The sequence below is a fragment of the Colwellia sp. SU-HH00943 genome (assembly GCF_057546125.1).
Genome location: NZ_BAAJLW010000003.1, coordinates 1 through 230686, shown reverse-complemented (window position 1 = coordinate 230686; position 230686 = coordinate 1). Strand labels below are relative to the sequence as shown.

Below are 230686 nucleotides of genomic sequence, written 5' to 3'. Positions count from 1 at the left end.
TTTAATCGTAAGCCAGCCATCACGCGCTAAACGTTGTAATACTTCTCTCAATGTTGTGCGAGTTACGCCTATCAATTCTGATAACTCTCGCTCTGCAGGTAAGATAGAACCTGGTGGGAAACCACCATTCCAAATAGACTCAACAATATATTGCTCGGCGAATCCTGCTGGGCTTTGCGCTTTTATAACCATATGGGCTTAATAACCAAAAAATAAACTAGTAAAACTGATTGTACCAGAAGATTTTTTTGGTACAAGCGTAATAAAATTGCATTAAATTTGATCACTGCCATTTAACTTGAGATTTTGCGGCAACCTGAGAATTTTTTATTTGAGAAAATAACTTAATACATTATCAAGACGTAGTTGTACGCTACAAAGTGTAATGCTCCTATAAGAATGTAAGATATTTCCTACTCCTTTTAGATTGAATGAATTGGACTTCCCTGATTTTTGGAATACGTGATTCGAAAAAAGATTATGTTTTATTATTAACAAATAAGATGGGCTTCCCAGGTTTCACTAACTAAATCCACTTTTGCCATCGCTCATTTCCATACTTATCATATCTGCCAATTGCAGATCTTTATGGTTTATAAAGCAATTATTTGGGCAACTTTCTAACTCACTTTGTGCCCCAAAGCGAGTTTCATTGTTGTTTTAAAATACAACAAATACTAACGACCGTTTTGTGACAAAATCGGACATTGTATTCTTTAAATATGTGAAGAAATTAAAGCCGCTTAGGAATAAAGAGTTATTCCTAAGCGGCTAAAAACCTCTATTCTTTCGGTGTATAAGGATCTGGAGTACCTAAGAAGATTGGTGGTTCTTTTTCAAGTGAGCCTTGAAACTCTACAATCTTTTTAAACATGACTGGCAGCACCCATGTCGCTTCAGAAGCCATATTATATTCTTCTTTTGGATCAGTTATCAGATTATAAACTTTTGGTACATTAAGCTGTTTTGGCACGCTATTCATGTTTTCAAGCTCAACTAAATGCATCTTCCAGTTTTTCCATTTATAACCATAAACATCATCATTGTTGTAAACAATAAACCCTTCACGATTTGAGTTTTTCTGCTTACCTGTGAAGAAATCAAGTTGGTTTACTCCGTCAACAATTCTATCCTTTGGTACTTCATAACCAGCTACACTTCCTAATGTTGGAAGAAGATCGACAACATGAACAATTTCATTACTCACTTTACCAGCAGGTATTTTTCCAGGCCAACGAATTAAGAAAGGTGCACGAAGTGACCCCTCCCAAGCAGTAAAGTAGTTTCCTTTCCAAGGACCAGCAGTGCCGTGCCATGGATAAAAATACTCAGGACCATTATCGCTAAACCAAATGACGATAGTATTATCAGCTATTTTAAGCTCATCTAATGTGTCTAAAACTTCACCTGCTCTAAAGTCGATTTCAGATAACACATCGGCATAGTGACCATTACCTGTTTTACCATCAAAATCTTTATGAGGTAGTGTTGGTAAATGTGGCTGAGTATATGGAATAAAAGTGAAGAATGGTTTATTCGACTTTGCATTTCGCTTTATAAAATCAATCGCATGTTTGTTGAGTTCAGAATCAATGCTTCTTCTACTTTCGAGATTATAAGGTTTTACATCTACAGGTAGCTTGCCTTTTTCTGCTTTGACAATCATAGGGGATACCCCCTCTTTTTCATCAAATTGAAACTGAGAAGAGTATTCAGACTCATCTGTGGTGTTAGCTACACCATACCACTCATCAAAACCTTGGTCAGAAGGAAATCTGCCAGGAGTATCACCGATGTGCCATTTACCAAACATCCCTGTCGCATAGCCTGCGTCTGAGAAAAGTTCTGCCATTGTGATTTCCCAGTTTGTTAAACCATATAGCATTCCCCAAACAACTCTAGTAGTACCTGAACGAATTGGTCTTCTACCTGTCATAAAAGCGGATCTAGTTGGTGTACACTGAGGCTCAACATTAAAGTTCTGTAATCTAAAGCCCTCTTGAGCTAGCTGATCCAGCCTTGAGGTAGCGGCCCCCCTCAGCTCTCCTCCACCATATACACCGAGTTCCCCCCAGCCTAAGTTGTCAACCATCATAACAACCACATTTGGTTTTGAATGTTGTTTAGAATAGGAATAATTTGAAAAAAGTATGAGGAAGATAAGTAAAATACTTAGATTATGCTTCATTGTTTTCTCCATTATTTATTAGTCTGTATCGCTTCGATCCATAAAATAATAGTAACGTATAATTAACCTCATGAATTTAAAAAATTGAAAAGATTCAAAATTTTAATTAGCAAGAAGATAATTAGTACATGCTAACGTATATAAAAACACAAATGTTTATTTATTTTAATAATTAAATGCTAATTCTTTTATTGTTATTAAAACCACGAACGACAGTAGTTCGCTCACAGCAGACCTATCTAACTTTGTGCCTCTTAACGAGATAGAGATAGAATAAAGAAAAAAGTTCAATAGACTATAAACTCTTTAGCGCAAAGTGCCCTATTCCATGATAGAAACTTTAGCCAACAATCAAACTTACTAATAAAGTATTCGAAAGTTTATAGCATCAGAAATATCAATCAGCATAACCACTTCCAATAGCATTGAACGGTAACTCTAATCCAAGCTCTGGTACTTGGTTACCTACCCAAGCCACAAAAGTATTACTATTAGGGCCTGGAAAAACACTGTATTCATTTGTCCAAGGATAAAGGGCTATTGCTGCCTGAACTTTAGGAATAAGCTCCGAGGCTTTATCACCTTTAATAGAAAGTAATAGTTCAGGTTTTGAACCATACCAATACCTATCAGGTGTCAATGTTTGATATTGCCTGATTGCGGGTAATCCTCGCTCTACTTGCCAACCTGTGACTTCATAAACGGTATATTTAGTCGCTTTATCCTCCTTAATTGCTATCCAAGGGTGAACAGCAAACCAACCACGCCAGCTAAAAGCGTCTGCAGCATAGAATTCAATGATGGCTCGGCTATCTTCACTTGGTGCAGTAGATATGCCTGCGGGCTCTCTACTGGCCGTACGCCAATCACTATGACTACATGCACTCATAAGTAATACAGCGCAAATAATAATCCAATTTTTCATACACACTATCATTTTTATATCTACTGTTTAATTTCGACCGATTACCTAGATAATTTAGTGACTGAGACTAACTAAAGGAAATATGGTCTCGATTGCCTATTAAACGCTCATTGAAATACTTAGCTGAATTAAAATAAGTCTAAAATAAAAATCAAAAAATTAGTATAACATTGAGATGATTTAACAGCATGGCAAGGTAAAATGATTTTATAATCGCACCAGCCGTAACGACATAAATATTTTAATTTAAGAAGTAAACCAACAAAACAACCTTCTTTGATAACGGAAAAAATTTGCTTTCAAGAAACGATTTATCAATAAAAATCAGGCAAAAAAAATAACTTTTAAATGCATTATTTTTCAAATTGAATTCAAAAAAATAACAAAACATTATTTCATATCAAAATAGTGAATATAATTGAGATTCAGCGCATATATTCATTTCATTTTGGCTAAGTTTTGTTAGAATTGCGCGCATAAAAATACCTACCTAAAAAAACATGAGAACCACAATGAAACTTTTCTTATTTTGTATACTTGCACTGCTATTTCCTAGCATTGCAGTTGCATCGGGTGCTGCTCAGCAAACAATTAATTTAACTGAACACTGGGTGGGTTATACCGCCATTGCCATCTTTGTTGTTGCATACACCTTAGTTATTATGGAAGAGCATTTAAGTTTAAGGAAATCAAAACCCGTACTGCTTGCAGCCGGGCTTATTTGGATTTTAATTGCAGCCTATTATGGTTCAAACGGCATGCCTCATGCCGCTGAAGTTGCTATTAGACATAACTTCTTAGAATATGCTGAGTTATTCTTTTTCTTACTTGTTGCCATGACATATATCAATGCCATGTTAGAGAGAAATGTATTTGATGCGCTTCGTGATGTTTTAATCAAAAAAGGATACAGCTATAAAGCGCTATTTTGGATAACGGGTATATTAGCTTTCTTTATATCACCTATTGCCGATAACCTTACTACAGCCTTAATAATGTGTGCGGTTATATTAACTGTAGGTAAAGATGAACCAAAATTTATTGCTATGAGCTGCGTTAATATTGTTGTTAGTGCAAATGCTGGTGGTGCATTTAGTCCGTTTGGTGATATTACTACCTTAATGGTATGGCAAAAAGGTATCATCGAATTCACTGAGTTTTTTGCATTATTTGTCCCTTCTGTTATTAACTTTATTATTCCTGCTTTTATCATGCATTTCTTTTTGCCTAAAGGTAGCCCAAGTTCAGCTTCAAGTGATATTACTCCTATTAAAGTTGGTGGTTTAACTATCGTTGGTCTATTTATTTTGACTATCGTAACAGCGGTTTCTTTCCACAACTTCCTACATTTACCACCAGTATTTGGCATGATGTTAGGTTTAGCCTATTTGAAATTCTTTGGTTATTACATTAAAAAATCAGGCCAAGGTAAACTTAATACTTCAGATGTACCAGCAGGACGAACAAGATCAGACGATTTTGATATCTTTGATAAAATTGCTAAGGCAGAGTGGGATACTTTATTCTTCTTCTATGGTGTAATTTTAGCGGTTGGTGGTTTAGGCTTTATCGGCTACTTAGCCGCGACATCTGAGCTTATGTATGGCCAACTTGGACCAACAACAGCCAATATACTAGTAGGTATACTTTCTGCTATTGTTGATAACATTCCGGTTATGTTTGCCGTATTAACAATGCAACCTGATATGTCTCATTCACAATGGCTATTAGTTACCTTAACAGCAGGTGTAGGCGGCAGTATGCTTTCTATTGGCTCTGCAGCTGGTGTTGCATTAATGGGACAAGCACGTGGTTATTACACCTTTTTTAGTCACTTAAAATGGACTCCTGTTATAGCGTTAGGCTACGCTGCCAGTATTTACGCTCATTTATTAATTAACTAAAAAGTTATTGTTCATCACAGCAGCTTTTTAAACTTGCTGAACTGATATAGTATATTGAAAGCTTCTAAAGGTATTTAGAAGCTTTTTTATTTTATTAACATCAATATGTAGGAAAAAATGAAATTATTAAGTGACTTAACCACCAACTCAAAGCCTTGGTTATTATTAGCACTAACAGCATTAGGGCTAGAGTTATGCGCATTATTTTTTCAATACGTAATGGATCTCAAGCCATGTATCATGTGCGTTTATCAACGCCTTGCCATCGCCGCCATATTACTTGCTGGCCTTATAGGTTTTTTTGCACATAAGCTTTTAATTACCCGATTTATCGCTTATGCCCTATGGGGAGTCGGTGCAATTTGGGGGTTGATCATTGCCCTTGAACATATTGAAATGCAATCAAACAGTGGCTCTTTGTTTTTCAGTTGTGAATTTATTCCTAATTTTCCGAGCTGGGCACCTTTACATGAATGGATACCATCAATTTTTGAAGCAACGGGTGATTGCGGTGAAATTAGTTGGCAGTTTTTAGGCTATAGTATGCCCCAGTGGATGGCCGTCGTTTATGGTGTTTATTCAGCCGTATTTGTGTTGGTAATATTAAACAGGCTTTTCCACGCAAAATCATTATAACGAGCATGTTCAAGCTTAAGGAAAGTGTTTGAATAAGCACTTTCCTCGCTACTGAACACCACATTAATTAAGATAAACATTAATGAAGACATTATTTTTATCTCGTTTAATAATTTGACATTTGGCAAGGGTAGCGCATTATGCCTACCAATAAAGTCCTATATCAATATTCACCATCAATATCCGTAACTATTCAATATATTCACCGTTTAAAAATACAGGTAACACCAAGATATTTAAAAGATTAAATTCTCAATTTAACCTTGGGGCACAACAACTTGTTCTTGAGTACCCAGGCCTTCAATACCCAAGGTGATTTTATCACCAGGCTTTAAGTATAATGGTGGGGTTTGCCCTAGTCCCACCCCCGGTGGTGTACCTGTTGAAATAATATCTCCAGGCTGTAAACTCATAAATTGACTTAAATAGCTGACAATAAATTCAGGTTTGAACACCATGGTTTTTGTGTTGCCGTTTTGAAAAGTTTTTCCATTAACGGCTAACCACATAGCTAAGTTATTTGAATCTTCAATTTCATCACTTGTCACTAACCAAGGACCTATAGGACCAAAAGTATCACACCCCTTCCCTTTATCCCACTGACTGCCTTTTTCTAATTGAAAAGTACGCTCTGATACATCGTTACAAACACAGTAACCAGCAATATATTCATGAGCATCTTCTTCGCTAACATAGGATGCATGTTTACCAATAACAATCGCCAACTCTACTTCCCAATCAAGTTTGTCACTGTTTCTAGGCTGTATAATATTATCGTTAGGACCTGAAATAGCGCTAGTAGCTTTTGTAAATACTTCAGGTTCATTTGGAATCTTCATTCCTGATTCAGCTGCATGATCGGCATAGTTTAATCCAATACAAAGGAACTTCCCTACATTGTCAACACAAGCGCCTAAACGAGTATTTGCGTCCACAATAGGTAAGCTCGATAAATCTAAATCTCTTATGCGCTGCAAACTCTCTTTTGATAATATTGACCCGTTGATATCCTCAATAATACTATCTAGGCTTCGGATATTATTTTCGTCATCGAGAATCCCTGGCTTTTCTTGCCCTAAAGGCCCATAGCGAAGTAATTTCATAATGTATGATCTCTTTTATTTAATAAGTTAATTGTTTAAGGTGACAAAACCACCGTCTATCGGGAAGTTACTGCCTGTGATAAAAGCGGCTTCATCAGAGCTAAGGTAGTCAACCAATGCTGCAATTTCTTCAGGAGTTCCCATTCTTCCAATAGGTTGACTTTTCGACAATTTTTCAAACATTTCAGCTTTGTTGTCGGGGTAATTATTGTCTAAGAAATTATCAACAAAAGGTGTGTGTACTCGGCCAGGGGAAATACAATTACAACGAATACCATGTTCTAAATAATCTCGAGCAACTGAATAGGTCATAGTTAAAACTGCACCTTTGGTCATTGAATATGCAAACCGGTCTGAAATCCCAACAGAAGCGGCGATAGAGGCCATATTAATAATCACTCCACTCTTTTGTGCTTTCATCGCATCAATAACACCACGCATACAGTTATATACGCCTTTAACATTAATATTGTATAAACGATCTACATCCTCTTCTTGAGTATTTTCAATATTACCAATATGAGCAATACCTGCATTATTTACCAAAATATCAATAGGTTGCTTCTCATTAATACTTTTGAATAAGGCCAAAACTTGTGCGTTATCGGATACATCAGCAGCAAATGCTTCTGCGTCTCCATTTTCTTTGATAATAAGATCTACTGTTTCTTGAGCTGCATTTAGATTTAAATCTAACACCAATACCTTGGTACCTTTTTTGGCCAAACGTAAGCAAATGCTCCTACCAATACCACTGCCCCCACCGGTAACAAGCCCTACTTTGGCACTCTCTTTAATAGTCATTTTATATCCTAGCTTTATAATGAAACGGTCAAGTTATAGAAACGGCGGGCATTGTTTGCCCAAATATTTTGCTGCTCAACTATTGAACAAGGCGTAAGCAGAGCCTTAGTTAAATTAACCCACAATTCATAATCACCATTAAGCTTAAGTACAGGCCAATCACTACCCCACATCATCCTATTTGCCCCGAAAGTAGACATTAACTGTATAAAGTAAGGATTCAAGTGCTCTATAGTCACCTCACCTTTAGCTGCTTCAGTCATTAAACCTGATAGCTTTACCGATACATTTTCAAGTGTTTTAAATGCGTCAATTTGCAGCTTCCAATAAACCGAAGGTGGTTTGTCAATTTTAGGTTTAGCACAGTGGTTAATAACTATTTTTAACGACGGATGGCTTTTTGCTAATGTGTGTATATTGGTTAAATGAAAATCCCGCACTAGTGCATCAAAACTTAAATCGTTAGCTATTAAAAACTCAAAAATGGGCTTGAACTTTTCTTGTAAAATCCAATTTACATCATCAATACCTTGTAGCATTGGACGTATGCCTTTGAAGTAGGGATTTTTTGAAAACATTTCTAAACTTAACAACGCAGTTGGGCTTTCCATATCAACCCAGCCTACTACACCAGAAACAAAGTCTGTTTTCTGAGCCAACTCTAATAAAAATTGTGTTTCTGCTTCGGTGTTTGAAGCTTGCACAACTATGGTTTCACTCACTTTAGTGTTATTAAGCTCTGGTGATAAACATTCTGGCAAGTAATCTCGATACAGTAGCGCTAATTCAGGGGTTAACCATTGATAATCGCCACGTGCTAATTGCCAAAAATGCTGATGAGAGTCTACTTTTTCCATCTGGTTTGTAAATTTATCTGGTGTATTCATCGGCTGTTACCTTAATTAGACTCTGGTACAGGCGCTTCGGCATCAATTAAGTTTTTTTCTTTTAACTTTTGCCAAAAATCAGTTGGAATTTTTTCAGAAAATAGTGCGATTGTTTCAATGACACGTTTTTCACTTCCTAGCCCAGGAATGACTGAAGCAACGGCACTGTGTCCTAATGGGAACTGTAATGCAGCTGCAGGCAGTGTGACGTTATAGTCAGCACAAACAGCTTCAATCTTGGCCACTTTATCAATGATATGTTGTGGTGCAGGCTCATAGTTGTAATAAGGAGTACGCTTTCCTTTAACGCCAGTAGCTAAGATGCCTGAATTATATGGGCCGCCTAAAATTATTGATGCACCGTGTGCTTCACACCGCGGTAAAAAGGTATTTAATGGCGCTTGCTCTAACAATGAATAACGACCCGCAAGTAAAAAGCAATCAAACTGACCTATGTCCATTACTCGTTCACAAACCTCTGATTCATTCACGCCAAGACCTACAGCCTTTATTTGCTTAGCGGCTCTTAGTTCATCAAGTGCTTTATAACCACTAGATTTAAATTGCTCGAAATAAAACTCGTCTTTTTCTCCATGAGTATCAACACCAATATCATGCACCAGTAAAATATCAATTTGAGCTAAGCCTAAACGCTGTAAACTATCTTCATATGAACGCATAATACCGTCATAAGTATAATCATAATGGGCGTCAAACGGCATAGGAGAAGCAAAGCCATAACGTAATTGATTTACATCAGTATTACTATCAGGAGTTAATATACGGCCAACTTTAGTTGATATAACGTATTCACTTTTTGGTAAAGTTCTTAAGGCATTACCAACACGACGTTCACTCAAGCCTAATCCATAACGAGGCGCGGTATCATATAAGTTCATGTTTGAATCAATAGCAGCCGCTAACGTTGCTGACGCGTCATTATCTGACACTTCATGATAAAGGTTACCCATAGATGCAGCACCAAATCCTAACGGTGAAACGTTTAATGAGGTATTACCTATTTGACGTGCTTTAAACAGTGTAGTCATAGTGATTTTCTTTTAAATGATTAGGTAAAACGTGGTCGTATGCGCTATTGATTAGGGTAACTTGATTGATAATCTCCATGAAGAATCATAGTTCCCCACTGTTTTAACCAAGTACGTTTATCTTTTTCACCAGACCACCAGTTTTCATGATGGAAATTACCCCAATTATTTTCTCCCGCTGCAGGCAGGTCGAGATCGCCAACCGCTAGGTTTAAACCCATTTGGGTTACTGGTATATCAGCTGACCAAAACACACCAGGTTTAATCTCTAAACAAGCTTCAGGTTTAATCCGCCATTCCATTGTATAACCTGAGCCTTCATCACCTTTTTTAATATGTACTTTTACTTCCATATCTTTGTTAAGGATCCATTGTTGATAATTGTTCCATGCAGAAAGCATGGAGCGCTCTTCTCCTTCTAGCAAACCAGCAACACCGATTCCACCTAAACGAGATTTATAGGTGCTAGCTACCATTTGCCAACTTTGGCTATTACCTTTATTTAGCTCTCCATCTTCTTCAGACCAAGTGTTACTTGCATTTATCAGCACTTCAACGCCATCACCAAACCATGGGAAACCTTCTCTTGTTAATTCGTGTGCTTTTGGGTTTTCTTCTGGTAACCAAGGCTCTATATCTAGTCCGTAAATAACATCATCAGTTATATCAAAAGCAAAATAGAGGTAAGTACCGTCATGTTTTATCCATACAGTGCCTGATAAATCTCGAGGTTCTTTAACCGGAGAAAACTGTGCCACCCACTCTTCTATGCCTGAAATTTTTGCTGCATCAATATATTCATCTAGTTCGATTTTCCCATCAAAAACAGGTGATGAACCTCGGTAAACATTCACTTCAGGTGTCTGTAATAATTGTTCGTTTACTACATTCTTTTTTTCAGCGGTTGGAGAGTTAGTCGCTAAATATTCAAATGATGCATACAAACCTAACATCACTACGGCAAGTATTGCCCAACCACTCCAAATAGAGCGACTTTCAGCTGTGTTATTGTCATTCAAATCTTTATATGACGGTAGCATTTCTTCTTGTTGCGAGTGTTCAGTCATCAAAGACAGTACTACGGTTAATGCACATGAAAAAACAAATAATATAAATGACAACATTAAAAAGTGTGGCCATGCTTCAAAAAAACCAAATGTTTGTCCATTAGTACTCAATATTCCAACCCCAATACAAGTAATACAACTAATGATAAAACTGCTTATGGCAGCGGTAGCTGTTACTCTTCGCCAAAACAACCCCACTAAAAATAAGGTCGTTAATGGCGGCGCTAAAAAGGCAATTAAACTTTGTAATAATTCAAACAAGTTAGCTGCAACATTTTCCATAGCTATCGCCCAAAAAAATGCCAATACACTTGCCCCTAATGTGACAATGCGCCCAACCAAACGGGTTTCTTTTACTGACAACTTGTTACCTTTTTTAAAAACAGGTTGGTAAAAATCTAGCGTGAAAATAGTACTGAATGAGTTTAATCCTGAATCTAACGTACTAATTAAAGCAGCCATCAGCACCGCTATCATTAAACCTCTAAAACCAACAGGCATATATTCACTGACCATCGCAAGGAATGCGCCATCAGTGTTTTCTAATCCAGGCTGCAAGGCAAAGAAAATAATCCCTGGCAAAATAAAAATAAACGGTGGTAGTATTTTAAGAAAGCCCGCTAATAACACACCTTTTTGCGCTGTTGGTAAATCTTTAGCGGCAAAAACACGCTGCACAATAGTTTGATCGGTACACCAAAACCATACCCCCATGATTGGATAACCTAGAATGAATGCAAGCCAAGGTACACTTTCAGAATCAGTATCAATTAAACGCCAATATTGCGCAGGTGTATTTGCTATTAAGCCATCAAGCCCGCCTATTTCATAAAGACCAATAAGGGTTAGCGCAGACATACCCACAATCATTAAAATAGTTTGAAATGCATCAGTTACAATAACGGCAGCAATACCACCAACAATTGTAAAACTCGTTGCGACAATAAGTAGTAGTAATACAGAGATCCATAAGTCCCAACCCGTAAATTGAGAAAACAACAACCCACCAACGTAAAGACCACCACCGAGCCAAATAATCACAATCGTCATTAACGAATATGCCGTTAGCAAACGATGCATACCATTACCAAATCGTCGTTGAATAAATTGCGGGATGGTCGTGATATTTAAACTTAAATAATATGGCGTAAACACCATGGCAAGTAATAATAAGAATATACACGCGAACCACTCAAAATTGGCAATTAACATACCTGAACTATAAGCGGCACCAAAGCTGGCAATAAGAAAAGAAGGCCCTATATTCGTACCCCATATAGACATACCTATACTCTTGTAACCAGCACTTTTATCCCCAACAAACAGACTGACATTTTTATCCTGTCTCATTGAAACAATTAAACCAATAGCCATTAATAGCACTACATAAATCCCTATTACGTAATAATCTATTGTGTGGAGTAATTCGACAGTTTTCATCTTGTTCCTACTACATATAATATTAAGTTGATTGAATTTTCGAGACAGTTAATACCTCAAATAAAAACAAAATCAAATTAATACTAATGGGCGCTATAAATTAGCGCCCATATCAATTGTTAAAAACAGCGCTTACAAACTAGCACGAATACCAAATATAATGCTGCGACTTCTAGTGACATAATCACGGAAGTTAGATTCGTTGATAATATAATTTCTTGAATCTTCCTCTGTTGCATTGATAACATTCAATGTTAAATCAATACTTTCTGTCACACTATATGAAAAGTTAAGATCCAGCTGACCAACGCCTTCGGTGAATGCTGGCTGGCTTGCGCGATCAACTCCACCACCTAAAGCTTGGAAGAAGTTATCACGATATACGTAAGCAACTCGAGCGCCAATCTTATCAGTCTCATAATAAACAATAGCATTGAAGTTATTTTCTGATGCTCCAGGGAAGCCAAATTGAAGTAAGGTATTGTCACCTGGGTTATCAAAGCTCGAGTCAACATAAGTATAGTTAGCTTGTATACCAAAGCTTTCAGTAATTGGCATGTTAGTACCTAGTTCGAAGCCTTGTATAGTGCCACTAGAAACATTGATAGGCTGGATCGTATCAAATAAAGTATCACCATGACCTGGTAACGTTACATCAGTCCGGGCTTCACTTAATACAAAATCTTCTACTGCTTTATAAAATAAACTGGCGTAAATAGCGCCTTCATTTTCCGTATAATATTCAAAAGTTGTGTCAAATGACCAAGCGGTATAAGGTTTAAGCTCTGGATTGCCAATAGAAGCCGTAGAGTTAATAGTTGGATCGTAGTTTACATCCGTGGTGTCTTGTAAATTTACAGAACCATTAACTTTCAGGTTATCGTATTCAGGCTGAGACATGGTTTTAGAAACACCTACCCGCCATTGTAGAGAATCATTAATTTCAAGCATAAAGTTAACACTTGGTAATAACTGGAAGTCATCACTTTTAGCTTGTGAGTCAACATAACCAAGTTCTTCAACAATACCATTGGCTGAGTTAACAATACGTGTAGATTGGAAACCAAGTATATTACGATCAGTTTGAACACCACGTACACCAAAGTTAGCCGTATAGTAGCGTTGACCAATTTCACCTTCTAAATCTGCTTGTAAATAAAATGCTAATGTATCTTCTTCAACAACAAATGAATTGGCGCGATCAAGTGGTAAGCCAGTAGTACTGTCAACATTTAACAGAGGATCATTAAAAGTTGAACTTGCCGCTCGTTCGTTAAATACATCTGGGTAGGCAGCTGCTTGGGCATCATAATCAACGACTAAAAGCTGATCAAAATCGATTCCTGTTCCTGGAAATAAAGGTTTGGTTAGTGAGCCATCAAAAGAAGCATCTTCTAAAGCATCATCATCCCAAATCAAGGTAAATCTACTGGCTTCGCGTACATCAACTTCAGTGCTAGCTTGGCGAACTCCTGCTTTCAACGTCAACGATTCATTTACATGCCACTTTGCATCTAATTTAAATGCTAATTGTTCATTATTACCTACACGCTCACGACCAAAAAAACCAACACTTGTGTAAGACTCAGGATCATGTACTGCACTTGGGTAACTAAATGATGGCACTGAGTTTGTACCATCAAAACTAAAATCATCTGAAGCAAAACCTGCGGTCATAATACCTAAACGTAAGTCTTGAAAAAACTCAACTTTAGAATACGAAACATCACCAGTAACGCTAAAGTCATTACCTTCACCATAAACAACATTAAAACCCGTTACGGTATTTTCAGATAAATTATCGAATAGCAAATCAAAGGTATCTACGTTAAAAGTGCTACCACCGGTATAACCTGCTGAAGGATTAACTTTTTGAACATAATCATTTTCGATTGTAATGGCATCTTCATCATAAACACCTGAATAGTCGAAAAATAAATCCGCTGTTGGACGTTGAGAAAATACATCATAGGTAGACTTGTAACCATCGAAGCCTAATTTCCAATCATCAACCGGTTGCCACTCTACACCATAAGCAATTGAAGAACGTTCTTTATTACCACGAATTGCGTTGTAACTAATACGTGTATGAGATAACACATCTTCCTCAACCCGATCTGCAACACCATCACCATTAGTGTCGATTGAAATATCACGGTAGTTTGCTCGAGTGAATGCTTCGTCCACTGAATAATCAAGATCTGACACAATTGCAGAGACATAACCGGCTAAAGTATTGTCTGAATTACGAAGACCAAAAACACCAGAAAACTTAGGTTGAGTTTTTTCAGTCAAGCTATCATTGATGGCTGAAATTGAACCTGCAGCAAAATAATTTTTATCATCTTTATATAAATGGCCAGAGCTTAAAGGCTTTAACGTTACCAACTCTATCGAACCACCAATACCACCTTCAATGGTTTCTGCTGATGGCGTTTTTCTTACCACTACACCACTGATAATTTCAGATGGAATAACATCAAGATTGAACTGCCTAAGATTTTGTATACCTTCATCACCATGTGATAGTGGCGAACGTCCATTAGCGGTAACGCTTACAAATAAAGGACCTAAACCTCGAATTGACGCACGATCACCGCCGATCCCATTATTATTTTTTTGAAGTTGTACACCAGGAATACGAGCTATTGCGTCACCGATATTGTCATCAGTAAACTTACCTAAATCTTCACTGGTAATAACATCCACTACACCCTGTGCACTTCGCTTAAGGTTTTGTGAATTGATGATGCTACCGCGAATACCGCCCCTTACTTCGATAACTTCAATATCTTCTTTAGCTTTCTGCTCTGTTACTTCTTCTGCAATTATTTGACCTGATAACAAGCCTGTTGTAACGGCAATTGCTAGTATTGATTTATTAAATTTCATACCTATTCCCCTAACACTCTTATAATTTTAATTTTCAGATAGCGATAAAAATCAATATCCATTAGAATACTTCCGAAAATATATTACATGAGCAATCTGAAATATCAAGATCATTTTTAAATATTTTTAAAGTAAGTTTTAAAATATTAATTTGACATATCATTTTGTATCTTGTTAACTATACATCATCGAATAACAAGATTGGTATAGTTAGCAAAGATTAATGTAAGTGATATATAAATCAAAATTAAATACTTATTAATTTTTATTACCCTACTAAATCATATTTCAAAACATCGCTGTAAAATTTCAACATAGTAAAACTAACCGAAATGCGAGTGTTTTTAATTTTCTGTCGTAAGGATTCATCATGAATACAGCAGGTAATGTCATAGGAAATAAAATTACCTTAGGTGAAGAGGCCTATAATATTTTCAAAGAAGGGATTTTGTCTGGGCAAATTGCAAAAGGGAAAACCTATACTCAAGCTGCTCTTGCTAAACAATTAGCAGTTGCGATAAGCCCCTTAAGAGTCGCAACAAATAAATTAGAAGCAGAAGGTTTTTTAAAAGTCATATCGCGCAGTGGCGTACAAATTATTGATACTGATTTCACCTTGACCAGAAACACCTATCAACTCAGGGTTATTCTAGAAAGAGAGGGCTTAAAAAACTACATTCGGTCAGTGACAGACAATGAAATTCAATATTTTCGTGATGCCCACGAAACCCTTAAAGAAGAGATTTTTAATGCCAAAGACCTTTTATCAACCTATAAAAATTTATCAAAATTAGATTCAGAATTACACACCAAATTGGTGCTCGCTTTAGATAATAAACTAATTACTAAATCTTATTTAGCCAATGAAGAGTTAATTCGCTTAACTCGCCTTGACCGCGTTGATTTAGCTTCTCAAGAAATGATTTTAAGTTCTATAAATGAGCATATGACTCTCATTGACGCTATTGCCAGTAGAGATCAACAAAAAGCTGTTTCAGCCTTAGATGGGCATTTGGCTAAATCAATAAAAAGAGCTATGGGTTTATGGGGATTTTAATACCCCTTTCTAAATATAAACAAATTTTAATATTAAATATCAACGTTATAAATGAGATAAAAACCAAATGACTTCAACGATAGAACACATACGCATTCATTGCTTTGACTACCCAAGAGATAGAGTAATAGGTGATTCACAAATTGCATCAGATCGAGTATGGATAGGCGCATTAGAAATTTTTGATGGTGAAGGAACATCCGGTCTTGGTTTTTTCCAATCGTTAAGTACGTCACTGCCAGAAGCTAGTTTTGTTAAAAACCTATTAGAGCAACTTTGTTTGCCTGGCATGGTAGGTAGCACACCTGAATCATTAATTCATCGACTAACTCGCCCTAGAGGTGGGAATATTCAGCAGTTACCTTATCACTTAGATCAAGCAATAGATCAGGCTTTATGGGACTTAACAGCTAAACGAGCTGGACAACCTTTATATCAATATTTAGGTGGTAGCCATAATAAAGTAAAAGCCTATGGCAGTGGTGTTTGCTTTCATATGACAGATCAGGAAGTTTTCGATTTTTATACTGAGGCCACCAAACATAATTTCAGTGGCTATAAAGTTAAAGTAGGACATCCAGATCTAGAAAGAGACATCAATCGATTGAAGCTTGTTTCTGATGTAGTAGGTAAAGATAAGTTGATCATGGTAGACGCCAATGAAGCATGGTCACCTAAAGAAAGTATTCGAAGAATTCGTGCATTTGAAGAAGCTGGCATCCCTATTTACTGGGTTGAAGATCCTATTCTACGCTATGATATTCATGGCTTACAGGAAATTAAAGCCGCCTTAAAAGACACTTATATCAATGCCGGTGAATATTTAAATTTATCGGGCAAAAAATCATTAGTTGATCAAAACGCTGCTGATATTATTAATATTCATGGTGATTTTAGTGCCGCCCTTAAAATTGGTTGGTTGTGCGCAGAGAAAGGCATTTCTATTTCTTTAGGTAATACACCGATGGAATTGGGCGCACATATTGCTTCTGCTATTCCTGAGACCATTTATACCGAGCACTCTATGCTGAATTGGGACAGTATCATTGATAAACCATTTGCTATTGAAAACGGCTATATAGTACTTCCTGATAAACCAGGCCATAGCCTAACTTTATCTGAGAATGCTATTAAAGATTTGAAGCCTACTTCAGCTTAGTTTAAATAAAAATTGCAATCCGCCCCATAGTTTCAACGTAGTTATAAAAGCTTTATAACTTATGTTTTGGGGTGAGCACTCTATTTATCCTTATAACCTTACAAACAAAACAACAAATCATTTCTATAGAATTTTTCTAATAATCATTATTTTTAATAAGACAAAAACACCAATCTAAAATATCAAAATATAGAGTTAAAATTTCAATAGACCCATAAAAACATTACTAAACCTGTATTTGAATAAATCATGAAAGATAAAAATCTTATTTATACAATCACAATATTATAATTAAATGTCAGTTTGACAAAGATGACACCAGTTGCTGTAAATTTAAATTAGGTGTCGGTTAAACAATAAGTTAAAGTTATTTTAACTAACTATAGAGCTGCTATTTTTCAACTTCATGTAACTTAATTAGAGTTTATTGATTTTAAAATAATCTGCTGCCACTTAACTAAGGAATAAAAAATTGAAGCAAACTAAGAAGCTGCGTTGGGGTATTGTCAGTACAGGCCAAATTGCTGAAAAATTTTGTCAAGATATGAGGTTTGTCAATAACGGTGAACTAACAGCTGTTGCAGCAAGAAACTACCATGACGCACTTACTTTTGCTAATAAACATAAAATAAACACTGTTTATGAAGGTTACCAGCGTTTATTTGATGATCCTCAGATAGATATTGTTTACATAGCAACACCACATAATTTTCATTATCAACAAGCAAAAGCAGCACTAACAGCGGGTAAATCAGTGCTATGTGAAAAACCAATTACAATATCGTCACAACAATTTGAAGAGCTTCAAGCGCTTGCAAAAGAGAAAAAACTATTTTTAATGGAAGCCATGTGGACTTATTTTCTACCTGCAATTAAAAAAGCAAAACAATGGCTAACTGATGGCAAAATTGGAGCTATCAAACATATAAAAGCTGATTTTGGTTACTTAGTTCCTTATAACGATACTGGCAGAATGTATAACCCAGATCTAGCCGGCGGCTGCTTGTTAGACATGGGAATTTACCCTTTAGCTATTGCTCAATACTTTAATCCTGCACATTTGACGGACATTAATATCAAAGTAAAACATGCAAAAAGTGGTGTAGACGATGATCTAGTCATTTTAGCCACAGCAAATGAGGTTACTTTATCTCTTGCCACTTCTTTTCAATGCCGTTTGCAAAATGCAGCGCTTATTATTGGCGAAAATGGTTATATTTATATTCCTGATTTTTGGCGAGCCAAAGCATGTCATCTATACCAAACGGATACCCTGTTAGAAACCTATACCGATACATCGCCAGCGTTAGGTTATTGCCATGAAGCAGAAGCGGTTGCAGATGCAATTTTTCGCGAGCAAACAGAGCATGAGGTGATGCCTCACAGTGTTAGCCATACACTACAAGAGCAAATGGAAATAATAAAAAAGTTGTTTTAGCCATCAGAGCAAACTGTAGTTCTAAAACATTTTTAAATGTCGGTGTAAGGCTTCTTTAAAGTGCACTAATAATGCCTGAACCGCAGCTTCTTCATTACGCTGTAAACAAGCCTCTAATATAGTAATATGTTCAGACAACGATTGCTTTACCAAAACCGGAGTAAAAAGCTGTTCAAGCTGAATTAGGCGGATATAATATTTCAATTTTTGAGATGTAATTTCAACAAATTCATTGTTTAAACTCTCGATCATAGCGCCATGAAATTGCTGCTCTAACAGTTCAATAGCAGATAAAACTTTTGCGGTTATACCGTCATTATCAATTTTTTCTATCAGCTTTTTATGCTCATCTATCAAACGCTTCATCAGTGTTTCATCACCATATTGGGTGAAACTACGTACCGCGGCATTTTCAATAATAGCTCTAAACTGATAGGTAGAACGAATAAACTCTAGATCAGGTTTTCTAAATTGAATGCCTGATCTAGGGTGTATGATGAGCATATTTTCACTTTCTAGTACTCGCAAAGCATCACGCAATGGCTGTAGTGGAATATCCATCAGTTTAGAAAGCTCTCCTTGAGACATAAAAGCTCCAGGAGTTAGTTTTCGATCAAATAACCATTGTAAAATTTTCTCGTAAGCAGCCTTACTTAATGAAACAACTGGTTGCCCTTCTTTCTGCGCTGTATTTGGTTCTTTTTGTTTTTTAGACACTTTTAGGTTATTCCCTGTGAAAAAGCATTGAAGATATATTGAGAATGTATAAGAAACATATTATATACTTGTTGCGAGAATAGTAAAATTACCATACTAAAATGAAGTGAAAAATAGTAAAGTTCAAATATCAAGATAACTAATGCCGATTTTAACATCCGACCACGAGCATACAATTTATAGTATTAAGAGTTTCAACACTTGCTTATATTTTTCTCTTCCTCATGAAAGCTAAAAGCATATTTACCATAGAATATTTACCAACACTAGTCAGTTGATTTATATGACTAATAAAAAGAAATAGAAAAGACAAAGGGACAATATGAATCAGCCAACCATCCTCTGGCACGATTATGAAACATGTTCAAAGATAAAAGGATATAAAGAAGTTTAAATAATAAAGACACAATAGCGACACAAAAAAACAACTTCTGATTATGAAGATGGATACGGGGTTTAAGTAAGTGAAGTAGCAATATCACTAATGCTCCCCCTTATTTCCTCATACCAATAAGGATTAGCTCTGCAAGAACAAGCTGCACATTCGTATGCAAAAACCACTGAAATATAATAGTGCTACATTAATGGTAAGCCTTAAATTAAAAAAGCTGAAAAATTTAATATTCAGCCTTTGTATTTCATCACACTACCACTATTATTAATTTATATCTTTAATAGCTTTACTAAAAACAGTCTGGAAGCCTTTTACCTTTTCACATAGCCATTGATGATAATCATCCCAACTAACCTGATTATTCAATTCACCATTTCTTGATAATTTAATTCTACTAGCCTTACCTTCAGGCAAAGGTTTCCACTCTAACTTTTCGCCTAGTTGACTTTCTATTTCATCTTTTTTAGCCTCTAATCCGTCATAAAGTTCTTTCGAATCAGAAATATAAATCTCACAACCTAATTGATTAGTTTGACTATTAACCGTTAAGCCAATATGGGCATTAGATGTTCCAATACTAATATCATGCCAATGCTGAGGCCGAGCTTTTCTGAGTTTAATTTGATGATTATTATCTTGAACATATTCTTTTAGTTTGGTCCAAAATTCTAATTGGAGCAATTTAGTAGAAGACAGTTCTGAGGATGTGGAAGTAGACTTTTTAACTGCTTTGGCCCAATCATTCGGTTGAGCAATAATATTGAATTTCGGTGCACATGATGAATCACCGATTTGCCAAACTTCCATTTGAATAGCGAAAATATTTATCTTTTGATCTGTATGTTCATTGAGCCAATCAATGGCTTGCTTATGCTCATCCCTAACACTTTTTACAATCCAGATAATGAATTCAGCATCAAAGCCAGAAGCATAAGTAATTATTTTACCTAAATGATCATGATCTGTGGCTTCTAGCTGGTTTTCTATAACTATCTTGCGATCTGTGTTTGTTTCTTCGGCAAAAATATCAACGTTAAACTTACCTACACTAGCTTCAGTTTGAAGCAAGCTAATATCAATACCCACTTCATCGCTTAATAGCTCAAGGTTTTCTTCTTTAGCTAACCAGTTAGTGAAGTCGAGAGCTTCATGCTTCCAAACTTCGCGCAAGTCTACTTTTTTTAACTTTGATAACTTCATATTTGATTCGCTTCTAATTTAATACTTTAACTATTTCGATGTGTGGATTCGGTAAATAACTTACATTTGTAAAACCTGCCTGATAATGGGCATCTATTGAATACTTTGTTGGATGGTTGTAACCAGCATGGTCACCAGCAGAAAAAAACACTTCGCTTTGTTTCTTTATTTTTGCAGAAGGAACTGAGTCTCCACTTTCATTGTCTCCATGGTGCGGAACTACAACAAAATCAAAGTTTAATTTTTGCAAATCATTTATTTTAACTTCGCCATCACTAATCATTTTTTTGTAAACATAGTCACCAGGAAATAGAAAAGTCTTTTCACCACTGTCCACTTTCACTTTAGTGATCAGTTCATTGTCATTTTTTTCTATTGACGAGTTAGCTGGTTTTGTCCTTATTGCCTCTACTTCATATTTACCCGCAACTAAATTAAAACTATCAACTTCTTTAACTTTACGAAAAATATTGTAGTGTTTATATGCTAGTGCATTATTTGCTGAACCTGAGGGTATATATATTTCAGTAATTTTCCCCTGTATAACTGAACACCACATCATCAACCGAAAATGATCGGAATCCAAGTGAGATAGTAATAAATAAACTGTATCTAATTCTTTGAGTTCTTCAATAAGTTCATTTCTAATACTACCTTTCAGGTAGAATGCTCTTTTTACGGGTGTACCAGCGCCAACATCTAACAATATGCCAAACTTAAGAGATTTAGATCGTAATGAAGAACACATACCTTGCCCAACACCAAAGACAAGTAATTCAAAGTCGTCTGCATTTAACTTCTTTCTAATCGCTAAATCTTTATCATTAAATGGATTATTTAAAACTCCAAACACGTCTTGTTGGTAAAAAAACCTTGGGAAGTCATATTGTTGAAAAGAAATGCTGGACACAGATATTCTTTTAGGAGGATCAATGTTATATGCAGAATAAAAAGTACTTTTACCGTACCTATTTTCAGTGATAGTTATAATTGCAAACATATCATTGTTAAAAAACTGCTTTTTAAACATATGGACAAAGAAATTTCCTTTGCTTGATTTAACTCCATCAAAGTCTTCTTTATCTAATTCAAAGATTGTTAACCCTTTAAAGGTCTTATCTGCGAAATTACCACTGTCCAATTTAACTCCTAGTAACTTGATAACAAAGACATTTGGACTTTCATTTACCCTAATTTCAGTAGAGCCATTGCTACGTTCACTTTCTAGATCATCACCATCAAGTTCAGTCGAATATTCTGCGGGAGCGCTTTGTTTATCTATAATACAAAAATACTTCATTACTTCTGCTTTTAATTCCTTTTAGCTCACCAGTTTTAATTACATGCCACCATAAATTGTACTGACAAAACTCTTAAGTTTTTCAGTTAATCTAGGTATTACTTAATTACGTTGTAGAACACTTGGGGCTTTTTCCATTGTCTAGACTATATCTTCACGCAAAGGTTCTTCGTTGGTGTAGATCATCTTATCTACCAAGGCTTTAAAGTTGTCCGAAACGAGTGACTCTTCTTGGCAGATTTCGTCAACTGCTTTTACTTCTTGGTCTGCCATGTTTGTTCATGCCCTTTAATCTTTATATGAAAGTCTAGTTCACGTCACTTTATATAATTACTTTGTTCGTATTTTAATATTCAGATTCTTGATATTTTGAAAAAGCTAATTCAGCTTTTAACCTTAAATCTTCCATCAGAAACTCGACTGTTTGGTCTATTTGATCATGTGTATGTGTTTCTAAATCATCAAGATATGGCGGGCTTTCTTCAAAGGATTTAAAAATATACTTTTCTTCCAAGGTCCCTGAAGGTGTTTGCCACCATAACCAACTTTGTAAAGTTGGTGGTAAGGAACAAATGTAATCTTTAAATAAAGAATCCACTGAGCTACATATTCTGCCATCACCTTCAGCGACATCCCAGCCAAAATCTATAAACAAATCTCCGTGATCTTCGAATGCAAAAGCTGACTGCTTTTTTAACATCTCAATAAAGGGGTATATGACCTTTTCTATTACCTTGTTTTTAGATACTTCCATATTTTTAGATTCCCCTATTTTTCAGAAACATTTTCAGATTTATAACCTGGAGCAATAGCTAAATTATCAGCACCAAAGATTGATTTAGAATTCCTTAACCAAAGCTGATATTTCAACAGGTGACAGATTACTGATCTACTGTAATTAAACCGGACACTTTAATAATGAAATATAATCTAATTATTGAGGTGTTAAATGACAAAAAGAACAAACAGAAGTTAACGTTTTCATTGTTATTGAACACCCAGCGCTTTATACACAGCATCAACAGGGTCGCTATAGAAACTCACTTGGAACTTAGTGAATGTTTCTGCTGGAACTGTCGGTATATCAGTTGCTGAGGCCATTGGTAGTAATACTTTGGTAGCTCCTGCTTCTAAAGCCACTTGCATGCTTGAAGCTAAGTCTTGAACTGGATTAACAACACCACCTAAAGTGATGCTGCCAAGTACAACCATTGACTCTTGCATAGGTTTATTCAGCAATATCGAACAACTAGCAACTAATGATGCAAGACTTGCAGAATGACTGTTTCCTGAGGTTTGAAGGTCTACAAAGTGTAGGTGGAACTCATGTTCAGAAAACCTTGAGTTTGCTGCAATTCGGCTTAAGTTGCCTTTAAAGTACTCAAAACCAACTCTCACCTGATCTTTAGCCATAGTATCGGGGCCTAGGCCAGAGGTAGAGTGTTTGCCTGTGCCAGGAGTCATTTGTGTTTCTAGTCTGTAAATACCTAACTTTCCTGATGAACCTTCACTAACAAAATGAACAACTCCTGCATTTGGAATACCTGCTGGTATTAAGTTTGATCCACCTTGCTCCGGTACATTAACAAAGAATTCTTCTAATGTTTCATTATCAATATAACTAAAATTAACATCGAAGAACTCCATACCACCAATCTTTTTAAGCTGCTCTTTTACACGTCTACGTACTTCAAGGGCATAGATCAAACAAGTTCTTACTTCATCTTTGGTATAGTCGCCATGAGGTACTAATAGCTTCAGCAAACCTGATGTTGTTCTACGTACACCAATAACATCACGTTGGTTTAAGTTATTGCCAATTTTGAAGAACTTATCAATAGAGTCTGAAAATGTTGTTTTGCGCATTTCACGCATGTACTCAGCCAAATAATCTGTGATCAAACCAAATCGATCTGTAAAAAACTCTGGTCGCATCTTAGGGATTTCCCAACCTGGTATATAACCGTGGAAGCGATCAAAAAATGCAGAGTCAATCATCTCATCTGGAAATGGTGCTAATAAATGGCTCGTTTTAACAAGAGTCTCAACGCTGTGATCAATGTTCCCCACGAATACCATCGATGCTTTAGCTTCGATAGAATCTCGGCCACGAGAGAACGAACCAGATGCCATGTAATCTTTCATGATTTGCACACCGTCTTTATCTTTAAAGCGGATACCAGCTACTTCATCAAATGCTACAACATCCCACATTCCCACTAAACCAATTTGGCGAGATGACATGTTATAAAACAGATTAGCAACGGTTGTTTGACCACCAGAAACTAATAAAGAATTAGGTGAACACTCTTTATAAACATGAGATTTACCTGTACCACGAGGGCCAAGTTCACAAACGTTATAGTTGTTTTCTACAAAAGGGATCATACGAGCAACTAAATGCCATTTTGCTCTTTGATCAAGGTTTGCTGGCTCCATGCCTATTGAGCGAAGTAAAACATCCATCCACTGATCAAGTGTGAACTTTTTACGCGTCTCAAACACTTCATCCATATTCATCGAAGGCATTTGAATTGGTTTTAAACTAAAAACACTAAAAGGCGATATTTTCTGACCTTCCTCATAAAAGTAACTCAGTGTGATAATGCACCAAATACCGCCAGTTAAAAGCTTTTCATTTTGCTTAACAATATTATTAGGTACTACTGCATCTTTAATTCCTAAATTAGAAAGGTTTGCTTCATAGATATCTTTCTTCTGATTAAGCTTTACCGTCACTTTATCAATAACTTTATAAGTGCCTTTTTCGCGAATTAACGACTTTGCTTTTTCAGCTTCATCAGGGCGAACATAGTTTTCTGTTAAGATCTTCTTAACGTTTTTCATCCCCTCATTAATCAGCTCATCTTCAGCCGACGAACAATACATACCTAGTAAGTATTCCAATACATATACAGGTACATTAGCCCCTTCTTTAAGCTGCTTAGTTAAATCTTTTCTAACAACGCGACCTTTAAATTCGGTTGTCATTAAATCATCTAGATCCATACCACGAAGATCAGCTTTTTCTTCTTCAAATGTAGGTGACACTGGCTCAGAGACTTGTTCAGTAGCCTCAAGCTGTGATGCTTGTTCATCGTCATGTAAGTGAACATGAACATCTACGCTGACGTTTTTATCTCTGCTATCTTCTGCTGAAGTAGCATCATTTATTCCATTTTCATTGTTCACAGCTATAATCCCCTAAAAAAAGTCATCTTCAAAAGCTAAGTCAATAGTCACTGAGTGCGTTGTTTTGGTTTTACTTTCAGTATCTTCCATTATCAACTTATAACTTATGGTACGGTCAAAACCGCTACCTTCTAATTTCACTTGAACGTTTCTTTTACGTTCTTCCATTTTGCCTGATGCCGAATCAAATAATACTTTCTCACTTGAGCTAACTCTGTTTCCATCAGGATCTTCAATCCAAATTTGTAACTCACGAGGTTTATACTTATCACCAATAGGGTCGGCTTGTAAGAATTGAATACGATCAATATTTGATACTATTTTTACAGGGCTATTTAACGGAACAACACCAACTTTTTGCTTAGTTTGCTTTTGCTTAACCGTTGAGTGAATAGCGCGTAAATGCATAACAGGAACACAAATTTCTTGTGGCATAATACCGCCATGAATAAATTTGGCACCACCAACAAAATGAAATCTGTTACTACCACGAGGTACAATAAACTCTGCATCAGAGTCCGGTTCCACGTTAGACGTATTAGACATTTTGCCAACCCAATAGCTATCTCCCGTTGGTAGATTTTCGCCAACCAAGTAACGCTTCTTAGATAGCTTAGTACCTGCTGGTTTCGTCTTAAGTTCAGTCCTATCAGACTCAGTGACATCACTTTGGTTGAATAAGAAACCATGATCAGCGGTTAAAATAACTCTACCGCCTTTAAGTTTGTCAAAAATACGAATAATTAACTTATCAATTTCTTCAATTGCATCGCGTGCCGCTAAAAACGCTTCATTCTCTGTACCACCATCATCACCAATAGCGTCTATTTTATTGTGATAAATATAAATTGCAGATGAGTCTTGCGCTAAATCGCGATACTGCTGATTTGTCCACTTCATTACTTCATCATAAGTACAGGCAATACCACCATGTGCTTGAAGAATCTTGTGTCGATTATCTGTACCGTGTGCAGAAACCCCATCAAGCTTATATTCCACATTTTTATTTAAATGAGCTGTAAACTTTTTATGAGGAAGCAATGAAGCCATACCTGCTTGTGTGTAAGACGGAACAACACCTAGTTGAGACTTCAGTTCAGACTTGTAGCGATTACGATTATTAATCGAGTCATGAATTTCTTTTGCGCATTCATAGCGAAAAGCATCAGAAATAATAACAAAAACACGTTTTACGCTCGGTTGTTGTAATACTGACTGAACTTCACGATTATAAAAGTCATATTGATTATGAATAAATGGTAGCTTCCAATTTTCAAGTAATGACTCTTTATCAACGAGCTTACCCCAAGCAACAGCAAAATCGTGCAAGTACCAGTTAACATACAAGCTTTCAACATCATCAACTAAACCAGTTAACTTTAATATGTCAGAGCCATTCTGTGACGCTTTAAGGGAGTTTTCAGAGAATATTCGATACGATGTATCAAACTGATGTATTTCTTCTTCATAAGCTTTATAGAGCGCACTAGCCGTATCAAACTTTTTAGTCCCCAGTGCTTCGAAGCCATCAGCATACTTTTCTTTAAGTTCATAAAATTGCTTTGCTGACTTTAACGCTTTATGAATGGCTGCATACTTTTGATCTTGATAGCACCAATGGCTTCGCAGCCTAATGGAAACCCAATCGGCAATATCATTTGAATTATATGCAGGTAAATCTTTGGCAATTAGCTTAAGTAACTCTTCTTCAGCATCAACAAAAGTCTCTACATAAAGTAGATCACTAGGCTGCTTAAACTCAGCCAGTTTACTTTTTATCTCTAACTCAAACGCCACATCTTTTGCAATTTGATTGTACGACTCACAAAGGGTTCGGCTCTCTCGCCATGCTTTTACAAAGTTAATAACTGCGGCTCTTTTAGCGGCAGTATTACCTACTAGCTCTTGAATATCTTTAGGAAGTTTATCGCTAGTATCTTTATCAAGTGAAAGAGGTAACAAATGCGCAGATAAACTTTGCGCAAAAATTGAATCACCAATTTTGGCACCAGATGACTGAAGACCATGATAACAATCTGTCACTAATAACTTTGTTATTAAATCTTTTATAGAAGGCATAGCTGAAGCTATTGTTGAAGGGTTTGCATTTCCTTCATTTTCATCACTAGTAACTTTATCTGTAAACCAATAGTCCGCTGACAAATAACCAAACTCTTCAAGTGCCTGTTGCCAAAATGACTTGTCCAACCCAAATTTTGCTATCTCTTCAAGTATCTCATCAGCTTGTTCAGCCGAGTTACTATATTTACTGATTACCTCATTTAATACAGCAGTAAAGCTCATTGTTTCAACTTTGGCTAACGTTGCCACCATTGCTAGCTCTAATGCATTTTTATCGGCATTATTCGGCAGTAATTTTCGTAACTTCGCATAACGTTGTTTATTACCAAAGAACTTCTTATATCGACTAACAAGCTGACGAAACTCCATCCTCATGCCTAACTCATTAAGGATCATGGAGCTTGAATCCGCATAAAACTGTTGGGCATATAAACGGATATCAAATAGCCAATCTCTTGTTGGCTCATTAACAGCCTTATTACTGTATAGTAAAAACTGATGCTCCGGTTCTGACAACTCAATACGTTGTTTAATTTCGAAATGAGATTCATCATCAAGCGATATTGTAGTAATACCAGCCGAACTCAACTCAGCAGTTATTTCAGGAAACTGTTCCTGAAATTCGATATCTTCATCTTGCCAAAATACCAAGCGGCACTTTTCGAATTTGGCTAAGATGCCTTGTTTTAATTGATTTAGGTTCATAATTATTTTTTAAACTCAATTACAGCTTCACAAAAAGCTAATAAATCATTTTTTGAAGTCCGCTCTAAAGATTCCATATTTCGGCCTCCTGATATATCCAACACTTGATATATCAGGGAAACAATTTTCTCTTTACGATAATTTATATTATTAGCAATATACACAGATAACTCTTCCCTGGCAGAGCACATCAATTCAAACTGTTCTATATTTAAAAGTTCCACTTTATCCATCAATAGCTTCAATACTGTTTTATCCACTTTTTCAAAGCTATCAAGATCCTCAATATCAAGTTTCGTTGCTAACCCTCTAGCATATTCAATTTTGCGCAATGTGGCAGTTCCTCCCACTTTTCTTACTACTGTTTTTTTATAAACACCTAAAGTAACTAATTTTGATCTGATCGAGGGGGCTGACTTATTTACTAATTTAGCAACTTCCTCGATAGAAAAATTCATTTTATATAAATGAGCTATAGCATCGAGCATATCGTTACTGTTAAATATATTGCTTTGTTTTAATTGTTTAGAGGCGTGACTATGATTAAAGCCTCTTTCGCTAAAAAAATTGAAAAATTCTAACTTTATATCCTGATTAACTTTATCAGCTTGTTTCTCCACTATTTCTGTGTGATTAGCTTTTTTGGAAACATGCTCCTCAATGGTTCTTTCTAATTTATCAATCTTAAATGATTTACTGTCAGTTTCCCTGTTCAAAGAGCTATTAACTTCTTTTAAGTTCTCAATTTTGTTTTCCATATCATGGAAATATTTTAATTTTTCCGTAAGTATTTCAACTTTTGATTCTAACTCGCTATTAAGAAGAAATAACTTTGCTTTTTCTTTTGTTAGTGTTGAAATCCCTTCATCCGACAGCCTACTATTTAGCTTTCTAATTGTTTCTTCATGTTCAATAATTTGTTGTTTATATTTTTTATTCCAAAACATATTTAATCCATCGGTTTGGTTTTAATTTCACAATCCACATATAGGTTTTATTACAGCTATTGATATCAAAAACTAACTTTCACAAAACTTTAAATAATTTTTTTTGCGTTTGCATAAGCGTTTTTAATCGATTGTTCATTGCATAATATCCTCACCTTAACTTGGGTAATAACATCTTCTAATGAATGAGCTGTTGATAATGATTTTTTTACTTCATCCAGTAAGGAAAACCCACAGATAGGAGTTAAAGAAATAATATTGTTATATATGTGAATAGGCTTTCGGTGTAATTGACAGTGGTAACGTAAAAAGGAGACATACCATTGTTTACTCAGATCTAATTGAAATCTAACATTGCAATCATCAGCTATATAACCTGCTTCTACAGGTCTATTGGCATTTTGAATAATACGCTCACACCTTTGCATTATCTGTGAAATTGGAACACCTGAAAATGCCCGTTGAGGAGTATCTAAATGGGAGTAATCAATTTTCACCAAAAGGTTATCTTTTATTAATTGATCTGCATAGAAGTTTGCATGCCCTTTAGAACCACTCCTAATTATTTTTCGAATATCTTCTGTTGTAATTCCTTTTAAAGAAGCCTCACAATAATCAACAATTGCTTGTTGTTGACCTTTAGGCGAAAACTCTTCATCAAAACTTATAGTATCAGCTCCAGATCTCCCTTTAAAAAACACACCTTCTGTAGCGCCATACTCACGAATAATATGTCTCACAACAAAATAATTTAGTTCTGTAGAAATGTTATCAAATATATCTATTTTTAAATTAGCTGTTTGCCAACCTTGATCCACTCTAGTATGTAACTGTTTTTTTACTTCAAGTAATAAGTCTTGCATTATTTCTTCTGATACATCTAAGTGTGAGGTGTGTCTATAAGTTCCATGATCTGACAAATAGATCAAACCACTATCAACAGCCATTTGTAACCCATGATCTTGCCGTTCAAGAGGGAGTTTAATTTGACAAACCCCGCTTCTGTTTACAAAGTCATGTAGCTTCGAATATGCAATACCTTGCTCAAAATATAATGAACCATGAGCTACCGCACTCGTTTTATCAAGACAGGTTGGCTTTACTGTTTCATCAATAATTTCAATTTTATTATCAGCTTGAAGAGTAAATAAGGCATTCAAACTTTTTTGAAAGCTATATCCATACTCATCACAAATAACCTCAACTAAATCGTCAATGAAAACAGGTGACTTATTCAAGGAAAAGAATTTACATATAACTTCTTTGCTGCAACTAGGATGAATGAAGTCTTTGATGGTGTTTTTTCTTAGTTCAGCAATAAACTCTAAAAACTCAAAGAACTGTTTAGAGGAAGAAAATCGACAAAAAAGCTTTGGATAAACTTTTGAGATATCAGTCGTTAGATTTTCTCTAATATTTCTCCAAATAGTTGTTGATATATATCTTAATGATCCTAAGAATAAAGTTTTAGCAGACTCCTCTAATTGCCTTACTCTCTCTCTAGTAATATTACCAATTAGCTCGCTACCAACATACTCAAGTGTTTTTACTTTTTCACCATCTAATCCCAATCTATGTTGTAAAATTAAACGAGTACGAGAATCTGTCTGAAATAAAAAGTGTGTCAAATCATCTGAAATAGCAGCATCAAGTTCCGCACTCAAAACATCAATAGCTTCGGCGTAACGTAATAAACCAGGCTCAGAGAAGCTATCAAGGTTTATTTCATTTTCTACAATATGAAAGCTTAATGATTCAGAAACCTTTCGAGATAATTTTTGATAAACGTCTTTAGCTTGTTGCCCTGAAACGACGCCTCTGACTTTTGCTTCTACACTAAAGAGATCACTAACTGATAACCAAGTTACCTTAACTTGAGCTAATCGTGATATTTTTTGTAGTAATTTTTGCTCTACTTCCTCAAATCTCGCATAGTTAATAATTAAGTCTTGTAATAATTCCTTGTTATGTTGTACGTCTTTAGCCTGAAGTATTTTCCCATTTTTATTAGCAGCTTCTATCGGTTTTCCTAATTTAAGCTGTAATTCCTTTGCCGCTGTAAGCTTTTTTGCCCCCATAAAAGGAAGTGATGCTAAGTCAAGTGATGACATCTGCAAGAATTCATCAACACTAAGGTTTGGTTTCGATTTGGCTAAGATATGCTTAATGAGAACATTTTCAACATGAGATAAAGTAAGTAATAAATTTTCATCCCCTAATAAAGTTTCATTACTCTCTGAATGAAAATCTATTGAAACAGAACTTTCATCTTTATTTCTTTCTTTATGCATTTCAATATTAACTTCATTATATTCATCAGCGATATCATTGCATTTATTCTTGCTGAGTTGAGAATCACATTGGTTATCAATAATAGAAATATCAACATTAGGAATATTTAATTCATCACGTTGTTCGAGTAGCTGACTTTCAATTACACCATATTCGTTATTTGTGCAATCCTGTATGCTCTTAAGCCAAGAAATAAAGCCTTTCAATTGTAATAAACTATTGTTTTCAATACGTTCTATTAAATCTAAAGGTATATTAGATAAATCTCTTATCTGGCTAACGTTAACACTAACACCGTAGAACTTAATGAAGTCTTTCCATATTTCTTTATGTTCTTCTTTTACACTTAAGTCTATCAATTCCATCGGCTTTACTCCTTAGTTTAGTGCTTAGTGATTATTTCATCTATTGATTGCCTATTTAGAAAATCACGTTCTAAATTCTTCTTTAAACCATCACGTTCAAACTTTTTAACTTTTGACTTAGCAACAAAAAATGATGCACTCCAATGTTTATCAAATGCTTTAAAAATTGAATGTGAACGAAAAACAAACTTTGGTTCGATAGATTCAACATGTGGGTGGTTCGCTATTACGGGAAGAATGTTCTCATTAACATTTTTTTCCACTTCAGAAATTGAATCAGTATCTTCAAAATTAAACTCAGGAGCGACTTCAGTAAAAATAACAAAACCCGTTGTGTCAAAAAATTTTTCTTTAGCCCAATCAGGAAATGCAACTACAACACCTTCCATCTCGTTAGGTGTAATAAAAACTCTCAAACCATCACACTCTTCAATACCAGGATGAATGAAGTTACTACCTGCAACACCAAAATAATCCCATGCAACCGCATCAATTTTTCTATCAGCCTTTACTTGAGCGACCTTGCCATTTACTAAACGCTCTTCACAATATAAGACTTCGGCTTTTTCAACTTGAACTTCATATGTTTTTTCAGTCTTATTTCCATTTTCATCGGTACTAAAATAAGATAAATTTTGAGATGTCATATCTACAGGTGTTTTTCTAGGAAGTACATTAGTTGAAGTTTTTTTTCGTTGAGCTAACTTCTTTTTTCGTTTTTGATCTTTTGTTAATTTAGCCATTATAATTCCCTACTCTACAATTAAACATCTTGCGCAACCTGCATCTGAAAAAGCATCAAAGACGCCATCCCCCCATGATTTATCAGGGTTAACCACATATAATTGTTCTTCTGATATAGAATCTAATAAAAGTATATTTCTCTTTGCGCAATCAACGCGATACTCAAAAGTTTCTCCTTCATCTTTATATCGTTCGATAATTTCTTTAAGCTCTGAAATTACTACTTCAACCTGTTCTTTTTTTACAAAGTAACCTTCTGGTTTAATATTTTCATCAAACAAATCTCTTTCATTTATTGGTTCAATCAACTCCTTGGTAGATTTGCCTATTAAGTCAACATTATCCTCATTTAAATAAACACCGTCATAATCTCCATGATAGCCTTTAAAGAATGCGCAGTTATCTAATTGCTCGAATCGTTCAGTATCTTCCATTGAAACCCATGTAAAAGCTCCTAAATGCCCCTGTTGCTTTAAACAATCTCGAATAGCAAATAAAGGCGTTAGATACCCTGGCATATTAAAAACATATTTCTTACCATTCTTTTTAATGGTGACTTCAAAACCTTTTGTTTTTGTCATTCGCTTTCCTTTTCATTTGCTTTTCTTTTTTGACTTGCTTCTATAAGAAGTTTTCTCATTTTGAACACGGGTATTAACCCAATTACAGGTAATAACCAAATACCAAGCAAGCGCTTAATTCTAATATTTTTTGGTTCCTTAACAAAAAAGTCTAAAAAGTTAGTTGCCCACAACGCAGCAAAAACATGCATGCCAAGTATCAAATAAATAATCCAAGTAAATTCCATGAGTTATATTCCTTATACTATTTCCATGCTTTTATCGTAAATAACCTCATACACTTGCTGTGCAAAATCTTCTTTTCTTTTGTTGCCACACTTTGCAAATGACCTTGGTTGATCTAAACTTTTATGATTTATCCTAAATATTTGTCTTGATTCAATTCCTTGAAGGTCATTCCTAGTAAAGTCCACATCACTTAATAGAATAGGAACAAATTTATGAATGCTGTCACCAACAAAAAGTGGCAATTCACAATTAATAACAAATGACGAGCGCAATAGAGAACGAGAAATAAGAAATAATCCAAAGTCTGCACTCTTTGCTTGCTCTAATATTGATTGTTCCCAATCAGAACCGACTTCAAGCTGCCTATCAATCCAAAGCTTAAAAACAAAGTTTTTTGACGGGTTTAATTTATCCTTTAGCCGATCAACAAAATCTAAAGCAGACTTTGAACTTTCATGAGAGTATGAAACAAAGATATTAATTTCCTTCTTACTCATGCTACTTAACCGCCTTGCCGTGGATGGCTTTTACGTCGGCTAGTAGGTTGCCGAATTTGCCGTAGTTGGCTTTTACACCATCGTCTAGGTCAAGGGTGATACGCATTTCAGCGTAATGTTTTAATTGTTCGTCGAAGGTGCGTAGTTCGGCTTGTTTTTTCTCTAGTGATTTGAGTTCTTTTTCAATGCGACGTGCTTCTGTTGTTGTCGCTTCTACTTTTTGTTCAACTAGCAACGAGTGTTGGGCTTCGTATTTACCCATTAATGGTGTGACGTACTCGATACGCATACGTGATAACGTACCTTCGTTATATCGATGCAAATATACTAAACATTCAAAGGCTTTTTCTTTACCTGAACTAAATAACCAGTAGATAGGACGTTTTTTATAAGTCTTGCAATGGTCTTTATAAAACTGTTTTGAGAAATAACGACGGACAGTATCGTTGGCACCTTCACCTTTCACTGGTTTTAACGCATGCAAGCAAAGGCTTTCACCGACAAACTCTAAGTTTTCAGTTAAATATTCTTCACCCCAAACCGTTTTTACGAACTCTTTGAAACGAGTAGTTGCATCATCATCAAATAACCATTCTTCAGAAGCTAATGGAATAATGCCGTCGTCATCGGCTGGGAAAGTTTCATAAGCTCCTTCTGATTCAAGCTCTTTAAATCCTAAATTACCTGCATGAGAATATACTTTCCCTTCTCGATCTAAAGAAAATCGCCCCATCATGCAGCCAACAGAGAATGATATTAGCTCTTTTATTAATTCACTAGACGTTCTATCAAAGGAAGTATCTTTTTCATCTACAAAGTGCGGGTTTCTTTTCAGTGAAATATCTGAATAATCAACAGTATGATTAATTACCTCACTTAACTGAAAAGTATTGATGTAAAACTTATTGATCTTCTCTTCTAAAAGTTTTGCTTCTTCAGTATTGCCTCTCCAAGTTTCTATAACTCTTATAAGCCCACTTTTTAACTTGTTCTCACTATGACTTTCCGATAACAAGACGTTTTTAGTAAACCCCCAAGAAGTTTCATACGAGTCCCAATCGGCCTTAGATAATTCTATAAGCCTTTCAGTGTCTTCGCGTGTGCTAAAGCTCTTCACTAATGGTATTTGAGAAATGTCTTGTTTTTGGAAATTTAATGTTGGGTTTATTATTTGTAGAAAATAATTTCCCACCTTTGAATTCAATAAAGAAATTACGTCTATAGACTTCTCTTCCGAGAAAATTCCAGGCCCAGCATCAGAAAACAACACTCCTGATGGAAAATATCTAAACGCTATTTTTGAAGAGCTTATTCTTGACCAAGAAACATAAGGCTTAAAATAGAAGCTTTTGTCTCTAAGCCTGAAATCAGGGCTGTTCTGCTTAATATTTTCTCCATCATTTTTTAAATCTATTACATGTTCTGCATTTCCGTACCACCTCCTGAAACTTCCACCTTTATGCAAGGGAAACCATCTATTGACCAGAGACATTTCATCACTACTCGATAAGCCAAATTGTGTATTTTTGCTCGAGATTTCGAACCAATATCTTAGAAAGAGTTCATCTTTGCCAGTTCTAATGCCTGGACTTACAGTATACAATTCTCCAAGAGGTTTGTTTTTTTCAAATGCTGAAATGGACTCTTTATTTATCCAGTATGCTATTGGTGAACTTGGTAACTTTAACAGGTTTGATGAGTTAAAATCATACCTCCAAGGGCACAGGGTATTTTTGACAGCTTCTTTAGTTTTTGGCCCTTGGTTTTTAGCTCCCTTAAAGTCTGCAAGTCTAATAAAAGCTCCCTTATAGTCCTTTAGATTTTCTTTCATTAATGTAAATGTACAAATTGGAACCGTTGCTCCATCAAAACCGGAGTATTCTAATTGAACCAATGATGCCAGCGTATTTTCTCGTAACAAGTTCGTTCTAACGCCCTCATAGCTACCTATAAACATCCATACAAAAGGTGTCATAAACCCTAAGTGCCCATTACTCTTCGTAAAAACTATATTCCTTTTGATAAATGCGGTGAATATATCTTTCTCATACTCAGGGTAATGCTTTTTTAAGTATTCTTTTAAAGTCTTATTTTGTGATTTCATTCCCATGTATGGAGGGTTCGCTACAACCGCATCATAACTTTGTGATAACAATGTTGCTTGGTTTACTATAGGCAAAATATCAAGTGCCGCCTGACGAGCAGCAGGATCTGGTTTGTCTATTATTTCAACTAGCTTATTTTTTAATTTGAGTAAATCAACTAAATGTTGACGTTCTATTTGAATCAGAGAGCCAAGGGTTTTAGCTTGTAAAAAGGACGACTTTAGGTATTGAACCAACTCAAAGTATTCTTTGAAAACACCAGTTGGTTGAATAAACTCATTCCCCTTATCAAAGAGTCCACCTGTGGAACCTTGTTGATGATTTCCTTCTAAATTAAGTGCTTGCCAAAGCTTACCGATATCTAAACCTTCGGTTGACTGTAGTGAGTAAACATTAAGTGCTACTTCACCATCTTCAACTCGTTGGAAGATACGTCGGTCATCTTCACGGGCTTTCATCATTAGGGCAAAGCCTGCTAGTTGTGCAGCTCTATCGTCAATATCTAAACCATAAATATTTTTAGTTAAAATCAACTCTGGTATTTCACGTAAACGATAACCTCGCTCAAGATATATTTCTCGTAAGACTTCATACACTTCAACTAGAATATGACCACTACCAGCAGCTGGGTCGAGCACTTTGATTTGCTCTGGGTCGATACTGGTTGGCGTAATCGCTTTTAACTGTTCAATTACATCATCTGATTGCTCAGCAGGCTCAATGTAATACTCCATCTTGCCTTTAAGTTCAGATTCTGGATAGGTAGCTAGCCATTGTCTACCTAAGGAATTTTGTACTAGGTATTTAACAATCCAATTTGGGGTAAATAGCTGAGTTGCTGCTGGAATATCTTCTGATTTAACTACTTTACCGATAACAGCATCTTTATGTTCTGAAATATAGAACTGATATAACCAACCGATAACTTCAATCTCGCTCCAGTCTTCTTCTGGTATTTCGTTCACTAACCCTTTTAAGATTGAATCTGTTTTAGTGAGGTTGTCTGGTAGTAGCAACTCGGTTGCATCATCAATTGCTTCAAACATGAAAGGCATGATGTTATATAAACGATGACATTGGCCTAACAGTAGCTCTCGGTATAACTCTTCTTCTTTGTTACCTGCTAATTGCAGCTCAATGATATGATTTTTATCAAGGTACTTTTTGTCGGGGTCTAAGCTATCCACCACATCTGAAGCATGGTCAAGTATTTCAGGTAAACTGTCCGCACCATTAGGGTTGCTAAGTACACGAAAGCCATGATCTAAATAATCATGTAATTCCATATAGCGAATAGCCGCTAAACGGTTAAACCATGTATAGGCCATTTCACGAATGAAAAGATCAAAACCCTTTTCCTCTACTCTCTGCTCAAGTCGTTTACGCTGGTCACCTTGTTTTTTAGTAAAGGCACAACCTTCAATAATGGCTGCTCCACCTTCAAACTGAACGTCAGCAACTTTGTCTTGATAAATACCAAACTGAGCGGCACGCTTTTTAATAGCTTCAATGAATTGAGAACGTGCTTTAGGTGCGTATGCTTTTAAATTTTTAGTGTTCATTTGAATATGTGCCTATTGTTTAAACTAACTTGAAGATTATGAAATACCATGTTTTTTTCTAAATTCATCAACTCTTTTCTGGTCTTCTTCTGAAATCTTCGATTTCTCAATTTCCTTGGTTTTTTCAGCCATCCATTTATTATGTTTAGCATCAAGAAGCTTTAGCTCTTTAGCTAACCTCTCTTCATGGGTGTCTTGTAGAAACTTTTCCTCCCTCTCCCATTTATCCACTTTTTCAGCAAGTTTATTATCTAATTTTTTCACAGATTTAAACAAATTCTTAAAAATTGAGGTCATAGTTCATCTCCTTGAACTTTAGGTAAAATATACTGTTTTTTACGTGCGTGCGGCTTAATTAACTTTTCCAGCTCAATTAAATGCTTTAACCATTTATCCAGTGCTTGTTTACCCATTATTTCAAATTCTGGAAAGTGACTATCAAGGTCTGATTTATCAATTACTTGTTGTGGCTGTATTTCAATTAACGCACATAGTTGTTGATAAAAATTGTCGAGTAAGGGGGTTGTAGATTGCTGCACTGCTAGTGGTTTCTGTGCTGACTCTTGCAACTCAGGTATTTCATCTAATGATGTTGGCTCAGTGCTGTCTTGGTGATTTTCTTCACTCTCTTCTAGAATTGCTACTTTCTCAATATCATCGTCAACGTGATTAGGAACGTTCCTTTCTGCACGCTGTTCTATACCCGCTGAGATATTTTGAATAAGTTTTGATTGGGTTGGTTTAATAGATATATTTGTTTCATCAATTACTTCATCATCAACAGCGTGATCTGGTATGACTGTTTCTTGCTCAGTATTATCTGGTATTGAAAACAAATCTTCTTGAATTCCGCCTTGAACGTCTTGAGCCGTTTCATTGCCCGTAACCTCTTCATTACCAACATCGACAGCAAACAGAGTTGAATTAACCTGCAACGACTCTGTTTCTAGCTGCAACGCGTTTGGTTCATTGGTTTTTAATATAAATTCAGAAAGCTGCTCTGATGAAAAGGTAGGTGAAACTGATAGCGCATTGGCTTTCGTTTTTCCTAATCCGTCTCCATTAATTAGCGCTTGATTACCTGCTTGTAAAGGTTGTTGGTGTGCAGATACTAATAATGGCACCCAATTTTTTTTGAGATTTTCTTTGGCACCTTCCCATGTGCCGCTTTTCTTTTTATCGCTAACAGTAGACGTGATAACTATCGTTGCTTGAGAAAGAAGGTAGATAAATTTATTTCGTTCCATAGCGAAACGGCCTTCAAACCGTTGCTCGGGATAAAAAGGTGTTATTAACGCTAATTTGTTAGTCTTTAGATATCGTCGCCAATTAGGAGATGTACTGACTCTTAATAATGGATGAGCAACAATACCTATCGCAGAGTTGTCATTTTCAAGAGATGCTAACATAGCGTATGTATCAATTCCTTCGGCTGCTCCTGATACAACTTGATAATCTAATTGATTAGTTTGTGCTACGTATTGGCTTGTTGCTTTTTCGTCATTACCATCGCAATCTCTAGAGCCAACAAATCCAATAGCTTGTTTGGTGAGCAACTCAGAATTTCCAACACCAAAAAATAACGCAGGGCTTTGGTGTTTGAGTTGTTTTTTAATCGCTTTAGGGTAATGCTCATGCTGCCTGTCCATGATCCACACACCTGCACTTTGCCATTTATCGAGCGCTAAACTTAAACTTGCCCCTCGGTTAAGCAAATCTTTGATTCTGTCATAAGTAAGCTTGGCAATAGTCTTGTCTAAACGAGCAAAGTCGATAATTTGTTTGGCTTTAATGTGGCTCATTGGTTCATCCCATGACGCCCAAATACTATCGAAAGACTCTTCATTAAGTAAATCAACAGGCTTGTAGTTATTCTGGTTTAACCAGCAGGCAAAATAACCGTACTCATTAACAGTTAGCGTTTTATATTCCTTCACTTCATTGGAATTAAAAAAGCTAGTGAGTAACAGTATTGCTTTTGTATTCTCAGTAATCATTTAAGTATCTACTTATTATCGTTATTTTGTTTTTATAATTAATTGTTTTTACTTGTACTGGTTAATGCTATCGGAACGACTTTTGGTACTCCATTACGCCTTAATAATGCTCCAGCGATGGTAAATGTCCACCTTGAATCTACTGCATCATCTAAAAGCCAAACAGGGGTTGCATAGCCTTGTGATGTATCTACAGCAAAAGCACCATCTAAGTTTTTACTTTGGAAAAAGCTATTTTCCATTGTTTTTTGAGGTGGCCTTACCTCAGCAATTGTAATGGCATCTTTGCATTCTACGCCCAATGCCGTCGCTAATGCATGCGCAAAATCTTTCACTAAATTAGGATGTCTAGGTGATGGAATGTATGTTAGCCAACTAGGACGTTGCTCATATAGGATACTATTGATCATTTTAACCATAGGCGGGATCAAATCATGACTAAAGTGGTCTTGTTGCTTACCTTCTGCTACAATATCCCCCCATCCTCCATCTTTCCATGATGAAAGTGCCATGCCTTGTTCTATGTTTAAGCTAGATTTATTCGCATTATATGGTAATTGATAGTTTTCAAATGCTAACTTAGCGTTTGCGCCTGAGCTTGCAAATGTAGCTCTTGGTTTTATAGCTATGTACCTATTCCTTAAATAATCATTTGCTTGTAAAACTAATTCGTTATTTATAACTTCAGCGAACTTATTTTCTGGATTACAATTTTCGCATTTTCCACATGGCTTTGTTTCAGGATCGTCTAACTCATTAGATAAAAACTGCATTAAACAGGCATTAGATTTATGGTAGCTATTTAAAACATCCCACTCGCCTTGCTTTATTGTATTTAAGCGTTCAATTTTGTCTTCCGGTATTTGGTAATCAAACTGTGTTCTAAAATAGTGTTTATCATCTCTTAAAATTGGTGAAGGGTGCGCTATGCTTAAGAATTTTAAAATGTCTTCAATTGTACCTTTAGAAAAATTCACTAAAGGCTCTAATTCGGTTACTTTAATGCCATCAGCATTTTCAATAGCTTCTAATAATTGGTTTATTTGTTGCTCTTTTGGAAAGGCACTTTCTATAAAGTATTGTTGGATTCTGCCATCTTCTTTACCAAGCATCATGATCCCTACCGCTTTGGCGATACCACGACCAGCACGACCAACTTGCTGATAATATTCAACAACATTACCTGGTGATTGATAATGAATAACAAAGCCTAAATCAGGTTTATCGAACCCCATACCTAATGCAGAAGTTGAAACAAGTGCTTTTAATTCATTTTTGATTAATGCCTGTTCAAGGTTTTCTTTTTGCTCGTGTGTGTCTAGTTGGCTATGGTAAGCGTGTGCATTAATGCCCTGTTTTTGTAAGAACCCTGCGACTATTTCACAGTCTTTTGTTGTTTTTGCATAAATGATCCCTGTACCTGGGATATCATTCAAGTATTGAGCTAGCCAAGCTAAACGCTCTGACTTATTTGAAATATCAATGTTTTGTAGTTGTAGACTTTTACGGGTTAACGAACCTCTAATTATTGAGAGCCGATCTCCTAACTGATCTTTAATATCATCAACCACACGGTTATTGGCTGTCGCAGTGGTTGCCAATACAGGCATATTTTTTGGCATGTTTTGTAATACACGGACGATACGGCCATAATCGGGTCTAAAATCGTGTCCCCAATCTGAAATACAGTGTGCCTCATCCACTACAAACAAACCGATATTGCCACTAATTCGGCTTAAAATTTTCTCGGCAAAGTATGTTTGACCTAATTGCTCAGGGGCTATAATTATTGCGTCAACTTGGCTGGCTAAAATTTGATTTTCGGCTTGTTGGCGTTCATCTTTATCCATAGAAGAGTTGTATGAAACGACTTTTAAACCTAATTTAGCGGCAGAATCAATTTGGTTACGGATCAATGATAACAAAGGAGAAATAATTAACGTTGGGCCAAACTTTTGAGAGCGACGAATTTTTGTAGCAATAAAATAAACGGCACTTTTACCCCAACCTGTTCTTTGCACCACTAACAATTGATTTTGCTTGTTAACAAGTTCGTCGATAGACTCCCACTGATCTTCATGAAAAGATGCCGTCGGGTTTCCCGTCATTTCATGCAAATATGCCTGTGCTAACTCTTTCATCGTTTTCCTTCCTTAGATGGCTCTTCGAATAATTTTTCATCGAGCTTTTTTAAACCCTTTAATACTGTCCGCCCAACAAATCTGCTTGGCTTAGACATTGCTGCTTTATAAACCATTTCACTCGCATCAACGATGCCTTTGGCTGTTCCTTCTATCGCTACTCCTGCACCTTCAAATACAGCTTCAACTCCATCTACACCTTTGTTATACCGTTCAGAGGCATGATTAATTCCCTGAATAGTCGCAAAAATACCTAAAGAGCCTGCGCCAGTTAAAATGGCGTCTATTGCAGTATCTTTCGCGTCTATAACACCACCGCCTAGGGCTTGCTCTACTGTAGTGTTAAGTTCATCGTTTGTATAGCCGCCATCAATAGCACCTGTTTTTTCTGCTACTTCACTGGTTGCTATCACAGGGATTTCATCATCAACAGAGGCTATATAAGAAACGCTGTCAGTAGCTTTAATTTGCATTTCTATGCCATCGATTGTGATATCTGTACCTGGGTTATTGAAATGTTCAAATAACTCCCCACCCGTATCGTTGGCTACAAGCTGCTCAAAATAAGCACCTTTGGTTAAACTTACTAAACCCGCATGACTTTCTGGTGACATCCAGAGCGTTTCCCACCATATTTCGGTATTAGACATATTTTCAAAGTTGCCATTAACCGCCCTAAGGGAGTCATAAACTTGATTTGCGGTATAAAGGTCATCAGTGATAGAAACTGGGATTGATAAACCAGCAAACCAAGCAGCAGCAACGGAGGTGTTGCTAATATCTTTAATCAAAGTTTCATTGACAGCCTTAGCTAACTTTTGGTGTGCCTGATCAATTCGCTTTGCAGCCAAGTTAGTTAATGACTCAAAATGTGTATCAATATCATTGCAATGGTTGCCATACTTTTTTTCAAACTCTTTTATTGCAACTTTAAGTTGTTTAATTTCTTGATCTAATGAACTTAAGTCTAACTTTTCATCATGCTTTAATTTATTCCACCATGAAAAATTCTCATATGCCTCTTGCCACTGAAGTTCTAGCTGCGATCTTTTTAGTTCGAACATAGCCAATGTTGAGACTAATTTATTCCTTGCGCTAATTACTGGAATCGCATTTTTTTTCTTTACTAATTGTTCGGTGTTATTCTTTTTTATTACGTTTTTTTGGCGAGTTAGTTCGCTCTGTTTTTCGCAAAGTATTTGTTTTTTACTTTTGAATAAATTAGCAAAGAAGCCCATTTAACTTAATCCCTGAATCTTAAACATTAAAAAATTCTTGAATTAGAACGGGATGTCATCATCAAAATCAATCTCGACTTTTGGAGTATTGTTAGCATTGCGATTCGAACTTGGTGGCTGCCCTTGAAATTGATTTTGATTACCAAATTGGTTTTGGTTCACATTTGGGTTCTGAGGTTGTCCCTGAAACTGCGTATTGTTGTTAAATTGGCTCTGACTATTATTCTGCGTCGCAAAATTATTGTTTGATGGCTGTGCTACGACACTTTGAGTGTATGCATTAGTCGGCTCACTTCTAGTTTGAGCATTCCCACCTAACATTTGCATTTGACCACCTGAGTCTACAACTATTTCAGTGGTGTACTTATCTTGCCCTGTTGTTTTGTCTTGCCATTTACGGGTTTGCAACTTACCTTCAAAGTATGCCTGTGCTCCTTTGGTAAGGTATTGACCTGCAATTTCAGCAAGCTTGCCAAATACAACGATACGGTGCCATTCTGTTTTCTCTTGTTTTTGGCCTGTGTTACGGTCTTTCCAGCTTTCACTAGTTGCTAAGCTGATATTTGCAATGGCATTACCATTGGGTAAATACTTCACTTCAGGATCTTTTCCTAAACTACCAACTAGGATAACTTTATTAATTCCTCTAGACATATTTACCTCTATTTAATTCGTACTTTGTTATTTGCTGCAACTAACGTAGATAACTTATCGCGTAAAGCATTAAGGTAAGTATCTATGTCTTGTTCTGTTTCGATAACACCTGTTTGGTTTACATCTCGCATAACGCTACTGGTATCTACCGATACAATTTTCTTGGCAGCAGGTTTAGGACTAGCTACTTTTGGTGGCTGTGAAGGCTCGATTGGTGGATAGTCAACACCACCTGTATCTGTGCCAGAAGATGGTTGTGTGTCAGTCGGAGAAATAGGCTTTTCTTTTTCTGCTTGAGCGCGTCTTTTCTCTTCTAATTCAATATATTGATTAATCAGATCATAGGCATCTTCTTCAAGGCTTGCAGCTTCAGTAATTTCTTGATGAATTTCCGCAATACCTTGTAAATCACTGAGCCTTTTAAGCGCACTTTGTAATGGGTATAGCGCTTTATTGCTTATTTCACTTGGAATGGCAGCATCTTTAATTTGCTGCTGCACATGGTCAATTCTCAGTTGTATTCGGCTTGATGCATGTTCACACTTTTCTTGTAGCAAGGTTTCGTTAATTTTTGTCACATCACTAATTAACGGCTCAATGTTACGAATATCGCGATATGGGCGAGTGTTGTTGTAGATTGCTTCAAGCTTTTGTAATGCTTGTTTTGCCTTATCATCTTTTTCTAAGGCATTGCGATTACGATCAAACTCTTGATTTAAGGCTCTTGCTAATTTTTGCCACGTTGGAAACTGAGTTTCAAAGAAGTCTTCTAGTTCTTGATAGTCTTCTTCAAAGTCTAATAAGTCATTGTCGTGTGATAAAAACAGTTCGATAAATTGGAAACTTGAGTGCTGCTCAGTTAATCCCGCTAATAGCACTATACCTTGGTCAATTTCTTTACCACCTGGGTATTTACCTGTAGAAGCTTTATTAGAAAAACCATCTAGCTTAGTTTTCATTTTACTTAAGTTTTCTAACGCAACATTGAATAACTCTTTTTCGCTATCTGGTGCATTTTTGCCAAAGAAGTCTTTAAACAACTTAGCAGCACGCTTAAGGTTAGCTTCTGATTGCTGTTTAATACGTCTAACACGCATTTCTGCACGTTTTCTTACCTGAATTAGATTGTCGTAAGCATTTCTAAGCGGTACATCTTGTTGACGCATTTGGAAGTTGATTTTATTAGACAAAGCCAAGCGGGACATGATGAGTAGTATTTCTTCATCGTTCCAACCGAACGGACGTTTGGAAAAGCGCTTAACGATATCATCTGCCGTGATTGGCCTACTGGTATCATCAGCTAGGGTTATGTGTTTTTCTACTTCCAAGGATGCGAGTGGATTAACTTCTTCAGCCTTAAGGTCTAAACCTATTTGTCCAACATCGTCAGCGATAAGCGTATTTTGAATTTCACGACGAATATCACCAGGGAATGGCTTTACTAATTTAAGCTTACTAAAGGTATTTTCAATAACGTACTTATAAGTTTCATCCAAGATTGCGCTGATAGAGCTGCCTCTTGGGTTTTGCTCTGAACCAAGTGCATAGAACTCAGCATCTTTTAGTAACTCTTCAACTTCAAGCTTAATACGACCATTACGTTTCTGGTTTTCTGAGCCTTTTTGGTTTAGAAGTTGTTGCTGTTCAGGACGATTACCGCTGGTGCGACGTAAAAACTTGTCTGTTTTAACAAAAGTTCTGATCTCATCAAATACTTTAGAAGTATCAGCTAGCTTGATAATAATCGAACCGTTACCATCTGAAGAGTGATTGGCGCAAACGGCTGTTTCATATTCGCTGTAGTTAGGATCAATAGGGGAAATGATTTTAACCACTAAGTCATTTTCTTGTGAGCCATCGCGTGGAATACCGTTACAGAAACGACTTACTGGGAAATCTTGTTTATTTTCAGCGTAGCGATAAATATTTTGTCTACGTAAAATTTCATCAAAAATGATATTGCTAAGTTTGTTGGTTTCATCAGAAAGTTCTATTTCAGTTTCTCTGATTTCATTTTCAATTTCTTTTTCTTCGTTGGTTAAGAAAATATACTCGTCACCTTGGCGAGCTATCAATAGGTTTTGCTCAAGAGAGTTAAGCGCTTGTTCTATTTCACGACGAAGCGCTAAACGATCTTCATCTACTTTTCCCACACATAAGGTAACAAGGTTATCTAAGGTTGACTTAATTACATCAACATAACGAATTAAGAATAAGGTTTTTAAGATATTTAAGGCAAAAGGTGAAATTGAATCTTTATCTTTTGCTTGGTCAATGTCTTTTTTAACTGAGGTATCTAGAAAGCTCTCAATGGCAGGATAGAAATAATAAAGGGGAATTAATACGCCTATTTGATCGTTGCCCACTTGTTTTGCAGCACTTTGGAAAGCATCAAGCAATGAACGTTCACCACGGCTTAAATGTAAACCTGTAGCTCCGGCTTTGCGAATTGCTTCAAATATTTTTTGTACTAGGGTGTAGTGATAAGGCACAAACGGGTAGCTGTGAATAAAGCTAGTTGCGTCTTTATAGTTTGCCAATTCTGCTGTTGTGGTTGAATCAAATGCTAATTGGTTACGAAGAATATCGCCTTTTTCATCATATAACTTAGCTAACAACTCACGCGCTGGTTGTTCTTTTTCAAGTAAACGTTTTTCGATTACTTCACTAGTATTTGAGCTTGATAGTGATAAACGTTCGAATCGACCTTGGATTTTTGAAAAGTCATGACCTTTTGAACCAGCCATTTGACCTATTACAGAGTCAATATCTTCTTGAGATGTAACCACAACCCATGCACGACCTTCACAGATTGTCCCTAAGTTTTCGGTAATAGTTTGAAGCTTAAGCATCATCTGGGTGTTATTACCGATGAACTGACCTACTTCATCGACAAAGAATAAAACACGACGTTCTTGGTTGGCGTCTAAGTATTCTTTTACCCATTTACAGAAGTTTGAAACATCAAGCGTAAAGTTGTTTTCTAATTGCTCAACCCACTGGCGAGCAGAGTCGGTTGATTGGTCAGTAACTTTAGCAAGAGCTTCAGCCATGTCGTCACGATAGAAGTCATAAGCATCACGTTCTTCAACCCAGTTAGTAGAAGTGAGACTGGTAAATTCTTCTTGGAATTTTGCGAATACCCCTCGACTATCTAATTCACGTTCTAAGTGTGCAATGTGAGGATGATCACCGCTAAAGCCCATTTGTTCGTTAAAAACTTTTAAGAATACTTTTAAGATGGCATCGTCACCATCGTCAGTATTAGCACGGCTATCGATATTAAATAAGATAACTGTGTTTTCTTTAGTAACGGCAGTATCTATTTCACTGATAAGAAAGCCGTCTTGGATTTTGTCTCTAAAGAAATCAACTGCTTTTTTACTTTCAACATTACCGATAGCATTAGTAACCAGCTCATTTTTCGCATCAATATTTTGCAGAAGGTATGAAAGGATTTTAATAAAGTGTGATTTACCTGAACCAAAGAAACCACTTACCCAGATGCCTAACTTACCAGAAGCAGCTTTCGCTTTAGGATCGCGTACTGATGGCATATAGCAATCGAAGAATTTTTCAAAATGAGTAAATAGCTCTTTAGTTACAACATATTCATCTAGCTCGGTAAATACAACGTGTTCTTCGCGCTGATCGGCTTTAACAACACCGTTAATTTTACGCTCGATGTCTTTAGTAAATAACTCTTTAACTTGCATATTTGACGACATAATTTTTCTTCTCTTGTAATCCGTTATTTGTGAAAGGATTGAAAGTCCTTTTCGTTGACTTACAACTTTGTAACTATTGTACATTTGCACGAGTTACCAAGTTGTAATCTTGTGTACCTATTGTGTTACGGCACGAGCTTGAATGCTCGGTAATAACCATTACCTTCCATCGTGCCGAAGGCTTTAAGTGTCAGACCGTCCCATTCACCAGGGTAAAATAGCACTGTTGGCACATTACCTACTTTTGCATGTAATGCGTTCAGTAAACCATGACCTCGAATAATCGGCCACGCACTACCTAACCCATGCAATAAAATGAACTCAGTTTTTGACTCATCTGCACCTTCTAAAGAGCTACCTAAATCAATTTTACTTGCAATAAAATCAGCTACTCTATTTTGTTCAAGAGGGCCTTTTAATGCTTTAAATAAGGCTTCGTCACCCCGTTCTTTTTGTGTTTTGAATGCTCGTTCTGTTAGCTTACGAGACTCAAGCATTTCAATGACAATCTCGAATAAATTAATGCTGACAAATTTTTTGCCACGCTTTTTAAGTTTCTCAGTAATAAAAGTAAGGTGCTCTCTTACTTCAAGTTCTGTCTCTGCTGGGTAATCAAATACATAGAAACCAATTTCATTACCTAAACCTTGGTTATTTAAAAAGTCTACACTTTCTATTTTGAGCATTATTTGATCTAGCCTAGCGGTTAAGCTTTTTTGTTTCATAAACTTAAACCTCCATTGCCGTGATTATGTCATCACGGTTCATGTCTGTTAGTAGTGCTCTTACTTCAGGTAACAAGTAAACATTTTGTAGTTTCTTATTACGTGTTGTTTCGATATACCCCGCATCAGCTAATACTTTAAAAGCAACTTGTGCAATTTTATACGTTGATGAAGACGTCATTTGAGTAAACTCAGGAAATAAGCGTGAGCGTTCATCCCAAAAGGACTCCCAATCGGTACTATCGATGCTTTCACGAAACATACGCTTTGCGTCAATAAAAACATTACGCATGAAATCAGCAAACATAGTTGAATTGATTAATGTGGCTGCAAACATCAATTGTGTAGAAAGCTCGGTACTACCAAAGGCGAGCTGTTCTATAAACTCGTCGTTTAAGCCTTCTAAGCGTTTTTTAATAGTGGCTGCATTTCGTTTAGCCGAAGCATCTGAGCGTTTTTGTAATACATTTTGATTTACAATAGCGTCTGTCCACTCTTCTTTTGAGGGCTTTTTGAGAAGTAACTCAGCAACAATTTGGCTTTCACGGATCATTAAACTGCCACCAATAAGGTCACCTAAATATGCCTTATGGTTTTGTAGATTTGCTTGAGGTGTCATTTATAAATTCTCTTCATCAGGTTTATAACCTGGGGCTATTGTAAGATTTTCAGCACCATAAAGGGTTTGCCTGTTGCGTAACCAAAGTTGGTATTCAGCGCCTTCTAATGAGGCTTCTTTGGTACAATCTACATTCCAACGTCTTAATAAATATCCTGCTAAAGCCGCACGAACATTTAATTCTAAGACCTTATTTTCCATCCCATAATCCAATTCTATCGCTGTTGGGTGTTGAACATTATTTGGGTGCGGAACTAACTGTAATGGCATCATTCGCATCCACTGGTGATCTTCAAGTTTATCCTCATGATTTTCTATGTTCTGTGTAAGAATCGTAACCTTCGAGATACGAGTAATTACAAAGTCACGGAATGAATTAGATTTACGATCAAAAGCTCTTACATGCCAACGAAGGCCGTTATCCACAATGCTGTGAGGCACTAACTCACGAGCCGCTGAACCACTACTTAACGATGTATAAATAATACTGACTGGTTTTTGATTAATGATGGCCTGAACAAGGCGTGCAACGATAAAGATATCAGGAATATTAAGCTGACTGGGTGCTTCTACCGGAAAGGCAACATCGCCAATGGCATCGTAGCCATCTGTTATTTGATTAGCGAGTTTAACCAAGGTTTTTCGCGGGTCGTGGGTAAATAGTGGTTTGAACTTTTCAGTTTGAACATACATCCGTTGCTTGTTGTCGTAAGACATATTATTCGGACATAATTCTTTATATAAGTTTAGGTCTGCCGTAGCACCCGACATCCCTTTTTCAAATTTAGTTACTACTTCATTACGAGTAACTCTACCGACAAATAATAGCTTGAAGTCGATATAAGCAAGCCTTTGTTTCTGCGAATAATTCAGATCATCTAAATTCATTATCTAGCACATACCAATCTATTGAGTGAATCCAGTATGTTTCAAAATCGAACATACCTCAAGTAAATTATTGAACCATACAGTAATTAATTGTTATCTAATGCCGTTTATGAATTTCCATAGCCTGAACTTTTGTATTTATTCAAGATATAAAATAGGAGTACTTGTATGTAGGCACGTAAAATCAGTTTTATTCAATTCTTTGTATTCAACGAAAACAGGTTCAAAATCAGATATGCCATATCAAATTAAATATAGAGAAAATCACTTAGATTTATTCAATAACAAAAATTTAAATTTTGTTTTCTTGCTAAGTGACGCCACTTAATCTCTCCCTACCTTAATTAATAAAAGGTATAATTTGTTTTTCTGGCAATTTTTACACGCAAATAACAATGAAACAGTTGATTTAAAAGGTGTTGCAGAGAATTAAAAAACAATTAATAATAAAATTTGAAATCATAAATTGTATTTTAATTAGTAGTTATCGGCGGGTTGCTTTATGCGACTATGTACCTACATAGTTTATATCCCTGATAATTTTTCTTTTTAAAATCAATTTGAATAGTAAATTAAATTTATAACGTTTGGAGTTGTCGGCGGGTTGCATCATGCGACTATGTACCTACATAGTTTAGATCCCTGATAGCTTTGTTATTAATATTAATTTACAAAAAAGCTTTACTTACTAGTAGAGCCAGGTAGTTATGATTTAGCACATCCATATGACTATCGAATAAATATGGAAATTTATTAAAAAGATGACTTACCTCAGCTTTATATAGGAAATAAGAAAGCACTTAAACGCTCAGTGAATAATTTGTATAACTAGACAATATTCATCAGTTAAGTGTGTAATCTAGTAATAGTTTATTAACGCTTCTTTTTAGGTATGTAAATAGAAGAAATCTTACAAATATTAAATGCGCTAAAAGCTTTATTATCCAATATAAAGTGTAAAATCGGATCAAGTCAGATGCTGAGACTGTGATTTAATACTCATATAAACACTTATAGAGTATTAAAATGACAACCATTCAACAGCAACTGAAATCCCTTAGCTACATCATTTTTTTTCTTGAAAAAGAAAAATATAGTTATAAAGATATCTATTTTTTAATTAGCAACTTTTATCGCTATACTGGCAGTTATAGAAGTTTAATACGCTTTAGAAGTTCCAATGTCTTCTCTACTTGTATATGTGTTTGTGATGAAAGTCATTTACAAAAAACATTAGCTTTTCAAAAAGCTCTAATTAAAAGTAGAAAGTCATCTAAAAAAAGAAATCGACGCTCCCGTTTAAGCAAATATCGTACATCTTTACTTACTCAATACTCCAGAACTCTGTCATTTACTGAAACGCATAGATGGCTCATTAAAAAACACAAATTAAAAATAAGTTATAGCGCTTTACGACGCTATATCATAGAAGTCTTGTACTAATTATGGCTTCAATAAACAGTAAATTAAAATCAAAAATTTGGAATAAATTTAAGCGCGCTCATAAAGCAAAAAAGATTCCTTCGATTGCTACGTGCACTGCTTATACGTCAAGCATCGTCATGTTTACTAAATTTCTTTCAGAAAATGATTTTTTAGTTGACTCAATTGATGATTCATACTCATCTTTAGGAACTCTTTTAAAGTTTTCAGACAAATCAGTAGCCATTGATTTTATCAGACAACGAGCGTCTGACGGTTACTCTCGCTCTACGATTGAATTAGATATTCAAGCAATAAACTGCTGGTTTAACGACTGTGAGAGTAAAAAATATAGGAAGAAAAACCCAAAATTAGCAAGTGAATCAAAGTGTGAATTAATAAAACTAGCAGATGTTATTCACCCTAATCCAACAAAACATTTACTTAAAACTTATTCCCAAGAACAATTAACTCGAATACTAGAGCATGTTTCACCAAAAAATAGATTTTCAATATTATTATGCGCTTTAACGGGAATAAGAGTAAAAGAGTTATTTACTATACAAAGAGCTGATGAACGAAGCGAATCTGTTCGTGAATTATCAGGTTTACAAAAAAGAGCTAAACCCTACAGGTTTTGTTTATTCTCGGGGGTCAGATATACAGTGAAAGGAAAAGGTGGACTCATCCGAGAAATACTTGTGCCCTTTGAAATAGCACAAGAGTTAGAGAAAAAAAGACTAAAAGCCCCAATTACTGTCCATGACAGAAACATCGAATATAAAAATTGTAAATATGATTTAGCAGGTGGAAATGCGCTTTCAAAAGCGTTCGCAAGAGCGAGTAATAAGTGGTTAGGCTGGAACAGTGGTATTCACTCACTTCGACATGACTTTGCTAAAAAAAGACTAAAAAAAGCCTTCGAATACACAAGGGATTACAATCTTTCTAGGGCTATCGTCAGTCAAGAGCTTGGACACTTTCGTGAAGATATTACTGATGTTTATCTCTATTAAACTTAAAGCTGACCTTTAATCGCATTAGCTTAACCCATAATAGATTGTAATTAAGTAATCTTGAATTAACTGCCAATTTTTAAATAGGTCAAAATACAATTAATTGATAATTTCTATATCATTCTTTTTCAGACACCAAAGAACAATACAACTTTGTATTAAAAGGACTTTATGAATAAAACAGGTATCTACAAAAGCTAAAAACGAGCACTAGAAGCTTTTGAAAAAAGATGAGTTAATAATTTCTATAAAGCAAAATATCAAAGTTGTTTGAATATTATTTATTTAAGATTTTATAGAGGTATTATTCTTGAGAGCTAAATTGTTAGGTTTATAAATGGACAACCAAATTACTTGCCTAATGCCTAACGGCTCAAGTCACACCTTTTCTGACATTTGGGCACGAGAAGCTAACTCTACATTACGGACATTGCAGGGTTTTAAGCAGACCAGCTAGAATGCCATGAGCAGACTTTCGGAAAAAGTTGCCAAGAGTACTGCAGAACCTGAAGCGGTCATAATTTAACTAACTTGTAGGAAAGGATACAACGCAATTTTTACCTCTTTCTTTCGCCTTGTATAACATTTCGTCAGCTTCAGCAAATTTAACTGATACGTCATCAGTTATGCTGTTTACATAAGTGATTCCTATACTTGCACTTACGTTTATAGATTGTCCATTTGCAATTACCGGCGTTTCTGCAATTGTTTTACGTATTAACTCAATACGTTCTTTCGTGTTCTTTTGAGTTGTATGAGTCATATACAAAAGAAACTCTTCACCACCTACTCTACCAAGAGTGTCTTCTTTGCGTATCATCCCTTTAGCTATGTTGGCAACATGACATAAAACAGCATCGCCTACAGGGTGCCCATAAGTATCATTTATTTGTTTAAAGTTATCTAAATCGAATAGTACAAATGCATGCACTTCATTTTCAGTCGGTGGATTTGAGTTTTTTATCCTCGCAAAAACCGAACGGCGATTCAAAAGTTTTGTTAGAGGATCTGTTTCTGCCTTAATTTTTTGTTTACGCCATATAAAAAATAAAAACATAATCAATACTGCTGCTATTACTAAGAATAATATAACAACGTTACGTTCAAATTCACCTCGCTCTTTTTGCTCCTTAGCTAACTCTATTTCTGCCCTTAAAGTCTCTTGAGACAATTGCGATATTGTATTTAAAAGATCGTCATTCTGTTCATTGTTGTGTATTGCCATCCAAGTATTGTGGAGCGAGTTAATTGCTTTTGAAGCTTTGATATTATTTCTTACTTCATATTTTGCTAATAAATAGGGTAAAAAAGGTTGCTGCCAGTCAAGGTCAAATACCTCTTGCTCTAAATTATTTATAAATGTGTCAATACATTCCTTTTTTTGCAACTCTAAACATGCAGTAGCAAACATTATTTGTAATTTAGCAGAGCCCTTTTCTTCTTTAAGCCACTCAAAATAACCACTTCCTTGACCATAGACAGTAAATACGGTTTGATAATCTTGAGTAAAATATGCAAACTGAAGCTGCACCATTAAAAGGCTTTTTTTCAAGCGAATTAAAGAGTATTCATCAATATGTTTGGATATGTCATCTATGTTAATGTGTTGTTTTAATCGCTCTATGTATTCACTGGCTTTTTGTATATTCCCTAAGGCCAAAAAATCAATAACTTGGTGATAAAGGAAGTACCCCTTATTAAAATGATCTAAATTGCTAGTTGGGTTTGAGAGAATTTGTTGACCAATATCAACTATAAGTACTCTCTTATTTTTTTTAGCATAATAATTATAACGAGCACTTCTGGCTAAATACCAAAGATTGTCATCTTTCAATTCATCGGCAAGCAATTCTGCTTGTCGCAATATTTTTAAAGATGAAACATCATCAATATTTCCGCAATTTAACTTTAGAAGACTAAGTTTTGCTTTAAAAACACTGCTAGTAGAAAAAAGAGGGGCATCTATCATTTCACAGGCTGTTTTTTCATCCTTAGCACTATGAAAATAATAATCGATTAATCCTTTATAAATAAACTCTTTTACTTCAATCGTGTTAACGTCGTTTAATTTAGATATTAATTCATCAGCGATAGCCGCTATATTTTGTTTGCCGTCAGAACAATAATAGTTGTAGTCTAATTTTCCTAATTTTAATATTATCTTTTCATCATTTGTTAATTCGCCATTAATCAATTGATCTTCAATTTGTTCTAAACTTACTTTCTTACAAGGTAACTCACCTAACAACATAAATTCATTTATGACTGCTTTTATTGGAAAGTTATTAGCGGAAGCTAAATGAGAATAAAAAACAAAAATACTAATCAAACAAAGAAATGACCGACAAAACATATTACGCTTATTATTCTATTAAGGTTTAAAATTTAATTATTAACACGATGTTTGTACCATAACAATCTTATCCATATAAAATCATTGATATTTTTACAAAAAAAGAGGTTATTAACATTACTCTTACATTTGATTGAGATAACTAACATTCCATTGCATTTAACGGCAGTTATTTCGAGCCAGCATTTGCTCTATAAATTGGCTTCAATGTCTGCCATAGCTCTGGCAATGTGTTTTATATCCATTACCTGTATTTCCATTTCTGACACATTACAGCTATTCATTGCCAGATTTGGATAAGCTTTGCCTTAAGTAGATACTATGATATCTAAAATGGTCATTATCAATACTTAATTTCTTTCAAGTTTTATCTTCTGAACACTAACAGGGCTAATACTTAACTCCTTGGCTACTTTACGAATTGACATGCCTTTATCTAATAAATCCCAAACAGGTTGACGGTTAATCGTATTTGGCTTGCCCTTATATTTTCCTGCAAGCTTTGCTTTAGCAATCCCCTCTCGTTGTCTTTCTAGTAGCATTTCTCTTTCAAATTGGTAGACGGCGCCCAATAAGTTAAGCATTAGGTTATTCATTGGGTTTGATGAGTCATGACTAAAGATTAAACTCTCTTTAATAAACTGAATGGTAACGAGCTTTTCATTAAAGAAACGTATCAAGTTTATTAAATCTTCTATGTTTCGTGCTAACCGACTAATATCATGAACTAACACAATATCTCCTTCCCGTGCATAATCTTTTAATTGATCTAAAGATGGTCGTTCAAGGGTTGAACCTGAGCAAGTATCCTCGAATATTTTATCAAGTTCAACACCACTTAATTGGCGTACGGTATTTTGTTGGATGGTTGATACACGGATATAACCTAATTTCATATTACTGCCTCATTTAATGTCTTAGAGGGCACTGTAACCCTGTTTCAATATCGCGCAACTAACGTTAAATGAAACAGATAGGAGTGATTTCGAGTGTTACATTTTGGCTGTAGTCTAAATATATAAAATTAATAACAGAGCAAATTAATATAGGTAGGCAGAATTTTTTACTAACTGCGAGCATGAATACTTTGTTAGTTATCCCCAAAAATGTTCAAGCTTAATGAGTCTTTTTTTTCGTGTAAATCATATTGAGGCACTTTGCTAGGTAGGTCTGCTAAGATACGGTAGCTGACATTCCAACATCTGTTTTAAATCTATATTGTAGGCCAATTTTGATGAGCCACTACAACTGAACTTCTGAGCTTTACGTATTGGAGATAATGAGAATTTCTTTAGGTGTTACCATTTCACCCGCTTCTAAAAACATGTCTAACTCGGTAGCATAAATAACTGGGTATATAGCTCCTTGGTAGTCAACGACAACCGTCAATGAAATAGAGCACTCTGTTATAGCTTCTTTAACTGGGTAGCCATCTTCAGTTAAAGAGATAAGTTCATCTTCATCGATACCAAAGCAAGCTGAAGCTGCATGTTCAATGTCATGAAAGACCACTTTTGATAATAATTCACCGCTCAATTTTAATTGTACACCTGTTAGTTCTTCTCTACTTTTTACAAACTTTGGCACAACATCAACATTCAGTACCTTGCCAAATAAAGCGTTATGTTTTTTATTAAGTTTTGTAAATGTAGGAATAAAGTTTGTTTGAGGGAGTGGTTTAGCACTTTTTGAATTAATAATTAGATAATGAAATCTTGTACTTTCTGGTAAATAAAAGCCAATATCTGACCCTATTTCAATGTCGTTGTCATGCATAACACCTTCAATCTCATGTAATTTATGACTTGTGCCTTGATTGATATCAAATACTGATTCATCCAATGATTGTAAGTAATTAATAGGTGAGCTGTTTTTATCAACTTTGTTAGGAGGAATGCTTTTAGGGCTTTTCTTGATTGGTGTGTTACTAACAGTTTTAGGTTTTTACCCTTGTTCTTTTAAGACGCTAACAGCGGCATTAAAAACAACAATAGTGCGTTTACAGTCATCTAGTGCACGATGTGATTGCGTTGACTTTATTCCTCCTTTTTTAGATAAGTAATCCAGCTTATAAGACTTTAAGCCTGGGAACGCTAATCTTGACAACTCCAAAGCACAAAAAACTTTGTTGTTAAAAAACAAACCATGTTTTTTTGCCGCTACTTGTAAAAAACCCATATCAAAAGGTGCATTAAATGCTACGATTGGAAGAGTACCTATAAAACCTTTTAACTCTGTGATCGCTGTTTTAAGGTCTACTCCATCATTAACCATTTCTTGTGTGATGCCCGTGAGCTTAACAATATTACTAGGAATTGGTTTGTCGGCCACCACAATTCCCTGCATATATTCATGGTCAAACTCACCTGCCACTACTCTTATTGCCCCTATTTCTATGATTTCATCTGAATGACTAGAGAGTCCAGTTGTTTCCAAATCAAGAATAATAAATTCATTTGGGTATAGTGAGACTGAACTAGATTGCGGTTTTATTTTTTTAGGTGAAATAGTTATGCCGCTTGAATTTCTGACCGTTAACGGCTGATAATTTTTTTGTGGAGAGGTGTTTAAGTATAAATATAACTTTCTCAGAACGATATAAATTATGATGAAAAAAATTGATTGAAATAAAAAAGCCATACTCATTCCTTTGACTAGAGATAAAATAAATCATTAATAGTGTTAAATTGCATCAATATTTACTGCATTTAATTAGCATAAGCGGCTCACTTTTGGGTACAACTAATTCCAATTACTTTACAGCATTAGTTTTAGTACCTCAAATATGATCTGACCGACTATAATGACCTTGCAGCATCCTCTCAAACATGCAGTAAATTTTGGTTGAAACCGCCCCTGATATTCTTATTATTTTACAAAAGCTAATCTCAGCTATTGGCTAGTTGAAGGAGTCTCTAATGATCACTGGCTTAATATTAATAAAGATACGATAGCAGACGTCCCTCACAGATGAATATATAGAACTTTTGATGATGGCTTTTTGCAGTTAGTCGATCAGCCTGAGTGTGAACAAAGCCACCATAGCGGTCATAGAGATATTTTATCAAAGCGATACTATTTCTACCTTTAAGCTCTTATTAATTAGTTTTTTCGTAGATTAATACAGATTTTTTTAGTAAAGATAAATTATCTGTACGCCAAAATGGTTGTGTAATTATTCCTGTATTTCTATTTGTTTGTTTATAACCATGACATTCACAGCCAAATAAATCCTTAAAGCTATTGTATAAGTTGCTTTCTACTGATTTTCCGCTTAGTGAAACATCATACCCTATGGTAGAGGGACTGATCCTCAAACGACCATTAGCACCACTTAAACTCATATTTTCTTGTTTTACTTTTTGTTGATTAAATTTTAATTTTTCATTCCCGTTATTAGTGTTTATTTCATCTATGAGGGAGATTAAGTGTGCCTTGATAATTTCAGTTTTAAACATGTTGCTCCTTTCTTAATTAATTATTTAAGTAAAAATCTATTATCTCGTCAATAGCCTCTAAACTGTAATCTGGAATTTTTGATCTATCATTGGAGAGGTTATCTATTTTGATAAGCTCTCCGTTAAGAAACTCTAAATCTAATACCTCTCGAAATGCAGACGGTTTTTGCCACCCCGAATGAACATATCGTTCTTTAATAAAACCCCTACCTAGCAGTAGCTTTCCAGTTAAAGGACTAAGTGTATTCACATTTTTATATACGCCACCGTCAGTAGTGCAAAAATCTATACTCTTACTTGGATTTTTATAGCAGGTTTTATTTTCATCTAAGTCTGCTTCAACCCCATTTATAGAAGGGTACTTACCATCTTTAGAGTTTATTGTGATTTTTGATAAAAATAACTTTCCATTTTCAATTTTGTACTCTGAGTAATACCCAAGGACATTTGCGGTATGTGGTGGTGTTGCCTCAATCCCAAAATCTGAAGGATACAACAATCTACCTCGAACACTGAGGATACTGTATTCTTTACCATCCAGATAAAGGCTATCTGATACTTGGCCAGTAGCCCAAACAATTGAAACGAAAAACATTAAAAATAGAGTGAAGTATTTTTTGCGTTTGATTCTTCTTAACATTATTCACTCCATTTCAATTATGGAACATGTCCTAAATTTATTCACAGAGAAATAAACATTGTTTTATAAGATACACCTTGTGGATGGCGAGGGTCATCAGTAGATGTTACCCCAAGGGCTTTAATAAGCTTTCCTGATTTTACCAACATAGACATGACTTCATCTAATCTAGGCCTGAGTGCTACCCGTAATTTAGTACGACTCCCCCAACAAGGCACAAGCATATCTGCTTCATTGATAATTAGTTCAAGTTCTTTATCATTATCAGGACCAATTGGTTTAGTGGCTTTAGAAAGATCTTTAACATCAGTTGAACGATAAGCAAATACGTTACCGATTATCATTTTTCTTGCATTATTATTCGCAGAAAACACCTTTAAATTTTTTACGGTATTATCATCAATAGATTCATCAGCAATTGATGGGTTTATACCAATGAAGGCTATTACTATATCACCTGAAGGAGATATATCTCTTTCAAGTCGATATCGGTAGGTTGACAATTTTTTCACTATCTTTTGGCTCATCTTCGATATCACCTAAGTCATTATCATTGATAAAAAATTAAGCATCCTTTGAAGTGCTTTGCTTCATAGAGAACTTGTATAAAGGCATTAAAACTGATTTGGCATGTTTGAGACTTTCTATAAAGGGAGATATTTCTTTAGGTTCATTAGTAGAAACTTGAAGACTAAAACTAAGGTGTGGGCTGGTTGGCATTACTTTACTTACATTCGATTTTGTTAAATAAACAGTTTGGTTACCACGTTTTCTATAATCTGAGTTTTCATCAAGGCAAGCTAATGACTCCTCAATAATACGACTCCATTGAGCTTTGTTCAATGAAGCTAATTTAAAGTCTTCTTGTGTAATAAACCGTTCGGCTATTTCAGGTCTAGCTGCTGCTTGCCAAGCATCTCTTGTCATTTTGAAATTAATATTTTTTGCCTCATTAATATCTATTAAGTCAAGTAATGCCATATCTTCTCGTTCTGCGAGTAATAAATTGGTTATAGGCCAATCTTTGTATTTCACTCCTTCTAAATTAACACCTAAGCTAACCGCGCCTGTATTCCTATTAACAATAATATTCCATTGAACACCATTGTTATTATCACTATATCCACTGTAGACAGATGTTTTGAGGCCAAAAGAACGAGGCTCTACATTAAAAACTTCTTGAAAAGCATTCTGAACAATACTTTGATTAACGTTGGATTTGGGATTTGAACCCTCGTAATAATCGAGTAATTGGGTAATTACATTAGTTGGTGTATCAAACCCTGAAGCATGTTTAGCTAGTCGGTTGAATAATGATTCAGGGATTTCAATGTTTTTCATCATAAATGTTCTACAGTAAGAAATGTACATACATTATGTGACAGGAAATCACACATGTAAATAGATTCACCTAATTTATCTGTTGTCAATTTCATTCTATGTAGCAATAGTAGCTCAGTTATCTGTATTTTATCTGCAAACCATGTGCTGATTTGATTAACGTATAAAATAGGATATGGATGTCGCCTTAGAGCTTAAACTTGCCCCACAAATGAGCAAGAAACTTCAGTTAGCATTGCCCTAAATATGCTTGTGGTTTCACAAAAGTTCAATGACCGGTTATGGCATACTGCCATTGGCATTTAATTTCGAAATGGTAACTGTGTGAGCCTAAAGCAGTCATGAGTATACTAAAGTTCAACATTTCAAAGTACAGGTTTAATAATCCTATATATAAATAGCCTTAATATTAGGCAACGTGTGAGACTAGAAAAGACTGAGTTACTTGCTAATACAACAATTTTTATATTTTCTCCTACTTCCACATATGCATAGATCATTTCTCCTAATTTTTATAAGTTTCGATTTAGGGTTTCTAAGTTTTTCAAGTAATAAAGTTCTAGATGAAATCATCTCAGACAGCACAGGGTATAGTTCAGGGTCGGAGATTTTTTCGTCCGTTAACTCCTTCAGTTCTCCAAGATATTTTTTAATTAATGTTTTTGTATTATGTACTTCCATTAAAGAGACTAAAGAGGTAATTATTGTTGCGATACACTCTGCTCTTATATTGCTGTATTGAGGGACGCTATCAGACAACTTCTTGATATTTTCTAGCACACGTTTCTTTGTGAAATAATCACTTTTTGGAACTATATTGGGATTTGGTATTAGGCAAATCAAGGCAACGTGCTTATCAAAAGGACTACAACCTGTTAATATGTTTTCAAAAAATTCAGTTATAATGAAGAAGTTTTTACAGGATAATTTAGATTGATACTTCAGGTGTAATGCACATGTAAAAACAATTGCATTAATATCACCTTGCTCTAAACAGTCATCCAATTTTTTTTGTGCTACCTTCTTGTAATTACTATCGGCACAATTTGAATACCAAAATAGGGATATAGCCAATTCTAATTGTAGGTTGGGATATTCGACTCTATAAAGTTCCTCCAATTTTATTGCTTGTGTTATCAGGAAACTATCTTTTGTCTTGGTTGCAATAGCCTGATTAAAAAAGCAATCAATTAAGCTACTTATATCCTCTTTGGTGCGATTATTACCATAAAAAACTCGAATTAGCATCTCTTCTGCTGAGTATTTAGTATCTAACTCGACTGATTTAATTTCTTTACTTACAAATTTTTTAACTTGAGAAAGCTCTAAGAGCAGAATGTTTAATTCTTCAAATGCTTTTTGGGCTGACGAACTTAAATCTTTTACATCATCTAGATCACATGTATGAGCACCTTTATTACCAAGTTTTCTGATCGTATGCATACGATTGATAATTGAAAAACTGTAGTTTCCTGAGTTTTCAACTTGTTGGATTTGTTGGAGAAGCGACTCATTCTTGTTAATAAGGTTAGGTTCAATACTTTTAAGTAATGCACTTAAGCAGTCTCTTGTTTTCACAAGTGCGTTACTTGGAAGTAAATTTATAAACCTTTGAGCTTGGTAGTGTTTATCTTTTACATCAGTACTGAAAAATTTAACTAAATTATAGGACTTTATCATTTTATTTATTATTTTCAGTTCTTAACTGCTCTATAAGTTCTTTAAAGTACTTAGCTTCTTTTGATGTAGATGAACGTCTAGAATATTTTTGGAACATATTTTTTGCGTGCGCTAATCGCTGCTTTATAGTATCAGTCTCCTTTTGTGCTTTATACTCGCTTTGAGTCTTCTTGTTACTATTTGCTCTGCTTACCGAACTAAAACGTTTCTCTTGTTCTGCCATATATTCATTTGAAACAGGTCTACCTCCAACTCCTTCACCTGAACCATGCATGCCAAATCCCACAGATGTAGATTCCCATGTTCCCTTTTCAATGTGTCTTCTTTCAACTTCAGATTGGTGAGATTTTCTCATAATATTCCCCAAGAAACTGTTTATAAAAAATAATCATTTTAGCTAAAGATAAATGACTCTAAAAATCAATATATTATGTAATGTCTGCTTTGTCGGTTCAACTACTGTTTTGATCTAAAATCACTATGACCGTTTTGGTGGCTAAGTGGGCTATTTATTGTGATAAATACATGTCTAAATTTGGTCGGCTTTGTGGCAAATGAAGTCCGAAGGTATTCATTGATGGTAATCTATACTGGAGGATCAGCTGCCCTTTTAATGTGTTATATCTCGACCCTATACAAGTGTTCATGACAAAGAGGGCACTTGTTAATCCCTTTCTTAGTACCTTGATAATCATGATCACATTTTATGCAATACCATTGCTGACTGACGTTTAATGCATCTTTTTTTATATCGGGAGCTGTATACGAGGCTTTCCTGCTTTTACTCATCCAAGAGGCAGGTATTTCAACTTCAGTTTGTTTTTGTAAGTGTTGTTCGTGCGATGTTATTTTTACCTCTTCATTTTTATGATAAATCCATTTTTTCGCAAAGGTTTTACCTTCAAGCATGAACTTCATGTGATTACGTAAATTATTAATGACTTTATTGTCTTTTAATGCGATTTCTTTAATATTGATACCAATAACACCACCTAACTTTTCATCTAAATCGGTAAAATTCTGTGCAGGAATTTCCTTCATAAAAAAGATAATGCCGAGTTTTGTTTTTTTAACATCAACGATTACATCACAAGATAAAGCCTTTAATTCTGGGTTGGAATACTCAATTGTAGAAGCATTGGTGATCAGGAGTATGTGTGGGGACTTTTGGTAGCCAATTCCTTTATGCAGCAACTTATAACTTGTAAGTGTTAATTTACTTCCATCAACTAACAGTTGCTTGAGCATCATTTTAATGGCAACAACCCAAGAAAATTCACACTCTTTTTCCTGTTCTTTATCAACATACTGACTGTCATGAGCAAAGTGCCATTCGTTAACTTCGCCTTTCTTTGCAATTAAGGGGATATTACAGCTTGGACAAATACAGTCACATTTTTTTCCTGATTCAACATCAGTAACATCGACTAATTGATTAGTGTTTTTAGATAATGCAAAAGGTATTAGGTTCATTACGACTTTACGTAGGCTTATTGTAAAAGTAATTTATTAAATCAATATAAACATTGCTGAGTTGCGTGTCACTTTAATTAGGGAAATTAGGGCCAACATTGATACAACGCTTCTATTGTCTGACTGAGAATATAAAATCTCGGTAAATATTACCCAAAATATGATCATGGTTTAACAAAAGCTAAAGTCAGATTTTGGCTAACTGAACCCTTATTCACTTAAATACGCATAATGTCAGCTTTGAATAAATTTTAGCTTTTCAAGCCATACTTATAGTCCCTTAAAAAGGAGAACTATTATGTATATCAGCAAATCAACTTCACGAAAAACTTGCTGGAATAAAGGCAAACTAGTTGGTCAAAAACTTCCCCTTAAACTCGAAGAAATATGGTCAATTAGGATACGGTTAGAGCTGGCAAATAACCTTCGAGAATTAACGATGTTTAATTTGGCTTTAGATTGTAAATTACGTGCCTGTGGTTTTATTAAACTAAAAGTTTTGGATATTGCTCATGGAGCTACTATCCAATCCAGAGCCATACATACCCAACAGAAAACAGGTAGTTCAGACATTAATATTATCAAAAGTATTAAATAGATAACATGTAGGATCTCATATCTCGATGAATATGTGTGCTTACCAAAGGAGACTGACGGTATAATTACCGAGCGACTTTGACGTTGTTAGCTACAAGCCGACGTTAGTTTTGAATTACTTACACTGACACTTGCCTCAAAGTGTATCGCATCATATTCAAATTGAGGCCAATTTTTTTGCCAACGATACATGTGATTTATACCTTTGTTCGTTATAAATCACTTTATATTGAATTATGATTTAAAAGTCCATGTTTTATGAATCATATAAAGAGGGATTTTGATTTATAAAATGAATATGTATAAATTAAATTAATCCTTTTGGGCAAGGTTGAGTTATTTAAACGTCCGCTTTGTATAAATGTTCAAATCGTTGTAAATGATAGTGAATATCTCTTGATAGCTTAAACTTGCCTGTCAGGTGAAGTCCAAACTTATTCATCGAGATATGTTAACACCAAGCGACTTTGTCGTATCTTAATTACCAAGCGATTCTGTCGTTATCGCTAATTACCAAGGCTTAAATAATGTTTGGGCGGCGCTAAATAAAAGGTTTATTTGATCATAAAACATTAAATTTACCTCAAACTACTTGCTAGTATTTCTATTTGGCTAAGAGCATGACGCATGCTATAAACCTTCCACCCTTGTTTAGTTGCTTGTATAGCTTCAGGCTTATCAATAGCTATACCAACTTTCTTTAATGGCCATGCTAGTTCTAATTCCGCTATAACTTCGTGATTGTTGTTTTCAATTTCCTCCCCTACTTCAGGTAAAGAAACATGATATTTTTCTAATAAATCAATTACACCATGCATACCAGGATCTGCTAAGTCATAAACGTCTTTCCAGCTTTCTTTAACATTAAGCCCCTGCACTTTTCTCAATTGAGAAATAGCTTTGGTTTCTTCATGCTTAATAAACATGTGCTGATGATCAGGTTGTTTACGATGACAGTCACAACATAATGGCGTTAAGTTCCTGTTGCTATTATCTGATTTAACACCATTAATATGGTGCACATGTAATAGCCTTTTATGCTGATTAAGATCTAGGCCACACTGTTGACATTGGTAGTTAAACTTTTCACGAACTTTTCTAGATACATTGTCCCAATCTTTGGTGTAAGTAGTTATCTGATTATTAGCAACTCCTGTCGGCATAAATTTAAAGAATGAACTGTAAGTATCAAAGAAATCTGCAAGTTGAAAGCTTTGTACAAATGACTTTCGAGGAGCACCTCTTTTCAAAGAGGAAAACTTTTGATAATTAATTGCCTCGAGGCAATACTGGCAAACATTTAATTTCGTTTCACCTTCAACTAATTCTTTTGTTTGGTTATTTGCACCTGATACAGCAAACAGCCCGTCTAATTTATTTGTAACTACGTATCGATCAAAGCGACCTTTTTTTCTCATTCTTTCGAGCATTTCACAATCAGCGACATGAAATTTATTACCTTTAGAGCCATCCTCTAACACACCGTAAATTTTGTTGTTATAACTATGATCTTTTATGTATAACAGAACCTGGCGCCCTTGATAACTAGCGAGTCCTGTTTCAAACTCTATATCTTCAAAGTTAACTTCAAGCCCTTCATTAAGTTGTTTATCAATCGGCTCAATTGGGATCAATTCATTAGAGAGTTCAAACTCAATATGCTCTGCTCCCATTTTATTTACGGCTTGATGAAGAGAAGAAAAATTTATAGTTAGTTTCATTTATAAACCTTCAACGATTTTACGTATTTGAATATCAGCATTGGTAATCACACGAAAAGATACCCTACGAGACTTTTGTTTATTTTCGGAACCGTCGTTATCTAATTTCAAGCGAGAAGAAGCCAAGCCCACTGCTGCAAAAGAAGATTTAATCCAAACTCTTTGTTTATTCGTAAGTTCTGATAAGAAGTAAGAATAATTAAGTACACTACGTGTTCGATTCTGAGATAGTGTCATATTAAAGAAATAGGCATCGTCTGGATGAGTATCAATGCCCCATTCGGACGATGTATGCCCTTCAATTCTCACTTCATCAATACTGCTTTTGTATTTATTTAATACTCGTAAGTAACGAGGAATAAAGTTGTCTAATATTTCTTCAAACTCAACCTTCAACTCGCTTTCACCACTTGAAAATAACACTTCAGGTGAGTTGAACTGAAAAGATAGAGTCTCTTTATCTATTGATGCTTTCCAATTTGTTAAGTCATTTTCAAATTCAGTATTTAATGCATCAAATATTGCAACCTGGTTTTGTTGATAAGCTACCGCTACATTTTTGATTTTGTCTCTCTCAGTAGATACATGACGCATAAAAGCAATAGCTATGAATAGGAAAACCATCATCAGACCAGCCATTAAATCGGAAACAGTCAACCAATGTTCGCCATCTTCCTTTTGCTTTGAAGAGCCAAAGATAGAACTTGTAGAAGACATAAATTATACCCCCTGTGTTACAACAGAGTTCATTTGAGTTACTAACTTAGAGTAGTCTTTCACAAATTGATTGCTGATTTGACCAAGTGCTTTACCCATTTCGTTCATTACTCTATTAAGTTCTTGTTGCATAGACTGGTCGATCATACTTAGTTGCTTTTCAACCGCCTCACCTGTTTTACCCACTTGATCTTTTAATCCCGTATCGATATTAGAAAAAACCTTCGTCATATGTTGGGTCTGAGAAGAAAAGACATCCTCCAATGATGATTCAAGGCGTTTTTGCATGCTTTCAATACTTTGACTAACGCTATCTCTAACTGATGAAGTGTCAGTCACTAAAGCATTATTCGCATCAGTTAATGTTTTCGCCATAAGTTTAGAATCATCAATTAGACCATTTACCATATCTCGAACATTCATACTTAGTTCTTTAACTGTATGGTCTAATTCCTCTCTAATTTTTACTGTATTGTCACTCACTTCATGGGTTGTTGCTTGCAAGCTTTCATTCGTTAATTTAACTTGTGTCTCGAATTCTTCTGCGCCACCAGAAATTACTTTTTCTACTTTAGCGGCGCTTTCAGCCAGCTTTTCACCTATAGTTTCGACACCTTCTTTGCTGTTAGATATGAACTTATCAAGTAAGTCGTTTGAAGCCATTATATGGTTTTGAATATACTTATCGGATTCTGTTAACAATGTTGTATAGTGGTTACTTGCTGATTCAACAGAATCAGATATTGTTTTAACAGTTTCATCTATCTGCTTTCTTATTTCAGGTACTGCTTCAACTGCTTTATCACGGATATCTTTAAATACCGATAAGTGATTTTCTAGTTCTGATAGCTGATGATTATTGACTTCCATAATACTTTTCAAGTCAGTCATTGTTTCAGGGATAGCCTTAGATTCATTGCTAATTGCCATGACTGAAGCTTCAGTTGCTGTAATTGAAGTTACACCAAGCTTGTATTGCTCTGTCATTTGAGAAATTTGATCTTTGTAATTTTCTTGCCATACAACTAACTTTTTAACAGACTCATTAAGTTGTTTGAAATTTTCACCAAATTGTTCTGTAAGGTTGTTATTAAAATCACTAATAACTTGTTTTAGTGCTTCTATTACCGTTTCTGTGGCTGACTTCGAAAGCATATCTGCAAAGTCTTGCATTTTTATCCATAGCTTGTCTGAAAAAATAGTAAAGTTATCCTTCTGATTAACAAGTTGTTCGTTTACCATTTTAAGTGTTTCAGACATTTCTTGTTGTGACTTTATTGATATTTTTTGGTTGTCATTTATGTCCCCTCGTAACAATTTAAGCTGACTCAAAATAGAACCATCACCATCACCACCAATAGCAGTGACAAGGTTTTCAATTGATTTCCCTTGGTAGTTGATTGCTCCAAGTATATCTTCAGGAGTAGCGGTGGGTACTTCATCAATACTTTTAGGAATTGATACTACTCCCGAAGTTTGAAGAACTTTAAATATTATTGATAAAAAGATGCCGACAAGACTTGTTAGGAAAGCTGTTTTTAAACCATTTAATAGCCCTTCAATGCTTCCATCAATATTATTCGCATCAAACGCCATAAGACCAATTACAATACCTGTAAATGTTCCTAATATACCTAAAGAAGTTAATAAAGCAGGTGTATAAGAGACGTAGTCTAAAGCTTTACCTCGCTTAAGGTTAGTAAGGGCAAACAAAAAGGCAATGCCAATTAATATGCAGAATAGGGTTGTTAAAGAGCTTGTGAACATTACAGCTTGTTCGTTAGATATATTTACTACTTCCATTACTTTTCCTTTTATTGATGGGTTCAAAACTTTCCATCAGTCATAAGTATTTAATCTAAATTAAGATTAATATCCTGGTGCTATTGTTAGGTTCTCAGCACCATAAAGTGTTTGCCTGTTTCTCAACCAAAGTTGATATTCAGCGCCTTTCAAAGACGCATCTTCTGTACAATCTATATTCCAACGTCGTAATAAATAACCAACAAGAGCAGCTCTAACCGTAATTTGTAATACACCTTTTTCCATACCGTAATCAAGTTCTATTGCTTGAGGATATAGAGCATTAGTTGGGTGAGTAACTATGTGTAAGTCCATTTTTCTCATCCATTGGTTATCTTCGACATCTTTTTCAAACTCTTCCACTTTCTGTTCGAGTAGACTTACTTTAGAAATACGAGTAATAACGAAATCTCGAAAAGAATTTGTATTCCGATCGAAAGCTCGCACGAGCCATCTAAGTCCGTTATCTACAATAGTATGTGGAATAATCTCACGTGCTTTTGAACCTAATGATAAAGATGTATAGATGATTGAAATTACCTTTTTATTTATAACGGCTTGAACTAATTTGGCTACGATATTTATATCCGGTAGATTAAGTTGCAATGGGTCAGAAACAGGAAAAGTGACTTCCAAAACGCCATCAAACCCATCGCTTATTTTGTTTGCTAATTTTGCTAAGGTTTTTCGTGGTTCGTAATTAAATAGTGGTTTAAATGTTTTATTCTGAATATATAACTTTGACGGGTTATCGAAATCGGAATTGGTAGGGGAAAGTTCTCTATATAAGGCTATATCACGGGTAGCATTTGCCATCCCCATTTCAAACTTAGTGGTTAAATCACTTCTTGAGAAAGCACCTTTAAACATTAACATAAAGTCAATAAATGCCAACCTTTGTTTTTGTGCATAATTTAATTCTGATAATTTTTTGTTAACCATAATGATTTTAAATAGCCTGATTTTGAGCGAACAAGGTAATCAATTTGATTACAACACTCTACTCCCCTACTTGGTTAAAACAAGCGCATAAATGTTACGTTTATGTAATTTTTTGTATGGTATTCAGGATATGTCATCGGTTGTTCTACTTTTATCAGACATGACACTTTGATAATTGAATATAATCCAATTATTGATGGGAAAAATGACAAAAAGAAAATGAGAAGATACACGACTAAAATCAAAAAGAAGCGGTAGCATTAGTGACCGAGCAAGGCTATAGCATATCAAAGGCAACAAAGCCTTTAGGGATCATGGATAAATAACTTTCTAACTGGAAAGCCAAGTTTAGGCAGAGCAATCTGTGGCTAACTTAAACGCTGATTGAAATCAAACACACCTATTCAATAACTTATATCTCTTAGTAGGAATGAAAGCATCCAGGGATAAATTACTAATGGCAGTTTATTGTTTGACCCCTCCCACAGTTGAACAGAAAGTTTTGGCTAATATTACCCTAAATACGCTCATGAATTTACGAAGGCTTAATGTCCGCAATTGGCTAAAAACAGCTAAATCGCTAAGTTTTTATACTGTCCATATCCTTTAGTAATCACACAGATTCATCTAATGAGGTTTTATCATAAAGCCGACGAACAATTATGTTCGCGGCTTTATTTTTAGTTAGCTTAATGATTAGGTGTATTACCCTTCCATCAATTAACTATTGCAGGCTGCTATAGCTCCCAAAGATACTATGTCAATATCCATTCCAGTCTCTTTTACTTGCTCAATAATACTGGTTAATTGGTTACGGTTATCTGTGGTTAACTGCCCTTCTGCCGCTTTATTCAAACGATATATTGAGCCAGAATATTGCTTCCAATCGACGTAGTCATCATTAATGACTGCATTATCAAAACTATAAGTGCCTGACGATAAGCGCCATGAGTCACCTTCTAAATAGCTGCCATTATATGAGCCAAAGACTTTAAAAAAGGGGGGGTGTTGGTTGTCATTTTCACTGTCATTACCTGTGAACTTTAATATCAACCAACCATCAGGTTTATACCTCATGCCATGCTCCTTTTTACAATCTTGTTGAATTGAACGTTTGGCAATAATCATACAATTCCTCAATGCCTGCTTTGTTATAGATAAGCACAATCGGTTTTGCGCTGAGCTGCTTATTCTCACTACCAAACCAGTGACGGATAAACTCAATATCACCACAACAAAAATGCTCTACGTGATGAAAAATATAAAGTAACTTAATGATGGTTTGAGAGTTTTGCTCGGTAGGTGACAAAGTCTCTTGACCTTGCACACCTGAATAGTTGTCAACAAGTATCGATGCCAAAAATTCATCTCGATTAATTAATAAACAACAACAAACGTTGTTAATGGCTTTAAACACGACTCTCTCTTTGGTTAACGCATCCATGTTAGCCTTCCTCAGTTAAGATTAATGGGGTTTTATCAAGGTAACCAATCAGCAATTGATTTAGCTGCTCATCGCTTAAGTAATAAAGTTTAGATACATCAAGAGGCTGAATGATGTTAATTAATAGCTGCATCAACCTTAACTGAGGTGATTGAGCCCAGGCTTTTGACATTAAGTTAAGAATCTCTGCTTTAGACTTTGGCAGTGGATGTGACTCATCAACGCTTGGCATAGGCTTAACAGGTAAGGCTTTAGGTGTGATAACCTTGTTGGAGAGTAAAAAGTTCTCTACTTTTTTAGCCACCTGCTCATTTTCTTCTGCTGTGACTAAAGTAACGTCATGAATACGCATCGCATAGCTTAATTGCTCAGCTACAGTTAACGCTTTATCAATGGTGATTAGTTGAGCTTCAGTTGAATCAAAGGCATAAATTGGGAGTTTACCTTGCTCATTCATTGTCTTTAACCAGTCTTCGGCTTGTGCTTCATGGGTAAACTTGAGCGCACTGTGCGTAAAGTAATGGTTAGGTATGGTAACTTCACTACCATCAGTAAAGTAACAGACTATTTTACCCGTATGGCCCATATAAGCATCAGGGCTTTGCAATGCTTCAAGTGCTTGAATAAAGGTAGGATAAGGTTGCTGAAATCGATTTTTAAAATCGAGCGCACGAAAAGCGAATATCGCTTTGGTTGGCTTTGTCATAGGATTTTCCTTTTGTTTAAATGGTTCAAACAAAGCCTACAGGTAAAGCTAAAACGCGCGACTGCGCCAACACCTTATATTTTTTCCTTGTTTTTCAATAAATAATATTGTCCTTGGTATTCAAAGATTACTCTGTTTAATGGATGATGCATTGAATTAAGCTGACGAGTCATTGAGGTGAACTCACGGACAAACCTTGACCACTTTTTAACCTTGCAACTTAAGTTGGTAATAGAGATTTTATGCTTTGCCACTCTACTAAATGAGATGACATCATCGACATCTGCAATATCACCATATAGGTGCTTAGGCATTGGCAAAATAATCTCACCAGTGCTTTCATCTTTCTCTAAGTCTATTTGATGAGGGAAGTGTCCAATATCTGCTTTAGTGAGACTAAAGTGTTTTCTAATATGACTAAATAATTCAGATGATTTCATTTCACTCCTAGTAATACATTAACTAATCAAAATAGAAACATTATCAAAAAAGCTAACATGCGCGACTGCGATAACAACACAACTCTTCAGTAAACTTCTTGTAAAGCCAAAAACACAACTCCCTGAGGTGCGCGTTTAAAAAAATAGTTCATCCTGTTACGTTTATTGCAATAAATAAGGTGATTTATGTTTAAGGTATTACTGCTGTGGATTTTATGTTGGTCTTTATTGGCTGTTATTTATAGCTACCAGAGTAATAGCACAGCTGTATTTACCCTGCTGTGTGTTTCTTATCTGCCTGTTATTGCTTTCTTTGCCGTTTATTTTTTCGAGATAATGAATAGGCGCACTAACATCAATCCTAACAGTAGAAAAAATATTCTTTATAAAAATCTCAGTGTAAATCTATTATTGATACTGACTTTTTCATTCCTGTTAATACTATCTTTTTCACTACCAGAAATGACTCAAGATGAACGAACAATAAAGTTCTTTCTTTTATATGCATTAGCATCAATAACATCAACTGTTGCCTTAGTTTCATTAGTTGATGCTTATATAAATAACACTCGTGTAAATAAAAGCCAGAACTGTTGAGTAACTAACACGAAATAAAATCCATGGTTAAATAAGTACGACTAAAATGAACTATTGATCGTTATGAAACAGTAATATATTACTCCATTTTTTTACTGTTAATCACAAGATAAGAAAATTAAAATGCGACAACTCACAGATTATCAAGAAAATTCTTTAAAATTGAAACAAGTAACAATGATTCTTTGATTTACAATACTTATTAGAAAGAAACGAAAATAATATTCATAAATGAATTATTTTATAAAAATATTGAATAGAGCAATAATGGTAAACAAATTATGAGTCAATTAAGATTTTTAACAAAAAAGCAACTATTTGAAACGCTTTGTATCTCAACATCAACGTATTACGAAGTAACTAACAAAGATCACAAAAACTATGATCCCGATTTCCCAAAGCCAGTTGATGTGTTTACTTCAAATAAATTACGTTTTTCATCCGTTGATGTTGATAACTATATCATTAAACATTCACACACAAACACGCTTTAACTCTTGAGCAACGGCACTTTGAATGAGATTACACCAGAGTTCATAAGCAAACCTTTGCTCTTCAATCCAATCATGCTTGTTATATATTGCCATCACTCCTTGTAATTCATGGCCAAGCATTTTTTCGCTAACATGGGGTAAAATACCCTTCTCTGATATGCGGGTTGATAATGTTCGCCTAAAATCATGTAAAATAAACTCATCCATTTCATAAGTTGCATGTAACTTGCCCCATATTCGCTTACAAAATCGTGCTATTGAATGAGTTGTCATAGGTGTATTAGCATGAGCTCCAGGTATTAAATACCCATTTTCACCATAAAGCTCATCAAGCTCTTTAATAAGTGTCGCCGCTAAGGGAGGTATTGCCCTGCGAATAACCTTACCCGTTTTGCTACGATTAATTGGTAATGTCCACAACATTTTATCCAAATCAAACTCTGATCGCAGTGCGCTTCTAATTTCTGTATTTCTTGCACCAAACAATAACAGTAATTTAGTACAATTTTTCGTTGCGGGTGTTGCTTTTGTACGACCTATTTCGATCCATATTTTAGCCACCTCATGTAATGCTAAAGTTCGTTGGCCTACTGTCGATTTTTCGCCTATAGCCTTCAATTGAATATCAAAAACCTTGCAGCCAGATATCACACCTCTTGAAAGGCAAAAGCGCAACATAGATTTCAATATTTTTAATGTGCTACCAGCATTTTTACGAGTAGTAGCCATAGCTATTTTATCAAAAAAAGTAATCCACTCTTCAAAGCGCGCCCGCTCAATATCATAACTAAAAAATGAATCAATAAAAAACCTTGAGGCAATAGATTGGTAATAAATTTGCGTTGAAGGCTTTAAGTGCACAACGTAATTTTCAAGCCAGTGTTGAGAGCATTCACTGATATATTTAATGTTTTTAACTGGCCTAATATTTTTGGGATCGTTGCCTAACTCAACTTCTTTTTTATACTTCCAGGCTTTTTCACGCGCTTCATCAAGAGAAAATGCAGGAAAGCTACCTATAGTTATTCGTTTACTTTTACCTGCAATACGGTAACGAAAAACATAACTTACCTTGCCTTTTAAACCTGCAACAACAGTTAGGCCATCACGATCTGGAAGTTCTACCTTTTTACTTCTACCTTTACCATGCAGTGCTTTTAATTTAGTATGTGTAAGTCCCATGTATAACCATCTCTTTCGCATCCACCGCAGCGACACAGATTTTACTTCTGGCGACACAAGGGCGACAAATAATTGTGAATTTCAATAAAAAAACATAGTAACAGGTAACAACAAAAAGTGATAACCATTTTACTCAATACTCCTTTAAAAACCTGGGTTAACAGAAAAGTTAACAACAAATAATGACCATTCCAACACAGCCAACAATACTTTGGCACGATTATGAAACATGGGGTATATCACCTAAATTCGATAAACCTTCACAATTTGCAGGTATCAGAACGGATCTCGATTTAAACATTATTGGTGAGCCTGAAATGTTTTACTGTGCGCCACCGGTTGATTATTTACCTAACCCAGAGGCTTGCTTGGTTACAGGAATAACGCCACAGAAAGCACAGAGTGAAGGGCTTAGTGAAGCAGAGTTTGCAAACCGTATTCATCAATTATTTACTGTGCCTAATACTTGTGTCGCAGGTTATAACAACATTCGTTTTGATGATGAAGTTACTCGTTACTTGTTATATCGCAACTTTTATGACCCTTATGCTCGGGAATGGCAAAACGGTAATAGTCGCTGGGATATTATCGATATGGTACGTGCTTGTTATGCGCTGAGGCCTGAAGGTATAAACTGGCCAACAGTTGAGCGTGATGGCGAAGAAGTTGTCAGTTTTCGCTTAGAATTGCTTACAGCAGCCAATGGCATAAGTCATGAAGCTGCTCATGATGCGATGAGTGATGTTTATGCCACCATTGCGATGGCAAAACTGATTAAAGAGAAACAGCCGAAGCTCTATGAGTTTATTTTCAATTTGAAAAGTAAAAAAGAGGTGTCTGCATTGTTAAATGTGGCTGAAATGACACCTGTCGTGCATACTTCTTCTAAAATATCTTCAGCACATGGTTGTACTAGTTGGTTTGCGCCCGTTAGTTATCATCCTGTCAATAAAAATGCAGTGATTTGTGTTGATTTAGCAAGAGACATTTCACCACTTATTTCATTAAGCAGCGAAGAAATTAAATCGCGTTTATACACGCGCTACGATGAACTAGCCCCTGATGAAAAACCCATTCCGGTGAAACTTATTCATATCAATAAGTGCCCTGTTGTTGCCCCTGCAAAAACGTTATTACCGGAAAATGCCCAACGTTTAGATATTCCACGAGATGTTTGTTTAGATAACCTAGCAACATTAAAACAACATTCTGAACTTAGAGATAAGCTAAGTGATGTATTTGCCCCAGAGCCGTTTGATGATAACGACATTGATGTTGAACAAGCATTGTATGGCGGTAGTTTCTTTAGCCATAGTGATAAAGCGCAGATGGATATTTTACGAGAGTTACCGCCTGAGCAACTAGGTAGTCACCCCTTTCAGTTTCAAGATAAACGCTTATCCGTACTTTTATTCAGGTACAGAGCGAGAAACTATCCTCATACCCTTACAACTGAAGAACAGCAGCGTTGGCAACAATATTGCCAAAACAAACTTCAGTATGGCGGTAAAGGTTTATTAAGTATTGATGAGTTTATGATTAAGATTGAAAATTTAGCTCATGAGCATGAAGAGAATAAAGGAAAAATGTCGATACTCAAAGCGTTATATGAGTATATTCAAGGATAAAAACGCAAGATGAAAAAATAAGTAAAAGCTTACTAGCGTATGAGAGCTAACATTCATTTCAAAGCCCTCATACGAATATAACTAATTTAATTTGCCTAATTTTTTTTGGGTGCTTTATAACGAGCAATCAAGCTAGAAGTATCCCAACGATTACCCCCTAATGCCTGAACTTCTTGATAAAAACCATCAACCATCTGAGTCATCGGTAAATCCAGATTATGTTTGTTGGCTTCATCAAAAGCAATGGCGAGATCTTTACGCATCCAATCGACCGCAAAACCGAAATCATACTCACCTTCGAACATGGTTTTGTATCTGTTTTCCATTTGCCACGACCCCGCAGCACCTTTAGCAATGGTATCAACCAAAGCGGTCGGATCTAGCCCTACTTTTTCAGCCAAGCTAAAACCTTCCGCTAAGCCTTGAACTATGCCAGCAATACAAATTTGATTAACCATTTTCGCTAATTGACCACTGCCAACAGCGCCCATGAGTTGACTAAACTTTGCATAAGCTTTCATCACGGGCTGAGCGCGTTCAAAGACAGCTTGTTCACCACCAACCATAACCGTTAGCATGCCATTCTCTGCGCCGGCTTGACCACCAGATACAGGCGCATCAAGAAAAGACTTACCTTGTTGTAGAGCAACTTGATAAATTTCACGGGCAACTTCAGCCGATGCAGTAGTATGATCAACAAGAATACTGCCTTGAGGCATACCCGCTAATATTCCCTGCTCACCTAAAACTACTTGTCGAACATCATCATCGTTGCCAACACAACAAAAAACAATGTCACAATTTTCCGCTGCTTGTGCTGGCGTATCAGCATATTGACCAGAATATTCTGCTTGCCATTTTATCGCTTTGTCCTTGCTTCGGTTATAAACACAAACCTCATGACCCGCTTTTTGCAAATGGCCTGCCATTGGGTATCCCATGACACCTAAACCGATAAATGCGACTTTCATTTGATAAACCCTACTTAAAGTGAACAGAGATAATTAAACCGTTTTCTTAATTAGTACTTATTTTATTGGTGTTAGAGCAACCGAGCTAAAATTTATGCCCTGCCAACCTGTTTTCATAAAGTTTCTAATATTGCCATGATCAGAGCCTGCAGGGTTTCCAAGTACATCCTCAACATAATAACGCCCAAAACATGATAAAGTTTCTTGCTCAGTCAGCTGGTTAAGCTTAGCAAAATAAAAAATCTTACAAGATCCTTCATTCGTACCACTTTCATTAGTTAACTCACCGTTTTGAAATGATGAAGGCTGGTATTGGTAGTTGTCTTGTATAACCTGCATCACTTGCTCAAATTCAATTTTCTCAGCTTGTTGTTTAATTTTCGCTATCAATGTATCTAATGTACCAACGTTGCTATCGCTCATAATTTTTTACTGCCCTGCTTTTAATTTTGCTTTCGCTGCTTCCACTTTTGAAAAATCTAGTCCTAGCTCTTCTACCGCATCTTTTATTAAATCAGGCTGCGTCATAACTAGTCCCATAATAGCTTGTAATTTTTCTGGTGGAATGCCTAATTCTTGAATGATGCCCATCGCCATTAAAGGGTTTTCTGTTAGTGCTTGAAAAAGCTCACTGATCTTGTCATCACTGATATTTAACTCTTTTAATAATTGAAGAATTGGATTCATTTTACTTGCTTCTCTTTGGTTTGTTCTGAAGTTATTTTTTCCGCGTAAAGTGTACCTTTTTTTGCAATTAAAATAAAAACAATATAAAGTGCCTGTCAAATTAAATTGTGCACAATTTAATTTGACAAAATTTAAATAATCAATAGGTAGGCATTTTCATGACAACAAGTATTTATGATCTTTGTGCAAACAATACGCAAGGTGAACAAGTTGAATTATCGCGTTTTAAAAATAAAGTATTACTTATTGTTAATACTGCCAGCGACTGCGGTTTTACACCACAATATAAAGGCCTACAATCCTTATATCAAAAGCATCACGACAGTGGTTTTGAAATACTCGCATTTCCTTGTAATCAATTTAAACAACAAGAAAAAGGCAGTGATGAAGAAATAAAACAATTTTGTGATCTTCGCTTTAATATAAGTTTTCCGCTCTTTAGTAAAATTGATGTCAATGGTGATGATGCGCACCCGCTATTTACTCTTCTTAAAAACCAGGCGCCTGGCATACTTGGCTCTAAAGGCATTAAGTGGAACTTCACTAAGTTTTTAGTGAATCAAGAAGGCAAGGTTTTAAAACGTTATGCACCAATTACTAAGCCGGAAACTATTGAAGCAGATATAGAAAAGTTATTATAAATAATGAATACAAATGACAGTTTAGCGCTAGAAAACCAACTTTGTTTTCGCTTTTACAGTTTAACAAAGTTAATGAATAGGCAATACAGTCCCGTATTAAAACACTTAGGGCTTACTTATTCACAATATCTTGTCATGTTAGTGCTTTGGGAAACGAACAATACCCAATCAAGGATTTCAGTGAAAGGTATAGGGAACAAATTAGATTTAGATTCAGGGACTTTATCGCCCTTACTAAAGCGATTAGAAAAACTTGGGCTACTGAATCGAGAACGTAATGATGAAGATGAGCGCAGCGTTGAAATAAAATTAACTGAAGCAGGTTGTCAGTTAAAAGCTAAAGCTAAAGACATTCCTGCACAAATGTTTTCTGTGACAGGAATGTCGATTGATGAACTGCAAGCATTAAATAATCAATTAGATAGCCTGCTTACCACCATGTCTAATCGATAAAGTATGACTTAAGCAAACAACTCAGAATGAAGCTTTTCTACAACATTATTTGCATCTTGCTCAGCCACTAAAAAGCATAAATTATTAGCACTAGCACCATGACAAATTAAACGAATATTAGTGTCATTAATGGTTTGAAAAATACTTTGTCCAATACCTTTAGCAGAATCTAAGCCGTTACCAATCACAGCAACAAGTGATAAACCATGCTCAACACTTACTTCACACAATTGCTCTAATTCTTGTACAACGGTTGTTGTTAATAAGGCCTGTGTTGAGCCGCTTGGATTATCAAACGTTAACGCAACACTGATTTCACTTGTGGTGATCAAATCTATACTTAACTCATGCTTTGCTAAGATCGAAAAAACTTTCGCTAAGAAGCCACTGGCATGTAACATAGCGGGGCTTTTTACAGTCACTAACGTTTGCTCTCTACGAAGTGCTATAGAGCGATAAGTTGGATTTGACTCCACAGTCTGTTTAATTTGCGTACCACCTTTCTCCGGCTCTTTACTCGAACCGACAAAAACAGGAATATTTTGACGCATAGCAGGAATAAGTGTCGCTGGATGCAATATTTTAGCACCAAAGGTTGCCATTTCAGCCGCTTCACCAAAGCTTATTTCTTTAATTGCACGAGCTTGTTCAGTGATGCGAGGATCAGTGGTAAAAATTCCCACCACATCAGTCCAAATTGCAAGGTTACTCGCTGCTACGGCTTCAGCAAGTAAAGCGGCACTATAATCAGAGCCGCCACGACCTAATGTGGTAGTTTCACCTAAGCCATCTTGACCGATAAACCCTTGTGTTACTAGCACTTGCTGAGATAATTTTGGCAGTAGTATAGATGCACAGTTATGTGATAATTGCTCAATATCAACTACAGCTTTACCATATAAACTATTGGTTTTCATCACTTGCTGAACATTAAAATAGGCACCATCAACACCAACAGATTGGAGTACTTTGGCAAAAATACGAGAGCTTAATTGCTCACCGTAAGCAAGAATAGCATCAGCTTGTTTTACGCTATATTGCTGTGATTGTGCTAAAGCAATACTAGCAAGCCCGTCAATTAAGGTTTCAATTTCACTATTTAATTCTTGTTCAACTTGCTCAGATAAATACTGAGTAATATTAAGTTGAATTGCGCGAATATTATCAATTATTTCAGCTTGCTCAGTTACGGATATGTTTTCTTGGCTTAAACGTACTAAAAAATTTGTCACACCGGCGCTGGCAGAAACAACAACGAGGCGATTCGTTTTATCATTTTTTATGATTTGCGCACAGCGCAACATAGCTTGATAATCGGCAACACTTGTACCACCGAATTTTGCGACAGTGATATGAGTATCAGATTGAGATAATTCTTTGTTAAACATGGTTATTCTTCCTAAGCACTATGAATTTTATGACAAAAAAATCATTTGCTAAATTAATACAGGAAGAGCATGACTGAACAGTTGGGTAGGCTAACGAATTTACTAATGAAAATACGCGCAAAGCTAACTTTTTCAGCCAGAAGCTCTCCACCTTAGCCTTTATAGGCAATTAAATCAGGTGACAGTCCTAAGGATTCAGCCTTAGTGACCGAGTAATAATAGCCACAATATTAATACTCTCGGCAATAAACTCCCTCAATAACGTTATCGGAATGTGGTTCCTAATACCTTTAGGGTACAACGTTATCTACCTAGTTATTGCTCCTCTTCTGGTGTTAATCAAATGATGTAATTAAATTCATATTTGAGCAACTACTCTATTAAACCCTAAACGATAAATAAATGCAATAGACTTTTAGACGTCTAAGCAGTTTTTATTTATATTTATCAACAGGCAATTTTTGTTATAGTGATAAATAACTAGCAACTAGTGTTATTCAATTGAATGGATTTATTTCTCCTTAAAAAAATTATTTCAGTGTTTATTATGCCGATGAATATTGTGCTAATTTTATTAATTTTGGCTCTTTTATTTTTTAAGAATCGCCCTAGCTCAAGCTTCAAATGCCTACTTAGTGCTTTTTTATTATTATTTGTTTCTTCCATGCCGATAGTCTCAGATAAGTTTATGCTTAGCATTGAAGATAACTATGAGGCATTTACACTCTCCGACAAGCCTGTTGATTATATTATTGTTTTAGGAGGCTGGCACACCGCTAATGCTGCTCTCCCGGTAACCAGTCAATTAAGTAACAACTCTCTACAGAGATTAGTTGAAGCAATAAGAGTCTATAACAAGCACCCAGAAGCAAGAATAATCACTTCTGGCCATCACAATACTGATACTAGCTCCAATGCAGAAAAAATGAAGCAATCACTGGTACTTTTAGGTATACCCGAGCAGAAAATTATCACTGAGAACTTCCCTAAAGATACTGAAGAGGAAGCGGCATTAATCAGCCCTCGAGTACAAGGCTCACATGTCGTTTTGGTCACTAACGCAGATCATATGCCAAGAGCCATGAAATATTTTCAACAGCATGGCATTAACCCGATTCCTGCACCTACTGGTTATTGGGTAAAAAACCAAGATAATGAAAAAACGTGGCGATACTATGTGCCCAGCAGTAGTAAGCTACAACAAACAACCATTGCTTGGTATGAAAGTCTTGGCCGGTTTGTTCAATGGCTTAAAACACTAGTAAGTTTATAATTGGAATAATCACCTTGTATGTATTTTGGGATTGGTTAGTTGCTTATTTACTTACTTTGCTTGGTTACTTTGCTTGATTACTTAGCTTGACTGCTATACCGGATTATCAATATCTATAAATTGAACATCAAGCCCTTGTTCATGCGCAATAAACTCACCTAATGCTTTAACGCCATAGCGCTCTGTTGCATGATGTCCTGCGGCAAAAAAGTGAATATCCATTTCATGAGCAATATGGGTGGTTTTTTCTGAAACTTCACCAGAAATAAAGGCATCAATCCCTTGCTCTGCCGCAAGTTCGATATAATCCTGACCACCACCAGTACACCAAGCAATTGTCTTAATTTTTTTATTTGAAGCTGGCGCAATGTGTAAACAAGCACGATTAAGTTGTTTATCAATACGCTGAGTTAATTCACTAGCTGTCACTGCCTGCGGTAATTCTCCTTGAATAGCTACACTAAGTGGGTTTGCTAACTCTAGCGGGCCAGTGACATTAATACTAAGTAAGTTAGCAAGCTGGGCATTATTACCTAGTTGAGGGTGTATATCTAACGGCAAATGATAAGCAAATAAATTAATGTTATTGTCAAGTAACGCCTTGATACGCTTATGTTTCATGCCTCGAATAACGTAAGACTCATTTTTCCAAAAATAACCATGGTGAACAATAATAGCGTCAGCTTGTGCTTCAATGGCTTTTTCAATCAATGCTTGTGATGCTGTAACACCCGTAATGACTTTATTGATGCTTTCTCGCCCTTGTATCTGAAGGCCGTTAGGTGCGTAATCTTTTATTTGTTCGGGTTTTAATATTTCTTGTAGATACTTTTCAAGTTCAATACGTTGCATGATGAAGTTTCTTTCTGGTTATTTTGTTTTAGCTGAGGCATGAGTTTTATTGCTAGAATTTATGTTCATTGAGGGTACTTTTACCGGGTTAAATTTAGCTCGGATCTGCCACTTAGGTTTTATCGGTGTTAATGGTAATACTCTTTTCTTAGCAATAATAGTATAAACAGACCCTAAACTGGTTAAATAATTACTGGCAAACTTTCGCCAGCCCTTAGCTAATCCATGTTCGCTTACCTTTCCAACAAGAGAGCTATATAAACAACGCTCATCACTAATAATTTCAAACCCCATTAAATGTAACCAGTCTTTAACTCGCATAGGTGAAAAAAAATGCTCATTCCAAGGAGTTTGTTTTCTACGATAGGGAATAATGCGATTTAAGCCCGCTAATGAAAAAGGGTTAAAGCCTGTTATAACGAGATAACCATTAGGGATAAGAACACGATTTGCTTCTCGAATCACATGGTGAGGATCTAATGAAAACTCCAAAGTGTGGCTCAACAAGCAAACATCAACACTATGCTCAAGTAAGGGTAAATCATCTAATTCGGCAATTATAGGTGATGTTTTAAAACGTTCACCTTGTTCAGCTTCAGAAGTGATAAGTGCTTTATTCAAACAGCAAGTTACTTGATGATTTATCGGGCTATCTGTAGTGTTTATCTCATGACTTAACGCCCCTACTTTGAGTAAATGATAACCAAAGAATTTTTGCCACCATGGTTTTAATTGCTCTTCTATAGCAGATAAAACCAAGCTGCCATTTGGGATCTCTTGCCAAGACTTTGGATAATGAGGTTGCCTAAATGCTAAAGCAGGTTTCATAGGGTTGCGTATTTATAGATGTTTTTGCCATTAATCTCAGTATAATTAACTCTATATGTTAAGCAAGTAGGTTACGAGCTAAGTTATGAATTCATTAACAAAAATTACGGGAATTAATGCATTTTCAGATAATTATATTTGGGCAATTCATAATTCAACTCATCTTGCTCTTGTCGATCCTGGGGATGCAAAAGTTTGCCTTGAGTTTTTAGAAGTGAACAACCTTTGCCTCAGTGCAATATTAATTACCCACCATCATCACGACCACACTGGTGGCATTCTTGAGCTACTTAGCTATTGTAAGCAAAAGCAGTGGCCTGTGACCGTTTATGGACCTAGCAATGACAACATTCCTCATTGTGATATTAAACTTATTGAAAATGATTCAGTGAAGCTACCTTTACTGGATATATCATTTAGCGTGATAGATTTACCAGGCCATACTGCTGGACACATTGCTTATTTTGCAAACAGCACTATTAAACCGATACTTTTTTGCGGTGATACATTATTTTCAGGTGGCTGTGGCCGATTATTTGAAGGGACGGCAGAACAAATGCATAACTCATTAAGTAAATTAGCGAGTTTGCCAGAGAATACGCAAGTATACTGCGCACATGAATATACCCAAGCGAATTTAAAATTTGCTATGGCGGTTGAGCCATACAATCAAGCATTAATTCGTTACAGTGAACAAGTTAACGAGTTACGTGCTAACAATATTGCAACAGTGCCAACAACCATAAAAGTAGAAAAACAAATCAACCCTTTTCTACGTAGTGATAAAGAGACAATACAAGCCAGTGCAAGAGAATTTGACCCTAGCATCCAAGCAAAAAATATCGCTACTTTCGCCACCATAAGGCGCTGGAAAGACCAATTTTAACGTGTTAACCTTGAACATTGTTTAAGTTATCGTTTGTATAAACGTAACCTTTTTTGTTTTAAATTATCATTGGTTGTTCATGAAATATTTTTTATTCCCTGCTTTTATTCTGCTAAGTGCTTGTCAAAGCACTTCAACTTCTCAACCTGATACCAGCTCTGAAACTGACAACAGTATACCCGCTGAGTTAATTGCGAGTAATGCTGATATCAATCAAGCATTATTAACCGATGAAAATGTTGATGTAATCCACCCTGTTGGTGACGTAAATTTTTCTTTAAAGAATAAAGAAGAACAAGCATTAAAAAACAATGATGTTTGGCAACGTATTAGAACTCAACTTAGCTTTGATGTACCTGAAAATAACCGTGTGCTTGCACAACGTAACTGGTATGCCAAGCACCCTAGTTACTTAAATCGCGTAGCCAAACGCGCAGAGCCTTTTCTTTTTTATATTGTTGAAGAATTAGAAAAAAACAATATGCCTCTCGAGCTAGCACTTTTACCTGTGGTAGAAAGTGCTTTTGATCCTTTTGCCTATTCTCATGGTCGCGCCTCAGGTATGTGGCAATTTGTCCCCGGAACGGGCACACGCTTTGGAATGAAGCAAAACTGGTGGTATGACGGTCGCCGTGATGTCATTGCCTCAACACAAGGCGCAATCAAATACATGAAGTACTTACATAAGTTCTTTGATGGTGATTGGTTACTTGCTTTAGCGGCCTATAACTCAGGTGAAGGTAGAGTACAACGCGCCGTTAGAAAGAATAAGAGCAAAGGAAAAAACACCGATTTTTGGTCTCTAGATTTACCTAAAGAAACTCGCGCTTACGTACCTAAACTACTTGCCTTAGCTGATATCATCAATCGCCCTGAGCATTTTAATTTATCATTATATGAAATTGCCAATGAAGAAGTGATCACCCAAGTAGATATTAAGTCTCAAATTGATTTAGCTAAAGCGGCAAGTTTAGCTAACTTATCACTGTTAGAATTGCAAAGGCTTAATCCTGGATACAACCGTTGGTCTACAGATCCTGATGGCCCACATCGTTTAGTACTTCCAAAACATAAAGCTGAGCATTTTGAGCAAGAATTAGCAAAGCTGACAAAAGAAGATCGACTCGCATGGCAACGCTATAAAATTAAAAATGGCGATAACTTAGGATATATAGCGAAAAAATTTCACACCAGTATCGATCTCATTCGCCAAGTTAATAACATTCAAGGCAATCAAATACGTGCAGGAAAGCACTTGCTAATACCTGTAGCTGCTAAGTCTCTTGACAGTTATATTTTATCGCAAGAACAACGTATTGCTAAAAAACAGTCAAGACCTCAACAAGGTATTAAATTAACGCATACCGTGGTTTCAGGTGATAACCTTTGGGATCTAGGTAAACACTACAAAGTATCGAGTGGCAACATCGCAAAATGGAATGGGTTTGCACCGCGTGACACACTGAAATTAGGCCAAAAACTGGTTATCTGGCAAAAGCCAAGTACAACAAGTCAGCTAGCAAAAACCACTACAGGTGTTGAACAAGCGATTATGCGCAATATTACCTACAAAGTGCGCCGTGGCGACTCTTTTGCTCGCATAGCCGATAAGTTTAATGTTCGAATTAGTGATATTGAACGTTGGAACAGCCTTAGCCGTGATAAGTACTTACAGCCTGGACAGAGATTAAAGCTCTCTGTTGATGTAACAAATAATATTTAACCTGAGAGTGACTGTGCTAGATATAACACTCACATAGCACGATTGTAGCCCGATAAAAGGGTTATAATCGTGAACTGTCAAAATCAACAAATACAGTTTGCTCTTTCGTTTCACTTCCTTCAGATACTTTAATCGTTAACCATAACCGCCAAGTCATCACTTTTTCGCTGCAACTGGCAAGCAGGCTTTCTGCTTCCCTTTGATTTTCAGCACTGCCCTTTTTAAAAAACACGGGCACTTTACCCATAAACATCGTTTTGCCTTCAAGATAAGCTTGAATGTCAGTTAATTGATGATTTTCATGCACAGAAGCTAACGTTACCTTCACCAAAAACGGCAACTCAGTTTTAAGCATACCTTGCTCTGATATACCTGAAAACTCAACACTTACTTTCCCTAATTCGGTGTCAATAAGGCAGCGGCTTTGTGTTGATAAACAAACAAAAACCTCGGTTTCTGAAAGTTCAGATGTCCTTTTTTCTACAGGCTTACAGGCAATGATACTCATTGCACAAATAAGGGTAATAAATAGTTTAGTCATTTGGCTTGGCTAATCTCTGATAAGTAAAATATGCATGGTCTTTAATCGTTTCAATACAATGTATACGTAATAAAAAATGTTAGAAAAAACCTTGGCTATTCAGTTTAAGTATCTACGAGTACAGTTAAAGCAACTTGAGTATTTTAGCCGCGTCCCTTACACTAATTAGCCCTTTTAATTGACTCTATGCTAACAAATTAATAATGACTCTTCCTAGCAAATCAAACATAAATACTGACAAAGCAAACTCAGTTTTCGTAAAAGAAAGCAACAACAGTAAATTTGTTGAGTGTGATGATTGTTCGATGAACTCTGTATGCCAGCCAGTAACTACAGCAAAACAGTCGTTAAATTTGTCTGAAAGTTACTTACAAAGAAGAGTGATAAGTAATAATGGTTTAGCATTATTCCAGCAGGGTGAACCACTAACCAGTATTTATGCCGTTAGCTCAGGTACATTTAAGTTATGTAAAAAAACGGATGATGGCCAAGACAGTATTATAGGGTTACGCTTTCCAGGTGAGCTTATTGGTGAGGATGCATTATATTTAAAATCATATAATTATACCGCTATAGCCATCGGCGAAAGTTCCGTATGTAAAGTGTCTGTTGAGCAAATGACATCTTGTGGCAAACTTGTGCCTGAAGTCCAACAAAACTTGATTGAATTATTATCCCGACAAACTTATGTGCGCCAACGCAATTTTCAAGCTTATATTGGTAAAAAATCTGCAGACAGTTTATTAGCCGCTTTTCTTTTAAATATCATCGAAAGAAATGCGGATCATACCGGTAGCAATGACACCATTGACTTATCATTTAGCCGCAATGATATCGCCAATTATTTAGGTTTACGCAGAGAAACCTTAAGCCGTGTTTTTTCTCGATTTCAAAAAGAGCAATTAATTCAAGTAGAAGCAAAGAAAATTCAACTTCTTGATATAAATAAATTAACGAAACTGGCTGATTTTTAATAATTAGTCTACCTTTCAAACAGGTAAAGATGAGTCTATAAACACTCAACTTTTATCCTTTCGCTCAACAATTCATTTACATGTATTTATTCAGTGTTAAATGATCATGAGTGCTTTAACTTGATTTAGATCAAGTTAAAGCACTCATGCCAGTTGATTTATATCATGAGCAAAGGGTAAAATTACCTTGTATATGGCACATTTAGCTCAATTTTGTGACATATATCATTGCTAAATAGCAAACAAAACAGAAATAGTCTAAATACTGTTCGTTTTTTACGCCTAAAGTCTAAATCAAACAGATATAAACTATTCTTATTAATAATAACACTGCGGAATCCATCACATGACTCAAAGCAATACGTCAACAGTAGAGTACAACTTCGATGTTGTTCGTCAATTTACTGTTATGACGGTAATCTGGGGGATCGTTGGTACACTGGTAGGTGTACTTATCGCGGCTCAATTAATTTGGCCAGCGTTAAATTTCGATACACCTTGGTTAACCTATTCTCGTCTTCGTCCACTACATACCAACGCGGTTATTTTCGCTTTTGGTACAAGTGCCCTATTTGCTACTTCATATTACGTTGTTCAGCGAACCTGCCAAACCACATTATTTGGTGGTAAGTTAGCTGCTTTTACTTTTTGGGGTTGGCAAGCCGTTATTTTAGCAGCAGCAATTACTTTACCGTTGGGATATTCAACATCAAAAGAATATGCTGAGCTAGAATGGCCAATTGATATCCTTATTACTGTCGTTTGGGTTGCTTATGCTATCGTATTTTTTGGCACTCTTATCAAACGTAAAACATCACATATTTACGTAGCTAACTGGTTCTTCGGTGGTTTCATTATTACTGTTGCGGTTTTACACCTTGGTAACTCAATGGCTGTACCTGTTTCAGCAATGAAGTCATATTCAATATATTCTGGTGCTATAGATGCCATGATGCAGTGGTGGTATGGACATAATGCTGTTGGTTTCTTATTAACCGCTGGATTCTTAGGTATGATGTACTACTTCGTACCAAAACAAGCTGAGCGCCCTGTTTATTCATACCGTTTGTCTATTGTTCACTTTTGGGCATTAGTTTCTCTATATATTTGGGCTGGCCCTCATCACTTACATTACACTGCACTTCCTGATTGGGCTCAATCATTAGGTATGGTTATGTCTGTGGTATTATTCTTACCATCATGGGGTGGTATGATTAATGGTATTATGACCTTGTCTGGTGCATGGCATAAACTTCGTCATGATCCTATTTTACGTTTCTTAATCGTTTCATTATCTTTCTACGGTATGTCTACGTTTGAAGGTCCAATGATGGCGATTAAATCAGTTAATGCGTTATCACATTACACTGACTGGACTGTTGGTCACGTACACTCTGGTGCGTTAGGTTGGGTTGCAATGGTATCAATTGGTGCCCTTTACCACTTAATTCCAGTGTTATTTAACCAAGGTCGTATGTACAGCATTCGATTAATCAATATTCACTTCTGGATTCATACTGCCGGTATCGTACTTTACATTGTAGCTATGTGGATCTCAGGTGTTATGCAAGGTTTAATGTGGCGTGCGGTAAATACTGACGGTACATTAACGTATAGTTTTGTAGAAAGCTTAACGGCTTCATACCCATTCTATTTCATCCGCTTCTTAGGTGGTGTTCTTGTTGTTGCTGGTTTTGTATTAATGGCTTACAACATGTTTAAAACAATCGGCGCTAAAGACGGAAGTCTTAAAGCTGTCGAACAAGCTTAAGGAGAACAAACATGCAAAGCAATCCTCAAAATAAGCATGAAAAAGTTGAAAAGAATGTCGGTTTGTTCTTTATTATCACAATATTAGCTATCAGTATTGGTGGCTTAGTTGAGATTACCCCGTTATTCTTTCAAAAAGAAACAACAACACCTGTTGATAACCTTAGACCTTACACAGCGTTAGAAATGGAAGGTCGTGACATTTATATTCGTGAAGGTTGTGCTAACTGTCATAGCCAAATGATTCGTCCATTTAGAGCTGAAACTGAGCGTTACGGTCACTATAGTGTTGCTGGTGAGCATGTATGGGAACACCCTTTCTTATGGGGTTCAAAACGTACAGGTCCTGATCTAGCACGTGTAGGCGGTCGTTATAGTGATGATTGGCATATTGCCCATTTAACTGACCCACGTTCTGTTGTACCTGAATCAAATATGCCAGCTTATAACTGGTTAAACAAAAACATCCTAACGGGTGAAGGTACAGCAGCTAAGCTTCAAACATTCAACTGGTTAACTCGCAACCGCAGCCATAAAGATGAAAATGGTAATGCTATTAAACTTTACTCTGAAGAAGATATAGCTGGTGCTGAAGAGGCGGTTAAGGGTAAAACTGAAATGACGGCCTTAGTTGCATACTTGCAATCACTTGGCCATGCATTGAAGTAAGCGAAGCCTTATGGATTACGGAACATTAAGAGGGTTTTTCGCCCTCCTTATATTGGCTTTATTTATTGTGATAGTGATTTGGTCTTATTCAAAAAATCGCAAAGAATCTTTTGATGAAATTGCAAATTCGATTTTAGACGACGATCAACCACAACAAAACGAAAGCCATCTTAAAACAGATAGCAAACAGGAGACTAATAATAATGTCTAGCTTCTGGAATATATGGGTTTGGGTTCTTACCCTTGGCTCCTTAGTAGGTTGCTACCTACTACTACGTTGGTGCTTAAAGAACTTTACAGGTGTTGAAGAAGGTGAGTCAATGGGACACACATTCGACGGTATTGAAGAGCTTAATAATCCACTACCTAACTGGTGGAGTACGTTTTTCTTATTAACTATTATCTGGGCGTTTGGTTATATTGCGCTATACGGTTTAGGTAACTGGACAGGTTTCCTTGGTTGGAAAAGCTCAAACCAAGGCATCTTAAACATTGCTGAATCAAAAGCTAAAACAGCGGAGTATTTAGCTGAAGACTCAGGTGTTTTAGTACAGTATGACCGCGAAGTTGCACAAGCTGACGCTAAGTATGGTCCAATCTTTGAAGCCTATGCTGCTCGTAGTATTGAAGATTTAGCTACAGATGAGGAAGCAATCAAAGTAGGTCAACGTTTATTCATTCAAAACTGTGCACAATGTCACGGCTCTGATGCTGGCGGTACTACTGGCTTCCCTAACCTAACTGATAATGACTGGTTATACGGTGGCACTCCTGCAGATATTAAGCACTCAATCATGCACGGTCGTGTTGCTCAAGGCATGATGGCTTGGGGTGATGCTTTAGGTGGTGATCAAGGTGTTAAAGAGGTTGCTGCATATGTTATTAGCTTAAGTGGTCGCTCTGTTAACCCTGAACTTGCCGAAGCAGGTAAAGCTAAATTTGGTATATGTGCTGGTTGTCATGGCGCTGAAGGTCAAGGTAGTTTAGCGCTAGGCCTACCACTTGGTGCACCAAATTTAACTGACAATATTTGGTTATATGGCGGTTCACAACGTGCTATTGAAGAGTCTATCAAATATGGTCGTGCCGGTGTTATGCCACCATGGAAAGATATTTTAGGTGAAGAAAAAGTTCATGTAATTAGTGCTTACGTTTACTCTCTTTCTCAAGATTAATATTTGATTTAGATAACTAAATTATTCTAAGATAAAAATTAATTGTAAAGGCTAGGTAACTTATTGTTATCTAGCCTTTTTTATTGTCGCATTCTAAGATACAAAGCTAGCCCCTCATCAATAAAAACGCTATAATACTGGCCAACTTTTGAACCTAAAAATATCTATTAAAATATGAAATCAACTTGGTATCGTGAGCCTTGGGCTTGGTTAGTTTTTATTCTTCCTTTTACTGCTGTTGTAGCTGGCATTGCGACTTACATTATCGCTAATACCGATCCTGATACCTTAGTGGTTGGAGATTATTATAAAACCGGAAAAGCAATTAATTTACAGGTTTCAAAAGTAAAGCAAGCGCAAAAGCTAGGAATGCGTTTCGCATTACAATACACAGAAAACACATTAGTGATAAAACCAACGGGTATTGAAAAAACATTCCCACTGATTAACGTTAACTTTTTCCACCCTACCCTTGAAGAAAAAGATTTTTACTTAGCCCTTACGCCCGATGGCAACGGCCAATTTAGGCAAGTGTTAGAGAATAATATTTCAGGTAAATGGAAAATAACGATAACCCCTTTTGATAACACTTGGAAAATCCAAGATACTATTAGCTTACCTCAACGTGAGTTTATAGATATTCTGCCAGACCCAACGAAAGCACAATAAAGCCTTCACCTAAAATGAGCTAACCTAGTTACTTTCTTATGTCGATAAAACAAAACTATTGCTTTCATTGTAATGAAGTTGTGCCACAAGGTATTCAACTAAGTGTCAATATTGATAGCAAGCTACAGCCAATGTGCTGCGTTGGCTGTCAAGCTGTAGCTCAAACTATTGTTGATAATAATTTAACGCAATATTATGACGTTAGAACTGAACCTGCTCAAAAAGGCGCGGAACTCGTGCCAGAGCAGCTGCAAAAAAATCATTTGCTCGATGAAGAAATTCTCCAAAATGAATTCATATATCAGCATGATGAAATCAAAGAGGCTATTTTAACGATTGAAGGAATTAACTGTGCTGCCTGCGCATGGTTAATTGAAATGCAATTAGCTAAACAAGCGGGTATTCACAGTATTAATGTCAATGCTACCACGCAACGAGCAACCGTGAAGTGGCAAGACAATAAACTAGCACTTAGTGACATTCTCTACGCCATTGAAAAAATTGGTTACCAAGCTTTACCTTTCAAAGCAAATGAAGTCGAAGTGCGCAATAAAAAACTAAGCAAGGTATTTATTAAAAGGCTTGGCATCAGCGGCATATTAATGATGCAAGTGATGATGATTGCCGTAGGCCTATATTTTGGTGCCTTTGCCGATATGGCTGAACATAACAAAGTCTATTTACGTTGGGTAAGCTTTATTTTAACGATACCTATTGTCACCTATGGAGCCTTTCCGTTTTATACTGGCGCCATTAAAGCTTTAAAGCTAAAGCGCCTGTCTATGGATGTACCTGTTACTATCGCGATAATACTCGCCTTTAGTGCCAGTGCATGGGCAACAATAACTGAACAAGGTGAAGTCTATTTTGAATCTGTTTCCATGTTCACCTTTTTGTTATTGATTGGTAAATTTTTAGAATTTAGAGCCCGTTCACATGCCGCACAGGTTTCAGCTAACCTACTTAAATTAATGCCAATGACTGCAACAAAAATAATTGAGCATTCTGTTACTCCCTCAACTATTGATAACAGCAATAACGCCGAGACACAAAAAATTAACGCGCGTGCAGAAGCGCTTGTTGCCGCGAAACTACTTGTTGCAGGAGATTTAGTTATCGTCAAACCAGGAGAAACCATTCCTGCTGACGGCACAATTACTCACGGAAACTCGCAAATCAATGAAGCAATGCTTTCTGGTGAACAACTCCCCGTTAATAAAAAAATCGATGATAATGTTTTTGCCGGCACAATTAATGGTGATGGCAACTTAACGGTGAAAGTAAAACAAGCAAATAACGAATCATTTTTAAGCCAACTTATTCGTTTAAGTGAACAATCTCAAGCACATAAACCTAAGCTCGCCCGTTTATCAGACAAAATTGCACAATACTTTGTCGCTATTATATTAGTAACAGCCATTGCTACAGCGCTTTATTGGCAACAGCATTTACCCGAAGAAGCATTTTGGATCACACTCTCTGTATTGGTTGCTACTTGCCCTTGCGCACTTTCTTTAGCCACACCCACGGCTCTAACTTGTGCAACAACCCGCCTAAACCGTGACGGCATTATGATCAAATCATCACATGTTATGGAGACCATGCCTAATATCAACTGCTTTGCCTTTGATAAAACCGGTACCTTAACAACAGGTGAATTTGCTATTGAGAAAGTTGAAGTGATAAACAAGCAGCAAACTCAACAGCAGGTTTTAGCTATTGCTGCTGCTTTAGAGGCACATTCTGAGCATCCTTTAGCCAAACCTTTTAGCGAGCATAGAGATTTCAACCTAAACGCAATAAACGTAAAAGTTGAATCAGGTAAAGGGGTATCAGGCAACATTGATAACAAACATTACAGTATTGGTAAGCCTACATGGCAGCTCAATGAAATTAATGAAACCACCAAGTCCGCCGCTTGTGTATTACTTTGTGAGGGTGAACTGATAGCGGTTTTTTATTTGGTTGATCAAATAAGAGCTGATGCAAAAACATTAATAACGTCTTTAAATGAAAATAATCAAACATTGATGTTATCAGGCGATAGTCAAATTGCTTGTGATAAAGTCGCACAGCAATTAGCAATAACTAAGTCACACGGAAACCTAACCGCTACCGATAAAATGGAGATGCTTTATAGTCTTCAAAAACAAGATGATGCAAAAGTTGTTATGGTGGGAGACGGTGTTAACGACTCACCTGTTTTTGGTGCTGCACATATTTCTATGGCCATGGGCTGTGGTACAGATATAGCCAAAAGTGGTGCCGATGTAATCCTATTAAATGACCAACTATCAAGTGTAAATACCTTAACAAAAGTCGCGCTAAAAACACGTCGTATTATTTTTCAAAACTATTTATGGGCCTTTGGTTATAATGCTATTGTTTTACCGTTAGCAGTTGCTGGCTATATCACACCTTATATGGCGGTAATAGGCATGTCTGCTAGCTCTATTTTGGTTATTACGAACTCACTACGTTTACTAAGAAAAGTTAAACAAGAAAAGTAAAATAAGAGTCTTATATGAGCATAATTTATATTTTAATCCCAATTGCTGTCTTACTTACCTGTATTGGAATTTACTTATTTTTTTGGGCAGTAAAAACTGAGCAATTTGAAGATCTTGAAAAACAAGGGATGAGCATTCTGTTTGATGACAATGAAGATAACACGATAAAAAAAGACAATAATCCAAATACAGTAAACAAAGAACAACAGACGGCCAACGAACACAAACCTGGAATACAAGAGCCTGAAACACAAGAGCAGATAAAATAATGACCCTAGACTTATTGTCTGCTTTTATTGTTGGTTTACTTGGCTCAGGCCATTGTATTACTATGTGCGGCGGTATAACCACTATGCTAACCTCTGCACTCCCTGCTAATAAATATAGCAATCAAGTAATCCCTGTTAATTCTCAAACTCCTCCCTCCCCATCAAGAAATATTACCTTAATTGTTAGTTATAACGTTGGACGGATTATCTCTTATAGTTTTATCGGTGCCATTGTTGGCTATACGGGCTCAATTGCGGCTAAAAATATTGGCTTACCACTGGCTGGATTAAGAATGCTTTCAGCTATTTTTCTTATTCTATTAGGGCTCTATATAGGTCAGTGGTTATTATGGCTTAACCGCATTGAGGCGTTAGGACAAAAACTATGGCGTTATATATCACCTTTAACTAAAAAAGTTATCCCTGTCACAAGCCCTGTAAAAGCACTTTCGTTAGGCGCAATTTGGGGCTGGTTACCTTGTGGTTTAGTATACTCAACACTCACTTGGGCATTGGCCAGTGGCAACGCAATGACCGGGGCTAGCATTATGTTACTTTTCGGCCTAGGTACCCTCCCAGCACTACTAACGTTATCTCTAAGCTTTAACAGTATAAAAAGCCTACTAACCAATTCAAGCTTACGAAAAGTGATGGCGTTAACATTAATATCATTTGGTATTTATAGTTTTATTGTTGCATATCACCACATGTTCTAATACCATAGTCCAGTCCTGTATATTAGGGTTAAGACCTTATTAAAAAAGAGTTTAGGTTATTAAAAACTCTACAAAAAAGAGTAACGCATGCAAAATAAAAGTTGCCCAAGTGCACAGCATATAAAGTGTCAAAACTGCAGTATTAGTGAACTTTGTTTACCTTTTACACTGAATGATCAAGAGCTTAATACGCTAGACGATATTATCGATCGTAAGCGCCCTATCCATAAAGGCGATAAAATTTTTACTGATGGCCAAGAGATGCACGCACTGTATGCAATTCGCTCTGGTACCTTTAAAACTTTTACCGTCAATGAACAAGGTGAAGAGCAAATTACTGGTTTCCACCTAGCTGGCGATTTATTAGGTTTTGATGCTATTGCTGATACTGAACATAAGAGTTTCGCTCAAGCACTTGAAACATCTATGGTATGTGAAATTCCTTATAACAATTTAGATACACTATCTAACACTATGCCGAAACTTAAGAAGCAAGTGTTGCGATTAATGAGTAATGAAATCCGTACCGATCAAGAAATGTTAACGCTGCTAAATCGCAAAAATGCCGAGCAACGGGTTGCCACTTTCTTAGTAAGTTTGAGTGAGCGATATCATGCTCGTGGATTATCTGCCACAGAATTTCGTTTAACCATGACACGTAGTGATATTGGTAATTATATAGGTTTGACGGTTGAAACCATCAGTAGACTTCTAAACCGTTTTCATAAAAATGGTCTAATCAAAGTTGATGGTAAACTCATTACAATTTTAGATATTGATGAACTCATTGATTGCGCAGAGCTATAATCCCTCATAATTCACTAGTGTTACTGACAGTAACACTAGTATCAAATTTTAAATAAATTGATTTAAAACAAGCATTAATTTCATACATTTGCTATAAACTATCTTAGGAATGGTTATATTGTAAATAAACAAAAGTGAGATTAATCATGGAAACCTACCAAAATATCCTCGCCGTTATTGATCCAACAACGGATGAACAGAAAGCCTTAAAAAGAGCCGTTGAATTAGCAGCAAGCATTACTGCTTCGGGTGATAGTAGTGTAAACGTCACTGCATTTTTAACTATCTTTGATTTTTCTTATGAAATGACCACAATCCTCTCTAGTGATGAGCGTGATGTTATGCGCCAATCAGTAATTAAAGATAAAACCCTTTGGCTTGAAAATATTATAAATGAAGTAAAAGGCGATTTAGACATTGACTGCCAAGTGGTTTGGCATAACCGCCCCTTTGAAGCTATTGTCGAAAAAGTAATACAAGATAACTACAACATTGTCATTAAAGGCACTCATCAGCATGACAAGCTCAAATCTGTCGTTTTCACGCCAACTGACTGGCATATATTACGTAAATGCCCTTGCCCTGTACTGTTAGTGAAAGAGCATGCATGGCCAGAGAACGGTAATGTTATTGCTGCATTAAATGTAGGCAGCGATGAAGAAGAGCACCGCTCTTTAAACATAAAAATTACCGAAGAGGCAAAACATTTAGCCTCATTAATTCAAGCGAATGTACACCTAGTAAATTCCTTCCCTGGTACCCCCGTCAACGTGGCGATTGAAATTCCTGAGTTTAACTCAACTGAATACAATGACACTATGCTCAAACATCATCAACAAGCAATGATTTCGCACGCGAACAAATTTGATATCAGCGTCATCAACACGCATGTTGAAGAAGGTTTACCTGAAACGGTCATTGAGCAAGTCGCTGACAAAATAGATGCCGAGCTAGTCGTACTTGGCACCGTAGGAAGAACGGGAATTTCAGCAGCATTGATTGGAAATACCGCAGAGCATGTTATTGACCAGCTAAACTGTGATGTACTTGCCTTAAAGCCCGATGGTTATATCTCACCCCTTCAATAAGTTATTTAAAAGCTATAAGCTTACCCACAGCTTATAGCTTTACTTCCCTAAAAAAACTATAATGCGCGGCGAAATTATACTCTTAAAGAAATAGCCGGCTTATGAGCACACCAAAATTATTATCAGCTACTGAAAAAACGCAATTATCTAAGCTTGAAAAGCGCCTTAGACGTAATGTTGGGCAAGCTATCGCTGAATATAATATGATTGAAGATGGCGATAAAATTATGGTCTGTTTATCTGGCGGCAAAGACAGCTATGCACTATTAAGCATATTAATGCTATTAAAAGAATCCGCCCCGATTCACTTTGATATTGTTGCCGTTAACTTAGATCAAAAACAGCCTGGCTTTCCCGAGCATATACTGCCTAATTACCTTGAAACACTCGGCATTGAATATCACATCATTGAAGAAGACACTTACGCCATTGTCAAAGATAAAATTCCTGAAGGCAAAACTACCTGTAGTTTATGTTCAAGGTTAAGGCGCGCCGTACTCTACAAAGCAGCTAAGAACTTAAAAGCAACCAAAATAGCCTTAGGGCACCACCGTGATGACATGATTGAAACCCTGATGTTAAATATGTTCTACGGCGGAAAAATGAAGGCAATGCCTGCAAAATTAGTGTCAGATAATGGTGAGCATGTCGTTATTAGGCCGCTAGCATTTTGTAAAGAAGCAGAGCTTATTCAGTATAGTGAATTAAAACAATTCCCTATTATTCCTTGTAATTTATGTGGCTCTCAACCTAACTTACAACGTCAAAACATCAAGCGCATGCTACAAGAATGGCACGAACAGCACCCAGGCCGCATAGAGTCAATGTTCACTGCCATGAAAAATGTGGTGCCATCACATTTATGTGACAATAACTTGTTTAACTTTAAAGAAGTGAATAGTACATCAGGTGTTATTAATGGAGGCGACACTGCCTTTGATCAAGCTAGCTTTACACAAGCTGATAAAATTAGCACAGACAGTAACGCACAATATAATAACGAATTAAATATTATTGAAATAAAGTAACGCCTTTAACTACTCTCCAGCTGTACTCGTTTCAACGTCAGTATGGCTTTTAAAGTATGGCTGATTTTGTCGCAGCATTCTGGTTAAATCAGTTACGTAATCCGCACCACGCTCAGAATAAGCTAACAAACCCGTTGCCAGTACTTCAGGGTTTAACGGTTGATGTTGTGAACGTAATTCCGCTCGAATTGTTCTAAATACGCGATAAGCATTATGCGAGTTTATGTTATAAAAGTAGCGCGACACTGAATCATCAACACTTTTAAATGCTTCCACTTCATGATTCGCCCCTTCATTTCTGCCAGCAGGCACCATGCCACAGCCTTTTCGGTAACACCAAATACCAAAGAAATTTAACCCAATTCGAGAAAACCTTGAGGTTCCCCAAGCTGACTCATTCGCAGCCTGAACTAGCACTAATGATGTTGGTACAATATCAATGCGTACTAATAAATCATTCACCTGTTGTAATACCGACGACTTTTCATTAACTCGATACTTTTTAACCAAGCCAGCTAACTGAGCCATTTCTTTCTCAGATAATGATAAGTCTAATGAGATTTTTTCTAACCAAAATTCAAGCCTCGCCCTTTGCGTTAATAGCTTAGTATTTTCTCTTTCAATTGACGGACGGATAAAATCAAAGAATTGTTTCTTTTTGCTTTTAACATCTCTTATGGCTGCAAAATCAGGTAGGTCAACGTCGTGCATAGGTTTCTCAACATGCTTAACAACGCTAGTTTTTTTCTCTTTGATATGAACATTATCTACTTGCTCTTTAACAGCATCCGAAGTTGGTAAAGGTTTTAAAAAAGTAAAAGGTGCCACTAAAAACACTAATAGTGCTAATAATAAAATGCTTTTAATTAATAGTGTACTCTTCATGTTATTCCCTATCTATTATCAAGATACACATTATGCAGAAAAAGTATCATCTGAATCTGAGTTTGAATTTGTTTTAGACACAATCGAGTTTGTTGCTTTTTCTATATCTTCAGCACTTTTATCTGTTGCGATATTAATACCAAAAATTTCACGATATAAGATACCTTTAGTATTATAAAACAAAGGAGCTAAATAAGTGATTCCAAATAAAAGGATCATAAAACCTAAAGGTGCCACACTTGTCTCTGCTAATAATGCCAATGGAAAAAACAACATCACTAACGACATCAATAACATAAAATAGATACTCAACAGCGGGAAGAATTTAAAACGTAGCGCTCTTACTGATATTGAAATTGCTTTCATTGGCGTCATTTTCTTTTCAATGACTAGCGGAACAGTTAGCGATAAAGTAATCGCTAAAAAGATGCCGGGGATAATAAATAACTGTATACCAATACTGATTAAGGTTGATGTGAATAAAGCACATAACACAACCCAACTGGCACGTTGGAGAAATGTAAAAGTCATTTTTGCATGGGTTTTCATACCAACTGAATGTAGCACTCCCATCATTTCAACACCTGCAATAAAAGGCCATACTGCAACAGTTACCACAATATTCAGTAACATGCTCGCTTGAGGGTCTTCAAGTACGGCTTCAATACCACCAAGGTAATTACTAACCAATAAAGATACTGACATCCCTAGAATAATTGAAAATAATAAACCTAGGTTAATGGCCAAACGTGACTTTAAGGTTATCTGCCAAGCTTCCGTTAAAATAGCTTTAGCATCTATTTGATAATCACCTTGTAATGCTCGCTCAACACTACCACCAACTTGTACAATAGAAATTTTCTCAGGCAAAGTAAGTACCCTTTTAAATTCAAAAATAAAATTACAATTCACCATTATACCCGAATATAAATAAACCCGAATATAAAAAAACTGAATATAAAAAATAACTAACCTGAGGTTTGTATAAAAACCATGAAACACCTATCAAATCATACACTTAGGGTTATTTGACATTTCTAGCGAGGAATTTTTGCTGTATTCAAGGCAAATTTGCGCGTCAATAGCTAGTCTATTGCAAGTAAATTTAACGAAGAATACAGTAAAATAACCGCTTGAAACGCTTTTCTTATGCAAATCTCAGGTTAACTAGTGAACAAACAGTGAATAGTCTACTGTGTATCCGTCAACACTAGTTGTAGTGCTAAAAGCAACAAGATAACTGCCATCACTCTATCCAGAAGATACCCTTTCACTTGAATAAGCTTTCTGACACTTTGATGTGTTAAGCCATAAGACAATAATATAAACCATGCTCCAGTCGCTACAGCCATATACAAACCATAACCCAATTTAATAGTAAAAGGTGTTATAGGGTCGATAACGACTGAAAATAAACTAACAAAAAACAACGTGGCTTTAACATTGAGGCCATTAATTAAAAATCCAGTAAAAAACGATTTTTTATCTGAAGGAATATCATTATTTTTTTCAATAGTAGTATTTGATAGCTCATCAGATAACTGTTCAGGCTTTTTCGCCCTTAAACCATGCCAAGCGATATAACAAAAGTAACCCGCTGCGAGATATTTTAATAAGGTAAATAAGCGCTCATCACTGGCTATAACTAAACCTATTCCGACTAAAGAATACGTCACGTGTAATAATATACCGCTAGCAATACCTAAGCTGGTTACAATTGCGGTGCGGCGGCCATATCGAATACTTTGCTTTAAAATAATTGCAAAATCAGGACCTGGACTTGCAACAGCAAGCAGGTGTACGGCAGCAACAATAAGAAACTGTTCAAAATAAGGCATGAAAAGTAGTGTGTGAAGAAAAAAGCTATTCTACCTGAGTTTTTTTATCTAATACTAGTGTTTATTATTCGGCAGAGCTTATGCCTTTATCCATATCTCCATATATATCTATAAACATATAACGGCGAATAGATACTTACCAAAAAATCTAACAGTTAAGTCTAAAACTTATAGCAAAAGAAATAAGTGTTTGATCAAATATTTAATTCACTTGCTATTATTCTGTACTAAAATATTTCGATAAAAACGCCATAACTCATCAAAACAATTAAATACGTATGTTTTCCCTTGATATATAGTTGTCATTGCATTCTCCAGTCTGAATGAAAGCTCACTAGAGAAACTGTACAAAAAAAATACAAATCAAGACGTAAACAAATTGTAATTTATCGTGCTAAATGGTTTTCATGAATTGAGCGTAATACACCTTTAAAAAATTCAGCGCCTTTTTCCTGAGCTAAGGCGATATTATTTTCAGGGATTTTTTCAGGTTCATTATAGACGGATAAAACTCGCGCCATACTCGACTCTCGAATGAGATGAAGCATAGGGTACGGTGAACGGTTAGTAAAATTACTGGCGTCATCATAATCTTCACCATCAAAGCAATACTCAGGATGCATAGTAGCCAATTGAAATATGCCTTCAAAACCTGAATCGACTAATAAGTCATTGGCATAGTCCACTAAATCAAGATAACGTTCAAAGTGGCGAAAACCATCATCATAAATAATAAGTGTAGTTTCAAGCTCAGGGTGCGCTTGTAAATAGCGGCACTGTTCAATAAATTCATGCAACGCCCCTTTTACTTGATTTTGCTTAGAGTCAATATAACAAATGGTATTATTAACAAACTCTTTTTTGGCGAAAGGGCAAAAATTTAGCCCAATAATAACTTCATCGAGCCATTGCTTAGTAGCGGAAATTACATGGCTTTCGTGTGTGGACATTGGAAATAATTAACTCGCTGATTGTTGTAATTGCCACATTTTACAATATTTTCCGTTTAGGGATAACAATTGTTGATGATTGCCCTGCTCAACTATCTCTCCTTGGTTCATCACAATAATATTATCACTATCAACCACTGTAGAAAGCCTGTGTGCAATCACAAGGCTGGTTCTATTTTTTGCCACTTCGTTTATTGCAGTTAAGATAGCTTGCTCTGACTCACTGTCTAAAGAAGACGTTGCTTCATCAAAGACGAGTATTTGTGGATTTTTCAATATAGTACGAGCTATGGCAACACGCTGCTTTTCTCCCCCTGAAAGTTTCAAGCCTCGCTCTCCCACAATGGTGTCACTGCCATCAGGTAAACTACTAACAAAATGACTCAAGTGCGCCATCTCAATTGCGCGTAATACGGCTTCTTTTTCAGCATCGGGATTTCCATATTGTACATTAGCAAATAAAGTATCATTAAAAAGTACGGTATCTTGCGGCACTATACCAATATGACTACGCAATGAATGCTGAGTAACTTGGCTAATATCTTGTTGATCAACAAGAATATTACCTGAATCTACATCATAAAATCGAAACAATAATTTAATCAAGGTAGATTTTCCTGAGCCACTTTCTCCGACAACCGCAACTTTTTCGCCGCCTTTGACTTTAAATGAAATACCTTTAATGATTGGTCTTTCCTTATGATAGGCAAAACTGATGTTGTTAAAACTAATATCCGCTTGTTTGATTGCTAGCTCTTTAGCTGCGGGGATATCTTCTACTTTTGGCGTTTTATCAAGCAAGCCAAATAAGTTTTCAATATTTGCCAATGAGCCTTTTATTTCTCGATACACAAAGCCTAAAAAATTAAGGGGTAAAAAAAGCTGCATCATAAAGGCATTTATCAAAACAAAATCACCTAAAGTCATCAAACCTTCACTAACATGCACAGCGGCCAAAGCGAGCATAGCCGTCATTGCAATTGCAATGATTAGCGCTTGACCACCATTTAAGGCAAATAAAGATAAGCGATTTTTTATTTTCGCCTGCTCCCAGTTAGCAAGCTGTTTATCATAGGCATTCGCCTCATAATCTTCATTAGTAAAGTACTTAACGGTTTCATAATTTAGCAGACTATCAATGGCGCGAGTATTACTGGAAGAATCTGCTTTATTTGCCTCTCTAACAAAGCGTGTACGTAACTCTGTAGCATAAACCGAGTAGGCAATGTAAGTTAAAATAGAGCCTAGCGTAATAAGCGCAAACCAAAGGCCATAATTCACAAATAAAATCGTCACCACCATGATAATTTCAAGTAAAGTTGGCACCACATTAAACACCATAAAGCGCATTAAAAAGCTTATTCCCGATGTACCACGATCAATATCACGCGACAAACCACCTGTTTGTCGGCTTAAGTGAAAATCTAAATCAAGTCGGTGTAAGTGGCGAAACACTTTTAAACCAATGCGGCGAATAGCACGTTCAGTAACGCGCCCGAAAAGGGTGTCACGTATTTCAGCGAACAAAACAATGGATAATCGAACCGCACCGTAAGCAAGTACTAATCCAAACGGCACTACAAGTGCTTGCATAGTTCCAGATACATTAGTATCAAGGGTATCAACTATATCTTTTAGAATAAAAGGTAAATATACACTCGCTAATTTAGTCAAGATCAAGCATGACATCGCAATAGCAATACGCGTTTTAAATTCAAACAAATAGGGTAGAATCAGCTTAAATGCTTGCCAATTCATAGTGGAAACTTCGTGTTCAGGATAGCTAGAGCGTCGCATAGTGCAATATTTCTAATGAAGAGATATAACTATGGTAACTAATTTTTATCGCGCTATGCTATTTTATTTTGAAAACTAGCAAGTTTAAAAATCCCCTTTACTAATCTTTACTAATAAGCACTTTCCCCTGCGCGCCAGATGGGGGCTTTATAGCTAAAAGTGCCGATAAAGTTACCGCAATATCTGTAGTACTTACTCGCTGATAATTAACTTCGTCATCAAGATCGAAACCCGCAAAAATTAACGGAACAAAAGTATCGTAACTCCATGGAGAACCATGAGTGGAAGCAACTGTTAAGCCATCCATATCAGCAATAAACTTATGAGCATCTAAAACAACATAGATATCCCCTGAGCGATTAGCATCATGATTATTAGCTACAAGTGTATGTAGGTAATCATTAGGAATATTGCCAGTCTCAATATCAGTACTTGTCACAGCTACTGAAACACCGTCCAGTTTGTCTACTTCATAAGCGACTGCTTTTTGAACTTGTGCCAATGACAATTTACGTCGAGTAATCAATTCCCTATCTAAATAAATATACGGATGAAAATAGGATTTAATTAGTTGTTTATCAAAGCCAAACTGCCTTTTCAAGGCTTTCATGCCAGCCGTTTTATCCCAGTCTTTTGGTGAAACGGTATTAACCTTCATCCCTAAAGAAGATAAATACGCCGGCACTTCAGCCGCACCATGATCTGCTGATAAAACAATTAAAGTATTTTCTAACCCCACCTTAGAATCAATAAACGACAGTAAGTTAGCAATCGTTCGATCTAGCCTTAACATATTATCTTCAGCTTCTAAGCTTGATGGGCCAAAGATATGGCTAACATAATCTGTCGAAGAAAAACTTACTGATAAATAATCAGTAATATTATCTCGCCCTAACTGCTCATTGTTAACCACAGCTTTAGCAAAATCTAAAGTCAACTCATCGCCTGCTGGGCTTAATGTCAGAAAAGTATTAAAGTAGCTCTCTTTACTATCGCCATAGGCGTGCGGAAAAACTCGGCCAAAGCCGGGTAATGATGTTTCCCATGGCTGATCATCCTGTTTTGCAAACTCATACTGAGCTTGTGGTTGTGATAATTGCCAATTTTTCTGATGATACTTGGTCGCAGGCTTATTGCTATTCCATTTACTTACCCAGTCAGGGTACTTATCGTAATAATAACTACTGGTAACAAACTCCCCTGACTTTTTAGAAAACCAGAATGCTTTGCCCATGTGGCCTGCAAATGACACAGCTCCCCTATCTTTCACTGAAACAGCAAATACCTTTGCTTTGCCATTCGTCGCTATTGATAGCTCATCACTTAAAGTAGAAACTTTAATATTTTTCGGTGAACGACCTGATGATTTAGCCGTACGCTGTGTCGGATCAATTTCTGTTTTTTGGTTTACATCGGCATTAGCTGACAACAATGGGTAATTAGCATCTTCAATGTTATAAACCAAACGGTTTAGTTTATTGTCAAACCAGACATTACCAATCATGCCATGGGTGGCAGGTACAGCACCTGTAGCTAAAGTGGTATGGCCAACAATAGTTTCAGTATTAGCATGATCATGATGAGCATTTTTAAACACAACGCCTTCATCTAATAAGTATTTAAAGCCACCTTTTCCCATTTTATCCAGATAACGGTAAGGCATATCACCACGCAGTTGATCAACGGTAATTTGTAACACTAATTTTGGTTTGGTTGTTTTCCCGTAAGCTGTGGCAAGACTGCCAATTAAAAAGCTGGTAATGAGTATTATTTTTACAAGTAAAAAATGAGGCTTCTTTTTCAATAAAAACATATCTGATCCTTGATGACAGTTATTGATTCACAATCTTGGTGTTTAGTTTTATTGTGAATGAAGGAAAGTTAACCTAGTTTGCTACTATTTACAATTTATGCCTATAAAAAGACTAACGCTTTTAAAAATATAATATGTTGATGTAATAATACTTTTACTTGTATTAAAAGTTAAACCGAATATTATTATACTGTTAATTAAATTAACCTGAATATGACAAGGATTAATATGTTTATAAAAAGTAAAATAAAAATGCTGCTAGCAGGTGCAACACTTATTGCAACAGCTACTGCCAGTGCTGCTGAAAAACCTAATATATTGTTTTTCTGGGGTGACGATATAGGCCGCACAAATATCAGTGCTTATAGTCACGGAATTATGGGTTATCAAACCCCTAATATTGACCGTATAGCGAAAGAAGGCATGATGTTCACTGACTATTATGGTGATCAAAGTTGTACGGCAGGCCGCTCAACATTCATTACAGGGCAATCAGGTTTACGTACTGGTATGACGAAAGTGGGTTTACCTGGCGCTGCTGAAGGTATTCAAGATAGAGATATCACAATTGCGGAAATGTTAAAAGCCAAAGGTTATGTCACTGGTCAATTTGGTAAAAACCATTTAGGTGATCGTGATGAACACTTACCTACTAATCATGGTTTCGATGAGTTTTTTGGTAACCTTTATCACTTAAATGCTGAAGAAGAGCCAGAAGATCCAGATTACCCAAAAGATCCAGCTTTTAAGAAAAAGTTTGGTCCTCGCGGTGTTATTCATTCATTTTCTGATGGAAAAATAAATGATACAGGCCCACTTACCAAAAAACGTATGGAAACTGCAGATGATGAGTTTGTTGCTGCAGCACAAAAGTTTGTAGAGAAAGCAGTAAAAGCTAAAAAGCCATTTTTTGTTTGGGTGAATACTGCTGGAATGCACTTTAGAACGCATATCAATCCAAAGCATGTTGGTTTATCAGGCCAAGGTTTTTATAACGACGTAATGGTCGCACATGATAATCACGTTGGCATGATGTTAGATCAATTAGACAAGCTAAAAATTGCTGACAATACCATAGTTATGTATTCAACCGACAACGGTGTTCATTACAACACATGGCCTGATGCAGGTATCACACCATTTGATGGTGAGAAAAACAGTGAAAAAGAAGGTGCCTACCGCGTACCTATGATGGTTCGCTGGCCTGGAAAAATCAAAGCTGGTACTATTTCAAACGAAATTATGGCTCACTTAGACTGGATGCCAACCCTAGCGGCAGCGACTGGCGACACGAGCTTGAAAGCCGATATGCTTAAAGGTAAACGTCGTTTTGGTGATAAACAAGGTGTTATTCATTTAGACGGTTACAATATGCTACCGCATCTAACCGGTAAAACGGATAAAGGCGCTCGTAACATATATCACTATCTAAATGACGAAGGTTTCCCTGTTGCTATTCGTGTAGGTGATTGGAAAATGGTTTATGCTGAAAACCGCGGTAAAACTATGGCATTATGGACAGAACCGTTCCAAATGTTAAGAATGCCAAAAATTCTTAACTTACGCCGTGACCCTTGGAGCAAAGCGGAAGAAAACTCTAATTCATACTACGATTGGATGATTGATAAAGCCCCATACATTTACTTAGGCTTATCTGAAACAGCTAAATTCCTGTCAACATTTAAACAGTATCCACCAAGCCAACCTACTGGTTCTTGGTCTGTTGAAGCGGTTTATGATACCTTCTTAAACAAATCTGAAGGTAAATAGCTAAACAACTTAACAGCTAAATCAAAATAGATTTATAGTATATAAAAGCCCAAACACTTGTTGTTCTGGGCTTTTTTTTTGTTACTATATAACTATATTTCCCGTATTAAATCATCGAATTGGGCCTACTTATCAAAACATTACTGCTTATCACTTCACTTCTGATATTTTCTCTTTCATTTCCAAGCACGGCAAGCGAGTTTGTAGGTAGCGAAAAGTGCACTAATTGTCATCAAAAAGAAGTTAATGCATGGCAAGGTTCACATCATGACAAAGCGATGCAACATGCTAGTGATGATTCAATATTAGCTAACTTCAATAATGTCACCTTAGTTTCTAACAATGAAACAAATACCTTTTTTCGAAAAGGGAAAGAGTTTTGGGTCAATATCAAAGGGCCTGACGGAAAATTTCACGACTATCAAATTCTATACACCTTTGGTTACCATCCATTACAACAATACATGGTGGAATTTGAAGATGGTCGTGTACAGCTGATTCCTTTTGCTTGGGATTCCAGAACAAAAGAAAAAGGCGGTCAACGTTGGTTTAATCTATACCCCGACATGACGAAAACACACCAAGAGTTTTATTGGACCAATACAGGGCAAAACTGGAACTATATGTGCGCCGATTGCCACTCAACCAATGTGACTAAAAACTTTGATGTAAAAACAGATAGCTACAACACCACGTATAGCGAAATCAATGTTGCTTGTGAAAGCTGTCATGGCGCGGCCAGTGATCATATAAAATGGACACAAGATAAATCTATCAAAAATCTTGGCTTCAATCGTGATATATCTATGTCTGTAGAACATTGGGTAGCTAAAGAAAATAAGACCACTCTCTTTCCTAAAGATATTAAACACAGCCAACAAGTATTAACCTGTGCGCAGTGCCATAGCAGACGTACTCAAATCAGTAATAAAAATTACGTTGAAGGTAATGCTTTTGGCGAACGCTACTTACTCGACTTGCTTTCCAGTGAAAACTATCATCCTGATGGACAAGTGTTCAGTGAAGATTTCGTCTATGGTTCTTTTTTACAGTCAAAGATGTACCAACAAGGTGTTGTCTGTAGCAATTGTCACGATCCACACACAGCAGAGCTAAAACTTCCTGTTGAGACCGTTTGCTTGCAATGTCATCAAAGTGACACTTATGCAGTGAAATCACACCATCAACATAACGATAACTCTGAAGGTGCTCAATGCGTTAACTGTCATATGCCTGAAAGCACATTTATGGATATAGACCCAAGACGCGATCATGGCTTTCATATTCCTCGTCCCGATCTTTCATTACAAATTGGCACACCTGATACCTGTCTAACTTGCCACAAAGACAAGGACAGCAATTGGTCATTAGATAAAGTCAATCAATGGTTCCCTAATACAAAAGAGCGATTAGAGAAACAACAAGAAAAAGATTTCGCCCGTGTCTTTGCTGCAACGAATTACTCCTTATCAAATCAGGAATGGCAAAGTGTCGCTTCTGAGCTATCAAGAATTGCACAAACAATCAGTTATGCCCCTATTATTCGTGCATCTGCCTTAACTAAAATGGCTAACTTCTCTAATACCAACACCTTAATTGCCATTTCCCGTGCCTTAAAAAATGATGATGAATTTGTCCGTTTAGGTGCAATACTGGCTTTTCAAGATAGAGGAAGCCAAGCATTACAAGGCGAGAAATGGCGTTTATTATCACCTTTGCTGTCAGATGAAGTACTTGGTATTAGAGTTTCTGCAGCCTATGAATTAGTTAGCTTATGGCCACAATTAACAACAGCCCAGCGACAGCAATTATCTCCTGTGATTGACGAATACATTCAAGCGCAAGCATTTAATGATGACAGAGCATACTCTCACTCTAATCGAGGTATTTTATACAGCTATCAAGGGAATTTTGATTTAGCGATAAAAACTTTTGAGCAAGGTATTGCTATCGAACCTAACTTTGCACAAAGCTATATCAATTTAAGCCAAGTATACCGCCAAATAGGTAACAATCAGGAAACCATGACTGTATTAAAAAGAGGTTTAAAAGCTAATCCTGACTTTGCACAAATTCCATTTGAACTAGCCATGGCATATATTAGAGCTAAAGATAAAACTTTAGCATCTCAATATTTAGCCAAAGCAACTGAACTAGCACCTGAAAACGATCATTATTTCTATGTATTAGGATTAAGCTTAGAAGAGCAAAATAAAACCAAAGCCTATAAAGCCTTATCGCAAGCATTTACACTAAGTAAAAATCCACAGCACTTATATGCTTTATGTGAGATGCAAGTAAGACATAACGCTTTTCAAGCTAAGCAATGTATAAACAAGTTAGCAAAAATGGCTCCTCAAAATGTCATAGAGCAGTTAAAGTCACAATTGAAAAAGTAAACAGCAAATCAAAGGAAAGGATATGAGCCAAAGTTTACAGTCTTTACAGCAATTAAAAAGTCAAATTCAAGCATCGGTTATTGGCCAAGAGCATGTGGTAGATGCGTTACTTATTTCCTTACTGACCAATGGTAATGTTTTGTTAGAAGGCTTACCTGGCACAGCTAAAACACGCTCTGTTAAAAGTTTAGCCAAATCACTTGATGTCACCCTTGGCCGTGTACAGTTTACGCCTGATTTATTGCCTTCAGATGTAACAGGAACTGAGGTTTACCAAGAAGTAGACGGAAAGCCTACCCTCACTTTTCAACAAGGCCCTGTATTTAATAACATTTTACTTGCTGATGAAATAAATCGCTCACCTGCTAAAGTACAAGCAGCACTGCTAGAAGCCATGGAAGAAAGGCAAATTACTGTCGCGGGTAAAACCTATAAACTACCTAAGTTATTTATGGTACTAGCAACACAAAATCCAATTGAGCAAGAAGGTACTTATCCTTTACCTGAAGCGCAAATGGATAGATTTATCATGAAAATTACGGTTGACTATCCTGATGATGATGCCGAAGCTCAAATTATTAATTTAGTGAGATCAGAAGAGAAAAGCACACAAGCCATTCAACAAATAGATCCTGAACACATTTTCACTGCTCGTGACGAAATTCACAATGTTCATATGAGTGAAGCTATGGTGGACTATATTGTTGCTATTGTCATGGCAACAAGAAAGCCTGAACGCTTCCCTGATTCGCCACTTCAACAGTGGATTGCTGTGGGCTCAAGCCCACGAGCCAGTATTTCTATCGACAAATGTGCTCGTGCTCAAGCTTGGCTTAATGGTAAGGATTATTGTGACCCGAGTGATGTCCGTGCCATTGTCCACAGTGTTTTACGCCATCGTTTAGTTTTAAGCTATGATGCCATGGCGGATGGCGTAACTGCCGATCAAGTAATTGATGAAATCATTAATCAGGTTGTCGTTGCATAAGGCTTTACACATGACTCAAAACCATGATGACTCGTTGATTTACGCTGACTTAAATGATTTGAGAAGACTGCAATTTAAATCTCGTGGTTTTTCATTTATGCCGAAACAACCAGCCAACAGTTTATTATCAGGTAAGCATGTTTCAAAATTAAGAGGTCGAGGTTTAAATTTTGAAGAGCTACGTCATTACCGCCCTGGTGATGATATTCGTGCAATGGACTGGAAAGTTACTCAACGAACTGGCAAACCACATGTAAAAGTTTATACCGAAGAAAGAGAACGTAATGTCTACTTAGCCATAGACCAACGCATCACCATGTTTTTTGGGAGTAGCCATAAAACCAAATCAGTTATCGCTGCCGAACTTGCAGCACTTATGGCATGGCGTGTTGTAGATACAGGCGATAGAATTGGCGCAATCATTTATAATGATAACGAGATAAAAGTAGTACCAGCTAAACGTGGACGCAACCATGTTATCAACGTACTTACCGAAATCATTAAAAAAAATCATCAATTAAACGTTAGTCAAAAAACACCAGCTCATGACAGTATAGCCTTTAACAAAATGCTTGATAAATTACGTATCGTTACCGGAAACAATGCCCTAGTTATCTTGATTGGTGACGGTCATGGTTGGAATGAACAAAGTACAGACTTTATCAAACAAATCCGTCAACATAATGAAATCATTGCATGTCATGTCTTCGACCCGCTTGAGCTCGATTTACCTGAAATGACACAAATGGTTGTCAGTGACGGTGAAATGCAAATTCAATTTTCATCCTCAGATAAAAACATGCAAAAAAAATATCAGGACGAAATAGCGCAACAATTAAAAACCTACGACGATACCGCAAAAAAATATCGTATCCCATTGCTCTCCATTGACACTATATCTCCTGTAGATAGCCAAGTTCGAAAAGCTTTTGGTGGACAATAACATGATAAACCAGCTTTTTAACAACACCATTAAAGCTCCGTTTGAAAAGCCTTGGGGAAATTACCTACTTGAGAACATCGTTGAAAATAAAGCACCTGAAAGTATTAGCTGGTTTCCCCAAACCCTTGGTTGGAAAATTTTAGCTATCTTTGCCGTACTCTTTATCACCTTTAAATTATATAAAGCTTACCAGAGCTACTTAAAAAACGCTTACCGACGTGAAGCATTAGCTTGGTTAGCCCATTGCCAAAAAAGTAACGACATAACTTTATATCAACAACTACCTGCCTTACTACGTAAAGCAGCATTAACCGCTTTTTCTCGTAACGAAATAAGTCGGCTAAGCGGTAATGATTGGGAAAGTTGGCTTGATCAACAATGTCAGCAAACAAGCTTTACAACCACTTGCCCAAACCAGCTACATCAGCTTGCCTTCATGCCATTAGATAGAAGCAACTTCAACACTGAGCAATATCAAACCTTAGTAGAGCAAATAAACCTATGGCTTAAACATCATAGGAGGCTCAATGAATAATATCATGGCTGTTGATTTCTCTAGTGTAGTGTTTGCTCATCCTGAGTATTTCTTTTTACTACCCCTTCCTTTACTTATTATTTGGTTAGCCCCTGTATATAAGCAAAGAAAAGCGTCGATAAAAGTTCCCTACTTTGCCCGTTTAGTGGATGTGACTGGCGAAAAACCCCAAAGCGGCGCGGTATTACTTAACAGAAACAACTTGCAGCGCTTAATTACCTTAATCGCTTGGTTGTGCATTGTGACAGCAATGGCTAAACCAGAGCACATTGGTGCTCCAATCACTCAAAGTAAGTCAGCAAGAGATTTAATGATAGCGGTAGATTTATCTGGCTCTATGTCTGTTAAAGACTTCACTTTAGCTGATAACACAAGAGTAGATAGACTAACAGCAGTGAAACAAGTATTAGGCAACTTTGCCAAAGGCAGAGAGCACGACAGGTTAGGACTTATATTATTTGGTAGTTCGCCTTATTTACAAGCTCCCTTTACTAGCGACATTAATACTTGGCTTGAATTACTTAATGAAACTCAAATAGGTATGGCGGGACCAAGCACTGCCTTTGGTGATGCAGTAGGTCTTGCAATCAGTGTATTTGAACAATCTCAAACCAAAAACCGCGTATTAATTGTGTTAACCGATGGTAATGATACTGCTTCACGTGTACCACCGGTTGAAGCCGCTAAAGTCGCAGCCGCATACGATATAAAGATTTACAGCATCGCCATTGGTGACCCAACAGCCGTAGGGGAGGAAAAAGTTGATTTAGACATATTAGCATCAATGAGTAACTTAACTGGCGGTGCTAGCTTCCAAGCACTCAACAACAAAGAGTTACAACAGGTTTATGAGCAAATTAATGCCATGGAGCCTGAGCTATTTGACTCACTATCTTTTCGCCCAAGAACGAGCATACATCATTACCCATTAATCATAATGACATTGATTTATTTAGTGTTTTTATCTTTAGTGAATTTACGCTTTTACTTTAGCCAGCGAAATAGCAAAAAAAATATGATGACTGCTGATGTTAAGGAAGCAATTAAATGAAAGAGCTAGCCGATGTCTTAAACATTGTGCAACTTCAGCACTTTCATTTTTTACGTCCATACTGGCTGTTTGCCTTTATTGCGATGTACCTTATTTTACGTTTTTTCACCCAACGTGACGACACCCTAGCACTATGGAGAAAAGTCATGTCGCCAATCATGCTTAAAACACTAACGGTTCAAGGTAATACAAACCACTGGTTGTCACCACAAAAATTATCACTTCTTATTTCATTACCGATATGTTTAGTGTTGATGGGGCCCACATGGCAACAACAACCTTCTCCATTTAGTGAAAACAATGCGCCACTCATTATCGCGCTTGATGTCTCAACAACCATGGAGCAAAGTGATATACAACCAAGTCGCTTACTAAGAGCCAAACAAAAAATACTGCAATTATTAGCAATGCGTGGCGACACTAAAACAGCGTTAGTTGCTTTTGCTGGCTCTGCTCATGTCGTAATGCCCATTACTAACGATCAACAAATGATCCAACACTTTCTAGACAGCCTTTCAAGTAAGCTCATGCCGATACAAGGTAAGCGTGTAGAGACTGTGTTACCGCTCACGCAAAGGTTACTCGCGCCTATCGACGTTCCCGGTACATTATTGGTTATTGGTGATGGCGCAAGTGAACAAAGTAGTCAGGAATTTGTACAATACTTTACCCATGATGGCGTATTAGAAAAAAACCAAGTCATTGTTTGGGCTATAGGTAAAAATGCTGATGAGCTTGATAGTGAAAGCAATATATTACCTATGCAGCTAAGCCAATTAACTTCGTTAGCTGATAGCAGTCATGGCCGCATCATTAATATGACTATCAATGATGAAGATGTCGCTCTTATCAACCGATATATAGAACACAACTTAGTGATCGTTGAAGACAAAAGTAGGCCTTGGCTTGACTCTGGCTACCCGCTAACTTTTTTAATTGCTGTTATCTTTCTCTTCTGGTTTAGAAAGGGGTGGACATTGCAATGGTAACTACATTTTTAGCTCGGTATAAAAAATGGTGTTTAGTCACATTATTCATGATGCTGGCATTATTTATCATCACTAATCCGAATAAGTTTGTTGATCTATGGTTAACTCAAGATCAGCAAGGACAACTTTTATTTAATTATGGAAATTATCAACAAGCCAGTAAAAAATTTAGCAACGTCCAATGGCAAGCTTTCAGTGCTTATGGCAGTGAAGACTTTGATACAGCTGCCATTTTATATAGCCAATTTAACAGTAAAGAAAGCTTATTAGCGCAGGCAAATGCCTTAGCTCATGGTAGACACTATGTAAAAGCACGTGATTTATATCAAACCATCATTGACGAATACCCTGATTATCAGGCTGCGACAACAAACAAAGATATAGTGCAAGCTATCATCGATGAAGTGAACCTATTATCTGCAGCTCAACAAGCAGAACAAGGTGAATCGATAAAAGACTTAAAAGATGAGCCACAAACGGGTGATGGCGATGAAAGACAAGTTGCTAAAAAGCAAGAGCAGGAACAACTTAACTCCGAGCAATTATTGCTTGATCCTAGTTTAAATGACATGTGGTTACGACAAGTACAAAAAGATCCGGCAAGATTTCTATCACAGAAATTTTATTATCAACAGCAAACCCAAAAGAAGCAACAAGGCCAAATTAAAGAAGGGGAAGCTGATGAATAACAAGCTAATGAAGAATGAGCGAACTAGCAAGCTAAACCTCATTAGCCAACACAAGTTAACTTGGCTAGCGGTATTGTTTTGTGCGTTAATACTTAGCGTTATTAGCGTTAATACCTATGCTAATGAGCAATCGACTAGTTATGCGACTAGTCTTAAAAAGCTGGTTGATGACAAGAAACTTACAATCAACACCACAATTAGGCAAGGTGAACAAGCCATTGTCGGTCAAGAGTTAGTGGTTGTTATTGAAATTGCCACAAACCGCTGGTTTGCCAAAGGCACTTCAATTAAAAGATTTGAATTAGCTGATGCCGTAGTATTGTCAGGCAATATCAATAGTATTAATGGTACTAAACGTGTTAATGGTCAAACATGGTCTACACAAACTCAAGAACTAACGCTCTATCCTACACGCCAAGGCAGTTTTACTTTACCTGAAATAGCTGTAAGTGTTTCTGTGAATACTGAAGACAACGGCACTGTGGAAGGGATTATTACCACCAAACCACAAGCCTTTAATATTTCACTACCAGAAGCACTGGCTGATATTGAGCACTTTATTGTTTCACCTCATGTTGAACTTACACTCTCTTCAACGTTCAATAATAACAATACTTATGAGCTTGGCGATGCAATAAGTTTAGAAGTAACTCTATCTGCTCAAGGGATTCCGGCTATGATGATCCCTCCCCTTACTCACCCTGATATTAAAGGGCTAAGTATTTACCAAGAAACACCAAAGGTGATGGATAAATCAAACAGAGGCGAGTTAGTAGGAATACGTACAGAATCTTTTTCCTATATTTTTGAGCAACCGGGTAACTATCAAATAGCCGAGCAAAATATCTTCTGGTGGAATACAAACTCCAATGCATTAGAAACAATCACCATTCCTTCACAATCATTTACTGTTGGCGATATAAAATATGACCAATCTTCACGAGCGGTAAAAAAATGGGCTTTTAAACCACAAAAATTTATTGAATGGATAATACTCATAATAGCTATGTTTACTAGTATTATCATCATATATCGCTATAAAGAAAAGCTCATTAGCTATTACGCTGGTATTACTCACCTTGAACAGAGAAAGGCAAAAAACGCCTTTCTAAATGCGGTTGTTCAGCAGCGTTATATTGATGCAGTGAATTTTTTATATCGCTATGCTTCGATCGTCAATGCGCAATCTCAAGCACTCACTTCAACTCACGCTGTAATGCTAAATAAGTTAGCATTTGATAAGCGCAGTACAAGCATGAAATTTGGCAAAGAAGAGGCGGTGCAGTTATTAACAGATATACATTCAGCAAAGAAGAAAAAACGTCCTTCTTTCCAAGTCACAGAAAAAATAACGCTAAATAGTAAGTGAAATACCAAATACATTTAGTTTTGGTAGGTTTTAGTGAGTTTTAGAAAGCTGAAATAAGTTATTAAAAACAAAAAACCACATTAATCGAAGATTAATGTGGTTTTATTTTCACTAAAAGTTAGTTGTTAATCGCTATTGCCATCTTCAACACGGCTTTTCAATTTTTGCCCTGGTCTAAAAGTTACAACTTTTCTGGCCGAAATTGGAATATCTTCGCCTGTTTTAGGGTTACGACCAGGACGTTCGCTCTTTTGACGCAGGTCGAAATTACCAAAACCAGAAAGCTTCACTTGTTCACCACTTTCTAAAGTTTCACGTATTTCTTCAAAAAAGATTTCAACCATTTCTTTTGCGTCGCGCTTGCTCAGCCCAACTTTCTCAAATAAATGTTCTGCTACTTCTGCTTTGGTAAGCGCCATTGCTTAGTCCCTCAGTGATGCATTCAACTCTGTTTGTAAGGAATCAACGACTCGATCAATAACATCTGTGATGTCTTTTTCTTCAAGCGTTTTCTCAATATCTTGTAATACTAGGGCAATGGCAAGACTTTTATAACCGTCTTCAACGCCTTGACCTTGGTATACATCAAACAAGTTTAGATCAATTAAATAATTTCCGCCAACCTTTTCAATAAGTTGTAACACTTTTTTTGCATCAACTTCTTCTTTTACTACAACCGCTAAGTCTCTTCGGTTTGCAGGAAAGCGAGATACAGCACTGGATTCGGGTATTTTTTGAGCTAATACTTCAGAGAGTAAAAGTTCAAAAACAAATGCTTGACCATTTAAACCTAATTTCCTAATTAATTCAGGGTGTAAGGCTCCAACATAACCAACTAGCTTTCCATTTTTAGTAATTTCAGCTGTTTGACCAGGATGTAATGCGGCAATTTCAGCTTTTGAAAATTCATAATCACTAAGACTATTTGTTAACGATAAAAGTGCTTCTACATCACCTTTAATATCATAAAAGTCAGTAGCTGCTTTTTCTACGCCCCAATGCTCATCAGCGCGATTACCACTGATAACACCAGCAATCATATTTTGCTGACGAACACCATTTTCTGCTGACTCATCAGGCACAAAACGTAATCCCGTTTCAAACAAACGGACACGATTTTGTTGACGGTTTTGGTTGTATGCCACTGACTGTAATAAACCAGTCCATAAACTTAAGCGCATCTCTGACATTTCTGATGAAATAGGATGCGGTAATGTCATAACCGATTGCTCTGGATGAATTAATGATTGTACTTTTGGATCAACAAAACTGTAAGTGATCGCTTCTTGGTAATCACGGTTAACTAAGGTTTGTTTGAGTGTAGTTAAAGAAATATTCGCTTCTTTTTGTTCAACCATTTTCAACGTGGCATTTGGCGAAATATTAGGAATATTGTTGTAGCCGAAGATACGAGCCACTTCTTCAATTAAGTCTACTTCAATTTTTATATCAAAACGGTATGCGGGTACAACAACATTCCATACTTTGTCATCGGCTTCCCCTGTTTCTGAAACATCAAAACCTAAACGAGTTAAAATTTCAGTAACAATAGCATCATCGATAATATGACCAATGCGACTATCTAATTTTGCACGACGTAAGCTAACGTCTTTAGTTTGCGGAATGTCTGCTTCAGACTTAGCTTCAACTACAGGACCTGCTTCACCACCAACAATGCTAATCAATAGCTCGGTTGCTCGTTCAATAGCATCAAACTGCAACGTTGGGTCAATACCACGCTCATAACGGTGAGATGAGTCGGTGTGTAAGCCGTATTGACGTGCTTTACCTAAGATAGCTAATGGTGCAAAAAAAGCACTTTCTAAAAAGATATCAGTTGTACTTGAGGTAACACCTGATTCTAAACCACCAAAGATACCTGCCATCGCTAATGCTTTGCCTTTACCTGAGGTGCCAGTATCAGCGATAACGAGTGTTTTCTCGTTCAACGTCACTTCATTTTCATCTAATAATGTCAGTTTTTCTTCTTTATTGGCAAAACGAACATTAATGCCGCCATCGATTTTCGATAAATCAAAAGCGTGCATTGGGTGGCCTAACTCAAGTAATACATAGTTAGTGACATCCACAACAGGGTCAATTGAACGTGTACCACAACGACGCAGTTTTTCTACCATCCATAATGGTGTTTGTGCACTTGGGTTAATGCCTTTAATGACACGACCTAAGTAACGAGGACATGCTGCACCTGCTTCAATGTTAATGGCAAGTTCATCGGTAATTGTTGCTGCAACTGGGTTAATTTGCCAATCGGTAACTTCTAGTGAATTAAGAACACCCACTTCACGTGCTAAACCTTTAATGCCTAAACAATCACCACGGTTTGCCGTTAAATCTACATCAATAGTTACATCATCTAGATCTAGATATTCACGTAAACAAGTACCTATTGGTGCATCGGCCGCTAATTCCATAATACCGTCAGAGCTTTCGCTTAAGCCGATTTCAGATTCACTACACAACATACCAAATGAAGGTACGCCACGCAGTTTAGCCTTTTTAATTTTAAAGTTACCCGGTAATACCGCACCAACCGTGGCAACAGCAACCTTTAAGCCTTGACGACAGTTTTTTGCGCCACAAACAATATCAACCAACTCACCGTCACCAAAATCACCTAAGTTAATTTTAGTCACTTGTAGTTTATCAGCATCAGGATGTGGCCCACATTCAACGACTTCACCAATAATGACACCGGTAAATTCACCCGCAACAGGGTCAACACCGTCAACTTCAAGACCGGCCATAGTAATTTGATGAGCTAATTCATCAGATGAAAGTGCAGGATTTACCCACTCACGTAACCAAGATTCACTAAATTTCATTATGAGTATTTCCTACTTAAACTGTTTTAAAAAACGAAGGTCGTTTTCAAAGAATGCACGTAAATCATTTACACCATAGCGCAGCATAGTTAAACGCTCTACGCCCATGCCAAAAGCAAAACCAGTGTAAACTTCAGGATCTATACCAACGCTTTTAAGAACGTTTGGATGCACCATGCCACAACCTAATACTTCTAACCACTTGCCATTTTTACCCATAATATCAACTTCCGCTGAAGGCTCAGTAAATGGGAAGTATGAAGGACGGAAGCGTATTTCTACTTCCTCTTCGAAAAAATGATGTAAGAAGTCATGCAAAATACCTTTTAGGTGAGTAAAGCTAACATCTTTGTCTACCATTAACCCTTCTACTTGATGAAACATAGGGGTGTGAGTTTGATCATAATCATTACGGTAAACTTTACCCGGAGAAATAATTCTTAGCGGTGGTTTCTCTACTTCCATGGTACGAATTTGTACACCAGAAGTTTGCGTACGTAATACTAATTTAGGGTTAAAATAAAAAGTATCATGATCTTGACGAGCAGGATGATGCTCAGGAATATTCAAGGCATCAAAGTTGTGATAATCATCTTCAACTTCAGGGCCTGATTTAACTGCAAAGCCTAAATCACCAAAAAAGCTTTCAATGCGCGATATAGTGCGAGATACAGGGTGTAAGCCACCTAACTCAGTACCACGACCCGATAACGTAACATCAATAGATTCAGCAGCAAGCTTCTTAGCGACTTCTTCTGCGCGTAATAATTCGCCACGTTCATTCAATAGCTTTTGCACTTTTTGCTTAGCAATATTAATGATTTGACCCATTTTAGGTTTTTCTTCTTTAGGTAATTTACCTAAACCTTTCATTTGTTCTGTGAACAAACCTTTTTTACCTAAAAAGTTAACGCGCACTTGATCAAGTGCATTCGGATCGATAGCTTCACTAATAGCAGATTCTGCCTGCGCTACGATACCATCAATAGTAGTGGTGTCTAAACTCATGATTTCCTCTAAAACGGGACTAAAAGCGAACTTTTCATTATCAAATTATTCGCTTAGTAAATAGACTTAAAAAATGGTGATGATTTTACACGAAAATTGATGCTAATGTAGGGGGAAAAGGCAGGTTTTAAGATTATTTTTCACTTTTATCGTCACGTTCGACAATTTTATGACACTCAGGATGTTGTTCCGCTTCTCGTTTAACCAGTAAAAAGGTTAAATACATTTTCGTAGGTAATGAAAATATTAAGCCAAAGGCGATACAAACAGCGCTAATAATAATGCCAGTAACGCCCAATGATTCCATATAATCACTAAAGTTATGTAAGTAAATACCTAAAAGTAATAAGCACAAACCAATCACAATTGAGGTTTTCAATAGTTTAATTAATTTCTGCTCATCCATAGGTTACTCCTACATGTAAACACCAACACTAAAACTCGAACATCATGCCTATAGCAATAGCATTTTCAGCTAAATCCGTGCTTTCTGCTGATAATGTCGAGTTGTCGAATTTACTTTCAATGAATACATAAAAATCTTCATCCCAATAATACTTAGCACTCAGTATATTATAATTTTTATGATAGCTACCATCTGCCCCTAAGCCTGGCGTATTTGAATGATCTTTTAAAGAAATGTAACCATAAATAAGCGATATGTCGTTTGCAAATCGATATTCAGAAAATAATTCAATGCCTTGAGCCTTATTCATCATTTTCCCAATATCATTAATATCATGATTACTCATATCGGTAAAAACTAGCGCAAGGTGCAATCCAAGATCATTTTTCTCTCGGTAAGTGATATAAGCTGAAAGCAATTCATCATCTATAAAGGGGGAGCTATCATCTTCAGTCACTATGTTCAATTGCGCTTTGTTATAAGCGACTCCTAAGCCAATATCTAAAGGAGCTTTATATTGTAACGACACACCAAAAGAATCTGAAAAGTTAAGTAAAGCATCAAAGCTTTCACCATCCTCACCAACTAAGGTTAGCTGCTCATTAGACGCTAAATATTGAGCCGCAAAAGTAAAGTTATTGTAATTTACACGATATTGAAGCGCTTGCTCTGCTCTACCTGTACCTGAAAATCCGCCATCAGTACCGAAATTATAAGTACCTTGAGCACCGCCACCAAACACTTCAAACCAATCTGTTACACCGCCAATATCATAAGAAACACCCCATTGTTTTCCCAGAGTAAAACGGCCATATTGCTCATGTTCAATACCTACAAAACCTTGCCTAAGCCATATGGCTTCATCCGTTGGCCCTGTACTTGTTAAACCATTATTATTAACAACAATTTGATTATTGGTGTTAGATATTTGTACGCCCCACTCAAGCTTGGCAACTGCTTGCCAATCATGTTTCAGTTTATGCGACATACCAAAAACATAACGAGAAAAGCCATCATTTACTTCTTCTTTACCATTATTATCTCGTAAATAATAAACAGCTAAGTTTCCAGTAAAATCAAAGGTAGATTTCTCGTTTTTAAATAACTCTAAACTATAACCACTTGGTGCAAATGCACAGCATGCCATTAATGGAGCTGCTAACAAGACTTGTCTTTTCATAAAAAATCCCTTCTCTATTACTGATTATTGTTTTAAGGCTTCCACTAACGCCACCACAGGATGCCTAGCATTCAGTTCAGTTAACCGCTTCACTTGAGAGCGACATGAAAAACCTGTCGCGAGTATTTGTTCAGTAGCAAGTTTTGCAAGTTTAGGCTGCCAACTTAATTCAAATAATCCTTTGGAATTATCTAAATTAGATTTTTCGTGCCCGTAAGTACCTGCCATACCACAGCAACCAACACTCTCTTTTTCTAATCGCAAGCCAAAATGTTTAAATATCGCTAACCATTCATTTTCACTATTGGCCAATGCCGTTTTTTCAGTACAGTGAGCAAACAATTTATAGGTTTGTTGGCTCTCTATTTCAGCAACTTTAAAAGTTTCATCTTGTTTGATAAATGTCATCAGCCACTCATGTGCTAACAGTACATTAAAACTGCCTCGGCTATCTGCTAATATTTTTTTATACTCGTCTCGATAACAAAGCACCATAGAAGCATCCATACCAAGCATAGGTATATTTAATTTGGCTAATTGGTTTAAAAATTCACTTGAAGATTTAGCGGTTTTAGCAAAGCGCGCCAAAAAGCCTTTAACATGCTGCGCTTTACCATTAGGTTTAAAGGGCAATAATATTGGCTCTAACCCAAGCTCTTTTATTAATGTCATCATACTTTGTACAGTATTAGCATCATAAAATGAGGTAAAGGGGTCTTGTACTATCAGCACATAACCTTTTCGCTGCTCTTCAGTTAAGCCCTGCAATTTAGCGAGATCAAAACCTGAAAAACCAGCCTTTTTCACTTGGCTTTTTAAGGTAGGTACACTAAGTAATGGTGTATTCACATAACCTATGGTTTTAGCTGATAGTTTGTCATATGTCTTTAAACTTAAAATGCTATTAACCAATTTAGGCGCTTTTGCCATTAATGGCGCTAATGTTTCCACATTGGCCACTAAATGATCTTTTAATGGTCTAGGGTAGCGAGAATGATAAAGGTTTATGAAGCGACTTCTAAAGTCAGGCACATCAACTTTTATCGGACATTGACTGGCACAAGCTTTACACGCTAAACACCCTTGCATAGCCTCCATTACTTCATGTGAAAAGTCATTTTTGTTGTCTTCTTTTTCTAGAAAAGTAACTTTAAATTTAGCAATGCTTGAATCAAGTAATTTTTTAACTGACCAATTATTAATATCTTGCTCAAGGCTTAAAACATCAACGCCTTGATTTTCAAGTAAACGTAACCATTCACGCATTAAGCCTGCGCGACCTTTTGGCGAGTGTCGTCTGTCTTTGGTAATTTTGCTTGACGGACACATAGGGCTGTTAGCGTCGTAGTTAAAACATAAGCCATTGCCATTACAGTCCATAGCTGCATTAAATGAGTCTTTAACTGTGACCGGAATTTGTCTATCAAAACTACCACGTTTTGTATCATCAACACTCACTAACGACTCAGTTGAATCAATTGGTGTACAAATTTTCCCTGGGTTCATTTTGTTTTTAGGATCAAAAACGCCTTTTATTTTTCTTAATTCATTAAAAAGGGTTTCACCAAAAAATGCTTCGCCATACTCACTACGATAGCCCTTACCATGCTCACCCCACATTAAGCCGCCATATTTAGCTGTAAGTTGAACAACTTTATCAGATAAGGTTCTCAGTAGCTTTTCTTGTTCTGGATCACACATATCAAGGGCTGGACGAACATGTAATACGCCGGCATCAACATGGCCAAACATACCATAATGTAAGTTATAACTATCAAGCAGCTCTCTAAACTCACTGATAAAATCAGCAAGGTTCTCTGGTGGTACTGCTGTATCTTCCGCAAAAGCAAGAGGCTTTTGACTTCCGTCAGTATTACCTAATAATCCAACCGCCTTTTTGCGCATTGCATAAAGTTTATTAATACTGCCTAAATCTGAAGTCACTTGATAACCAATAACACCGCCGTTATTGTTACTGGCAATGGTTTCATCAAGGCCTTTAGTTAGTTGTGCTACTTGTTCAGCTAGGGCTTCAACACTTGAGCCATTAAACTCAACAATATTTAGGCCATCCATAACTTGATCAGGCACTTCGGTGATTAAATCACTGACGCTATGCCATACGATGTCTTGTTTGGCTAAATTCAATACTTTGCTGTCTATAGTTTCTACTGACGTCGCTTTAGCTTCTACCAAAAAGGGGGAATGACGAAGCGCTGAATCAAAACTATCATACTTGATATTAATTAACGTTTTTGCGGGGCTAATCGGCGTGATATTAAGTTTTGCCTGACAAACAAAAGCTAATGAGCCTTCTGAGCCAGTGATTAATCGGCTAAGATCCAAAGTATTCCCGTCATCTTGCAAGACATTTTCTAAATCATAGCCCGTTAAAAAGCGATTTAAACGGGGGAACTTTTTAAGAATAAGCTCACGATTTTCAACACTTGAAGCCAGTACTTGTTTGGTAATTTGACCATGACTCGAGCTTTCTTTCGCCAACGTTTGTGCTTGTTCAATTGTCAAAGGCTCGGTATTTAATTCATCACCATTAGCTAATACCGACTCTAGCGCTAATACATGATTTGAGGTTTTGCCATAAACTAATGACCCCTGCCCTGATGCATCCGTGTTGATCATACCGCCAATCGTTGCACGATTACTGGTTGACAAGTCAGGGGCAAAGAAAAACCCATGCGGACGTAAATAATCATTAAGCTGATCTTTTACCACACCCGCCTCTACCTTCACCCATTTTTCTTCGATATTAATTTCTAATACATGGTTCATGTATTTAGACAGGTCAACAATTATGCCGGGCGTTAAACTTTGACCATTAGTTCCCGTACCGCCACCACGAGCACTGAATTTAATGTCATTAAAGGCTTCTTCACTGGCGGTTTTAGTTAACACAATGATGTCTTGTTTACTGCGAGGATTTATCACTAACTGAGGTAATTGCTGATAAACACTATTATCAGTGGCAACCGCTAAACGGGCACTGTAACTAGCATTTATATCGCCAGTAAAGTGTTTAACTTGCAGTGCATTAACGAATTCTTGGTAAAGTGGCGGTAAGTGAGTTTGATGTTCAATACGGGGTAACATGAATTTTTTTCTATAAACAAGAGTGAATTAGCGTAAGTATACCATGATAGTAAATTTTTTTTAGTTGTCGATTTATACTAGTGATAAATTATTAATGCTTTTTTATTCCTAGTGTTTATTCCTAGTGATTTTGCTTACGATATAACATTTAACTTAGAATACTGAAAGTTTTCATTTATTTACTTGTTTGTTCAACTACTTATTTAAAACGGCTTCATATACCAGTGAAACCACACTGCCATATTTTCCTGTTTCAAATTGCTTACCAAGAAATTGATAATCTTTATCGTCTCCCACAATGTCACTATGACGCGCATTGGTTAAAAGAATAATGGCCAAATCATGCTCAGGGTCGATGACTGTAGCTGTGCCTGTCCAGCCAGTGTGACCATAAGCTGAGGCACTAGCATAAGGGCCAAAGTGCCACTTTCTATCGCCATTATGCGCCCGTCGCCACCCTAAACCATAAGTGCCATTAGTATCATCAGGTTTTATAAATTGGTCAATCACCTTACCTGAAAACAGCTCTTTATCCTCATAACCGCCCCGATTTAGCAGTACTTGCGCTAAAACAGCTAACTCTTCCCCTGTAGAGAAAAGGCCTGCATGCCCTGCCACGCCGCCTAACGAGTGATAGGCTTTTTCATCGTGTACTTCTCCTTGTAAGACATGGGTGCGAATATTATTAAACTCTACTCGATGACCGCGTGTTGTTCCGTGGACTTCTGTCGCCGCAAATTGATTTTTACTAAATCCCTTGTTTAAGGGGTTAAATACAGTGTTAGTTAAACCAAGGGGTTGAAATATGGCGTATTCAGTATAGATATCAAGAGGCAATCCGGTAATTTTTTCAACTAACATGCCCAGTAGCATGTAATCGGTATCGCTATACATTCTTTTACTGGCGCGCCCTGTTGCAAAAGGCACTTTCGTAAGTATGAGTTCTTTAGTTCGTTCACTGTTTTGAGAATAAAAAGCAGGGCCTAAACTGTTTTGTTCGGTAAAGAATTTAACTTGCGGAGCATAACCTGCATTATGAGTAAGCATGTCTTTTACGGTGCGAAAATCTCGCCCTTCACCGCGATACGTAGGCAAGTAGTGATTGATAGGGAGATTAACGTCTAATATTCCCTGAGTTACCAACTTCATTAAGGCAAAGTTTGTGGCAAACATTTTAGTATTTGACGCAATATCAAATAAGGTTTCTGTGCTCATTTTGACCGGTGACGTTAGCTCTTCCCCGCCATCAGCAAACTTTCTAGCATATCCGTAAGCCGTGTTTTTGATGATCTGGCCATCTTTTACCACCACTAAAACAGCGCCGGGGAAACCGTTTTCGATATCCTTATTGATCAAGGCATCCACCGCAACAAATTGTTGCTGATATTTATGCGTGTTAATGGTTAGTTTTGGATAAGGTATGGCAACATTTAGACGGGCACCTTCAGGTAAAATGTTTTCTATTTTAAAAGTGTTACTGCCATCTTTAGTTCTCTTTTTCAAACTATAGCGATAAGTATTATAGGCTTGCAACGGTTGAGCAATGTTGAGCTTTTCGCCATTGATATAAATATCGGCAGATGTTGCCGTGTGATTATCAATCACAATTTCACCACGACCTTGATAGCTTTTAAAAATACCACGGTCATTAACCAAAGCTCGAGTACTCGGGTTATCTTGCGGGAATCTTTGGTCTATTTGGCCATGTTGTTCAGTAATGCTCTTAGTGGCCGTAATATTTGTTTTCGTTTGCTGATAACGGTTAAGTAACGCCTCTGCCCTTGCTGGCTGGTACTTTTCTAATAAAGCAAAAAGTGTCGCTACTGTTTGCGAATCAATTTGATGACTGATTTGCCAAGGTAAAAAATGGTGCTGGAAAGCAGTTAAAACCGCTTGGGTTTGTTTATCCAACTCGCCAGTTGCATTGATATTGTAGCCATAGGTATTGAAAGCTTGTTGTACTAGCTCTACATGAGGTAATTGTTGTTCAAAAAAGGTTAAATATTTGAGTACAGTTTCCTTCTCATACCAAGCACCGATACCTTCTTGATAGAGCTGATACCAAGGAAATCTAGGGCCAGGATCGTTTTTATCATGTGGGGCAACGTCACTATGACCGATAATCTTAGTTGGCGTTATATCAGGGTTAACTTTAATAATTTGTTTCGCAAGTTGAATTAATAATGCTATTTGTTGAGGATCATAATCAGGGAAAAAACACACTTCCTTATATGCTTCACCATAGCCTTTCGGCGGTGTGAACCCATCTGTTGCTAATTTGTCACATTCCGCTTGGTTTACCAGCGTAATACCGATTGATTGATCATTAATTTCTTTTCGTCCTTGCCAATAACTTTCACCAACATGCCAAGCACGATTATTTTCATCAACCAGTTGTATCACTTTTAATTCTTCATCAAGGTAAGTTTGGTCGTGACTTTCCGGCAGCAGGTAATGAGCGCTGACATCACTTTGGTTGATACGTTTTTGTAAGGCGTTTTGATAGTTATCTTGCGTACTATGTAGGATCAAAAATTCAATTCGTTGACTATAGTTTTTTGAATATATGACTTCTACAGGGAGTGTATTTGATGTACAGCTGCTTAACAGTATGACGCAGATACTGATAACAAACTGGCGTAAGCTAGCCCACTTTAATTGCTTCATAGTTTAACTGCTCACTTGATCTAGTAGATATAAAACAGACTGATAAGATATGCCTGATTGCTCAGACAAACCTATTTCACAGGTTCTACTATTGCTTAAGCCACGCGAGCAATGATTAGGTACTTGTGCCTTTAACGGTGCTAAAGCTGCTTGATTTAGTTCCGGCTGAAAAAAACCTTTATCGCCTGCAAAACCACAGCAGTAGATATCTTTTGGTATCACTATATTATTAGTGCATGCTTGTGCTAATTGTTGTAAGTATTGGCCTTCATCCATTTTTTTACTACTACAGCTGATGTGTAGCATAAAGGTTTCTTCTGATTTAGTGATACTTAAGTTGCTGAGTACATGCTGAGCAACAAACTGAGTAACATCAATGATATTAGGTTTAGTATCTCCAGCTTGTGTTTGCAAACTATCTACGCAAGGGCTGGCATCAGTAATCACTGGCCACTTACCTTGCTCTGATTCGTGCTCAATAATTTTAAGGTACTCTTGCCTTTTCATATTAGCAATATCATTTAATCCCTTTGATACCCAAGGCATGCCACAACACAGTTTATTGGTCGCTTTAGGAATGATAACGTCAATATCAGCTTTAGTTAATAGCGAAATGACCACCTCTTGCATTGACCGTTTATCTTCCGCTTTGTTGTCAGGTGCAAAAACACGGTTTGAACAGGCGGGAATATAAACCACTTTTGTTCTTATCTTTGCGTTAGTTTGTGTATGTTTTTGTGTTTGAGCAAGGCTGCCTGATGATTTAGTGCCCGCAGGCCAGCCTTGATACCATTTGGGAATAAGGTTACCTGATACTTTATTTAACGCTGAAAAAGTATGTGACATAACATCACTACCAACTATGTTATGCATAGTTTTCACTGAATTTAAAGCAAACTTTGCAATGGTTGTGCTACTTGAAAAGTTATTAGCGACACCTTGATTAATACGCTTTTTCAGCCCCTTACCTTCAAGGTTTGCTTTCGCGCGGAGCTCTTTGATAAACAGCCCGGTATCAATGCCTACAGGACATTGCTGACCACAAAGCCCTGTTGCCGCACAACTATCAATACCAAAATATTGATAATCCGCTTCTAAAGCTTCTAACTCTTGTCGCTGCTCTTGAGTAATAGTGCCCGCTTGTCGTTTTTGTTGCAGTAAAGATATTTGTCGCCAAACCGCGATACGCTGTCTTGGCGTAAGGGTTAAGTTAAGTGACGGACAAACAGATTCACAAAAACCACACTCAATACATTTATCTAATATATCATCCGCTTTCGCCATCACCTTTAAATGTTTAATATGCGCTTTATCATCGTTGTTAATAATAACGCCGGGGTTTAAAATACCTTGAGGATCAAAAAGCTGCTTTATGTCTTTCATCACCTGATACAAGTCTGAGCCCCATTCCATTTCAACAAAAGGCGCCATATTCCTACCAGTTCCATGCTCTGCTTTTAAAGAGCCTTGATAGTCAATGAGGATCATAGTGGATACCGCCGACATAAACTGGTTATAACGTTCAATTTCTATTTTAGTTTCAAAAGCTTGCGTAAAAACAAAATGCAGGTTCCCTGCTAATGCATGACCAAAGATTATCGCTTCATCATAACCAAATTGATTAAACAAGGAGTGTAATTGCTGAACTGCTTGCGCTAGCTTAGAAAGAGGTACCGCAATATCTTCAATAACCACTGTCGTACCTGTGGCTCGAACCGATCCAACCGCAGGAAACATACCTTTGCGTATTTTCCATAACTCGGCAATGATGCCACTATTTGAGGTAAAAGTTTGCTGTGCTATTAAGCTCTCATTAACATTCTCAACAAGGCTATTTAGTTTTTTCTCAAGCTGAGTTAGTTGACTTTGATTATCCGCACTAAATTCTATCAGTAAGGCAGTACTGCCTTTAGGGAAGCAGGTTGAAAATTTATCGGGTAAAGTAATTAACCCCTTAATTTGGCTAAATACCGAATTAAGAGATCTATCATCCATGATCTCTACCGCATCAACATTTTCTTTAGCAAGTTCACAGACTAGATTACAGGCCGTTTGCATATCATCAAAAATATATAAACCTGCCATTTTAAAAGGTAGTAAGGTTATTGTGTTATAGGTGATATCACTAATAAAACCTAGGGTTCCCTCTGATCCAATCATCAAATGACTAATGATATCAATCGGATCTTGATAATCTATTAAAGCGTTAATGCCGTAACCTGTGGTATTTTTCAATCGGTATTTATGTTTAATTTTATTCGTTAGATCGGCTTGGCTTTTGATCGTAGCAGCAATATTTAATAATGACTCAACCATGTCACTATGCTGAGTTAAAAATTGCTTACATGAGTTTTTATCAGCAGTATTAAGTTGGCTACCATCAGCAAAAACTAGGTTCATGCTTACTAGGGTATGATAGCTATTATCGTTAACACCACAGCACATGCCAGAGGCATTATTCGCAGCAATACCACCAATTTTACAACTATTAATTGAAGCAGGATCTGGCCCTATTTTACGTGCAAAGGGTAACAACGCTTGGTTTGCATGGGCTCCAATCACCCCTGGCTGCAAGGTAACTGTTTCACCTTGTTCATGTATTTGAATGCTATTCCATTGAGGTGATAGTACAATCAACACTGAATCAGTAATTGCTTGGCCAGACAAACTGGTACCTGCGGCTCTAAAAGTAACAGCAACTTTAAATTTTGACGCTAATATTAATAGTTGTTTCAGCTCAGTTTCATTGTCTACTTTCAATACAAGCTTGGGTACTAAACGATAAAAGCTTGCATCAGTGCCATAAGCAAAACGCTGAATATACCTGCTAATAATATGCTTAGCCGGTAAAACATTTGCTAACTCACGATGAAATGACGTGATGGCTGAGGAGGTATTCGTCATAATGGATATAACATGTAAGGCTTTCTTAATACTTTAAATTTTTCTAGCCCTTGTTGCCAGCTTTGCTTAATCTTTTGTTCACTTTGACCCGCAACTATCGCTTTTCTTAATTTATCTGTACCGCTGAGCTTATCCATAAAACTTGCACGGGTAAAAAACGCTTCCCCTTGAGATTTAAACTGATTATGCCAAGCAATAATATAGCTAAGGGATAAGCCGGTTTGTTGACTTTTTCTTAAGTCTTGTCCATGCAACTTTTTATTCATTAGCTTAGGTGTTGAAGCAGCGCCAGGTGTTGAGACAGGCGTGAACGAAAAATTGCCTATGGCTATTTGATCATGCCCTATCACTTGAAAAGGAAAAGGCGTTCCTCGACCGATACTCACGGGTGTTGCTTCGAAAAATCCAAGTGATGGATATAAGTTGATCGATACGCCATTAGGTAAGTTCGGGCTAGGCTTTATCGGTAATGAATACCGCATACTATGTTGATAATTTTTCATACTAACAATGGTTAAATTTAACTTTTTATCCGTTTTGAGCCACTGCTCCCCTGCAAACATTAACGCTAATTCCCCAACTGTCATACCGTGTAGCAAAGGGATTTCATGCATACCAACGAAGGAGCTAAATGCTTTTTCTAATATGGGGCCATCAACATAAGCGCCGTTAGGGTTAGGTCTATCAAGGACAATAAAAGCTTTCCCTGCATCTGCAGCAGCTTCCATCATATAATGCATTGAGCTGATATAAGTGTAATAGCGCACGCCGACATCTTGAATATCAAAAATGATCACATCAATGTTTGCTAATACTTCGGCTGAAGGTTTACGATTTTTACCGTAAATTGAAATCAGGGGTACAGAGGTTTTTTCATCAATAGTGGAATTAAATTTTTCACCCGCATCATAATTACCACGAAAGCCATGCTCTGGCGCAAAAATAGCCTGAACATTAACGCCTTCAGCAATTAATTTATCCACTAAATGTACACCGCGACTTTGTGAAGTTTGATTAACTACCAGACCAACACGCTGATTTTTCAACAACGGTAAATAAACACGCTCTTGTTCAATACCTAACAATAATTGCCGGTTTAACGACTTAGCTTGCTCTTTTTGATGACTTACAGATAGAGTGTTAGCCATTGAAAGACTACATAACAACATGTTCAGCAATAAGCTCAACACAAAAGTTGCTATTACAGGCATTACCATGTTTTTCATGAATAACGGCATATTCAAGCCCTTTGCTTATCTGGAATATTGATTATACGAATTATTGGTTATCAGCTTGCTCAACGGCCTTTCGCAAAAAGCCATTGTGATTAATTAAAGACGCTTTTGCCTGTTTAACAGACTGGCCAGTTAGCAACATTAGCGTGGCAAGTTTGGCATTATAATCGGCTAGTTTTAATGCTTGTTTTGCCTGCTCATCACCACAGCCCGTTGCTTGCATAACAATATTTACAGCTCGTGCATACAGCTTTTCATTACTTGCACTGACATCAATCATTAAATTTCGGTAACTTTTGCCTGATCGTATCATGCTGGCAGTACTTAACATGTTTAAAATAAGCTTTTGAGCAGTACCGGATTTCATCCGTGTAGAGCCTGTTAACACCTCTGCGCCCACCACAGCACAAAGATTAATATCATTAGCCTGAGTAAATTTTTCATTGTAACTGCAACTAACGCCAATGACGCTAGTCCCTAGTTGCTGTCCATAACTCATTGCTGAAATCACATAAGGTGTACGACCACTGGCGGCAATTCCAACTAAGACATCTTTACTGGATAAATTAACGGCTTTTAAATCTTCAATAGCCATGGTTTCATTATCTTCAGCGCCTTCAACCGCTTGCTTTATTGCTTGTTCACCGCCGGCAATAATACCCAATACTTGTTGATTGGAAACGCTAAATGTTGGCGGGCATTCAACCGCATCTAAAATACCTAAACGGCCACTAGTACCAGCGCCAATATAAATAAGGCGACCACCACATGCAAAAGCAGCAACAATTTTATCTACGGCTTTAGCAATATCAGGAATGATGTTTTGCACAACAGTGGCGACTTTTTGATCTTCATTATTAATCTTTTTCAAAACGTCAACGGTATTGAGTAAATCAATATCTACCGTGTTTGGGTTTTGTGCTTCGGTTGAAATAGTTTTTAGTTCTTCAATTAATTGTGCTTGATTATTCACAGCATTACTCATTGTTTAGGGTGTCATTGCCTTACTTATTAAAAAGCTATTTAAAAGCCTCGTTCAAAGGCCCATGGAAAGGCTCAACAAATATCGACGCTTGCTTTACATTAACTAAACTATACTACAAACTAGTTGAAAATATCTTTCCAAAAAGTATAAGTTGATAATTTTAAATAAGTAAATATCACCAACTTACTCAAAAGTATCGAAAGTAAGGTGATATACTCCTATAAACGTTAAAGATAACGCAGCAGATTTCGCAAAAAATACCAAGCATGAACTATCAATCAAGAAAAACCCAAGCAATAGTAAACTTAACGGCGCTAAAGCAAAATTATCAAAAAATGGCCGAATTAGCCCCTAAAAGTAAAACTATTGCTGTGATCAAAGCAAATGCTTATGGACATGGTGCTATAACAGTAGCAAAACATTTAGATAACATAGTTCCTGCATTCGCTGTCGCCTTTATTGATGAAGCTATAGCATTACGAACCGCTGGCATTACAGCGCCTATTTTGATTTTAGAAGGCCCTTTTTGTCCGCAAGATTTCACTTTAGCTGAAACAGAAAACTTTTGGCTAATGCTGCATAACCAAGAACAATTAAAGTGGCTTAAGCGCTGTAGCCCTGCCCATAAAGGCAAACTTTGGATAAAAGTAGATACAGGTATGAATCGCTTAGGGGTTATGCCAGACGATCTTGTTGAGGCAATAAATACCCTAGCTTCTGAACAACTAGAAAAACTAGTACTTTGCACTCATTTTTCAAACGCTGATGAAAAAAATAATCCAAAAACCTTAACGCAAATAGCGACATTAAAATCGTTAGCAACTCAGTATCCCTGCCAATTAAGTTTTGCAAATTCTGCTGGCATCATTAATTGGCCACAAAGTCATAGTGACTACAATCGTTTAGGTATTGCGCTATACGGTGCCAATCCGATAACTAATGGTGATTCACCTGCCCAAATAACACCGGTAATGACGTTACAAACGACTGTCATTGGCTTAAGGCATTTAAAGGTGGGTGACAGCGTTGGTTATGGAGAAATCTGGCAAGCCAAACGCCCTTCCTATATTGCCACAGTAGCTATTGGTTACGCCGATGGTTATCCCAGAAATGCAAAGGCAGGTACTCCTGTTTGGATTAATGGTCAAATTGCCCCGCTAGTTGGGCGAGTTTCAATGGATATGATCACACTAGATGTCACTGACATAGCAGAAATAAAAATTGGTGATTTGGTTGAGCTTTGGGGTGAAAACCTAACGGTTGAAACAGTCGCTAAGCAGTTGAACACTATTAATTACGAGCTGCTTACTCGAATAGCAGAACGAGTTCCTAAAAAGTACATTGAATAATACTCATAAGATAAAATTAATATTAACCTTAAGTAGTAAAAATAAAAAACCTTGTTAACTACTCAATTTCAGCCCTACGCGAAAATCAAGGTTAGCAAGGTTTTAAAAAAGCCGTTGCAGCTAAAATATTCTTTTCATTAAACAAGTTTATTTTGCATGTGCTTGATCAAATTTAACCCTTAATGCTTTTGCCCACTTTCTAATAGCTCGCTTAGCATCAGCCGTATTACTTACACGAGTAGCCCATCGAACAAAAGAATCATCACCAACAGTTTCGGCATCAATTATACGCGCTAAAATTTCACCACTTACACCATCATAAAGCTCTAAAAATAATGTCGCTGATCCAGTTTCCGTTACGTAGGTATTCATACGATTAGCACTAGGAATATCTGGTGCATTAATGTCTAAATTGATAATGGCGGGTTTGATCACCAGTGTACCGGCACTAACAGTGTCTACAACAACATTATCCCCGCCTTTATCAAACTCTTCTTTAAAGACTTCATCAAATAATTTAGCAACACCTGCTTTAATACGTAAAACATCTTTATCTTTCACACGATTTGATATATTTGAACTGTTACGATTAAAATTACGTTGCCAGTTCTTTTTAAAAGCTACTTGGCTAGGAAGTATTTGTACTTTGTCATATTCAGCAAAGTTCACGCCTTCCATTTTATATGCAACGGTAGATCGCTTATTCACTTCTAACTGCATCCCTTCTTTCGATACTTGAGGCACATCAGTATTTGCACAGCCAAACATAAGTGTAAGCATAGCTGCCACAGTTCCGAGCTTAAAAGTATTTTTAAACATGTATTTTCCTTATTTGAGTAATGATAAGCTTTTAATATTAGTTAAAAAATATACAAATTATTGGTAAAACTCAATAATAACTACTCTATACCTATGTATTTATGTACTTGCACTGACAAGCGCCAGTTATTTTCTATACAGGTTTTAATTGCTAGTTCTGTTGCGCGCGTTTTTTGACTAATAGGCTGTAAATAAATTGGGGTATTTCTTATGTTGTGTGCTTTTAAAAGTTCTTTTAAATCGTCAACATGCTGCTCTGTCGCTACAGGGTGCTTTATTTCATTTGCTCGCTTCATCGCGCTATTTAGTATTGGATAACCACCACGCATATTAACTTTAGGCGATACAGTGACCCAACACTTTTCAGTAACTTGGATATCAAAAGTACCTGACGTTTCCACCTGTGTACTATAACCTGCCTGCTCAAACTCCTGACACAATGGCGTTAAGTCCACCATACAGGGTTCACCACCTGTAATAACCACATGTTTTGCGTGAAAGCCTTTCGCTTTTATCAAAGATAAAATTTGACTGATTGTCATCGAAGTCCATTGTGGATTTTCTTGCGCTTTACCTAGCATTACCTCTTGAGTCACTTCATCACTTAACTCTATCTCCCAAGTATGTTTAGTGTCACACCAAGAGCATGCAACAGGACAACCTTGCAAGCGGATGAATATAGATGGTTGGCCAGTATATGAGCCCTCACCTTGGATGGTTTCAAACAGTTCGTTGATTTTATATGCCGTAGTAATATCTGCGCTAGTTTTCACTTTATGCTTTTGCCTGTTAAGTTAATCAAGTAAAATATACCTCATTGATTATACCCTATTTATTTTTAAGAGACTCAACTATGACCGAAAAACTATCTGCTAAAAACGTAATAGCTGATAAAGTTGTTGTTATCTATTCTGGCGGCATGGACTCATTCACTGTATTAAACCGCGCGTTAAAAGACGGAAAAGAAGTGTACGCCCTTTCATTCGATTATGGTCAACGTCATGTAAAAGAACTTGAATGCGCGAGCAGTGTTTGTAAGTCACTTAATATTCATCACAAAGTTATTGATATTTCTGCTATAAATCAATTGCTGGCTGGTTCTTCACTCACTGATGATATTGACATACCTGAAGGTCACTATGAAGCAGAAAACATGAAATCTACTATAGTGCCAAATCGTAATATGATCTTACTTTCATTGGCTGTAGGTTACGCTGTTTCCGTTGGTGCAGCACAAGTTTATTATGGTGCGCATTCTGGCGATCACGCTATTTACCCTGATTGCCGCCCTGAATTTGTCGAAAGAATGAATGATGTTTGTCAAATAGCGAACTATGAAAGTGTCGAAATTTTTAGCCCATATTTAAATGTGAATAAAACCGCTATTTTAACTGATGGACTTAATATGGAATTAGACTACAGTAATACATGGACTTGCTACAATGGCAGAGAAAAAGCTTGTGGTAAATGCGGGGCCTGTCAAGAGCGTTTAGAAGCATTTCGTGATAATAATGTAGACGATCCAATTGCTTATGAATAAATAATCTGTAAACATAAGTGCTGATAACCAACCTGAGTTTTAGCTTTCTTCTAAACCATTAAAAGTGACATAATGTTAGAGCAATCACCAAAACAACAGTCGGCTCATCTGAGCTTTAGAGCTAAAACCTATCGGTTATTAGAAGATGAAACTAATAAAAGCTTTGGTGCTAAGCTATCTAATTTTTTATTGATCATTTTGATCATAACCAATGTTGCCGCGGCAATTTTTGAGTCAGAAGCAGATTACCATAAAATTTATCAGCAAGAATTTGCATTATTTGAGTTATTCTCATTATCGATTTTTTGTATTGAATACCTGTTTAGAGTTTGGTGCTCTATTGAGGGAGAGAAGTATAAGCACCTACCAGCGGGAAAAGCCCGGCTAAAATATATGTTAACCCCTATGGCGATTATTGATTTAATTGCCATTCTTCCTTTTATCATAGCTATGTTCTTTGCCGTAGATCTTAGAACACTACGGTTAATCAGAGTATTAAGGCTATTAAAACTTACCCATTACTTTAAAGGGTTTAACATTTTTATTAGCGTTATTCATAAGGAATTAAAAAGCATTACTGCTGCCATGATGGTAATGATGTTTTTAATCATTATCGCGGCAAGTTTGATGCATTCAGTTGAAGGGGAAATTCAACCACACGCCTTCGGTAGTATCATACAGTCCTTTTGGTGGGCGGTTGTTACAATGACTACGGTAGGTTACGGTGATGTAGTACCTGTCACAAGTACTGGAAAAATCATCTCAACCTTTATCATGCTCATTGGTGTTGGCTTAGTTGCCCTGCCCGCTGGTATGTTAGCGGCTCGTTTCGGTGAAGAATTAAGAGAGCGTCGTAAAAACTTAAATGCGCATATCAAAGACGCTTTATCCAGCGGCTTTATTGATACGGAGCAGTATCAAGCTTTAGAGCAATTGGCAGATAAACTTGAAATTGAACCCAAAGATCTTCAGCGAAGTATCACCTTGTTAAAACAAGGCCATCACGGTAATAAATGCCCTCACTGTGGAAAATAAGTATAATTTCTTTTATTTAACTCTATTTTCGAATTATTAATACACTGAATATGAACATATTTTAATGCTATAGATTATTTTCGACCTTCGATCTTTCTTTAAGAATAAATGCATATAACCATCACGCTAAGCTGTACTAAGCTTAAGGGATAGCTCTTAAAATAAGGATGGTTTATGTGTGCAATGTACAAACATCATGCACGGTGTTTAAATCAATTGATAGACGCGAATAACGATACTCAAACACATTTGTACTTAGAGCAATTATTGTTATTTCCTGTCGATATACAAGATAAAATCATTGAAGAAATTAGCCATTTGAGTAACTGCAATAGTGACTCAATAGCTAATATTCTTAGTCGATATTCTGTGCAAGACCTTAAATGACATCAATATAAAACGTCACGAGATACAAAAATTAAAGCGACTAAAGTAAACAAGTTTTCGACAAGTTTCAGACGGGTTTGTTGATTTTTCTCAATGCTCATACTCTCTTTTAGCTGGAGAGTTGGTGAACTCTTAATTTAGCTATATCATCTCTAATGGATGCCGCTTGCTCAAACTCTAAGTTTTGCGCATGCAAAAACATAGTTTTTTCAAGTTGCTCAATTTTGCTGTCAATTTCTTTAGTGCTCATCATATGAAGCTCACCCTGAGCATCAACTTTATAAGCAGCATTATGCTCTGCTACTGCATTTAATTGTTTACCTTCGCTAAAGCCACCAGTATCCATAACGTCAGTAATTTTACGTATAACACCTTTAGGGGTGATATTATTATCGACATTATATTGATGCTGTTTGGCTCGTCGCCGCTCAGTTTCATCAATAGCTTTGCGCATAGATTTAGTGACCCTATCGGCATAAAGAATAGCTTTACCATTGATATTACGAGCAGCACGGCCAATGGTCTGAATTAATGAGCGCTCTGAACGTAAAAAGCCTTCTTTATCTGCATCAAGTATCGCCACTAACGACACTTCTGGCATGTCTAAACCTTCACGTAGTAAGTTAATACCAATTAAAACATCAAAATTGCCTAAACGAAAATCGCGAATTATTTCCATTCGTTCAACAGTATCTACATCAGAGTGTAAATAACGCGTTTTAATGCCATGCTCATCTAAATAATCGGTTAAGTCTTCAGCCATCCGCTTTGTTAACGTTGTCGCTAATACGCGCTCATTTAGCGGCACCCGTTTGTTTATTTCAGATAATAAGTCATCAACTTGGGTTTCAACGCCACGTACTTCTATTTCAGGATCTAATAAGCCTGTTGGTCTAACAACTTGCTCAGCAATATCGCCTGCCGATTTATCAATTTCATAATCGCTTGGTGTTGCAGAAACATATATAGTTTGCGGCGATAATGCTTCAAATTCATCAAACTTCATTGGTCTATTATCAAGGGCTGAAGGCAATCTAAAGCCATATTGCACTAAATTTTCTTTTCGTGATCTATCCCCTTTATACATAGCGCCTATTTGCGGTACTGTTACGTGGGATTCATCAATAATTAATAAACCATCATCCGGTAAGTAATCAAACAAGGTAGGTGGCGCTTGGCCCGGCTCACGACCTGACAAGTATCTTGAGTAGTTTTCTATACCTGAGCAATAACCAAGTTCAACCATCATTTCTATATCAAATTGCGTGCGTTGAGTGATCCGTTGCTCTTCTACCAAGAGGTTATTGTCTTTAAGCTGCTTAGCTCGATCTTTTAATTCAATTTTGATGTTATCAACAGCCGCTAAAATTTTATCCCTTGGCGTGGCATAATGAGTTTTAGGATAAACGGTAACACGCGCTAATGTACGCTCAACTTGCCCTGTTAAAGGGTCAAATTGACTAATACGCTCAATTTCTTCATCAAATAACTCGACACGTAATGCCAAGCGATCAGATTCAGCAGGAAAAATATCAATTACATCGCCACGAACACGGTAAGTAGCACGAGCAAAGGCTACATCGTTTCTTGTATATTGAAGCTCAGCTAAACGGCGCAATATATCGCGCTGATTTATGATGTCGCCGACACTGATATGCAGCATCATTTTTAAATAAGAATCAGGATCACCTAAACCATAAATAGCCGATACCGAAGCGATAATTATGACATCTCTACGTTCTAATAATGCCTTGGTTGCCGATAACCGCATTTGTTCTATATGTTCATTTACTGAGGCATCTTTTTCAATGAAGGTATCGGTTGTCGGTACGTATGCTTCAGGCTGGTAATAATCATAGTAAGAAACAAAATATTCAACAGCGTTGTCAGGAAAAAACTCTTTCATTTCACCATAAAGTTGCGCGGCTAAAGTTTTGTTTGGTGCTAACATCATGGTTGGACGATTAAGCCTTTCAACAACATTAGCAATGGTAAATGTTTTACCCGAGCCAGTAACACCTAATAAGGTTTGATGAGCTAACCCTGACTCAATCCCTTCAAGTAATTGCGCTATGGCAGTTGGTTGGTCGCCACTGGGTGTATAATCAGATTCAAGTGTTAACTTTTTCAAGATATTTGCTCCTGTACCTTAAACTCACCATGGGTAAATTGTTTGGTAAAAAGCCTATAAGAGATTGCTGCCATCACAACATTTCCTATTAAAGCACCAATAAAAAATCCCTGTATGTCATAAAAATAACTACCAACATAAGCAAAAGGGACATAACAAACGAAGAGCCTAATAATGCTCAAAACTAATGCCGCAATAGGTTTATGTAAAGCATTAAATGACGAGTTAGTTAATATAACAATCCCTTGAAAACCATAGCCTAAAGGAAGTATCCAAATAAATAAGATAATGATGTCAGCTACCGCTTGCTCTTTTGCGAATGCTGAGGCTATCCATGAGGCGGTAATAACCAGTACACCATAAATGAATACTTGCCAAATCATGACAAATTTCACCGAGGCTTTATACGCACCTTCAACCCTACTCATATTACCTGCCCCAAAGTTTTGACTGATAAAAGGAGGTAAAGTCATAGACATAGCTAAAACAACAAGTGAAGCAATTGATTCGATTCTTGAGCCGACACCAAAACCTGCAACAGCATGATCTCCATATCTGGCAACTATTGCGGTCATAATAGCTGCAGCAATAGGCGTTAACATATTGGCACCAGCCGCTGGTAAACCTATTTTTAGGATTCCCCGACAAGAAGAGATAATTTTTTTCATCGGTAAAAGGTGGGTATGGATTAAGTTCTTTTGCTTCGTTAAGACAACCAAAATAAAACCAAAACCGAATAGCCAAGATATTAAGGTTGCAATGGCCGCCCCTTGAATACCCATTTCAGGTACCGGACCAAAGCCAAAAATGAAAATAGGATCAAGGATTGCATTGATCAGGCCTGCCCCCCCCATTACCACACTTGGCGTTTTCGTATCTCCAGAAGCTCGTAAAATAGCATTACCTATCATAGGACCAATTAAACAAACACTGCCCAAATACCAGATATCCATATACTGATGAATTAAAGGGAGGAGAGACGCTTGTGCACCAAGTAATGTAAATAACTGGTCGGTAAGTAAATATCCGATGATGGATAAACTGATAACAATGATAGCAGCTAGATACAGTGCAGTTGTTGCAGAGTCTTTTGCTGAAACACTATCATCATGCCCTAAATATTTGGCAATAACGGCTGATGCCCCTATTCCCAACCCTATCATTAAGCTAATAACGGTAAATGTTACAGGAAAAGTAAAACTAATGGCTGCTAATGGTTGAGTTCCGAGTAAACTCACAAAAAAGGTGTCAATCAAATTAAACGTCATCAGTAAGATCATGCCGTAGATCATCGGAATGGTCATTCTCTTAAGCGTTGGCGCAACGGGGTCTTTTAATAAGTTAGCCGGTTGTTTTTTATTATTTGTTATTTTATTTGATGTCATTAATTTTTTAAGGTGTTGAAAATAAGTTAACTTATTTTGAAAACAGAACCCATTGTAATCAAAACCAAAAGAAATGCACAGTAAATGACTTCAAATATCTTTGTGGTCAAAAATCAAACCAAACAATCAAAAAAACAACAAAAACAAGATAAGAGATTGATTTAAAAGGAAATAAAAAATATAGTGTTTAACTGTTGACTTTAACCTAGGCTAAGTAAAACCGTAATGTTACGAGTTCTTACAAATTAACTAACAAAGTTATCCACAACTTTAGTGGATAACTGTTTTCAGAGTTTATATCAAATATTAGCGGCTAATTTGATTATTAAACTTCCAACAAATGTTGATATATTCACATTAGTGAACGCAATTTAATCAAACAAACGAATAAATGATTTTTTTATTAATTTTATATTGACAGTTTGACAACAGGCCTTTAATATTCCGCCCCGTTAGCCAAGTTGGTTAACACGCTAATCGTAAGAAAAGCAATTCCCCAATAGCTCAGTTGGTAGAGCGATGGACTGTTAATCCATGTGTCACTGGTTCAAGCCCAGTTTGGGGAGCCACATTATTATGTTGGCGACAAATGAAGAGCGGTAGAGCTATGGACTGTACTCTTTTGTAATAGCATGTGTCGCTGATTGGTTTCCAAGCCCATTATTTATAATAAGCTGGGAGCCACATTAACTTCAATAATAAACAGAAGTTTAAAAAGTTTATTCCCCAATAGCTCAGTTGGTAGAGCGATGGACTGTTAATCCATGTGTCACTGGTTCAAGCCCAGTTTGGGGAGCCACATAAAAAAACCTGCTTATAGCAGGTTTTTTTTCGTCTTGAGTTTATCCTAAATCGTATTATTAATTAAAAGCCATAAAAGCAAAAGCCTTCTCTTCTTATCAAAGAAAAGGCTTTATCGATTTCATAAAAAGTTTTGTTTGCTACTTTTCAGCAATTAATTCCTTTTTATTTTCATAAGAGATCACCAGTTGATCTTTTTTGACACCAACTTTCGCTACACCACCATTTACTAATTCACCAAAGAGTAATGCGTTGGCTAGTTCTTTCTTTAATTTCTCTTGAATCAAACGAGACATTGGCCTAGCGCCCATAGCTTTATCGTAGCCATGCTCTGCTAACCATTTCTTAGCATCTCGTGTTAATTCTAAAGATACTCTTTTCTCATCAAGTTGCGCTTGTAATTCAACAATAAACTTATCAACGACCTGTTGAATAACATCACTACTTAGGTGGTTAAACCATACAATATTATCAAGTCTATTTCTAAATTCTGGTGAGAAGACTTTATTGATTTCAGTCATGGCATCTAAGCTATGGTCTTGCTGTTTAAAACCAATAGATTTACGCACCGTTTCTTGTACACCAGCGTTAGTGGTTAACACTAAAATAATATTTCTAAAATCAGCTTTACGGCCGTTGTTATCAGTTAAAGTACCGTGATCCATTACTTGTAAAAGGATGTTATATACATCTTCATGTGCTTTTTCTATCTCATCAAGCAATACAACAGCATGAGGATGTTTTATTACCGCATCAGTTAATAAGCCACCTTGTTCGTAACCTACATAACCTGGAGGTGCACCAATTAATCGACTTACAGCATGTTTTTCCATGTACTCAGACATATCATAACGTAATAGCTCTACCCCTAAGATTTTAGCTAGTTGCTGTGTGACTTCTGTTTTACCGACACCAGTAGGTCCAGCAAATAAAAATGATCCTACAGGCTTTTCATCGTTACCTAAACCTGCACGGGATAAGCGTATTACCGAAGTTAACTCTTCTATAGCCTGATCTTGCCCAAAAACAACTAACTTAAGGTTTCTATCAAGGTTTTTCAGGCTATCTTTTTCCGTTAATGAAACAGATTTTTCCGGGATACGTGCCATTTTTGCCACAATAGATTCAATATCAGTATTGTTTATGGTTTTTTTACGTTTAGAAGCTGCAATCAATTGCTGCTTAGCTCCCGCTTCATCAATAACATCTATTGCTTTGTCTGGTAAAAAGCGCTCATTTATATATTTAGCAGACAATTGTGCTGCAGCGCGTAAGGCGGCATTGGTATATCTAATACCATGGTGAGATTCATATTTCTCTTTAAGACCTTGTAATATTTTAGTGGTGTCATCAACACTGGGTTCAACAATATCTATTTTCTGAAAACGTCTTGCTAAGGCACGATCTTTCTCGAAAATACTTTGATATTCTTGATAAGTTGTAGAGCCAATACAGCGTAATTTGCCAGCAGATAATAATGGTTTGATCAAGTTAGACGCATCAAGCATACCACCAGAAGCGGCACCAGCACCTATAATAGTATGAATTTCATCAATAAATAGAATCGCATTCGTATCTGCTTCTAACTCTTTTAATAACGCTTTAAAACGTTTCTCAAAATCGCCTCGATACTTTGTTCCAGCTAGTAATGCACCCATATCTAATGCATATATAGTGGCATCAACTAAAAAGTCAGGCACATCTTCATTAATAATAAGGTTTGCTAACCCTTCTGCGATAGCTGTTTTACCCACTCCGGCTTCACCGACAAACAATGGGTTGTTTTTTCGACGGCGGCTTAATACTTGTAAGGTTCTTTCTAGCTCAGAGTCTCGACCAACGAGTGGATCTATCTTACCTTTTAGTGCTTCTTCATTTAGATTAACTGAGAAGTTTTCTATGGTACGAGGTTCATCTTCAGTTACTCGTTCGCCCTCTTCAACACTTGGACTGCTTTCTGGAGAATCAATTTTAGCAATGCCATGGGAGATAAAATTAACAATATCTAAACGACTAATGTCAGATTTTTTCAAAATATAAGCAGCTTGAGATTCTTGTTCGCTATAGATAGCAACTAAAACATTTGAACCATTAACTTCGTTTTTACCTGATGATTGAACATGAAAAACTGCGCGTTGTAAAACACGTTGAAAGCCAAGTGTTGGCTGAGTTTCTCGTTCTTCTTCATCACTAGGAATAACGGGAGTCGTTTCTTGTATGAAATCAAGTAAACTCTTTCGAAGCTTGGCTAAATCTGCACCACAAGCACCTAAAGCTTCAACAGCTGAAGGGTTGTCTAGTAATGCTAATAGCAGATGCTCTACGGTCATAAACTCATGACGAGACTCTTTAGCTTGTCTAAAAGCTAAGTTCAATGAAATTTCTAAGTCTTTATTAAGCATAGGTACTCCAAATTAAATCCTTGCGAACTGTTTTTACGCTCATGTAAAGGCAACAATTAGGCTTTCTCTAAAACACACTTTAAAGGGTGTTCATTATCTAAAGCAAAGCGAAGAACAAGATCCACTTTTGTTTCTGCTACATCTGCAGTATATGTGCCACAAAGCGCTTTACCTTGATAATGAATTGTTAACATTAGCTCGGTCGCTTCTTCAGCGGTCTTATTAAAGAACCTGCATAGCACATCAACCACAAAATCCATTGGTGTATAATCATCATTCAATAAAAAAACGTGATATTTAGGTGGTTTCTCTAGTTTTTCTTTAACATCTTCTTCGACAAACTCTTGACTGTCAATCAACTCTTTCCAATTGCTCATATATTTATCTTAGTCTCTACCGATAACTTTTGCTGTAACTTTTTTGTCAATTAATATTAAAAAAGTAATAAATTTTATCCAATATCACTTGACTAATTTATAATTTTATCTACGATTCAATAAGTGGCTATTTTTTAGCCGCATGATTGTTTGTGAAAAGTTGATTATATCTTTATTTTACTCATACTAAAATTCTAAGCATAAATTAACTAGCTACAACTATAAAACTGAAGGATATAGAAGGAAGTAGAAGTATGGCTCACGGTACGGTTAAATGGTTTAATAACGCAAAAGGTTTTGGTTTTATACGTCCTGATAGTGGCGGTGAAGATATTTTCGCCCACTATTCAACAATTGAAATGGATGGTTATAGAACGTTAAAAGCTGGACAAGATGTCAATTATGAATTGAATGAAGGACCTAAAGGACACCATGCAGCAAGTATTAAACCATCAGATTCTGAAATAGACTAAAAATAGTATTACTACATAGTTTTCATCATTTCATTTATAAACTGATAATTTAAATTAGCTTATAAATATTTTGTGTAATTTACGTCAATCACACAAAATAAAAAACACAGCATCTATGCTGTGTTTTTATTTTTGGGTAATTGCTATTTAGCAAACAGATACATATGCTTAGTTACATATGTTCAATAATACAATCGCCAAATTGTGAACAAGTCACTAACGTTGCATCATCCATTAAGCGCTCAAAATCATATGTCACTGTTTTAGCACCTATAGCGCCTGACATACCTTTTAATAGTAAATCGGCTGCTTCAATCCACCCCATATGACGTAACATCATCTCTGCCGATAAAATAACAGAGCCAGGGTTCACTTTATTCTTACCAGCATACTTAGGCGCAGTACCATGAGTAGCTTCAAAAATAGCAACTTCATCACTTAAATTAGCGCCAGGTGCTATACCGATACCACCAACCTGCGCAGCTAACGCATCAGATAAATAATCACCATTTAAATTTAATGTTGCAATTACACTATATTCAGCTGGGCGTAGTAACACTTGCTGTAACATTGCGTCAGCAATCACATCTTTAATAATAATTTCTTTACCTGTATTAGGGTTTTTAAAGCTACACCAAGGACCACCATCAAGCAATTGTGCTCCAAACTCTTCACAAGCTAATTCATAGCCCCAGTCTTTAAAAGCCCCTTCCGTGAATTTCATGATATTGCCTTTATGCACCAAAGTAACAGAGTCTCTATTATTATCGATTGCATATTGGATTGCTTGACGCACTAAACGCTGTGTGCCTTCTTTCGATACGGGCTTAATACCTAAACCACACTCTTCAGTAAAGCGAATTTTAGTAACACCCATTTCTTCTGATAAAAATGTGATAAGTTTTTTAGCCTCATCACTACCTGCTTTATACTCAACACCAGCATAAATATCTTCGGTATTTTCTCGGAAAATAACCATATCTACTTCACATGGCTTTTTAACTGGGCTTGGTACCCCAGTGAACCACTGTACTGGACGCTGACATACATATAAATCAAGTATTTGTCTCAAAGCAACATTTAACGAACGCATTCCACCACCTACCGGTGTCGTTAACGGCCCTTTAATACCTACTTTATACTCTTTAAACATTTCTAGTGTTTCATCAGGTAACCATGTTTCTGAATCATAAACCTGTGTTGCTTTTTCTCCAGCATACACTTCCATCCAGACAATCTCTTTATCACCTTTATAGGCTTTTTCAACAGCAGCATTCACTACTTTAATCATAGGTGGTGTTACATCAACACCAATACCATCACCTTCAATAAAGGGAATTATAGGGTTATTCGGGACTAATAATTTTCCATTTGAAAAGGTAATTTTTCCGCCTGAGCTAGGGATTGAGATTTTACTTGTCATAAAGTGCACTCCTAATTGGAAGAATAAACATTAAAGCAGTACGGTAAATTAATCACATTATTAATAAGTAATATAAATAATTATCCGTTAATTAAGTGTAGCTGCTTTTAGTTAAAGTAAAAGAAAAAGAGTAATTACACTAATCATTTATTAATGATATTCAATATAAGCATACTGAATAGTAAAATTTAGATAAAAAAAAGAGCTAAGCTTTTCAGCTTAACTCTTTTTTCATTACACTATTTTTTTAAGCTTAGAGTAACGCCGATAAAATAGTATTTAATGTTTCACTTGGGCGCATAGCTTTTTCACATAATGCACTATCTGCAAAGTAATAACCGTCTACATCCATAGCAACGCCTTGAGCATCGTTTAATTCACTAACAATCTTTTCTTCTTGCTTAGTTAGTGCTTGTGCTACACCAGTAAAGGTTTCTTTTAATTCACTATCAACTGACTGCTCTGCTAAAGCTTGAGCCCAGTACATAGCTAAATAAAAGTGGCTACCACGGTTATCTAACTCACCTACTTTACGTGATGGAGACTTGTTGCTATCTAAAAATTCACCTGTAGCTTTATCTAATGTATCAGCAAGTACTTGTGCTTTAGCATTGCCAGTATTTACACTTAAGTGCTCTAAAGAAGCTGCTAGTGCTAAAAACTCGCCTAAAGAATCCCAACGTAAGTGATTTTCTTTTTCAAATTGCTGTACGTGCTTAGGTGCTGAACCACCTGCACCAGTTTCAAATAAACCACCACCATTCATAAGTGGTACAATAGAAAGCATTTTTGCACTAGTACCTAACTCTAGAATTGGGAATAAATCAGTTAAGTAATCACGTAATACATTACCTGTTACTGAAATAGTATCTTCACCTTTAGCAATACGCGCTAATGAGAACTTACAAGCTTCAACTGGTGCTAAAATTCTAATATCTAAACCATCAGTGTCATGAAGTGCTAAATAAGCGTTAACTTTCTTGATAATTTCTCTATCATGAGCACGCTCTTCGTTTAACCAAAATACTGCCGGCATACCTGAAGCACGTGAACGAGTTACCGCTAATTTAACCCAATCTTGAATAGGAAGATCTTTTGCCTGACACATACGCCACAAGTCACCAACTTCAACGTCATGTTCAAGTAATGTAGTACCTAAAGCATCAACAACACGAACAGTACCGGCTTCTTCTAAAACAAATGTTTTATCATGCGAACCATACTCTTCAGCTTTTTGAGCCATTAAACCAACATTAGGCACTGTACCCATAGTTGTTGGATCAAAAGCACCGTGTTCTTTTGAGAAATCAATAACAGCTTGATAAATTCCAGCGTAACAACGATCTGGGATCATCGCTTTAGTATCTTTTAACTTTCCATCAGGTCCCCACATTTGCCCTGAAGAACGAAGCATTGCTGGCATTGATGCATCAACAATAACATCACTTGGTACGTGAAGGTTAGTAATACCTTTATCTGAATCAACCATAGCAAGCTCTGGTCTGTTAGCAAAAACTTCTGCTAAATCAGCTTCAATTTCAGCTTTCTTATCTTCAGGTAGGCGAGAAATTTTACTATATACATCACCAATACCGTTATTAGCGTCAACACCTAATTGTTCAAATACTTCACTGTGCTTTTCAAACACATCAGCGTAGAACACTTTAACCGCATAACCAAAAATAACCGGATCTGAAACCTTCATCATGGTTGCTTTTAAGTGTAGAGATAGTAATACGTCTTCTTTCTTCGCATCTTCAATAGCTTGCTCATAAAATTCAACTAATGCAGATTTACGTAATACAGAAGAATCAATAACCTCACCTGTTAATAAGGCAAGATTTTCTTTCAATACTTTAACGCTGCCATCTTGAGCAACAAATTCAATTTTTGCATTTGTAGCATAGTTTACCGTTGTAGATTGTTCTGACTGATAGAAGTCTCCACCTGACATACTCGCAACGTGAGATTTAGAATCGCTTGACCATTTCCCCATAGAGTGAGGGTTTTTGCGAGCATATTGCTTAACTGAAGCAGGAGCACGACGATCAGAGTTACCTTCACGTAATACAGGGTTTACTGCACTACCTTTAACTTTATCATAAGTGTATTTAATTGACTTTTCGGCATCATTTTGTGGCTCTTCTGGATAATCTGGTAAATCATACCCTTTCGCTTGAAGCTCTTTAATTACAGCTTGCAACTGAGGAACAGAAGCACTGATGTTTGGTAATTTAATAATATTTGCGTCAGGGCTAGTTACCATATCGCCTAACTCAGCTAATGCATCATCGATGCGTTGTTCTGTAGTTAAGTACTTTGGAAAGTTAGCTAAAATTCGGCCTGCTAAAGAAATATCACGGGTTTCTACATTAATACCAGAAGATGCACTATAAGCTTGGATAATAGGTAATAGAGAATATGTGGCTAAGGCTGGGGCTTCATCGGTAATAGTATAAATTATTTTAGAGGTGTCTGTGCTCATGAGCTTCCTACTTTACTTTATTTAATTAGCGTATATATTTATTACGCTGAGATTGAACTTGCTAAAATGGACTAACTTATTAAAAAATAAAAATTTAAAGGTATTAATCTGTGATTATCTAACATTTCGTTATTTAACATTCATTTTTCGCGCGATATAATATAGGAAATCGACGCTCATTAAAACAGTAGAATATGAGCATTGCTTAACATAACCCATATAAACAAAGGCCAGAATGAAGCACAGCAAAGGCAGAGTAAGACATAGAGGACTCTCAGACCAAAAGGTACGACCAGTAATAAATATTCAAAAAATAGTACTTTTTAATAAACCTTATAATGTACTTTGCCAATTTACTGATCAAGAAAATCGCCAAACACTCAAAGATTTCATTCCAATAAAAGATGTTTACGCTGCAGGTAGGCTAGACAGAGATAGTGAAGGCTTGTTATTACTTACTAATGATGGTCAATTACAACACGAACTAGCTCACCCTAAAAAGAAAACCACTAAAACCTATTGGGTGCAAGTTGAAGGTAGTCCTACACAAGTAGATTTAGATAAGTTACGTCAAGGTGTAATGCTTAAAGACGGCATGACTCTCCCCGCCAAAGTGAAGATAATGAACAGCCCCAAATTATGGCCTAGAGTACCACCTATCAGAGAACGCGCTAATATCCCAACAACTTGGCTCGAAATAAAAATTACGGAAGGACGAAATAGGCAAGTTCGAAGAATGACAGCCAATATAGGTTATCCAACATTAAGATTAATTCGTTATGCAATTGGCAAATGGAATATTAATTCGATAGATAATGGTTGTTATGAAATAATTAAATAACTAATCCCTTCTCACTATTTCACCCAACTGATGCTCATGGTATAATTTTGCGCCTTTTTAATTAGTACACAATTTTTAATGTCTCTTTCAGTAAATTTACAATCAAATAAATCACAACACAGTGCGCCAGAAAATACCAAGGTTATTGTTGGTATGTCAGGTGGTGTTGACTCTTCTGTGTCAGCTTATCTATTAAAAGAGCAAGGCTACCAAGTGGAAGGCTTGTTTATGAAAAACTGGGAAGAAGACGATACAGATGAATATTGCGCTGCAGCCACCGATTTACAAGATGCTCAAGCGATTTGCGATAAGTTAGGCATAAAATTACATACCATTAATTTTGCCAGTGAGTACTGGGATAATGTTTTTGAATATTTCCTCGCTGAATACAAAGCGGGTCGTACCCCTAACCCTGATATTATGTGCAATAAAGAAATAAAGTTTAAGGCTTTTTTAGAGTTTGCATGTGAAGATCTTGGTGCTGACTATATCGCTACTGGCCACTATGTTCAGCGAGAATATCGTGATGGTCATTGGAAAATGGTCCGTGGCTTAGACAACAATAAAGATCAAAGCTATTTCCTTTACACCCTTGATGAAAAACAACTTGCACAAACTTTATTCCCTGTAGGTCACATTGAAAAGCCTGAAGTACGAGCTATTGCCGAACAAGCAGGTTTAATTACTCACGATAAAAAAGACAGTACCGGAATTTGCTTCATTGGTGAGCGCAAGTTCAAAGATTTTCTAGGGCAATATTTACCCGCCCAGCCTGGCATCATAGAGTCAGCTGAAGGTGTTGAAGTAGGTCGTCATGACGGTTTGATGTATCACACCTTAGGTCAAAGAAAGGGTCTAAAAATAGGCGGTTTAGCTAATGCGGGTGAAGAGCCATGGTACGTAGTAGAAAAAGATTTATTACGCAACGTACTCATTGTCGGCCAAGGGCATAACCACCCTCGTCTATTTTCAAAGGGTTTAGTTGCAAATCAGCTACACTGGGTTGACCGTCAAACGCTTACAGGTTCAATCAACTGTACGGTAAAAACTCGTTACCGTCAGCAAGATGTGGCCTGCACGGTAACTCCCCTCGATACAAACTCAGAGTCACCAGAGTATAGAATTGACTTTGACGAACCACAAAGTTCAGTAACACCTGGTCAATCAGTGGTTTTTTATCAAGGCGACATCTGTTTAGGTGGTGGCATTATTAACACCCTTATCCGATAACTAAATTATTTTTACCATAACTATTAACCATATAGCCCTGTAAGCATTTTAGAGTACTAATGAAAGATCAAACAATCACATTTGCCGCAATTTGCCAAGTAGCCTACCTTGTTCAGCAAGTATCTAGAAATGGCTATTTAGCTACTGAACAATATCAAGATGACTTTGCTACTTTATTAACTAGCATCACTGAAACTTCTCCTGAAAATACTTTAGCTGTATATGGTGGTCAATTAATTAATATTAAAAAAGGCCTTGAACTACTTATTTCTCATTTAGGTGACAATGCATCTAAAAAGGATAAAGTAAAAGATCCTGAGTTTACTCGCTATATTATTAGTTTAATTAATCTTGAACGCCGTTTAAGTAAACAACCGAAGCAATTAGCGCAACTTGGCGAACGTATTGAAGCTAATAAAAGACAACTTGAACATTACTCTATTACCAGCGACACCTTAGTTTCAAGTTTTGCGAGTATTTATAGCGACATCATCAGTCCTTTGGGAGCACGCATTCAAGTAACCGGTGAACCTTCTATACTTAAGCAAACAGAAAACCAACACAAAATTAGAGCCTTGCTACTCGCCGGTATTAGAGCTGCGGTATTGTGGCGTCAAGTAGGCGGTAAACGTAGAACAATATTATTTAGTAGAGCAAAATTAGTTGATACAGCTAAGCAATTACTCAACACAATTTAAAGACTTTTAACTTAACAAACGTAATTTTTAAAATACTTAACCTAGGAATTAACTATGGAACTTTCAGCGTTAACAGCGATATCACCAGTAGATGGTAGATATGGTAGTAAAACAAGTGACTTGCGCCCTATTTTTAGTGAGTTTGGTTTAACCAAATATCGCGTCACTGTCGAAGTACGTTGGTTGCAAAAATTAAGTGCTACTCAACAAATTTCAGAAGTTCCTGCTTTTAGTGATGCAGCAAATAAAGTACTAGATGATATTGTCACTGACTTCAACGAGCAAGATGCACTACGCATAAAAACCATTGAAGCAACAACAAATCATGATGTGAAAGCAGTTGAATATTTTCTTAAAGAAAAAATTGCTGACAACGCAGAATTGAATGCGGTTACTGAGTTTATTCATTTTGCTTGTACCTCAGAAGATATTAACAACCTTTCACACGGCTTAATGTTGAAAGACTGCCGTGAACAAGTGTTATTACCAGTAATGGATGAAATTTTAGCTCAAATAAAAGCATTAGCTGTTGAGTACAAATCAATTCCTATGATGTGTCGCACACACGGTCAACCAGCGTCTCCAAGTACACTGGGTAAAGAAATGGCCAATGTGTACGTACGCTTAAAGCGTCAACGTCAACAAATCGCTGAAGTTGAGTTATTAGGAAAGATCAATGGTGCTGTTGGTAACTACAATGCTCACCTTAGTGCGTACCCTGAGGTAAATTGGCACCAGTTCTCTGATGAGTTTGTTAGCTCATTAGGGCTTACTTGGAATGCTTTTACTACACAAATTGAGCCACACGACTATATTGCAGAATTATTTGATGCTGTAGCCCGTTTTAACACCATTTTAATTGATTTTGACCGTGATATTTGGGGTTACATTGCCTTAGGTCACTTCAAGCAAAAAACAATTGCGGGTGAAATTGGCTCATCAACAATGCCACATAAAGTTAACCCTATTGATTTTGAAAACTCAGAAGGTAACTTAGGTATTGCTAACGCATTATTTAGCCATTTAGCACAAAAACTGCCAATTTCTCGCTGGCAGCGTGACTTAACTGACTCAACAGTTTTACGTAATTTAGGTGTTGGTTTTGGTCATGCACTTATTGCTTACCAAGCAACTTTAAAAGGTATCAGTAAACTTGAAGTCAACGAAGAAAGTCTAGCGACAGAGCTTGATAACAACTGGGAAGTACTTGCAGAGCCAGTACAAACCGTTATGCGACGCTACGGTATTGAAAAGCCGTATGAGAAGCTAAAAGAATTAACTCGCGGTAAACGCGTTAATGGCGATTCAATGCGTGAATTTATCAATAACCTTGATTTATCAGACGCTGTAAAAGCTGAGCTATGTTTATTAACACCGGGTGGTTATATTGGCCGCGCAATTAACTTTATTGATGAACTAGAGTAATAGTTACCCGCTGAAGTTAAACAATCAAAGAAGGCCTCGGCCTTCTTTTTTTATTCTTTTATTTTTACCTTCATAGAAAATGAAAATAAAAACCACTTTTTGGTTGATAAACCACCAGTTGTTAACTACTCTGGACTAAGGTGTACGATTTTCATACTAAAAACAATAACTATTCTGTTTTTCGTTTCACTCGATCAGCTTACTTATAAATAACTTAAGTTATTAATAAGTACATAAAACACAAAAGAATGGTTATTGAATATGTCATACAGTGTATCTCGGGTGCAATGGCGACAAGCAGCCCCCCTATTAAAAGATGTTCGTGAAAAAGTCTTTGTTTGTGAAAGACGCATCCCTAAACAAATAGAATTCGATATAAATGATCGCTCTGCATTTCATATGCTAGTGTGCGATGATAACTCTCAAGAGCCTATCGCAACAGGCCGTATTTCATCTAACGGTCAAATCAGTCGAATTGCTGTCGTTATGGAATACCGTCAAGCAGCTATTGATAAAATAGTCATGCAAGGCTTATTTCGTATTGCTGAAGAGCTTTCGTTAAATGAAGTTTATATAAATAGTCCATTAGAGCGGGTCACCTATTTTACTAAGCACCACTTCTCTCCTATTGGCTCAGTATTTATGGAAGCAGGAAGACCAAAGCAACGAATGGCATGTGCAATTAAAACAGCTAGAAACGATGCCAACCAAGCTAAGTATTACCTTAGCCATTAATAGCTAAATGCCACAGGCATAAGCTAGCGCTTTGTTCTTAATTTTACTACTGATAATGGGCAGTTTGTTAAACGCAAACAAACTAATATTGCGCATGGATTTTACCAGTGATGATGGATGGCTAAAGCTTAAATACAAGGCATCCATCGCTGACTGCATCACTAAATTATCTTTCCGTCTTATTTTTTCATATTGCGCCAATACCTCAACATTATGCCAAGACTTACCCTCAGCAATCGCTGTTGCCACAACATCTTGAAGTGCTTTTACATCTTTAAAACCCAAATTAACTCCTTGACCCGCCATTGGGTTAATGGTGTGTGCGGCATCACCTAATAAAACAACACGATTTTTCTGATACTGATTAGCATGACGTCTCGTCAGTTCAAATGAACCTTTGTTAATAACGTTAATATCACCTAAACGTTTAGGGAAGTTCGCTAAAATTTCTTTCTGTAACTGCTCATCAGACAGCGCCATCAAACGCTTAATCTCATCTCTTTGGTGATACCATACTAAAGATGCATAACCACCTTGGCAGTTACTTTGCTCCTCATTAGATTTCACTTTCGGCGTCGCTAAAGGCAAGAAAGCCACAGGGCCTGTTGGGAAGAATTGTTGCCAAGTAATATCTTGTTGATCTTGAGCGGTTTCAACATTAATCAGCATGGCTGATTGTTGATAGCCCCACGATGTAACACCAATATTTACCTGCTTTCGTACAAAAGAATTAGCACCATCTGCGCCTACCACTAACTTTGCCGTAATAATGTGCTGTGAAAGAGTTAAGGTAACCTTATTTTCATCTTGAGTTAAGTCAACTAAATGCTCAGGGCAAAAAAGCTCAATATTGTTATGTTCAGCCATCTTTTGCCATAAGGCTAGTTGAATTAAACGGTTCTCAACGATATGACCTAAATGCTGCTGCTCTATATCTTGGGCATTAAATTCCGTATAAGCATATTCTTGTTCCCAAACACCTAAGCGTTTATAAGCACAAGTGCGCCATTGCTGAATATTCGACCATACGCCTAGTTGCTCTAGTAAATATTGCGAGGCTAGTGAAATGGCAGAAACCCTTAAATCTAAAGGTTGTTCTTCCGAGAAGCTCTTCGGCTGGTACTTTTCAATAACAGCAACATGCAACCCTTGCTCTGCTAGGGCTATCGCACAAGCTGAGCCCACCATGCCACCACCAATCACTACACAATCAAAATCAGTCATAAATAATATTCTGTGAGTAAAACTCAAGATACAAATAGTTCAGCTATTCTACCTAATTGAGGGAGGAAACTACAACAAGCTTGCAGAAAAGAAACCTTAAGCTATATTAAATATGCTTTGTTTTTAAAGTATTTTTTTACAACATATTAAGTTTAAGGAATAACGATGAATGTAGCACAAAAAAAAGAATTAAGAGTACATGACGATATCAAAATCGTTTACGATATGACTGAGAAACAAAATCGTACTAACTTAACTGCGCATACAGATAGAGCAGTTGTTGCAAATTTACGCGCAGATTTAGTTCTACCATCCGATAAAATTTTAACGGTTGATATAGATTTTGATACCACAAGTGGCTACCATAACAACGCTATTATGGTAATGGATGACTTTGGCGTTGAAATGCTCGCCATAGCTTTTGAAACAAAATACACTAAGGAGCATGCTGAGCTAGTACGCCAAGCATGGGCAAATAAAAAACATAGTGACTCACCAAGAAAGCCAACCTATTTATTGGTTCAGAAACCTAACAGTGCTGAAGAATTACCGCAAGTTTTTGCCGCATGTGGTGATGAAGATCACGACAAAGATAATGCAAACGGTAAAAGTGTTATCTAAACATATAAGTCCATTCGCATGGCAGCCTTCGCTGCCATTGTTCATTGTTGCTTTCTTTTTTTCTCTCCATATTTCAGTACAAGCAAACTATACTACCCCCATCAATTCAATGGCTAACGTCAGCAGCCTAATTCAAGACAAAAAGGGTTATATTTGGCTAGCTGGACAGCGAGGATTAATGCGCTTTGACGGCAGTCATAGCATCACATTTTCATCTATAAACCAAACTTGGCCATTACCGTTTAACTGGTTGCATGATGTCTCGATTGATGATGACCACTTATTATTGGCAACTGAAACTGCAGGATTATGGCGCTTCAATCCTGAAACAGGACAAGCCAGAAAAGTAGAGACAGATATAGCGCGTAATAGCTTCTACGATGCTGTTAGCTTCCAGGGCAATTACTATATCAACGCCCCAGATAAGTTTTATCAATACCAACCAGCTAGCCAAAAAACTACCCTCATTAAAGATAATATTAAAATAAGAAAAATAGCTTACAACAATCAGCGCCTTTATATTGCTGCTAGAACAGGCTTATATCAATTACACAACAATAAATTGCAACAGCTTTACTCAACTTCGGTCACCAGCATTGTAGCGCTTTCTTCTGGCGTGGTAGCGATCACTAAAGATAAAATTCTATTTTTTGATTTCTTTGGCAAAGCAACCGCAATCAATTCACCAAAAAATATCAACGCCATTACAAAAGAGTATGGTAGTGATAATTTCTTTACCATTAACAACCAAGGTATAGTTAATAAATTTTCAGGAAAAACCTTAAAGCAACTCCCTCATAAATTTGGTAATACTAGCCCAGTAAGAGCTAGAAATTTTTTACACGACAACTCGGGGGTTCTTTGGGTGGCTAGTAGCCAAGGCATTAAGCAACTCAATGAAAATACGATAAAGAACACCCCTAAAGTATTCGATGTCAATATCAATTCTAGTGAATTAGCCTTGTTCAAAGATAAAATTATTATTGGTAGTTATGGCGCAGGATTGAAAAATTTCAACGCGCCTATTTTCACTGAAAAAGTTAATCAAGCCTTTACTAAACAAGGCTTAAGAATTACAGATATTAAAACAATAAATGACAACTTATATATCGGAACTTTTGATGGTATTTGGCGTTATATTGAAGAAAAAGAACAAGTTGTTAAGCTGAACTTTCCAGATAACGACAAACTTATCTTAAGTATGAGGCATAAAGATAACCTGCTCTATTTCACTAGCAACTACAACGGTTTTTATATTTATGATATAGCAACTGAACAACTAATTAATCACTTTGCCCCAAAGACTGGTTTAAGCTCAGCTGAAGTGATCGATGTATTACCCGTTGATCATTTAACAACATGGATAGCAACCTCATCTGGTATCGATATTGTCACCAACTCAACTAAACAGGTTTTAAACCTAAATTTACCTGGTAACAGCAAAGTCATTTCTTTATTAGAAGCTGATAATAAAATATTTGCTACAACACTCAGCGATGGTATTTATGTCTTAAATAAACAAGGTGTATTAATTGCTCAATTTGGTCAAGGTAATCGCTATAGTCGATTGCTAAAAGTTAAAGATGAAATTTGGGTTACTGGTAGGCCTGGTTTATATAGATTCAACCCAACGAATTACCAATTTAGTATGATTGAAAATACTCAGCAATATTCTTTTACTGGTAGTATCTTACAATTAGGTAATGTTATTTATGCAGCCCATTATGGTGGCGTACTTTCACTTGACTTAGCACCACAAAAAAAGTTCGATCCAAAAGTGTACATCAGCAAAGTTACCATCTCTGGCGAGTCATATTTACTCAATAAAACCATGTTAATAGATAGCGCCAACGATGTAATCACATTAGATTTAGCGAGTTTAGACTTTAGACCCGGCGCTACAAAGAAGTTTCGATATCGATTAAACGATAGTAATTGGCAGCAAATAAGTGGTAACCAACTCACTTTAACGGGTCTTGCACCAGGTGACTATGCTATTGAAATAATGGCAACTAACAGTTTAGGTCAATGGAGTAACTATAAGGCATTCACGAATATTACCGTGGCTTCACCTTGGTACTGGTCTTCTCAAATGAAGTTACTCTACAGCTTTTTACTGGCTGGGGTAATTTTACTCTCTATTTGGTTGCTCTATTTACGCAGTAAATCTATCAGTCATATCCATAACCTCTTAAAACATGATATTCATGAGCAAGGGAAAAAAAACATTCAAATAATACGCAATTTAACCTTTGTTAAAGAGTTAATAAATCAAGGGGACTTGCCGCAAGGAAAATTAATACTGACTCAATGTATTGATGATTTAAATAGCCAAAATTTATCTCAAGAGCCAAACACAATGGACGGCAAATCCCTGTCTGATGCAGTATCATTTTTTAGCAATTATTTACAACATAAATATCAAGTTAACTTAACATACCAATTAAACATAAAAGACAATGAATTAAATTATGAATTACAAGCTGACCTTTACCGCATAATATTTGAAGCCATAACCTGTGTAGTCATTAAAGGGGGCGGCAGAAACTTCAAAGTAATACTCCAGTTCTTTAAAGGTAAAGTATGGTTAAATATTTATGATGATCAACAAGGATTTATTAACTTTGACAGTAAAGTAAATTTTGACTTTTCTATGTATTACATTCGTCAAATTGCGAGTAAATATAACGGCTCAGTTAATTCATTTAATGAACAAGAACAAGGGAGCCAATTAGTCATAAGCTTACCACTAAGTTAACTTATTCCAAAACCAACACCTCCTAATCAGTCAGCTTTTTAAAATCCCTTGAGTAACTCCTCGAAATACGCAGCAAATTAATATAAAATACGCCTCCTTTTGCCGAAGCTGTAATAAACTTTATAACTCGGTGATTGATTTAGCCGGTAAATAAAACGCGTAAAGAGTGAAGTAAATGAGTAAAAAGTTATACATTAAAACCTGGGGCTGTCAAATGAACGAGTACGACTCGCAAAAGATGGCTGAACTATTAGACTCAACCCATGGTTTTGAGCTTGCAGAAGAAGCTGATAATGCTGATGTTATTTTACTTAACACCTGCTCTATTCGTGAAAAAGCCCAAGAAAAAGTATTTCACCAACTAGGCCGTTGGAAGAATCTAAAAGATAAGAATCCTGAATTACTTATCGGTGTGGGCGGTTGTGTTGCTTCACAAGAAGGTGATGCCATTCGTCAACGTGCACCATACGTCGATATGGTTTTTGGTCCGCAAACTCTACATCGTTTACCTGAAATGCTAAATCAATTGTATCGTAGCAGCAGTCCAATTGTTGATGTTACTTTTCCTGAAATAGAAAAATTTGATCGCTTACCTGAGCCAACAGCTGAAGGCCCTTCAGCTTTTGTATCCATTATGGAAGGTTGTAGCAAATACTGTACTTTTTGCGTAGTACCCTACACACGTGGTGAGGAAGTAAGCCGCCCTCTTGACGATGTACTTTATGAAATAGCCCAACTTGCTGAGCAAGGTGTTCGTGAAGTTAACTTACTTGGTCAAAATGTAAATGCTTACCGCGGTGAAATGCACGACGGTAGCATCTGCCGCTTTGCCGAGTTAATTCGCTTAGTTGCCACAATTGATGGAATAGATCGCATTCGTTACACCACCTCACACCCAGTTGAATTTACTGACGACATAATCGAAGCCTATGCTGATGTGCCTGAGTTGGTAGATCACTTACACCTACCTGTACAAAGTGGTAGTGACAGAATTTTAACGCAAATGAAACGCGGCCATACCGCCTTAGAATATAAATCACAAATTCGTAAATTAAAGAAAGTGAGACCTGAGCTCTGTATGTCTTCAGACTTTATTATCGGTTTCCCTGGTGAAAGTGATGAAGACTTTATGGCAACCATGAATTTAATTGAAGCCGTCAACTTTGACTTAAGCTTTAGCTTTATATATAGCGCTCGTCCTGGCACACCCGCAGCTGATTTGCCCGATGACATCAGTGATGAGACCAAAAAGCAACGTTTGCAACTTCTACAAGATAGAATAACCCAACAAGCTTTGCGTATAGCAAGACAAATGCTAAATACCGAGCAGCGAATTCTTGTTGAAGGGCCTTCAAAGAAAAACCCAATGGAACTACGCGGTAAAACTGAGAATAATCGTACGGTTAACTTTGTTGCACCACACTCGGTTATTGGTCAATTTGTTGATGTCAAAATCACCGATGTTTATGCAAACTCATTACGTGGGGAGCTAGTTCGTCAAGAAAGTGAGATGGGATTACGGATTGCACATTCACCTGCAGATATTTTGGCAAATAATCACCATAAATCATCTAAATCAATCATCAATAACCTTGATGATTTAGGTGTAGGTACATACAACCCATAACCTTTTAGTCGTAATGGAAAATACATTGAGTACAACAACTAAGCAATCAACCGTAAAAGAAAGTCATCAATTAACCCTGACGCCAATTGACAACGAGCGCCAAGCTAACTTATGTGGGCCGATGGATGACAACCTTAAAATTATTGAGCGTCGCTTAGGTGTTGAGATCACCTACCGTGGTAATCAATTTAAAATTCTTGGCAGTGATAAAAACTGTAAAGCGGTTATTAAGTTATTAAAAAACCTATATATAGAAACGGATACTGTAAAAGGCCAAACAAATCAAATTACCGATGAGCAGGTACACCTTGCTATCATCGAAGCCAACGTACTTGAGCAAGATTTACCTTCAAGTAAAGAAGCTGAAGACCTTGGCATAAGTTACGATAAAATGGTTACCATAAAAACCAAACGCGGTATGGTTAAACCTCGTAATCCAAATCAGCAAACCTACGTACAAAATATTTTAACGAATGACATTAGCTTTGGTATTGGTGTTGCGGGTACAGGTAAAACTTACCTTGCTGTTGCTTGTGCTGTTGACGCATTGGAACGACAAGAAGTACGCCGAATATTACTGACCCGTCCCGCGGTAGAAGCTGGTGAAAAACTCGGCTTTTTACCAGGTGATTTATCACAAAAGATAGATCCCTATCTCAGGCCTTTATATGATGCTTTATTCGAGATGCTCGGTTTTGAGCGTGTTGAAAAGCTTATTGAGCGCAATGTTATTGAAATTGCCCCACTTGCTTACATGCGTGGACGAACACTAAATGACGCCTTTGTTATTTTAGATGAAAGCCAAAATACCACCGTTGAACAAATGAAAATGTTTTTAACCCGTATTGGTTTTAATTCACGTGCAGTTATTACCGGTGATATTACACAAGTTGATTTACCTAAACACCAAAGCTCAGGCTTACGCCACTCTATAGAAGTACTACAAAATATTGAGGGAATTAGCTTTAATTTTTTCCAATCAAAAGATGTTGTTCGCCACCCAGTTGTAGCACGTATTGTTGAAGCTTATGACTCACATGAGCAAAAAATAAATAGACAAAAACAACAACAGGCTAAAGCAGCTAGTGAGAGTAATGCCAGTGATAACAAAACTCATGAGTAATACGCTGGATATACAAGTAGCTTGTAGCGAACAGCACTTACCGTCAACTGAACAGTTTCAATTATGGGTGAATACCGCTTTAGAAGCTGTCACAGAAAAAACATTTGAATTAACTATTCGTCTTGTCGACATAAATGAAAGCCAACAGTTAAACCATCAATATCGAGATAAAAATAAAGCCACAAACGTTTTATCTTTTCCTTTTGAAGTTCCTGAAGGGATAGAGCTCAACTTATTGGGCGACTTAGTTATTTGCGCACATGTTGTTGCCCAAGAAGCACAAAGTCAAAACAAAGCATTATTTGATCATTGGGCGCATATGGTTATACACGGGTGCTTGCATTTATTAGGATATGATCATATAAACGACATTGAAGCGCAAGAAATGGAAGCATTAGAAGTGAATATTTTAGCTAAATTAGCTATTAATAATCCCTACGAATGTTAAAAAGAAATATATAACAATTACAAACAACACTGAATTCAATTTAAGGAATACAATAAGCTCTATGAGCGATGATAGCCCCCAACCTACTAGCAGTTCTAAACCTAAATCATTATTGAAAAAGGTTATTCAATGGTTTAGCCGCGAACCCAAAAACAAAGATGAATTAGTTGATATTTTAGTTGATGCGCAAAGCCGTGAACTAATCAACCCTGAAGCCAAGCAAATGATTGAAGGGGTATTGAGTGTATCAGAAATGAAAGTGCGCGATATTATGATCCCTCGCTCTCAAATGGTGACTATCGACAGAAATCAAACCCTTGATGAATTACTACCTATCATCTTAGAATCTGGACACTCTCGCTTCCCTGTTGTGAACGAAGATATCGATCATGTTGACGGTATTTTATTAGCGAAAGATTTACTTTCCTTTGGTTTTCATAACAAAGTAGAAGAATTCAGCTTAAAAGACAACATCCGCCCAGCCATCATTGTGCCTGAAAGCAAAAAAGTTGAACCGCTTTTAAAAGAATTTCGCTCCAACAGATACCACATGGCGCTTGTAGCCGATGAGTATGGTGGTATATCAGGAGTTGTCACCATTGAAGATATTCTTGAGCAAATCGTTGGTGAAATTGAAGATGAAACTGATGATGAAATAGAAGAAGATATCAAACTACTTGCGGGCAATGTATATCATGTACGTGCACTTACCGCACTAGAAGACTTCAATGAATACTTTAACAGTCAATTTGATGAAAGCTCTGTGGATACCATTGCTGGTATTGTTATTGCCCAATTCAATCATATGCCTCAAAAAGGCGAAGAAACCAGCATAGGTGATTTTGAATTCAAAGTATTAGCAGCTGATAATAGACGCCTACAAATGCTACAAGTTACCGTAGACAAAACACATGACATCAATGGCAAATTGAGTGACTAAATCGCAACAGCAATAATCATGTCACAATTTTTAGCTTATTTGAAAGACAACCTCATAAATAAAAACACTTGGCTTTGCTTATTCGCAGGCCTAAGCTTAGTGTTTGCTTATGCGCCCTTCTCGCACTGGTATTTAACGCTTATTGTACCAAGTGTTGTTTTATACTTACTCAAAGATAGTAGCCCCAAGTTTGCCGCCAAACTAATGGGGATTTTTGCTTTTGGTTGGTTTGCTAGTGGCATAAGCTGGGTGCATGTGAGTATTGATGAATTTGGTGGGTTGCCGTTAATTGCATCAATAGCCTTAATGTTGATGTTATGTCTATATTTAGCAATTTTCCCAGCACTTTCAGCTTATTTAGCCGCTTTTGTTTCAAAAGATAAAAAACTTAACTTATGGCTTTTACCCTCTTTTTGGTTATTTTGTGAATATTTACGTTCTGTAGTGTTAACAGGGTTCCCTTGGTTATCACTTGGCTATAGTCAAATTAACAGCCCACTCTCTAGCTATGCCCCCGTAATCGGTGAAGTGGGTATTGCGGCATTGGTTATTTTAATTAATATTTTATGGGTCAAATTATTCATTGCTGTTAAACAGCGTAATGCTAGCTTGATAAAATTACCAATAACGCTTGCCATTATCATCACCACGATAGGCTATTATTGCGCTCAAACTCAATGGGTTACACCCACACAACAAACAACAAAAGTAGCTTTGGTACAAGGTAATATTGAACAAGCGATCAAATGGGCTCCTGAAGAAGAGTGGCCTACTATGCTTAAATATCTCGATCTTAGCCGAGTTAACTTTGATGCTGACATTATTATTTGGCCAGAGTCGGCTATTCCAGCAATGGAGCCAGCAGTACAAGATTATTTATCAACGGTAAATCGCTCAGCTTTACTCAATAACAGCGCTATTATTACTGGCATCATCAACTATAATTTTGAAACAAGAGAGTATTTCAATAGCTTAATTACACTAGGTAAAAAACACTTAGATGATGAGCAAGGCTACTACTATAATCACAGTAACCGCTACTCAAAACATCACCTATTACCCATTGGTGAGTTTGTTCCTTTTCAAGAATTGTTGCGCCCGATTGCCCCCTTTTTTAATTTACCCATGTCTTCTTTTAGTCGGGGTAATTACCGACAAGCTAACTTGATCGCTAAAGAGTTAAGTTTATTACCGTTATTGTGTTTTGAAATCGCATTTCCTCACCAGTTAGCCGCAAATTTAACCCAAGAAACCGACCTATTACTTACTGTCAGTAATGATGCTTGGTTTGGCGCCTCTCATGGCCCACATCAACATATGGAAATAGCACGAATGCGCGCTCTTGAGTTTGGCCGCCCGCTACTTAGAGCAACTAATAATGGCATTACCGCTATTGTGGATCATCAAGGCAATTTTATAGAGCGTATTCCTCAATTTGAAGAAAAAGTATTAAAAGCAAATGTGATGATTGTTGAAGGTAAAACACCTTATAGCCAATGGCCAAGATTAATTTTATGGTTAATGATCTTAGTACCATTAACTATCGTGCTTATTCTCCAAATTAGACGCCGATAAACACATTTTTATTATAATTTCACTCAAAAATAGTAACCTTTTGTCAGGCGATATTAAACAAAACAATATTCAATTGTGCCTACCTTCAAAAGTTACTACACTGAGTAGATATTCATTGTAACCCTTGTATATATGCCTAACAAATCCCCTAAAAACACCCAATCCACAACAGATAAATTACCTGAAGAATACGCTATCGCTATTTGCCTTAATGACATCAATTACGCCGTAATGATGGTTAGCCCTTTTGATTTAGAAGATTATGTTGTCGGCTTTTTATTTAGCGAAAAGGTGATAGTTGCTAATCAAGATATTCATGATATTCATATTGATGTTAATCATAGTGATTTCACTGTACAAATTAATGTCAGCCTAGCTAATCGCTGCTTACACCTGGTTAGCCAAAAGAAACGGCAGCTAGCAGGACAAAGTGGTTGTGGTATATGTGGTGTAGAAGCTTTGCAACACGCATTGCCAGAAGTAGGAAAGCTCAAAGAGTGCCCTCACTTAGAAGCAGTGAAACTAACGCATTTAAGAGAAAAATGTAAAAGTTGGCAAACCATAGCAGTCCAATCAGGTGCATTACATGCTGCCTTTTTAACTGATGATGAAGGCAATATATTACATTGCCGTGAGGATATTGGTCGCCATAATGCTTTAGATAAACTCATAGGTTACATGGTCTCACAAAATATAAGTAGAGAAAATAAAGCGATTCTTATCACCAGCCGTTGCAGTATTGAGCTTATACAAAAAACCATTAATATTGGCGTTAATCACTTATTAAGCCTTGCTTCACCTAGCCGGTTAGCCCTTAACGTCGCGCAACAAGCTAATCTTAACTTAGTGCATTTAACAAAAAATGACGGTGCCCTTTATTTGGCAGCCCCTAAAATAGATAAAACTTCTTATGAAAAATAAAGCATCACGTAAAGCCGGCGGTCTCGCTTCATTAACCTCAACCATTAAGCATGTTTGGAAAAGCCAAGAGGCTAAAACCAATATTAAAAACTTAACACGTGCTAACCAAGATCAGGGCTTCGACTGCCCTGGTTGTGCATGGGGAGATCAAAAAGAAGGTTTACTACAGTTTTGTGAGAATGGCGCAAAAGCCATCGCTTGGGAATCTACCAATAAAAGTGTTGGTAGTGAGTTTTTTCAGCAATACACCGTCAGTCAGTTAAACAAACAAAGCGATTACTGGTTAGAATATCAAGGCCGTTTAACACAGCCAATGCAATACAATCAAGAAACAGATAAGTATCAGCCCATCAGCTGGCAAGCTGCTTTCGACTTTATTGGCGCACAATTAAAACAATTGTCCCATCCAGATCAAGCAGAGTTTTATACCTCAGGGCGCGCCAGTAATGAGTCCTCTTTTCTGTATCAATTGTTTGGTCGTTTGTACGGCACCAACAACTTTCCTGATTGCTCAAATATGTGTCATGAAGCCAGTGGTATTGCCCTTAACCAATCTATTGGGATTGGCAAAGGTACGGTCACCTTAACCGATTTTGATCACGCAGATGCTATTTTTGTTTTTGGCCAAAATCCTGGCTCAAATCACCCTCGTATGATGAATGCCTTGAGAAAAGCATCACGACAAGGGTGTAAAATTGTTAGCTTTAATAATTTGAAAGAAGTCGCGTTAAAACGCTTTGCTAGCCCACAAGACCCTATTGAACTATTAACGCCCGCGGCAACCACTATCAGCCATCAATATTTTTGCCCTAAATTAGGCGGTGATATGGCGGCAGTTAGAGGCATGATTAAACACCTTTTAGCTAAAAATTCATCCGCCTTAGCAAAGGGGCAGCCAAGTATACTTGATGAGAGCTTTATCAAAACGCATACAGTTGAGTTTACTGAAGCAGTTAAGGTTGTGGAGAATACCTCTTGGCAACAAATAGAGCAGCAGTCAGGCTTATCGCAAGCTGAAATAGCCTCTGCTGCAAATATATTTATTAATGCAAACAAGGTGATTTGTACATGGGCAATGGGCATAACTCAGCATAAACATTCCGTCGATACCATAAGAGAGATAGTTAACTTACAGTTGTTAACCGGGAATATAGGTAAACAAGGCGCAGGATTATGCCCTGTACGCGGCCATAGTAATGTTCAGGGAAATCGCACTATGGGCATCAACGAAAAACCCAGCCAAGCTTTTCTCGATACATTAGCAGAGCATAGCCAACAACCTATGCCACAAAATCATGGTCATAATGTTTATCACGCCTTAAAAGCATTGTTGAATAAAACCAGTAAAGTCTTGATATGCCTTGGCGGTAATATTGCCGCGGCCTCACCTGATAGCAAACAAACCTATCAAGCGTTAAAAAATAGTGAGCTTAATGTACAAATTAGCACCAAACTCAATCGCAGCCATTTAATGGTAGGTGAACATGCGCTGATTTTACCTTGCCTAGGACGTACTGAAGTCGATATACAAGCAAGTGGTGAGCAATGTATTACCGTAGAAGATACCTTCAGCATGGTACATGCTTCACAAGGCAAAGTGGCGCCGAATACTGATGAGATAAAGTCAGAAGTCGCAATTGTCGCGGGAATTGCCCAAGCAACATTAGGTAATAATCCCTACAACTGGACAGAATTAAGTGCTGATTACGGTAAAATACGACAATTAATCGCCGAGATCATACCTGGCTTCACTGACTTTAATGATAAAATTCAACAAGTCGGCGGCTTTTACTTAGGCAATAGTGCCGCGGATCTACATTGGAACAACCAAGTGGGTAAAGCTGAGTTTAGCTGTGCAAAATTGCCTGATGACATTCTCAATATGCCCCTTTCTGCTATGCCTGAAGCAAAGCGTAATCAAGTACTTACCTTGCAAACATTACGTTCACACGATCAATTTAACACCACTATTTATGGTATGGACGATAGATATCGTGGTGTATTTGGAGAACGAAAAGTATTATTTATCAACAAGTACGATGCAAAAAAACACAAAGTAAATGACGGTGATTGGGTACGTCTAGAATCTATCTGGCATGACGACATAACACGCAGTGTCGACGGTTTTAAAATTGTTATTTACGATATCCCCGAAGGAAATCTTGCCGCTTATTACCCTGAAACAAATCCATTAGTACCATTAGACAGCTTCGGCAAAGAGTCTTATACAGCAACGTCAAAATCGGTGCCTGTGATTATTCATAAATCCACGCAAGCTAAACTAAGCTAAACTAAGTTAAATTAAGCTAAATGTAGAAAGGGAATCACGAGCAAAGAGTTTAATTGTAGTAGCTCATATCTGATCTGACACTTTTTAATTTTAGATTTGACCTAATCTTACAGTTGATTAGGTCAGCATAGATACGAAACCGGACATAATAAGTTGACTTGAATAATGTCTGTTTGGAGCAATGAACGGACGTTCAAATATTCCGATAGCGACGAATCATGAAATATGAAAAGGTTTCTGTTAATGTCTTTAAGGAGGACGTAAATAAAATTTTCTATAAAAGGGATTACAATGAAGTTGAACACACTCAGGATTTTGACATTATTACTTTTCTTAACACCACATAGTGCTTTTTCAAAACAGACATACAACTTACAGCATAATCAGATACAGCCCGAAAAAACATATAAACAACCAAGAGTCCAAAAGGATTCGAAAAGTTTTATTGGCTGTGTTGAATACACTGTTTCATATATAGTTGTGTCCACAGAAGATAGTGAACGTAGAGACAATGCTCTGTTCGCAGCTACAGAGAACAAAAAATCGTATGGTGATGAACGCACTACTTGCTACAACGCAAACGGTGATTGGGTCCAATTATATGGCAATTCAGAACTAGTCGATAAGGTTTGGTACTTTAGAGATACGAATGAGGAATACACTTTCTTTAAAACGGGTGTTCTGAAATTTTCACTAAATGATACGCCTGAACCAGAAGGATTCACTGAACTTGCGATAAAAAATGTTATAAAGTCAAGTGAAACAAAGAAATTGTTGGGGTATGAGACTGTTAGGGTTACGGTAAAAATAGAATCTGGAACGGTAACCAATTATTGGATCAGCGAAGAATTAATTAGGAATCCTGCTTCGTATAAAAACAATAAATTTGGCTATGCAGATAAACTCTTTGGTGCTGTTCGAGGTATCCCACTACTGGAAGAAAAGAATGTATCCGATTTTTTAATTACTATAAAAGAAGCAATCAATATTAAAAAGGGCGAACCAGATGAGGGAGTTTTTATCCTGCCAGCGGTGGATTTGTACGAATGGTAGAGCCCGTTAGTGGCACAAATAAGTAAATCAAAAGGAGGGATATTTGTTAGAGTTCATGCCTATTGAAAATTGGATAATAATGCTGGCCGTGATATTAATCTCGCTTTATCCAACGTTCTTTAAAGGGAAAGTAGAAGTTGGAAAACTTAAACCTAGAAAGCTCTTAGCTTTATTTGGAGTTCTGACTGCTGGCTTTGCTTTCCTCATCCTATATGGTCATTTTACAGGCCGTTTTGATGGTGATGAAAGTGTTGCTGATGAAAGTGTTGCTGATGAAAGTGTTGCTGATGAAAGTGTTGCTTGGCTAGTCATATAGAAATCAGCTTAGTCGGAGGAACTATTGCTCTTTTCGGTGAGGGGTATTTGGTTAAAGGTAAATATAATGACAAATACATCGAGTTCTATACACCTTGGTCTGGTCTCAAAAAAGAGAAATGGAGCACTTTAACCGAAGTAAAGCACCATGCATTAAATGCTTACTACACACTACGTTTTGAAAATGGAACGATTATAAGAGTGAGTGATACCTTAGTAGGTGCCCCAGAATTAGTAGAGCACTTAGATGCTCTCGGTATTAACATTGATTAGAATGAAGTTTAGTCCGCAATTGGCTAACTACCGACTTTATCGATTGTACGATTACGTCAGAACCTATATTAAAAATTATTAGTTCAGGTATGCGTTATTACAGCTTAATAATTCAATTTGCTCTAAAACCCATAAAGTAAAAACTAATTAGTAAAACCTATACAATAAATTCTAAGGTTAATAACCGTGTTTTCTCATAAAATCCGTTTGCTCATCTAGTTCAACATCAAAGGTTTTTTCAGCTAAAGTTTTACCATCAAGCTCTATTGTCATGCGCCATAAGCCAATTTTATTTTCTAAAGGCAGCCATATACAATCCCCCAAATAAAAATCCCAGTTATTGTTGTTTATATAAACTTCACCCTCAAATGGCGCCATGACATGACCGTTATCATCAGGGATATTAGGGTGATAAATGGTATAGGTTAGCTTTTGACCTTTAGCTTTTTTGGCATTAAAAGTGAAACCAAATTCCACATCTTCTTTCGCTGTCACTTTAGTGCTAAATTCAATAACTTTAGGAAGTTCTTTCGACTGAGCATCCCAACGTTCATATATGCCATAACTCGTTATGCTATAGGATGATTTTTGTTTTGCCATAGTATTAAACAGAATATTTGTGTAGTAATTGCGATTGAATTAAATATTTGTCCATTGAGTAACATTCACTAATAAACATTCTCAAGTAATTGCTAACAAGTGAATGTTCACACGTGAATTAGTAATAAATGAATATAAAGAGAAACTATTTTTTAGTCTTCTTCTTACGCATAATGACAAATAGCAAAATAGCCAGAGTGATAATTGCAATATTCCCTACTGCAATATAAATAATGGTTTGCAGGTTTTTCTCTTCTTCTGCTTGCTCTTGCGCTAACTTTGCTTGCTCTAGTTGCATTTTTTGTTCGGCCATCAACTGATCTGCAGTATTAATGCTAGCACTATCTTCACTGCTATTTTCTTCGTTAGTATTTTCACCCATCTTTGGCGAAAATTGGTTTGCGCTGGCTTTTACGTTAAAGCTAAACTCTGGTACCACGAGACGGAACTCTCTACCTAAATGTGTCTTACCAAAAGCATTCATGCTTATTCGGTGTACCCCACCTTCGGTATAGCGAATATCTTTAAGTCTTGTTTCACCTTGCTGATCATCCATGATAGAAAATGGCTCAACTTGTCTATCAGGAAAAGTCACTTTACCTTGGAATACTAAACTGTCTGGCTGCACATACGTTGGATCAATTGTCACAGTCAGTTCATGGGGAATGTCTTCTGTTTCAGAGGTTTTCACCGAAAAACTAATAGGAGTTTTCTGTAAAACTATCGGCTTTTGTCGCAACTCACGTGTGGCCATCGGTAAACGAACTAAATAAACGGGTTGCCACTCCCCAGGCGCAAAGTTTAATTCAAACTCACCAGTGAAAATACCGTCAGCAGCATACTCATCTAGATTTTCGCCGTCATCTCTAAATGAGGTTACTTTTATCGCATCTGCGCCAAAATTTTCATATTGTGAATTATTCGTACTATAGAAGTGCACATCAAGTTTCACCACATTTCGAAAATTAGGTGTATCGATATTATCTTCGTCATTAAAGAGCTTACCACTAACTTTGAGTGTTTCCCCCTCAAGTACAACTTCGGGTAAAGGATCAACAGCTATTTTGACATCTGAAACAATTAAGATTTGGCTATGAGGCAATATATCGCCAATTGCCTGCCATGGCCCTGGCATTGGTTTTTGAATTTTAATCATGTCAAAGGTGCTATCATCATGCCATTGCACTTTACTATGATCAAAATTATTAACCCTTATTTTACTGCCGTCAGGGCGCACCAAAATAATAGGTTTGCTACCTCGAGTACGGTAGAAAAGTAAGGTTACTTCATCAAGCTCTGCATCAATACGAAACCTGTTATCAAAATAAGGGATTTGATTGGTGACATTATCTGATTGGTATTTAACTTCTGTACGCTTGAGCTTACTTGTTTCATCTTGCGCCGTGGCTTGGGGCACACTCAAGAAAATAGAAGAGAAAAAAACACTTAACGCAATTAGTTGTCTTGTACCCAAAGTGGTTCTCCCCCTTTTTCTTTCACAATAGTTAATCTTTCTTGATGAGCTATCATTTCATCGGCAGATGCACTAATAACCTTTAATTTTTCTCGCTGTGCACTCAAACGTCTTATAGCATTGGCATCACTATTACTGTGCTCACCAACTGATAAGTTTAACGTGGACTGCTTACGCGTCATTTCAATATAAACAAACGCAAGCAATTGGGCATCAATTAATGCCCCGTGATATGTACGATCAATTAGGCCATCAACTTTATAAAAACGCGCTAAATAATCTAAGGTTTTTGGTGAGCCAAATTCATCTTTTGAAACATGCAGCGTATCCGTTACCGTACACACATCAGCTGTCATAGGTACTTTAGGCCTCGACCGGTTTTCGAAATTAACCAAGGCAAACTCGTGATCCATAAAACCAACGTCAAACTTTGCATTATGAATAACTAATTCAGCACCACGAATAAAGTTTATAAAATCATCCACCACTTCAGAAAAAACAGGTTTATCATCTAAAAACTCATTAGTTAAACCATGAACATTGATAACTTCCTGCTCCATTTGCAGCACTTGCCCACGGTTATCTAATGGTTTTATATAGGCGTGATAAGTTCTACCCGTTAGCTGACGATTGATCATTTCTACGCAACCAATTTCAACGATACGATGCCCTTCTTTTGGATTAATACCGGTAGTTTCAGTATCAAGAATAACAAGACGCTGTTCTTGTTTGTCAGAGTTGTTTAACTGAGCTGAAGTTTCGTTCACTATTATTTAGCCTTAACTTTATGTCTAAAAATAACAATGCCTTATTTTTCTGGCACTTTTTGTGGGAATTCTTGTAAGTTGACCTTAAGCCTCGCACTGCTATAACACATTAATATCAGTGTAAAGGTAATCACAGCTTGCGTTACTAGCCATGACATTGATGACAATTGCCAATAAAAATAACCGATAACATGCATCAGTAAATCAAACAACAACGCTAAGGTTATTATGACACGGCTATATTGCCAACTCCACTGTACCCATGGCGGAGCATCAGGACGGCGCAAACTAATAACCAGTAAAGTAAATAAGCCTATACTCCCTGAAAATAAGCTTAGATAAAACAAGGCAGTATCAGGGTAAATCCACTGAATAAAACTGACTCTATCACGCATATTCGTCACTGACATTAGCCAAACCACATAGCCACGCAAAGTAAACAAAACAGCTAGGTAAAACCACTTAGATAATTTTAAGCAGTCATAACTATCAAAGTCTTGTACTGAATATTGTTGATAAAGGTGCTGACGCTTATTACGACTACTTGCCATTCTGAGTATTCTGCAAATTTCTTTCTTTTTGTAAGCATTGATAGCCCGCCGAAAGGGCTTTTACCGCTTTTGAGCTAAATTCTCGCTTATATAGGGTATAAACTACCCATAAGCTCATAATAATGAGCAACACTGGATGGAAAAACCAACACATTGCAGCTAAAGCAAAATAATAAGAACGAAGGCCATAATTATACGAGTGCGCCGCTTGATCATGCACAGTTGCCACTTGCTCAGCATAAGCTATCAAGTTGTCATTTCCCCCATTTAAATCAATGGGCAGTGCGCCAATCATGACATTCACGAAACCATATTGACGCATAGACCAAGTAAATTGAAAAAACGATAAAACAAAAATAAACGCCAGCAAACTTAATTTAAGCTGAATGGTTAAATGGCTTGCATAGGCAGCAAAAGGTAACGACGAAATAACGCTCTCTAACGTGTCTATTTTTGCAAAAAGTGTTAATAAACCCGCGAGTATTAACAAAGTACTTGAGGCAAAAAATGCAATATTTCGCTCTAAATTAGCCAATAAAGCAGCTTCACCCACTCTGATTTCTTTTGATATTGCCTCATACATCCAATGAATTCTGTGTTGGTGCAAACTTCGAGCAATACAGTTCGTCGTTTTAGCTTTCTTTTTAGAAAAATAAGTATAACCAGACCATGATAAAAAGAAGGTCAGTAAAGCAATAATATCGATGATTGAAAACGGCATGCGAATAACTCATAAAATAAGAACTTAACAATATTAACCCCTTGCTCCAATACTGCAACTAAATCAGTAGAAAATTGTATTTCAGCAGAAAAAAAGTACGGTTTATCGACTATATTTTGACAATACACCTATGCTTACTCAAGCTATTGCACTTTATTACAATTTTAAACTTTCTTCTTATAGGCTTGTTAATGTCTTTAGTTCGCGGATTTTTTCATAAAAAATTATTTTTTGTTTCACTATTTTTTACCCTAATTTCAAGCCAAGCCGCCCAAAGTAATGGGCTTTTAGAAAATAATAACATTATTATTCCTCGCACTGAGGGGGCAATATCTATAGACGCTAATCTAGACGAAGCACAATGGAAACATGCTAGAAAGGTTAGTATCAATATTGTTACTCGCCCTTATGACAACACCCCGAGCCCCATAGATACCCAAGCTTTATTACTTGAAGATGGCGAAACACTATATATCGCCTTTATTGCACAAGATCCTAACCCCAAAGAAATTCGTGCATTTTTAAGAGACAGAGACAGAAGCTGGGGAGATGACTTAGTAGGTGTCAAATTAGATACATACAATGATCAACGTACCGCTTACCGATTTTTAGTAAACCCTTTAGGTGCCCAAATTGATGGTATTGAAAGTGAAGTCACTAAAAAAGAAAGTGATTCATGGGATGGTATATGGCAAAGCGCAGGCAAGTTAACTCCTCAAGGCTATATCGTTGAAATGGCTCTTCCTTTAAGAATGCTTAACTTTGATGAAACTAAACAAAAGCAACAATGGGGTATAGAGTTACTACGTTTTTATCCCAGAGAACAAACGTTGAGACTATCTAATGTGCGTTTAGATAGAGGGAATAGCTGTGAACTATGTCAATTAGCCACAGCAAGTGGTTTTGAAGGTGCTAAACAAGGTAATAATTTAACCATTACACCTTCACTTGTTGCTTCCGCCGCTGAAGCAATCGATGATGACGGTGTATGGCAAAGCGAAAATGACATAGAACCAAGTCTAGATGTTCGATGGGGAATAACGCCTGATTTATTACTCAATGCCACTATCAACCCTGATTTTTCAACCGTTGAAACAGACAGCGCACGTTTAAACATCAACAACAACTTTGCATTATTTTATGATGAAAAGAGGCCTTTCTTTCTTGATAATCAAGACTACTTTGATTCAAATTACAACCTTGTATACACCCGAAATATAAATGCCCCTAATTATGGTGCAAAGCTAACGGGTCGTCATCAATCACATTCCTTCGGTATATTTTTAACTGATGATGAAAATACAAATATTCTTATCCCAGGCAATAGAGCTTCTACTATAGCGACTATTGAAGCAGAATCAAAAGCTGCCGCCTTACGTTATCGAAATAACTTTAATGACAATATAACCTTAGGCTGGACAAGTACCCTAAGAACCAGCGAGAACTATGAAAACAGTGTTCATGGTGTCGATGCAAGATTCCGACTTTCCACCGAAGATGTGATTAAATTTCAAGCGTTGCATTCCAACACTCAATACCCTGATGATTTATTTGAACAGTTTTGTGACAGTGAAAATATTGAAGATTGCAACTCCCCTGAAGAGGAAAACGACTGTGATTTAACTAACTGTTACTATAATGAACCCATACTTAGAACTCTCAATTCAGAGCCATTTGCAGGTCATGCTTTTAAAGCCTCTTATGATCATACAGATAGCAAATGGCAGTATTTTGCTAGACACGAACAACAAAGCGAAGGTTTTAGAGGCGACTTAGGTTTTATCTCACGGGTTGATTATAGAAAAAGTGTATTAGGCGGAAATCGCAAGTGGTATGCAGAAGAAGGCCATTGGTGGACTCAATTTAAAATACGGTCAGATTGGGATATTACTCATAACAGCAATAAAGAATTAATTGAGAAAGAGTTTGAACTACACGCTGAACTAACAGCCAGTTACAACTCTTTTATCAGGTTGTCTTATACTGACAAAGATAAAGTTGGCAGCCGGATAGATAAAAGCTCACTCGCCATTGATGGCAATACTACACTGTTTAACGAAAACCATATCGAGTTATATGGCAAAATAAAACCCATACTTGGCTTACAATTAAAAGCGACAGCTTCTTATGGTGATTCCATAGACTATAGAAATAATCGCTTGGGTCAACGAAAGCAAATAATTCCAAGTATAGACTGGAACATTAACGAACACCTTGAAATAAGACTAAAGCAAACTTTCAGACGCCTTGATGCTGATAACGCTAACGTTTTTATAGCTCGTCTAACTGACTTACGAGCCACCTATCAATTTAATATTCAAAGCTTTATTCGCCTAAGTATTATTTATCATAATACCCATAGAAATGTTGATAATTACATTTACAGTGATCCCGATGATATAGACAGTATCAGTAAGGACTTCTCAAGTGAATTACTCTACGCCTATAAAATTAATCCACAAACGGTTTTCTATATCGGCTATTCAGATCACCATGCCAGCAATACAAGCTTTAGTGAATTAAGCCAAGATTCGCAAAGTGCCTTTATGAAATTTAGTTACGCATGGATAAAGTAGCTAGGTTGATTTAAAGAAAAGTAAACATTGTGTTAAAGGTGAAAATTTGTAACAATTTACCGTATAAAAATTGCCGCTAATATACTGACTAATCAAGTAAATTTAGCGAGTAAATGCAAATGATAATAATTATAATTTTACGGAAAACACATGCTAAAACTAAGCTGGAAATGCTTAATTTTGCTTTTACTGACTACCTTATGTTTTTCATCAGAAAATGTACATGCTGTAGAAACTTCAGAAATCAAAGCAAACAACCACATACATAAAAAAGCAATTAAACCACAACCAACAGCAAAGGTTGACCAAAGCGCTGCTAATATAAATGTACCCTACAGCAAAGGGGTTGTTACACTTGATGGTGATTTAACAGAAAGTATTTGGCAACAAGCTTCATCTGTTGAATTAAACCTCGTCAATAGTCCATGGGATAACCTACCTAGCCCAGTTAAAACAACGGCTAAACTTGTTGAAGATGGCGAATTTTTATATTTCGCTTTTATTGCTCACGATCCTGATCCAAGCAAAATTCAAGGTTTTTTAACAGATAGAGACAATGCTTGGTCGCATGACTTAGTGGGTGTTAAGCTCGACACACACAACAACAGACGTTTAAATTATGAGTTTTTTGTTAACCCCTATGGCGTTCAAAATGATGCAACCTTTAATGAAATTACCGGTGAAGCCAATACTTCTTGGGACGGTATTTGGCATGCCTTCGGTAAAAAAACAGCCCAAGGCTACCAAGTAGAAATAGCAATTCCATATAATATTTTAAATTTTAAAGATGACGGTAAAGAAAAGAAATGGGCTATAGAGCTTGTAAGGCTTTACCCAAGAGATCCTAAATTACGCATTTCTCATGTACCAATAGATCGTGATAACCCCTGTTGGTTATGCCAATACCCTGAAGCGGTTGGCTTTACTAATGCTCAAATAGGAAAGAACTTAAGGTTAACCCCTAGCATTACAGCAACGAGAGACGAGTCTCGCGATATTTATGATCCAAATGATGATTGGCAAAGCGAAAATAATGTTGAAGCGGGGTTAGATTTACGTTGGGGCATCAATACCAGCAACCTGCTCAATGTCACACTAAACCCTGATTTTTCTGCGGTAGAAAGTGATAGCGCGCAATTAAATGTTAATACTACTTTTTCATTATTCTATGAAGAAAAACGTGCTTTCTTTCTTGAAAATAATGACTATTTCAGTTCCGACTTTGATCTCGTGTATACCAGAAATATTGCCGATCCTGATTACGGTGCAAAATTTACTGGACGTACTAATAAGCATAGCTACGGCGTTTTTATTACCAATGATACTGAAACCAATATACTGCTGCCGGGCAACCTAGAGTCAGACATACAAACTCTCGATGAAGAGAGTTACTCAAGTGCGCTACGCTATAGGTTCGATTACAATGATGATTTCACCATAGGCGCTATAGCGACTTTACGCTCGGCAGATAGCTATCATAACTATGTTACAGGTGTTGATGGCTTATACCGTATAACAGAGTCTGACACCATTAAAGGCCAACTTTTACTATCAGACACTCTATATTCACCAGAGCTAGCCTTAGCTGACTTAACTCATTCAGACAAGAGCAGTACATTTACCGATCAGGCGTTTAAACTGAACTACAATCACAGTTCAGAATACTGGGATTTAGGCTTATCACACCAAACCATTGGTGCTGACTTTAGAGCTGATTTAGGCTTTATGCCTAAGGCAGATATTAAAATTTCAGATGCCTTTATCGAGAGAAACTTTTATGGTGAACAGGATGGCTTTTGGCAAAATGCTGAAATCTCTGCCCAATGGTCGATCGTTCATAATATTAATGATGAACTGATCGAACGTGAATTATCTTCAAAGTTTTATATTGATGGTCCATTACAATCTCAATTTGAATTAAACTTAGTCCATGGCGAGAAAGTTGGTCGACGTTTTGATGATACTATCAGTGATATCGATGGCAACACAACGTCATTTAACGAAGACCAAGCCATATTATTTACTAGTATAACGCCTAATAATCGCCTTTATTTCTCAGTAGAGTTAACACTAGGTGATAAAATTGATTATACCAACAACAGGTTAGGCGATTTAGTGCAACTGGATGGTAATTTTACCTTTTTTATAACCGACCATTTAGAGTTTGATCTTTACCAAACTTACAGCAAGCTCGATGCTGACAATGAAATGGGTAATAGTGATAATGTTTACGTTGCAAATATCTCCGAGCTGCGCCTTTCCTACCAGTTTAATGTGTATAGCTATTTAAAATTCAGCTTAATTTACAATGATATTGACATAAACACTGCTAACACCATTGACGATTACTCAACACTAAATAAAGATTTATCAAGCCAGTTAATTTATGCTTATAAACTTAACCCACAAACGGTATTTTTCTTAGGCTACTCAGATAATAGTTTTCAAGATGATGATTTAACAAGCCTAGAGCGAGCAGAGCGTACTTTCTTTACTAAAATCAGTTATGCTTGGTCACCTTAATTCAGAATTCAGCAAGGTAAAAATTAAAGTTTACTTTAACCTTAATTTTTATCCGTAATAGAGAAAGAGATTAGACAAAGAGATGATGATGAAAAATAAACTAGCCATTTTAACACCACTTTGCTTATCAATATTGTTACTTTCAGCATGCAATGAAAGTGCAGAGCCTGAAATTTCAGCGGCTAAAACGCAAAAGCACACGCAGATATCGCCAGAAAGCACTTCGCCTGTAAAACCAACTTTTAGCGCTGAACAATTATTAGGAAGTTGGCAGGTAGAGAGTATTGAAAGCAACCCCGTCATCGATAGAAGCCCTGCCCGTATAGTTTTTTCTGAGCATCAGCGCCTTAGTGGCTCTGCAAGTTGTAATAATTTCTCCACCAGTTACACATTAAACAATCAAGAACTTACCGTTAAGCCAACAGCAGTAACAAGAAAAATGTGTACAGAAACGTTAATGGATCAAGAAACCCGCTTTCTGATAGCTCTAGCTAAGGTTAGTAACTATAAGCTAGAGCAAGATATGCTGTATTTACTTGGCTCTGAAAAGCAAGTGTTATTTAAAGCCGTTAAAGTTATGGAAAAGTAGTTTACGTAATTAATCTATCTTTTCTGATATCAATCACTACGGTTGCTGAAATTTTATCATGGATAGCTTGCCTGTTTGGATCCCAATAAATTTGTAAGAAACCAAGTAAGCCAGTCGCTAAGCCAGCACCGTAGCCACCATATCGACCAAAACTATCCCATAAAGATATGGCGGTTCCGTCCAGTTGTATCACTCGAATACCCACTAACTTCTTACCAATCGTTTGTCCATGCCATAAGGCAATAGAGACAGTGAAGTAAAAGGTAGCCCAACCAAAACCTAAGCCTAAATCATTAATGATACCTTTCACCCATTCAATCAAGGAGTATACCGGTTTATCTTTGCTATCTGTATTATCTGAGTTATCTGACTTCGCTAACGATTCCAGTTCAACATCTAGTTTATCTTCGTCTAAAGCTGCTAGTTTCTCGGCGCTATCAGTTACAGCCTTTTCTGTGAGTAATCTTAGTTCGTCATGATAAGTGCTATACATAATATCAACTAACTGAGTTTGCTCACTCATCGTTAACTCTGTGGTTTCAACAATATCACTAAACATACCATCAAGTTGCTCAGAAGAGACGCTAATATCCGCTTCAAAACTCATATTTGCCATTTCTGTTGCTACTAACCTCAACTCTTTTTGCCAACAAGTAAACACCTTACATTCACTGTCTGCAATTCTTGCTATCACCGCAATAGCATAGCCCGTAGTCAGTAACGTTTGCTCGAGAGATAACGGCTCGCCGTCTACAGAGACAGCTGTTGCTGATTCTTCAATACCAAAACCTTTTAATAAGGGGGGTAAAGTATCAAGCAATACCAAAAACACCATAAAAGCCGCGACAAAACGCAAAACAGCGCGACGTTTAAAGCCTGTGATTTTGCCACGAACTTGTGCTCGTTTCTTATTACCTAAACGGTACAAAGTAGCGGCAATAGCAAGCGCTAAAATACCACCAGAGATTTCTGCTAAAAATGCTACTAAGAGCATATCAATTAGCAATGCTATGCCTCGTTTACTTGGTGAAGCTAGCGGTAAACCAAAAAGTGAATGTTCCATTTTAAATGCAAATGGCGTTAGAAAATGTTTTGTTTCTTCTTCAGATAACTCATAGGAAAGGCTTTGTTTCGCTGGTTGCTCGTCACCCTCATTTTTAACAAGCTCTGGTAAGCTCATAAACATTTTCCTTTTTTATTTTGATTTAATAAAAAGCTAATAGTTTTTTCTCGTTAAAGCAATGCTTTAATGCCTTCCCCTAAGCCAGCTAACGTTAGTGGAAACATTTTTCTATCTACTAATTGCGACATAATATTAATAGACGGGTAATACGGCCATTGAATCTCAGCCTGTGGGTTTAACCATATTACATCATCAAAATGCTCAGTGAGCCTATTCATCCACACACTACCTGCTTCTTCATTCCAATGCTCAACACTGCCACCAGGATAAGTGATTTCATAAGGACCCATAGTGGCATCACCGACAAAAATAACTTTATAGTCTCGACTGTAGGTATGTAGTACTTGTAGTAAATCAATTTCCTCTTGATGACGACGGGAATTATCTTTCCAGACACTCTCATATAGACAATTATGAAAATAAAAAAACTCGAGATGCTTAAATTCACCATGAATGGCAGAAAATAACTGTTCACAGACTTTAATATGATCATCCATTGAACCACCCACATCAAAAAACATTAACACTTTAATAGCATTATGGCGCTGTGGTTTCATTTTTATATCAAGGAAGCCCGCATTACGTGCGGTTGCTGAAATCGTATCATCAAGATCTAGCTCTTCACTACTACCGGTGCGAGCAAATTGCCTTAACTTACGCAAAGCAACTTTCATGTTTCTTGTGCCTATTTCCACATTAGCATCTAAATTTTTAAATTGTCGTTTATCCCAAACTTTGGTAGCTCTTCGATGCCTTGAGTTATCCTGGCCTATACGAACACCTTCTGGGTTGTAACCGTAAGCCCCAAAAGGTGAAGTACCGCCTGTACCTATCCACTTATTGCCACCTTGATGTCGTTTCTCTTGTTCTTTTAAGCGCTTGGCCAATGTTTCCATTAATTTATCTAAACCGCCAAGTGCTTCAATCTCTGCTTTTTCCTTATCAGTTAGCTGTTTTTCAAACTGTTTTCTTAACCAATCCTCTGGAATCTTATTTAAATCTAACTCAAGGCTAGCAACGCCCTGAAAATAATCAGCAAAAGCGCGATCGAATTTATCAAAGTGCGCTTCATCTTTTACTAAAATGGTGCGGCTTAGTGCATAGAAATCATCAATATTCGCAAAGACCACTTTTTGCTCTAATGCTCGAATCAAATCAAGCAATTCGCGTATTGTGCAAGGTACTCGGTATTCACGTACTTTGGTAAAAAAGTCAATTAACATAATTAAAGCGAATACCTTACTAGCGGTTACCTTGATGAATAAAGGCTAACTTTTCAAACAAGTGAACATCTTGTTCATTTTTTAATAATGCGCCATGAAGTGGTGGAATCACTTTTTTCTGCCTTGTTTCATGTAAGACTTCAGGTGAAATATCTTCCGCTAACAACAATTTCAACCAGTCAATCAACTCTGACGTTGATGGCTTTTTCTTTAAGCCAGGAATATCACGTAAATCAAAAAATAGTGCTAATGCTTCATCAAGTAGTTTTTGCTTAATTTTTGGGAAATGTACATCAACAATAGCTTGCATTTCAGTTTTTTCAGGAAAGTTAATATAGTGAAAAAAACAGCGTCTTAAAAAAGCATCTGGCAATTCTTTTTCATTATTAGAAGTAATGATAATAATCGGCCTCTGTTTAGCGACAACCTTTTCTTGAGTTTCATAAACAAAAAACTCCATTTTATCGAGTTCTAAGAGTAAATCATTAGGGAACTCAATGTCCGCTTTATCAATTTCATCAATGAGCAATACGGGTCGCTTATCCGCTGTGAAGGCATGCCATAACTTCCCCTTGATAATATAGTTAGCAATATCTTTAACTTTTTCATCCCCTAACTGACTATCTCTTAGGCGTGAAACCGCGTCATATTCATATAAACCCTGTTGCGCTTTTGTCGTTGATTTTATATGCCATGGAATAAGATCCACACCTAAACTGGTTGCTAATTCTTCCGCTAACATGGTTTTACCTGTACCTGGCTCCCCTTTAATTAATAAAGGCCGCTCTAACGCAATAGCGGCGTTAACCGCTAGTTGTAACTCATGTGAAGCAATATAGTTATTTGTACCTTGAAATGCGCTCATAGTTGTTTTCCAGAATCGAATAAATTAGCAGTCAAATAGATATGATATAAAGTTGATTACATATTCCTTAAAAGCATATAACTTATAACAAAATATCACTTCTTTTTCTGCGATAACTGTCTAATCTTAACAAACTAACTTAAGTGAACATAGTCACAGGATTTTACCATGTCTAACATATTCAAAGATAATTCAACGTCTATAGGAAATACCCCTTTAGTAAAACTTAACCGTGTTATAGCCAGTGAAAACAGTGATGGCACACCTACAGCAACTGTACTAGCCAAAGTTGAAGCAAGAAACCCTAGCTTTAGTGTTAAGTGCCGAATCGGTGCTAACATGGTTTGGGATGCAGAAGAAAAAGGCTTACTAAAAGAAGGTTGTGAAATTGTTGAGCCAACAAGTGGTAATACAGGTATTGCATTAGCATTTGTAGCTGCTGCCCGTGGTTATGCTATTACGTTAACTATGCCTAGCACAATGAGTTTAGAGCGTCGTAAACTACTCACTGCTTTAGGTGCAAAAGTAGAATTAACTGATGGCGCCAAAGGCATGAATGGTGCTATTGCGAAGGCACAAGAAATCAAAGATTCAAACCCTGAAAAATATGTTTTATTAGGACAGTTTGATAACCCAGCTAACCCACAAATTCATGAGCAAACTACTGGCCCAGAAATTTGGAATGACACTGATGGTAATGTAGACATCTTTGTTGCTGGTGTTGGTACTGGTGGTACTATTACAGGTACTAGTCGCTACTTAAAACTCACTAAAGGCAAAGCGATTACTTCAGTTGCCGTTGAACCAACTGACTCTCCAGTTATTGGTCAAAAGCTTGCTGGTGAAGAGTTAACTCCTGGTCCTCATAAAATTCAAGGTATTGGTGCTGGTTTTATCCCTGGTAACTTAGATCTTGAAATGATTGATGCTGTAGAGCAAGTATCTAATGAAGATGCAATGGCCATGGCACACCGTTTGATGAAAGAAGAAGGTATCCTTGCTGGTATTTCATCGGGTGCAGCAGTTATTGCAGCAAAACGTCTTGCTGAGCTTCCAGAGAACTCAGGTAAAACAATTGTTGTTGTACTACCTAGTTCTGCAGAGCGTTACTTATCAAGTGCTTTATTTAGTGATAGCTTTTCTGACAAAGAATTAGTTCAGTAATTTTACTTAACTACTGAAAATAAAAGGTGCTTAGGCACCTTTTTTATTGTCTGTTTTTATTAAAAACAAGCATATACACTGTTGTTATTATTAAACTTAGGTTATGCTTAAAAAATTGTTAACTGTTAATATAGTACCTCACAGCATGTTCAAAACTAACTTTTTCGCTCTCTGTGTCATTTTTCTTCTCAGTGCTTGTAGTCAAGAAAAAGAAATCACAAAAATAGATAATCCTGAACTAGTCGCTGTTGCTTTTTTCAATGCTATATACAACGAGAAAGACGTCAAAAAAGCTGCATCAGTATGTTCTCCAAAGCTTGCTCGATTGATTCTGCACTACAAATCACCTAATGCAGTTGCGCGCCACCTTTTTAATATGTCATATGACAAAGTGGAGGTTAAGCCTGATACTAGTGGCGTAAAAATAAGAGAGCAATTTAAAAACAAGGCCGCTATCACACTTTACTTTGATGGCTACTATCAAGATGACCGCATCAAAAATGTTAAACGCTTATCGCTAATTCAAGTAGATGGTGGTAAATGGGTAATAGATAAAATATTGAAAGATCCATTCTAATTTTTTAATAACAAGCTAACTTACTGAAATATTAGTCAGTTTTCTTTAGCTTTGATCATAGCGGTTTTTAGATTTAACTAGGAAAGGTTTAAGAGCAAGAAAATAAGTATTTAACTAATTAATATAAGATAAAAATAAACTAGCGCTTAACTTGTCAACAACTTAACAAGCTAAGCACTTTAAACGTTTATTGTAATTTATCAACTGCAGCGCCAACCCCTGCCATACCTTGGTTTATCTCAACAAAAATACCATCAACTTGCGAAACAAGTTCAGTTCCTTCTTCCGCTTTGGCTTGAGTTTCAATAATATTCTTAGACAATGCGGTAGATAAGGCGTCATTATTTTTAACAACATCGGATATTTCAGAAGTGGAAGTACTGGTTCTCGCCGCTAATTGTCTAACTTCATCAGCTACAACGGCAAAGCCTCGACCTTGATCACCAGCCCTTGCCGCCTCAATTGCAGCATTTAATGCGAGTAAGTTAGTTTGATCCGCAATGGCTGAAATAGTACTGACAATATTTGTAATTTTATCCGACTGTTCATTAATTGCTGAAATGTCATTAGCAACAATCTCAACGTTTTGTGTTATCTCATCCATGATGGCAACACTCTTAGCTAAAACTTCTTTACCATGCTCTGAAACCTGTTCTGTTTCTGTCACCGTTGAATGAACTGCCTCTGAAGCATTTTTATTGTTAGAGATCCTTTCTGTGACATCAGTGGCAAACTTTACAACACGAATTAACTCACCATTATCATTTACAATTGGGTTATAGCTAGCTTCGAGCCATAAAACATTACCATAAGCATCTCTGCGTTCAAATAATCCTTGAACAAACTGGCCTCTATTTAAGTCAGACCAAAGCGTTCTATATTCATTGCTTGCCACCAACTCAGGAGAGCAGAACATTTTATGATGTTTCCCTTGAATATCAGCTAAGCTATAACCTGTCGTTTTTAAAAAGTTATCATTTGCTTCTATTATAGTGCCATCTAGTTCAAAAAAGATAATCGCTGCTGAGCGTTCTAAAGCATTTAAAACACCATTTTGAATATTCGACTTTTCAACAAACGATGTAATATCACTAGCAATTTTTACTACAGATTGTATATTTCCTGCGTCATCTTTTACAGCGTTATAGCTTGCTTCTAGCCACAAAGGGGTGCCACTTTTGGTAAAACGTAGGTATCGGTCGCTGACTGACTTTCCTGCTGCAAGCTGTTGCCAAAATTGACTATACTCACTTGAGGACGCATAAGTCTTATCACAAAAAATACTGTGATGCTCCCCTTTGATTTCATCCAAGGAATATCCAACAGCATTTAAAAAGTTTGTGTTAGCATCTAAAATATAGCCTGTAGGTGTAAACTCAATAAAGGCAACAGAGTTCTTTAGACTATCTAAAATATGTTGAGATTTATTTTCCTCAATTTGCCTAGCAGTAGGCGCTGTATCAACTTCAGTCTTATTAAAAAAGAACCCCATGTATTTCTCTCCCTCAATGTTTAGGATAAATAAGTATAATTACCTAACTAAGTAAACCCTAATTACTTCCTGGTAATATTAAGCACTGTAATAATTATGTAACAATTAGATAATTCAATAAAGTATCATTATCAGTTGTACATTAATACTAAATTACATCACTAATTTTTATTTAACTACATAGGGTTACGTTTACTTAGTTTTATACTTAATATTTTTAGCCAAAATTACACTATTGGCTAACGCTTAATAATTATGTCAATAAGGGTATAGTGAAAATATTTGAAATTATCAAGGTGATGAAACAGTTATACCAATTTGATTAAATTTCTTCCTTACTCAGAGCTATGCTCGATGTTCAATAACAAGGCAAATTTTTTTAGGTTTAGTCATTCTAAATCAAATAAATTTAACGAAGTTAGTGGGCATCGAGCAAGCTCCCAAAGGGCGAGTTTAAAAGGCTTACATGCTGCGTTATTGATTTTGACAAGGGAATAACCATTCTCTTCAATCAATGCTTTGCCTCTAAGCCTTTTAATTCTCGCTGAGTGGGAAAGAACTTAATCAACTTGGTATTAGCTTGATAAATTTGATTGATATGGGCTTTAGCGGGGAACAATAAGCTTTTAGCATAGCTAAGTCATCTAGATAACGAGCCAAGAACTATAATTTGAAGATGTAATTATATGATGAAGTACAAGATTGAATAAGAAAGTGGAAAGATTTGAAAATAAAGATGGTACCCGGAGACGGACTTGAACCGTCACGCTCTATGAGCGAGGGATTTTAAATCCCTTGTGTCTACCAATTCCACCACCCGGGCATCGGATAATATTTTTTATAGTAGGCTTGGTTTCCTACTTATATTGTCTTTGAACAATATTACTGATTAACCCTAAATTTGGAGCGGCTAACGAGACTCGAACTCGTGACATTCACGTTGGCAACGTGATGCTCTACCAGCTGAGCTACAGCCGCTTATCACTTAAACGTTCATTTCGCTAAAAATGAGCGCGCATTCTAGCGTAACTAATTTCCTTTGACAAGCCAAAAGCAACACTAAAATTAACAATTTACTCAACATCTTTGTTGATGAAATGGTACCCGGAGACGGACTTGAACCGTCACGCTCTATGAGCGAGGGATTTTAAATCCCTTGTGTCTACCAATTCCACCACCCGGGCAAAATGGAGGCGGGTCCCGGAGTCGAACCGAGGTCCACGGATTTGCAATCCGCTGCATAGCCACTCTGCCAACCCGCCATTTTATCAACACCGAGTTGAGTGATTTACAAACTAAAATTGGAGCGGCTAACGAGACTCGAACTCGTGACATTCACGTTGGCAACGTGATGCTCTACCAACTGAGCTACAGCCGCTTTATTAAAGTATGTAATCAAATCGAAGTAATCTTCGATTTTAATCCTTATTATTTAGCAATTTTATCTATATCGAAGATACCAGAAAAACTGCTTTTATGTTGACTCCCTGTCAACGGAAACGCATTCTACATCGAATAAAGTTACAGTCAACTATTAAATTCTTTTTTTATTTTAACTGCTCAAAAAGCGGCTTATTTGCTGTATTTTTTTACCTAAAAATAAAAAACAGCCTAAATAATGAAGTCTTATTGACTCTGTGATTTTAATTCGGGCCATGCGGCTTTAAAATAACTCACTAACGTTGATACTGTTAATACCGTTGCGATGAAATAAAAAAAGTATGCTGCGTAGTTAATCACTTCATGAGGTAAATAAAAGAGTATTAACGGAATATCATAATCAGGGCGCCAAATTAACCCCATAATGCCTAACATTTGTGCCGCTGTTTTATACTTCCCCATATCAGAGACAGCAATAACATCACGCTTTCCTCGTGAAGACATGAACTCACGTAAGGCACTAATAAAAATTTCTCTCGCTATCATGATAATAGCAGGAATGGCAACTAACCACGTTTGATAGTCGTGCACTATCATGACTAAAGCGGCTACAACCATTAATTTATCAGCAACAGGGTCAATAAAGGCTCCAAATGCGGATGACTGATTTAATTTTCTCGCTAAATAACCGTCTAGCGCATCACTGACAGAGGCAGTCCAAAAAATGGCAAAGGCGCCAAAGTGGCTCCACGATAACGGTAAATAAAAAACAATAATAAAAACAGGGATCAATATGATCCGAAATAAGGTAATTTGGTTAGGAATTGTCCACATAGTTCTTTACTTCAGCATTTCGCTTCACAGCAAGTATTATGCACATTAGTTTACACAAGTTCACACGCTAGATACAATCACTTGTCATGCAAAGCATCATAAATATTTCTAGCTAAGACTTTACTGATGCCTGGCACTTTTTCTAAATCTGATAATTCGGCTTTTTTAACTTCTTGCATGCCACCTAAAAACGTCAGTAATGCTTGACGTTTTTTAGCGCCAACCCCCTCTATTGACTCTAAGGTAGACTTTTTAGCTACTTTTTGACGTTTTGCTCTATGACCAGATATGGCAAAGCGATGTGACTCATCACGAATATGCTGTACCAAATGCAAGGCTGGTGAAGTTGCAGGTAATGAGATAAGTTGATGGCTTCCTGCCAAAATTAACGTTTCTAGGCCCGGCTTACGTGACTCCCCTTTAGCAACACCGACTAATAATGGGGTATGTGGTAAATTCAATTGATAAAAAAATTCTTCTGCTTTGGCTAGTTGTCCTTTACCGCCATCAATAAAAATAATATCTGGCATTTTTTTTATTGAATCTTCATCGTTTGGTTTTATCTTTCCGTAGCGTTTATTCAAGGCAAATGCCATCGCAGCATAATCATCTCCTGGAGTAATACCATGCACGTTATAACGGCGATAATCAGACTTTAAAGGGCCCTCTTGATTAAAAACCACATTCGAAGCAACCGTTTGTTGCCCCATAGTATGGCTGATATCAAAACACTCAATACGATGAATACCATTAGATAACTCAAAGACTTCATTCAAAGCAGCGAATCTTGCCTGCATCGACTCTTTATGGCTATTTCTTGTCACTAGGGCAGTTTGTGCATTGGTATTAGCCAGTTTTAAATACTGTGCTCGCTCAGCCCGTAAACGATAAGAAATTTTTACCTCATGCTCTGCTTGCTTTGACAATAATTCCACTAAGGTTGTGTGTTGTTCTAAGCCCTCACTAATCACCACTTCTTTTGGGATATTACCTTGACCATTGTTTACTGGTTCATCAGACAAATAATGCTGTGCTATAAACGCTTCATAAATATCATTATCAGTTGATTGTGCTGGTACTGTTGGGAAGTAACTTTTGCTTCCTAAAATCTTGTGATCTCGAATACAAAGTAAATGGATACAAACTTGTGATTTGAATCGGTATAAACCAAGTACATCCATTTCTGCAGCAATACCACTGACATACTGCTGTTGCTGTACTTTTCTCAGCGTAGTAATTTGATCTCTATATTTGGCAGCCTGCTCAAAATCAAGCTGGTTACTGGCAGCTTCCATGCGTTTAACAAGTTGTTCTATTACACTGGTACTTTTACCTTTTAAAAATAGTTTAGCGAGTTCAACTTGCTGCTGATAATCTTCAATAGAAACTTTATCAACACAAGGGGCTAAACATCGACCCAATTGATGTTGTAAGCACGGGCGAGAACGAGCTCGATAATAGCTATCTTCACATTGCCTAATGGGGAATATTTTTTGCATTAAGCGTAAGCTTTCCCAAACAGCACCTACCGTTGGATAAGGACCGAAGTAATCGCCTTTTACACGTTTTCCACCTCGATGAAGCCCTAATTTAGGGTGCTTATGAGCAGTAATTAATAAATAAGGGTAAGATTTATCATCACGCAATAATATATTGTATTTAGGTTGGTATTTTTTAATGTAGTTATTTTCAAGAATTAACGCCTCCCCTTCCGTATGGGTCACCGTTACATCAATAGCACAAATTTGTGCTACTAACGCTTTGGTTTTGACTGAGCCAAGATCTTTGCGAAAATAACTCGCCAAACGCTTTTTTAACTGTTTGGCTTTACCAACATAAATAACCGTTTGCTCACCGTTATACATACGATAAACACCCGGCTGCTCAGTCACTGATTTTAGAAAGGCTTCATGGTCAAAAGCCGGCCTTTCGTTAACGCTTAATTCGCTCAAAACTATAATTGTTCTGTTTTTAACATACCATGTCGGATTGCGAGGTGGGTAAGCTCAACATCATTACCTACATCAAGCTTTTCAAACATACGGTAACGATAGCTATTAATTGTTTTAGTACTGAGATTCAATTGCTCAGAAATATCAGGCACCTTTTCGCCACGGGTAATCATTAACATAATTTGCAATTCACGATCAGAAAGTGAACTAAAAGGGTTCTCTTCTGCTGACTTAAATTGACTCAAGGCCATTTGCTGCGCTATCTGGGCAGGTAAATAGCGTTGTCCACTATTAACTGCTTTTATTGCATTAACCATTTCTTGTGCAGGAGTACCTTTAGTTAAATACCCTGCCGCGCCAATTTGCATGACCTTAGTAGGGAAAGGATCTTCACTATGCGCCGTTAATACGACTATTTTAGCCTCTGGGGCAAAGCGTAATATTTTTTTGGTTGCTTCTAAGCCACCTATCCCCGGCATGTCCATATCCATCATGATGACATCAGGCTCAGTGTGACGACAAAACTTTATCGCTTCTTCACCTGTTTCACACTCTTCTATAACCTTAAATCCTTTTACTTCATTGAGTATTTTACTTATGCCCGAACGTACTAGCTCATGATCATCAACTAATAATATGTTAATCAATGTCGGTTACCCTCTTGGAAGTCAATAAAATTACAGCTCATTATCTTTAAGCCAACTATTAAGTAGACCTATTTGACCATTTTTATAAGCCGCATAAGTCAATCTAACCGCGTTACTCAATATAATGCTATCAGACCAGTTTGTTTGCTCTGAAATCAATTGATAGCACACTTTCGCTTCCGGCGATAAATAACCACGCATTTCTTGTTTGCCGCGCTCTTTTTGTCGCTCACGATAACGCTTTTGCTTTTCAGCATTTGTCATCGCCTTTTTTTTCTTTTTAACCGTTTCGTCCATTTTATTCTCTATAGCACTTCAAGCTTCGACAACTGCCTACTATGTTACTCCGCCCTAGTCATTTTGCAATGATGTCTTGGATATAATTAAACAAGAAAAGGTAATTTTTATCATGAAAATGCTTTTTTTTAACTGTTCAGAGTTGTTTAGTGTACAAGTGTTCGCTAAAGTAGCGGCCTAGAATTTATCATACAATCAATTTAGGCAAAAAATATGGCAATGGCACCACAAAGTTCGTATAGCAAAGACGATTTAATCAAGGCAGGAACTGGCGAAATGTTCGGCGAGGGTAACTCGCAACTACCTAGCGATAATATGTTAATGATGGATCGCATCGTAACTATTACAGAAGATGGTGGAGAGCACGGTAAAGGTTACATTTTAGCTGAACTAGATATTACACCAGACTTATGGTTCTTCGATTGTCACTTTAAAGGTGATCCGGTAATGCCTGGTTGTCTAGGCTTAGATGCCATGTGGCAGTTAGTTGGTTTTTTCTTGGGTTGGTCTGGTGGCCCAGGTAAAGGTAGAGCATTAGGTGTAGGTGAAGTAAAATTTACTGGTCAAATATTACCAACAGCTAAAAAAGTTACCTTTAAAATAGATATGAAGCGTGTCATTAAACGTAAATTATTTATGGGTCTTGCTGATGGCAGTGTCAGTGTTGATGGTCGTGAAATTTATACGGCAAAAGATCTTAAAGTGGGTTTATTTGCTGACACTACAAGCTTTTAATCAATCCTTGTTAGTTATGCAGTAAAACCGTTAAGCGCCGAAAGCTTAACGCAAGCATGAAGCAAAAGTGTAGCTATTAAAGCAATAAGCCCAGCAAATCGCTGGGCTTATTTTATTCGTTATTTAAAAAGTTATGAATTAAAAGTTGTAGGCTTATAGCCATAAATCACTCTATTGATTATTTAAATAAGCCTTGTTGTCTGTCTTCTATGGCTTCACGCCAACCACCTAACCATTGTGACTTAATTGCTGCGCTTTGGTAAGGGCATTGTTCTTTTGAACGTCCAGATATACCCGCTTGGTAACCTCTTGTATGAGCCCTATCTTGGCGGTCTCGTTTTTGCCGTTTCATCATTAATGCACGCTCCTTTATTTTTATCACTTTCATACTAAAGCTAGTTAAAAAGCAGTAAAAAAACAATGTCAATAATAGAGAAATTTACGGAATAATTTTAAGCGCTTGATTGCTTAGTGTATTTAGTGACAATAAAAAAACAAAAAGCACCCAATCAGGTGCTTTTAATTAAAAATGTTCGCAAATAATAAAAGAAATGCTTATTTAAATAGTCTGCGACGGAAAGCTAAAAGTGCAAATAACAAGCCGGTACTTGCAAAACTAACGCTGGCACCTTGGCGTATTACTTTTCCTTCTTCTTCCGCGGTACATACTTCGCCATCTTCAGGCATAGGCTTTAAGCTAATGGCTCTTACTACATCTTCTTGTAGAGGTTCACCACTTTCATCACGCATGATTTCACCTTTAGCGTCACGGCGGTCCGCTTTAACCACGGCGGTTGCTGATATCAAGCCATCATCAGTAATACCACGTGCTTCAATGATGTCGTAGGTTTGACGCAAATTACAGGCGATAAGATTATTTAAATTTAAAAAGCTATCATCATACATGTTATAAACAAATGCAGCCGTTCTACGCGGGTTTAAAGTACTTTCGTTATGCGTTTCAATTTCCCCTTCACCCACAATCAAACCACTGTTATTAATTGCTCGTGCGGTAGAATCAGAGCCAGTGAAAAAGTCAGTTGGCAATACCATTTCAATTTCTTCTTCACTAACCGAGGTGTCTACATAAAAAAACTTATTAACTCCTCGACCGTTAATGGCTTTAGTAATATGCCCTACCGCAATACCTGCATCATTAATATCATAAGCACGTGAACCGCCTTCATCATTTTCATGCTCACCTGATAAGTCAATTACGTTTCCGTCTTTATAGGCAACGGCATATTGAAAGTTTCTTCTTTCATTAACATCAGGATCTGTAACAGACTCATCATCAAAACCATCTGCGTAGCCTACTGCAACACCATCAATATTGACGGCTAAGGCATAACTAGAGTATGAGCGCTCATCATCTGGATGTGGCGTAACCAATAGACCTAGCTCTTCTACGACAGGAGTGCCATTAGGGTCTAAAGTGGCCTTAAGTGCCATCATATGATACGGGTTACCAGATGAGCTTATTAATGTTGCTGCAATACAAGCTTCTAGAGGCATCATATCGGGTACGATATCAGTATCGGCACAGGTACCTTGTTTATTTTCGTCATCACTATTATCAGGATTATCTCTACCTTCAATAGCTTCAAGGTATGATTGCGTTATTTTATAACTACTAAAGCCAACAGCGACACCAGCTTCACTGACATCAAGTACCGCAGAACGACCACCACCGTATTGTGTCTCAAAGGGGATAACTTCAAAAGTTTCAGCACCTAAATTATATGAGAAAAAACCACGGATATTGTGTTCGCTTATCCAAAAAACATGTTCCTCACCATCAACATCTTCGTATGGCTCAGAAGGTAAATAAGGCGCTGTTGCTGTGCCGTATGATATACCACTATCAGTAATGCCACTGACAATATCTATGGTTGAACGGGTTAGTGTATCTGTACCTTCAAAAGGCTCATCCCACAAATTAAAGTCTTTAGTTTCACCATTTACATTTGTCATGGCAATAGTGTCACCAACTTTTTGATACTCAATATTAGTACCTACACCACTTGTAGAGTCTTGAAGCCAGCGAATAACCCAAGCTAAATCATTGGCAGTAGGGTTTCCCGCTCTTAGAGCATCACTATCTTCAATAAAATTTAATCCGTGAACACCTAAATAACGATTAAAAGCATAAAACTCTATTGAAGTGAAATCGTCTTCATCTAAATAATCAAATTGCACAGGGAAGTTATATATACTGGTACCTGATATTGCCATATCACCAGCATTATTTTGATGTTGTGCGTAGGTATATTTAAGTTTTTCTGCTTCACCTTGATCAATTAACTCATAAGTAGCAGCATTCACATTGCTAATAAGGCTTACATTCAAAGCAGCGGTAATACCTGCCGCCAATACTGATTTTACAAATTTGTTCATTCTACTACTTAACTCTTACTTAAAATTCAAATTAATTACTGCTCGTCTAACGCTTGCCATCTGGTATAGGCAAGGTCGAGTTTTGACTCATATTCTGCTAGCTGGTTCAATATATTTTTAGTGTAATCAGCTTCCTGACTAAAAAAGTCAGCTTGATTTACTTGTTCTTGCAACTGAGAAATTTCATTTTCAAGGTTATCTATTATCTCTGGTAACTCAGCCAATTCACGTGTTTCTTTGTATGAAAGCTTCTTCTTAGTTTGAGACTTATCTTGTGAAGGTGCTTTACTCCCTGCTTTGTTTTCTGCTTTATTTTGCTCAGAGACCTTCTTATTTGCCGATGATAACTGTAATTGCCTTTGCTCTTCTTTTAAGGCTAAATAACTATCAACATCATCATAACCACCCACGATTTGGTTTATGCTACCCGTACCATCAAAGTATAAGCAGGTATTAACACAATTATTGACAAAATCTCGATCGTGGCTGACTAAAATAACTGTTCCAGCGTAATTTGCAACAACTTCTTCTAAAAGCTCTAAAGTTTCTATATCCAAATCATTGGTTGGCTCATCTAGAATCAACAAATTACTTGGACGTAAAAATAACCGCGCCAGTAGTAAACGGTTCTTTTCACCACCTGATAGCGCTCTTACCGGTGTACGAGCACGTTTAGGACTAAAGAGAAAATCTTGTAAGTAACCAAGCACATGGCGTGTTCTGCCATTAACAGTCACTTCTTGTTTACCTTCACCAACAATATCTTGCACTGTTTTATCTAAATCAAGTGCTTCACGGTGTTGATCAAAATAAGCAACATCTAAATTAACACCTGAGCGCATTTTGCCACTGGTAGCAGACAGCTTTTCCATTATAAGCTTTATTAAGGTCGACTTTCCGGTTCCATTTGCGCCGATTAAGGCTAAACGATCATTTCGATTGATCAGTAGGTTCAAGTCATTAATCACCACTTTATCATCAAACGCGACACTAACACCTATAGCTTCAAAAACAAGCTTACCTGAGCGCTCACCTTGGCTAATTTTCATTGTACTTTGATTACGCACTTCACGACGGGCTTTGCGCTCTAACCTTAACTTTTCTAAGGCGCGAACACGCCCTTCGTTACGGGTTCTTCTGGCTTTAATTCCTTGGCGAATCCAAGTTTCTTCTTCAGCTAATTTTTTATCAAATAACGCATTTTGTTGTACTTCAACTTGTAAATCATGCTGCTTCTGCTCGATATAAAGATCATAATCACCAGGATAGCTTTTCAATTGACCACGATCTAAATCTAAAATACGCGTAGATAAGCCTCGAATAAACGCCCTGTCATGACTAATAAAAATGATAGTGCCAGCAAAATCTTTTAAGAATTTCTCAAGCCACAAAACACTTTCAATGTCTAAATGGTTAGTTGGCTCATCAAGTAATAAAATGTCAGGGTTCGTCACTAAGGCTTTGGCTAACGCGACTTTACGTAACCAACCACCAGATAAGTCACTAATTTTAGCATCTGCATTGAGTGATAACGTACTCATTACTTGCTCAATGCGCTGTTCATCTTGCCATGCGCCAGCCTGTTCAAGCTCTTCTTGTACTTTAGCTAATTTGTTTAAATTCTTTTCACTTGGATCTTCACCTATAAGGTGAATTAAGTGATGGTATCTACTGATTAAATCAGCGTTTTCACTAACCCCTTGTGCAACATAATCAAAAACATTCATCTCTGAAGATTCTGGTGGATCCTGCTCTAACATCGCTAATTGCATAGTGCTAGATTTTAAGATCTGTCCATCATCTAAATTTTGAAGACCCATCAACACCTTCATTAAGGTTGATTTACCGGCGCCATTTCGACCAACCAAACAAATTCGTTCGCCTGACTGCACGCTCAATTCAGCTTTATCTAAAATTTTATCTTCACCAAAAGCAAGTTCGCCGTTGGCTATTCTTAATAATTCCATTGATTTATTTAACCTTTTGTTAGCGCTAATACTTGCTCGGCAGTAAAAGGCCAAAATAATTTTTGATTATCGCTTGAGTTTTCATGTAACTGCTCTAAAACCGGAATATGCACACCATAGAGCTCAACTAAAGTTTTTGATTCGTGACTTACGCGTTCATTATCAACTATGTCTATTTCTTCAAGATCATCAGAGCTTAATACTGATAAACATATCGCTAAAGCTTGCTCACACAAATGGCAACCTTCGCTAGAGTACAGGTTATATTTTGTCATTATTTGGCTCGAGTGATAGACCAACTATTATGAATATGTTTATTGCGGGCAAAATCTTTATCTCGGGTAATTTCCGACATCGCTTTTGCCTGCAAACCTAATTTTTCCATAGCGTCAAAATCCATTTTGAAATTACGTTTATTATTAGTGAAAAATATTTCACCGCCCTCTGCTAACGAATTTAAAGCATCAGTGATGAGCGCTACATGATCACGCTGCACATCAAAACTATCTTCCATGCGTTTCGAATTTGAAAATGTCGGCGGATCAATAAAAATCAATTCAAACTGCTGACTATTTTTTTTAAGCCAATCTAAGCAGTCAGCTTGTATAAATTGATATTTATGACCATTTAATTTATTTAAGGCAAAGTTATCTTGAGCCCAATTTAAATAGGTGTTGGACATATCAACTGTAGTGACTGAGTTTGCCCCATGTAATGCGGCTTGTACTGACACTGAACCTGTGTAGGCAAATAAGTTAAGTAAACTTTTACCTTTACTTTTTTTAGCAACAATTTGACGTGTTTTCCTATGATCAAGGAACAAGCCTGTATCAAGATAATCCCATAAATTTACTTTAAATAATGCGCCATGCTCATTGATTACAACTGACTGTTTTGACTTATCAACCCGCTGGTATTGATTACTACCTTTTTGCTTTGCGCGCGTTTTTAAAACAACTTTATCCGTTGGTACTTCGAGTACCTTTGGCGCCCAATAGATAACCTCTTGCAAACGTTTCGACGCTTTATCGGCATCAATGCTCTTAGGCGGCGCATATTCTTGAATCACTAAATATTCACCATAAACATCTACCGCAACATTGTATTCTGGAATATCCGCATCATAAAGGCGATAACAATCAATATCACCCGACTTTAACCATCCTTTGAGAGTTTTACGGTTTTTCTTCAATCGATTAGCAAAGGCACTATCTTGCTCTGCAAAGTTTGCATTTGGGTTGGCAGCATCTTTTTCTAATTGCTTTTCATCTAAGTTATAAAGCGCTAACTGGCAATCTAATGGGCCATTTTTAAACTTGTAGCGTTTAAAGCTCGACAATTTCAACATGGCTAATAAATCTATATTGGCGGTTAATATTGCCACTCGCCAATCTAAAAACTGTGCTTTTAGTTTTTGCCCCAGTAACACAAAGTTTTCAACCAACTCAGGTAGTTCACCAATACGCTCACCATAGGGTGGGTTAAATAATATCGTGCCCGCTTGGCCATACGTATTATTTATGTCATTAGTGTTTTGACATTTAAACTCGATAAAGCGTTGCACATTAGCGTTACGGGCATTTTGCTGAGCTGTTTTTAATACGCGCGAGTCAAGGTCAACACCAAACACTTTTAAATGATTTATATGCGCTTGTTCAAGTGCTTCAGATGAGCTATCAATTGCTTGAGTTAACTGTGTCTGCCATAGCTCATCATCATGTTGTAACCAAGCATCAAATCCCCAAGCGTGTCGATTAATTCCTGGTGCTTGCTGAGTTGCCATAGCAACCGCTTCAATGAGTATGGTGCCCGAGCCACACATAGGATCAACCAGAGGTTTGCTAGTATCAGCTAACCAACCCGAGCGAATTATTAGTGCTGCCGCTAAGTTTTCTTTTAATGGCGCTGCGCCAGAATGTTCACGATAACCACGTTGAAATAAACCACGGCCTGAAAAATCTAAATAAATACTGACATTATCTCGTAATAAACGTGCTTGAAAGCTAATTTCAGGCGCTGATTTATCAACATTCGGCCTTTCTAGCCCTTGGTCACGAAATTGATCAACAATCGCATCTTTAATGGTTAAGCCGCCAAATTGACTATTACGAATTTCGTCACTATAACCGACAAAATCAATGGCAAAACTTGTTTCTGAGTTAAAGTGAGATAACCAATTAATAGCACTAGCCGTGTTGAATAATTCTGTTTTATTTTTTGCTTCACCCTCACCTATTTTCAGCATCACTCTTGTTGCCAAACGTGTCCATAAAGCTATTTTATAGCCTAATGCCAGTGAAGCATTAAAATAAACACCTTCAGGCTTTTGCACAACTTGCTCAGCACCTAATTGTTTCATTTCTTCACTTAGTAAAACTTCAATACCAGGGGAAGTTAAGGCTAAAAATTGTTGGGTGGTTTGTGACATGGTGTTATTCCTAAAGAAAGCTGCGCGGGATTATAACGAAAGACGGGCTATACATAAACAATACTTACAAGAATTATTAGTTTAAGCATGGCTTTATCGATTTCAAATTTATACGCTGTCATAGCGATAAATCTCGCTAGCGGTATACTATAAAAACACTTACACTTAACTGTGTAGATATAGCTTTTTTAATTTAATAACAAGAAGATGACTGCAAATAGATGACTAGCAAGCGTAATTATGTTGATAGCCAAAATGCTTTAGTACTTACCGGTGGTGGCGCACGTGCTGCTTACCAAGTGGGTGTACTTTCTGCTATTGCTAAGTTTGTTCCTAGAAATCATGGTATTCCGTTCCCTATATTGTGTGGAACATCAGCAGGTGCCATTAATAGCACAGCGTTAGGTTGTTACGCTTCTTGCTTTCATCTTGGGGTAAAAAAGTTAGAGTGGGTTTGGAAAAACTTAGATACAGCTAAAATCTACCACAATAATACCCAAGGGGTCTTTGGTCATATTGGCCGGGGTATGCTGGCAAGTTTCCAAGCTGATTATGCTAATAAATTACCACGAAGTTTACTCAATAGTGCTCCGCTTAGAGAGCTCTTAAAACAAGTGATGGATTTTAAGCGCATCGATCATAATATTATGCGTGGTTATCTTTCGGCGATTTCGGTAACAGCTTCAAGCTATAGTACCGGTGACTCGATTAGTTTTTATCAGTCTAGTGATGACATTTTACCTTGGCAAAGAGCAAAACGTTCAGGGCAAGCTTGCCAATTAAATCGCGAGCATTTAATGGCATCCGCTGCAATTCCTATCGTTTTTCCTTCGGTAAAAATAAAAAATCAACACTTTGGTGATGGCTCAGTGCATCAATTATCGCCCTTAAGTCCGGCCATTCATTTAGGGGCTAAACGCATCTTTGTGATTGGTGTTGAACAACCTAAAGAGCCACTACACGTCAATGAAAATAATCCTCACCCGCCTACAACAGCAACTATTGCGGGGCATTTACTCGACTCTATTTTTGCCGACACCATGAATAGCGACCTAGAAAGAATGTCTCGTATTAATAACACGTTAAAGCTGATACCTGATAAGGACAAAGCACAGGTTGAAGGTTTAAAGCACATCGACAGTTTAGTGATTAACCCTAGCCATGATTTCAATGCTATCGCCGTCAATTATTATCAAGAACTCCCCTTACCCGTACGGTTATTATTACGCAGTATGGGCATAAGTAATGACTCAGAATCGAGTATTATTAGTTACTTATTATTTGAAAAGAATTTTTGTGGTGAATTGATAAAACTTGGCTATAACGATGCGATGGAAAAAGAACATCAAATTAAGAACTTTCTCCATTTATATCCGCCAACGAGCCACAAAAAGAATAGTAAGGCTAATAAATAGGTTTATACACCTTCATGCATAAAACGCTCAGCACGCTCTATACGTCTGGGGTTACCTCGAACAACCAAGGTATCTTGTGCTTGTAAAACGGTATTTTCATCAGGTGACTCTATTTCTTCCCCACCACGCTTAAGCGCTATAATATGAACACGTCGTTTTAATAATTTAAGTGAAGCTAACGACTTATCACAAGCAAAGGAGCTTTCTGTAATTAAAATAGCATGTGCAAACTCAATGCGGTCAATAGCCTCTGGGCTCATATCTGTATGCTCCCCTTGAAAGAAACCATGTAGATGGTTGTAATGGCTTTTCCGCTCTTTCTGCACTCGGCGCATAATACGAGAGAATGGTACGCCGGTAAGTGATAACACTTGTGAAACAAGCATTAAACTACCTTCTAAGCTTTCGGGTACTACTTCATTAGCGCCTGCATTATAAAGCATATCAAGTTGATCATCGTTACGGGTTCTCACTAAAATAGGCACCTCTGGCGATAATGCACGTACTTTTTGAATTACTTCAACTGATTGTTTATCATCACCAAACGCGATAACCACCAATTTTGCTTTTGACAAATGGGCAGCATTGAGTAACTCCGTTTGCCTTGAAGAACCAAAAAGAACGTTCTCACCCGCTTCTCGAGCGGTTCGAGTACGTAAAGGATCAATATCTACTGCAACAAAGTCGATTGATTCTTGCTTTAAAAAACGGCTCACAGTTTGCCCAATGCGACCAAAACCACAAATAATTACGTGATCTTCTAGTTTTTTCTTTTCGGGTAATTGTTCTAAATCATGACTTTGTGGAGACTTTTCTTGACTTAAGAAAATAGACCATGAGCGTGCGTTATCAATCATATAAGGGGTAATTGCCATACTGACGACACCGGCGCCTAATAACATGGATGACACATCGCTAGGTAATATTTCTACTTGATTTGCCAGTGCAATCAACACGAAACCAAATTCCCCCATTTGCGCCAACATCAAACCAGAAGCCCAAGCATCTTTACTAGACTCTCCTGCTCTAACCGCTAACACTTTAATAACCATCAGTTTAACGATCATGAAAGAAGCCATTAATGCCAAAATAGTAAACGGCGAAGATAAAATTACCGCTACATCTAACTTCATACCGACAGTAATAAAGAACAAACCTAATAAGATATCGCGATAAGGGCGTATATCTGCTTCAAGCTGATGTTTATATTCACTTTCTCCAAGCATCATACCTGCAAGAAATGCCCCTAAGGCCATAGATAACCCAAACCACTGAGTAAACGCTGACGCCAGTAATGTCACTAATAATGTCGTTAATACGAACAACTCATCTGTTCTTACTTGAGCAATAATATTAAATACTTTAGGGAGTAACCATTTACCAATAAAGAGTAATAAAGTAACAACGACCACACCTTTAAACATAGCAAGCAACAAGGCCAGCACCATAGAACTCTCGCCATCACCCGCTAACATTGGAATAATGATTAAAAGTGGTACAACAGCAACGTCTTGGAATAATAAAATTGCCACAGATAATTGGCCAGATTTACGTTTCATCGCGCCAGTTTCACTTAACTGCCTAATAACTATAGCGGTTGAAGATAACGCTAAGATACTGCCAACGACAAAAGCAGCCTCAAAACTCAAACCAAAAAACATCCCGGCTATTAAGAAAATAACCAGCGAAATGCCCACTTGTAAACTTCCAACCGCAACCACTAAATGACGCATCGCCATTAGGCGAGGTAAAGAAAACTCGAGACCGAGAGTAAAAAGTAGAAAGACAATGCCTAACTCAGCAAAGTGATCATAATCAACATGCTCTTGGGCTATATTTAACCCATGCTCGCCAACTAACATACCAGCAACAAGGTATGCGAGAATCGCAGGTAGTTTTAAACGTCTAAAGACCCATACCGTCAGCACTGCACTAAACAGTATGGCTAAAATATCAAAATGACCGTTCACACCTATTCCTTAATGCTATATGCCTAAGTGGCAAACTGTTTGCCATGCGGCAACTCATTGCCGCCAAAGTTCTGACTGAAAAAACGAGAAAATAAAACCCTCTTTATCACTGTAATTTTGGCAATATTTAAACTAATAATCAAATAGTTAACAAAATTAAAAACATATACCTTATGTTTACCTCTTTGACTACATTATGGAACAGTATTTGCAGCAAGCTAAACATATCATGGAAATGATCCGATTTTAGCGTAGCAGTTTAATATTTCATTGCTGTCTACTAATAACGAAAGAGTGAGAAACAAGTATGCAAACACTTAATATACTTGATAATCCGTCAGCGTCACTAAATGTTTTCAATAACTATGTAAACGAAAGACGTCAATACAAAAATAATAATGTTGGTTTATTAGAACAATTACAAACTACCCTTGATTTAGACAAGTTACTTGATATTTTTGCTAAAGAAGCGGCTCGCTTTGTTAGCTTTTCAAGTCTGTATTTTAAAAATCAAATGATTAGCAAAACTTTACGTGGTAGTAAAAAAGCGAAACAAGAGCGCTTGTTTGAATTAAAGCTTAATGATGAATTTATTGGTACGTTAAGCTACGGTATAAACGTACCAATGAGTATGGCTCACCATACTGAGTTGAAGCGTATTCATCAGATCTTACTCTATCCTTTAAAAAATGCATTGCAATACAATCAAGCCATGCAACTCGCTATGCAAGACAGTTTAACTGGCTTAGGTAACCGCCGTTATTTTGATGAGCAATTAAAACGAGCCATGCATAATGCCAATCGTAATAAAGGGCAAGTAGGCTTAATACTAGGTGATTTAAACAAATTTAAAGCGATTAATGACACCTATGGTCATGGCGTAGGTGATCAAGTGTTAAGGCAGTTCGCTAATATACTGCGTGAATGCATTCGAGATTCTGACAGCATTTTCCGTTTTGGTGGTGATGAATTCGCCATTATTGTAGAACATGCGAGTGAATACGCCTTAGATATCATTCATAGCAGAATAGACAAAGCTTTGAAGAACAACGCCCTGCTCGCTAAGCATCAAGTAACATGTAGCTTAGGCACAACCTTTATGAATAGAGCAGACAATGAACATAGCTTGTTTGAGCGAGCTGATCAGGCGCTTTATCGACAAAAAGTGAATATGTCTAAGCCCTTTAGCCTAGTCTAAAAAGCATATAAAACAGTTAACTGAATTTTTAAAAAGAAGCCTTAGCGCTTCTTTTTAATTTTAGTGCTGTATTTTTTATGAGTTGATACTTTTTTCTTAGTGCTTTTTTTGGCGATAGATCGATTCTTATCTTGCGTAGCTCGATAACGGTTTTTACTAACACGTTTCTCATTGGCTTGAGCATACTCCAACGCTTCATCACGTTTCAATTCATAACCCGGCACAATAATTCGCTCAAATTGACGGCCAATAAGCTGTTCAATATTTTCTAAAAAACGCTCATCTTTTGGACTAACTAAAGAAATAGCTGTACCTGATTTACCTGCTCGCCCAGTTCTACCTACACGGTGAACATAGTCTTCCGCTAGAAAAGGTAAATGAAAATTAACCACGTAAGATAAATCATCAATATCTAGCCCACGCGCTGCAACGTCGGTAGCAACTAACACTCTTACTTTACCTTCAGTAAAATCAGCCAGAGCTTTGTTACGCGCCCCTTGCGTTTTATCACCATGACAAAGCGCCGCTTTAATACCGTCAAGCTTTAGTTCTTTCGCGAGAATATTGGCACTTTCTTTGGTACCAGCAAAAACCAAGACTTGTTGCCAGTTGTTAACACCTATTAACTCAGATAATAATTCTCGTTTTCTTGCTTCACTGACCCAGTAAACCGCTTGCTTCACTTTACCTGAAGTAGAGTTTTGTTTCGCGATGCCAATAGTTTTCGGTGTTTTTAAAATTTGATTGGCCAAAGATTTAACTTTATTTGAGTAGGTCGCTGAAAACATTAGTGTTTGATGATTAGATTTCATCGCTAATATCAGTTTTTCAATATCAGATAAAAAGCCCATATCTAGCATACGATCAGCTTCATCAAGCACTAAGAAACTTACTTGTGATAGATCTAGATTACGTAAGTTTAAGTGTTCTAACAAACGCCCTGGAGTGGCAATTAATACATCAACACCTTGCTTTAATAATTGAGTTTGAGACGCCATTTTACCACCGCCATAAACCACACCAACTCTTAACGGTAAAAACTGGCTATATGACTTCATATTATCGGCAACTTGTGCTGCTAATTCCCGTGTAGGCGTCAGTATTAAAGCACGAATACTGTGACTAAAGTTACCCGAGGCATGTGTGTCTTTGCTTGTTTTATCTTTAGCTAGCTTATCTAAAATAGGTAAGCTAAAGGCAGCAGTCTTTCCTGTACCTGTTTGAGCACTCGCTAATAAATCAACGCCAGAGCGGATAACAGGGATAGCTTGCTGTTGAATAGGCGTTAAATTTTTATATCCACAGGCTTTAACTGCTTTTAATAAATCTGCCGATAAACCAATCGCATCAACGCTCATATGTCACCTAAACTGCCTAAAATAAAATAAGGACGCGGATTATATACTTATGTGCAAAGATAAACAAAAGCTTTGATGATCGTAATACCGACAGGGAAAATCCTCCTCTCTTTATACATATTCACCTAAGTACTCTTATTTAGCCAAATCCTTTAAACAAATACATCATTTTGCTTGTGCTTGCGATTTTTCTATTTCATTAGCAATAGTTTGTGGTGAACCTGTATTGCGGCATAACCAATAATAAGCACCTGGCACAATAAATAGGGTAAACACACTCGCTAATGAAACCCCTGCAAAAATTACCACACCGATCACCATTCTACTTTCAGCACCTGGGCCTACTGCAAGCACTAACGGAATAGAGCTTGTTACTGTGGTAAAGGTTGTCATCACAATAGGGCGTAAACGCTGTTGTGCAGCACTAATTAATGCCTCTTCAAAAGCAAGGCCTTTATCACGTAACTGATTAGCAAACTCTACGATTAAAATACCATTTTTAGCGGCTAAACCTATCAGCATCACAATACCAATTTGGCTATAAATGTTTAAGCTCATGCCCATGAGTTCAAGGCCGGTTAAAGCCCCCACTAATGCCAAAGGTACCGTTAATAAAATAACAAATGGATGAATAAAGCTCTCAAACTGTGCTGCTAAAACTAAATAAGTAATTAATAACGCCAATAAGAATACAAATAAAATCGAACTGCCAGACTCTTTTAATAATAAAGATTCACCTTTGTAATCCAATTGAGCATGTTCAGGTAACTTGGTCTTCGCTATATTCTCCAAAAAGTTTAATGCTTCTCCTAACGGGTAATCATCTGCTAAGTCAGCCGTAATGGTTACACTTCGTAAACGGTTATAACGATTTAGTCGTGATGATGTCGCATCTTCCTTAATATGTAATAAGTTAGCTAATGGTATAAGTTTATTGGTGGTTTTTGAGCGGACATAGACATTATCAATATCTGTTGGGCTCTTATATTGCTTTTCATCCCCTTCAAGCATCACGTCATATTCTTCACCACGATCAACAAAGGTAGTAACTCGAGTTTTCCCTAACATGGTTTCTAATGTTCTAGCGATATCACCAACAGGCACACCTAAATCATAAGCTCTGTTTCGGTTTATTTGTACTAAGAGTTGAGGATAGGTTTCTTTGTAATCACTATTAATATCAATGAGTTTTGTGTTTTTTTGTGCTTCTTCAATAATAATATCCCGCCATTTGGCTAGCTCACTAAAGGTATTACCTTGAATAACAAATGATACCGGTGAGGAGTTACCACCACCGCCTATACCTCGGCGCATCCGAGCTGAAGCTCGCACATCAGTAACAGCCTTAACATCTTCATTTATTTTATTGATGAAACTAAACGTATCTACATTACGGCTCTGCCATTCAGGCATGCCAACTATCGCAATCCCGCCAGTACCACCAAAACCAGGCACACGTACAAGCACTCTATCTAGTTCACCTTGATCTTTATAAGCTAATAGTTTCTCTTCTATTTGTTGCATGTTTTTAACGTTATTTTCGTAACTTGCGCCCTCTGCACCTTGCATTACTACAAAGAAGTTTCCTCTGTCTTCTTTGGGGGTATATTCATTCGGTAATTGAATAAATAACAAGTACACTGCACTTAGGGATAACAATACTATCAAGCAAATAAGGATAGGTTGCTTAATGCTAGTTTTTAATGCTCTGCCATAGCTTGCTTCAAATTTAGCAAATGCGTTATCAAGTAGTTGACCAAATGACGAGCTACGCTCTCTATGCTTTAACATTTTCGAGCACATCATAGGCGTTAAAGATAATGCTGTTAAACTTGAAAAGACAACGGCTGCAGCAATGGCAATTGCAAACTCAGTAAATAATCGTCCGACATTACCTGATAAAAACACCAATGGCACAAACACAGCCACTAACACTAGGGTGGTTGCAATTACAGCAAAGGCAACTTCTCGCCCCCCTTCATAGGCTGCCATCAAAGGTTTTTGTCCTTGCTCTATTCGACGATATATATTTTCTAAAACAACTATCGCATCATCTACCACTAAACCAATTGCCAGTACTAAAGCCAACAGGGTTAATAAGTTAATAGAAAAACCAAACCATGATAACGTCATCATAGAGCCAATTAAGGCCACAGGCACAGTCACTGCAGGGATCAAGGTAGCACGAACATTTCCTAAGAACAGGAAAATAACCATTATTACCATCAACATGGCTATCAGTAAGGTGTTATAAACTTCATCTATCGAACCTTGAATAAAGACCGAACTGTCATAACTATTGGTAATAGTGGTACCAACAGGCAAGCTATCGCGAAGCTTAAACATTTCTTCGCGTGCGCTTTTTACAACCTCTAACGTATTGGCTTTGGACTGTTTAACTACCCCTAAACCAACCATATTTTTTCCATTGCCGCGAAACATATTTTCATCATCTTCAGCGCCAACAAAAACCTCTGCTACATCACCTAAGCGCACAAAAGAATTAGTCTCTGAGCGTGAAATAACCATGTTGGCAAAGTCTTGCTCTGTTAAATAGCTACGTTCAACTCGAATAGAAAAATCTCGGTCTATTGACTCAACTCTCCCAGCAGGTAGTTCAATATTTTCAGCACGTAAAGTGCTTTCAATATCACTGACAGTAACACCTCTTGCCGCCATTGAGGTGCGATCTAACAGTATTTTCATAGCATAAGTACGACCGCCTCCTACTCGTACTCTAGCGACACCGTCAACTACTGAAAAACGGTCAACAATATATCGATTGGCGTAATCGGTTAATTGCAAAGTGCTCATGGTTTCACTTTGCAAGACGAACCATACTATGACATTTTCATCATCATTTTCTTTTGACACTTGAGGTGGATCAGCTTGCTCTGGCAAGCTGCGAAGTGCTCTGGACACCCTATCTCTGACATCATTAGTTGCCGCATCAATATCACGGTTTAAATCGAACTCTATAGTAATACTAGAGCGTCCAACTCGACTAGAAGAGTTGATGGTTTTTACTCCTTCAACACCACTGATCCTATCTTCTAGCACCTGAGTTATTTTAGTTTCAACAATCGCAGCTGAAGCACCAAGATAAGAAGTAGAAATATTAACTACAGGGGGATCAATATCAGGGTATTCACGAAGAGGTAGCATTAAGAAAGCCACAATGCCAAAGGTAATAATCAGTAAGTTTAATACGGTTGCAAAAACCGGCCGCTTTACGGAAATATCTGACAATATCACTTAACTTTTACTCCCTTGAGAAGTACTTTGTTCAGTGCTTGCTTTAGATGTGGAAGCTGGCAATATTTTTACTGCAGAGCCATCACGTAATTTTAATGCGCCAGCGACAACAACCAACTCGTCTTGTTTCAAGCCTGAAAGCACTTCAACAAAACCTGGAGAGCGTCGACCTATTTTTATTGCTTTTCGAACTGCTTGTGATTGATTCACCACAAAAACATAATGTCTATCTTCTATGGGGATGATGGCACTTTCAGGTAGTTGCAATATTTGCTCAGCTTGATTTAGCACATTAATACTTAACATCATGCCTGGACGAAGGCTTAGCTGCGGGTTAGCAATATTAGCTCGTACTTTTATACTGCGAGTTTCAACATTCACACGGCTATCAATTGCAGTCACTCTACCCACAAAAACTCTATCTTTATAGGCACTGTTTAAAGCGTGAATTTCCTGACCAACTTGAATTGTGGTTAATAAGCGCTCAGGTAAATAAAAATCTACCTTAATGTGAGATAAATCATCAAGGCTTGTAATCAAGCTGCCTGAATCGATATAAGCACCTTGACTTATATTACGAAAACCAAGAATACCTGAAAAAGGCGCTCGAATATTAGTTTCATCCAACTTAATACGCGCACTTAATAATTGCGCTTCAATAATTTTAGTTTTAGCTATTTGTTGATCAACTAAAGACTTAGATGTTGCTCTATTGGATAATAACTCCGACAAACGCTGTAAGTGTGCTTCTGATTCAGACAAGTTCGCGGTTAATTCACTCACTTTCGCTTGCTCTTCGTCACTATTAAGCTTAACTAATAAGTCGCCCTTTTTAACCTGCTGACCATCGCTAAAATAGACTTCTTCAACTAAATCAGAATGTTTACTGGTTATTTCGACTTGTTCATTAGCTCTTGCGGTACCCAATGCTTCAACACTGGCGACAAATTCTGTGGTAACTACAGGGGTCACTTCAACGGATACCGGATTTTGTTGTTTATTTTCTGCAACTTGATCTTGTGGCCATTGAATGTAAGCAATTAAGCAGAACAATAAAATACAAATAATAAATAAAGGTAAGCGACTAGCAAAAGAGCTTTTAGTCTTCGTAGCTTGCTGATCTTGATTTTGTTCTGTCTTGGACATAAAGGCTTCTCGGCTAATGTAATTGCTGGTGTAACAATAGATTATTGTAACTGATAAGCGAAAAGATAACATTGAGCTAATAAGTCGTTTAACTCAAAAATTTAACCACTTAGCTTAAGTCAACTTAAGTTATGTAAAATTAAATAAAACAAGTTATTAAAAAGTGATGGCGTAATTCGCCCATGAAGGACATTATAAATATGTAAATATTACTTTGAGGTGTAACTTAGAGGTGTTGCTGAGAGGAGTAATTTTGAATTACCGATAAAGACTGTTTTACTTTAAATTGTGCGGCAAATATTCAGCCGCACAATTTAATCTAACGTTATTATAACCCTCTGGTAATCTGCTCTGTAGTTTCTTTTGCATCACCAAATAACATTTGGGTGTTTTCTTTAAAGAACAACGGGTTTTGTACCCCGGCATAACCTGTATTCATAGAACGTTTAAACACAACAACTTCTTTAGCATTCCACACTTCAAGAACTGGCATGCCAGCTATTGGGCTATTAGGATCTTCATTAGCTGCTGGGTTAACAGTATCATTAGCCCCTATAACGAGTACTACATCAGTTTCTGGAAAGTCATCATTAATTTCTTCCATACCTAACACTATGTCGTAAGGTACTTTTGCTTCAGCGAGTAAAACATTCATATGACCAGGTAAACGACCAGCTACGGGGTGAATAGCAAACCTTACCTCAACACCTTTGTTAATCAATTTTTGTGTCAAGTCATACACAGGATATTGCGCTTGCGCGACTGCCATGCCGTAACCAGGTGCTATAATGACAGATTTAGCACCTTGTAATAAATCAGCTACCGCGTCAGCTTGTATCTCTCTGTGCTCACCATAATCTTTATCTTCGTCAATCACCACATCAGTACCAAATCCACCAGCAATAACACTGATAAAAGAGCGGTTCATCGCCTTACACATAATGTAAGATAAAATAGCTCCTGATGATCCCACTAAGGCTCCCGTAATAATTAATAAATCATTACTTAACATAAAGCCAGCAGCCGCTGCAGCCCAACCAGAGTATGAGTTAAGCATTGAAACCACTACTGGCATATCAGCGCCACCTATTGAAGCAACTAGGTGCCAACCAAAAACGAGCGCAATAGCTGTCATCAAAAACAGAGGAAAGTTACCGCCACCATTTTTCACAAAAATAATCATCAAAATAAATGAAATAACACCTGCGGCTAAATTCATCTTATGACGATGAGGTAACATTAATGCGCTAGAGTTAATGACACCACGTAACTTACCGAAAGCGACAACAGAACCCGTAAAGGTAACAGCGCCAATAAACACCCCTAAGAAAATTTCACTTAGATGAATATTCATTGCCACTTGTTGAGCATCAGTGATAATCACATGATGCGTTGCATCAAAATAACTATTAAAACCAACAAGAACAGCAGCTAAACCTACAAAGCTATGCAGTATTGCTACTAGCTCTGGCATTTCTGTCATTTCAACCTTATTGGCTAACCTTAGGCCTATACCTGAACCAATAACCATGGCAATGATAATAACAAAAACATTAGAGACCCTTGGATCCATAATGGTCGTTATCAAGGCAATGGCCATACCGATCATGCCATATAAATTACCTTGCTTTGCTGTTTCTTGTTTACTTAATCCAGCTAAACTAAAAATAAAAAGTAATGCTGCCACAACATAGGCTGCAGTGATAAAACCATTTGACGCTAATTGTGTAGATTCCATGCTATTTCCTACTTACTAAACATTTTTAACATGCGACTAGTTACTTTAAAGCCACCAACAATATTTATTGTTGCCACCAAAATAGCTAACGCTGCAAGTATTTGTACGACAGTATTATCAGAGCCAACTTGTAAGAGCGCTCCAAGGATAATAATGCCTGAGATAGCATTCGTAACACTCATCAATGGTGTATGCAGAGAATGACTAACGTTCCAAACAACATAGTAACCAATAACACAAGCAAGCACGAAAACAGTAAAGTGAGTGAGAAAATCTGCAGGTGCTACGCTAGCCACCCAACCGAATAACGCCATACCAGCAGCCATAAACGCATATTTTTTAGTTGGATTTGCAGGCTCTTCTTCAACAACTACAGGTTCAGCCTTAACTTTAGGCGGTGTTGCAGGTGCAGCACTTACTTGAATAGGTGGTGGTGGGAAGGTAATTTCATCTTCTTTGACTACAGTCATATTACGAATGACCACATCATCAAAATCAATTGAAAAGGTACCGTCTTTTTCTTTACACAGTAACTTAGCTAAATTAACAAGGTTATTAGCATAAAGCTGCGATGATTGATTTGGCAATCGAGACACTAAGTCAGTGTAACCTATTACTTTAACATCATGAGCATTCACAACTTTACCTGCCTCAGTACACTCACAGTTACCACCACCAGCTGCAGCTAAATCAACAATAACACTACCCGGCTTCATTGACTCAACCATCGCATCCGTAATTAATTTAGGCGCAGGTTTACCCGGTATCATGGCAGTAGTAATGATAATATCTACATCTTTTGCCTGCTCAGCAAATAAAGCCATTTCAGCATCAATAAATGCTTTGCTCATTTCTTTAGCATAACCATCACCTGAGCCAGTATCTTCTGGCTCTTCATAGTCAAGCTCAAGGAATTCAGCGCCCATACTTTCTATTTGCTCTTTGACTTCTGGACGAGTATCAAATGCTCGTACAATAGCACCTAAACTACTCGCAGTACCTATAGCAGCAAGCCCTGCTACACCAGCACCGATTATCATGACTTTTGCAGGTGGCATCTTACCCGCTGCAGTTATTTGCCCAGTAAAAAAACGACCAAAATAATGGGATGCTTCAATAACTGCGCGATAGCCCGCAATATTTGCCATAGAGCTTAACGCATCCATTGATTGAGAACGGGTCATGCGCGGCACCATTTCCATCGCTAACGTCGTGATAGACTTAGCGCGAAGTGCCTCTAACAATTCGGGGTTTTGAGCTGGAGCAATAAAGCTTATCAAGGTTGCTCCATCATTCATCAACTCTATTTCATCAAGTGTTGGCGCATTGACTTTTAAAACAATATCGCTTTGCCAACAGTTTTTCTTTGTCACTATTTCCGCATTAGCTTGACTATATTCTTCATCAGTAAAACTTGCCTTGGTACCAGCACTTTTTTGTACCTGAACTGTAAAGCCAAGCTTAATTAATGCACTAACGGAGCTAGGTGAGCCTGCTACACGGTTTTCTCCTCTGAGAGATTCCTTAGGAATGCCAATAACCATAAAACACCTTAAACAATTGATAAATAAATTCTGGCTAATGTTTTACCATTTATCGTATTAATTTCAAACAACTTTTATGAAATACCTCATACTTTACTTGCTAAATAACTATTTAGTTATAGAATTAAGAAAGGATTAGTTCTTACAGGAAACTACCGGTTTAAAAATTATAGGAAGTTATTACTTTGATTAAACATGCTTTAGGACTGGTATTTTTATTTTCTTGTTTTCAGTTGCTTTCAGCTGAAGTCACCTCAAATAGTCATACAATTAAATTAGGAATGTCGAATGCATTATCGGGCCCCGCTTCTCAATTAGGTAGAAAGCTTAGCACTGGCTCTTTAATCTATTTTGAACAATTAAATAAACGTGGTGGTATTAATGGCCAACCAGTAAAGCTGCTTACTTTAGATGACGGCTATGAGCCTCAAAATACGTTAAAAAACACCCTAAAACTAATTACAGAAGAAAATGTTGTTGCCTTATTTGGCTATGTCGGAACCCCTACTTCTCATTCGATTTTACCCATAGTATCAAAGTTCAATATTCCGTATTTAATGCCATTCACTGGCGCTGATTTTTTGCGTAAACCAATCAATAAAAATGTTTTCAATTTGCGTGCAAGTTACTCACAAGAGGCAGAAGCACAAGTAAAATTTTTAGTTGAAGATAAAGGTTTTAAAAAAATAGCCCTAGTGATTCAAGCTGATGAGTTTGGTTTAGCAGCTCAAAGAAGTTACGTAGAAATATTAAAGCGCTATAATTTAGAGCCTCTGATAAACGAGCGTTTTAAGCGCAACACGATTGATATAGACAATGTACTTGAAAAGTTAAAAACCCAACCACTTGATGCAGTTATTTTTGTTGGCACCTACCAGCCCTTTTCTCATTTAATTAATTCAAGTTTTGAGCAAGGAATAAACCCTTTTTTCAGCAGCTTATCTTTCGCCTCTAGTCGAGATGTTATGGCGAGTTTGAAGTATCCTAGTAAAGTGTTAATTAGCGAAGTTATGCCGCCACCAAATTCTTGTCAGTGGCAAATATGCCAACAATTTATACAAGATATGAATAATGCCGGTTATAGTGAATTAAATGAAATACAACTTGAAGGCTATCTTAATGCGCACGTTTTTAGCTTAGTTGCTAAACAGTGTGGGAATAAATTAACTAAAGAATGCTTACTGAAAAAATTTGAATCATTTCAATATAATCAATTAGGACTTGATGTTTCTTATTCTCCAAACAATCATCAAGGGCTTAATCAGGTTTATTTATCCTTCAGTAATGCCGTGCAAGCTCCCGAATAATGCTTAATTTTAAAAACTATAACTTTACTAGCTAACTGCTAACTAACGCCTAAAAAATAAGCTATTTTGATCTACTAACTGACCAAGTCTCAAACAGCGCCGCACTTATTACAATACTTCCCCCGATGAGTGTCATTAAATTAACACGCTCATGTAATAATAAAAATGCCAATAAACTGCCATACAAGGGTTGTAAACACGAAATCAAACCAGCCGTAGTTGCTGATAGGTGTCGTAAGGATGATGCAAACAAAGCATGTGGCATTGCTGTAAATATCACTCCTACTAAAACAATATAAAACAAGTCTAAACTTTCAACCTCATTTAATGGTACTTCCACAAACAATACCAACATTATAAACGCCACAAGGGTTTGATATAACATAGTATGCGGGCCACCATAATGGCTAAAGTAATTTTTATGCAATACATTTCTTAGTGAAAAGAAAAGACCTGAGATAACTCCTGTAACTATGCCAAGTGTTACCTGATTTCCTAAACTAACCTCAGGAATTAATAAGAAAATACCAATAAGCACCATGACTGCAATAAAGATATCTTTACCTTTCGGTTTTCTTTGTGATTTACTTCGATTTAATAGCGGCTCTAAAAAAACAGTAATTACAGGGTAAGTAAAAAAAGCGATAATACCTATCGTGATGCCAGCCATTTGCATACCAGCAAAATAAGTTACCCAATGAATACCGACAACAGCACCAAGTACAATGGCGATGCCATAATCCTTACCACTTGCTAGAGTAATTTGCTTCTTTTGCAAAGTTAATAAAACAAATAAAGCAACCGCTGCAACGGCTGTTCGATAAACAGTAATATCTAAAGCAGGTAAACCGATAAGCTTCGAGAACAAAGCGGTACCGCCAAATAATAAAACCGAGCAATGTAAAAATAACAAACTTTGTTGTTGAGCTTTCATGGGGGTTACTCAGAAATAACGGTATTCAGTACAATAAAAGAAGAGTCATTAATTATTTAATCAAGATCATTCAGTGGCCAAGTCACAATGTAATCTTCAAAGTCTTCAATGGCTACATCATCATCTTTCACAATTTTACCACGGATAGACATACCTGCTTTATGCATGGCTGATTTTTTGCCTTTATGTAGTAGCGGGTGCCAAGATGGTATTCCTCGCCCTTCTTGTATACGGCGATAAGTACAGCTAGGTGGCATAAAAAACACATCAGCTAGGTTATCTTGGGTTAGCTTGACACAGTCAGGCACTAACTGAGTGCGTTTTTCATATTGGCTACATTGACAAGTTTTTTCATTTAATAAGTGACAAGCAATATTGGAATAATGAATTTGTTCACCTTCATTTAGGTGCTCAGTTGGCTGTAATTCATCATGCTCATCAGTGTCTTCATCATCGATAAATTTATTCAAACAACATTTAGCACAACCATCACATAATGACTCCCACTCGCGACGAGACATTTGCGCTAACGTTTTACGTTGCCAAAAAGGCGTTTTGTCATTTTGCTCTGTCATAGTATATTTACTTATTAGTTTATCGGTGGGAACTTGATGCGATCTGATAAATGCCCCACAGAACTGACAAAATAATAAGATAAATTCCAATGCATTAAGCTTTTATAGTTATCATAGGCTAAGTAAGCACGACCTTTTTCATCGTCTGGAAAAACCAAAGCCGCTTTAATATCAACGTTTGGCAAACTGGTACCGTCAGTACGACGAATACCTAATGACTGCCACTGTGCTAGCGTTTTTTCACTTTCACTCCAAGCTTTCAACCAATTTTTACGGCTACCCGTATTTTTAGGGATTGCGAGAGAAACATCAAAGTCATCAGGTAATTTCACCTGACGTCCCCAGGTTAAATCATCATTCCAGCCTTCTTTTTGTAAATAATTCGCCATAGAAGCAAAAATATCCACTTGGTTTTGCCAAATATCTTTTTTACCATCGCCATCGCCATCAACAGCGTAAGCTAAAAAAGACGTTGGCATAAATTGATTTTGACCCATAGCTCCAGCCCATGAACCTTTCATATCCTCTATTTTTATATGCCCTTCATCTAAAATTGTTAATGCTGCCCACAGCTGTTTTTTAAAAAAGACTTCGCGACGACCTTCATATGCAAGAGTAGATAACGCTGAAACCACATTAAAGCCACCGGTAAACTTGCCAAAATTAGTTTCTAAGCCCCACAGCGCAACTATAAATCTAGGTTGAACACCATATTCGTTACCGATTTTTACTAACAATTCTTGATGCTCTTTATATAAATCACGCGCTTTTTTCACTTTCCAAGCGGGAACTCGTTTGGGCAAATAGGTATCTAAAGTTTCAACCTTCTCAGGTTGTTTTCGATCCGCTTTAACCGCACGTTTATGAAATTGAACATTGGCGAAACTCTCATCAATCAATGCTTGCGAAAAGCCTTGAGTTAGCGCCTCTTGCTTTAACTCTGTCACATAAAGCTGAAAACCTTGTTCAGTAAGTTCTTTCGCTTGTAAAGTATTAAAAATAAATAACGCTATGCTTATTAGAGGTAATAAGACAATCTTAGTAAATTTCATTTCTACGCTCCCTGTTGCTTTTGTTTGTCCATTTGCGCCTTGTGCTCTTTTAACAAATCTTCTTTAGGTGGCGGTAATTGCAGATAAAACCCCTGCTCATCTAAGCTCGCTTTAACTTTATTCAAATCAGCAAACGCAAGCTTTTCTTTCGTCGCAAGGTTAGTCAGTGTCACTAAGGTAGGTGTCCCAAATGTCACCATTAACGGCTCAGGTACTGCAGAAAAATCATCTCGGGTTTTAATAAAAAGGTAAGTTTGTGCTTTTTTAGCACTTTTATAGATAGCACATAGCATAATGGAGACCTATGAAGTTAATTCGATTCAATGAAATTAAGTCGTTAATATATCATGCCCAAGTTATAATATGCGATACTATGACACATTAAATTACATTACTTTAGGTAACCTCATGAAAGCCCCTTTATACGATGAAATTCTCGACATTTGCCAGCAAATCGCTAACGCATCCGCACAAGGTAATGACGAAGCCAGAGAAGTTGCTTGTAAAAGCTTACAAAAACTGTGTGCCACCAATCAAGGAACGCCAAAAGATCACCCTTTACAGTGGGAAGCTTTAGGTGACTTTACCGAAGATGGCGATTTAGCCATGGATATTTATGAACTCGCATTAACGAGTGCTGAAAACCTCAAACTTCCTGCTTTTACCGCTTCTATTTACTTAGCCATGGCCCAGAGACAGCAAGAATTTGAACAGCCAGAAAAGGCGCTTGAATTTGCACAAAAATCAGCAAAAGCGAGTGAGAATATTGACAACGACGAACTAAAACAGGAAATAGAAACATTCCTAGCTAGTCTTTAAAACCATTTTCTGCAAAATGTTGTAAAGCATGGCCAAATAATTCATTGCGCCATGCTAACAATACATCAGGCTTAGTACCCTCGTTTAGCGTTTTAGCTTGGTTTAAATCAAAAAACCATGTCAAAAATTGATTAATTTGTTTTTTCGACGCTAAATTTTCAACGGTTAAGCCATGCTTTTCACTCACCGCTACTATAAAGTCTTTCACTTTTTTATAAGTTTGCTTATAGCCAGGATATTGATCTAAACGCTGTATTTTTTGAGGGTAATTATCTTCATTATCCAAGCCCGCTTGTTTTAATACTGATAACATCGCCTTGCCTTTATAGCGAATATCAAGCACCTCTGCACCTTCCAGTTTATTCATCGCTGTTAGGCTTTGTGGGTTATTTTGGGCCACCGCCATTAGAGTATTTTCTTTAACCACAAACCCTAAGGGTAAATCGCGCTTTTTCGCTTGCTGATAACGCCAAATTGTGAGGTGTTTTAAGCTATTTAATTGCTTAGCATTTAATCGCCAAGCCAGTTTAATTTGACGATACAGCTGACTTTCATCAATAGGGGTAAACTTACGCTCAACTAAAAGTTCACTTTCTTGCTTCGCGTATTCCTGCCAACCTGCCTGTTTAATCGCGGAAACTAACTTTGGGTAAATCGCAAATAAATACTCAACATCGGCGCTGGCGTACTTCAGTTGTTTTTCACTCAACGGTCTTTTAGTCCAATCCGTTCGTGACTCAGATTTATCAAGCTTAATATCAAGAAAATGTTCAACCATGGCTGCATAGCCCATAGACAAACCATACCCTAAAAATGACATCATAATTTGGCTATCAATCAAGTTAACGGGTTTACATTGAGCGCTTGTTAAAAATACTTCTAAATCTTCTGAGCAGGCATGTAATACCTTAGTAATACGTTCATTGGTTAATAACTGCCAAAAAGGCGATAAATCTTCAATAGCAATAGGATCAATTAACGCCAGCTGCTTACCATCAAAAACTTGTAATAAGCCTAAACGTGGGTATAAAGTGCGTGTGCGAACAAACTCAGTATCAACAGCTAATACACTTGCTTCACTGAACTGCTGACAAAGTGACTTCAAACTGTTGAAATCTTCAATTAGTTGATACTGCATAAGTACTTTTCTTTTACCAATGATTAAAGGAAATGGCTCGCCACACGCTAGCTTTTACAAATTATTTTCTTCTACGACGTGTCGCTTGCTGATGACGTTGTTGATGCTTTTTCACTGACCGACGAATTCGGCGACTTTTAGCATTGTCCATCGCCTTTTCATCAACTTTTACTTTTGATTGTGTTTCGGGTTTTAGTTGAACTAATTTTCGATAGTAATTCACATCTTTTAGTCCAAGCTCAGTCCAACCACCTAATGGTAATTGGCGCTGCATATCCATATCACCATAACGTACCCGAATTAAGCGGCTAACTTGTACTTCTTGGCTTTCCCATAAACGACGTACTTCTCGATTTCGCCCTTCTGAAAGTACCACATGGAACCAATGGTTACGCCCTTCACCACCACGATAAGAAATCTTTTGAAAGCGTGCCGGACCATCTTCTAATTGCACGCCAGTACGCAGTGTTTGTAGCATGGCTTCATTAATGTCACCGAATACACGTACTGCATATTCACGCTCGACTTTTTGTGAAGGATGCATCAAGCGATTAGCCAACTCACCATCGGTAGTGAACAGTAACATGCCCGATGTATTGATATCTAATCGACCAACAGCTACCCAACGACCTGATTCTAAAGGTGGTAACCTATCAAAAACCGTTGGTCTACCTTCAGGATCTTTTCGGGTACACATTTCACCTTCGGGTTTGTTGTACATTAACACACGACATATATCTTCACCTTGTGCGGTTAATTTGACTTGGTGGCCATCAATACGAATTTGTTCACTGCCATCAACCCTATCACCTAAAAAGGCCGTTTTACCGTTTACACTAACACGACCAGCACTAATCATGCTTTCAATTTCACGACGTGAACCTTTACCACTTCTCGCCAAGACTTTCTGAAGCTTTTCTGAATTTTTAATGGTCGATTTTTGAAAGTCTACTTTGACAGGTTTTTCTACGGCTTGCTTATTTTTGCCCTTTGCTTGCCCTGCTTTACTTAAGCCCTTTTTTACGGACGACTTTTTAGCTACACCACGGCTGCCATATTTATTATCTGCAGGCTTATTCGCCTTAGCATCACGTTTGTTAGTTGTTTTGTTATTGTCTTGTGACATGATATTTTTCTCAGTTACGTCAGTAGTATTTCCCTAGTAACTTACTTCTGACTCTTTTCAATTATTGATGTAAATATACGCTTACTGAAATGGCTCAGGATCACCTTCACCCACTCGGAGAACTTCTATAGCATCATTAGAAAAATCAACCACTGTGGTTGGGTGTTCCCCTAAATGTCCACCGTTAATAATTAAATCAACTTGGTGCTCTAATAGTTCTCGAATATGTTCAGGATCATATTCAGCCATATTTTCACCTGGCATGATCAAGCTAGTAGACATTATAGGCTCAGCCAGTTCAGCCAACAAGGCTTGGCAAATAGCATTGTCGGGTACACGTATGCCAATCGTTTTCTTTTTCGGGTTAAGCAAACGCTTAGGCACTTCTTTACTGCCTTTAAATATAAAAGTATAGGCGCCAGGTGTATTCGCTTTTAATAAACGGTAAGCACTATTATCCACGCGAGTATATTCAGAGAGTTGTGATAAATCTTGACAAACCAGTGTAAAATTGTGCTCTTTACTAATTTCTCTAATTTTACAAATGCGATCTAAGGCTTTTTTATCGCCTAAATGACAGCCGAGGGCATAGCCAGAATCAGTTGGATAAACAATCACACCACCTTGATTGATTATGGCAACGGCTTGTTTCATCAAACGCCCTTGCGGGTTATCAGGGTGTACATAAAAAAACTGACTCATGATATATTCCTATCAATATAACCTTACGGTCAAAGTATTGTCTTACGACCAAAGTGCCCAAACTGGTTTAGCGTTATCAGGTAACACTAAATTTTTCCCTAAATCTGACCATTTATTAGGATGGTGAAAATCAGATCCTGTTGATGCATGCAAATCATATTCTAAACAATAGTTTAGCATTGTTTGCCTTTGTTGGGGATTCATTTGTGGTAAAACAACTTCTAAAGCATCGCCACCGTTTTCTTTAAAGTGAACAATTAAGCGTCTTAACCACTTGCCAGATAAATCATAACGAACAGGATGTGCCATGACTGCAGTACCGCCTGCAGCATGTATAGCCTCAACTGCTTGCGTTATGCTACACCAATTGGGCTTCACATAAGCCCGCTGTGTAACACGGCCTTTTTTTCCTAAATATTTATCGAAGGCTTTTTGTAACGTAGTAACGTGCCCGTGTTGATATAACACTTTAGCAAAGTGAGCACGAGTGATAGAGCCATCACCCGCTAATGCTTTTGCTTCTTGGTAAGCATCAGGAAAACCACTAGCAGCTAGTTTATCACCAATAGCAATTGCTCTTTGCTCTCTTGCATCTTGTTGCTCAATAATTAAGGATTGAATCGCAGGATGTTGTACATCAAAGTTTAAGCCAACAATGTGTATTTCAAATCCCTGCCAAGCGGTTGAAACTTCGATACCTGAGACCAGTTTAATTGGAATATTTTTTTCCAATATATACTCTTGGGCTATATCAAAACCAGCGACAGTATCATGATCGGTGATCGCTAAAACATCTATTTGATAGTTAACCGCCCTATCTATCAAGGTTTGCGGCGACAAGCCGCCATCAGAGCATGTTGTATGACAATGTAAATCAATACGACCGTGAGCAAAACCGTCATTTTTTTTAATAAAATTTGGAAAATCAGTGGTTGACAGCAACGCCATAATAAGGTCTTCTATAGGGGATATTTACAAACTAGAATTTCGTATTACTAGTTTACTGATTAGAGCTAAATAATGATACTGACAAAGCAATTTAATTTAACACATAGCCAACTTCGTTGGTGGTGGCATAACTCAACAATAAGTGGGTTGTGATAATTGCGTGTGTCTCGCTAAAGCAATAAAAAAGCTAAAGCAGATCAAAAACAAATTTCAAAAACCCGCTAGAATAAGCGGGTTTTCTGCATTTTAAGACGTTAGATTTTACCTTTAAACAATAGAGAACAATACAATGAACAAAACAAGAACCTGGTTTCTTTGGTGGCTGCAGCCAATATATGCCGGATGACCCTATTGAAAGAATAACCAAAGAAAGAAGAACATCATGACAGAATTAAATCAACATACTGCAACCGTATGTACGTTAACGGATAACACTAATTATCAGCGTGACCCTTTAAGTGTTTATCAGTTGCTTTGCCACAATAAACAAAATAACCTGCTATTAGAGTCAGCAGAAATAGATCAAAAGCATTTACTGAAAAGTTTATTGTTAACTGATGCTGCTTTAAAAATTGTATGTAACGCTAATACCGTAACTTTTACTGCGTTAACCTTAAACGGCCAATCAGCATTGAAATTTGCAGCGTCGCAATTACAAGAGCACGCTCAACTTACTTTTTCAGACGATAAAACTCACTTAACAGCCACCTTCGCTGATATTCCGCAACAACTAGATGAAAAAGCAAGGTTAATGGCGATAAATCCATTTGAAAGTCTGCGTTTATTTACGCATATGGAAAACAGCGACAATCACCATTTCGCCGTTTTTCTTGGCGGCGCATTCGCTTTTGATATGATCAGTATCAGCGAAGATTTACCTCAAGTTAAATCGGGTGAAAATACTTGCCCTGACTTTGTCTACTATCTAGCAGAAAGCCTAGTAGTTATCGATCATGAAGAAGAAACTACAGAAGTAATCGCTAATATATTTTCTTGTGATGAAAGCAAAGAATCTCAACATGCTGTTGAGCAACAGCTTGCTGAACGTGTGGCTGAAATTAAAGAGTTACTAGCAACGGAAGTAACACCAGAGCATATCAGTCACCTATCAAGTGCCAATGAAATAAGTCAATGTGATAACCAAACTATTTCTGTTGACATCAGTGACGAGCAGTTTTGTCAAAATGTAGAGCAATTAAAAGAAAATATTCGCGCTGGTGATATTTTCCAAGTAGTCCCTTCAAGAACCTTTTCAATTCCTTGTGTTGACAGTGTTGCTGCTTATAAAGCACTAAAAATTAGCAATCCAAGTCCGTACATGTTTTATATTCAAGACAGTGATTTTTGCATGTTCGGTGCATCACCCGAATCCGCAATTAAATATCAACAAAACTCTCCAGAAGGCAAACGCCAAGTTGAAATATATCCAATTGCCGGAACTCGCCCACGTGGCTTTAATAAAGACGGTTCAATATGCTTAGATCTTGACTCCCGCATTGAACTTGAACTACGACAAGATAAAAAAGAATCCGCTGAGCATATTATGCTCGTTGATTTAGCACGAAATGATGTTGCTCGCGTATGTAAAGCTGGCACGCGCCATGTTGCAGACTTATTGAAAGTTGACCGATATTCGCACGTAATGCATTTAGTATCTCGTGTTTGCGGAAGCCTACTGGAAGAACTAGACGCTTTACACGCTTATCAAGCTTGTATGAATATGGGAACACTATCGGGTGCTCCCAAAGTAAAAGCTACTTCGCTTATTCGTGAAATTGAAGGCAAACGTCGGGGCAGTTATGGTGGAGCTGTGGGCTATTTCACCGGTGATGGCGAAATGGACACCTGTATAGTTATTCGCTCAGCGTTTGTTAAAGATAATATTGCTCAAGTGCAAGCGGGTGCTGGCGTGGTTTATGATTCAATCCCTCAAGCTGAGGCTGACGAAACCAGACAAAAAGCACAAGCCGTCATTAATGCAGTACTGACTTCAAATAAAGGAGCCGCATAATGTCCGCAACACAAAACACTAAACTATTTATGCTCGACAACCTTGATTCATTTACCTATAACCTTGTTGATGAGTTTCAATGTTTAGGCTTTGAGCCAACGGTATATAGGAACACCCTTGACGCAGAGTTTATTTACAACAAAATGCTTGAGCACTCTAAGCAAACCGGTGATGATATTATTTTAGTCTTGTCGCCCGGGCCTGGCGCACCTCAAAATGCAGGTTGTTTAATGGCATTAATCGCATTATGCGCAGGAAAAATACCTATGTTAGGTATTTGCCTAGGGCATCAAGCGCTTATCGAACATTATGGTGGTACCGTTGGCAGAGCGGATGACATAGTTCACGGTAAATCTTCTCCTATAAACCACTGTGGTGAAGGCGCATTTATCAATATTCAAAACCCACTACCTGTTGCCCGTTACCATTCATTAGTTGCAACAAGTGTACCTGAGACTATTGATGTAATTGCCGAGTATAACGATATGCCAATGGCAATTTGTCGTGAAACTGATGCCGTTTTAGCCTATCAATTTCACCCTGAATCTATTTTAACTACATTTGGCGCCACACTATTGGCACAAAGTTTTGATTATTTACTGGCTTTAAGCTCGCGCTTAAAAGCCAAGGCGTAAGGAATACAGCATGACAAACCCTTTAGCAAAATTAGTTGAAAACAAAAACCTAACTCAACAAGAAAGTGAAGATTTTTTTACACAAGTACTTAACGGAAATGTAGAGCCAGCACTATTAGGTAGTGTGCTAACGGCACTAAAAATGAAAGGCGAAACACCTACTGAGATAGCTGGTGCCGCAGTTGCCATTAGAAGCGCGGCAACTAACTTCCCAGAAAAAGATTATCCCGTCGCTGATTGCGTAGGTACAGGTGGCGATGGTGCCAATACAATTAACATTTCAACAACCGCGGCCATACTAAGCGCTGCATGCGGTTTAAAAATGGCAAAACATGGTAATCGTAGTGTCTCTAGCATGTCTGGCTCTGCAGATTTACTGGAAGCTTTCGGTGTTAATTTATCAATGTCTCCTACTACTGCCAGTAATTGTTTAGACAAAGCTAACTTATGCTTTTTATTTGCGCCTGCTTATCACAGTGGCTTTAAGCATGCTGGCCCTGTTCGACAAGCCATGGGCGTTCGCACCTTATTCAATATATTAGGGCCATTAGTAAACCCAGCCTCTCCTAAAGTTATGCTGCTTGGCGTTTACACTCCAGAGTTACTACAGCCTATAGCTGAGGCTTTATTACTTACCGGCGTTCAACGAGCATTGGTGGTTCACGGTAGCGGCTTAGATGAAATAGCACTGCACGGTGATACCCATGTAATTGAAATTAAAGATGGTCAACTCATTGAGCGCACTATTTCACCTCAAGATTTTGGTTTGAAAACCTATACGCTAGACGCTATCAAAGGGGGCTCACCCGAAGAAAATGCCAATATAATTAAGGCAATATTATCCGGTGAAGGTCAAGATGCCCACAACGCAGCTGTTATTATTAATTGTGCTGCTCTGCTTTATTTACATGATAAAGCTAGTGATTTAAAGGCTTCAGCACAATTAGCTAGTGAGGTATTAAAAAGTGGTAAAGGCATGGAAACATTGAGTCAACTTGTCACTTTATCTAATGAGGGAAATAGCTAACATGGCAAACATATTAGAAAAAATAGTCGCTGATAAACGTATTGAAATAGACGCGCTCAAATTAGCGAAACCCTTAGATAGTTTTATTGATGAGCTTAAACCGACCACTAAAAACATGTACGCTGCACTTACACGTACAGAAGATAAGCCCGAAGCAGGCTTTATTTTAGAGTGTAAAAAAGCATCTCCCTCAAAGGGATTAATCAGACCAGACTTTGATGTACTGGCTATTTGTCAAACTTATGACAAATACGCCGCAGCCATTTCTGTATTAACCGACGATAAATATTTCCAAGGAAATTTTGATTATTTAAAATTAGTGACCGAAACCGTAGCCTGCCCTGTACTTAACAAAGATTTCTTTATTGATACCTATCAAGTGCATTTAGCCAGATATTATGGCGCTGACGCTATTTTATTAATGCTTAGTGTGCTTTCTGATGAAGAATACTTAACGTTAGCGGCTGTCGCCGAGCAATATAATTTAGCGATATTAACTGAGATTTCAACACCAGAAGAGCGTGACCGTGCAATTGCATTGAACGCTAAAATGATTGGTATTAATAACCGTAATTTACGTGATTTAAGTACAGATATCGCCCGTACGTTTGATTTTGCGCCTACTCTACCTGATGACAGAATTATTATTTCTGAGTCGGGGATTTACACTAACGAGCAGGTCCGTGAATTAGCACCCGCAGTCGACGGTTTTTTAGTGGGCAGCTCTTTAATGGCAATGGACAATAACGCTTATAACGATATTGATTTAGCCTGTAGAAAACTCATCTTTGGTAATAACAAAGTGTGCGGCTTAACCTCACCTGAAGATGCTAGCATTGCTGCCAAGTCAGGTGCCCGCTATGGTGGTTTAATATTTGCCGAAAAATCACCACGGTGTGTATCTGCATCACAAGCTCAAGCGATCGTTACTGCACAGCCAAATAAGCCTCAACTAGAATATGTAGGTGTGTTTGTGAATCATAAACGTACTCACATAGTTGAACTAGTTAAAACCTTGAAACTTTCAGCGGTACAACTTCACGGGGAAGAAGACGAAACCTATATCGCTGATTTAAAGATACAGCTTGAAAAAAACGGCATTAATGATTGTGAAATATGGAAAGCAAGTGCCATAAAAACAAATGTACCTCCATTAAATGAGCTAGTTAGTCACCATGTGGTAGACGGAAAATCACCGGGTAGTGGTCAAGCATTTGATTGGCGATTGTTAGCCGATAGCGAGCAAGACTTATCTAAAAGCCTCTTAGCAGGTGGGCTCAATAATGACAATATTAATGATGCCTTAACACATTTAACTAATTTAGATTTGTTTGGTTTAGACCTTAACTCAGGTGTTGAGGTTAGCCCAGGCATAAAATCTAGCGAGAAACTGACGCAAGTTTTCGCAAAAATCAGGAACTATTAACACGATGAAAAATACAATTAATGAAACATTGCCCGCTTACTTCGGTGAATTTGGTGGTATGTTTGTTGGCGAACTACTCGTGCCAGCATTAGAGCAATTAGAGCAAGCTTTTATTGATTCTCAAACCGATGAAAGCTTTTTAACAGAATTTAATAACTTATTGACAAAATATGCAGGGCGTCCAACACCACTAACCTGTTGTCGAAATATTGTTAAAAACCCGCTAGCGAAAATTTACCTAAAACGTGAAGATTTATTACATGGTGGAGCCCATAAAACTAACCAAGTGTTAGGGCAAGCATTACTTGCAAAACGTATGGGTAAAACTGAAATTATTGCAGAAACGGGTGCAGGACAACATGGCGTTGCAACAGCGATAGCCTGTTCGCTGCTTGGCTTAAAGTGTAAAGTTTATATGGGTGCTGTTGACTGTCAACGTCAACAACCCAACGTATTTCGAATGAAACTCATGGGTGCTGAAGTTATTCCTGTGACAGCAGGCTCTGGTACGCTAAAAGATGCCGTCAATGAAGCATTACGCGACTGGTCTGCCAATTATGAAAATGCCCACTATTTGTTAGGCACTGCTGCTGGCCCACATCCTTTCCCAACCATTGTTAGGGAATTTCAAAAAATGATTGGTGAAGAAGCAAAAGTCCAGTTGCTTGAAGAAGAAGGTCGCCTGCCTGACTATGTAATTGCCGCAGTTGGTGGAGGCTCAAATGCTATAGGCATGTTTAATGACTTTATACCGCATGAAGACGTTAAGCTTATTGGTGTTGAAGCAGGCGGTAAAGGTATTAATACCAGTCAGCATGGCGCAACATTAGTGGCTGGTAGCAAGGGTATGCTACATGGTAATTACACTTATATCATGCAAGATAAATACGGCCAAATTGAAGAGTCTTATTCTATTTCAGCTGGCCTTGATTACCCTGCTGTAGGTCCTCAACATGCCTTTTTAAAAGAAACAGGTCGTGCTCAATATGTTGCGATCAACGATGATGAAGCACTTGATGCCTTTCAAACATTAGCAAAAAATGAAGGCATTATTCCAGCTTTAGAATCTTCCCATGCATTAGCTCAGGCTTTAAAAATGGCAGAAACAGCAACAACAGAAACTATTTATCTGGTTAATTTATCAGGTCGAGGCGATAAAGATCTCGCTCATGTTCACGCAGTATTACACCCTGAAGAACAAAGTACCAATTCGTCCAGCGTGAAACATAGAGGAGAAGCATAATGACACAAGCACCACAACAACAAGCTGGCTACCGTTATCAACAAGCTTTTTCAACCTTAGCCGCTAAAAATGAAAAAGCTTTTATTCCTTTTGTCACTATTGGCGACCCTAATGCTGAGCAGTCGTTAGCTATCATTAAAACACTGATTGACTCAGGTGCTGATGCCCTTGAGCTTGGTATTCCTTTTTCTGACCCAAGTGCCGATGGTGTTACTATACAAATGGCGGGATTAAGAGCGCTTAACTCAGGCATAAACACTGATACTTGTATCGAAATACTAGCTAAAATACGTGAATACGCACCTAATATTCCAATTGGTTTATTACTTTACGGTAACTTAGTTTTTGCTCGTGGCATTGATAAATTTTACCAAGATATGGCTGCTGTTGGCGTTGACTCTGTACTTATTGCTGACCTACCTATTCGTGAAAGTAGACCGTTTAGAGAAGCGGCGTTAAAGCATGGAATTGCTCCTATATTTATCGCCCCACCTAATGCCAGTGACGAAACATTACGTAAAGTTTCTTCATATAGCCTTGGTTACACTTATGTTCTTAGCCGGGCTGGTGTTACTGGCGTAGATGCTATTGATGAAAAAGCACATCAAAACCAACAGCAACTGAATCCAACGCAAGCGCTTGTTCGTACATTAAATGAATATAAAGCTGCACCGCCAGTAATAGGTTTTGGTATTTCTGCGCCACAACAAGTCAAGGATGCACTAACTCTTGGCGCAAGTGGCGCAATTAGTGGCTCAGCGGTAGTCAAAATCATCGAAGATAACTTAACTGATGACAATAAAATGCTAACTGCGCTCGCTAATTTTGTTACTGAGATGAAAGCAGCGACAAAATAAGCAATATAAAACAATAAATTACTAGCAACTCAAGCTTGTTGCTAGTAATTATTATTTATGTCATAAAAATATCACATAAATACCTTAAAGTTACGCTGATAATGTATTTTGAGGTAACATTGTGAAAGAAACGATTCAGGAAATTATAAAAAATAAGCAAATAACTACAGTCTTTCAGCCAATTTTTGATATAGAACATGAAATTATCGTTGGTTATGAAGCACTAACCCGAGGCCCGAAAAACTCAGAGCTCCACTCTCCTGCCTCACTCTTTGCAAAAGCCGAAGAGTACAACTTACTTTCCGAACTTGAATTACTCTGTCGCGAAAATGCGATTAACCGTTTTGTTGAATTAAATCTAACCGGTAAGTTATTTATAAATATTTGTTTAAGCGTCATGCTGACCAAAGATCACCCTTATGGCGAGACCATCAAACTGATTGAAAAAGCGGGCTTATCACCTCAACAAGTGGTTATTGAAATAAGTGAAAAATCCCCTTTCCCTGAAACTGATATTCTCCTTAAAGCACTAAATAAATACCGTCAGTTTGGCTTTGATATCGCTATTGATGATTTAGGTGCAGGTTACTCTGGCTTGAAACAATGGAGCTACCTCCGCCCGGATATCGTTAAAATTGACCGATACTTTATTGATCAGTGCGATAAAGATGTAATGAAGCGTGAGTTTTTGAAAATTCTCTTCGAATTAGGGAGAATTTCTAATGCTTATATAATTGCTGAAGGAATTGAAACCAAAGAAGAATTTGAGCTATTACGTGAGTTAGGCATGGTTTATAGCCAAGGTTTTTTCTTAGCAAAACCCAATGAAAACCCTGCGCGAAGCTACCCCTTACTTGAAGTCAATGTAAACACTGAAAAAGAATCTCGACTAGGCACTGTCGCAGAGCTTGTCACTTCAGCCATAACCATAGAATATAATCAAAGTGTTAATGACGCCTATGATCTTTTTACCAACCATATCCATTTGCAAGCAATACCTGTATTAAATAATGAGAAGCCAATCGGCATGATCTATCGCAATGACTTAATGGAGTCCTATTCTGACATATACGGTAGAGCGCTTTATGCCAAGAAATCAGCAATAGATATTCTGTCTAATACGCCCATGATCATTGATCACTCAATGCAACTTGAGCAGGTAAGTGCATTACTTACTTCAAGAGCAAACTATGAATTTACTCAACCTTCAATCATAACTGAAAATGATAAATACTTAGGCGTTGTATCACCAAGAGATATCCTCAGAAGCATAACCGATAAAAAGCTCGAACAAGCACGTTATGCTAACCCTCTAACAGGCCTACCAGGTAATGTTGTTATAGAAAAAGAAGTGGACTATATGCTTACTAAACAACGAGAGTTTCAATTAGCATACCTAGACTTAAATCACTTTAAGCCATTCAATGATATATATGGTTATGCAAAAGGGGATTTACTACTTAAGGCATTAGCAAACTGTATTATGCTCAACACCAATAATAAGTATTGTTTTGTTGGTCATATTGGTGGCGATGATTTCATTATTATTTTTAAAAATAATAAAGTAGAAGATATTTGCCAAAGAATATTGCAAGACTTTACACAACAAAGCTTATCTTTTATTTGTGACGAGCATAAAGAGCAACAAGGTTATTATGCTATGGATAGAAACGGGAAAAGAATATTTAATCCTTTAGTTAGCTTGGCTATAGGAGTTATTCAACCAGATCCGATAAGTTTTAGTTCTTACCATCAAATAGCCGATTTAGCTTCTAAGGCAAAATCTGAAGCCAAAAAGCAAAGAGGTAATAACTTATTTATTTGTCGAAGACGAAATGCAGAAACAGGTCTACTTCAAGAAAATGAGCAGCAAGACGAAGGTAATTATCATGCAGCATAAAGTTTTAACATTCGAAAAGTTAAGGCTATAGTCGCTATCGTCATCACATAAAACATTGCAAGCAATATGTACTCTAGCCACTTCACTAATATACTTTTTACTTTAGTCAGTAAAAATATATTTTTGCTACTAGTATTACTTTCAACAAATGCATGTATGGTAAAGTTTAACAGTAAAACCCAAGCCAACAATAACAAACTAAACATGGTAATGACATTGTCAAAATGGTGACTAGAGGTCAAAAATACTAGACGGTAAACCATGTTAACCACTAGAATCAACACAGTTGCATAAACAATGTTGCGATAAGGTTGTAGTTTTTTTGAAAGGTTTTTTAGCCAAGTAATCATGATCGAGAACTGTAAAATGTTAACATGAAAATTGACTATTCATTAAGCCATTCTAGTGCTTTTTGATGGTTTTCAAAAAACTCAACATCTCCAGAAATAAACCAGGATCCGATATTAGCGATAATTTCTTGCCAGTGTTTATGACCATAAATTGCGATCTTTTCAAACTCACTACCGTGCTTCATGCCTAACTTAAAGTCATCCCAAGCAGCTCTAAGCTCCCAACCGTGCATTTCAGTGACATCAAAAAAAGCTTTAATTTTAGTGCTTGGTGCCTCTTTCATTGCCGCATCAATCATTGGCGTTATCACTTGATAATCTTCATGCGTTAATTTTCCTATCGCCTTTAACGATAGATAAACGTTATCTTCTATGCGTTCAATACCAATTGTCAGCCCATGTCTTTCTATAGTCATCTGCTTATCCTCTTAAAGCTACAGTAAACTCTGCTAATTTATTTAAAGTGAAATAAGAGTGTTAGTCAAGAGAGGGCTAAAAGCAAAAAAAAATGCAGCTCTAAGAGCTGCATTTTCATAACTAGCTTTGTGCATCCTGCACGATATTCAGTGTTCTCATTAATCCTTTAAATACTGTCCTTAGCTATTTCTTAAAGAAATCCTCTTGAGTAAATCCTTACTCGTCATCCTTAGTTATATCCTTATTTCATCCATAAAAGTTAATCCTTTAACTATCCTTTTTTGCCTCCTAGACACTTTCTTCCTTAAATCAATCATCCTTAATCGATCACATCCGTGTTTGCATTCCTATAGTGAATTCCTATCACTTAAGCTAAATCCATTAGCCTCCTTCAAAGAGCTTCATGCTCTGTGTCTTCCTGACATGATTAATATTACACGTATAAATTTTTTTTCGAACATATGTTAAAAGTTTTTTTAATTCGTAACACAAATGAAACAAGTAAAAATAAATTATTTACAAATAAAAACAATAAGTTAATATAAAAAAAAATTATGTAATGCAATTTTCAATCACTATTTCTTACATGCATGTAGGATATGTCTTACAAATAAACAAGATGATTGGCTATTTGCGAAAATAGGTAAAGATATTATTTGTCAGGTAAGTTTATTGGTTGTGGTAGTCCATAACGTTCAAAATATTGATTAAGCTTACCGCTTTCTCGGTATTCAGTAATAAGCTTAGCTAAATTTTTATAAAGTTTAACGGCTTTAGACTTTTTGGGCACGCTAATATACAAAGGATTTAGAAAACTCTCTACAAACTCTGCTTGCTCAAACCTAGCTTTAAACAATTCAATATTATGAGAAGGTGAAGTAACAACCAAGTCAATACGCCCTAACTCTAACATACCTAATAATTGTTCAGTTTTACCTACTAACGTAAGTCGTGACACTTTTACCGATTTGAAGCTATGTGAATAGAAAAGTCCTCTTATACCCCCGACGTGTATATCTTTAAAATCATCATACGATTTAATCTTTTTTTTAAATTGCGGAGATTTAAAGAATGAAAGTTTCCTTTCTCGATATGCGTAAGGGATTGGCAAAAGAAAAAGCTCACGTTCAGGTGTCATTGAGTGACGTATCAATAAATCTACATTACCTTGTTCTGCTTCACGCAATGTCCTTATCCAAGGCACATTTAACCATTCAATATCGTGCCCTAAGTCTGAAAAAATATCAGTCACTAATTCAGGTAAAACCCCTTTACATTTGTCATCTTCATAAAAAAGTTCAGGTGGGTAATTTCGACAATGTGCTGTAAAAGTTTCAGCTAAGAGAGAACCTGACATTAATATGAGTAAATTAAAGGTTAAAATATTAAACTTTAATTTCATTAAGTTATTCATCATTTTAAATTGACTATATTCATGTAAATTAATTTTTGACACCATAAATTTTAACAGATAAACGATCTAGTTTAGTTATTAAAGAGTTAAAAAGTCAAACAATCCCCTAGTAGTAAACTAAATAAAGTTCAATTTACACATTATCTTTATTACTTAAT

At 37.0% G+C, this 230686-nt stretch carries 192 protein-coding genes, 7 tRNA genes and 1 riboswitch (1 of these 200 cut by a window edge); of the genes, 76 read left to right on the top strand and 123 right to left on the bottom strand.

The window, feature by feature from the left end:
* From fadR to AC27GZ_RS09525, 3 genes are all read right to left on the bottom strand, one after another.
* On the bottom strand, positions 1-192 hold the beginning of the coding sequence (fadR, locus tag AC27GZ_RS09535) for a fatty acid metabolism transcriptional regulator FadR (RefSeq protein ID WP_487094730.1). It extends 522 nt beyond the left edge of the window; 192 of the gene's 714 nt are visible here — the first part of the coding sequence; its start codon is at positions 190-192; the stop codon falls past the left edge of the window.
* A gap of 589 nt (positions 193-781) precedes the next feature.
* The gene (locus tag AC27GZ_RS09530; protein WP_487094729.1) at positions 782-2188 is read right to left on the bottom strand and encodes an arylsulfatase; all 1407 of its coding nucleotides are present in this window, start codon (positions 2186-2188) and stop codon (positions 782-784) included.
* A gap of 397 nt (positions 2189-2585) precedes the next feature.
* Positions 2586-3113 carry a DUF3750 domain-containing protein gene (locus AC27GZ_RS09525; protein ID WP_487094728.1) on the bottom strand — a complete coding sequence of 176 codons (528 nt, stop codon included), beginning with the start codon at positions 3111-3113 and terminating at the stop codon, positions 2586-2588.
* 512 nt (positions 3114-3625) lie between these two features.
* Here AC27GZ_RS09525 and nhaD point away from each other — a divergent pair.
* Together nhaD and dsbB are read left to right on the top strand one after the other, a co-directional pair.
* Positions 3626-5017 carry a sodium:proton antiporter NhaD gene (nhaD, locus tag AC27GZ_RS09520; protein ID WP_487094727.1) on the top strand — a complete coding sequence of 464 codons (1392 nt, stop codon included), beginning with the start codon at positions 3626-3628 and terminating at the stop codon, positions 5015-5017.
* Positions 5018-5134: 117 nt separating this feature from the next.
* Positions 5135-5653: a disulfide bond formation protein DsbB gene (dsbB, locus tag AC27GZ_RS09515; protein ID WP_487094726.1), complete on the top strand. Its 519-nt coding sequence runs from the start codon at positions 5135-5137 to the stop codon at positions 5651-5653.
* 257 nt (positions 5654-5910) lie between these two features.
* On the opposite strand, the gene AC27GZ_RS09510 is transcribed toward dsbB, so the two are convergent.
* The 6 genes from AC27GZ_RS09510 to AC27GZ_RS09485 form a co-directional block, all read right to left on the bottom strand.
* Entirely contained in the window at positions 5911-6756 is an 846-nt protein-coding gene (locus AC27GZ_RS09510) for a fumarylacetoacetate hydrolase family protein (RefSeq protein ID WP_487094725.1), read from the bottom strand.
* A gap of 27 nt (positions 6757-6783) precedes the next feature.
* Positions 6784-7560 (bottom strand): SDR family NAD(P)-dependent oxidoreductase, encoded by a 777-nt coding sequence (locus AC27GZ_RS09505; protein WP_487094724.1) that lies wholly within the window; start codon positions 7558-7560, stop codon positions 6784-6786.
* A gap of 14 nt (positions 7561-7574) precedes the next feature.
* Positions 7575-8447, bottom strand: a complete 873-nt coding sequence (locus tag AC27GZ_RS09500; RefSeq protein ID WP_487094723.1) for an amidohydrolase family protein — start codon at positions 8445-8447, stop codon at positions 7575-7577.
* 11 nt (positions 8448-8458) lie between these two features.
* Positions 8459-9496 (bottom strand): aldo/keto reductase, encoded by a 1038-nt coding sequence (locus AC27GZ_RS09495; RefSeq protein ID WP_487094722.1) that lies wholly within the window; start codon positions 9494-9496, stop codon positions 8459-8461.
* A 44-nt stretch (positions 9497-9540) separates the two neighbouring features.
* Positions 9541-12003: a sodium:solute symporter family transporter gene (locus tag AC27GZ_RS09490; RefSeq protein ID WP_487094721.1), complete on the bottom strand. Its 2463-nt coding sequence runs from the start codon at positions 12001-12003 to the stop codon at positions 9541-9543.
* 132 nt (positions 12004-12135) lie between these two features.
* Positions 12136-14895 (bottom strand): TonB-dependent receptor, encoded by a 2760-nt coding sequence (locus AC27GZ_RS09485; protein WP_487094720.1) that lies wholly within the window; start codon positions 14893-14895, stop codon positions 12136-12138.
* A 370-nt stretch (positions 14896-15265) separates the two neighbouring features.
* Between AC27GZ_RS09485 and AC27GZ_RS09480 the strand changes: the two genes are divergently transcribed.
* The 3 genes from AC27GZ_RS09480 to AC27GZ_RS09470 all read left to right on the top strand — a co-directional run bounded on the left by AC27GZ_RS09480 (position 15266) and on the right by AC27GZ_RS09470 (position 18549).
* Entirely contained in the window at positions 15266-15952 is a 687-nt protein-coding gene (locus tag AC27GZ_RS09480; protein WP_487094719.1) for a GntR family transcriptional regulator, read from the top strand.
* Between the two features lie 67 nt (positions 15953-16019).
* Positions 16020-17111, top strand: coding sequence for a mandelate racemase/muconate lactonizing enzyme family protein (locus AC27GZ_RS09475; protein WP_487094718.1), 1092 nt, complete (start codon positions 16020-16022; stop codon positions 17109-17111).
* 472 nt (positions 17112-17583) lie between these two features.
* Positions 17584-18549 (top strand): Gfo/Idh/MocA family protein, encoded by a 966-nt coding sequence (locus AC27GZ_RS09470; protein WP_487094717.1) that lies wholly within the window; start codon positions 17584-17586, stop codon positions 18547-18549.
* 21 nt (positions 18550-18570) lie between these two features.
* Here AC27GZ_RS09470 and AC27GZ_RS09465 read toward each other — a convergent pair whose 3' ends face one another.
* The 23 genes from AC27GZ_RS09465 to AC27GZ_RS09355 all read right to left on the bottom strand — a co-directional run bounded on the left by AC27GZ_RS09465 (position 18571) and on the right by AC27GZ_RS09355 (position 49450).
* Positions 18571-19266, bottom strand: a complete 696-nt coding sequence (locus tag AC27GZ_RS09465; RefSeq protein ID WP_487094716.1) for a GntR family transcriptional regulator — start codon at positions 19264-19266, stop codon at positions 18571-18573.
* Between the two features lie 658 nt (positions 19267-19924).
* A complete protein-coding gene (locus AC27GZ_RS09460) occupies positions 19925-20860 on the bottom strand; it encodes a DUF4268 domain-containing protein (RefSeq protein WP_487094715.1) in 936 nt (311 codons plus the stop codon).
* 13 nt (positions 20861-20873) lie between these two features.
* On the bottom strand, positions 20874-22160 hold the full coding sequence (locus tag AC27GZ_RS09455) for a ComEC/Rec2 family competence protein (RefSeq protein WP_487094714.1): 1287 nt from the start codon (positions 22158-22160) through the stop codon (positions 20874-20876).
* A gap of 141 nt (positions 22161-22301) precedes the next feature.
* On the bottom strand, positions 22302-22433 hold the full coding sequence (locus AC27GZ_RS09450) for a hypothetical protein (protein ID WP_487094713.1): 132 nt from the start codon (positions 22431-22433) through the stop codon (positions 22302-22304).
* Between the two features lie 73 nt (positions 22434-22506).
* On the bottom strand, positions 22507-22914 hold the full coding sequence (locus AC27GZ_RS09445) for a hypothetical protein (RefSeq protein WP_487094712.1): 408 nt from the start codon (positions 22912-22914) through the stop codon (positions 22507-22509).
* Positions 22915-23147: 233 nt separating this feature from the next.
* Complete coding sequence (gene brxL / locus AC27GZ_RS09440) at positions 23148-25352, bottom strand: protease Lon-related BREX system protein BrxL (RefSeq protein ID WP_487094711.1); 2205 nt, start codon at positions 25350-25352, stop codon at positions 23148-23150.
* Positions 25353-25364: 12 nt separating this feature from the next.
* Positions 25365-28139: a BREX-1 system phosphatase PglZ type A gene (pglZ, locus tag AC27GZ_RS09435; protein ID WP_487094710.1), complete on the bottom strand. Its 2775-nt coding sequence runs from the start codon at positions 28137-28139 to the stop codon at positions 25365-25367.
* Between the two features lie 2 nt (positions 28140-28141).
* Entirely contained in the window at positions 28142-29086 is a 945-nt protein-coding gene (locus AC27GZ_RS09430) for a hypothetical protein (protein ID WP_487094709.1), read from the bottom strand.
* A gap of 89 nt (positions 29087-29175) precedes the next feature.
* Positions 29176-31743 carry a hypothetical protein gene (locus AC27GZ_RS09425; RefSeq protein ID WP_487094708.1) on the bottom strand — a complete coding sequence of 856 codons (2568 nt, stop codon included), beginning with the start codon at positions 31741-31743 and terminating at the stop codon, positions 29176-29178.
* Between the two features lie 17 nt (positions 31744-31760).
* Positions 31761-32486: a hypothetical protein gene (locus tag AC27GZ_RS09420; RefSeq protein WP_487094707.1), complete on the bottom strand. Its 726-nt coding sequence runs from the start codon at positions 32484-32486 to the stop codon at positions 31761-31763.
* A gap of 9 nt (positions 32487-32495) precedes the next feature.
* Positions 32496-33068, bottom strand: coding sequence for a hypothetical protein (locus tag AC27GZ_RS09415; protein WP_487094706.1), 573 nt, complete (start codon positions 33066-33068; stop codon positions 32496-32498).
* Positions 33065-33295, bottom strand: a complete 231-nt coding sequence (locus AC27GZ_RS09410) for a hypothetical protein (RefSeq protein WP_487094705.1) — start codon at positions 33293-33295, stop codon at positions 33065-33067. Before AC27GZ_RS09410 ends, AC27GZ_RS09415 begins: the two co-directional genes overlap by 4 nt.
* A gap of 12 nt (positions 33296-33307) precedes the next feature.
* Positions 33308-33793, bottom strand: coding sequence for a toll/interleukin-1 receptor domain-containing protein (locus AC27GZ_RS09405; protein ID WP_487094704.1), 486 nt, complete (start codon positions 33791-33793; stop codon positions 33308-33310).
* Between the two features lies 1 nt (position 33794).
* On the bottom strand, positions 33795-37460 hold the full coding sequence (gene pglX, locus AC27GZ_RS09400) for a BREX-1 system adenine-specific DNA-methyltransferase PglX (RefSeq protein ID WP_487094703.1): 3666 nt from the start codon (positions 37458-37460) through the stop codon (positions 33795-33797).
* Between the two features lie 36 nt (positions 37461-37496).
* Positions 37497-37757 (bottom strand): hypothetical protein, encoded by a 261-nt coding sequence (locus AC27GZ_RS09395; protein WP_487094702.1) that lies wholly within the window; start codon positions 37755-37757, stop codon positions 37497-37499.
* Positions 37754-39457 carry a DNA-processing protein DprA gene (locus AC27GZ_RS09390; RefSeq protein WP_487094701.1) on the bottom strand — a complete coding sequence of 568 codons (1704 nt, stop codon included), beginning with the start codon at positions 39455-39457 and terminating at the stop codon, positions 37754-37756. The genes AC27GZ_RS09395 and AC27GZ_RS09390 overlap by 4 nt, the downstream gene beginning before the upstream one ends.
* 38 nt (positions 39458-39495) lie before the next feature.
* Positions 39496-41598 carry a RecQ family ATP-dependent DNA helicase gene (locus AC27GZ_RS09385; protein ID WP_487094700.1) on the bottom strand — a complete coding sequence of 701 codons (2103 nt, stop codon included), beginning with the start codon at positions 41596-41598 and terminating at the stop codon, positions 39496-39498.
* Entirely contained in the window at positions 41595-42662 is a 1068-nt protein-coding gene (locus AC27GZ_RS09380; protein ID WP_487094699.1) for a hypothetical protein, read from the bottom strand. Before AC27GZ_RS09380 ends, AC27GZ_RS09385 begins: the two co-directional genes overlap by 4 nt.
* Before the next feature lie 216 nt (positions 42663-42878).
* Positions 42879-43490, bottom strand: a complete 612-nt coding sequence (gene ssb / locus AC27GZ_RS09375; RefSeq protein ID WP_487094698.1) for a single-stranded DNA-binding protein — start codon at positions 43488-43490, stop codon at positions 42879-42881.
* 8 nt (positions 43491-43498) lie between these two features.
* Positions 43499-47218 carry a BREX system P-loop protein BrxC gene (gene brxC, locus AC27GZ_RS09370; RefSeq protein ID WP_487094697.1) on the bottom strand — a complete coding sequence of 1240 codons (3720 nt, stop codon included), beginning with the start codon at positions 47216-47218 and terminating at the stop codon, positions 43499-43501.
* Positions 47219-47343: 125 nt separating this feature from the next.
* Positions 47344-47943, bottom strand: coding sequence for a DUF1788 domain-containing protein (locus AC27GZ_RS09365; RefSeq protein WP_487094696.1), 600 nt, complete (start codon positions 47941-47943; stop codon positions 47344-47346).
* A gap of 4 nt (positions 47944-47947) precedes the next feature.
* Positions 47948-48562, bottom strand: a complete 615-nt coding sequence (locus AC27GZ_RS09360) for a DUF1819 family protein (RefSeq protein WP_487094695.1) — start codon at positions 48560-48562, stop codon at positions 47948-47950.
* Entirely contained in the window at positions 48563-49450 is an 888-nt protein-coding gene (locus AC27GZ_RS09355; protein WP_487094694.1) for a WYL domain-containing protein, read from the bottom strand.
* Between the two features lie 1445 nt (positions 49451-50895).
* Here AC27GZ_RS09355 and AC27GZ_RS09350 point away from each other — a divergent pair.
* Positions 50896-51888 carry a hypothetical protein gene (locus AC27GZ_RS09350; protein ID WP_487094693.1) on the top strand — a complete coding sequence of 331 codons (993 nt, stop codon included), beginning with the start codon at positions 50896-50898 and terminating at the stop codon, positions 51886-51888.
* A gap of 526 nt (positions 51889-52414) precedes the next feature.
* On the opposite strand, the gene AC27GZ_RS09345 is transcribed toward AC27GZ_RS09350, so the two are convergent.
* The 11 genes from AC27GZ_RS09345 to AC27GZ_RS09295 all read right to left on the bottom strand — a co-directional run bounded on the left by AC27GZ_RS09345 (position 52415) and on the right by AC27GZ_RS09295 (position 62833).
* The gene (locus AC27GZ_RS09345) at positions 52415-54139 is read right to left on the bottom strand and encodes a GGDEF domain-containing protein (RefSeq protein ID WP_487094692.1); all 1725 of its coding nucleotides are present in this window, start codon (positions 54137-54139) and stop codon (positions 52415-52417) included.
* Positions 54140-54591: 452 nt separating this feature from the next.
* Positions 54592-55137 (bottom strand): recombinase family protein, encoded by a 546-nt coding sequence (locus AC27GZ_RS09340; protein ID WP_487094691.1) that lies wholly within the window; start codon positions 55135-55137, stop codon positions 54592-54594.
* Positions 55138-55504: 367 nt separating this feature from the next.
* A complete protein-coding gene (locus AC27GZ_RS09335; RefSeq protein ID WP_487094690.1) occupies positions 55505-56083 on the bottom strand; it encodes a hypothetical protein in 579 nt (192 codons plus the stop codon).
* A gap of 102 nt (positions 56084-56185) precedes the next feature.
* Positions 56186-56881: a 3'-5' exonuclease gene (locus AC27GZ_RS09330; RefSeq protein ID WP_487094689.1), complete on the bottom strand. Its 696-nt coding sequence runs from the start codon at positions 56879-56881 to the stop codon at positions 56186-56188.
* 458 nt (positions 56882-57339) lie between these two features.
* Positions 57340-57699 carry a hypothetical protein gene (locus AC27GZ_RS09325; protein WP_487094688.1) on the bottom strand — a complete coding sequence of 120 codons (360 nt, stop codon included), beginning with the start codon at positions 57697-57699 and terminating at the stop codon, positions 57340-57342.
* 16 nt (positions 57700-57715) lie between these two features.
* Positions 57716-58339: a hypothetical protein gene (locus tag AC27GZ_RS09320; RefSeq protein ID WP_487094687.1), complete on the bottom strand. Its 624-nt coding sequence runs from the start codon at positions 58337-58339 to the stop codon at positions 57716-57718.
* A gap of 41 nt (positions 58340-58380) precedes the next feature.
* Positions 58381-58866, bottom strand: a complete 486-nt coding sequence (locus AC27GZ_RS09315) for a DUF1643 domain-containing protein (RefSeq protein ID WP_487094686.1) — start codon at positions 58864-58866, stop codon at positions 58381-58383.
* A gap of 37 nt (positions 58867-58903) precedes the next feature.
* Positions 58904-59683: a hypothetical protein gene (locus tag AC27GZ_RS09310; RefSeq protein ID WP_487094685.1), complete on the bottom strand. Its 780-nt coding sequence runs from the start codon at positions 59681-59683 to the stop codon at positions 58904-58906.
* Positions 59684-60121: 438 nt separating this feature from the next.
* Entirely contained in the window at positions 60122-61360 is a 1239-nt protein-coding gene (locus tag AC27GZ_RS09305) for an SEC-C metal-binding domain-containing protein (RefSeq protein ID WP_487094684.1), read from the bottom strand.
* Position 61361: 1 nt separating this feature from the next.
* Complete coding sequence (locus tag AC27GZ_RS09300; RefSeq protein ID WP_487094683.1) at positions 61362-61715, bottom strand: hypothetical protein; 354 nt, start codon at positions 61713-61715, stop codon at positions 61362-61364.
* A gap of 263 nt (positions 61716-61978) precedes the next feature.
* Positions 61979-62833 carry a putative zinc ribbon protein gene (locus AC27GZ_RS09295; RefSeq protein WP_487094682.1) on the bottom strand — a complete coding sequence of 285 codons (855 nt, stop codon included), beginning with the start codon at positions 62831-62833 and terminating at the stop codon, positions 61979-61981.
* Between the two features lie 298 nt (positions 62834-63131).
* On the opposite strand from AC27GZ_RS09295, the gene AC27GZ_RS09290 reads away from it, so the two are divergent.
* Complete coding sequence (locus tag AC27GZ_RS09290; protein WP_487094681.1) at positions 63132-63431, top strand: site-specific integrase; 300 nt, start codon at positions 63132-63134, stop codon at positions 63429-63431.
* Positions 63432-64008: 577 nt separating this feature from the next.
* On the opposite strand, the gene AC27GZ_RS09285 is transcribed toward AC27GZ_RS09290, so the two are convergent.
* From AC27GZ_RS09285 to AC27GZ_RS09250, 8 genes are all read right to left on the bottom strand, one after another.
* Positions 64009-65151, bottom strand: a complete 1143-nt coding sequence (locus tag AC27GZ_RS09285; protein WP_487094680.1) for an HNH endonuclease — start codon at positions 65149-65151, stop codon at positions 64009-64011.
* Complete coding sequence (locus AC27GZ_RS09280) at positions 65152-65868, bottom strand: OmpA/MotB family protein (protein ID WP_487094679.1); 717 nt, start codon at positions 65866-65868, stop codon at positions 65152-65154. It abuts the gene before it with no gap.
* Between the two features lie 3 nt (positions 65869-65871).
* The gene (locus AC27GZ_RS09275; RefSeq protein WP_487094678.1) at positions 65872-67671 is read right to left on the bottom strand and encodes a hypothetical protein; all 1800 of its coding nucleotides are present in this window, start codon (positions 67669-67671) and stop codon (positions 65872-65874) included.
* A 66-nt stretch (positions 67672-67737) separates the two neighbouring features.
* Positions 67738-68613, bottom strand: a complete 876-nt coding sequence (locus AC27GZ_RS09270; protein WP_487094677.1) for a helix-turn-helix transcriptional regulator — start codon at positions 68611-68613, stop codon at positions 67738-67740.
* A 720-nt stretch (positions 68614-69333) separates the two neighbouring features.
* Positions 69334-69690 (bottom strand): hypothetical protein, encoded by a 357-nt coding sequence (locus AC27GZ_RS09265; RefSeq protein ID WP_487094676.1) that lies wholly within the window; start codon positions 69688-69690, stop codon positions 69334-69336.
* Positions 69691-69703: 13 nt separating this feature from the next.
* A complete protein-coding gene (locus AC27GZ_RS09260; protein WP_487094675.1) occupies positions 69704-70057 on the bottom strand; it encodes a hypothetical protein in 354 nt (117 codons plus the stop codon).
* A gap of 1 nt (position 70058) precedes the next feature.
* Positions 70059-70763, bottom strand: coding sequence for a hypothetical protein (locus tag AC27GZ_RS09255; RefSeq protein ID WP_487094674.1), 705 nt, complete (start codon positions 70761-70763; stop codon positions 70059-70061).
* Between the two features lie 74 nt (positions 70764-70837).
* Positions 70838-71203: a hypothetical protein gene (locus AC27GZ_RS09250; RefSeq protein WP_487094673.1), complete on the bottom strand. Its 366-nt coding sequence runs from the start codon at positions 71201-71203 to the stop codon at positions 70838-70840.
* An 878-nt stretch (positions 71204-72081) separates the two neighbouring features.
* Between AC27GZ_RS09250 and AC27GZ_RS09245 the strand changes: the two genes are divergently transcribed.
* Entirely contained in the window at positions 72082-72294 is a 213-nt protein-coding gene (locus tag AC27GZ_RS09245) for a hypothetical protein (RefSeq protein ID WP_487094672.1), read from the top strand.
* Here the strand turns inward: AC27GZ_RS09245 and AC27GZ_RS09240 are convergent.
* Entirely contained in the window at positions 72274-73476 is a 1203-nt protein-coding gene (locus tag AC27GZ_RS09240; RefSeq protein ID WP_487094671.1) for a tyrosine-type recombinase/integrase, read from the bottom strand. The two genes, AC27GZ_RS09245 and AC27GZ_RS09240, sit on opposite strands and share 21 nt — an antisense overlap.
* Before the next feature lie 182 nt (positions 73477-73658).
* Between AC27GZ_RS09240 and sbcB the strand changes: the two genes are divergently transcribed.
* Positions 73659-75104: an exodeoxyribonuclease I gene (gene sbcB, locus AC27GZ_RS09235; protein WP_487094670.1), complete on the top strand. Its 1446-nt coding sequence runs from the start codon at positions 73659-73661 to the stop codon at positions 75102-75104.
* Between the two features lie 95 nt (positions 75105-75199).
* Here sbcB and AC27GZ_RS09230 read toward each other — a convergent pair whose 3' ends face one another.
* The 3 genes from AC27GZ_RS09230 to AC27GZ_RS09220 are packed head-to-tail and all read right to left on the bottom strand — an operon-like array spanning position 75200 to position 76762.
* Positions 75200-76102, bottom strand: a complete 903-nt coding sequence (locus AC27GZ_RS09230; RefSeq protein ID WP_487095254.1) for an NAD(P)-dependent oxidoreductase — start codon at positions 76100-76102, stop codon at positions 75200-75202.
* Positions 76103-76132: 30 nt separating this feature from the next.
* Entirely contained in the window at positions 76133-76498 is a 366-nt protein-coding gene (locus tag AC27GZ_RS09225; RefSeq protein WP_487094669.1) for a HopJ type III effector protein, read from the bottom strand.
* Between the two features lie 6 nt (positions 76499-76504).
* Positions 76505-76762: a DUF2999 family protein gene (locus tag AC27GZ_RS09220; protein ID WP_487094668.1), complete on the bottom strand. Its 258-nt coding sequence runs from the start codon at positions 76760-76762 to the stop codon at positions 76505-76507.
* Between the two features lie 158 nt (positions 76763-76920).
* Here AC27GZ_RS09220 and AC27GZ_RS09215 point away from each other — a divergent pair, with 158 nt between their 5' ends.
* Complete coding sequence (locus AC27GZ_RS09215) at positions 76921-77403, top strand: glutathione peroxidase (protein WP_487094667.1); 483 nt, start codon at positions 76921-76923, stop codon at positions 77401-77403.
* A gap of 3 nt (positions 77404-77406) precedes the next feature.
* Positions 77407-77856 carry a MarR family winged helix-turn-helix transcriptional regulator gene (locus AC27GZ_RS09210; RefSeq protein WP_487094666.1) on the top strand — a complete coding sequence of 150 codons (450 nt, stop codon included), beginning with the start codon at positions 77407-77409 and terminating at the stop codon, positions 77854-77856.
* 8 nt (positions 77857-77864) lie between these two features.
* Here the strand turns inward: AC27GZ_RS09210 and lysC are convergent, their stop codons facing one another.
* Positions 77865-79244, bottom strand: a complete 1380-nt coding sequence (gene lysC / locus AC27GZ_RS09205; RefSeq protein ID WP_487094665.1) for a lysine-sensitive aspartokinase 3 — start codon at positions 79242-79244, stop codon at positions 77865-77867.
* Between the two features lie 132 nt (positions 79245-79376).
* Positions 79377-79581: riboswitch (Lysine riboswitch) on the bottom strand.
* 351 nt (positions 79582-79932) lie between these two features.
* Between lysC and AC27GZ_RS09200 the strand changes: the two genes are divergently transcribed.
* Positions 79933-80517: an ElyC/SanA/YdcF family protein gene (locus tag AC27GZ_RS09200; protein ID WP_487094664.1), complete on the top strand. Its 585-nt coding sequence runs from the start codon at positions 79933-79935 to the stop codon at positions 80515-80517.
* A gap of 93 nt (positions 80518-80610) precedes the next feature.
* On the opposite strand, the gene AC27GZ_RS09195 is transcribed toward AC27GZ_RS09200, so the two are convergent.
* Both AC27GZ_RS09195 and AC27GZ_RS09190 read right to left on the bottom strand, forming a co-directional pair.
* On the bottom strand, positions 80611-81369 hold the full coding sequence (locus tag AC27GZ_RS09195; RefSeq protein ID WP_487094663.1) for a Nif3-like dinuclear metal center hexameric protein: 759 nt from the start codon (positions 81367-81369) through the stop codon (positions 80611-80613).
* A gap of 18 nt (positions 81370-81387) precedes the next feature.
* Complete coding sequence (locus AC27GZ_RS09190; protein ID WP_487094662.1) at positions 81388-82197, bottom strand: class I SAM-dependent methyltransferase; 810 nt, start codon at positions 82195-82197, stop codon at positions 81388-81390.
* Between the two features lie 85 nt (positions 82198-82282).
* On the opposite strand from AC27GZ_RS09190, the gene gloB reads away from it, so the two are divergent.
* Both gloB and AC27GZ_RS09180 read left to right on the top strand, forming a co-directional pair.
* Positions 82283-83083 (top strand): hydroxyacylglutathione hydrolase, encoded by an 801-nt coding sequence (gene gloB / locus AC27GZ_RS09185; RefSeq protein WP_487094661.1) that lies wholly within the window; start codon positions 82283-82285, stop codon positions 83081-83083.
* Positions 83084-83162: 79 nt separating this feature from the next.
* Positions 83163-84806 carry a lytic transglycosylase gene (locus AC27GZ_RS09180; RefSeq protein WP_487094660.1) on the top strand — a complete coding sequence of 548 codons (1644 nt, stop codon included), beginning with the start codon at positions 83163-83165 and terminating at the stop codon, positions 84804-84806.
* Between the two features lie 61 nt (positions 84807-84867).
* Here the strand turns inward: AC27GZ_RS09180 and AC27GZ_RS09175 are convergent, their stop codons facing one another.
* On the bottom strand, positions 84868-85347 hold the full coding sequence (locus tag AC27GZ_RS09175; RefSeq protein ID WP_487094659.1) for a hypothetical protein: 480 nt from the start codon (positions 85345-85347) through the stop codon (positions 84868-84870).
* Between the two features lie 203 nt (positions 85348-85550).
* Between AC27GZ_RS09175 and AC27GZ_RS09170 the strand changes: the two genes are divergently transcribed.
* The 12 genes from AC27GZ_RS09170 to ttcA all read left to right on the top strand — a co-directional run bounded on the left by AC27GZ_RS09170 (position 85551) and on the right by ttcA (position 97022).
* Positions 85551-86321, top strand: a complete 771-nt coding sequence (locus tag AC27GZ_RS09170; protein ID WP_487094658.1) for a Crp/Fnr family transcriptional regulator — start codon at positions 85551-85553, stop codon at positions 86319-86321.
* A 346-nt stretch (positions 86322-86667) separates the two neighbouring features.
* Entirely contained in the window at positions 86668-88092 is a 1425-nt protein-coding gene (gene ccoN, locus AC27GZ_RS09165) for a cytochrome-c oxidase, cbb3-type subunit I (RefSeq protein WP_487094657.1), read from the top strand.
* An 11-nt stretch (positions 88093-88103) separates the two neighbouring features.
* A complete protein-coding gene (gene ccoO, locus AC27GZ_RS09160; RefSeq protein ID WP_487094656.1) occupies positions 88104-88760 on the top strand; it encodes a cytochrome-c oxidase, cbb3-type subunit II in 657 nt (218 codons plus the stop codon).
* A 10-nt stretch (positions 88761-88770) separates the two neighbouring features.
* Positions 88771-88971 (top strand): cbb3-type cytochrome oxidase subunit 3, encoded by a 201-nt coding sequence (locus AC27GZ_RS09155; RefSeq protein WP_487094655.1) that lies wholly within the window; start codon positions 88771-88773, stop codon positions 88969-88971.
* Positions 88964-89935 (top strand): cytochrome-c oxidase, cbb3-type subunit III, encoded by a 972-nt coding sequence (ccoP, locus tag AC27GZ_RS09150; protein ID WP_487094654.1) that lies wholly within the window; start codon positions 88964-88966, stop codon positions 89933-89935. The genes AC27GZ_RS09155 and ccoP overlap by 8 nt, the downstream gene beginning before the upstream one ends.
* A gap of 174 nt (positions 89936-90109) precedes the next feature.
* Complete coding sequence (locus tag AC27GZ_RS09145; protein ID WP_487094653.1) at positions 90110-90604, top strand: FixH family protein; 495 nt, start codon at positions 90110-90112, stop codon at positions 90602-90604.
* A gap of 38 nt (positions 90605-90642) precedes the next feature.
* On the top strand, positions 90643-93114 hold the full coding sequence (locus AC27GZ_RS09140; RefSeq protein ID WP_487094652.1) for a heavy metal translocating P-type ATPase: 2472 nt from the start codon (positions 90643-90645) through the stop codon (positions 93112-93114).
* A gap of 14 nt (positions 93115-93128) precedes the next feature.
* Entirely contained in the window at positions 93129-93383 is a 255-nt protein-coding gene (gene ccoS, locus AC27GZ_RS09135; protein ID WP_487094651.1) for a cbb3-type cytochrome oxidase assembly protein CcoS, read from the top strand.
* Positions 93383-94099 carry a sulfite exporter TauE/SafE family protein gene (locus AC27GZ_RS09130; RefSeq protein WP_487094650.1) on the top strand — a complete coding sequence of 239 codons (717 nt, stop codon included), beginning with the start codon at positions 93383-93385 and terminating at the stop codon, positions 94097-94099. The genes ccoS and AC27GZ_RS09130 overlap by 1 nt, the downstream gene beginning before the upstream one ends.
* Before the next feature lie 87 nt (positions 94100-94186).
* Entirely contained in the window at positions 94187-94906 is a 720-nt protein-coding gene (gene fnr, locus AC27GZ_RS09125; RefSeq protein ID WP_487094649.1) for a fumarate/nitrate reduction transcriptional regulator Fnr, read from the top strand.
* 146 nt (positions 94907-95052) lie between these two features.
* Positions 95053-95994, top strand: a complete 942-nt coding sequence (uspE, locus tag AC27GZ_RS09120) for a universal stress protein UspE (protein ID WP_487094648.1) — start codon at positions 95053-95055, stop codon at positions 95992-95994.
* A 101-nt stretch (positions 95995-96095) separates the two neighbouring features.
* Complete coding sequence (gene ttcA, locus AC27GZ_RS09115) at positions 96096-97022, top strand: tRNA 2-thiocytidine(32) synthetase TtcA (protein ID WP_487094647.1); 927 nt, start codon at positions 96096-96098, stop codon at positions 97020-97022.
* A gap of 9 nt (positions 97023-97031) precedes the next feature.
* Here the strand turns inward: ttcA and AC27GZ_RS09110 are convergent, their stop codons facing one another.
* The 6 genes from AC27GZ_RS09110 to AC27GZ_RS09085 all read right to left on the bottom strand — a co-directional run bounded on the left by AC27GZ_RS09110 (position 97032) and on the right by AC27GZ_RS09085 (position 104305).
* Positions 97032-97907 (bottom strand): glucosaminidase domain-containing protein, encoded by an 876-nt coding sequence (locus tag AC27GZ_RS09110; RefSeq protein WP_487094646.1) that lies wholly within the window; start codon positions 97905-97907, stop codon positions 97032-97034.
* A 30-nt stretch (positions 97908-97937) separates the two neighbouring features.
* Positions 97938-98777 (bottom strand): hypothetical protein, encoded by an 840-nt coding sequence (locus AC27GZ_RS09105; RefSeq protein ID WP_487094645.1) that lies wholly within the window; start codon positions 98775-98777, stop codon positions 97938-97940.
* Positions 98778-99097: 320 nt separating this feature from the next.
* Positions 99098-99745: a LysE family translocator gene (locus tag AC27GZ_RS09100; protein WP_487094644.1), complete on the bottom strand. Its 648-nt coding sequence runs from the start codon at positions 99743-99745 to the stop codon at positions 99098-99100.
* Positions 99746-100131: 386 nt separating this feature from the next.
* Entirely contained in the window at positions 100132-100695 is a 564-nt protein-coding gene (locus AC27GZ_RS09095; RefSeq protein ID WP_487094643.1) for a DUF1415 domain-containing protein, read from the bottom strand.
* Positions 100696-100704: 9 nt separating this feature from the next.
* A complete protein-coding gene (locus tag AC27GZ_RS09090) occupies positions 100705-102492 on the bottom strand; it encodes an ABCB family ABC transporter ATP-binding protein/permease (RefSeq protein ID WP_487094642.1) in 1788 nt (595 codons plus the stop codon).
* A 100-nt stretch (positions 102493-102592) separates the two neighbouring features.
* Positions 102593-104305 (bottom strand): alkaline phosphatase family protein, encoded by a 1713-nt coding sequence (locus tag AC27GZ_RS09085; RefSeq protein WP_487094641.1) that lies wholly within the window; start codon positions 104303-104305, stop codon positions 102593-102595.
* 228 nt (positions 104306-104533) lie between these two features.
* On the opposite strand from AC27GZ_RS09085, the gene AC27GZ_RS09080 reads away from it, so the two are divergent.
* The 9 genes from AC27GZ_RS09080 (at position 104534) to AC27GZ_RS09040 (ending at position 115038) form a co-directional block, all read left to right on the top strand.
* The gene (locus tag AC27GZ_RS09080; RefSeq protein ID WP_487094640.1) at positions 104534-106075 is read left to right on the top strand and encodes an arylsulfatase; all 1542 of its coding nucleotides are present in this window, start codon (positions 104534-104536) and stop codon (positions 106073-106075) included.
* 119 nt (positions 106076-106194) lie between these two features.
* On the top strand, positions 106195-108474 hold the full coding sequence (locus AC27GZ_RS09075) for a tetratricopeptide repeat protein (protein WP_487094639.1): 2280 nt from the start codon (positions 106195-106197) through the stop codon (positions 108472-108474).
* A gap of 22 nt (positions 108475-108496) precedes the next feature.
* Positions 108497-109462: an AAA family ATPase gene (locus AC27GZ_RS09070; protein ID WP_487094638.1), complete on the top strand. Its 966-nt coding sequence runs from the start codon at positions 108497-108499 to the stop codon at positions 109460-109462.
* Positions 109463-109472: 10 nt separating this feature from the next.
* Positions 109473-110405, top strand: a complete 933-nt coding sequence (locus AC27GZ_RS09065) for a DUF58 domain-containing protein (RefSeq protein ID WP_487094637.1) — start codon at positions 109473-109475, stop codon at positions 110403-110405.
* Between the two features lies 1 nt (position 110406).
* Positions 110407-110940: a DUF4381 domain-containing protein gene (locus AC27GZ_RS09060; protein WP_487094636.1), complete on the top strand. Its 534-nt coding sequence runs from the start codon at positions 110407-110409 to the stop codon at positions 110938-110940.
* Positions 110933-111991 (top strand): vWA domain-containing protein, encoded by a 1059-nt coding sequence (locus tag AC27GZ_RS09055; RefSeq protein WP_487094635.1) that lies wholly within the window; start codon positions 110933-110935, stop codon positions 111989-111991. Before AC27GZ_RS09060 ends, AC27GZ_RS09055 begins: the two co-directional genes overlap by 8 nt.
* Positions 111988-112980, top strand: coding sequence for a vWA domain-containing protein (locus tag AC27GZ_RS09050; RefSeq protein WP_487094634.1), 993 nt, complete (start codon positions 111988-111990; stop codon positions 112978-112980). The genes AC27GZ_RS09055 and AC27GZ_RS09050 overlap by 4 nt, the downstream gene beginning before the upstream one ends.
* Positions 112974-113669: a tetratricopeptide repeat protein gene (locus tag AC27GZ_RS09045; RefSeq protein ID WP_487094633.1), complete on the top strand. Its 696-nt coding sequence runs from the start codon at positions 112974-112976 to the stop codon at positions 113667-113669. The genes AC27GZ_RS09050 and AC27GZ_RS09045 overlap by 7 nt, the downstream gene beginning before the upstream one ends.
* Complete coding sequence (locus tag AC27GZ_RS09040) at positions 113662-115038, top strand: BatD family protein (protein WP_487094632.1); 1377 nt, start codon at positions 113662-113664, stop codon at positions 115036-115038. Before AC27GZ_RS09045 ends, AC27GZ_RS09040 begins: the two co-directional genes overlap by 8 nt.
* Before the next feature lie 125 nt (positions 115039-115163).
* Here AC27GZ_RS09040 and AC27GZ_RS09035 read toward each other — a convergent pair whose 3' ends face one another.
* From AC27GZ_RS09035 to murQ, 10 genes are all read right to left on the bottom strand, one after another.
* On the bottom strand, positions 115164-115457 hold the full coding sequence (locus AC27GZ_RS09035; RefSeq protein WP_487094631.1) for an integration host factor subunit alpha: 294 nt from the start codon (positions 115455-115457) through the stop codon (positions 115164-115166).
* 3 nt (positions 115458-115460) lie between these two features.
* On the bottom strand, positions 115461-117884 hold the full coding sequence (gene pheT / locus AC27GZ_RS09030; RefSeq protein ID WP_487094630.1) for a phenylalanine--tRNA ligase subunit beta: 2424 nt from the start codon (positions 117882-117884) through the stop codon (positions 115461-115463).
* Between the two features lie 12 nt (positions 117885-117896).
* Positions 117897-118892 (bottom strand): phenylalanine--tRNA ligase subunit alpha, encoded by a 996-nt coding sequence (gene pheS, locus AC27GZ_RS09025; RefSeq protein ID WP_487094629.1) that lies wholly within the window; start codon positions 118890-118892, stop codon positions 117897-117899.
* Between the two features lie 133 nt (positions 118893-119025).
* Entirely contained in the window at positions 119026-119298 is a 273-nt protein-coding gene (locus AC27GZ_RS09020) for a hypothetical protein (protein WP_487094628.1), read from the bottom strand.
* A 28-nt stretch (positions 119299-119326) separates the two neighbouring features.
* Positions 119327-120478, bottom strand: a complete 1152-nt coding sequence (locus tag AC27GZ_RS09015; protein ID WP_487094627.1) for a porin — start codon at positions 120476-120478, stop codon at positions 119327-119329.
* Positions 120479-120502: 24 nt separating this feature from the next.
* Positions 120503-123586, bottom strand: coding sequence for a D-2-hydroxyglutarate dehydrogenase YdiJ (gene ydiJ, locus AC27GZ_RS09010; RefSeq protein WP_487094626.1), 3084 nt, complete (start codon positions 123584-123586; stop codon positions 120503-120505).
* A gap of 195 nt (positions 123587-123781) precedes the next feature.
* A complete protein-coding gene (pbp4b, locus tag AC27GZ_RS09005; RefSeq protein ID WP_487094625.1) occupies positions 123782-126253 on the bottom strand; it encodes a penicillin binding protein PBP4B in 2472 nt (823 codons plus the stop codon).
* Between the two features lie 3 nt (positions 126254-126256).
* The gene (locus AC27GZ_RS09000) at positions 126257-129157 is read right to left on the bottom strand and encodes an FAD-binding and (Fe-S)-binding domain-containing protein (protein ID WP_487094624.1); all 2901 of its coding nucleotides are present in this window, start codon (positions 129155-129157) and stop codon (positions 126257-126259) included.
* Positions 129154-130305: an exo-beta-N-acetylmuramidase NamZ family protein gene (locus tag AC27GZ_RS08995; protein ID WP_487094623.1), complete on the bottom strand. Its 1152-nt coding sequence runs from the start codon at positions 130303-130305 to the stop codon at positions 129154-129156. Before AC27GZ_RS08995 ends, AC27GZ_RS09000 begins: the two co-directional genes overlap by 4 nt.
* A 130-nt stretch (positions 130306-130435) precedes the next feature.
* Positions 130436-131377: an N-acetylmuramic acid 6-phosphate etherase gene (murQ, locus tag AC27GZ_RS08990; RefSeq protein WP_487094622.1), complete on the bottom strand. Its 942-nt coding sequence runs from the start codon at positions 131375-131377 to the stop codon at positions 130436-130438.
* 266 nt (positions 131378-131643) lie between these two features.
* Here murQ and alr point away from each other — a divergent pair, with 266 nt between their 5' ends.
* On the top strand, positions 131644-132726 hold the full coding sequence (gene alr / locus AC27GZ_RS08985; protein WP_487094621.1) for an alanine racemase: 1083 nt from the start codon (positions 131644-131646) through the stop codon (positions 132724-132726).
* A 147-nt stretch (positions 132727-132873) separates the two neighbouring features.
* On the opposite strand, the gene AC27GZ_RS08980 is transcribed toward alr, so the two are convergent.
* Positions 132874-133545 carry a DUF3313 family protein gene (locus AC27GZ_RS08980; RefSeq protein ID WP_487094620.1) on the bottom strand — a complete coding sequence of 224 codons (672 nt, stop codon included), beginning with the start codon at positions 133543-133545 and terminating at the stop codon, positions 132874-132876.
* Between the two features lie 80 nt (positions 133546-133625).
* Positions 133626-134318: a 7-carboxy-7-deazaguanine synthase QueE gene (gene queE / locus AC27GZ_RS08975; RefSeq protein WP_487094619.1), complete on the bottom strand. Its 693-nt coding sequence runs from the start codon at positions 134316-134318 to the stop codon at positions 133626-133628.
* 110 nt (positions 134319-134428) lie between these two features.
* Here queE and queC point away from each other — a divergent pair, with 110 nt between their 5' ends.
* The 3 genes from queC (at position 134429) to AC27GZ_RS08960 (ending at position 136507) form a co-directional block, all read left to right on the top strand.
* Positions 134429-135085 (top strand): 7-cyano-7-deazaguanine synthase QueC, encoded by a 657-nt coding sequence (queC, locus tag AC27GZ_RS08970; protein WP_487095253.1) that lies wholly within the window; start codon positions 134429-134431, stop codon positions 135083-135085.
* 72 nt (positions 135086-135157) lie between these two features.
* Positions 135158-136120 (top strand): ion transporter, encoded by a 963-nt coding sequence (locus AC27GZ_RS08965; RefSeq protein WP_487094618.1) that lies wholly within the window; start codon positions 135158-135160, stop codon positions 136118-136120.
* Between the two features lie 174 nt (positions 136121-136294).
* Complete coding sequence (locus AC27GZ_RS08960; protein WP_487094617.1) at positions 136295-136507, top strand: hypothetical protein; 213 nt, start codon at positions 136295-136297, stop codon at positions 136505-136507.
* Between the two features lie 109 nt (positions 136508-136616).
* Here the strand turns inward: AC27GZ_RS08960 and uvrB are convergent, their stop codons facing one another.
* Both uvrB and AC27GZ_RS08950 read right to left on the bottom strand, forming a co-directional pair.
* Positions 136617-138638, bottom strand: coding sequence for an excinuclease ABC subunit UvrB (uvrB, locus tag AC27GZ_RS08955; protein WP_487094616.1), 2022 nt, complete (start codon positions 138636-138638; stop codon positions 136617-136619).
* Positions 138635-140023, bottom strand: a complete 1389-nt coding sequence (locus AC27GZ_RS08950; RefSeq protein ID WP_487094615.1) for an MATE family efflux transporter — start codon at positions 140021-140023, stop codon at positions 138635-138637. Before AC27GZ_RS08950 ends, uvrB begins: the two co-directional genes overlap by 4 nt.
* Before the next feature lie 493 nt (positions 140024-140516).
* Between AC27GZ_RS08950 and AC27GZ_RS08945 the strand changes: the two genes are divergently transcribed.
* Together AC27GZ_RS08945 and AC27GZ_RS08940 are read left to right on the top strand one after the other, a co-directional pair.
* Positions 140517-140592, top strand: a tRNA-Asn gene (locus AC27GZ_RS08945).
* 154 nt (positions 140593-140746) lie between these two features.
* Positions 140747-140822, top strand: a tRNA-Asn gene (locus AC27GZ_RS08940).
* 142 nt (positions 140823-140964) lie between these two features.
* Here the strand turns inward: AC27GZ_RS08940 and clpA are convergent.
* On the bottom strand, positions 140965-143226 hold the full coding sequence (gene clpA, locus AC27GZ_RS08935) for an ATP-dependent Clp protease ATP-binding subunit ClpA (protein WP_487094614.1): 2262 nt from the start codon (positions 143224-143226) through the stop codon (positions 140965-140967).
* Between the two features lie 56 nt (positions 143227-143282).
* Positions 143283-143603, bottom strand: a complete 321-nt coding sequence (gene clpS / locus AC27GZ_RS08930) for an ATP-dependent Clp protease adapter ClpS (protein ID WP_487094613.1) — start codon at positions 143601-143603, stop codon at positions 143283-143285.
* A gap of 254 nt (positions 143604-143857) precedes the next feature.
* Here clpS and cspD point away from each other — a divergent pair, with 254 nt between their 5' ends.
* A complete protein-coding gene (cspD, locus tag AC27GZ_RS08925; RefSeq protein ID WP_487055041.1) occupies positions 143858-144076 on the top strand; it encodes a cold shock domain-containing protein CspD in 219 nt (72 codons plus the stop codon).
* 172 nt (positions 144077-144248) lie between these two features.
* On the opposite strand, the gene icd is transcribed toward cspD, so the two are convergent.
* Together icd and AC27GZ_RS08915 are read right to left on the bottom strand one after the other, a co-directional pair.
* The gene (icd, locus tag AC27GZ_RS08920; RefSeq protein WP_487094612.1) at positions 144249-145499 is read right to left on the bottom strand and encodes an NADP-dependent isocitrate dehydrogenase; all 1251 of its coding nucleotides are present in this window, start codon (positions 145497-145499) and stop codon (positions 144249-144251) included.
* A 253-nt stretch (positions 145500-145752) separates the two neighbouring features.
* Positions 145753-147984 carry an NADP-dependent isocitrate dehydrogenase gene (locus AC27GZ_RS08915; protein WP_487094611.1) on the bottom strand — a complete coding sequence of 744 codons (2232 nt, stop codon included), beginning with the start codon at positions 147982-147984 and terminating at the stop codon, positions 145753-145755.
* Between the two features lie 235 nt (positions 147985-148219).
* On the opposite strand from AC27GZ_RS08915, the gene AC27GZ_RS08910 reads away from it, so the two are divergent.
* The 5 genes from AC27GZ_RS08910 (at position 148220) to AC27GZ_RS08890 (ending at position 152913) form a co-directional block, all read left to right on the top strand.
* Positions 148220-148825, top strand: a complete 606-nt coding sequence (locus tag AC27GZ_RS08910; RefSeq protein ID WP_487094610.1) for a pseudouridine synthase — start codon at positions 148220-148222, stop codon at positions 148823-148825.
* Between the two features lie 78 nt (positions 148826-148903).
* Positions 148904-150055 carry a tRNA 2-thiouridine(34) synthase MnmA gene (gene mnmA / locus AC27GZ_RS08905; protein ID WP_487094609.1) on the top strand — a complete coding sequence of 384 codons (1152 nt, stop codon included), beginning with the start codon at positions 148904-148906 and terminating at the stop codon, positions 150053-150055.
* 59 nt (positions 150056-150114) lie between these two features.
* A complete protein-coding gene (gene hflD, locus AC27GZ_RS08900) occupies positions 150115-150753 on the top strand; it encodes a high frequency lysogenization protein HflD (RefSeq protein WP_487094608.1) in 639 nt (212 codons plus the stop codon).
* A 54-nt stretch (positions 150754-150807) separates the two neighbouring features.
* Positions 150808-152178 (top strand): adenylosuccinate lyase, encoded by a 1371-nt coding sequence (gene purB / locus AC27GZ_RS08895; protein WP_487094607.1) that lies wholly within the window; start codon positions 150808-150810, stop codon positions 152176-152178.
* A gap of 261 nt (positions 152179-152439) precedes the next feature.
* On the top strand, positions 152440-152913 hold the full coding sequence (locus AC27GZ_RS08890; protein ID WP_487094606.1) for a GNAT family N-acetyltransferase: 474 nt from the start codon (positions 152440-152442) through the stop codon (positions 152911-152913).
* 3 nt (positions 152914-152916) lie between these two features.
* On the opposite strand, the gene AC27GZ_RS08885 is transcribed toward AC27GZ_RS08890, so the two are convergent.
* Positions 152917-154137 (bottom strand): FAD-dependent oxidoreductase, encoded by a 1221-nt coding sequence (locus AC27GZ_RS08885; RefSeq protein ID WP_487094605.1) that lies wholly within the window; start codon positions 154135-154137, stop codon positions 152917-152919.
* Positions 154138-154302: 165 nt separating this feature from the next.
* Between AC27GZ_RS08885 and AC27GZ_RS08880 the strand changes: the two genes are divergently transcribed.
* The 12 genes from AC27GZ_RS08880 (at position 154303) to AC27GZ_RS08825 (ending at position 168081) form a co-directional block, all read left to right on the top strand.
* The gene (locus AC27GZ_RS08880; protein ID WP_487094604.1) at positions 154303-154758 is read left to right on the top strand and encodes a hypothetical protein; all 456 of its coding nucleotides are present in this window, start codon (positions 154303-154305) and stop codon (positions 154756-154758) included.
* Entirely contained in the window at positions 154733-157516 is a 2784-nt protein-coding gene (locus AC27GZ_RS08875; RefSeq protein WP_487094603.1) for a ligand-binding sensor domain-containing protein, read from the top strand. Before AC27GZ_RS08880 ends, AC27GZ_RS08875 begins: the two co-directional genes overlap by 26 nt.
* 175 nt (positions 157517-157691) lie before the next feature.
* Positions 157692-159143, top strand: coding sequence for a tRNA (N6-isopentenyl adenosine(37)-C2)-methylthiotransferase MiaB (miaB, locus tag AC27GZ_RS08870; protein ID WP_487094602.1), 1452 nt, complete (start codon positions 157692-157694; stop codon positions 159141-159143).
* Positions 159144-159264: 121 nt separating this feature from the next.
* Positions 159265-160266 carry a PhoH family protein gene (locus tag AC27GZ_RS08865; RefSeq protein WP_487095252.1) on the top strand — a complete coding sequence of 334 codons (1002 nt, stop codon included), beginning with the start codon at positions 159265-159267 and terminating at the stop codon, positions 160264-160266.
* The gene (gene ybeY, locus AC27GZ_RS08860) at positions 160259-160714 is read left to right on the top strand and encodes an rRNA maturation RNase YbeY (protein ID WP_487094601.1); all 456 of its coding nucleotides are present in this window, start codon (positions 160259-160261) and stop codon (positions 160712-160714) included. Before AC27GZ_RS08865 ends, ybeY begins: the two co-directional genes overlap by 8 nt.
* A 61-nt stretch (positions 160715-160775) precedes the next feature.
* Positions 160776-161654 carry a CorC family transporter gene (locus AC27GZ_RS08855; protein WP_487094600.1) on the top strand — a complete coding sequence of 293 codons (879 nt, stop codon included), beginning with the start codon at positions 160776-160778 and terminating at the stop codon, positions 161652-161654.
* Between the two features lie 18 nt (positions 161655-161672).
* A complete protein-coding gene (gene lnt, locus AC27GZ_RS08850; RefSeq protein WP_487094599.1) occupies positions 161673-163229 on the top strand; it encodes an apolipoprotein N-acyltransferase in 1557 nt (518 codons plus the stop codon).
* 132 nt (positions 163230-163361) lie between these two features.
* Complete coding sequence (gene fdhD / locus AC27GZ_RS08845) at positions 163362-164150, top strand: formate dehydrogenase accessory sulfurtransferase FdhD (RefSeq protein ID WP_487094598.1); 789 nt, start codon at positions 163362-163364, stop codon at positions 164148-164150.
* Positions 164140-166440 (top strand): FdhF/YdeP family oxidoreductase, encoded by a 2301-nt coding sequence (locus AC27GZ_RS08840; protein WP_487094597.1) that lies wholly within the window; start codon positions 164140-164142, stop codon positions 166438-166440. The genes fdhD and AC27GZ_RS08840 overlap by 11 nt, the downstream gene beginning before the upstream one ends.
* Positions 166441-166731: 291 nt before the next feature.
* Positions 166732-167493, top strand: coding sequence for a hypothetical protein (locus tag AC27GZ_RS08835; RefSeq protein ID WP_487094596.1), 762 nt, complete (start codon positions 166732-166734; stop codon positions 167491-167493).
* Positions 167494-167536: 43 nt separating this feature from the next.
* Entirely contained in the window at positions 167537-167809 is a 273-nt protein-coding gene (locus AC27GZ_RS08830; RefSeq protein WP_487094595.1) for a hypothetical protein, read from the top strand.
* Positions 167794-168081 (top strand): hypothetical protein, encoded by a 288-nt coding sequence (locus AC27GZ_RS08825; RefSeq protein WP_487094594.1) that lies wholly within the window; start codon positions 167794-167796, stop codon positions 168079-168081. The genes AC27GZ_RS08830 and AC27GZ_RS08825 overlap by 16 nt, the downstream gene beginning before the upstream one ends.
* A 177-nt stretch (positions 168082-168258) precedes the next feature.
* Here AC27GZ_RS08825 and AC27GZ_RS08820 read toward each other — a convergent pair whose 3' ends face one another.
* The 5 genes from AC27GZ_RS08820 to AC27GZ_RS08800 all read right to left on the bottom strand — a co-directional run bounded on the left by AC27GZ_RS08820 (position 168259) and on the right by AC27GZ_RS08800 (position 172194).
* Positions 168259-168681: a DUF3859 domain-containing protein gene (locus AC27GZ_RS08820; RefSeq protein ID WP_487094593.1), complete on the bottom strand. Its 423-nt coding sequence runs from the start codon at positions 168679-168681 to the stop codon at positions 168259-168261.
* A 145-nt stretch (positions 168682-168826) separates the two neighbouring features.
* A complete protein-coding gene (locus AC27GZ_RS08815; RefSeq protein WP_487094592.1) occupies positions 168827-170155 on the bottom strand; it encodes a TIGR03503 family protein in 1329 nt (442 codons plus the stop codon).
* Positions 170137-170922, bottom strand: coding sequence for a DNA polymerase III subunit epsilon (gene dnaQ / locus AC27GZ_RS08810; protein ID WP_487094591.1), 786 nt, complete (start codon positions 170920-170922; stop codon positions 170137-170139). Before dnaQ ends, AC27GZ_RS08815 begins: the two co-directional genes overlap by 19 nt.
* A gap of 41 nt (positions 170923-170963) precedes the next feature.
* Positions 170964-171473, bottom strand: a complete 510-nt coding sequence (locus tag AC27GZ_RS08805; protein WP_487094590.1) for a DUF2919 family protein — start codon at positions 171471-171473, stop codon at positions 170964-170966.
* Complete coding sequence (locus AC27GZ_RS08800) at positions 171463-172194, bottom strand: DUF599 domain-containing protein (RefSeq protein ID WP_487094589.1); 732 nt, start codon at positions 172192-172194, stop codon at positions 171463-171465. The genes AC27GZ_RS08805 and AC27GZ_RS08800 overlap by 11 nt, the downstream gene beginning before the upstream one ends.
* Before the next feature lie 191 nt (positions 172195-172385).
* Here AC27GZ_RS08800 and AC27GZ_RS08795 point away from each other — a divergent pair, with 191 nt between their 5' ends.
* The 3 genes from AC27GZ_RS08795 (at position 172386) to AC27GZ_RS08785 (ending at position 177882) form a co-directional block, all read left to right on the top strand.
* Positions 172386-174770 carry a carbohydrate binding family 9 domain-containing protein gene (locus AC27GZ_RS08795; RefSeq protein WP_487094588.1) on the top strand — a complete coding sequence of 795 codons (2385 nt, stop codon included), beginning with the start codon at positions 172386-172388 and terminating at the stop codon, positions 174768-174770.
* A 150-nt stretch (positions 174771-174920) separates the two neighbouring features.
* Positions 174921-177293, top strand: coding sequence for a carbohydrate binding family 9 domain-containing protein (locus tag AC27GZ_RS08790; RefSeq protein ID WP_487094587.1), 2373 nt, complete (start codon positions 174921-174923; stop codon positions 177291-177293).
* Between the two features lie 88 nt (positions 177294-177381).
* Positions 177382-177882, top strand: coding sequence for an META domain-containing protein (locus AC27GZ_RS08785; protein WP_487094586.1), 501 nt, complete (start codon positions 177382-177384; stop codon positions 177880-177882).
* A 1-nt stretch (position 177883) separates the two neighbouring features.
* Here AC27GZ_RS08785 and AC27GZ_RS08780 read toward each other — a convergent pair whose 3' ends face one another.
* From AC27GZ_RS08780 to AC27GZ_RS08770, 3 genes are read right to left on the bottom strand one after another with little or no spacing between them, the layout of a single operon-like run.
* Positions 177884-179062: an RDD family protein gene (locus AC27GZ_RS08780; RefSeq protein ID WP_487094585.1), complete on the bottom strand. Its 1179-nt coding sequence runs from the start codon at positions 179060-179062 to the stop codon at positions 177884-177886.
* A 53-nt stretch (positions 179063-179115) separates the two neighbouring features.
* Positions 179116-180288 carry a vWA domain-containing protein gene (locus tag AC27GZ_RS08775; protein WP_487094584.1) on the bottom strand — a complete coding sequence of 391 codons (1173 nt, stop codon included), beginning with the start codon at positions 180286-180288 and terminating at the stop codon, positions 179116-179118.
* 19 nt (positions 180289-180307) lie between these two features.
* Positions 180308-181153 (bottom strand): AAA family ATPase, encoded by an 846-nt coding sequence (locus tag AC27GZ_RS08770; protein WP_487094583.1) that lies wholly within the window; start codon positions 181151-181153, stop codon positions 180308-180310.
* Between the two features lie 168 nt (positions 181154-181321).
* On the opposite strand from AC27GZ_RS08770, the gene cysK reads away from it, so the two are divergent.
* Positions 181322-182317, top strand: a complete 996-nt coding sequence (gene cysK, locus AC27GZ_RS08765) for a cysteine synthase A (protein ID WP_487094582.1) — start codon at positions 181322-181324, stop codon at positions 182315-182317.
* 145 nt (positions 182318-182462) lie between these two features.
* Positions 182463-182894 (top strand): hypothetical protein, encoded by a 432-nt coding sequence (locus AC27GZ_RS08760; RefSeq protein ID WP_487094581.1) that lies wholly within the window; start codon positions 182463-182465, stop codon positions 182892-182894.
* Between the two features lie 187 nt (positions 182895-183081).
* On the opposite strand, the gene AC27GZ_RS08755 is transcribed toward AC27GZ_RS08760, so the two are convergent.
* The 10 genes from AC27GZ_RS08755 to AC27GZ_RS08710 form a co-directional block, all read right to left on the bottom strand.
* Positions 183082-184386 carry a methyl-accepting chemotaxis protein gene (locus AC27GZ_RS08755; protein WP_487094580.1) on the bottom strand — a complete coding sequence of 435 codons (1305 nt, stop codon included), beginning with the start codon at positions 184384-184386 and terminating at the stop codon, positions 183082-183084.
* Between the two features lie 737 nt (positions 184387-185123).
* A tRNA-Leu gene (locus tag AC27GZ_RS08750) sits at positions 185124-185209 on the bottom strand.
* A gap of 79 nt (positions 185210-185288) precedes the next feature.
* Positions 185289-185364, bottom strand: a tRNA-Gly gene (locus tag AC27GZ_RS08745).
* A gap of 120 nt (positions 185365-185484) precedes the next feature.
* Positions 185485-185570 (bottom strand) — tRNA-Leu (locus AC27GZ_RS08740).
* A 4-nt stretch (positions 185571-185574) separates the two neighbouring features.
* A tRNA-Cys gene (locus tag AC27GZ_RS08735) sits at positions 185575-185648 on the bottom strand.
* A 40-nt stretch (positions 185649-185688) separates the two neighbouring features.
* A tRNA-Gly gene (locus AC27GZ_RS08730) sits at positions 185689-185764 on the bottom strand.
* Between the two features lie 248 nt (positions 185765-186012).
* The gene (gene pgsA, locus AC27GZ_RS08725) at positions 186013-186600 is read right to left on the bottom strand and encodes a CDP-diacylglycerol--glycerol-3-phosphate 3-phosphatidyltransferase (protein WP_487094579.1); all 588 of its coding nucleotides are present in this window, start codon (positions 186598-186600) and stop codon (positions 186013-186015) included.
* 77 nt (positions 186601-186677) lie between these two features.
* Positions 186678-188552, bottom strand: coding sequence for an excinuclease ABC subunit UvrC (uvrC, locus tag AC27GZ_RS08720; protein ID WP_487094578.1), 1875 nt, complete (start codon positions 188550-188552; stop codon positions 186678-186680).
* Between the two features lie 2 nt (positions 188553-188554).
* Positions 188555-189199, bottom strand: a complete 645-nt coding sequence (gene uvrY / locus AC27GZ_RS08715; protein WP_487094577.1) for a UvrY/SirA/GacA family response regulator transcription factor — start codon at positions 189197-189199, stop codon at positions 188555-188557.
* Between the two features lie 30 nt (positions 189200-189229).
* Positions 189230-189496: a hypothetical protein gene (locus AC27GZ_RS08710; protein WP_487094576.1), complete on the bottom strand. Its 267-nt coding sequence runs from the start codon at positions 189494-189496 to the stop codon at positions 189230-189232.
* A gap of 219 nt (positions 189497-189715) precedes the next feature.
* Between AC27GZ_RS08710 and fabA the strand changes: the two genes are divergently transcribed.
* On the top strand, positions 189716-190231 hold the full coding sequence (gene fabA / locus AC27GZ_RS08705) for a bifunctional 3-hydroxydecanoyl-ACP dehydratase/trans-2-decenoyl-ACP isomerase (RefSeq protein WP_487095251.1): 516 nt from the start codon (positions 189716-189718) through the stop codon (positions 190229-190231).
* 178 nt (positions 190232-190409) lie between these two features.
* Here the strand turns inward: fabA and rmf are convergent, their stop codons facing one another.
* The 5 genes from rmf to rlmKL form a co-directional block, all read right to left on the bottom strand.
* Positions 190410-190583: a ribosome modulation factor gene (gene rmf, locus AC27GZ_RS08700; RefSeq protein WP_487095250.1), complete on the bottom strand. Its 174-nt coding sequence runs from the start codon at positions 190581-190583 to the stop codon at positions 190410-190412.
* A gap of 203 nt (positions 190584-190786) precedes the next feature.
* Complete coding sequence (locus AC27GZ_RS08695; protein WP_487094575.1) at positions 190787-192628, bottom strand: DUF3466 family protein; 1842 nt, start codon at positions 192626-192628, stop codon at positions 190787-190789.
* Between the two features lie 35 nt (positions 192629-192663).
* On the bottom strand, positions 192664-194595 hold the full coding sequence (uup, locus tag AC27GZ_RS08690; protein WP_487094574.1) for an ATP-binding cassette ATPase Uup: 1932 nt from the start codon (positions 194593-194595) through the stop codon (positions 192664-192666).
* 8 nt (positions 194596-194603) lie between these two features.
* Positions 194604-194870: a glutaredoxin family protein gene (locus tag AC27GZ_RS08685; RefSeq protein WP_487094573.1), complete on the bottom strand. Its 267-nt coding sequence runs from the start codon at positions 194868-194870 to the stop codon at positions 194604-194606.
* Positions 194870-197023 carry a bifunctional 23S rRNA (guanine(2069)-N(7))-methyltransferase RlmK/23S rRNA (guanine(2445)-N(2))-methyltransferase RlmL gene (gene rlmKL / locus AC27GZ_RS08680; protein ID WP_487094572.1) on the bottom strand — a complete coding sequence of 718 codons (2154 nt, stop codon included), beginning with the start codon at positions 197021-197023 and terminating at the stop codon, positions 194870-194872. The genes AC27GZ_RS08685 and rlmKL overlap by 1 nt, the downstream gene beginning before the upstream one ends.
* A gap of 221 nt (positions 197024-197244) precedes the next feature.
* Between rlmKL and AC27GZ_RS08675 the strand changes: the two genes are divergently transcribed.
* A complete protein-coding gene (locus AC27GZ_RS08675; protein WP_487094571.1) occupies positions 197245-198438 on the top strand; it encodes a patatin-like phospholipase family protein in 1194 nt (397 codons plus the stop codon).
* Between the two features lie 2 nt (positions 198439-198440).
* Here the strand turns inward: AC27GZ_RS08675 and AC27GZ_RS08670 are convergent, their stop codons facing one another.
* Positions 198441-200408, bottom strand: a complete 1968-nt coding sequence (locus AC27GZ_RS08670; protein WP_487094570.1) for a monovalent cation:proton antiporter family protein — start codon at positions 200406-200408, stop codon at positions 198441-198443.
* Between the two features lie 307 nt (positions 200409-200715).
* Between AC27GZ_RS08670 and AC27GZ_RS08665 the strand changes: the two genes are divergently transcribed.
* Positions 200716-201606 (top strand): GGDEF domain-containing protein, encoded by an 891-nt coding sequence (locus AC27GZ_RS08665; RefSeq protein ID WP_487094569.1) that lies wholly within the window; start codon positions 200716-200718, stop codon positions 201604-201606.
* A 41-nt stretch (positions 201607-201647) separates the two neighbouring features.
* On the opposite strand, the gene AC27GZ_RS08660 is transcribed toward AC27GZ_RS08665, so the two are convergent.
* The 5 genes from AC27GZ_RS08660 to AC27GZ_RS08640 form a co-directional block, all read right to left on the bottom strand.
* On the bottom strand, positions 201648-202964 hold the full coding sequence (locus tag AC27GZ_RS08660; RefSeq protein ID WP_487094568.1) for a DEAD/DEAH box helicase: 1317 nt from the start codon (positions 202962-202964) through the stop codon (positions 201648-201650).
* Positions 202965-203129: 165 nt separating this feature from the next.
* On the bottom strand, positions 203130-206219 hold the full coding sequence (locus AC27GZ_RS08655) for an efflux RND transporter permease subunit (protein WP_487094567.1): 3090 nt from the start codon (positions 206217-206219) through the stop codon (positions 203130-203132).
* Positions 206220-207365, bottom strand: a complete 1146-nt coding sequence (locus tag AC27GZ_RS08650; RefSeq protein ID WP_487094566.1) for an efflux RND transporter periplasmic adaptor subunit — start codon at positions 207363-207365, stop codon at positions 206220-206222.
* A 328-nt stretch (positions 207366-207693) separates the two neighbouring features.
* Positions 207694-209103, bottom strand: coding sequence for a Re/Si-specific NAD(P)(+) transhydrogenase subunit beta (gene pntB, locus AC27GZ_RS08645; protein ID WP_487094565.1), 1410 nt, complete (start codon positions 209101-209103; stop codon positions 207694-207696).
* A gap of 8 nt (positions 209104-209111) precedes the next feature.
* Positions 209112-210647, bottom strand: a complete 1536-nt coding sequence (locus tag AC27GZ_RS08640; protein ID WP_487094564.1) for a Re/Si-specific NAD(P)(+) transhydrogenase subunit alpha — start codon at positions 210645-210647, stop codon at positions 209112-209114.
* Between the two features lie 185 nt (positions 210648-210832).
* Between AC27GZ_RS08640 and AC27GZ_RS08635 the strand changes: the two genes are divergently transcribed.
* A complete protein-coding gene (locus AC27GZ_RS08635) occupies positions 210833-211954 on the top strand; it encodes an ABC transporter substrate-binding protein (protein WP_487094563.1) in 1122 nt (373 codons plus the stop codon).
* A 61-nt stretch (positions 211955-212015) separates the two neighbouring features.
* Here AC27GZ_RS08635 and AC27GZ_RS08630 read toward each other — a convergent pair whose 3' ends face one another.
* The 4 genes from AC27GZ_RS08630 to AC27GZ_RS08615 are packed head-to-tail and all read right to left on the bottom strand — an operon-like array spanning position 212016 to position 214808.
* Entirely contained in the window at positions 212016-212888 is an 873-nt protein-coding gene (locus tag AC27GZ_RS08630; RefSeq protein ID WP_487094562.1) for a DMT family transporter, read from the bottom strand.
* 56 nt (positions 212889-212944) lie between these two features.
* Positions 212945-213463, bottom strand: a complete 519-nt coding sequence (locus AC27GZ_RS08625; protein WP_487094561.1) for a YcgN family cysteine cluster protein — start codon at positions 213461-213463, stop codon at positions 212945-212947.
* Between the two features lie 14 nt (positions 213464-213477).
* Complete coding sequence (locus AC27GZ_RS08620) at positions 213478-214515, bottom strand: lytic murein transglycosylase (protein WP_487094560.1); 1038 nt, start codon at positions 214513-214515, stop codon at positions 213478-213480.
* Positions 214516-214517: 2 nt separating this feature from the next.
* Complete coding sequence (locus AC27GZ_RS08615) at positions 214518-214808, bottom strand: YcgL domain-containing protein (protein ID WP_487094559.1); 291 nt, start codon at positions 214806-214808, stop codon at positions 214518-214520.
* Positions 214809-214923: 115 nt separating this feature from the next.
* Here AC27GZ_RS08615 and AC27GZ_RS08610 point away from each other — a divergent pair, with 115 nt between their 5' ends.
* Positions 214924-215334, top strand: a complete 411-nt coding sequence (locus tag AC27GZ_RS08610) for a hypothetical protein (RefSeq protein ID WP_487094558.1) — start codon at positions 214924-214926, stop codon at positions 215332-215334.
* On the opposite strand, the gene rnd is transcribed toward AC27GZ_RS08610, so the two are convergent.
* From rnd to rnm, 4 genes are all read right to left on the bottom strand, one after another.
* Positions 215324-216472, bottom strand: coding sequence for a ribonuclease D (gene rnd / locus AC27GZ_RS08605; protein ID WP_487094557.1), 1149 nt, complete (start codon positions 216470-216472; stop codon positions 215324-215326). The two genes, AC27GZ_RS08610 and rnd, sit on opposite strands and share 11 nt — an antisense overlap.
* A 61-nt stretch (positions 216473-216533) precedes the next feature.
* Entirely contained in the window at positions 216534-217598 is a 1065-nt protein-coding gene (rluB, locus tag AC27GZ_RS08600; RefSeq protein ID WP_487094556.1) for a 23S rRNA pseudouridine(2605) synthase RluB, read from the bottom strand.
* A gap of 81 nt (positions 217599-217679) precedes the next feature.
* Positions 217680-218300: an L-threonylcarbamoyladenylate synthase gene (locus tag AC27GZ_RS08595; protein WP_487094555.1), complete on the bottom strand. Its 621-nt coding sequence runs from the start codon at positions 218298-218300 to the stop codon at positions 217680-217682.
* 42 nt (positions 218301-218342) lie between these two features.
* A complete protein-coding gene (rnm, locus tag AC27GZ_RS08590; RefSeq protein ID WP_487094554.1) occupies positions 218343-219248 on the bottom strand; it encodes an RNase RNM in 906 nt (301 codons plus the stop codon).
* Positions 219249-219630: 382 nt separating this feature from the next.
* Here rnm and AC27GZ_RS08585 point away from each other — a divergent pair, with 382 nt between their 5' ends.
* The 7 genes from AC27GZ_RS08585 to AC27GZ_RS08555 all read left to right on the top strand — a co-directional run bounded on the left by AC27GZ_RS08585 (position 219631) and on the right by AC27GZ_RS08555 (position 228347).
* Positions 219631-221259 carry an anthranilate synthase component 1 gene (locus AC27GZ_RS08585; RefSeq protein WP_487094553.1) on the top strand — a complete coding sequence of 543 codons (1629 nt, stop codon included), beginning with the start codon at positions 219631-219633 and terminating at the stop codon, positions 221257-221259.
* A complete protein-coding gene (locus AC27GZ_RS08580) occupies positions 221259-221894 on the top strand; it encodes an aminodeoxychorismate/anthranilate synthase component II (RefSeq protein ID WP_487094552.1) in 636 nt (211 codons plus the stop codon). The genes AC27GZ_RS08585 and AC27GZ_RS08580 overlap by 1 nt, the downstream gene beginning before the upstream one ends.
* 10 nt (positions 221895-221904) lie before the next feature.
* Positions 221905-222921 (top strand): anthranilate phosphoribosyltransferase, encoded by a 1017-nt coding sequence (gene trpD, locus AC27GZ_RS08575; RefSeq protein ID WP_487094551.1) that lies wholly within the window; start codon positions 221905-221907, stop codon positions 222919-222921.
* A gap of 1 nt (position 222922) precedes the next feature.
* On the top strand, positions 222923-224347 hold the full coding sequence (trpCF, locus tag AC27GZ_RS08570; protein ID WP_487094550.1) for a bifunctional indole-3-glycerol-phosphate synthase TrpC/phosphoribosylanthranilate isomerase TrpF: 1425 nt from the start codon (positions 222923-222925) through the stop codon (positions 224345-224347).
* Positions 224348-224351: 4 nt separating this feature from the next.
* A complete protein-coding gene (trpB, locus tag AC27GZ_RS08565) occupies positions 224352-225590 on the top strand; it encodes a tryptophan synthase subunit beta (protein WP_487094549.1) in 1239 nt (412 codons plus the stop codon).
* Positions 225590-226447, top strand: coding sequence for a tryptophan synthase subunit alpha (trpA, locus tag AC27GZ_RS08560; RefSeq protein ID WP_487094548.1), 858 nt, complete (start codon positions 225590-225592; stop codon positions 226445-226447). Before trpB ends, trpA begins: the two co-directional genes overlap by 1 nt.
* A 121-nt stretch (positions 226448-226568) precedes the next feature.
* Positions 226569-228347, top strand: coding sequence for an EAL domain-containing protein (locus AC27GZ_RS08555; protein ID WP_487094547.1), 1779 nt, complete (start codon positions 226569-226571; stop codon positions 228345-228347).
* Between the two features lie 385 nt (positions 228348-228732).
* Here the strand turns inward: AC27GZ_RS08555 and AC27GZ_RS08550 are convergent, their stop codons facing one another.
* The gene (locus tag AC27GZ_RS08550) at positions 228733-229113 is read right to left on the bottom strand and encodes a SpoIIAA family protein (protein ID WP_487094546.1); all 381 of its coding nucleotides are present in this window, start codon (positions 229111-229113) and stop codon (positions 228733-228735) included.
* 653 nt (positions 229114-229766) lie between these two features.
* The gene (locus AC27GZ_RS08545) at positions 229767-230516 is read right to left on the bottom strand and encodes a substrate-binding periplasmic protein (RefSeq protein WP_487094545.1); all 750 of its coding nucleotides are present in this window, start codon (positions 230514-230516) and stop codon (positions 229767-229769) included.
* Positions 230517-230686 lie beyond the last annotated feature (170 nt).

Bases quoted from the DNA above. Each gene is read 5' to 3' on its own strand.
- AC27GZ_RS09530 (WP_487094729.1), bottom strand. From the start codon at position 2,188: ATGAAGCATAATCTAAGTATTTTACTTATCTTCCTCATACTTTTTTCA.
- AC27GZ_RS09525 (WP_487094728.1), bottom strand. From the start codon at position 3,113: ATGAAAAATTGGATTATTATTTGCGCTGTATTACTTATGAGTGCATGT.
- nhaD (WP_487094727.1), top strand. From the start codon at position 3,626: ATGAAACTTTTCTTATTTTGTATACTTGCACTGCTATTTCCTAGCATT.
- dsbB (WP_487094726.1), top strand. From the start codon at position 5,135: ATGAAATTATTAAGTGACTTAACCACCAACTCAAAGCCTTGGTTATTA.
- AC27GZ_RS09510 (WP_487094725.1), bottom strand. From the start codon at position 6,756: ATGAAATTACTTCGCTATGGGCCTTTAGGGCAAGAAAAGCCAGGGATT.
- AC27GZ_RS09505 (WP_487094724.1), bottom strand. From the start codon at position 7,560: ATGACTATTAAAGAGAGTGCCAAAGTAGGGCTTGTTACCGGTGGGGGC.
- AC27GZ_RS09500 (WP_487094723.1), bottom strand. From the start codon at position 8,447: ATGAATACACCAGATAAATTTACAAACCAGATGGAAAAAGTAGACTCT.
- AC27GZ_RS09495 (WP_487094722.1), bottom strand. From the start codon at position 9,496: ATGACTACACTGTTTAAAGCACGTCAAATAGGTAATACCTCATTAAAC.
- AC27GZ_RS09490 (WP_487094721.1), bottom strand. From the start codon at position 12,003: ATGAAAACTGTCGAATTACTCCACACAATAGATTATTACGTAATAGGG.
- AC27GZ_RS09485 (WP_487094720.1), bottom strand. From the start codon at position 14,895: ATGAAATTTAATAAATCAATACTAGCAATTGCCGTTACAACAGGCTTG.
- AC27GZ_RS09480 (WP_487094719.1), top strand. From the start codon at position 15,266: ATGAATACAGCAGGTAATGTCATAGGAAATAAAATTACCTTAGGTGAA.
- AC27GZ_RS09475 (WP_487094718.1), top strand. From the start codon at position 16,020: ATGACTTCAACGATAGAACACATACGCATTCATTGCTTTGACTACCCA.
- AC27GZ_RS09460 (WP_487094715.1), bottom strand. From the start codon at position 20,860: ATGAAGTTATCAAAGTTAAAAAAAGTAGACTTGCGCGAAGTTTGGAAG.
- AC27GZ_RS09455 (WP_487094714.1), bottom strand. From the start codon at position 22,160: ATGAAGTATTTTTGTATTATAGATAAACAAAGCGCTCCCGCAGAATAT.
- AC27GZ_RS09450 (WP_487094713.1), bottom strand. From the start codon at position 22,433: ATGGCAGACCAAGAAGTAAAAGCAGTTGACGAAATCTGCCAAGAAGAG.
- AC27GZ_RS09445 (WP_487094712.1), bottom strand. From the start codon at position 22,914: ATGGAAGTATCTAAAAACAAGGTAATAGAAAAGGTCATATACCCCTTT.
- pglZ (WP_487094710.1), bottom strand. From the start codon at position 28,139: ATGAACCTAAATCAATTAAAACAAGGCATCTTAGCCAAATTCGAAAAG.
- AC27GZ_RS09430 (WP_487094709.1), bottom strand. From the start codon at position 29,086: ATGTTTTGGAATAAAAAATATAAACAACAAATTATTGAACATGAAGAA.
- AC27GZ_RS09425 (WP_487094708.1), bottom strand. From the start codon at position 31,743: ATGGAATTGATAGACTTAAGTGTAAAAGAAGAACATAAAGAAATATGG.
- AC27GZ_RS09420 (WP_487094707.1), bottom strand. From the start codon at position 32,486: ATGGCTAAATTAACAAAAGATCAAAAACGAAAAAAGAAGTTAGCTCAA.
- AC27GZ_RS09415 (WP_487094706.1), bottom strand. From the start codon at position 33,068: ATGACAAAAACAAAAGGTTTTGAAGTCACCATTAAAAAGAATGGTAAG.
- AC27GZ_RS09410 (WP_487094705.1), bottom strand. From the start codon at position 33,295: ATGGAATTTACTTGGATTATTTATTTGATACTTGGCATGCATGTTTTT.
- AC27GZ_RS09405 (WP_487094704.1), bottom strand. From the start codon at position 33,793: ATGAGTAAGAAGGAAATTAATATCTTTGTTTCATACTCTCATGAAAGT.
- pglX (WP_487094703.1), bottom strand. From the start codon at position 37,460: ATGAACACTAAAAATTTAAAAGCATACGCACCTAAAGCACGTTCTCAA.
- AC27GZ_RS09395 (WP_487094702.1), bottom strand. From the start codon at position 37,757: ATGACCTCAATTTTTAAGAATTTGTTTAAATCTGTGAAAAAATTAGAT.
- AC27GZ_RS09390 (WP_487094701.1), bottom strand. From the start codon at position 39,457: ATGATTACTGAGAATACAAAAGCAATACTGTTACTCACTAGCTTTTTT.
- AC27GZ_RS09385 (WP_487094700.1), bottom strand. From the start codon at position 41,598: ATGAAAGAGTTAGCACAGGCATATTTGCATGAAATGACGGGAAACCCG.
- AC27GZ_RS09380 (WP_487094699.1), bottom strand. From the start codon at position 42,662: ATGTTCGAACTAAAAAGATCGCAGCTAGAACTTCAGTGGCAAGAGGCA.
- ssb (WP_487094698.1), bottom strand. From the start codon at position 43,490: ATGTCTAGAGGAATTAATAAAGTTATCCTAGTTGGTAGTTTAGGAAAA.
- brxC (WP_487094697.1), bottom strand. From the start codon at position 47,218: ATGTCGTCAAATATGCAAGTTAAAGAGTTATTTACTAAAGACATCGAG.
- AC27GZ_RS09365 (WP_487094696.1), bottom strand. From the start codon at position 47,943: ATGAAACAAAAAAGCTTAACCGCTAGGCTAGATCAAATAATGCTCAAA.
- AC27GZ_RS09360 (WP_487094695.1), bottom strand. From the start codon at position 48,562: ATGACACCTCAAGCAAATCTACAAAACCATAAGGCATATTTAGGTGAC.
- AC27GZ_RS09355 (WP_487094694.1), bottom strand. From the start codon at position 49,450: ATGAATTTAGATGATCTGAATTATTCGCAGAAACAAAGGCTTGCTTAT.
- AC27GZ_RS09350 (WP_487094693.1), top strand. From the start codon at position 50,896: ATGGCTTCAATAAACAGTAAATTAAAATCAAAAATTTGGAATAAATTT.
- AC27GZ_RS09345 (WP_487094692.1), bottom strand. From the start codon at position 54,139: ATGTTGTTAGGTGAGTTACCTTGTAAGAAAGTAAGTTTAGAACAAATT.
- AC27GZ_RS09340 (WP_487094691.1), bottom strand. From the start codon at position 55,137: ATGAAATTAGGTTATATCCGTGTATCAACCATCCAACAAAATACCGTA.
- AC27GZ_RS09330 (WP_487094689.1), bottom strand. From the start codon at position 56,881: ATGGCTTTTTTATTTCAATCAATTTTTTTCATCATAATTTATATCGTT.
- AC27GZ_RS09325 (WP_487094688.1), bottom strand. From the start codon at position 57,699: ATGTTTAAAACTGAAATTATCAAGGCACACTTAATCTCCCTCATAGAT.
- AC27GZ_RS09320 (WP_487094687.1), bottom strand. From the start codon at position 58,339: ATGTTAAGAAGAATCAAACGCAAAAAATACTTCACTCTATTTTTAATG.
- AC27GZ_RS09315 (WP_487094686.1), bottom strand. From the start codon at position 58,866: ATGAGCCAAAAGATAGTGAAAAAATTGTCAACCTACCGATATCGACTT.
- AC27GZ_RS09310 (WP_487094685.1), bottom strand. From the start codon at position 59,683: ATGATGAAAAACATTGAAATCCCTGAATCATTATTCAACCGACTAGCT.
- AC27GZ_RS09305 (WP_487094684.1), bottom strand. From the start codon at position 61,360: ATGATAAAGTCCTATAATTTAGTTAAATTTTTCAGTACTGATGTAAAA.
- AC27GZ_RS09300 (WP_487094683.1), bottom strand. From the start codon at position 61,715: ATGAGAAAATCTCACCAATCTGAAGTTGAAAGAAGACACATTGAAAAG.
- AC27GZ_RS09295 (WP_487094682.1), bottom strand. From the start codon at position 62,833: ATGAACCTAATACCTTTTGCATTATCTAAAAACACTAATCAATTAGTC.
- AC27GZ_RS09290 (WP_487094681.1), top strand. From the start codon at position 63,132: ATGTATATCAGCAAATCAACTTCACGAAAAACTTGCTGGAATAAAGGC.
- AC27GZ_RS09285 (WP_487094680.1), bottom strand. From the start codon at position 65,151: ATGAAACTAACTATAAATTTTTCTTCTCTTCATCAAGCCGTAAATAAA.
- AC27GZ_RS09280 (WP_487094679.1), bottom strand. From the start codon at position 65,868: ATGTCTTCTACAAGTTCTATCTTTGGCTCTTCAAAGCAAAAGGAAGAT.
- AC27GZ_RS09275 (WP_487094678.1), bottom strand. From the start codon at position 67,671: ATGGAAGTAGTAAATATATCTAACGAACAAGCTGTAATGTTCACAAGC.
- AC27GZ_RS09270 (WP_487094677.1), bottom strand. From the start codon at position 68,613: ATGGTTAACAAAAAATTATCAGAATTAAATTATGCACAAAAACAAAGG.
- AC27GZ_RS09265 (WP_487094676.1), bottom strand. From the start codon at position 69,690: ATGAGGTATAAACCTGATGGTTGGTTGATATTAAAGTTCACAGGTAAT.
- AC27GZ_RS09260 (WP_487094675.1), bottom strand. From the start codon at position 70,057: ATGGATGCGTTAACCAAAGAGAGAGTCGTGTTTAAAGCCATTAACAAC.
- AC27GZ_RS09255 (WP_487094674.1), bottom strand. From the start codon at position 70,763: ATGACAAAGCCAACCAAAGCGATATTCGCTTTTCGTGCGCTCGATTTT.
- AC27GZ_RS09250 (WP_487094673.1), bottom strand. From the start codon at position 71,203: ATGAAATCATCTGAATTATTTAGTCATATTAGAAAACACTTTAGTCTC.
- AC27GZ_RS09245 (WP_487094672.1), top strand. From the start codon at position 72,082: ATGAGTCAATTAAGATTTTTAACAAAAAAGCAACTATTTGAAACGCTT.
- AC27GZ_RS09240 (WP_487094671.1), bottom strand. From the start codon at position 73,476: ATGGGACTTACACATACTAAATTAAAAGCACTGCATGGTAAAGGTAGA.
- sbcB (WP_487094670.1), top strand. From the start codon at position 73,659: ATGACCATTCCAACACAGCCAACAATACTTTGGCACGATTATGAAACA.
- AC27GZ_RS09225 (WP_487094669.1), bottom strand. From the start codon at position 76,498: ATGAGCGATAGCAACGTTGGTACATTAGATACATTGATAGCGAAAATT.
- AC27GZ_RS09220 (WP_487094668.1), bottom strand. From the start codon at position 76,762: ATGAATCCAATTCTTCAATTATTAAAAGAGTTAAATATCAGTGATGAC.
- AC27GZ_RS09215 (WP_487094667.1), top strand. From the start codon at position 76,921: ATGACAACAAGTATTTATGATCTTTGTGCAAACAATACGCAAGGTGAA.
- AC27GZ_RS09210 (WP_487094666.1), top strand. From the start codon at position 77,407: ATGAATACAAATGACAGTTTAGCGCTAGAAAACCAACTTTGTTTTCGC.
- lysC (WP_487094665.1), bottom strand. From the start codon at position 79,244: ATGTTTAACAAAGAATTATCTCAATCTGATACTCATATCACTGTCGCA.
- AC27GZ_RS09200 (WP_487094664.1), top strand. From the start codon at position 79,933: ATGCTTAGCATTGAAGATAACTATGAGGCATTTACACTCTCCGACAAG.
- AC27GZ_RS09195 (WP_487094663.1), bottom strand. From the start codon at position 81,369: ATGCAACGTATTGAACTTGAAAAGTATCTACAAGAAATATTAAAACCC.
- AC27GZ_RS09190 (WP_487094662.1), bottom strand. From the start codon at position 82,197: ATGAAACCTGCTTTAGCATTTAGGCAACCTCATTATCCAAAGTCTTGG.
- gloB (WP_487094661.1), top strand. From the start codon at position 82,283: ATGAATTCATTAACAAAAATTACGGGAATTAATGCATTTTCAGATAAT.
- AC27GZ_RS09180 (WP_487094660.1), top strand. From the start codon at position 83,163: ATGAAATATTTTTTATTCCCTGCTTTTATTCTGCTAAGTGCTTGTCAA.
- AC27GZ_RS09175 (WP_487094659.1), bottom strand. From the start codon at position 85,347: ATGACTAAACTATTTATTACCCTTATTTGTGCAATGAGTATCATTGCC.
- AC27GZ_RS09170 (WP_487094658.1), top strand. From the start codon at position 85,551: ATGACTCTTCCTAGCAAATCAAACATAAATACTGACAAAGCAAACTCA.
- ccoN (WP_487094657.1), top strand. From the start codon at position 86,668: ATGACTCAAAGCAATACGTCAACAGTAGAGTACAACTTCGATGTTGTT.
- ccoO (WP_487094656.1), top strand. From the start codon at position 88,104: ATGCAAAGCAATCCTCAAAATAAGCATGAAAAAGTTGAAAAGAATGTC.
- AC27GZ_RS09155 (WP_487094655.1), top strand. From the start codon at position 88,771: ATGGATTACGGAACATTAAGAGGGTTTTTCGCCCTCCTTATATTGGCT.
- ccoP (WP_487094654.1), top strand. From the start codon at position 88,964: ATGTCTAGCTTCTGGAATATATGGGTTTGGGTTCTTACCCTTGGCTCC.
- AC27GZ_RS09145 (WP_487094653.1), top strand. From the start codon at position 90,110: ATGAAATCAACTTGGTATCGTGAGCCTTGGGCTTGGTTAGTTTTTATT.
- AC27GZ_RS09140 (WP_487094652.1), top strand. From the start codon at position 90,643: ATGTCGATAAAACAAAACTATTGCTTTCATTGTAATGAAGTTGTGCCA.
- ccoS (WP_487094651.1), top strand. From the start codon at position 93,129: ATGAGCATAATTTATATTTTAATCCCAATTGCTGTCTTACTTACCTGT.
- AC27GZ_RS09130 (WP_487094650.1), top strand. From the start codon at position 93,383: ATGACCCTAGACTTATTGTCTGCTTTTATTGTTGGTTTACTTGGCTCA.
- fnr (WP_487094649.1), top strand. From the start codon at position 94,187: ATGCAAAATAAAAGTTGCCCAAGTGCACAGCATATAAAGTGTCAAAAC.
- uspE (WP_487094648.1), top strand. From the start codon at position 95,053: ATGGAAACCTACCAAAATATCCTCGCCGTTATTGATCCAACAACGGAT.
- ttcA (WP_487094647.1), top strand. From the start codon at position 96,096: ATGAGCACACCAAAATTATTATCAGCTACTGAAAAAACGCAATTATCT.
- AC27GZ_RS09110 (WP_487094646.1), bottom strand. From the start codon at position 97,907: ATGAAGAGTACACTATTAATTAAAAGCATTTTATTATTAGCACTATTA.
- AC27GZ_RS09100 (WP_487094644.1), bottom strand. From the start codon at position 99,745: ATGCCTTATTTTGAACAGTTTCTTATTGTTGCTGCCGTACACCTGCTT.
- AC27GZ_RS09095 (WP_487094643.1), bottom strand. From the start codon at position 100,695: ATGTCCACACACGAAAGCCATGTAATTTCCGCTACTAAGCAATGGCTC.
- AC27GZ_RS09090 (WP_487094642.1), bottom strand. From the start codon at position 102,492: ATGCGACGCTCTAGCTATCCTGAACACGAAGTTTCCACTATGAATTGG.
- AC27GZ_RS09085 (WP_487094641.1), bottom strand. From the start codon at position 104,305: ATGTTTTTATTGAAAAAGAAGCCTCATTTTTTACTTGTAAAAATAATA.
- AC27GZ_RS09080 (WP_487094640.1), top strand. From the start codon at position 104,534: ATGTTTATAAAAAGTAAAATAAAAATGCTGCTAGCAGGTGCAACACTT.
- AC27GZ_RS09070 (WP_487094638.1), top strand. From the start codon at position 108,497: ATGAGCCAAAGTTTACAGTCTTTACAGCAATTAAAAAGTCAAATTCAA.
- AC27GZ_RS09065 (WP_487094637.1), top strand. From the start codon at position 109,473: ATGACTCAAAACCATGATGACTCGTTGATTTACGCTGACTTAAATGAT.
- AC27GZ_RS09060 (WP_487094636.1), top strand. From the start codon at position 110,407: ATGATAAACCAGCTTTTTAACAACACCATTAAAGCTCCGTTTGAAAAG.
- AC27GZ_RS09055 (WP_487094635.1), top strand. From the start codon at position 110,933: ATGAATAATATCATGGCTGTTGATTTCTCTAGTGTAGTGTTTGCTCAT.
- AC27GZ_RS09050 (WP_487094634.1), top strand. From the start codon at position 111,988: ATGAAAGAGCTAGCCGATGTCTTAAACATTGTGCAACTTCAGCACTTT.
- AC27GZ_RS09045 (WP_487094633.1), top strand. From the start codon at position 112,974: ATGGTAACTACATTTTTAGCTCGGTATAAAAAATGGTGTTTAGTCACA.
- AC27GZ_RS09040 (WP_487094632.1), top strand. From the start codon at position 113,662: ATGAATAACAAGCTAATGAAGAATGAGCGAACTAGCAAGCTAAACCTC.
- AC27GZ_RS09035 (WP_487094631.1), bottom strand. From the start codon at position 115,457: ATGGCGCTTACCAAAGCAGAAGTAGCAGAACATTTATTTGAGAAAGTT.
- pheT (WP_487094630.1), bottom strand. From the start codon at position 117,884: ATGAAATTTAGTGAATCTTGGTTACGTGAGTGGGTAAATCCTGCACTT.
- pheS (WP_487094629.1), bottom strand. From the start codon at position 118,892: ATGAGTTTAGACACCACTACTATTGATGGTATCGTAGCGCAGGCAGAA.
- AC27GZ_RS09020 (WP_487094628.1), bottom strand. From the start codon at position 119,298: ATGGATGAGCAGAAATTAATTAAACTATTGAAAACCTCAATTGTGATT.
- AC27GZ_RS09015 (WP_487094627.1), bottom strand. From the start codon at position 120,478: ATGAAAAGACAAGTCTTGTTAGCAGCTCCATTAATGGCATGCTGTGCA.
- ydiJ (WP_487094626.1), bottom strand. From the start codon at position 123,586: ATGTTACCCCGTATTGAACATCAAACTCACTTACCGCCACTTTACCAA.
- pbp4b (WP_487094625.1), bottom strand. From the start codon at position 126,253: ATGAAGCAATTAAAGTGGGCTAGCTTACGCCAGTTTGTTATCAGTATC.
- AC27GZ_RS09000 (WP_487094624.1), bottom strand. From the start codon at position 129,157: ATGACGAATACCTCCTCAGCCATCACGTCATTTCATCGTGAGTTAGCA.
- AC27GZ_RS08995 (WP_487094623.1), bottom strand. From the start codon at position 130,305: ATGGCTAACACTCTATCTGTAAGTCATCAAAAAGAGCAAGCTAAGTCG.
- murQ (WP_487094622.1), bottom strand. From the start codon at position 131,377: ATGAGTAATGCTGTGAATAATCAAGCACAATTAATTGAAGAACTAAAA.
- alr (WP_487094621.1), top strand. From the start codon at position 131,644: ATGAACTATCAATCAAGAAAAACCCAAGCAATAGTAAACTTAACGGCG.
- AC27GZ_RS08980 (WP_487094620.1), bottom strand. From the start codon at position 133,545: ATGTTTAAAAATACTTTTAAGCTCGGAACTGTGGCAGCTATGCTTACA.
- AC27GZ_RS08965 (WP_487094618.1), top strand. From the start codon at position 135,158: ATGTTAGAGCAATCACCAAAACAACAGTCGGCTCATCTGAGCTTTAGA.
- AC27GZ_RS08960 (WP_487094617.1), top strand. From the start codon at position 136,295: ATGTGTGCAATGTACAAACATCATGCACGGTGTTTAAATCAATTGATA.
- AC27GZ_RS08950 (WP_487094615.1), bottom strand. From the start codon at position 140,023: ATGACATCAAATAAAATAACAAATAATAAAAAACAACCGGCTAACTTA.
- clpA (WP_487094614.1), bottom strand. From the start codon at position 143,226: ATGCTTAATAAAGACTTAGAAATTTCATTGAACTTAGCTTTTAGACAA.
- clpS (WP_487094613.1), bottom strand. From the start codon at position 143,603: ATGAGCAATTGGAAAGAGTTGATTGACAGTCAAGAGTTTGTCGAAGAA.
- cspD (WP_487055041.1), top strand. From the start codon at position 143,858: ATGGCTCACGGTACGGTTAAATGGTTTAATAACGCAAAAGGTTTTGGT.
- icd (WP_487094612.1), bottom strand. From the start codon at position 145,499: ATGACAAGTAAAATCTCAATCCCTAGCTCAGGCGGAAAAATTACCTTT.
- AC27GZ_RS08915 (WP_487094611.1), bottom strand. From the start codon at position 147,984: ATGAGCACAGACACCTCTAAAATAATTTATACTATTACCGATGAAGCC.
- AC27GZ_RS08910 (WP_487094610.1), top strand. From the start codon at position 148,220: ATGAAGCACAGCAAAGGCAGAGTAAGACATAGAGGACTCTCAGACCAA.
- mnmA (WP_487094609.1), top strand. From the start codon at position 148,904: ATGTCTCTTTCAGTAAATTTACAATCAAATAAATCACAACACAGTGCG.
- hflD (WP_487094608.1), top strand. From the start codon at position 150,115: ATGAAAGATCAAACAATCACATTTGCCGCAATTTGCCAAGTAGCCTAC.
- purB (WP_487094607.1), top strand. From the start codon at position 150,808: ATGGAACTTTCAGCGTTAACAGCGATATCACCAGTAGATGGTAGATAT.
- AC27GZ_RS08890 (WP_487094606.1), top strand. From the start codon at position 152,440: ATGTCATACAGTGTATCTCGGGTGCAATGGCGACAAGCAGCCCCCCTA.
- AC27GZ_RS08885 (WP_487094605.1), bottom strand. From the start codon at position 154,137: ATGACTGATTTTGATTGTGTAGTGATTGGTGGTGGCATGGTGGGCTCA.
- AC27GZ_RS08880 (WP_487094604.1), top strand. From the start codon at position 154,303: ATGAATGTAGCACAAAAAAAAGAATTAAGAGTACATGACGATATCAAA.
- AC27GZ_RS08875 (WP_487094603.1), top strand. From the start codon at position 154,733: ATGCAAACGGTAAAAGTGTTATCTAAACATATAAGTCCATTCGCATGG.
- miaB (WP_487094602.1), top strand. From the start codon at position 157,692: ATGAGTAAAAAGTTATACATTAAAACCTGGGGCTGTCAAATGAACGAG.
- AC27GZ_RS08865 (WP_487095252.1), top strand. From the start codon at position 159,265: ATGGATGACAACCTTAAAATTATTGAGCGTCGCTTAGGTGTTGAGATC.
- ybeY (WP_487094601.1), top strand. From the start codon at position 160,259: ATGAGTAATACGCTGGATATACAAGTAGCTTGTAGCGAACAGCACTTA.
- AC27GZ_RS08855 (WP_487094600.1), top strand. From the start codon at position 160,776: ATGAGCGATGATAGCCCCCAACCTACTAGCAGTTCTAAACCTAAATCA.
- lnt (WP_487094599.1), top strand. From the start codon at position 161,673: ATGTCACAATTTTTAGCTTATTTGAAAGACAACCTCATAAATAAAAAC.
- fdhD (WP_487094598.1), top strand. From the start codon at position 163,362: ATGCCTAACAAATCCCCTAAAAACACCCAATCCACAACAGATAAATTA.
- AC27GZ_RS08840 (WP_487094597.1), top strand. From the start codon at position 164,140: ATGAAAAATAAAGCATCACGTAAAGCCGGCGGTCTCGCTTCATTAACC.
- AC27GZ_RS08835 (WP_487094596.1), top strand. From the start codon at position 166,732: ATGAAGTTGAACACACTCAGGATTTTGACATTATTACTTTTCTTAACA.
- AC27GZ_RS08820 (WP_487094593.1), bottom strand. From the start codon at position 168,681: ATGGCAAAACAAAAATCATCCTATAGCATAACGAGTTATGGCATATAT.
- AC27GZ_RS08805 (WP_487094590.1), bottom strand. From the start codon at position 171,473: ATGGCAAGTAGTCGTAATAAGCGTCAGCACCTTTATCAACAATATTCA.
- AC27GZ_RS08800 (WP_487094589.1), bottom strand. From the start codon at position 172,194: ATGCCGTTTTCAATCATCGATATTATTGCTTTACTGACCTTCTTTTTA.
- AC27GZ_RS08795 (WP_487094588.1), top strand. From the start codon at position 172,386: ATGTCTTTAGTTCGCGGATTTTTTCATAAAAAATTATTTTTTGTTTCA.
- AC27GZ_RS08790 (WP_487094587.1), top strand. From the start codon at position 174,921: ATGCTAAAACTAAGCTGGAAATGCTTAATTTTGCTTTTACTGACTACC.
- AC27GZ_RS08785 (WP_487094586.1), top strand. From the start codon at position 177,382: ATGAAAAATAAACTAGCCATTTTAACACCACTTTGCTTATCAATATTG.
- AC27GZ_RS08780 (WP_487094585.1), bottom strand. From the start codon at position 179,062: ATGAGCTTACCAGAGCTTGTTAAAAATGAGGGTGACGAGCAACCAGCG.
- AC27GZ_RS08775 (WP_487094584.1), bottom strand. From the start codon at position 180,288: ATGTTAATTGACTTTTTTACCAAAGTACGTGAATACCGAGTACCTTGC.
- AC27GZ_RS08770 (WP_487094583.1), bottom strand. From the start codon at position 181,153: ATGAGCGCATTTCAAGGTACAAATAACTATATTGCTTCACATGAGTTA.
- cysK (WP_487094582.1), top strand. From the start codon at position 181,322: ATGTCTAACATATTCAAAGATAATTCAACGTCTATAGGAAATACCCCT.
- AC27GZ_RS08760 (WP_487094581.1), top strand. From the start codon at position 182,463: ATGTTCAAAACTAACTTTTTCGCTCTCTGTGTCATTTTTCTTCTCAGT.
- AC27GZ_RS08755 (WP_487094580.1), bottom strand. From the start codon at position 184,386: ATGGGGTTCTTTTTTAATAAGACTGAAGTTGATACAGCGCCTACTGCT.
- pgsA (WP_487094579.1), bottom strand. From the start codon at position 186,600: ATGTGGACAATTCCTAACCAAATTACCTTATTTCGGATCATATTGATC.
- AC27GZ_RS08710 (WP_487094576.1), bottom strand. From the start codon at position 189,496: ATGGACGAAACGGTTAAAAAGAAAAAAAAGGCGATGACAAATGCTGAA.
- fabA (WP_487095251.1), top strand. From the start codon at position 189,716: ATGGCACCACAAAGTTCGTATAGCAAAGACGATTTAATCAAGGCAGGA.
- rmf (WP_487095250.1), bottom strand. From the start codon at position 190,583: ATGAAACGGCAAAAACGAGACCGCCAAGATAGGGCTCATACAAGAGGT.
- AC27GZ_RS08695 (WP_487094575.1), bottom strand. From the start codon at position 192,628: ATGAACAAATTTGTAAAATCAGTATTGGCGGCAGGTATTACCGCTGCT.
- uup (WP_487094574.1), bottom strand. From the start codon at position 194,595: ATGGAATTATTAAGAATAGCCAACGGCGAACTTGCTTTTGGTGAAGAT.
- AC27GZ_RS08685 (WP_487094573.1), bottom strand. From the start codon at position 194,870: ATGACAAAATATAACCTGTACTCTAGCGAAGGTTGCCATTTGTGTGAG.
- rlmKL (WP_487094572.1), bottom strand. From the start codon at position 197,023: ATGTCACAAACCACCCAACAATTTTTAGCCTTAACTTCCCCTGGTATT.
- AC27GZ_RS08675 (WP_487094571.1), top strand. From the start codon at position 197,245: ATGACTAGCAAGCGTAATTATGTTGATAGCCAAAATGCTTTAGTACTT.
- AC27GZ_RS08665 (WP_487094569.1), top strand. From the start codon at position 200,716: ATGCAAACACTTAATATACTTGATAATCCGTCAGCGTCACTAAATGTT.
- AC27GZ_RS08660 (WP_487094568.1), bottom strand. From the start codon at position 202,964: ATGAGCGTTGATGCGATTGGTTTATCGGCAGATTTATTAAAAGCAGTT.
- AC27GZ_RS08650 (WP_487094566.1), bottom strand. From the start codon at position 207,365: ATGTCCAAGACAGAACAAAATCAAGATCAGCAAGCTACGAAGACTAAA.
- pntB (WP_487094565.1), bottom strand. From the start codon at position 209,103: ATGGAATCTACACAATTAGCGTCAAATGGTTTTATCACTGCAGCCTAT.
- AC27GZ_RS08640 (WP_487094564.1), bottom strand. From the start codon at position 210,647: ATGGTTATTGGCATTCCTAAGGAATCTCTCAGAGGAGAAAACCGTGTA.
- AC27GZ_RS08630 (WP_487094562.1), bottom strand. From the start codon at position 212,888: ATGAAAGCTCAACAACAAAGTTTGTTATTTTTACATTGCTCGGTTTTA.
- AC27GZ_RS08625 (WP_487094561.1), bottom strand. From the start codon at position 213,463: ATGACAGAGCAAAATGACAAAACGCCTTTTTGGCAACGTAAAACGTTA.
- AC27GZ_RS08620 (WP_487094560.1), bottom strand. From the start codon at position 214,515: ATGAAATTTACTAAGATTGTCTTATTACCTCTAATAAGCATAGCGTTA.
- AC27GZ_RS08615 (WP_487094559.1), bottom strand. From the start codon at position 214,808: ATGCTATGTGCTATCTATAAAAGTGCTAAAAAAGCACAAACTTACCTT.
- AC27GZ_RS08610 (WP_487094558.1), top strand. From the start codon at position 214,924: ATGAAAGCCCCTTTATACGATGAAATTCTCGACATTTGCCAGCAAATC.
- rnd (WP_487094557.1), bottom strand. From the start codon at position 216,472: ATGCAGTATCAACTAATTGAAGATTTCAACAGTTTGAAGTCACTTTGT.
- rluB (WP_487094556.1), bottom strand. From the start codon at position 217,598: ATGTCACAAGACAATAACAAAACAACTAACAAACGTGATGCTAAGGCG.
- AC27GZ_RS08595 (WP_487094555.1), bottom strand. From the start codon at position 218,300: ATGAGTCAGTTTTTTTATGTACACCCTGATAACCCGCAAGGGCGTTTG.
- rnm (WP_487094554.1), bottom strand. From the start codon at position 219,248: ATGGCGTTGCTGTCAACCACTGATTTTCCAAATTTTATTAAAAAAAAT.
- AC27GZ_RS08585 (WP_487094553.1), top strand. From the start codon at position 219,631: ATGACAGAATTAAATCAACATACTGCAACCGTATGTACGTTAACGGAT.
- AC27GZ_RS08580 (WP_487094552.1), top strand. From the start codon at position 221,259: ATGTCCGCAACACAAAACACTAAACTATTTATGCTCGACAACCTTGAT.
- trpD (WP_487094551.1), top strand. From the start codon at position 221,905: ATGACAAACCCTTTAGCAAAATTAGTTGAAAACAAAAACCTAACTCAA.
- trpCF (WP_487094550.1), top strand. From the start codon at position 222,923: ATGGCAAACATATTAGAAAAAATAGTCGCTGATAAACGTATTGAAATA.
- trpB (WP_487094549.1), top strand. From the start codon at position 224,352: ATGAAAAATACAATTAATGAAACATTGCCCGCTTACTTCGGTGAATTT.
- trpA (WP_487094548.1), top strand. From the start codon at position 225,590: ATGACACAAGCACCACAACAACAAGCTGGCTACCGTTATCAACAAGCT.
- AC27GZ_RS08550 (WP_487094546.1), bottom strand. From the start codon at position 229,113: ATGACTATAGAAAGACATGGGCTGACAATTGGTATTGAACGCATAGAA.
- AC27GZ_RS08545 (WP_487094545.1), bottom strand. From the start codon at position 230,516: ATGAAATTAAAGTTTAATATTTTAACCTTTAATTTACTCATATTAATG.